General features: G+C 70.5%; 204 protein-coding genes, 1 tRNA gene and 7 pseudogenes (2 of these 212 only partly in view). 71 read left to right on the top strand and 141 right to left on the bottom strand.

The window, feature by feature from the left end; all coding sequences use genetic code 11:
* Nucleotides 1-697 carry the 5' portion of a multicopper oxidase domain-containing protein gene (locus tag OG293_RS04605; protein WP_405997472.1) on the bottom strand. It extends 311 nt beyond the left edge of the window, so 697 of the gene's 1,008 nt are visible here — the first part of the coding sequence; its start codon is at nt 695-697; the stop codon falls past the left edge of the window.
* A gap of 197 nt (nt 698-894) precedes the next feature.
* Between OG293_RS04605 and OG293_RS04610 the strand changes: the two genes are divergently transcribed.
* Together OG293_RS04610 and OG293_RS04615 are read left to right on the top strand one after the other, a co-directional pair.
* A complete protein-coding gene (locus tag OG293_RS04610; protein WP_405997473.1) occupies nt 895-3,378 on the top strand; it encodes a ThuA domain-containing protein in 2,484 nt (827 codons plus the stop codon).
* 56 nt (nt 3,379-3,434) lie between these two features.
* Entirely contained in the window at nt 3,435-5,588 is a 2,154-nt protein-coding gene (locus tag OG293_RS04615) for an OmpL47-type beta-barrel domain-containing protein (protein ID WP_406003501.1), read from the top strand.
* A gap of 63 nt (nt 5,589-5,651) precedes the next feature.
* On the opposite strand, the gene ligD is transcribed toward OG293_RS04615, so the two are convergent.
* Nucleotides 5,652-6,662: a non-homologous end-joining DNA ligase gene (ligD, locus tag OG293_RS04620; protein ID WP_405997474.1), complete on the bottom strand. Its 1,011-nt coding sequence runs from the start codon at nt 6,660-6,662 to the stop codon at nt 5,652-5,654.
* A 52-nt stretch (nt 6,663-6,714) separates the two neighbouring features.
* On the opposite strand from ligD, the gene OG293_RS04625 reads away from it, so the two are divergent.
* The gene (locus OG293_RS04625; RefSeq protein WP_405997475.1) at nt 6,715-7,779 is read left to right on the top strand and encodes an ATP-dependent DNA ligase; all 1,065 of its coding nucleotides are present in this window, start codon (nt 6,715-6,717) and stop codon (nt 7,777-7,779) included.
* A gap of 185 nt (nt 7,780-7,964) precedes the next feature.
* Here OG293_RS04625 and OG293_RS04630 read toward each other — a convergent pair whose 3' ends face one another.
* From OG293_RS04630 to OG293_RS04705, 16 genes are all read right to left on the bottom strand, one after another.
* The gene (locus tag OG293_RS04630; protein ID WP_405997476.1) at nt 7,965-8,633 is read right to left on the bottom strand and encodes a hypothetical protein; all 669 of its coding nucleotides are present in this window, start codon (nt 8,631-8,633) and stop codon (nt 7,965-7,967) included.
* A gap of 21 nt (nt 8,634-8,654) precedes the next feature.
* The gene (locus tag OG293_RS04635; protein WP_405997477.1) at nt 8,655-9,182 is read right to left on the bottom strand and encodes a hypothetical protein; all 528 of its coding nucleotides are present in this window, start codon (nt 9,180-9,182) and stop codon (nt 8,655-8,657) included.
* Between the two features lie 16 nt (nt 9,183-9,198).
* Nucleotides 9,199-9,843, bottom strand: coding sequence for a hypothetical protein (locus OG293_RS04640; RefSeq protein ID WP_405997478.1), 645 nt, complete (start codon nt 9,841-9,843; stop codon nt 9,199-9,201).
* 22 nt (nt 9,844-9,865) lie between these two features.
* A complete protein-coding gene (locus tag OG293_RS04645; protein WP_406003502.1) occupies nt 9,866-10,354 on the bottom strand; it encodes a hypothetical protein in 489 nt (162 codons plus the stop codon).
* A gap of 70 nt (nt 10,355-10,424) precedes the next feature.
* On the bottom strand, nt 10,425-11,696 hold the full coding sequence (locus tag OG293_RS04650) for an MCE family protein (protein ID WP_405997479.1): 1,272 nt from the start codon (nt 11,694-11,696) through the stop codon (nt 10,425-10,427).
* On the bottom strand, nt 11,696-12,826 hold the full coding sequence (locus OG293_RS04655; RefSeq protein WP_405997480.1) for an MCE family protein: 1,131 nt from the start codon (nt 12,824-12,826) through the stop codon (nt 11,696-11,698). Before OG293_RS04655 ends, OG293_RS04650 begins: the two co-directional genes overlap by 1 nt.
* Complete coding sequence (locus OG293_RS04660) at nt 12,823-13,932, bottom strand: MCE family protein (RefSeq protein ID WP_405997481.1); 1,110 nt, start codon at nt 13,930-13,932, stop codon at nt 12,823-12,825. Before OG293_RS04660 ends, OG293_RS04655 begins: the two co-directional genes overlap by 4 nt.
* The gene (locus tag OG293_RS04665) at nt 13,929-14,954 is read right to left on the bottom strand and encodes an MCE family protein (protein WP_405997482.1); all 1,026 of its coding nucleotides are present in this window, start codon (nt 14,952-14,954) and stop codon (nt 13,929-13,931) included. Before OG293_RS04665 ends, OG293_RS04660 begins: the two co-directional genes overlap by 4 nt.
* Nucleotides 14,951-15,982: an MCE family protein gene (locus OG293_RS04670; RefSeq protein ID WP_405997483.1), complete on the bottom strand. Its 1,032-nt coding sequence runs from the start codon at nt 15,980-15,982 to the stop codon at nt 14,951-14,953. The genes OG293_RS04665 and OG293_RS04670 overlap by 4 nt, the downstream gene beginning before the upstream one ends.
* Complete coding sequence (locus tag OG293_RS04675; protein ID WP_405997484.1) at nt 15,979-17,211, bottom strand: MCE family protein; 1,233 nt, start codon at nt 17,209-17,211, stop codon at nt 15,979-15,981. Before OG293_RS04675 ends, OG293_RS04670 begins: the two co-directional genes overlap by 4 nt.
* A complete protein-coding gene (locus OG293_RS04680) occupies nt 17,208-18,011 on the bottom strand; it encodes an MlaE family ABC transporter permease (RefSeq protein ID WP_405997485.1) in 804 nt (267 codons plus the stop codon). The genes OG293_RS04675 and OG293_RS04680 overlap by 4 nt, the downstream gene beginning before the upstream one ends.
* 3 nt (nt 18,012-18,014) lie before the next feature.
* The gene (locus tag OG293_RS04685; RefSeq protein WP_405997486.1) at nt 18,015-18,863 is read right to left on the bottom strand and encodes an MlaE family ABC transporter permease; all 849 of its coding nucleotides are present in this window, start codon (nt 18,861-18,863) and stop codon (nt 18,015-18,017) included.
* Entirely contained in the window at nt 18,860-19,846 is a 987-nt protein-coding gene (locus OG293_RS04690; protein WP_405997487.1) for an ABC transporter ATP-binding protein, read from the bottom strand. Before OG293_RS04690 ends, OG293_RS04685 begins: the two co-directional genes overlap by 4 nt.
* Before the next feature lie 281 nt (nt 19,847-20,127).
* Complete coding sequence (locus OG293_RS04695) at nt 20,128-21,165, bottom strand: hypothetical protein (RefSeq protein ID WP_405997488.1); 1,038 nt, start codon at nt 21,163-21,165, stop codon at nt 20,128-20,130.
* A gap of 50 nt (nt 21,166-21,215) precedes the next feature.
* A complete protein-coding gene (locus OG293_RS04700; protein WP_405997489.1) occupies nt 21,216-22,733 on the bottom strand; it encodes a DUF6801 domain-containing protein in 1,518 nt (505 codons plus the stop codon).
* A gap of 315 nt (nt 22,734-23,048) precedes the next feature.
* Nucleotides 23,049-23,690 carry a hypothetical protein gene (locus OG293_RS04705; protein ID WP_405997490.1) on the bottom strand — a complete coding sequence of 214 codons (642 nt, stop codon included), beginning with the start codon at nt 23,688-23,690 and terminating at the stop codon, nt 23,049-23,051.
* A gap of 604 nt (nt 23,691-24,294) precedes the next feature.
* Between OG293_RS04705 and OG293_RS04710 the strand changes: the two genes are divergently transcribed.
* Nucleotides 24,295-25,506, top strand: a complete 1,212-nt coding sequence (locus OG293_RS04710) for a helix-turn-helix domain-containing protein (RefSeq protein WP_405997491.1) — start codon at nt 24,295-24,297, stop codon at nt 25,504-25,506.
* 526 nt (nt 25,507-26,032) lie between these two features.
* Complete coding sequence (locus OG293_RS04715) at nt 26,033-26,290, top strand: hypothetical protein (protein ID WP_405997492.1); 258 nt, start codon at nt 26,033-26,035, stop codon at nt 26,288-26,290.
* Between the two features lie 300 nt (nt 26,291-26,590).
* Here the strand turns inward: OG293_RS04715 and OG293_RS04720 are convergent, their stop codons facing one another.
* The gene (locus OG293_RS04720; RefSeq protein WP_405997493.1) at nt 26,591-27,025 is read right to left on the bottom strand and encodes a YchJ family protein; all 435 of its coding nucleotides are present in this window, start codon (nt 27,023-27,025) and stop codon (nt 26,591-26,593) included.
* Nucleotides 27,026-27,139: 114 nt separating this feature from the next.
* On the opposite strand from OG293_RS04720, the pseudogene OG293_RS04725 reads away from it, so the two are divergent.
* A pseudogene (locus tag OG293_RS04725) lies at nt 27,140-27,214 on the top strand (twin-arginine translocation signal domain-containing protein); the annotation flags it as partial.
* A gap of 23 nt (nt 27,215-27,237) precedes the next feature.
* Nucleotides 27,238-27,452: pseudogene (locus OG293_RS04730) on the top strand (FAD-dependent oxidoreductase); the annotation flags it as partial.
* A gap of 49 nt (nt 27,453-27,501) precedes the next feature.
* Here the strand turns inward: OG293_RS04730 and OG293_RS04735 are convergent.
* Nucleotides 27,502-30,798 carry an NACHT domain-containing protein gene (locus tag OG293_RS04735; RefSeq protein ID WP_405997494.1) on the bottom strand — a complete coding sequence of 1,099 codons (3,297 nt, stop codon included), beginning with the start codon at nt 30,796-30,798 and terminating at the stop codon, nt 27,502-27,504.
* A gap of 288 nt (nt 30,799-31,086) precedes the next feature.
* Between OG293_RS04735 and OG293_RS04740 the strand changes: the two genes are divergently transcribed.
* Genes OG293_RS04740 through OG293_RS04755 form a run of 4 tightly spaced genes read left to right on the top strand, consistent with a single transcriptional unit; the run spans nt 31,087 to nt 34,122 of the window.
* Nucleotides 31,087-32,145 carry an NAD-dependent epimerase/dehydratase family protein gene (locus OG293_RS04740; RefSeq protein ID WP_405997495.1) on the top strand — a complete coding sequence of 353 codons (1,059 nt, stop codon included), beginning with the start codon at nt 31,087-31,089 and terminating at the stop codon, nt 32,143-32,145.
* Entirely contained in the window at nt 32,142-32,834 is a 693-nt protein-coding gene (locus tag OG293_RS04745; protein WP_405997496.1) for a glycosyltransferase family 2 protein, read from the top strand. The genes OG293_RS04740 and OG293_RS04745 overlap by 4 nt, the downstream gene beginning before the upstream one ends.
* The gene (locus OG293_RS04750; RefSeq protein ID WP_405997497.1) at nt 32,831-33,481 is read left to right on the top strand and encodes a DUF2064 domain-containing protein; all 651 of its coding nucleotides are present in this window, start codon (nt 32,831-32,833) and stop codon (nt 33,479-33,481) included. The genes OG293_RS04745 and OG293_RS04750 overlap by 4 nt, the downstream gene beginning before the upstream one ends.
* The gene (locus OG293_RS04755; protein WP_405997498.1) at nt 33,478-34,122 is read left to right on the top strand and encodes a class I SAM-dependent methyltransferase; all 645 of its coding nucleotides are present in this window, start codon (nt 33,478-33,480) and stop codon (nt 34,120-34,122) included. Before OG293_RS04750 ends, OG293_RS04755 begins: the two co-directional genes overlap by 4 nt.
* A gap of 13 nt (nt 34,123-34,135) precedes the next feature.
* Here the strand turns inward: OG293_RS04755 and OG293_RS04760 are convergent, their stop codons facing one another.
* The 3 genes from OG293_RS04760 to OG293_RS04770 form a co-directional block, all read right to left on the bottom strand.
* Nucleotides 34,136-34,660 carry a hypothetical protein gene (locus OG293_RS04760; RefSeq protein WP_405997499.1) on the bottom strand — a complete coding sequence of 175 codons (525 nt, stop codon included), beginning with the start codon at nt 34,658-34,660 and terminating at the stop codon, nt 34,136-34,138.
* Nucleotides 34,661-34,771: 111 nt separating this feature from the next.
* Entirely contained in the window at nt 34,772-35,161 is a 390-nt protein-coding gene (locus tag OG293_RS04765; protein ID WP_405997500.1) for a hypothetical protein, read from the bottom strand.
* A complete protein-coding gene (locus OG293_RS04770) occupies nt 35,161-36,324 on the bottom strand; it encodes a molybdopterin-dependent oxidoreductase (protein WP_405997501.1) in 1,164 nt (387 codons plus the stop codon). The genes OG293_RS04765 and OG293_RS04770 overlap by 1 nt, the downstream gene beginning before the upstream one ends.
* Before the next feature lie 114 nt (nt 36,325-36,438).
* Here OG293_RS04770 and OG293_RS04775 point away from each other — a divergent pair, with 114 nt between their 5' ends.
* Both OG293_RS04775 and OG293_RS04780 read left to right on the top strand, forming a co-directional pair.
* Nucleotides 36,439-37,854: a glycosyltransferase 87 family protein gene (locus OG293_RS04775; RefSeq protein ID WP_405997502.1), complete on the top strand. Its 1,416-nt coding sequence runs from the start codon at nt 36,439-36,441 to the stop codon at nt 37,852-37,854.
* A 93-nt stretch (nt 37,855-37,947) separates the two neighbouring features.
* Entirely contained in the window at nt 37,948-39,861 is a 1,914-nt protein-coding gene (locus tag OG293_RS04780; protein ID WP_405997503.1) for a M64 family metallopeptidase, read from the top strand.
* 63 nt (nt 39,862-39,924) lie between these two features.
* Here OG293_RS04780 and OG293_RS04785 read toward each other — a convergent pair whose 3' ends face one another.
* Together OG293_RS04785 and OG293_RS04790 are read right to left on the bottom strand one after the other, a co-directional pair.
* Nucleotides 39,925-40,161 (bottom strand): DUF397 domain-containing protein, encoded by a 237-nt coding sequence (locus OG293_RS04785; protein ID WP_405997504.1) that lies wholly within the window; start codon nt 40,159-40,161, stop codon nt 39,925-39,927.
* Nucleotides 40,162-41,022, bottom strand: coding sequence for a helix-turn-helix domain-containing protein (locus OG293_RS04790; RefSeq protein ID WP_405997505.1), 861 nt, complete (start codon nt 41,020-41,022; stop codon nt 40,162-40,164).
* Nucleotides 41,023-41,146: 124 nt separating this feature from the next.
* On the opposite strand from OG293_RS04790, the gene OG293_RS04795 reads away from it, so the two are divergent.
* From OG293_RS04795 to OG293_RS04805, 3 genes are all read left to right on the top strand, one after another.
* A complete protein-coding gene (locus tag OG293_RS04795; RefSeq protein ID WP_405997506.1) occupies nt 41,147-41,635 on the top strand; it encodes an ATP-binding protein in 489 nt (162 codons plus the stop codon).
* A 53-nt stretch (nt 41,636-41,688) separates the two neighbouring features.
* On the top strand, nt 41,689-42,048 hold the full coding sequence (locus OG293_RS04800; protein ID WP_406003503.1) for a hypothetical protein: 360 nt from the start codon (nt 41,689-41,691) through the stop codon (nt 42,046-42,048).
* Nucleotides 42,049-42,194: 146 nt separating this feature from the next.
* Nucleotides 42,195-42,401, top strand: coding sequence for a hypothetical protein (locus OG293_RS04805; protein ID WP_406003504.1), 207 nt, complete (start codon nt 42,195-42,197; stop codon nt 42,399-42,401).
* A gap of 169 nt (nt 42,402-42,570) precedes the next feature.
* On the opposite strand, the gene ahcY is transcribed toward OG293_RS04805, so the two are convergent.
* The 9 genes and pseudogenes from ahcY to OG293_RS04850 form a co-directional block, all read right to left on the bottom strand.
* The gene (gene ahcY, locus OG293_RS04810; RefSeq protein WP_405997507.1) at nt 42,571-44,007 is read right to left on the bottom strand and encodes an adenosylhomocysteinase; all 1,437 of its coding nucleotides are present in this window, start codon (nt 44,005-44,007) and stop codon (nt 42,571-42,573) included.
* Complete coding sequence (gene metF, locus OG293_RS04815) at nt 43,985-44,887, bottom strand: methylenetetrahydrofolate reductase [NAD(P)H] (protein WP_405997508.1); 903 nt, start codon at nt 44,885-44,887, stop codon at nt 43,985-43,987. The genes ahcY and metF overlap by 23 nt, the downstream gene beginning before the upstream one ends.
* Nucleotides 44,884-48,381, bottom strand: a complete 3,498-nt coding sequence (gene metH, locus OG293_RS04820) for a methionine synthase (protein ID WP_405997509.1) — start codon at nt 48,379-48,381, stop codon at nt 44,884-44,886. Before metH ends, metF begins: the two co-directional genes overlap by 4 nt.
* On the bottom strand, nt 48,378-49,361 hold the full coding sequence (locus OG293_RS04825; protein WP_406003505.1) for a carbohydrate kinase family protein: 984 nt from the start codon (nt 49,359-49,361) through the stop codon (nt 48,378-48,380). The genes metH and OG293_RS04825 overlap by 4 nt, the downstream gene beginning before the upstream one ends.
* A 2-nt stretch (nt 49,362-49,363) precedes the next feature.
* Nucleotides 49,364-50,605: a methionine adenosyltransferase gene (gene metK, locus OG293_RS04830; RefSeq protein WP_405997510.1), complete on the bottom strand. Its 1,242-nt coding sequence runs from the start codon at nt 50,603-50,605 to the stop codon at nt 49,364-49,366.
* Between the two features lie 654 nt (nt 50,606-51,259).
* Complete coding sequence (locus OG293_RS04835) at nt 51,260-51,493, bottom strand: hypothetical protein (RefSeq protein ID WP_406003847.1); 234 nt, start codon at nt 51,491-51,493, stop codon at nt 51,260-51,262.
* 67 nt (nt 51,494-51,560) lie between these two features.
* Nucleotides 51,561-52,027: pseudogene (locus OG293_RS04840) on the bottom strand (copper homeostasis protein CutC); the annotation flags it as partial.
* Nucleotides 52,027-52,923 (bottom strand): amino acid ABC transporter permease, encoded by an 897-nt coding sequence (locus OG293_RS04845; RefSeq protein ID WP_405997511.1) that lies wholly within the window; start codon nt 52,921-52,923, stop codon nt 52,027-52,029. The gene OG293_RS04845 and the pseudogene OG293_RS04840, both read right to left, overlap by 1 nt.
* Nucleotides 52,920-53,105 carry a hypothetical protein gene (locus tag OG293_RS04850; protein ID WP_405997512.1) on the bottom strand — a complete coding sequence of 62 codons (186 nt, stop codon included), beginning with the start codon at nt 53,103-53,105 and terminating at the stop codon, nt 52,920-52,922. The genes OG293_RS04845 and OG293_RS04850 overlap by 4 nt, the downstream gene beginning before the upstream one ends.
* A gap of 8 nt (nt 53,106-53,113) precedes the next feature.
* Here OG293_RS04850 and OG293_RS04855 point away from each other — a divergent pair.
* Nucleotides 53,114-53,377: pseudogene (locus tag OG293_RS04855) on the top strand (replication initiator); the annotation flags it as partial.
* On the opposite strand, the gene OG293_RS04860 reads toward OG293_RS04855, so the two are convergent.
* Together OG293_RS04860 and OG293_RS04865 are read right to left on the bottom strand one after the other, a co-directional pair.
* Nucleotides 53,356-53,508, bottom strand: coding sequence for a hypothetical protein (locus OG293_RS04860; protein ID WP_405997513.1), 153 nt, complete (start codon nt 53,506-53,508; stop codon nt 53,356-53,358). The pseudogene OG293_RS04855 and the gene OG293_RS04860 sit on opposite strands and share 22 nt — an antisense overlap.
* Before the next feature lie 245 nt (nt 53,509-53,753).
* On the bottom strand, nt 53,754-54,263 hold the full coding sequence (locus OG293_RS04865; protein WP_405997514.1) for a PadR family transcriptional regulator: 510 nt from the start codon (nt 54,261-54,263) through the stop codon (nt 53,754-53,756).
* A gap of 91 nt (nt 54,264-54,354) precedes the next feature.
* Here OG293_RS04865 and OG293_RS04870 point away from each other — a divergent pair, with 91 nt between their 5' ends.
* On the top strand, nt 54,355-54,915 hold the full coding sequence (locus tag OG293_RS04870) for a hypothetical protein (RefSeq protein ID WP_405997515.1): 561 nt from the start codon (nt 54,355-54,357) through the stop codon (nt 54,913-54,915).
* A gap of 231 nt (nt 54,916-55,146) precedes the next feature.
* Nucleotides 55,147-55,434 (top strand): hypothetical protein, encoded by a 288-nt coding sequence (locus OG293_RS04875; RefSeq protein ID WP_406003848.1) that lies wholly within the window; start codon nt 55,147-55,149, stop codon nt 55,432-55,434.
* 8 nt (nt 55,435-55,442) lie between these two features.
* Here OG293_RS04875 and OG293_RS04880 read toward each other — a convergent pair whose 3' ends face one another.
* On the bottom strand, nt 55,443-55,886 hold the full coding sequence (locus OG293_RS04880; protein ID WP_405997516.1) for an SCP2 sterol-binding domain-containing protein: 444 nt from the start codon (nt 55,884-55,886) through the stop codon (nt 55,443-55,445).
* Nucleotides 55,883-57,133: an NAD(P)-binding domain-containing protein gene (locus OG293_RS04885; RefSeq protein WP_405997517.1), complete on the bottom strand. Its 1,251-nt coding sequence runs from the start codon at nt 57,131-57,133 to the stop codon at nt 55,883-55,885. Before OG293_RS04885 ends, OG293_RS04880 begins: the two co-directional genes overlap by 4 nt.
* Before the next feature lie 208 nt (nt 57,134-57,341).
* On the opposite strand from OG293_RS04885, the gene OG293_RS04890 reads away from it, so the two are divergent.
* The 5 genes from OG293_RS04890 to OG293_RS04910 are packed head-to-tail and all read left to right on the top strand — an operon-like array spanning nt 57,342 to nt 62,238.
* The gene (locus tag OG293_RS04890; RefSeq protein WP_405997518.1) at nt 57,342-58,370 is read left to right on the top strand and encodes a methyltransferase; all 1,029 of its coding nucleotides are present in this window, start codon (nt 57,342-57,344) and stop codon (nt 58,368-58,370) included.
* A gap of 6 nt (nt 58,371-58,376) precedes the next feature.
* The gene (locus OG293_RS04895) at nt 58,377-59,405 is read left to right on the top strand and encodes an LLM class flavin-dependent oxidoreductase (protein WP_405997519.1); all 1,029 of its coding nucleotides are present in this window, start codon (nt 58,377-58,379) and stop codon (nt 59,403-59,405) included.
* A 31-nt stretch (nt 59,406-59,436) separates the two neighbouring features.
* Nucleotides 59,437-60,648, top strand: coding sequence for a nucleotide disphospho-sugar-binding domain-containing protein (locus OG293_RS04900; RefSeq protein WP_405997520.1), 1,212 nt, complete (start codon nt 59,437-59,439; stop codon nt 60,646-60,648).
* Nucleotides 60,648-61,502, top strand: coding sequence for an LLM class flavin-dependent oxidoreductase (locus OG293_RS04905; protein ID WP_405997521.1), 855 nt, complete (start codon nt 60,648-60,650; stop codon nt 61,500-61,502). Before OG293_RS04900 ends, OG293_RS04905 begins: the two co-directional genes overlap by 1 nt.
* Before the next feature lie 43 nt (nt 61,503-61,545).
* The gene (locus tag OG293_RS04910) at nt 61,546-62,238 is read left to right on the top strand and encodes an SDR family NAD(P)-dependent oxidoreductase (RefSeq protein ID WP_405997522.1); all 693 of its coding nucleotides are present in this window, start codon (nt 61,546-61,548) and stop codon (nt 62,236-62,238) included.
* Nucleotides 62,239-62,497: 259 nt separating this feature from the next.
* Here the strand turns inward: OG293_RS04910 and OG293_RS04915 are convergent, their stop codons facing one another.
* Nucleotides 62,498-63,994, bottom strand: a complete 1,497-nt coding sequence (locus OG293_RS04915) for a peptide MFS transporter (protein WP_405997523.1) — start codon at nt 63,992-63,994, stop codon at nt 62,498-62,500.
* 223 nt (nt 63,995-64,217) lie between these two features.
* Here OG293_RS04915 and OG293_RS04920 point away from each other — a divergent pair, with 223 nt between their 5' ends.
* Nucleotides 64,218-65,417, top strand: a complete 1,200-nt coding sequence (locus tag OG293_RS04920; protein ID WP_405997524.1) for a cytochrome P450 — start codon at nt 64,218-64,220, stop codon at nt 65,415-65,417.
* A 72-nt stretch (nt 65,418-65,489) separates the two neighbouring features.
* Here the strand turns inward: OG293_RS04920 and asnB are convergent, their stop codons facing one another.
* The 5 genes from asnB to OG293_RS04945 all read right to left on the bottom strand — a co-directional run bounded on the left by asnB (nt 65,490) and on the right by OG293_RS04945 (nt 70,397).
* Nucleotides 65,490-67,331 carry an asparagine synthase (glutamine-hydrolyzing) gene (asnB, locus tag OG293_RS04925; protein ID WP_405997525.1) on the bottom strand — a complete coding sequence of 614 codons (1,842 nt, stop codon included), beginning with the start codon at nt 67,329-67,331 and terminating at the stop codon, nt 65,490-65,492.
* Between the two features lie 11 nt (nt 67,332-67,342).
* A complete protein-coding gene (locus OG293_RS04930) occupies nt 67,343-67,831 on the bottom strand; it encodes a hypothetical protein (RefSeq protein ID WP_405997526.1) in 489 nt (162 codons plus the stop codon).
* Between the two features lie 2 nt (nt 67,832-67,833).
* Nucleotides 67,834-68,076: a ferredoxin gene (locus tag OG293_RS04935; RefSeq protein ID WP_405997527.1), complete on the bottom strand. Its 243-nt coding sequence runs from the start codon at nt 68,074-68,076 to the stop codon at nt 67,834-67,836.
* Nucleotides 68,077-68,089: 13 nt separating this feature from the next.
* Nucleotides 68,090-69,298: a cytochrome P450 gene (locus OG293_RS04940; protein ID WP_405997528.1), complete on the bottom strand. Its 1,209-nt coding sequence runs from the start codon at nt 69,296-69,298 to the stop codon at nt 68,090-68,092.
* 67 nt (nt 69,299-69,365) lie between these two features.
* Nucleotides 69,366-70,397, bottom strand: coding sequence for a methyltransferase (locus tag OG293_RS04945; protein WP_360884611.1), 1,032 nt, complete (start codon nt 70,395-70,397; stop codon nt 69,366-69,368).
* A gap of 296 nt (nt 70,398-70,693) precedes the next feature.
* On the opposite strand from OG293_RS04945, the gene OG293_RS04950 reads away from it, so the two are divergent.
* From OG293_RS04950 to OG293_RS04960, 3 genes are all read left to right on the top strand, one after another.
* Entirely contained in the window at nt 70,694-71,491 is a 798-nt protein-coding gene (locus tag OG293_RS04950; protein ID WP_405997529.1) for an SDR family NAD(P)-dependent oxidoreductase, read from the top strand.
* Nucleotides 71,492-71,583: 92 nt separating this feature from the next.
* Nucleotides 71,584-72,597: a methyltransferase gene (locus OG293_RS04955; RefSeq protein WP_405997530.1), complete on the top strand. Its 1,014-nt coding sequence runs from the start codon at nt 71,584-71,586 to the stop codon at nt 72,595-72,597.
* 80 nt (nt 72,598-72,677) lie between these two features.
* Nucleotides 72,678-73,688: a methyltransferase gene (locus tag OG293_RS04960; RefSeq protein ID WP_405997531.1), complete on the top strand. Its 1,011-nt coding sequence runs from the start codon at nt 72,678-72,680 to the stop codon at nt 73,686-73,688.
* A gap of 79 nt (nt 73,689-73,767) precedes the next feature.
* Here the strand turns inward: OG293_RS04960 and OG293_RS04965 are convergent, their stop codons facing one another.
* Entirely contained in the window at nt 73,768-74,247 is a 480-nt protein-coding gene (locus OG293_RS04965) for a MarR family winged helix-turn-helix transcriptional regulator (protein ID WP_405997532.1), read from the bottom strand.
* A 151-nt stretch (nt 74,248-74,398) separates the two neighbouring features.
* Between OG293_RS04965 and OG293_RS04970 the strand changes: the two genes are divergently transcribed.
* From OG293_RS04970 to OG293_RS04985, 4 genes are all read left to right on the top strand, one after another.
* Entirely contained in the window at nt 74,399-76,165 is a 1,767-nt protein-coding gene (locus OG293_RS04970) for an MFS transporter (protein WP_405997533.1), read from the top strand.
* Between the two features lie 68 nt (nt 76,166-76,233).
* Nucleotides 76,234-77,877: an FAD-dependent monooxygenase gene (locus OG293_RS04975; RefSeq protein WP_405997534.1), complete on the top strand. Its 1,644-nt coding sequence runs from the start codon at nt 76,234-76,236 to the stop codon at nt 77,875-77,877.
* Between the two features lie 37 nt (nt 77,878-77,914).
* Nucleotides 77,915-78,541 carry a hypothetical protein gene (locus OG293_RS04980; protein WP_405997535.1) on the top strand — a complete coding sequence of 209 codons (627 nt, stop codon included), beginning with the start codon at nt 77,915-77,917 and terminating at the stop codon, nt 78,539-78,541.
* Between the two features lie 80 nt (nt 78,542-78,621).
* Nucleotides 78,622-80,727 carry a multicopper oxidase domain-containing protein gene (locus OG293_RS04985; RefSeq protein WP_405997536.1) on the top strand — a complete coding sequence of 702 codons (2,106 nt, stop codon included), beginning with the start codon at nt 78,622-78,624 and terminating at the stop codon, nt 80,725-80,727.
* Between the two features lie 67 nt (nt 80,728-80,794).
* Here OG293_RS04985 and OG293_RS04990 read toward each other — a convergent pair whose 3' ends face one another.
* From OG293_RS04990 to OG293_RS05040, 11 genes are read right to left on the bottom strand one after another with little or no spacing between them, the layout of a single operon-like run.
* On the bottom strand, nt 80,795-82,144 hold the full coding sequence (locus OG293_RS04990) for an acetyl/propionyl/methylcrotonyl-CoA carboxylase subunit alpha (RefSeq protein ID WP_405997537.1): 1,350 nt from the start codon (nt 82,142-82,144) through the stop codon (nt 80,795-80,797).
* A 2-nt stretch (nt 82,145-82,146) separates the two neighbouring features.
* Nucleotides 82,147-82,674: an acetyl-CoA carboxylase biotin carboxyl carrier protein gene (locus tag OG293_RS04995; protein ID WP_405997538.1), complete on the bottom strand. Its 528-nt coding sequence runs from the start codon at nt 82,672-82,674 to the stop codon at nt 82,147-82,149.
* The gene (gene accD, locus OG293_RS05000; RefSeq protein ID WP_405997539.1) at nt 82,671-84,407 is read right to left on the bottom strand and encodes an acetyl-CoA carboxylase, carboxyltransferase subunit beta; all 1,737 of its coding nucleotides are present in this window, start codon (nt 84,405-84,407) and stop codon (nt 82,671-82,673) included. Before accD ends, OG293_RS04995 begins: the two co-directional genes overlap by 4 nt.
* A gap of 13 nt (nt 84,408-84,420) precedes the next feature.
* Nucleotides 84,421-84,732, bottom strand: coding sequence for an antibiotic biosynthesis monooxygenase family protein (locus OG293_RS05005; RefSeq protein WP_405997540.1), 312 nt, complete (start codon nt 84,730-84,732; stop codon nt 84,421-84,423).
* Nucleotides 84,722-85,051, bottom strand: coding sequence for an antibiotic biosynthesis monooxygenase family protein (locus OG293_RS05010; RefSeq protein ID WP_405997541.1), 330 nt, complete (start codon nt 85,049-85,051; stop codon nt 84,722-84,724). The genes OG293_RS05005 and OG293_RS05010 overlap by 11 nt, the downstream gene beginning before the upstream one ends.
* On the bottom strand, nt 85,051-85,803 hold the full coding sequence (locus OG293_RS05015; RefSeq protein ID WP_405997542.1) for an SDR family NAD(P)-dependent oxidoreductase: 753 nt from the start codon (nt 85,801-85,803) through the stop codon (nt 85,051-85,053). Before OG293_RS05015 ends, OG293_RS05010 begins: the two co-directional genes overlap by 1 nt.
* A 34-nt stretch (nt 85,804-85,837) precedes the next feature.
* Nucleotides 85,838-86,299 (bottom strand): anthrone oxygenase family protein, encoded by a 462-nt coding sequence (locus OG293_RS05020; protein ID WP_405997543.1) that lies wholly within the window; start codon nt 86,297-86,299, stop codon nt 85,838-85,840.
* Nucleotides 86,300-86,314: 15 nt separating this feature from the next.
* Complete coding sequence (locus OG293_RS05025; RefSeq protein ID WP_405997544.1) at nt 86,315-86,782, bottom strand: SRPBCC family protein; 468 nt, start codon at nt 86,780-86,782, stop codon at nt 86,315-86,317.
* A 35-nt stretch (nt 86,783-86,817) separates the two neighbouring features.
* Entirely contained in the window at nt 86,818-88,050 is a 1,233-nt protein-coding gene (locus OG293_RS05030; RefSeq protein WP_405997545.1) for a ketosynthase chain-length factor, read from the bottom strand.
* A gap of 2 nt (nt 88,051-88,052) precedes the next feature.
* Nucleotides 88,053-89,330 carry a beta-ketoacyl-[acyl-carrier-protein] synthase family protein gene (locus OG293_RS05035; RefSeq protein ID WP_405997546.1) on the bottom strand — a complete coding sequence of 426 codons (1,278 nt, stop codon included), beginning with the start codon at nt 89,328-89,330 and terminating at the stop codon, nt 88,053-88,055.
* On the bottom strand, nt 89,327-89,761 hold the full coding sequence (locus OG293_RS05040) for a cupin domain-containing protein (protein ID WP_405997547.1): 435 nt from the start codon (nt 89,759-89,761) through the stop codon (nt 89,327-89,329). Before OG293_RS05040 ends, OG293_RS05035 begins: the two co-directional genes overlap by 4 nt.
* A gap of 190 nt (nt 89,762-89,951) precedes the next feature.
* Here OG293_RS05040 and OG293_RS05045 point away from each other — a divergent pair, with 190 nt between their 5' ends.
* Nucleotides 89,952-90,338, top strand: coding sequence for a SchA/CurD-like domain-containing protein (locus tag OG293_RS05045; protein ID WP_405997548.1), 387 nt, complete (start codon nt 89,952-89,954; stop codon nt 90,336-90,338).
* A gap of 10 nt (nt 90,339-90,348) precedes the next feature.
* Nucleotides 90,349-91,776 carry a multicopper oxidase family protein gene (locus OG293_RS05050; protein ID WP_405997549.1) on the top strand — a complete coding sequence of 476 codons (1,428 nt, stop codon included), beginning with the start codon at nt 90,349-90,351 and terminating at the stop codon, nt 91,774-91,776.
* Nucleotides 91,777-91,842: 66 nt separating this feature from the next.
* On the opposite strand, the gene OG293_RS05055 is transcribed toward OG293_RS05050, so the two are convergent.
* The 6 genes from OG293_RS05055 to OG293_RS05080 form a co-directional block, all read right to left on the bottom strand.
* Nucleotides 91,843-92,298 (bottom strand): DUF1772 domain-containing protein, encoded by a 456-nt coding sequence (locus tag OG293_RS05055; protein ID WP_405997550.1) that lies wholly within the window; start codon nt 92,296-92,298, stop codon nt 91,843-91,845.
* A gap of 5 nt (nt 92,299-92,303) precedes the next feature.
* Entirely contained in the window at nt 92,304-92,684 is a 381-nt protein-coding gene (locus OG293_RS05060) for a SchA/CurD-like domain-containing protein (protein WP_405997551.1), read from the bottom strand.
* Nucleotides 92,684-93,439 carry an SDR family NAD(P)-dependent oxidoreductase gene (locus OG293_RS05065; RefSeq protein WP_405997552.1) on the bottom strand — a complete coding sequence of 252 codons (756 nt, stop codon included), beginning with the start codon at nt 93,437-93,439 and terminating at the stop codon, nt 92,684-92,686. The genes OG293_RS05060 and OG293_RS05065 overlap by 1 nt, the downstream gene beginning before the upstream one ends.
* Nucleotides 93,436-93,696, bottom strand: coding sequence for an acyl carrier protein (locus OG293_RS05070; RefSeq protein WP_405997553.1), 261 nt, complete (start codon nt 93,694-93,696; stop codon nt 93,436-93,438). The genes OG293_RS05065 and OG293_RS05070 overlap by 4 nt, the downstream gene beginning before the upstream one ends.
* Nucleotides 93,693-94,031, bottom strand: a complete 339-nt coding sequence (locus OG293_RS05075; protein ID WP_405997554.1) for a TcmI family type II polyketide cyclase — start codon at nt 94,029-94,031, stop codon at nt 93,693-93,695. The genes OG293_RS05070 and OG293_RS05075 overlap by 4 nt, the downstream gene beginning before the upstream one ends.
* Nucleotides 94,032-94,260: 229 nt before the next feature.
* Entirely contained in the window at nt 94,261-95,514 is a 1,254-nt protein-coding gene (locus OG293_RS05080; protein WP_405997555.1) for an aldehyde dehydrogenase family protein, read from the bottom strand.
* Between the two features lie 797 nt (nt 95,515-96,311).
* On the opposite strand from OG293_RS05080, the gene OG293_RS05085 reads away from it, so the two are divergent.
* The 3 genes from OG293_RS05085 to OG293_RS05095 are packed head-to-tail and all read left to right on the top strand — an operon-like array spanning nt 96,312 to nt 98,037.
* Nucleotides 96,312-96,461 carry a hypothetical protein gene (locus OG293_RS05085; RefSeq protein ID WP_405997556.1) on the top strand — a complete coding sequence of 50 codons (150 nt, stop codon included), beginning with the start codon at nt 96,312-96,314 and terminating at the stop codon, nt 96,459-96,461.
* The gene (locus tag OG293_RS05090; protein ID WP_405997557.1) at nt 96,458-97,876 is read left to right on the top strand and encodes a hypothetical protein; all 1,419 of its coding nucleotides are present in this window, start codon (nt 96,458-96,460) and stop codon (nt 97,874-97,876) included. The genes OG293_RS05085 and OG293_RS05090 overlap by 4 nt, the downstream gene beginning before the upstream one ends.
* Nucleotides 97,873-98,037 carry a hypothetical protein gene (locus OG293_RS05095; protein ID WP_405997558.1) on the top strand — a complete coding sequence of 55 codons (165 nt, stop codon included), beginning with the start codon at nt 97,873-97,875 and terminating at the stop codon, nt 98,035-98,037. Before OG293_RS05090 ends, OG293_RS05095 begins: the two co-directional genes overlap by 4 nt.
* Nucleotides 98,038-98,040: 3 nt before the next feature.
* Here the strand turns inward: OG293_RS05095 and OG293_RS05100 are convergent, their stop codons facing one another.
* From OG293_RS05100 to OG293_RS05110, 3 genes are all read right to left on the bottom strand, one after another.
* Nucleotides 98,041-98,907 carry a BTAD domain-containing putative transcriptional regulator gene (locus OG293_RS05100; RefSeq protein ID WP_405997559.1) on the bottom strand — a complete coding sequence of 289 codons (867 nt, stop codon included), beginning with the start codon at nt 98,905-98,907 and terminating at the stop codon, nt 98,041-98,043.
* A 29-nt stretch (nt 98,908-98,936) separates the two neighbouring features.
* On the bottom strand, nt 98,937-99,698 hold the full coding sequence (locus OG293_RS05105) for a thioesterase II family protein (RefSeq protein ID WP_405997560.1): 762 nt from the start codon (nt 99,696-99,698) through the stop codon (nt 98,937-98,939).
* A 117-nt stretch (nt 99,699-99,815) separates the two neighbouring features.
* Nucleotides 99,816-100,637: a BTAD domain-containing putative transcriptional regulator gene (locus tag OG293_RS05110; RefSeq protein ID WP_406003506.1), complete on the bottom strand. Its 822-nt coding sequence runs from the start codon at nt 100,635-100,637 to the stop codon at nt 99,816-99,818.
* A 351-nt stretch (nt 100,638-100,988) separates the two neighbouring features.
* Here OG293_RS05110 and OG293_RS05115 point away from each other — a divergent pair, with 351 nt between their 5' ends.
* The 3 genes from OG293_RS05115 to OG293_RS05125 all read left to right on the top strand — a co-directional run bounded on the left by OG293_RS05115 (nt 100,989) and on the right by OG293_RS05125 (nt 104,916).
* The gene (locus OG293_RS05115) at nt 100,989-101,303 is read left to right on the top strand and encodes a hypothetical protein (protein WP_405997561.1); all 315 of its coding nucleotides are present in this window, start codon (nt 100,989-100,991) and stop codon (nt 101,301-101,303) included.
* A 6-nt stretch (nt 101,304-101,309) separates the two neighbouring features.
* The gene (locus OG293_RS05120) at nt 101,310-103,565 is read left to right on the top strand and encodes a TOMM precursor leader peptide-binding protein (protein ID WP_405997562.1); all 2,256 of its coding nucleotides are present in this window, start codon (nt 101,310-101,312) and stop codon (nt 103,563-103,565) included.
* Nucleotides 103,566-103,671: 106 nt separating this feature from the next.
* The gene (locus tag OG293_RS05125; RefSeq protein ID WP_405997563.1) at nt 103,672-104,916 is read left to right on the top strand and encodes a sensor histidine kinase; all 1,245 of its coding nucleotides are present in this window, start codon (nt 103,672-103,674) and stop codon (nt 104,914-104,916) included.
* A 51-nt stretch (nt 104,917-104,967) separates the two neighbouring features.
* On the opposite strand, the gene OG293_RS05130 is transcribed toward OG293_RS05125, so the two are convergent.
* Nucleotides 104,968-105,573 (bottom strand): response regulator, encoded by a 606-nt coding sequence (locus OG293_RS05130; RefSeq protein WP_405997564.1) that lies wholly within the window; start codon nt 105,571-105,573, stop codon nt 104,968-104,970.
* Nucleotides 105,574-105,698: 125 nt separating this feature from the next.
* Here OG293_RS05130 and OG293_RS05135 point away from each other — a divergent pair, with 125 nt between their 5' ends.
* Nucleotides 105,699-106,898 carry a cytochrome P450 gene (locus OG293_RS05135; protein WP_405997565.1) on the top strand — a complete coding sequence of 400 codons (1,200 nt, stop codon included), beginning with the start codon at nt 105,699-105,701 and terminating at the stop codon, nt 106,896-106,898.
* Nucleotides 106,899-106,910: 12 nt separating this feature from the next.
* Here the strand turns inward: OG293_RS05135 and OG293_RS05140 are convergent, their stop codons facing one another.
* The 15 genes from OG293_RS05140 to OG293_RS05210 form a co-directional block, all read right to left on the bottom strand.
* The gene (locus OG293_RS05140; protein WP_405997566.1) at nt 106,911-107,366 is read right to left on the bottom strand and encodes a DUF4260 family protein; all 456 of its coding nucleotides are present in this window, start codon (nt 107,364-107,366) and stop codon (nt 106,911-106,913) included.
* Nucleotides 107,363-108,484, bottom strand: coding sequence for an alpha/beta fold hydrolase (locus OG293_RS05145; protein WP_405997567.1), 1,122 nt, complete (start codon nt 108,482-108,484; stop codon nt 107,363-107,365). The genes OG293_RS05140 and OG293_RS05145 overlap by 4 nt, the downstream gene beginning before the upstream one ends.
* Nucleotides 108,481-109,731, bottom strand: a complete 1,251-nt coding sequence (locus OG293_RS05150; RefSeq protein ID WP_405997568.1) for an FAD-dependent oxidoreductase — start codon at nt 109,729-109,731, stop codon at nt 108,481-108,483. Before OG293_RS05150 ends, OG293_RS05145 begins: the two co-directional genes overlap by 4 nt.
* Nucleotides 109,728-110,594, bottom strand: a complete 867-nt coding sequence (locus OG293_RS05155) for a 4'-phosphopantetheinyl transferase family protein (RefSeq protein WP_405997569.1) — start codon at nt 110,592-110,594, stop codon at nt 109,728-109,730. Before OG293_RS05155 ends, OG293_RS05150 begins: the two co-directional genes overlap by 4 nt.
* A complete protein-coding gene (locus OG293_RS05160) occupies nt 110,491-111,342 on the bottom strand; it encodes a 2-oxo acid dehydrogenase subunit E2 (RefSeq protein WP_405997570.1) in 852 nt (283 codons plus the stop codon). The genes OG293_RS05155 and OG293_RS05160 overlap by 104 nt, the downstream gene beginning before the upstream one ends.
* The gene (locus OG293_RS05165) at nt 111,339-111,566 is read right to left on the bottom strand and encodes an acyl carrier protein (protein WP_405997571.1); all 228 of its coding nucleotides are present in this window, start codon (nt 111,564-111,566) and stop codon (nt 111,339-111,341) included. Before OG293_RS05165 ends, OG293_RS05160 begins: the two co-directional genes overlap by 4 nt.
* A complete protein-coding gene (locus OG293_RS05170) occupies nt 111,545-113,479 on the bottom strand; it encodes an HAD-IIIC family phosphatase (RefSeq protein WP_405997572.1) in 1,935 nt (644 codons plus the stop codon). The genes OG293_RS05165 and OG293_RS05170 overlap by 22 nt, the downstream gene beginning before the upstream one ends.
* Nucleotides 113,476-114,528 (bottom strand): 3-oxoacyl-ACP synthase, encoded by a 1,053-nt coding sequence (locus OG293_RS05175; RefSeq protein ID WP_405997573.1) that lies wholly within the window; start codon nt 114,526-114,528, stop codon nt 113,476-113,478. The genes OG293_RS05170 and OG293_RS05175 overlap by 4 nt, the downstream gene beginning before the upstream one ends.
* Entirely contained in the window at nt 114,525-117,434 is a 2,910-nt protein-coding gene (locus tag OG293_RS05180) for a beta-ketoacyl synthase N-terminal-like domain-containing protein (RefSeq protein WP_405997574.1), read from the bottom strand. The genes OG293_RS05175 and OG293_RS05180 overlap by 4 nt, the downstream gene beginning before the upstream one ends.
* Before the next feature lie 2 nt (nt 117,435-117,436).
* A complete protein-coding gene (locus tag OG293_RS05185) occupies nt 117,437-117,766 on the bottom strand; it encodes an acyl carrier protein (protein ID WP_405997575.1) in 330 nt (109 codons plus the stop codon).
* Between the two features lie 27 nt (nt 117,767-117,793).
* A complete protein-coding gene (locus OG293_RS05190) occupies nt 117,794-119,530 on the bottom strand; it encodes an acyl-CoA dehydrogenase (protein ID WP_405997576.1) in 1,737 nt (578 codons plus the stop codon).
* Nucleotides 119,524-121,356: an acyl-CoA dehydrogenase family protein gene (locus OG293_RS05195; RefSeq protein ID WP_405997577.1), complete on the bottom strand. Its 1,833-nt coding sequence runs from the start codon at nt 121,354-121,356 to the stop codon at nt 119,524-119,526. Before OG293_RS05195 ends, OG293_RS05190 begins: the two co-directional genes overlap by 7 nt.
* Nucleotides 121,353-123,128, bottom strand: a complete 1,776-nt coding sequence (locus tag OG293_RS05200) for a fatty acyl-AMP ligase (RefSeq protein WP_405997578.1) — start codon at nt 123,126-123,128, stop codon at nt 121,353-121,355. Before OG293_RS05200 ends, OG293_RS05195 begins: the two co-directional genes overlap by 4 nt.
* Before the next feature lie 368 nt (nt 123,129-123,496).
* A complete protein-coding gene (locus tag OG293_RS05205) occupies nt 123,497-125,314 on the bottom strand; it encodes a glycoside hydrolase family 15 protein (RefSeq protein WP_405997579.1) in 1,818 nt (605 codons plus the stop codon).
* 245 nt (nt 125,315-125,559) lie between these two features.
* Nucleotides 125,560-126,501, bottom strand: coding sequence for a transcriptional regulator (locus OG293_RS05210; RefSeq protein ID WP_405997580.1), 942 nt, complete (start codon nt 126,499-126,501; stop codon nt 125,560-125,562).
* 370 nt (nt 126,502-126,871) lie between these two features.
* Between OG293_RS05210 and OG293_RS05215 the strand changes: the two genes are divergently transcribed.
* The 4 genes from OG293_RS05215 to OG293_RS05230 all read left to right on the top strand — a co-directional run bounded on the left by OG293_RS05215 (nt 126,872) and on the right by OG293_RS05230 (nt 130,669).
* Nucleotides 126,872-127,504: a helix-turn-helix domain-containing protein gene (locus tag OG293_RS05215; RefSeq protein WP_405997581.1), complete on the top strand. Its 633-nt coding sequence runs from the start codon at nt 126,872-126,874 to the stop codon at nt 127,502-127,504.
* 77 nt (nt 127,505-127,581) lie between these two features.
* The gene (locus OG293_RS05220) at nt 127,582-128,112 is read left to right on the top strand and encodes a toxin-antitoxin system, toxin component (protein ID WP_406003507.1); all 531 of its coding nucleotides are present in this window, start codon (nt 127,582-127,584) and stop codon (nt 128,110-128,112) included.
* Nucleotides 128,113-128,115: 3 nt separating this feature from the next.
* Nucleotides 128,116-129,303, top strand: coding sequence for an MAB_1171c family putative transporter (locus OG293_RS05225; protein ID WP_405997582.1), 1,188 nt, complete (start codon nt 128,116-128,118; stop codon nt 129,301-129,303).
* Between the two features lie 115 nt (nt 129,304-129,418).
* Complete coding sequence (locus tag OG293_RS05230) at nt 129,419-130,669, top strand: ROK family protein (RefSeq protein WP_405997583.1); 1,251 nt, start codon at nt 129,419-129,421, stop codon at nt 130,667-130,669.
* Between the two features lie 73 nt (nt 130,670-130,742).
* Here the strand turns inward: OG293_RS05230 and xylA are convergent, their stop codons facing one another.
* A complete protein-coding gene (gene xylA, locus OG293_RS05235) occupies nt 130,743-131,912 on the bottom strand; it encodes a xylose isomerase (RefSeq protein ID WP_405997584.1) in 1,170 nt (389 codons plus the stop codon).
* 159 nt (nt 131,913-132,071) lie between these two features.
* Between xylA and xylB the strand changes: the two genes are divergently transcribed.
* Both xylB and OG293_RS05245 read left to right on the top strand, forming a co-directional pair.
* The gene (gene xylB / locus OG293_RS05240) at nt 132,072-133,547 is read left to right on the top strand and encodes a xylulokinase (RefSeq protein WP_405997585.1); all 1,476 of its coding nucleotides are present in this window, start codon (nt 132,072-132,074) and stop codon (nt 133,545-133,547) included.
* Between the two features lie 418 nt (nt 133,548-133,965).
* Complete coding sequence (locus OG293_RS05245; RefSeq protein ID WP_405997586.1) at nt 133,966-134,553, top strand: ATP-binding protein; 588 nt, start codon at nt 133,966-133,968, stop codon at nt 134,551-134,553.
* A gap of 34 nt (nt 134,554-134,587) precedes the next feature.
* Here the strand turns inward: OG293_RS05245 and OG293_RS05250 are convergent, their stop codons facing one another.
* Nucleotides 134,588-135,400, bottom strand: a complete 813-nt coding sequence (locus OG293_RS05250; protein WP_405997587.1) for an SAM-dependent methyltransferase — start codon at nt 135,398-135,400, stop codon at nt 134,588-134,590.
* Nucleotides 135,401-135,634: 234 nt separating this feature from the next.
* Here OG293_RS05250 and OG293_RS05255 point away from each other — a divergent pair, with 234 nt between their 5' ends.
* Nucleotides 135,635-135,799: a hypothetical protein gene (locus OG293_RS05255; protein ID WP_405997588.1), complete on the top strand. Its 165-nt coding sequence runs from the start codon at nt 135,635-135,637 to the stop codon at nt 135,797-135,799.
* A 65-nt stretch (nt 135,800-135,864) separates the two neighbouring features.
* Nucleotides 135,865-136,716: an N-formylglutamate amidohydrolase gene (locus OG293_RS05260; protein WP_405997589.1), complete on the top strand. Its 852-nt coding sequence runs from the start codon at nt 135,865-135,867 to the stop codon at nt 136,714-136,716.
* Nucleotides 136,717-136,849: 133 nt separating this feature from the next.
* Here OG293_RS05260 and OG293_RS05265 read toward each other — a convergent pair.
* Nucleotides 136,850-137,614, bottom strand: a pseudogene (locus OG293_RS05265) (maleylpyruvate isomerase family mycothiol-dependent enzyme); the annotation flags it as partial.
* A 317-nt stretch (nt 137,615-137,931) separates the two neighbouring features.
* Between OG293_RS05265 and OG293_RS05270 the strand changes: the two are divergent.
* The gene (locus tag OG293_RS05270; RefSeq protein WP_406003849.1) at nt 137,932-138,309 is read left to right on the top strand and encodes a hypothetical protein; all 378 of its coding nucleotides are present in this window, start codon (nt 137,932-137,934) and stop codon (nt 138,307-138,309) included.
* On the opposite strand, the gene ribA is transcribed toward OG293_RS05270, so the two are convergent.
* Nucleotides 138,276-138,926 carry a GTP cyclohydrolase II gene (gene ribA, locus OG293_RS05275; protein ID WP_405997590.1) on the bottom strand — a complete coding sequence of 217 codons (651 nt, stop codon included), beginning with the start codon at nt 138,924-138,926 and terminating at the stop codon, nt 138,276-138,278. The two genes, OG293_RS05270 and ribA, sit on opposite strands and share 34 nt — an antisense overlap.
* 137 nt (nt 138,927-139,063) lie before the next feature.
* Between ribA and OG293_RS05280 the strand changes: the two genes are divergently transcribed.
* Nucleotides 139,064-139,810, top strand: a complete 747-nt coding sequence (locus tag OG293_RS05280; RefSeq protein WP_405997591.1) for a creatininase family protein — start codon at nt 139,064-139,066, stop codon at nt 139,808-139,810.
* The gene (locus OG293_RS05285; RefSeq protein WP_405997592.1) at nt 139,807-140,628 is read left to right on the top strand and encodes a RibD family protein; all 822 of its coding nucleotides are present in this window, start codon (nt 139,807-139,809) and stop codon (nt 140,626-140,628) included. Before OG293_RS05280 ends, OG293_RS05285 begins: the two co-directional genes overlap by 4 nt.
* Here the strand turns inward: OG293_RS05285 and OG293_RS05290 are convergent.
* From OG293_RS05290 to OG293_RS05310, 5 genes and pseudogenes are all read right to left on the bottom strand, one after another.
* Nucleotides 140,620-141,555 (bottom strand): annotated as a pseudogene (locus OG293_RS05290) (lysylphosphatidylglycerol synthase transmembrane domain-containing protein); the annotation flags it as partial. The gene OG293_RS05285 and the pseudogene OG293_RS05290 sit on opposite strands and share 9 nt — an antisense overlap.
* A complete protein-coding gene (locus OG293_RS05295; RefSeq protein WP_405997593.1) occupies nt 141,552-142,418 on the bottom strand; it encodes a class I SAM-dependent methyltransferase in 867 nt (288 codons plus the stop codon). The pseudogene OG293_RS05290 and the gene OG293_RS05295, both read right to left, overlap by 4 nt.
* Nucleotides 142,415-143,521 carry a glycosyltransferase family 4 protein gene (locus OG293_RS05300; RefSeq protein ID WP_405997594.1) on the bottom strand — a complete coding sequence of 369 codons (1,107 nt, stop codon included), beginning with the start codon at nt 143,519-143,521 and terminating at the stop codon, nt 142,415-142,417. The genes OG293_RS05295 and OG293_RS05300 overlap by 4 nt, the downstream gene beginning before the upstream one ends.
* Nucleotides 143,518-143,916 (bottom strand): 6-pyruvoyl trahydropterin synthase family protein, encoded by a 399-nt coding sequence (locus tag OG293_RS05305; protein WP_405997595.1) that lies wholly within the window; start codon nt 143,914-143,916, stop codon nt 143,518-143,520. The genes OG293_RS05300 and OG293_RS05305 overlap by 4 nt, the downstream gene beginning before the upstream one ends.
* A gap of 64 nt (nt 143,917-143,980) precedes the next feature.
* Complete coding sequence (locus OG293_RS05310) at nt 143,981-144,973, bottom strand: zinc-binding alcohol dehydrogenase (RefSeq protein WP_405997596.1); 993 nt, start codon at nt 144,971-144,973, stop codon at nt 143,981-143,983.
* A 108-nt stretch (nt 144,974-145,081) separates the two neighbouring features.
* Between OG293_RS05310 and OG293_RS05315 the strand changes: the two genes are divergently transcribed.
* A complete protein-coding gene (locus OG293_RS05315) occupies nt 145,082-145,807 on the top strand; it encodes a CDP-alcohol phosphatidyltransferase family protein (protein ID WP_405997597.1) in 726 nt (241 codons plus the stop codon).
* A gap of 379 nt (nt 145,808-146,186) precedes the next feature.
* On the top strand, nt 146,187-148,016 hold the full coding sequence (locus OG293_RS05320; protein WP_405997598.1) for an AMP-dependent synthetase/ligase: 1,830 nt from the start codon (nt 146,187-146,189) through the stop codon (nt 148,014-148,016).
* Nucleotides 148,017-148,237: 221 nt separating this feature from the next.
* Here OG293_RS05320 and haaN read toward each other — a convergent pair whose 3' ends face one another.
* From haaN to OG293_RS05355, 7 genes are all read right to left on the bottom strand, one after another.
* On the bottom strand, nt 148,238-148,711 hold the full coding sequence (haaN, locus tag OG293_RS05325; RefSeq protein ID WP_405997599.1) for a cyclophane-containing RiPP N-acetyltransferase HaaN: 474 nt from the start codon (nt 148,709-148,711) through the stop codon (nt 148,238-148,240).
* 90 nt (nt 148,712-148,801) lie between these two features.
* Complete coding sequence (locus tag OG293_RS05330; protein ID WP_405997600.1) at nt 148,802-149,950, bottom strand: FxsB family cyclophane-forming radical SAM/SPASM peptide maturase; 1,149 nt, start codon at nt 149,948-149,950, stop codon at nt 148,802-148,804.
* A 13-nt stretch (nt 149,951-149,963) separates the two neighbouring features.
* Complete coding sequence (gene haaA / locus OG293_RS05335) at nt 149,964-150,155, bottom strand: HaaA family cyclophane-containing RiPP peptide (protein WP_405997601.1); 192 nt, start codon at nt 150,153-150,155, stop codon at nt 149,964-149,966.
* A gap of 186 nt (nt 150,156-150,341) precedes the next feature.
* Nucleotides 150,342-153,116, bottom strand: a complete 2,775-nt coding sequence (gene haaT / locus OG293_RS05340) for a cyclophane-containing RiPP biosynthesis TPR protein HaaT (RefSeq protein WP_405997602.1) — start codon at nt 153,114-153,116, stop codon at nt 150,342-150,344.
* Nucleotides 153,117-153,912: 796 nt separating this feature from the next.
* On the bottom strand, nt 153,913-154,224 hold the full coding sequence (locus OG293_RS05345; protein ID WP_099498388.1) for a hypothetical protein: 312 nt from the start codon (nt 154,222-154,224) through the stop codon (nt 153,913-153,915).
* A 22-nt stretch (nt 154,225-154,246) separates the two neighbouring features.
* Nucleotides 154,247-155,326, bottom strand: a complete 1,080-nt coding sequence (locus OG293_RS05350; protein WP_405997603.1) for an SEC-C metal-binding domain-containing protein — start codon at nt 155,324-155,326, stop codon at nt 154,247-154,249.
* 243 nt (nt 155,327-155,569) lie between these two features.
* Nucleotides 155,570-156,742: a hypothetical protein gene (locus tag OG293_RS05355; RefSeq protein WP_405997604.1), complete on the bottom strand. Its 1,173-nt coding sequence runs from the start codon at nt 156,740-156,742 to the stop codon at nt 155,570-155,572.
* A 43-nt stretch (nt 156,743-156,785) separates the two neighbouring features.
* Between OG293_RS05355 and OG293_RS05360 the strand changes: the two genes are divergently transcribed.
* From OG293_RS05360 to OG293_RS05370, 3 genes are all read left to right on the top strand, one after another.
* A complete protein-coding gene (locus tag OG293_RS05360) occupies nt 156,786-158,030 on the top strand; it encodes a hypothetical protein (protein ID WP_405997605.1) in 1,245 nt (414 codons plus the stop codon).
* 169 nt (nt 158,031-158,199) lie between these two features.
* On the top strand, nt 158,200-158,898 hold the full coding sequence (locus tag OG293_RS05365; protein WP_405997606.1) for a UPF0158 family protein: 699 nt from the start codon (nt 158,200-158,202) through the stop codon (nt 158,896-158,898).
* 844 nt (nt 158,899-159,742) lie between these two features.
* Entirely contained in the window at nt 159,743-160,552 is an 810-nt protein-coding gene (locus OG293_RS05370) for a recombinase family protein (protein ID WP_405997607.1), read from the top strand.
* A 119-nt stretch (nt 160,553-160,671) separates the two neighbouring features.
* Here OG293_RS05370 and OG293_RS05375 read toward each other — a convergent pair.
* A tRNA-Leu gene (locus OG293_RS05375) sits at nt 160,672-160,756 on the bottom strand.
* 188 nt (nt 160,757-160,944) lie between these two features.
* On the opposite strand from OG293_RS05375, the gene OG293_RS05380 reads away from it, so the two are divergent.
* Entirely contained in the window at nt 160,945-162,249 is a 1,305-nt protein-coding gene (locus OG293_RS05380; protein WP_405997608.1) for a DUF2254 domain-containing protein, read from the top strand.
* Between the two features lie 30 nt (nt 162,250-162,279).
* On the opposite strand, the gene OG293_RS05385 is transcribed toward OG293_RS05380, so the two are convergent.
* The 20 genes and pseudogenes from OG293_RS05385 to OG293_RS05480 form a co-directional block, all read right to left on the bottom strand.
* Nucleotides 162,280-163,833 (bottom strand): aldehyde dehydrogenase family protein, encoded by a 1,554-nt coding sequence (locus OG293_RS05385; RefSeq protein ID WP_405997609.1) that lies wholly within the window; start codon nt 163,831-163,833, stop codon nt 162,280-162,282.
* Nucleotides 163,834-164,283: 450 nt separating this feature from the next.
* Nucleotides 164,284-164,651, bottom strand: a pseudogene (locus OG293_RS05390) (succinate--CoA ligase subunit alpha); the annotation flags it as partial.
* Between the two features lie 65 nt (nt 164,652-164,716).
* Nucleotides 164,717-165,781 (bottom strand): sugar phosphate isomerase/epimerase family protein, encoded by a 1,065-nt coding sequence (locus tag OG293_RS05395; RefSeq protein ID WP_405997610.1) that lies wholly within the window; start codon nt 165,779-165,781, stop codon nt 164,717-164,719.
* A gap of 47 nt (nt 165,782-165,828) precedes the next feature.
* The gene (locus tag OG293_RS05400; protein WP_405997611.1) at nt 165,829-167,223 is read right to left on the bottom strand and encodes a nucleotide pyrophosphatase/phosphodiesterase family protein; all 1,395 of its coding nucleotides are present in this window, start codon (nt 167,221-167,223) and stop codon (nt 165,829-165,831) included.
* A complete protein-coding gene (eboE, locus tag OG293_RS05405; RefSeq protein WP_405997612.1) occupies nt 167,220-168,389 on the bottom strand; it encodes a metabolite traffic protein EboE in 1,170 nt (389 codons plus the stop codon). The genes OG293_RS05400 and eboE overlap by 4 nt, the downstream gene beginning before the upstream one ends.
* A 12-nt stretch (nt 168,390-168,401) precedes the next feature.
* Entirely contained in the window at nt 168,402-169,250 is an 849-nt protein-coding gene (locus tag OG293_RS05410; RefSeq protein ID WP_405997613.1) for a TatD family hydrolase, read from the bottom strand.
* On the bottom strand, nt 169,250-169,876 hold the full coding sequence (locus OG293_RS05415) for an EboA domain-containing protein (RefSeq protein ID WP_405997614.1): 627 nt from the start codon (nt 169,874-169,876) through the stop codon (nt 169,250-169,252). Before OG293_RS05415 ends, OG293_RS05410 begins: the two co-directional genes overlap by 1 nt.
* Entirely contained in the window at nt 169,873-170,817 is a 945-nt protein-coding gene (locus OG293_RS05420) for a sugar phosphate isomerase/epimerase family protein (RefSeq protein WP_405997615.1), read from the bottom strand. Before OG293_RS05420 ends, OG293_RS05415 begins: the two co-directional genes overlap by 4 nt.
* On the bottom strand, nt 170,814-171,926 hold the full coding sequence (locus OG293_RS05425; RefSeq protein WP_405997616.1) for an SCO3242 family prenyltransferase: 1,113 nt from the start codon (nt 171,924-171,926) through the stop codon (nt 170,814-170,816). Before OG293_RS05425 ends, OG293_RS05420 begins: the two co-directional genes overlap by 4 nt.
* The gene (locus OG293_RS05430) at nt 171,923-173,038 is read right to left on the bottom strand and encodes an inositol-3-phosphate synthase (protein WP_405997617.1); all 1,116 of its coding nucleotides are present in this window, start codon (nt 173,036-173,038) and stop codon (nt 171,923-171,925) included. The genes OG293_RS05425 and OG293_RS05430 overlap by 4 nt, the downstream gene beginning before the upstream one ends.
* Nucleotides 173,039-173,129: 91 nt before the next feature.
* A complete protein-coding gene (locus OG293_RS05435; protein ID WP_405997618.1) occupies nt 173,130-176,819 on the bottom strand; it encodes a ThuA domain-containing protein in 3,690 nt (1,229 codons plus the stop codon).
* Between the two features lie 287 nt (nt 176,820-177,106).
* Complete coding sequence (locus OG293_RS05440) at nt 177,107-178,111, bottom strand: sugar phosphate isomerase/epimerase family protein (RefSeq protein WP_405997619.1); 1,005 nt, start codon at nt 178,109-178,111, stop codon at nt 177,107-177,109.
* Between the two features lie 8 nt (nt 178,112-178,119).
* Nucleotides 178,120-179,382 (bottom strand): Gfo/Idh/MocA family protein, encoded by a 1,263-nt coding sequence (locus OG293_RS05445; protein ID WP_405997620.1) that lies wholly within the window; start codon nt 179,380-179,382, stop codon nt 178,120-178,122.
* Nucleotides 179,383-179,428: 46 nt separating this feature from the next.
* Nucleotides 179,429-180,475, bottom strand: a complete 1,047-nt coding sequence (locus OG293_RS05450) for a substrate-binding domain-containing protein (protein WP_405997621.1) — start codon at nt 180,473-180,475, stop codon at nt 179,429-179,431.
* A gap of 94 nt (nt 180,476-180,569) precedes the next feature.
* Nucleotides 180,570-181,604 (bottom strand): ABC transporter permease, encoded by a 1,035-nt coding sequence (locus OG293_RS05455; RefSeq protein ID WP_405997622.1) that lies wholly within the window; start codon nt 181,602-181,604, stop codon nt 180,570-180,572.
* Nucleotides 181,601-183,124, bottom strand: a complete 1,524-nt coding sequence (locus OG293_RS05460; RefSeq protein WP_405997623.1) for a sugar ABC transporter ATP-binding protein — start codon at nt 183,122-183,124, stop codon at nt 181,601-181,603. The genes OG293_RS05455 and OG293_RS05460 overlap by 4 nt, the downstream gene beginning before the upstream one ends.
* Nucleotides 183,125-183,317: 193 nt before the next feature.
* Nucleotides 183,318-184,499, bottom strand: a complete 1,182-nt coding sequence (locus OG293_RS05465) for an ROK family protein (RefSeq protein ID WP_405997624.1) — start codon at nt 184,497-184,499, stop codon at nt 183,318-183,320.
* A gap of 349 nt (nt 184,500-184,848) precedes the next feature.
* Nucleotides 184,849-185,526: a GntR family transcriptional regulator gene (locus tag OG293_RS05470; RefSeq protein WP_406003508.1), complete on the bottom strand. Its 678-nt coding sequence runs from the start codon at nt 185,524-185,526 to the stop codon at nt 184,849-184,851.
* 88 nt (nt 185,527-185,614) lie between these two features.
* Nucleotides 185,615-186,091 (bottom strand): NUDIX domain-containing protein, encoded by a 477-nt coding sequence (locus tag OG293_RS05475; protein WP_405997625.1) that lies wholly within the window; start codon nt 186,089-186,091, stop codon nt 185,615-185,617.
* Nucleotides 186,092-186,110: 19 nt separating this feature from the next.
* Nucleotides 186,111-187,082 (bottom strand): beta-ketoacyl-ACP synthase III, encoded by a 972-nt coding sequence (locus OG293_RS05480; protein ID WP_405997626.1) that lies wholly within the window; start codon nt 187,080-187,082, stop codon nt 186,111-186,113.
* Between the two features lie 409 nt (nt 187,083-187,491).
* On the opposite strand from OG293_RS05480, the gene fdhD reads away from it, so the two are divergent.
* Nucleotides 187,492-188,331 (top strand): formate dehydrogenase accessory sulfurtransferase FdhD, encoded by an 840-nt coding sequence (gene fdhD, locus OG293_RS05485; protein ID WP_406003509.1) that lies wholly within the window; start codon nt 187,492-187,494, stop codon nt 188,329-188,331.
* Between the two features lie 78 nt (nt 188,332-188,409).
* Here fdhD and OG293_RS05490 read toward each other — a convergent pair whose 3' ends face one another.
* Nucleotides 188,410-190,083, bottom strand: a complete 1,674-nt coding sequence (locus OG293_RS05490) for a PHP domain-containing protein (RefSeq protein ID WP_405997627.1) — start codon at nt 190,081-190,083, stop codon at nt 188,410-188,412.
* 44 nt (nt 190,084-190,127) lie between these two features.
* Nucleotides 190,128-192,035 carry a LamG-like jellyroll fold domain-containing protein gene (locus OG293_RS05495; protein WP_405997628.1) on the bottom strand — a complete coding sequence of 636 codons (1,908 nt, stop codon included), beginning with the start codon at nt 192,033-192,035 and terminating at the stop codon, nt 190,128-190,130.
* Between the two features lie 244 nt (nt 192,036-192,279).
* Here OG293_RS05495 and OG293_RS05500 point away from each other — a divergent pair, with 244 nt between their 5' ends.
* Both OG293_RS05500 and OG293_RS05505 read left to right on the top strand, forming a co-directional pair.
* A complete protein-coding gene (locus tag OG293_RS05500; RefSeq protein ID WP_405997629.1) occupies nt 192,280-193,800 on the top strand; it encodes a hypothetical protein in 1,521 nt (506 codons plus the stop codon).
* A gap of 23 nt (nt 193,801-193,823) precedes the next feature.
* The gene (locus OG293_RS05505; RefSeq protein WP_405997630.1) at nt 193,824-194,165 is read left to right on the top strand and encodes a hypothetical protein; all 342 of its coding nucleotides are present in this window, start codon (nt 193,824-193,826) and stop codon (nt 194,163-194,165) included.
* Nucleotides 194,166-194,186: 21 nt separating this feature from the next.
* Here OG293_RS05505 and OG293_RS05510 read toward each other — a convergent pair whose 3' ends face one another.
* From OG293_RS05510 to OG293_RS05555, 10 genes are all read right to left on the bottom strand, one after another.
* On the bottom strand, nt 194,187-195,524 hold the full coding sequence (locus tag OG293_RS05510; RefSeq protein WP_405997631.1) for a protein kinase domain-containing protein: 1,338 nt from the start codon (nt 195,522-195,524) through the stop codon (nt 194,187-194,189).
* Complete coding sequence (locus OG293_RS05515) at nt 195,524-196,348, bottom strand: PP2C family serine/threonine-protein phosphatase (protein ID WP_405997632.1); 825 nt, start codon at nt 196,346-196,348, stop codon at nt 195,524-195,526. Before OG293_RS05515 ends, OG293_RS05510 begins: the two co-directional genes overlap by 1 nt.
* 26 nt (nt 196,349-196,374) lie before the next feature.
* On the bottom strand, nt 196,375-197,043 hold the full coding sequence (locus tag OG293_RS05520; RefSeq protein ID WP_406003510.1) for a vWA domain-containing protein: 669 nt from the start codon (nt 197,041-197,043) through the stop codon (nt 196,375-196,377).
* A 63-nt stretch (nt 197,044-197,106) separates the two neighbouring features.
* Nucleotides 197,107-197,241, bottom strand: a complete 135-nt coding sequence (locus tag OG293_RS05525) for a hypothetical protein (protein ID WP_405997633.1) — start codon at nt 197,239-197,241, stop codon at nt 197,107-197,109.
* Nucleotides 197,242-197,299: 58 nt separating this feature from the next.
* Nucleotides 197,300-198,883: a hypothetical protein gene (locus tag OG293_RS05530; protein WP_405997634.1), complete on the bottom strand. Its 1,584-nt coding sequence runs from the start codon at nt 198,881-198,883 to the stop codon at nt 197,300-197,302.
* The gene (locus tag OG293_RS05535) at nt 198,880-201,267 is read right to left on the bottom strand and encodes a GTPase-associated protein 1-related protein (RefSeq protein ID WP_405997635.1); all 2,388 of its coding nucleotides are present in this window, start codon (nt 201,265-201,267) and stop codon (nt 198,880-198,882) included. The genes OG293_RS05530 and OG293_RS05535 overlap by 4 nt, the downstream gene beginning before the upstream one ends.
* Complete coding sequence (locus OG293_RS05540) at nt 201,264-202,493, bottom strand: hypothetical protein (protein ID WP_405997636.1); 1,230 nt, start codon at nt 202,491-202,493, stop codon at nt 201,264-201,266. Before OG293_RS05540 ends, OG293_RS05535 begins: the two co-directional genes overlap by 4 nt.
* A gap of 1 nt (nt 202,494) precedes the next feature.
* The gene (locus OG293_RS05545; protein ID WP_405997637.1) at nt 202,495-204,876 is read right to left on the bottom strand and encodes a hypothetical protein; all 2,382 of its coding nucleotides are present in this window, start codon (nt 204,874-204,876) and stop codon (nt 202,495-202,497) included.
* Between the two features lie 120 nt (nt 204,877-204,996).
* Nucleotides 204,997-205,410, bottom strand: a complete 414-nt coding sequence (locus OG293_RS05550) for a (2Fe-2S) ferredoxin domain-containing protein (RefSeq protein ID WP_405997638.1) — start codon at nt 205,408-205,410, stop codon at nt 204,997-204,999.
* Complete coding sequence (locus OG293_RS05555) at nt 205,407-206,453, bottom strand: bile acid:sodium symporter family protein (RefSeq protein ID WP_405997639.1); 1,047 nt, start codon at nt 206,451-206,453, stop codon at nt 205,407-205,409. The genes OG293_RS05550 and OG293_RS05555 overlap by 4 nt, the downstream gene beginning before the upstream one ends.
* Nucleotides 206,454-206,572: 119 nt before the next feature.
* On the opposite strand from OG293_RS05555, the gene OG293_RS05560 reads away from it, so the two are divergent.
* From OG293_RS05560 to OG293_RS05570, 3 genes are all read left to right on the top strand, one after another.
* A complete protein-coding gene (locus tag OG293_RS05560; RefSeq protein WP_405997640.1) occupies nt 206,573-207,454 on the top strand; it encodes a LysR substrate-binding domain-containing protein in 882 nt (293 codons plus the stop codon).
* 296 nt (nt 207,455-207,750) lie between these two features.
* Nucleotides 207,751-209,550 (top strand): AMP-dependent synthetase/ligase, encoded by a 1,800-nt coding sequence (locus OG293_RS05565; protein ID WP_405997641.1) that lies wholly within the window; start codon nt 207,751-207,753, stop codon nt 209,548-209,550.
* A gap of 310 nt (nt 209,551-209,860) precedes the next feature.
* Nucleotides 209,861-210,694, top strand: a complete 834-nt coding sequence (locus OG293_RS05570; protein WP_405997642.1) for an aldo/keto reductase — start codon at nt 209,861-209,863, stop codon at nt 210,692-210,694.
* Between the two features lie 88 nt (nt 210,695-210,782).
* On the opposite strand, the gene OG293_RS05575 is transcribed toward OG293_RS05570, so the two are convergent.
* Nucleotides 210,783-212,696: an APC family permease gene (locus OG293_RS05575; RefSeq protein WP_405997643.1), complete on the bottom strand. Its 1,914-nt coding sequence runs from the start codon at nt 212,694-212,696 to the stop codon at nt 210,783-210,785.
* A 132-nt stretch (nt 212,697-212,828) separates the two neighbouring features.
* On the opposite strand from OG293_RS05575, the gene OG293_RS05580 reads away from it, so the two are divergent.
* Entirely contained in the window at nt 212,829-213,284 is a 456-nt protein-coding gene (locus OG293_RS05580) for an RICIN domain-containing protein (protein WP_405997644.1), read from the top strand.
* A gap of 1 nt (nt 213,285) precedes the next feature.
* Here OG293_RS05580 and OG293_RS05585 read toward each other — a convergent pair whose 3' ends face one another.
* The 3 genes from OG293_RS05585 to OG293_RS05595 all read right to left on the bottom strand — a co-directional run bounded on the left by OG293_RS05585 (nt 213,286) and on the right by OG293_RS05595 (nt 216,166).
* Complete coding sequence (locus OG293_RS05585) at nt 213,286-214,149, bottom strand: class I SAM-dependent methyltransferase (protein ID WP_405997645.1); 864 nt, start codon at nt 214,147-214,149, stop codon at nt 213,286-213,288.
* A gap of 26 nt (nt 214,150-214,175) precedes the next feature.
* Nucleotides 214,176-215,138 carry a cupin domain-containing protein gene (locus OG293_RS05590; RefSeq protein ID WP_405997646.1) on the bottom strand — a complete coding sequence of 321 codons (963 nt, stop codon included), beginning with the start codon at nt 215,136-215,138 and terminating at the stop codon, nt 214,176-214,178.
* A 77-nt stretch (nt 215,139-215,215) separates the two neighbouring features.
* Complete coding sequence (locus OG293_RS05595; RefSeq protein WP_405997647.1) at nt 215,216-216,166, bottom strand: helix-turn-helix transcriptional regulator; 951 nt, start codon at nt 216,164-216,166, stop codon at nt 215,216-215,218.
* A gap of 39 nt (nt 216,167-216,205) precedes the next feature.
* On the opposite strand from OG293_RS05595, the gene OG293_RS05600 reads away from it, so the two are divergent.
* Together OG293_RS05600 and OG293_RS05605 are read left to right on the top strand one after the other, a co-directional pair.
* On the top strand, nt 216,206-216,691 hold the full coding sequence (locus OG293_RS05600; RefSeq protein ID WP_405997648.1) for a hypothetical protein: 486 nt from the start codon (nt 216,206-216,208) through the stop codon (nt 216,689-216,691).
* A 339-nt stretch (nt 216,692-217,030) separates the two neighbouring features.
* Nucleotides 217,031-217,225 (top strand): DUF1049 domain-containing protein, encoded by a 195-nt coding sequence (locus OG293_RS05605; RefSeq protein ID WP_405997649.1) that lies wholly within the window; start codon nt 217,031-217,033, stop codon nt 217,223-217,225.
* Nucleotides 217,226-217,387: 162 nt separating this feature from the next.
* Here OG293_RS05605 and OG293_RS05610 read toward each other — a convergent pair whose 3' ends face one another.
* A complete protein-coding gene (locus tag OG293_RS05610) occupies nt 217,388-217,693 on the bottom strand; it encodes a 4a-hydroxytetrahydrobiopterin dehydratase (protein WP_405997650.1) in 306 nt (101 codons plus the stop codon).
* A gap of 49 nt (nt 217,694-217,742) precedes the next feature.
* On the opposite strand from OG293_RS05610, the gene OG293_RS05615 reads away from it, so the two are divergent.
* Nucleotides 217,743-218,285, top strand: a complete 543-nt coding sequence (locus OG293_RS05615; RefSeq protein WP_405997651.1) for an FBP domain-containing protein — start codon at nt 217,743-217,745, stop codon at nt 218,283-218,285.
* 21 nt (nt 218,286-218,306) lie between these two features.
* Here the strand turns inward: OG293_RS05615 and OG293_RS05620 are convergent, their stop codons facing one another.
* Nucleotides 218,307-219,845 carry an ATP-dependent DNA ligase gene (locus OG293_RS05620; RefSeq protein ID WP_405997652.1) on the bottom strand — a complete coding sequence of 513 codons (1,539 nt, stop codon included), beginning with the start codon at nt 219,843-219,845 and terminating at the stop codon, nt 218,307-218,309.
* A 300-nt stretch (nt 219,846-220,145) separates the two neighbouring features.
* Here OG293_RS05620 and OG293_RS05625 point away from each other — a divergent pair, with 300 nt between their 5' ends.
* A complete protein-coding gene (locus OG293_RS05625) occupies nt 220,146-221,207 on the top strand; it encodes a phosphatidylinositol-specific phospholipase C domain-containing protein (protein ID WP_405997653.1) in 1,062 nt (353 codons plus the stop codon).
* A gap of 63 nt (nt 221,208-221,270) precedes the next feature.
* Here OG293_RS05625 and OG293_RS05630 read toward each other — a convergent pair whose 3' ends face one another.
* A complete protein-coding gene (locus OG293_RS05630) occupies nt 221,271-222,224 on the bottom strand; it encodes an RNA polymerase sigma factor (RefSeq protein WP_405997654.1) in 954 nt (317 codons plus the stop codon).
* Nucleotides 222,225-222,348: 124 nt separating this feature from the next.
* Between OG293_RS05630 and OG293_RS05635 the strand changes: the two genes are divergently transcribed.
* Both OG293_RS05635 and OG293_RS05640 read left to right on the top strand, forming a co-directional pair.
* Entirely contained in the window at nt 222,349-222,750 is a 402-nt protein-coding gene (locus OG293_RS05635) for an SsgA family sporulation/cell division regulator (protein WP_405997655.1), read from the top strand.
* 290 nt (nt 222,751-223,040) lie between these two features.
* Nucleotides 223,041-223,526, top strand: coding sequence for a peroxiredoxin (locus tag OG293_RS05640; RefSeq protein WP_405997656.1), 486 nt, complete (start codon nt 223,041-223,043; stop codon nt 223,524-223,526).
* An 87-nt stretch (nt 223,527-223,613) separates the two neighbouring features.
* Here the strand turns inward: OG293_RS05640 and OG293_RS05645 are convergent, their stop codons facing one another.
* The 4 genes from OG293_RS05645 to OG293_RS05660 all read right to left on the bottom strand — a co-directional run.
* A complete protein-coding gene (locus OG293_RS05645) occupies nt 223,614-224,438 on the bottom strand; it encodes a hypothetical protein (protein WP_405997657.1) in 825 nt (274 codons plus the stop codon).
* On the bottom strand, nt 224,438-225,703 hold the full coding sequence (locus OG293_RS05650) for a VWA domain-containing protein (RefSeq protein WP_405997658.1): 1,266 nt from the start codon (nt 225,701-225,703) through the stop codon (nt 224,438-224,440). The genes OG293_RS05645 and OG293_RS05650 overlap by 1 nt, the downstream gene beginning before the upstream one ends.
* 167 nt (nt 225,704-225,870) lie before the next feature.
* Nucleotides 225,871-226,923: a zinc-dependent alcohol dehydrogenase family protein gene (locus tag OG293_RS05655; protein WP_405997659.1), complete on the bottom strand. Its 1,053-nt coding sequence runs from the start codon at nt 226,921-226,923 to the stop codon at nt 225,871-225,873.
* A gap of 40 nt (nt 226,924-226,963) precedes the next feature.
* Nucleotides 226,964-227,166, bottom strand: the end of a protein-coding gene (locus OG293_RS05660; protein ID WP_405997660.1) for a phage holin family protein. It continues 1,882 nt past the right edge of the window; the window shows 203 of its 2,085 coding nt (coding positions 1,883-2,085); its start codon lies off the right edge, out of view — the gene reads right to left on this strand; it ends in the stop codon at nt 226,964-226,966.

Below are 227,166 nucleotides of genomic sequence, written 5' to 3' on the forward strand. Positions count from 1 at the left end.
AGTACTCGCCGTGCGTGATCATGACGATCTCCACGCGATCGCCCACCGTGGCCCGGAAGTCGGGGCTCGCACCGGCCGGCCTGTTGTTGATCGTCATGTCGTTGAAGACGATCGTGAACTGCTTGTCCGGGAGGATGTCTCCCTTCCTCCGCACCACGACCGGTCCATAGAGCCCCTTGCGGATGCCGCCCGTTCCGTGTTCCGTGCCCACCACATGGTCGTGGTAGTGCCAGTACCCCGCGCTGCCAGGACGCCAGGTGCCGTCCGCCCGCCTGCCCGGAGCGTGCGTGCGCCAGGTGTACGTCCGTGTGCCGCCCGGCTCCACATGGCTCTTGCTCATCCGTGTGCCGTCGTTGGCGATGTCGTAGTCCACGCCGTGCGCGTGCAGGCTCACCGGTACGTCCATGGCGTTCTCGAACTCGATGTGCAGGGTGTCGCCCTCGACCAGTTCGATCAGCGGGCCGGGGATCGACGCCTTCCCCTTCTCCAGGCCGTAGCCCATCTGACCGTCCGCCAACTTCTCGGCGTACAGGGTGAGATGCCGTACCTGGCCGCCTGCCGGGGCAGTCTTCGGTGCGCCCTCCGCCGACGTCGCGCTGGTCGCGCTCGGGGCCGAGGCCAGCGACACCGAGGTGACGCCTGTCGCGGCAACCGCGCCACCCGCCAGAAGTCTCCGGTTGAAGCTCCGTCTGTCCATGCCGAACTCACCAGTCCTGTACGGAGATTGACGGGGCGCAGGTGACCCCGGGGACGGGCACACGGTAGCCGGGCGACGTTTGTTTATCCACACCCAGGACAAAGTTCGTGAAGCTGAGGTCATACCTATTGGCGAACCACGAAAAGAGGTCTAGTTTCCAAGGCTGTTGATGTGACCAAAGAGGGGTGGGTGACCACATGCAGCGCACACCACATCACCGGTCGAGATCCCGAAGAAGCGCCCTGGCGGCGGCCCTTGGGGTCGGCGCACTGACCGTGTCCCTGCTCGGCGGCGGCAGTGTCGCAGCCGCCAGGCCCGATCCGGAACCATTGTCGACAACGTTGTCCTTACCGTCTCCTCCGGGCAGCCAGAATGTGAAGGTACTCGTCTTCCACGGCTCGGCGACCGCCGAGTCACCGACGGTCGACGCCGGAATCGCGGCGATCGAGACGATCGGGCAGACCGGTCCCGCAGACGGCCGGTTCACGACCGAGGCGACGGACGACGCCTCCGTGTTCACTCAGGCCACCAGGCTCGGAAAGTACAACGCGATCGTCTTCCTGACAGGCGGCGGCGATCTGCTCGACCCGGAGCAGGAAGCCGGTCTGGAGTCATATCTGGAGGCCGGTGGCGGCTTCTTCGGCATCCATGACGCCGCGCGCACCGAGCCCTTCTCCGACTGGTTCACCGGGCTGATCGGCGCCCGTCCGACCGGTGCTCCGAGCACCGCGCAACGCGCGGTCGTCGAGGTCGGCGACCGTCAGCACCCGGCGACCGCGTCCCTTCCTCTGCAGTGGAAGCGCCCGGACAAGTGGTTCAACTGGGCGGCGAACCCCTCCGGCACCGTGCACACCGTGGCCCGGGTGAAGGAGAACTCGTACACACCCCCCGCCGGCGCGAACGGGTGGGACCACCCCGTCTCCTGGTGCCGTGACTACGACGGCGGACGCTCCTTCTACACCGCCATGGGCGGCACAGTCGACAGCTTCGCCGAGACCGACTTCCGCGACCATCTGCGCGGCGCGCTCGCCTGGACCACCCGTCTCTCCCGTGCCGACTGCAAGGCCACCATCAATGCCAACTACACGGCCGAGCGGGTCACCCGGCCCAACCAGCCGGGGCAGAACGACCAGATCGGCGAGCCGCACGGACTGGTCACCGCCCCGGACGGCCGGGTGCTTTACATCGGGCGCGGCGGCGCGGACCCGAGCAAGCCCGTCGTCACCGACTGGAACAACCCCGACATCGGCAAGGGGCAGGGCGAGATCCATGTCTACGACCCGAGGACGAAGAAGGTCACCCTCGCCGGGTCGCTCACCGTCTTCGGCAACAAGGGCGGCGGCGACGAGCTGATCAAGGTCGAGGAGGGGCTGCTCGGCATCGAGCTGGATCCCGACTTCATGACCAACGGATGGGTGTATCTGCACTACACACCGCATGCGCAGATCAACCGCGACACACACATGGCCGAGCGCCGGGTCTCGCGCTTCACGCTCGGCCCGGCCGACAACAAGCTGGATCTCGCTTCCGAGAAGGTCCTGCTCAAGTGGCCCGTGCAGATCCACAGTTGCTGCCACGCCGGTGGTGGGATGGCCTGGGACTCCCGGCAGAACCTCTACATCGCCACCGGTGACAACAACTCCTCCGGATTCAGCGGGGGTTACTCGGGCAACAATCCGCAGCCCAGCTTCAAGGGTGTGTCCTTCGCGGACGCGCGCCGCACAGCGGGCAACACCAACAACCTCAACGGCAAGATCCTGCGGATCCACCCCGAGGACGACGGGACGTACACGCTCCCGGCCGGCAACCTCTTCACGGGCAAGGAGCCGGACGAGGGCGGCGGCAGGACCCGCGGCGAGATCTATGTGATGGGCGTGCGCAATCCAGCACGTATCTTCGTCGACAAGTCGACGGACATTCTGTACGCGGGCTGGGTCGGCCCCGACGCGGGCGCACCGAGTACCACCTGGGGCCCGGCCAAGTACGACACGTTCTCCGCGATCACCAAGGCGGGCAACCACGGCTGGCCGTACTGCATGGGCAACAAGCAGCCCTACCGCGACCGCAATCTGCCCGATCCGGGCAAGCCGCTCGGCTGGTACAACTGCGACGCCCCGAAGAACGAGTCCCCCAACAACGACGGCCTGGTCAATCTGCCCCCGGTCACCTCCAACACCATCTGGTACTCGCCCCAGGGCGGCGGCGTGGACTATCCGCGCGACGCGAACGGCATCGCCAGCTACAAGACGGAGGAGCAGAAGCTGCTGCTCCCGTGGCTCAAGGGCGGCGCCCAGGCGACCATGAACGGCCCGGTCTACCGCTACGACGCGGCGAGCGCCAGCAAGGACAAGTGGCCGTCGTACTGGGACGGCAAGTGGTTCGTCGGCGACTTCTACGACGGCGACCAGCCGCGGCACGCGGTGCTGACCGACCCCAGGACGGTCGGCAACGGCGGGATCCCGGTGCACGCCGAATCCCTCAGGAAGATCGTCCCGGTGGGGAGCGACGGCATCCGCAACCTCATGGACTGGAAGTTCGCGCCGGACGGCTCGCTCTACGTCCTGGACTACGGCCGCGGATTCTTCACCTCCGACTCCAAGTCCGCCCTGTGGCACATCACGTACAAGGGCGGCGACGCCACTCCGTCCGCCGACCAGTTGGCTCGGAAGGCGGCGCAGTGAGACACGTGGGACACAGGACGGCGAGTCTCTGGGCGGCCCTGCTCGCCGCGGTGGCGATGGTCATCGGCCTGACGTCGGCGGTCGCCTACGGCCAGGGCGAGGACCGGCTCGCCGGCCAGGTGCTGACCTGGACGGCCGGCGACTCGATCGAGAAGTACGCCTCCTTCCCGACCACTGCCGTGGCGGGCAGGACGACCATCGTCTTCGAGAACAGCAAGGCGACCGGCAACACCATGGGGATGCCGCACACCCTGACATTCGACGTGTCCGACCCGGAGTACAACAACGACGTGCCGCTGAACATCCTCGCCAACCCCGGTGACGACCAGGGTGGCAGGCACACCGCCGAGGTGACCCTCACTCCCGGCCGGTACCGCTTCCACTGCACGATCCCCGGCCATGGCACCATGCAGGGCATCCTCAACGTCACCGAGGGCGGCGGCGAGGACACCACGGCACCGGAGACGAGCGCGAAGGTCGACGGCGACAGGAACGCCGACGGCGCGTACGTCGGCCAGGCGACCGTGACCGTGTCGGCCACCGACACCGGCTCAGGCGTGGACAGGACCGAGTTCGCGGTCGGGGCGGCGGGCTCCTGGCAGCCGTACACCGCTGCGGTCGTGGTCAACGAGGTCGGCACCCACAAGATCCGCTACCGGGCGAGAGACAAGGCCGGGAACGTCGCCGCGGAGAAAGCGGTCGACTTCGCGGTCGTCGCTCCGCCGACCGACGACAGGACCCCGCCGGAGACCTCGGCGACGGTCAGCGGCGAGAAGAACGAGCAGGGCCAGTATCTGGGTATGGCCACGGTCACCGTGACCGCGTCCGACACCGGGTCGGGCGTCAACACCATCGAGTACGCAATCGGCGCGAACGGCACCTGGCAGCCGTACACCGCCCCGGTGATGGTGCACCAGGCGGGCACGCACAGGGTCCGCTACAAGGCCACCGACAAGGCGGGGAACACGGCGGCGGAGAAGGCCGTGGAGTTCACGGTCCTCACTCCGCCCGCCGCGGACAAAACCCCGCCGCGGACGTCGGCGGTGGTGAGCGGTCAGAAGAACTCCGACGGCGCGTACATCACGAGCGCCCGGGTGACCGTCACCGCGACCGACGAAGGGGCGGGAGCCTCCGGCGTCGACAAGGTCGAGTACTCCCTCGACGGCGGGCCGTATCTGGCATACACGAGCGCGGTGCTTGTCGACCGGGCCGCATTCCACACCGTCCTGTACCGGGCGACCGACAAGGCGGGCAACACCTCGCCCGCGCAGAAGGTGTCGTTCACCGTCGCGGAGGGAGGCGGGGTCCCGGCGCCCAACTGCCCCGAGTTCGACGAGCGGTTGACGGTGATCGTCGGCACGGTGGACACGGGTGTGCCCAACCGCATCACCCGCAGCCGCTGCACGATCAACGAGCTGATCGAGGACGAGAAGGACTGGTCCTCGCACGCGTTGTTCCTCAAGCATGTGGACCAGGTGCTCGACCGACTCCTCACGGACGGCGTCATCGACGAGCGCGAGCACAAGAAGGTCTACAAGTCGGCCAAGCAGTCCGGCATCGGCAGGCCGGGCCAGAACACCGGCTACCGGGATCTGTTCGACGGCAGCCGGGCCACGTTCGCCAGGTGGCAGCACGTGGGCGGCGGCGCGTTCTCGGTCACCGGCGACGGCGCCATGACCAGCAGCAGCACCGCCCCGGGCATGGGCATGCTGTGGTTCCCGCAGCGGCAGTACGGGGACTTCTCGCTGAAGCTCCAGTGGCGTGACGACGCACCGGGCACGGGCAATGCCAACGGCGGTGTGTTCGTGCGCTTCCCGTACGTCCACGACAACCCGGAGGAGTCGCGTCCGGAGTGGGTCGCCATCAAGTACGGCCACGAGGTGCAGATCCTCGACCGTCCCGACGGCGACATGTACAAGTCGGGGTCGATCTACGGATTCGACCGGGTGGGTCTGGCGGGTGCGGGTGTCACGCCGAAGGGCACCTGGAACGACTATGAGATCCGGGTGGTCGGCCAGCACTATGCGGTCTTCCGCAACGGCGTGCTGATCAATGAGTTCGACAACACCGGCGGCCAGGCGTTCTCGCCGCCGCGCGGGGACGATCCGGGCACGGACGGCCGGCGGTACTCCTCCGGCTACATCGGGCTCCAGGTCCACGGCACCACGGATGTGATCTCGTACCGCAACATCCGGGTGAAGGAGCTGTAGCCGCCGGCCCGCCGGGCGCCCGCCGACGGCGCCACCGCCGTCGCAGGGCCCGGCGCGGGACGCTCAGTCCTCGCGCCGGGCCCTGCTGGGCTGAACGCGCTTCGGTTCGCCGGGCATCTTGGGGTACTCCGGCGGGTAGGGCAGGTCCCCGAGGCCGTGGTCCGCCTCGTCCTTGCGGGCCAGCTCCAGCAGGGTCTCCAGGCTGAACCGGTGGTCGTCCATGTCCGCGTGGACATCACCGACCTCGGCGTACCGGGCGGGCATCGTCGTGATGTCGAAGTCCCGTGGCATCGCGTCGTCGATCTCGTCCCAGCGCAGCGGCGCGGAGACGGGGGCGTGGGACCGGGGGCGAACGGAGTAGGCGGAGGCGATGGTGCGGTCGCGGGCCGTCTGATTGTAGTCGACGAAGATCCGCGCTCCGCGCTCCTCCTTCCACCACTTGATGGTGACACGGTCCGGCATCCGGCCCTCCAGCTGACGCCCCACCGCGATCGCGGCCCGCCGGACCTGGGTGAACGTCCAGCGCGGTTCGATGGGCACGAACACATGGATGCCGCGCCCGCCGGAGGTCTTCGGCCAGCCGGTCAGACCCACCTCGTCCAGGACGGCGCGCAGCTCGTGGGCGGCACGGACGGCGTCCGCGTAGTCGGTGCCGGGCTGGGGGTCCAGGTCGATGCGCAGCTCGTCGGGGTGGTCGGTGTCGTCGCGGCGGACGGGCCAGGGGTGGAAGGTGACGGCTCCGAGGTTGGCCGCCCATACGACGGCCGCGGGTTCCGTCGGGCACATCTCGTCCGCGGAACGGCCGCTGGGGAAGGTGATGTGGGCGGTCGGGATCCAGTCGGGGAGGTACTTGGGGGCGCGCTTCTGGAAGAAGGACTCGCCACTCACCCCGTCGGGGTAGCGCTCCAGCGTGGTGGGGCGCTCGCGCAGGGCGCGGGTGATGCCGTCGCCGACGGCGAGGTAGTAGCGGACCATGTCCAGCTTGGTGTAACCGGGCTCCGGGAAGTAGATCTTGTCCGGATTGGACACGCGTACGGTCCGCCCGCCGACTTCCAGTTCGATCGCACCGGCCATGCCCGCCAGCGTAGGCCGTGCCGAGATTCCCCGCATACCGGACAATCGCCGTATGGATCTGCCCGTGATGCCTCCCGTGAAGCCCATGCTGGCCAAGCCCGTCAAGAAGATCCCGCCGGGTATGCAGTACGAAGCCAAGTGGGACGGCTTCCGGGCGATCGTCCACCGGGACGGTGATGAGCTGGTGATCGGCTCCCGGACCGGCAAGCCGCTCACGCGCTACTTTCCCGAGCTCGTCGCCGATCTGCTGGCCAGTCTCCCCGACCGGTGTGTGGTCGACGGCGAGATCGTGATCGCCCACGAGGGCCGACTGGACTTCGACAAACTCACCGAGCGCATTCACCCGGCCGACTCACGGGTGAGGATGCTCGCCGAACGCACCCCGGCGAGCTTCGTCGCCTTCGACCTCCTCGCGCTGGGTGACGAGGCGCTGCTGGACGCTCCGCTCTCGGTGCGGCGCACCACGCTCGCCGCGGCGCTGGCCGACGCGGAACCGCCTGTGCATCTCGCGCCCGCCACGACCGACACCGCCGAGGCCCAGGACTGGTTCGAGCGGTACGAGGGCGCCGGGCTCGACGGGATCATCGCCAAGCCGCTGGACCTGCCGTACCGGCCGGACGCTCGGCTGATGTTCAAGATCAAGCACGAGCGCACGGCGGACGCGGTCGTCGCCGGTTACCGCTTCCACAAGAGCGGGCCGATCGTCGGCTCGCTGCTGCTCGGTCTGTACGACGACTCGGGCGCCCTCCAGCACGTCGGCGTCTGCGCCGCCTTCTCCATGAAGGTGCGCGAGGAGCTGATCGCCGAGCTGGAGCCCCTGCGCATGGATCCGCCGGACGGTCACCCCTGGGCGGCGTGGGCTCAGGAGAGCGCCCACGAGAGCGCCCGGCTGCCGGGCGCGCAGAGCCGCTGGACGGGCAAGAAGGACCTCTCCTGGGTGGCTCTGCGGCCCGAGCGGGTGATCGAGGTGGCGTATGACCACATGGAGGGCGACCGGTTCCGGCACACGGCGCAGTTCCGCCGCTGGCGGCCGGACCGGGAGCCAGCCGACTGCACGTACACGCAGTTGGAGGAGCCGGTCGGCTACGACCTCTCCGAGGTGCTCTCGGGCTCCTGACGGTGGGCGGCCTCCGTCGCCCGCACTGCCACTCGGGCAGAACGGCGCTCCGGGTGGGTGCGTTGTCCGGTCGGTGCGGCTCCGCGCCGACGAGGCCGGGTGCCTGTGACACGGTGAGCGGGGCCGTCGGGCCACGGCCGCCGCGGTCCCCGCCGTCCCCCGGCGCATCCGCCGTCCGCCCGGCCTCATGAGCCTGCCCCGAGCGTGTCGAGGGCGGCGATCCGCCAGGTGCCGCCGGTGCGCACGGCGTCGACGGCGAGCATGGCCGCGCCGTACGTCGTCTCGTCCTTGGTGGCGGTCCGGGTGTTGCTCTGGTCGGCGAAGACGAGGACGCGCGCCCGGTCGCCGTCGATCAGTTCCACACCACTGCGGGTGACGGTCGTGGTGAGCACGAGCTTCTGCTTCGGGCCCTGCTGGCGTACGGCCGCGAGCATGGCCGCCTGCTGCTCGACGGCCTTGCCGGTGAGATGAGCCTTCACGGCCTGGTCAAGTGCCTGGGGCCGGGCGAAGGTGTACGAGAAGACCGCCTCGACCGCTTTGGTGATCTGCCCCGTGACCTCACTGGTACGGGCGATGTCGGTGAGGGCGGCATTGTGTGCGGCAGGTTCGTCGCGCAGGCCGGAGGCGCGAGCGCCGGCCAAGGCCGCGAAGCAGCCGAGGAGAACGGTCAGGGCACAGAGCACGGCGGGCAGCCGGACTCCGGGGCGTGCCGTGCCGGCCGTCACCCTCCGGCTTGTGCCGGCGGGCGGACGTGGCGGCGCAGGCCTGGTCGCGGGGACCGGGGTGGTGGAGGCGGTGCGTGCCGCGGTCGCCAGGCGCCGTTGCCGGTTGATGAGGTGACGTGTCGTCGGCATGTGCGGGGATCCTCTCGCTCGTCACTCGGGCGTGGCGTTGCCGACCGGTGCCTGGCCGAGGGCGCTGAGCTTCCAGCCCTCGGGCGTCCGGGTGAGTTCGCCGAGCATCCGGCTCTGTTTGTGGGCCGGTTCGCCTTTCGTGGCGGTGACCGTGATCCGCAGGGCCACCATGACGCTCGCCCTCCCGGCCCTGTCGTCGAGCTCGGTCACCGCTCCCGACAGCACCTTCGCGCTCGTCACCGTCCTGGCCTGCTGGATCTGCTTCTCGAACTGTTCCCGCCCGTTTGTGAGTTGTCTGCGCAGCTCGCCGGTGGCGGAGTGCTCCCAGGAGTCGAGCCCGCGCGTGAGGTCCCGGTGGTCGAGGGTGTTCATCTTCTGCACCGCCTGCTCGCCCGCGGCGAGGACCGCGTCGCGCTCCTTCGCGTACGCGGCAAGGTCGTCGTGCGCCGCGTCGTACCAGGACCAGCCGCCCCAGGTTGCGAACCCGGCAGCCACGGCGGTCAGCGCGAGCGTCGCCGCGAGCAGGGGATTCCTCGTTGTCCGTGCCATGGACCTGTGTCCCTCCTCACTCATGGGATGCGATGTCGATGATCTGCCAGTGGCCACCGCGCAGTTCCGCGGTGACGGACAGCTGAGCGGCCACGGTTGCGGGCGACTTGCCACCGCGCTCGGCAACCTGGTCGAGGAAGACCAGGAGCCGGGCGCTGTGTCCGGTCAGCCGGGTCACCGCAGCGCGCACGACATGGGTGGTGAGTGTCAGCTTCTGCCGCGCGGCCCGCTTCTCGACCTGGCCGAACAGCTCCGCGTACTGGCGGGCGGCCCTCCCGGCGAGCAGGCGGCGCGCCGCCTGCCGGGTCGTGCCGGTGGTCGCGGGGGTGTACGAGAAGACGGTGACGAGTGCGCTGCTGACATCGCCGATCACCTCGGTGGTGGCCTCGGCGTCGGTGAGCGCGCGGTTGACGGCGGTCGGGGTGTGGTGCAACTGCTCGGCTCGTACGAGGAGTTGTGCCCCTCCGAGCACGAGGACCAGGACCACGGCCGCGATGCCGCCGGTCCGGGCCCGTCTCCGGGCGGTGGACGGGGAGCTCCTGCCCGGCTCCGGCGTCCGGTCCGGCTCCGATTCGGGCTCCGGCGTCCGGTCCGGCGGGCCGTTCTCCTCGGACCTGCGCGGTGCCGGAACGACGGCCTTGACATCCTCGTCCGTGCTCATGCCTGCCTCCCCTGACTGCCGCTCATGCCCCACCGACCGGGACTGCGCTCAGTGCACTGACCTTCCAGCCGTCCGCGGTGCGGGCAAGTGTGGCCTCCAGCCGTTTGCGGTCGTTGCTCGTCGCTTTGCCCCTCGGTCTGATCTCGACCCGGAGGGTTGCGATCAGTTCGGCGGTCCCGGCCCGGGTGTCGAGTGCTGTGAGAGCCGCGTCCACGACAGTGGCGCGCACGGTGGTGCCCGATTTCGGCCCGGCCTTCCTCAGTCCCTCGTGCAACGGTCCCGTCGATGCGTCCAGCCACTGGCGACGGACCCGCTCGGGCGCCTGGGCGTCGAAGCTGGTGAGCCGGGCGATATGCCGGGTGCCGACGGCGAGCACTTCGTCGCGGGAGGTGGCGTACGCGAGTGAGGAGTCGTCCTTCGCCCGGCCGTACGCCCAGCCGGCGAAGGAGCAGAACACCACGGCGAGGACGACCGCGGTCCAGGCGGCGAGCGCTCTGCCGCCGGGCCTCACGGCCGGTCGGCCGCCGCTCCGGGCCGGGGCCCGCACGAGCGAGCCCCCGAGGGTGCGCACGGCGGGCCGGCTAGTCATGGGCGCTCCCCAGGCCGAGAAGCCCGCCGACTCCGGTCGCCGATTCGGACAGAGAGGGCAGGCCGAGGACGCCCGGAAGCCGGCCCGCCGGGTCCGTCCCGGAGCCGCCCGCGACTCCGGGCAGCGAGCCCGGGCGTACCGGATCCGGAACGGGGCCTCCGGCAGGCGCATGGGCGCTCCCCCGGACGTTTGTGCCGCTGCCTGGCGGTGAGGTGCAGCGGGCCTTGGTGTTGAGGGCGGTCGTGGGCGCTGTGTCGAGACCGTTGCGGTACGCGGTGCCGCCGTATCCGGCGGTGCACGGCAACGGCTCGAAGAAGGTCACCGACATGCCGAAGGCGACTCCCCGTGAGGTGATAGCCGTCGAGCCTGCCGAGGCCAGAGCGGGCAGTGTGACCAGCAGCTCCTCGATGCCGCGCTGCCGGGTCACGGCGATCTCCGAGGTGGTCAGCAGGTTGGCGACCACCACACCGAGCGCCGGGTCGAGATCGCTGAGCAGTCCGCTGATCTGGCCGGCCGCCCCGGGGCCGGCGGCGATGAGCCGGCGCAGATCGGTGTCGGAGCCCTTGAGCTGTGCGGCGAGCGCCTTGGCGCCTCGGGCGAAGGACTTGAGGGCCTGGCCCTGTTCGGCCTGGGTGCGCAGCACCATCTCGCCGTCGATCACCAGCCGGGTGGTGACGGGCAGGGCCTCGTCGGCCGCGTGGACGAACTCGTTGCCGTGGTCCATCAGCACCTGGAGGTCGTCACCGCGCCCGCTCAAGGCCGCTCCGAACTCGTCGACGACGGTCCGCAAGGACTTCAGGTCGACCGAGGACGCCAGGTCGTCGACACTGGTGAGGACGTCGGTGACGGGGGCCGGGACCCGGGTGTCGGACTCGGCGATGACCGTGCCTTCCCGTAGGTAGGGCCCGTCGTCGCCCGCCGGGCGCAGGTCGATGTACTGCTCTCCGACGGCGGACAGACTGGCGACGACGGCTTCGAGGTCGGCGGGGATCGGCGGCGCCGAGTCCTTGATCCGCAGCTCTGCCTCGACGCCGTGGCCGGTGAGCCCGATGGGGCCGACACGCCCCACCGAGACACCGCGGTAGGTGACGTCGGAGTGGGTGAACAGGCCGCCGGTCCGCGGGAGTTGGACGCGTACGGTGTAGTAGCCCCGCATTCCGACCCAGTGGCCGAGATCGGCGTAGCGGATTCCGGTGAAGCCCAGCACCAGGACGGCGATGATCAGGAAAGCGATGTTCTTGAGGCGGGTCGCGAGGGTGATCATCAGCGGCTCTCCTTCGCCGACGGCCCGGTGAGTGCGGGGATCGGCAGCGGCAGTGTGCGGCCGGTGCCCCGGACGCCGGCCGGCCGCTGCCCGGCCGGCGTCAGCTCGGGGATGATCCTGGTCCCGGGCACCGCCGTCACATCCAGATAGACATTGAGGTAGTCGCCCTTGACCCCGCGCAGAACCTCGTCGGTGAACGGATAGGTGAGCAGCACCTGGAGCGAGTCGGGCAGTGTCCTGCCCGAGTCGGCGAGTGCCCCCAGCGTGGGTCCGAGCGCCTTCAGGTCGGCGATGGTGTCGGCCTTGCTCCTGTGGACGGTGTCGACGGCGGCCGTGGAGAGCGTGCCGAGCGCGCGCAGCATCGTCAGCAGCGAACCGCGCTGTCTCTCCAGTACCTTCAGGCCCGGGCCGAGCCCGGTGAGGATCTGCCCGACCTTCTGTCTGCGGGTGGCGAGCGTTGCGGCGAGCCGGTTGACCCCGTCGAGGGCCGCGGTGATGTTCTCCTTGTTCTTGTCGAGGCTGGTCACCAGCGTGTCGACACGGTTCAGCACGGAGCGCACGTGTGTCTCCCTGCCGCCGATCGCCTTGTTGAGTTCGCTGGCGATGGTCTTGATCTGGTTGATGCCGCCTCCGTTGAGCAGCAGGGACAGGGCGCCGAGGACTTCCTCGACCTCCGGGTTGCGGTTGGTGCGGCTCATCGGGATGGCCGCGCCGTCGGCGAGGGTGCCCGTGGCCGCCTGTGTCTTCGCGGGCGGCGGCGAGAGCTGGATGTACTTCTCGCCGAGCAGGCTGGACTGTTCGAGGTGGGCGTATGCGTTGGCGGGAAGCTTCACCCGGCCGTTGATGCGCAGGGTGAGCTTCGCCGACCAGCCGTCCGGGCTCAGGGCGATGCGGGTGACGCGACCGACGGCGACATCGTTGACCTTGACCGCGGACTGCGGGACCAGGCTGAGTACATCGGCGAACTCCGCGGTGATCTCGTAGGGATGACGGCCGAGATCCGCACCGCCGGGCAGCGGCAGCTGCCCGATGCCGGCCACGCCGGGCATCGAGCACCCGGAGAGGGTCAGGGCGAGCCCGAGCGCCAGGGCGCATCCGGCGGCGAGCGGGTCCCGTGGGCGACGGCTCATCGGGGCGTCCCCTTCCGCTTCTGCGGGGTGCCGTAGACGGTGCCCACGGGCGGCAGCGGCAGGGTCGGCAGCGCCCGCTGCCGGGACGGCTGAACGGGGACGAGTCCCGTGAGGGAGCCGGTGCCGTCCGGGAGGACCAGATCGGGGCCGAAGCTGAACTCGTTGATGTCGGCGCGTCCGTTGAGGGTGCGATGCGCCGGGTCGTACGCGTTCAGAGCGTTGCCCGCGGCGAGCGGTGCGGTGTCCAGCGCCTCGGCGAGGGACACCCGCTGGTCGACGAGGGTCTGGGTGAGGGGTGCGAGGGCGTCGACGTTCTGTTTCAGGCTCGCCCGGTTCTCCCTGATGAAGCCCTTGACGGTGCCCAGCGCGGTGCCGAGTTCCTTGAGGGCGGCCGACAGGTTCTCCTTGTCGTCGGCCAGGAAGCCGGTCACGGTGGCCAGTTGCCGTTCCGCCCTGGCCACCGTGGTGTCGTTCTTCTTGAGCATGGTGGTGAAGGACTGGAGGTGGGCGAGGGTGGCGAAGAGGTCGCCGCTGCTGCCGTCGAGCGTCCTGGCGGCCTTGCCGAACTGCTCGATCGAGTCGCCGATCGCCTTTCCGTTGGCGTTCAGATTGGCGGCCCCGGTGTCGAGGAGGCCGGCCAGCGCGCCCTGTGCGTTGGCGCCCTTGGGGCCGAGCGCGGTACTCAGCTCGGTGATCGACTCGTACAGCTGGTCGACTTCGAGCGGCGTCGCGTTCTTCGCCGCGGGCAGCACGGCGCCGTCCTTGATCCGCTCCCCGCCCGTGTAGGCGGGGGCGAGCTGGATATAGCGGTCGGCGACGACGCTCGGCGCGACCACGACGGCGTGCGCGTCCCCCGGGACCTTGACGTCCCGGTCGAGCAGCAGGGTCACCCGCACCTCGTCCCCCAACGGGCGCACGCTGTCGACGCGTCCGACCTTGACGCCGAGGATCCGCAGGTCGGAGCCCTCGTAGACGCCGATCGCCCGGGTGAAGCAGGCGGTGATACGGATGGAGTCGGACTCCTGGAGGGCGCTCACCCCACTGGCGCCCGCGGCGGCCAGGACCGCGAGCCCGGCAGCGATACCGATGATGCGTTTGAGGTTCATAAGGCGCTGCCTTGGGGTTTGGGCGGCATGCATCCGGTCGCCGGAGGTGTGCCGGGCGGCAGATAGGTCTTCGGAACGAGACCGCAGAGGTAGCTGTCGAACCAGCGGCCGTTGCCGAGGGTGTTGCCGACGAGCCGGTAGTACGGTCCGGCCAGTGCGAGGGTCCGGTCCAGGCTCTTGCGGTTCTTCAGCGGTACGGCGGTGACCTTGCTCAGCGCGGTCAGGGTGGGCTTCAGCTGCTCCCTGTTGTCCTCGACGACTCCGCTGAGCTGAGTGCCGAGACTCTTGGTGCCGGTGAGCAGCAGATGGATGGCGTCCCGGCGGGCCTGGATCTCCCCGAGCAGCAGGCTGCCGTCCTTCAGCAGCGTCTCGAAGCTGCTCTTCTTGCCCGCCAGGGTCCTGGTGAGCTGCTTGCTGCCCTTGAGGAGCCGGGCGAGTTCGGTGTCCCGGTCAGAGACGGACCTGGAGAGCGCGGAGAGCCCGGCCGCCGCGCTGCGGACGTTCGGCGGGGAGTTCTTGAAGGCGGCGCTGATCGTCTCGAAGCTCCTGGCGAGCTGGGCGGTGTCGATCCTTCCTATGGTCTCGCCGAGCCCGTTGAACGCCTGGGTGACGTCGTACGGGGAGGTGGTGCGGGTGGCGGGTATCGGTTCGGCGGGGTCCTGGCTCCGGGTGCCGAGCGGGTCGACGGCGAGGTACTTCTCGCCGAGGAGCGTCTTGACGGCGATGGCGGCGGTGCTGGAGTTGCCGATCCAGGCGTCCTTCACCCGGAAGCGGACCCTGACCTTGGCCCCGTCGAGGCCGACGCCGGTGACCTCGCCGGCCTTCACCCCGGCGATGCGGACCGCGTCGCCCCCGTGGAGTCCGGCGGCCTCGGTGAAGTCGGCGCTGTAGGTGGTGCCGCGGCCGACGAAGGGCAGGGAGTCGGCACGGTAGGCGGCGACGCCGAGCACGGCGAGGACCAGCAGACCGACCAGGCCGACGGCGACCGGATTCCTCTCCCCTACGGACTTCGGTCGCTTCATCCCCGGCACCTCGACTCGGTGATCTCGATTCCGGTCGGAGGTGTGCTGCCGTCCGAAGTGGTGACCGAGCTGACCCTGGCCTCGCAGAGATAGAGGTTGAGCCACGAACCGTAGGACGCGAGGCGGGTGATGGCCCGCATCTTCGCGGGAGCCTTCCGCAGGAAGCTCTCGATCGTGGGGCTGTTGCCACCCAGCTGTCCGGCCAGCCTTCCGAGTTCGGCGATGTCCTTCTTCAGCGGCGCCCGGCCGTCCGCGAGGAGGTCGGCGGTGACGGTGGTGAGGTCACCCATGGCGGTGACGGCCTCACCCAGCGGCTCACGGTCGCCGGAGAAGCCCGTGACCAGCTGCTGGAGGGTGACCACGAGATCGTTGAATCCCGCTTCGCGGGCGTTGACGGTGGTGAGCACCGTGTTGAGGTTCTTGATCACCTCGCCGATGACCTTGTCCTTTCCGGCGACGGTGGTGGTCAGCGAGCCCACATGCCGGATCAGGCTGTCGACGGTGCCGCCCTCGCCCTGGAGCACCTGTATGAGCGAGCCCGCCAGATCGTTGATCTCGTGCGGCGAGAGCCCTTCGAACAGCGGCCGGAAGCCGTTGAAGAGCTGCGTCAGATCGAGTGCGGGCGTGGTGCGTTCCAGGGGGATGGTGTCTCCGGCGGCGAGGCTGCGGCCCACCGGTCCCGGCCCCCTGTCGAGGTCGACATAGCGCTGCCCGACCATGTTGAGGTATTTGATGGACGCGGTCACCGACGCGGGGAGTCTGCGCCCTTTCTGGACGCTGAAGCCGACCTCGGCGACCCGACGGTCGGCGACCTCGACGGACTCGACCTGGCCGACCTTCACCCCGGCGATACGTATGCTGTCGCCCGGTACCAGCCCGGTCGCGTCCAGGAACCGCGCCCGGTAGGAATCGGTGTCGCCGACTCCCGTGTTCGCGATGCCGAACGCGAGGACCGCGGTGGCGAACACCGTGACCACGATGAAGACCATCGACTTCACCAGCGGTCCGGCGATGCTGCGGCGTTTCATGTGAGCGTCACCTCCGCACCGCGGAAGAGCGGCCCGGTGAGCACGCTGCTCCAGTCGGGCAGCTCCTCGGGCGCCGTTCCCAGTTCGGGCGCCATGAGTTCGTTGACGAGCCGGTTCTCCTGGGGGGAGTTGGGCAGGCCGAGGTTGGCCGCCGCCGTGGCCGCCGGTGCGGGACTGCCGGTGTACGGCACGGAGTAGCAGTGGGGACCGCCGCCCGAGGTGTATACGGGGGTGTCCTTGCCGGGCACGTACGCGCCGAGCGAGGGCACGGTGGTCACGTTCACATGCAGTCCGGGCTCGTCCGTGCCCTTGCCGAGCGCCTTGTCCATGGCGGGCACGAATCCGGCCAGGGTGCGCAGGGTGCAGGGGAAGGACGGGGAGTACCGGGCGAGGAGGCCCAGCGTGGGCCGGCTCACAGCGGCCAGCCGGATGAGGTTGTTCTTGTTGTGCCGCAGGAAGGCGGTGAGGTCCCGGGCGGTGGCGGTCGTCGAGCCGTACAGGTCCGCGAGGCCCGCCTGCCGGCCGGCGATGGTGCCGCTGGTGGTGGTGAAGTCGGTGAGGGCGTCGAGCACGTCCGGGGCGGCGTCCGCGTAGAGGTGGCCGACCTTGACCAGGTGCGCGATGTCCCGGTTGAGGAGCGGCAGTTGGGGGTTGAGCTTCTTCAGATGGGCGTCGAGGGCGACAAGGGTCCGGCCGAGCTGCTCGCCTCGACCCTGGAGTGCCTGGGACACGGCGGTGAGGGTGGCGGACAGCTTCGCCGGTTCGACCGCGGTCAGCAACGGCAGCAGATGGTCGAGCACCTGCTCCAGTTCGATCGCGTTGCCGGAGCGGTCCTGGGGGATGAGGTCCCCCGCCTTCAGCGCCCCGCCCGTGGGGGTTCCGTTCGGGGGTACCAATGCGACGAACCGCTCGCCGAAGAGGGTGGTGGGGAGCATCTGCGCCCTGACATCGGCCGGTACCCGGCGCAGCTGATGGGGCCGGATGGCGAGGGTGAGCCGGGCGCCCGCGCCGTCGGCGCGGATGTCACGGACCTCGCCGACGACCACACCGCGCAGTTTCACCTCGGCGTTGGTGTGCATCTCGTTGCCGACGGCGCCCGCGAGGACGGTGACCGTGGCGTCGTCGGTGAACTCCTTGTCGTACACGGCGACCGACAACCACACCAGGAGGACGGGCACCATCAGGAAGACGAAGCCCGCGAGCCGCCTGCGCAGCGTCCGGCCCGTCATCCGGCCACCTTCACCGTCGTGGTCGCGCCCCAGATCGCCAGGGAGAGGAAGAAGTCGGTGACGCTGATCAGCACGATGGCATTGCGTACGGAGCGGCCCACGGCCACGCCCACACCCGCCGGGCCGCCGGTGGCGTGGAAGCCGTGGTAGCAGTGCGCGAGGATCACCATCACGCTGAAGACCAGCACTTTGAGGATGGAGAGCAGGACGTCGTTTGGGGAGAGGAAGAGTTGGAAGTAGTGGTCGTAGGTGCCTGCTGACTGGCCGTTGAAGACCACGGTGATCCAGCGGGAGGCGACGTACGAGCTGAGCAGGCCGATCGCGTAGAGCGGGATGATGGCGACGACACCGGCGATGATGCGGGTGGTGACGAGATACGGCAGGGAGCGCACGCCCATGGCTTCGAGCGCGTCGACCTCTTCGTTGATGCGCATCCCGCCGAGCTGGGCGGTGAAGCCCGCGCCGACGGTGGCGGACAGCGCGAGGCCGGCCACCAGCGGCGCGATCTCACGGGTGTTGAAGTACGCGGAGACGAACCCGGTGAAGGCGGATGTGCCGATCTGGTTGAGGGCCGCATACCCCTGGAGGCCGACGACCGTCCCGGTGAACAGGGTCATCGCGATCATCACGCCGATGGTGCCGCCGATGACGCCCAGTCCGCCGCTGCCGAAGGCGACCTCGGCGAGCAGACGCTGCACCTCCCCGAGATAGCGGCGCAGGGTCCTGGGGATCCAGATCAAGGCCCTCGCGTAGAAGGTGAACTGGTCGCCGGAGCGGTCCAGCCGGCCCAGTACGGACATGGCTCAGCCCCCCTTCGCCGGGACGATCTGCAGATAGAGCGCCGTGAGGACCATGTTCACGAAGAACAGCAGCATGAAGGTGATGACGACGGACTGGTTGACCGCGTCGCCGACGCCCTTGGGGCCGCCTCGCGGATTGAGCCCGCGGTAGGCAGCCACGATCCCGGCGATGAATCCGAAGGCGATCGCCTTGAGTTCGCTGATGTAGAGGTCGGGGAGCTGGGCCAGCGCGGAGAAGCCGGAGAGATACGCGCCGGGTGTGCCGCCCTGCATGATCACATTGAAGAAGTAGCCGCCGAGGGTGCCGACGACGGAGACCATACCGTTGAGGAGCAGAGCGACGGACATGGCCGCCAGCACCCGGGGAACGACGAGGCGTTGTAGCGGCGAGACGCCCATGACCTCCATCGCGTCGAGCTCCTCACGGATCGTGCGGGAACCGAGGTCGGCGCAGATCGCCGAGCCGCCCGCGCCGGCGATGAGCAGCGCGACGATGAGCGGGCTCGCCTGCTGGATGACGGCCAGCACGCTGGCGCCCCCGGTGAAGGACTGCGCGCCGAGCTGCTGGGTGAGCGAGCCGACCTGGAGGGCGATCACCGCACCGAACGGGATCGAGACGAGCGCCGCGGGAAGGATCGTGACACTGGCGATGAACCAGAACTGCTCGATGAGCTCCCGCACCTGGAAGGGCCCGCGGAAGACCGCGCGTGTGACGGCGGACGCGAGCGCGAAGAGCTTGCCGGTCTCACGCAACGGAGCGAGCGCCTTCAGCGGCGGCGCGGTCCGCGGAGGCGTCGCCGGACTCGCCGGACCGGACGGCGCGGAGGGCCGCGCCGGCAGTTGCGCGGTCATGTGACCGCTCCGCCGCGGACGGGGGCGTAGCTCTGCATGATGGCGCTTCGGGCGGCTTCGGGGAGCTGCGCCATCATTCCGAGCACCCGCTCCCTGCGCCGCAGGGCGGCCTGGCGGACCGGCATGCCCGGTGACGGTTCAAGCTGCCTCACCAGCGGTTTCGGGCCATCCGAAGACGTGGGGCGGGCACCGAGCTGTTCCCGCGCGAGGGTTGCCGCGTCCTTCTCCTCCGACATGCCGATGGGGCCTTCGCGCCGCCCGCCGAGGAATTGCGCGACGACCGGCTCCTCGCTGGTCAGCAGCACCTCGCGCGGGCCGAAGGTGACGAGGTTGCGGCGGAAGAGCATCCCCATGTTGTCGGGGACGGTGGCCGCGATGTCGAGGTTGTGGGTGACGATCAGCATCGTTGCGTCGAGCTGCGCGTTCAGGTCGATGAGCAGCTGGGAGAGATAGGCGGTGCGGACCGGGTCGAGGCCGGAGTCGGGCTCGTCGCACAGGATGATCTGCGGGTCGAGCACGAGGGCGCGGGCGAGCCCCGCGCGTTTGCGCATTCCACCCGATATCTCGCCGGGCAGCTTCGCCTCCGCGCCGATGAGGCCGACCCTTTCGATCCGTTCCATGACGATGCGGCGGATCTCGGACTCCTTCTTGCGGGTGTGCTCGCGCAAGGGAAAGGCGATGTTGTCGAAGAGTGTCATCCAGCCGAAGAGCGCTCCGTCCTGGAACATCAGGCCGAAAAGCTTGCGGGTTTCGTAGATGTCACGCTCGGGACTGTTCACCATGTCGACGCCATTGATGAGGACACGGCCACGCTCGGGCTTGAGAAGCCCGATGATCGACTTGAGGAAAACCGTCTTTCCGGTGCCGGACGGCCCCAGCATGACGCTTACTTCTCCGGCCGGCAGGGTGAGCGTCACATCCTGCCAGATGTTCTGCCTGCCGAAGGATTTCGTCAGTTCCTCGACGACCACTTCGATCCCCATCTCACCTCCCGCGTGCACTCACCAAGTGACAGAGGTGCGCCGAGGGCGCACGTTAAGTTCACCGACCGTGCCAGGACAAGTACTTGACCGGTGAAATCGGAGAGCGGCGAATTATTTGTCATGCGGTGACAACTTCTCCGATCCGCTCTCTGGAATTCTGCGCGCTCGGCGCAGGTGGGCAGGTGGCCGGGGTGGAAGCCTCGCGGCCCGGGGAGCCGCGAGGCCGGATCGGGGCCCGCAGGGAACCGGATCGCCGGATCCGCCCGGAGCGGGGCGGGGAGTCAGGGAAGGATGGCCGAGTGCCAGTACCTCGACAGGTACTTTCCGTTGTCGGGGCGGACCGCGCCCGGCGCGGTGAGCCCGGCGCTGTGGGTCGACGCGCCGTTCAGCACCAGGCCGTTGTTACCGGAGGGCGAGGGCAGTCCGGTCTTCAGATCGATGGCGCCGTTGAGGAGACCCGCGAATCCGCACCCGTTGGCGCGCGGTACGGAGAAGACGCTGTCGCCCTGACTGTTGCCGGTGAGTGCGAACCGCAGCATGGCACCGGCCGTCGGGTTGGGCGTTCCGTTGCCGTCGAAGCGCTGGATGGCGATGGCGGGGCTGGTGTCGTTCCGCGGGCGCAGCACCACCGGGTTCTCGCTGGACCCGATGAAGCACTGGGAGCCGAGGAACGGGTTCTGCAGCCGGATCCGCACCGGCAGTCTCACGATCGGCTTCCCGGTCGTGAGGCCGGACGTCAGGCTGAATTCCGTCGGCGTACCGGCGGACTCCACGGTCGCCGTGACCCGGTTGAGGCCGTTCTCGGTGAGCGCCTTGCAAATGCCCGTGATCACCGGGATGTTGCTGGGGCACATCAGGCCGAGCAGCCCGCCCGGGATCTCCGCCGGCGCGCCGACGACGGCCCCGCCCGGCGGCGGCACGACCGTGAAGGTGCCGGTGGCCGTGTGCTGCACGACCCCGAACTGCAGATCGTTGGCGCCTGTGGTGGCGGTGGTGTTGCCCAGCTTGATGCGGCCGCCGGGCGAGTACGAGGACACGCACGAGGCGATGTCGCTCTGGCCGTCGGCGGCCAGCATCACCGGGTCATCGACCGGGCAGCGTGTGAACGGACCCCAGTGGCCGTTCAGTTGGCCGGACGGGCTCGCGTCCGCGTTCGCGGGCGCCGTACCGAGCGGTACGGCCACGACGACCGCGGCGAGGGCGCACGACACGGCCGCGCGCAGCACCCTCGGGCAGCCGTGCTTGGAGCGGCGTCCGAGGAGGCACCGGGAGCGAGGCGTGGCGAAGGGCTGGGCGAAGGGCTGGGAGGCAGGTCTCATTTCTCCCGGATTCCTTTCCGGTGGTGGGGAGCTGTGCCTTGGGGGTCGGTTCAGCGTTCCGGCTTGGGCACCTTCACCGGCTGGTGGTCGGCTGTGCAGTACCGGGCGTCCGGCCGGGGATTGCCTGACGCGCAGGGGGCTGCCTGGACTTGTTTGAGGTAGTTCCCGGGCCCGGAGATGGCGGAGGTGAACAGCGCGTCGAGATCCTCGTCCACCCCGCAGCCGCTGAACGGCGGGATCGTCATGGTGGCGGTGAGCACGCCTCCGGTGACGAGCTGGTAGCCGTTTCCGGGACCTTTGAGCACTCCGGTGAGCACCATGTGGTCCCTGGTGTCCTGAGCCGGGTCGGGATCCTTGGAGTAGAGCGGTCCGGTGGTCCGGCAGTTCGGTCCGACGTCGAGCGGGACGCCGTTGACTCTGACGTCGCGCAGTCGTAGCACCAGGGGCACCCGGATCAGCGTCAGCCCGGAGGACTTGGCGAGCAGGATGTCCGAGTCGATGGTCATGGGTGCCAGTTGAGTGAGTTCCATGGTGGCCGTCGTGGGCATGAAGCCGTACGCCAGAAAGGTGGCGGGTGCGGGCGGCATCTGCGGGCGCCCCAGATGGTCCAGCTCGCCGGTGGCGCGCTGGAGCAGATGCAGCCCGTCGGGCTTGGGGACGATCTTCTTCGACACGTCGATGAGCCGGGTGCAGGAGACGGGGACCTCCGACGCGCCCTTCAGTTTGGCGACGTTGGAGTAGCCGGTGAGATAGGCGACCATCGCGAACGGGTTGACCGTGTCCCCTACGCAGGGAGGGACGTCGGCTGTGGCCGTGCCGCTCGGCGGGGTCGGTGCGACATCGAGTCCGGGTGCCCGGTCCCGCTGCCGCCCCGGATCGGTGGAGGGCATGGGCGTGGGCGTGGGGACCGGTGAGGCGGATCCCTCGGTGCCCGTCACCGGGACGGTGGCCAGGAGCGCTTCCTGCCCAGGGGCGGGGACGCAGGTGAGCGGCACGGCGGCCGGTTCGGCGGGGCCCCCGTCCGCCGTGCGCGCGGAGAGACCGAAGGCCAGCGCACCGGCCGTGAAGGTGAGTTCGCCGATGTCACCGGCCTTGACGAGGGGTACGGCTCCGGTCGCGGCGAGGGTGAGGTCGCCCGAGGCGGGGACGGTGACGGCCTGGGCCGCGGTCCCGGACCAGAGGGCCTCGGCGGTGTGCTGCCTCTGGGCAACGGCGACGGTGAGCCGGGTGGTTCCGGAGACCTCGACCGCTCCTCGTTCGGCCAGGCGGGAGCGCGCAGCGTCCGGGAGTGTCACCGTGGTGGTCACCTCCTCGGCCCGGATCGCCCGGTCGGCCTCGGCGTCCTCCGGGAACGTGGCGGTGATCCGTAGGCTCACCCGCTCCTTGGGGGAGAGGAGGTCGCAGGTGTAGGCCAGCTGGACGTCGACGCGCTGTTCCGCGTCGGCGGCCCGCGCGCCGGGGATCATTACGGCCGCCAGGACGGCGACGGCAACGGCGGTGCCCCGCACGGTCGTACGGGACCGTACCGTCCTGGGCGGCCGGTGCGCGGTCGTTCGGCTGGGCGGCATCCTTCACGGCTCCCTTCGACACGGGCAGGGCATCGGGACGGCAGGAACGGTCAGTGCATGGGGACCGGCCGTGCACCGGTTCAGGCACACCATCGGTTCCGGCCGTGCACCGGTGCGGGCGGTCCATCGGTTCCGGCAGTGCGTCGGTGCGGGCGGTCCATCGGTTCCGGCAGTGCGTCGGTGCGGGCGGTCCATCGGTTCCGGCGGTGCATCGGTGAGCGGTCCATCGGTTCCGGCAGTCACCAAAGCGGCGGCGGATCGCGCGGCCGGGGGCCGCCGCGCGATCCTTGACCCCTCGGGATCAGCCGGGCGGTGCTATGCGGTGCCGACGAGCGTGGGATGCGCCGTGCCTCCGGCGGGAGTGACCACGGTGAAGTCGCCGTTGAAGGTCGGGTGGTCGCCGACCGCGGCGATGCCGGCGCAGCCGGCGCTGGCGTTGACGACGGTGAGCAGGCGGGTGCTGTTGGATACGGTCAGCACGCCCGTGGAGTTGGTGTAGGTCGCGTTCACTTCGCCGGTCACGTCGAAGGAGCAGGTCAGCACGGTGAGACCGGCCTTGACCCCGGCGATGTACCCCGTGGTCGTGCCGGTCGCCGCGTCGTAGCCGGTGGCCGTCAGCTGCCAGGCCGGGGCGGTGTCGGCGAGGGGCTCGACCGGGCCGACCGGACTGGTGCAGGGGGCGGACGCGCTGCCGAAGGCGGCGCTGGAGATGTCTCCGACATGGGCCGGGTTGCCCGTCGCGCTGAAGAGACCTCCACCGGCGGTGGCCGTCGGACAGATGAGCGGAATGCCGTTGAGGTCGAGGACCGTGTTCGTCGAGAGCGCGGAGAAGGTCTCCGGCGAGCTGGGGCCGACGGTCCAGGTCGTGGGGGCGGCGGTGGCCGGGGCGGTGGCGAAGACGATCGCGACGGTTGCGGCTCCGATGACAACCGCGAGCTTTCTGAACGGTTTTCGCACGGGGAGTTCCTCCGATTCGTCAGCGAGATGCATTGCTTGTTCAGGCGCGATCCGGGCCATGTGAGGGAAGGCATGGAGCGTGTCTTTTGAACCCTGTTCAGTGACGGTCGTCAGGATTCGGCCACGCACGATCTATGACGAGCCGAGACGTTACTTGCGGGAAACATCCGGCACAATCCCACCGCTCATGATTCTCTGGACACCTTTTTTTCCTCGTCCCCGAGCAAGGAATTCGGCCCGCCTTCTTGTCAATTGGTGCGCAATTTCGACGGCGTCGGCCGCACCCGTCCGCCTTCGGCCGCTGTGCCCTGTCACACCGGGACAGGGCACAGTCGCGGGACGCGCGTTCCGGGCCGAGGCGCCGCTCCGCGATCCCCGGCGAGCGGACCACTCGACAGCGCCTGGCCGAATCTTTTCCATTTCACGGAATCGCATCGGCGGGACTTCGTGCAAGCGCTATCTCTCCGCGCGCCAAGAGGTGTTCAGTGCCTCGCAGTTGGTCTATGTTCAGCAGCCGGAGGCGCTTCGCACCTGTCGCCGGGTGAAGCGCTTGCGGGCTCATGCTCCATCCCCACCGGGCACCGGCGAGCAAGGGGAGTCAGAGATGCCGGGAGCTGTAAACCCCTCGGACACCGGAGAGTCGCTGGGTCCGCTGCCGCAGGAGTTCGCCGCGATCCTCCGGCCCGAACTGCCCAGCCTGATCAAAGAGATCGGTATCGAGGTGACCCGCGCCTACCCGGAGTACGCCCGGCTGCTGAACGGCCCGTACGGCCACGGCATCCGGGTCGGCGTCGAGCAGAGCATCTCCGTCTTCGTCGACCAGGTCGCCGAGCCCTCCTCGCCCTCCACGCTACGGGACGAGATGTGCCGGAGGTTCGGCCGGTACGAGGCGTACGAGGGCCGCAGCCTGGACGCCCTCCAGGGCGCGTACCGGCTGGGCGCCCGGATCGCTCTGCGCCGGGCGAAGAAGGTCGGCCGGAGCTACAACCTCTCCCCCACCATGATGCTCACCTTCGCCGACGCCCTGTTCGCCTATGTCGACGAGTTGGCGGCGCTCTCCAGGGAGGGCTATCTGGAGGCGCAGTCGCGCTCCGGGGAACAGTTCGAGATCCTGCGCCGCCGGCTGCTGCACCTCCTGCTCGCCGGGCCGCCCGTGCCGCGCACGGCCATCGCGGAGCTGTCGGAGCAGACGGGCTGGCCGCTGCCCGAGCGGGTCACGCTGATCGCCCTGCGCTCCCCGGCCGTGCTGGAGCAATCGGATGTCGACAACGATGTCCTCGCCGATCTCACCGACCCGCAGCCGTATGTGCTGGTCCCGGGGCCGATCGACGCCGGGCGAAGACGCATGCTGGACGGCGCGCTGTTCGGCGCCCGGGCGGCGGTGGGCCTCACGGTGCCGCTCACCTCCGCCCACGACTCGATCCGCTGGGCGCGGCGGACGCTGGAACTCGTCGACGCCGGCATCATCGACGACCGCCCGCTGGCCCTCGCCGCGGACCACCTCGTGCCTCTGTGGCTGCTCTCCGACCCCGGGCTGCTCGACCAGCTGGCCGAGCGCGCGCTCGCGCCCATTTCCGGTCTCACTCCCTCGCGGCGGGACCGGCTGGTCGACACCCTGAGGATCTGGCTGGACACCCGCGGCACGGCGGCCCGGATGGGCGAGCTCCTCGATGTGCACCCCCAGACGGTCCGCTACCGGATGCGCAGCCTCGAGGCCATCCTCGGCGAGCAGCTCGTCGATCCCGAGCGGCGGTTCGCCATCGAGGCCGTCCTGCGCGCGCTTGAGCTGCGCGCGCGGACCGACGGCCCGCTCTGAGCGGTAGACGAGCGGCGGCCGGCCGCCTGATCCACGGCTGTCCCTTCACACGCGGAGCCCGTCGATCCGTCGTCGTCCGTACTGGCGAGGTCCCCGGTGGCGCACCACCCGTCCTGCGGCACGGATCATCATGTCCAACCGGCCACCCTGCTCCAGGACCGAAATGATCAACCCCTTGGCCACAGCGGTCACTTCGGCCGCGAAGGGCGCTCGCCGTGACGGGCCGCCACTGTCCGTCGTCGCCCGTGCGGCGCGGGACGGTCGGATGGGGAGCCTGTTCGGCGTTCGCGTAAGGTATGTCGGCGGTGCTGCCGGAGGCGGCCGGGCGAGCGGCGCTGTGAGCGCCTCTCGCACGACACCGTTGTCCCTGAAGATTTCTCCGGGCAACGGGCCATGAACGGGTGATCCGAAACGGTTGCCCCACAGAGACATCCCCGCCGCCGAACCAGGAAGCCGGTCCGGTACGTATGGAGGGGTGAGCCGCCGGCCGGCGGCTCCCGACAGAGATCGAAGAGAAGGACAAGCCGTGACCGCGTCACCCCTCATCCCCGTACCGATCCCAGATCGCGTGGCCGCGCTCATCGGCTCCTGCATGCCGGTCCACGTCCTTCATGCGGAGATCGACGCCGAGTGCGCCGTGCGCGAGGTGAACCGGTTCCGTACCCCGCTGTGCAACGAGGACCGGGCCGATCGCGAGCACGCGCTGTCCACGCTGGCCCAGGCGAACAAGATCCTCGCCGCTTACGACCCGAGGCTGACCGTCAAGCCGGGTCGCGGCTGCTGACCACCCTTCGCGTCGCGGCTGCCGGCCCCTCACACCCGTTCCGCCGCCCGCTCACCCCGGTCGCCGGATCCAGCGGCTGGTGATCGCGCGAGCCGTCTCGGGCCGTCAGATCCGCTGAGGCTCCTCCGGCCCCGCCAGGACACGGGAAGCCGGGACCGGAGCCCGCGCCGGGCTCCGGAAGGCGCGGCGGTACGCGCCCGGACCGGTGCCCACCTGGGGCTTGAAGCGGCCACGGAAAGCGGTCGGTGAGCCGAAGGCGGCCGGTGAGCCGAAGCCGACAGCACGGCCGGGGCTGCCCGCTCAGTCGAGGAACTCTCCGTCCACATAGGTCCACGCACCGCCGTGCCGTTCGAAATTGCTGCGCTCATGGAGGGCGCCCCGCTTGCCGTGGTGCCGGAAGCGGGCCCGGAAGGTGACGGTGCCCGAGGAGTGGAAAGCGCTGCCGTCCGTGGTCTCCACGATTTCCAGGCCCGCCCAGTGCATCCCCGGGTCGAGTGCGAGGTGTCTCGGCCGGGTGGAGGGGTGCCAGGTGCGCCGCAGATACTCCTCGTTCCCGGCGACGAAGGCGCTGTAGCGGGAGCGCATCAGCAGCTCGGCGGTGGGGGCGGCGGCCTCGCCCGAGTGGAAACGGCCGCAGCACTCGCCGTACGCGGCGGGAAGGCCGCACGGGCAGGGCGAGGTGTCGGTGAGGGCGGGCGCCTGGCCACGCTTGGGATGGGACCTGCGTCGGGACATGACTCCATTTTCCAGCCATTGAGCGAATGGGCCCACGCGTGGCTTCCGGGTCATGGGGGATCTCCGTAAGCTCCCGCGCCGTACGGGAAAGTTACCGTCGGTGAGGGGCTGGGGGTGGATCGGGCGGGCAGCACTCGACGCACCTTCATGGCAGGAGCCGCCGCCGTCGGCGGCACGGCGGCGCTGGCCACGCCGGGCGGCACCACCACGGCGGTGACCATGTCGCCGTGGACATCGACCTGGCGACGATGGAGGGTGCCGACGCCTCGGCCCGTGCCGACGCAACGCCCTGCTGGGCCGGGCGGGTTCGACGGCGGCGCGCTGCACGGTGAAGGCGCTCTTCCGGGCGCCCCAGGTCGAACCGCTGAAGCGGAACGATCGCTTCCGATACCGGCTGGGCCTGCGGAACGTCTTCGACCTGGGGTGAGGGGCCGCAGTCGTGGGAGGCACCACGGGCGGGTCCGGGCCGGCCGCGCCTACGTGTCGCCGACGAGCCCGCGCGCGCTCCGCAGCAGATCGGACGGAACACCGCTGAGGTCCGCGTCGGACAGGGCCGCCAGGAGCCGGGCGACCTCGGGGCGCAGATGGGCCTCCACCGCCTCGGAGCCCCGGCTCTCGGACCACAGGGCGATGAGCCGGGCCGGGTGCGCGCGTCCGAGCGCGTCGGTGTAGATGCCGGTGTACTGGTGCAGGGTGCTGTCGGAGGGATGTGCCTTCAGCGCGGTCAGCCCAGCCGTCAGCGCCAGCTCCAGACCGGCGGTGTCGAGCCGTTCGAGGGCCATCGCGTTCAGCACCATGCACACGACGTCGGCGGGAAGCCGTGCGGCATCGGTGGCCAACTGCCGGAAGACGAGACGGGCCACCCGGCGCAGGGACTCGTCGTCGAGGGCGCTCCACGGTTCGAGGAAGGTGGCACACCGCTCGTAGAGGCCGATGAGTTCGTCGTCGGACGCGCCCAGGCCGCTGGCCAGCCACAGCGCCGTCAGTCCGTTGGCGACGGATGTCGCGATGCCGCTCGACGTGCCGACGAAGGTGGTGACGGCGGGCCCCAGCCGTTCGAAGACCGGGTCCACGGCGTGCAGGAGGACCGCGTCGTTGGTGCCGCCGGACACCGCCATCTTGTGCCGGATCTGGTCCGGGTAGGGGCGGGCCCAGCTGACCCTTCTGCTGCGCAGTTCGTCGCCCGGCGGGCGGCCGTACAGCCAGTAGGCATCCACCGGCTCCGGGGAGTCGAGGAGGTCCTCGGCCGGCTGGATGTCGAGCTCCCGCCCGGCTCCGTTCCAGGTGCGACGGATGCTCAGCGCCAGCGCGAAGTCCGTCCACTCCGGCTCGGTGAACGCCGCCCGCCACAACAGCACGCGCCGGTGCCAGATACCCGCGGGATCGTCCCCGCCCGGGAACACCTCGCTCGCCCTGACCCCTCCGGTGACCAGGACGGTGAGCATCAGCAGATTGGCACCGTAGAGGCCGTGCCGCGACGATGTGGCCCGTACGGCCGGGCGGTACTCGGCGTACCGGTGCTCGGTGCGATTGCGGTGGTCGGCCATGACCGTGACGAGGAGGTCGCCGAGCCGCTCCCTGTCCTGCACATCGATACGCCGGATCCTGGCGCCGACGAAGCGGAGCATCTGCCGGGACGAGAGCGGCGCGTACGACAGCAGTACGTACAGCAGGTCGTCGTCGACACATGCATGGCCGAGGGAGAGTGCCGGACGCTGGTCGAGGAGCCCACCCAGCAGCTGCACCGCGAGCCGGGCGGCGAGGTACTCACCGAAGGTGGCGTGGAGGAACTCATAGGTCGCCAGCTGCTGTTCGTCGCGGACGGCCTGGGCGCGCTGGACGAAGAAGAACCGGCCGAGGGCGATCTCGCCCTGGTCCAGAGGTGCGCGGAACCCGTCGCGTGCGGGTTCGGCGCGGCCGAGCAGCGCGGCGAGGTCCTGCTCCGCCTCGGCCGTGGTGATCCACTGGCGGCGGCGGTTGAGCATGCCGAAGGAGATCAGGGACAGCCGCTGAAGCTCCTGCTCGGCGCGCCGCGTCAGCTGGGCGGCGGTGCACCCCGCGGCCGACTTGCCGACCTCGCGGACGGCGAAGGACGCCAGCAGTTCTTCGTACAGTTCCGCCTCACCGAGTGGCTCGTCGCCCTCGGATCCGCGCTGAAGGGCGTTCTCGGCGGCGTCGTACAGGGCGAGCATCATCAGCAGGAGCGGCTGAGAGGCCAGTACCTGATGGCGTACGGCGACGGCGGCGGGCAGCGGACGCAGCCCGCGTTCGGTGAGATAGGGCGCGTTGAGGCGGTTCCACAGGTCGAGCCAGCGCTCGATCTGCTGCCTGTGGAAGGGTTCGAGCCGCAGCGCCACCGAGCCCTCGGGATAGCGAGCCCGGTCCGCGACGGCGGTCCGGCTGGTCACCAGTGCGAACACCGGCCGCCCCTGGTCCGCCTCGCGCTCCTGGAAGCGGGCCACACGTTCCAGATAGTCGGACTGGCTGACGCCGGTGGCCTGGAGAAGTTCGTCGAAGCCGTCGAAGAGCAGCACGGGCACGGCCCCGTCCGCCGCGCGCACCAGCTCCGGCCAGGAGACCCGCTCGCCGGTCGCGGCCCGCACGGCGTGCTCGATCTGGTCCTGGATGTCGGCGTCGGCCGGCACTTCGCGCAGGATGACGCGGACGGGCAGATAGCCGGCGGAGGGCAGCCGGGCCGCAAGGATCTTGGTCAGCACGGACTTTCCGGCGCCCGGCTGGCCGAGGACGACCAGCGGGGCGGCGGTGGAGGCGACCGAGGTGAGGACGCCGGCCAGGTACTCGGTGAGGTCGGACCGCACCGGCTCGGACTCCCACCAGACCTCCTCGGCCGGGCCCAGGGCGCCGTCGAGCACGGCACGGACGCGGAAGTCGGGATCGACGTACCCCTCGCCGAGGGTGGGCAGCAGCATGCCCTTGGGCGCCTGGCCCTCGGAAAGGATCGGCCGTGCCAGCGCGGCGCGGTAGCCGGTGGCGAGGGAGGCCGCGGCGTGGCCGAGGGGGCTCGGGACCGAAAGGCCGGCGAGGACGGCCTCGATGCCCGCGAGTGCCTGGCGGACCGAGACCCGGGTCGCGCGGTGCTCGACCTGGCCGGACCAGAATCCGAACTCCGGTACTTCCGAGGCGAGTTGGGCGTACAGCTCTTCGTAGCGCTCAACAGCTCCCAGGGCGAGCAGCCGGTACAGCGCATCCCGCGTGGTCTCGCGCTCCGCGTGGTTCAGCCGGTCCCACACGGCCATCCCGCGGATGAACAACAGCAGCCGCCGCGAGGCCTCGAAGTACCAGGAACGCAGTGCCTCCAGGACCCGCTCGTACGGCAGATGGGGAGCGGGCTGCGGTGCCCCGACCCCGAGGAGCGCCCGGACGAAGGCCCGTCCGTCCTCGTCCGACCCGGCGATGCCGATCTGGTCCCGGCGCGTGAGGTCCAGCTCCTCAAGACGGAAGGCCAGCTCCAGTTCTCCCAGTGCCTCGAAGTACGCGGTGACGACGAGCACCGTGTGCGCCGCCGCGAGCCGCTCGGTGCGCGATGCGCGGTCGGCCGACCCGAGGCGCCCCCTGAGGCCCGTCGTCAGATCCCGCCCGAGCCGCAGGATCCTCCCCTGCGCGTCGAACACGCTCAGCACCGTGTCGCTGACGCCGCCCGTCGCCATCGACAGGGCCCCGCCGAGCGCCCGGTCAGCCGCCGCGAGAGCCGTACTGTCTCCTGTCAGAATCGTCACCGCGTCGCTGTAGCTGAGCAGTTGTCGTCCTCGCACCGATCCCCCGGCCCCTCGTCCCCACTGTCCGCGTCCGGTCTATCACGCAGGGGCGGGCCGGTGTGCCCGGGTGGCCCAGCCGGGTACACCGCGGCCTTTGCCCACCGAGCCAGGCGTGAGCTCCCCACGCCTCCCTGCCGCACATGTCACTGCCGGTGAGGCGCGGGAGAGCGGGCCCCGCCGGGTCCTCGCCGCGCGGCGAGGACGCGGCGGGGAAGTCCTTACGGACCTGTGACGACACGGCGCGCAGTGGCGATCACCGTGTCTTGCGGCCGTAGCGTCGCCGGTATGCGTGTACTCGTCACAGGAGGCGCGGGCTTCATCGGCTCGCAGGTCGTCGCGGCTCTGACCGCCCGCGGCCATGAACCGGTCGTGCTCGACGCCCTGCTCCCCTCGGCCCATCCCGAACCTCCGCCGCCACTGCCCGGCGCCGAGTGGATTCTCGGGGACCTACGAGACCGCGAGGTGACGGCTCGGGCCCTGCGCGGTGTGGGCGCGGTCTGCCATCAGGCCGCGATGGTCGGGCTCGGCAAGGACTTCGCCGACGCACCGGAGTACGTGAGCTGCAACGACCTCGGCACGGCCGTGCTCCTCGCGGCGATGGCCGAGGCCGGTGTGGCCGCGCTGGTGCTGGCCGGCTCGATGGTGGTCTACGGCGAGGGCCGTTACGACTGCCCGCTGCACGGCCGGGTGCGTCCCGGCCCGCGCGCCGCTGCCGATCTGGCGGCAGGGCGGTTCGAGCCCCGGTGCCCCGGCTGCGGCGCCGGGCTGGCGCCCGGCCTGGTGGGTGAGGACGCGCCGACGGACCCGCGCAATGTGTACGCGACGACGAAGCTGGCCCAGGAGCATCTGGCCGCGGCGTGGGCCCGGTCCGCGGGCGGCCGTGCCGTCGCGCTTCGGTACCACAATGTGTACGGACCAGGGATGCCGAAGGACACCCCGTACGCGGGCGTGGCCTCCTTCTTCAAGTCCGCCCTCGAACGGGGCGAGGCGCCCCGCGTCTTCGAGGACGGGCGGCAGCGGCGGGACTTCGTCCATGTGCGGGATGTCGCGGACGCGAACGTGATCGCGCTGGAGGCGGTGCACGTCCGGGAGCCGGGCGTGCTCAGTTCGTACAACACGGGCAGCGGGACACCGCACACGGTCGGCGAGATGGCGGACGCTCTCGCGTCGGCCCACGGCGGTCCCGCGCCCGTCGTCACCGGTGAGTTCCGGCTCGGCGACGTACGGCACATCACCGCGGACTCCCGGCGGCTCAGGTCCGACCTGGGCTGGCAGCCACGGACCGGATTCGCCGAGGGAATGGCGGAGTTCGCGGCCGGCGGGCTGCGGGGTGCGGGGTCATGACAGCGCGTGCAGTCGCCGATGTGGTCCTGCCCTGTCTGAACGAGGCCGAGGCCCTGCCCTGGGTGCTCGGCCGGATCCCGCCCCGCTGGCGCGCGATCGTCGTCGACAACGGGTCGACGGACGACTCGGACCGGATCGCGCGGGCTCTGGGTGCGCGCGTGGTGCGCGAGGAGCGCCGCGGCTTCGGCGCCGCGTGCCATGCCGGGCTGCTGGCGGCCGAGGCCGAGTTCGTCTGCTTCTGTGACTGCGACGGCTCACTGGATCCGGGGCTGCTGGCAGGTTTCGTACGCCGTCTCGCCGACGGCGAGAGCGATCTGGTGCTGGGGCGGCGACGGCCCGAGGGACGGGGTGCGTGGCCGCCACACGCGCGGGCCGGGAATCTGGCGCTGGCGCACATGCTGCGCCGGCGCACCGGTCTGCGACTGCGCGATCTGGGGCCCCTGCGCGCGGGACGTCGTGAGGAACTGATGGCCCTCGACCTGACGGACCGCCGCAGTGGCTATCCGCTTCAGATGGTGGTCCGCGCGGCGGACGCGGGCCTGCGGGTGACGGAGGTGGACGTCCCTTATCTGCCGAGGTCGGGGAAGTCGAAGGTGACGGGAACGTGGCGGGGAACATGGCAGGCGGTACGGGACATGAGCGCGGTGCTGGCGGAGCCGGCGGGCACGAGGGGAACTGGTGCCCGGTGAACGGCCCGAACGCCGATCCTGCTCGCGGCACTGTGCTGGTCGTCGCCAAGGCCCCGGTGCCCGGACGGGTCAAGACCCGGCTGTGTCCCGCGTACACGCCCTCGGATGCGGCGCGGCTCGCCGAGGCCGCGCTCGCCGACACGCTGGATGTCGTGCTGGCCGCTCCCGTGGGCCGCCGGGTCCTGGTGCTCGAAGGGCGGCCCGGAGACTGGCTGCCCGAGGGCTTCGAGGTCGTGCCACAGTGCGCGGGCGGGCTCGACGACCGGCTGGCGCACGCCTTCGGGCTGTGCGAGGGGCCGGCGCTGCTCCTCGGGATGGACACCCCGCAGGTGACCGTCGGACTTCTCCTGTCGGGACTGGAACTGAGTGGGCGCCAGGCGTCCTTCGGTCCCGCCGACGACGGCGGGTTCTGGGCGCTGGGCATGGCCGAGCCCGATCCTGCGCTGCTGAAGGGCGTGCCGATGTCCGTGCCGGAGACGGGCGCCGTGCAGCGGCGCCGGCTGCTGCGTGCCGGTCTCGCGGTGCGCCAGTTGCCGGTGCTGCGGGACGTCGACACGGCGGAGGACGCACGGTTCGTCGCCGCGCAGGCCCCGCACAGCCGGTTCGCCGGGGAGTTCCGCGCGCTCACCGGGACAGGGGCCCGATGACCGCGACCGCCTGGCAGGCCGATCCGTACACCGATGCGCTGCGCGCCGGCCGTGGTCCGCTGTTCCTGCGCCGGCCCGACGGCTGGCTCCTGCCGCTGGAGGTCGAGCGCTGGTGCGCCGACCCGGACGCCGCCGATCTCACCGTCGTCGAGCGGTGCAGGGGCGCGGTGCTCGACATCGGGTGCGGGCCCGGTCGGCTGGTCGCGGCGCTCGCCGCGCTGGGGCAGCCGGCACTCGGCATCGACGTGAGTTGCGAGGCGGTGGCCCGCACCGTGCGCCTCGGCGGCAGCGCACTGCACCGCTCGGTCTTCGATCCGCTTCCCCGGGAGGGGAGTTGGGGCACGGCTCTGCTCATCGACGGGAACATAGGGATCGGCGGAGACCCGCGGGCGCTGCTCGCCCGGGTGTCACGGCTGGTCGCCGAGGACGGAGTACTGCTGGCCGAGACCGCTCCGCACGAGGTCGACGAACGCGTCCAGGTGCGGGTCTACGACGGCAGCGCGCAGGGCTCGGCGTTCCCCTGGGCGCGGGTGGGGACCCCGGCGCTGCTCGACTACGCGCGTTCGGCGGGGTGGACGGTTCCCGAGGTGGACCGCTGGACCGTGGCGGGCCGTACGTTCGTCGCGCTGCGCCGCGCCTGAGGGGACGGCGGCCTCAGACGAGGGCCCGCTGCCGGGTGGTCGTGTACACCCGAGGCGGGCGGAGTTCGGGAGGCTGCTGCTCCTGCTCGACGTGGCCCTCCCAGAGCAGAACGCCGTGCTCCCGCTCCCAGGAGGCCGTCTGCCAGCCCCGGATCAGCGAGGCCGTGCCATGGACGAAACAGAACACGACGGCCAGCGGCTCGAAGCAGGCGACCGCCGTCGCCCCGACGGTCCAGAGCCCGAACACCCGCCCGGAGGACTGCCTCAGCTGCCGGCTGAGCTGCGCGGGGGTGCCCAGTGCTCGCACGGGGTCGGCGAGCGGAACGGCCGCCTCGAACATGGGCAGATCGCCCCGCTGCAGCAGCCTGGTCGTGGTGAGCCAACGCCATAGGAGCCCCCAGACGGGGATCGCGGCGAGCGCCCACCAGCTGCGCGGCGAGAGGGGGCCGTTGACGGCGACTCCCACTCCCCCGGCGATCACTCCGGCGGCGGTGACCGCCGTGCCGTACGAGAATTCCTTGTGCGCGAACCTGATCATGACCCCGTCCCCCGCGCTCGTCCGCGTGCCCGCCCTGGACGGGCACCCGATCTCACTGTGCCCCGGGGTTGGTACTGATCGAACACGTCGGACGAAGGGTTCGCCGGCTGTTCAGCGCCGCGGCACCCGGAGCCGCACCCATCGCAGCACGAGCACCACTGCCGTGACCACGGCCACACCGGCGAGGGCGAGCAGCCAGTTGCGGAGGTAGTCCAGCGGCAGCACCGTGGGGTTGTTCGGCGCTCCGGGCCGCAGCAGCACCGGCAGCGCGACAAGCGTCAGCGCACCGGCCACCACCAGAGCGCCGCGCACCGTGCGCCTGGCGGGGACCGCCGCGAGGAGCAGTCCGACACCGAGCACCAGCGGCGCGACGACGCCGTCGTGGAGGACGATCGCTCCGGCCAGCCACAGCGCCACGTCGCTCAGCTGCCCGCCCCTCAGCAGCAGCGTGCCGCCGACGGCCATGAGGGCGAGGCCCACCGCGCCTGTCACGATCCGCATCAGATGACCTCCATCCTGGTGACCCACTTGGTCTGCAGCACGCCGGGCCGGTTCGGGGCGATGATGCGCGCCGGGAAGCCGTGGTCGAGTGAGAGCACCTGTCCGTTGAGGCGCAGGGCGAGCAGGGTCAGCGGATCACGGGTGTAGTCGCCGCCCATCTCCATCACCCGGTACGAGCCGCGGCGCTCCAGCGACACCACGCGTATCGCCGCGCCGGGCCGAGCACCGGCCCGCTCCAGCAGGTCCCGTACGCGGACGCCGGTCCACCGGGCCGACTTGCTCCAGCCTTCGACACAGGCGATCGGCAGGGTCACCGTGTGCTGGCGCATGGCCTTGAGGTCGTCGAGGGTGAGCTCGTAGGAGGAGCCCTCGCCGTGCAGGGTCAGCCTCCAGTGCTCGGTGCTCACACCCGCCAGTCCGGCCGCGGCGGCCGTGCGGTTCACGGGCAGCCCCTGCGTGCCGTGGTCCGGGTGTCTGGGCGCGAGCAGGTCGAAGCGCCCCAGCGGGGTGAAGGACTGGCCGACGGTCGTCAGGGTGACGGCGCCCACCGCGGCGGCGACGCCGGTCAGCAGTGAGCGCCGGTCCGGCCCCTCGTCCGCGGGCAGTTCGAGAGTGCCGGGTGAGCGCAGGGTCCAGTGGGCCCTGATCTGCGGGTACTTGACCGCGATGTGCAGGACGAGCGCGCCGACGAGCAGCCAGGCGACGGCGAAGTGCACCGGCACGAAGGAGAAGGGCCACGGGTACCACTGGACGGTGTTGAGCAGTCCGATGAAGAGCTCGAAGACGGCCGCGGCGACCAGCACGGCGACGGACAACCGCTCCAGCGCATGGCGTACGGAGGTCAGCGGCGGCCGGACGAACAGTCGTGGATAGACGGTCCACAGCTTGGCCGTCAGAAGGGGAATCGCCGCGATTCCGCTCGCGACATGCAGTCCCTGCGTCACCCGGTAACCCCAGTAGGGGCGGCTCGGCAGTTCGTTCGCGAGCCACGGCGGAGGGTGCTGGAGATAGTGGCTGATCACGCCTGTGATGAAGCAGACGGTGATCGCCGCGCCCAGCCAGCGGCCGATCGCCGTGGCCGTGCGGGCGTCGTGCAGCTTGCCCGAGAAGGTGGGAAAGGGGGACACGGACGGTCTGGGCGGTCGAGGCGGACGGATCTTCATGGCTTCCATGAGACCTCGGCCGGGGCCTGCGCGGACCGCGTGACACCTTACGGAATGCGGACGTCGGCGGACGGCTCCCGCTCCGGGCCCGTTCCGGCTGCGACGCTGAGTGCTGTGATCAACCCGCGCACTCTCACCGCCGGCGTCCTGGTGTCGGGCCTGACGGCCGCTCTCGCCCGGACCGTCCTCAAGGACGGCTATTTCACCGATTCCATCGGACTGTCGTGGTGGTACGCCGTCTGCTGGGCGCTGTTCGCCGCGGCGGTGATCGCCGTGCGCGGGGCTCCGCCGCGCCATGCCGTGGCCCTGGTGATCGCAGGTGGCGTTGCGGTCGCCGCGACCGGGCTGCTCGCTCCCCCGCGGACCAGTACGGACGCGTACCGCTATGCCTGGGACGGCAGGGTGCAGGCGGCCGGGATCTCACCGTACGACCATGCTCCCGCCGATCCGGCGCTGACGGAGTTCCGCGACGGCTGGCTGTTCCCGACCGGTGCGCAGTGCGTGGGACCCGGCCGGGCGGGCATCCCGGGGCCGCGGGACACGGTGCACTGCACCCGCATCAACCGGCCGCAGGTGCACACCATCTATCCGCCGGTGGCCGAGGGATACTTCCTGCTCGTCCACGAACTGACGCCGGACGGCTCACGCCACAAGGGGCTCCAGGTCGGCGGGGCACTGCTGTCGCTGGGCACCACCGCCGCGCTGCTGCTCGTCCTGCGGCGGCGCGGCGACCCGCGCCTCGCGGCGTACTGGGCGTGGTGCCCGGTCGTGCCCGTCGAGGCGGTGAACAACGCGCATGCCGATGTCCTCGGCGCGCTGCTGACCGTGGTGGGCCTGGGGGTGCTGGTGCGGCGGCGGATCGTGGGCGGGGCGCTGCTCGGCGCGGCGATCGCCACCAAGCTGCTGCCCGCCGTGGTGCTGCCCGGCGCGCTGGCGGGCGTCCGGCGGGTGCGGGACGTGGCGGCTGTGCTGCTGCCCGCGGTGTCCGTGGTGGCGCTGACCTATCTGCCGTACGTCCTGGTCTCGAAGGGCTCCGTACTGGGCTATCTCAGCGGATACACGCGGGAGGAGGGGTACGACGATCCCTCGTCCCGCAACCGCTATGCGCTGCTTCGGCTGGTGGTGCCCGACGACTGGGCGCTGCCGGCCGTGGCCGTCGTGATGCTCGCCGTGATCGCCCATGTTCTGCTGCGCGGTGATCCCGGACGCCCGTGGAGCGGATCCTTGCTGGTCACCGGCTGGGCCTTTCTGCTGCTGACGCCCGGTTACTCCTGGTATGCACTGCTGCTGGTGGCCCTGGTGGCTCTCGACGGCCGGTGGGAGTGGCTCGCCGTGGCGGTCGCCGGCGCGGTCAAGTACGTCACGGTGATGGGCGACACCGATCCGCAGGCCGCGGGTACATGGGTGTACGGGGTGGCAGCCGGCGCGGTACTCACCGGCTGCGTCCTGCGAGCCCGCCGGGGCCGGTGGTCCGGGACGGATGCCCCGGTCCGCGAGGTGGGCACCGCCGCCGCCCGGACGGTCCGGTAGCGGCCCGAGCGAAAGGCGTCACCCGCTCCACCGCCATCGCGGCCAACTCCGCTGTCTTTACGTCTCGTTGGGCCGGTCGTACGCTCCGGCCTCATGACCTCACCCGGCTTACGACCCCGAAGACTGACGCTGCTCGCCACCGCGGGCGCGCTGCTGGCCGGCTGCCTGCTGGGCACCGCCCCCTCCGCCACCGCGGACCCGCGCCCGGCAGCCGTGACCGAAGCGGCCACCGTCGTCCGCGTCCAGACCACCGGTCCCGCCGACAAGCGCTTCAACATCATCCTTCTCGGCGACGGCTACACCGCCGACGAGATGCCGGCCTTCCGCGCCGATGTCGACAAACACCTCAATGTGCTCTGGTCCACCGAGCCCTTCGCCTCGTACCGCAGCTACGTCAACGTGTGGGCGGTGGAGGTCCCTTCCGCCGAGTCAGGGGTGGACTGCGACCCCGGCCTCGGCTCCCCGCGCCGCGACACCGCGCTGGACATGGGCTTCTGGGGCGGCTGCGACGCGGGCAGCGTGCAGCGCCTGCTCACCGTGGACAGCGGTGCGGCTACGTCGCTCGCCGACCTCGTCCCCGGCTCGTCGGGCGCCAACCGGCAGATCGTGGCGCTGGCCCACAGCGACACCTACGGCGGCGCGGGCGGCACCTTCGCCACGGCGTCCGGCGGCAACGCGCTCTCCTCCCTCATCACCCCGCACGAGATCGGACACTCGCTGGGCAAGCTCCAGGACGAGTACGACTACTACGCGCGGGGCGTCGCCGGCGGTGCGTACGAGGGCGGCGAGCCGTCCTCGGCGCACCACACCCTGCTCACCGCGGAGCAGATGACACAGCAGCGCGCCAAGTGGTGGCGCTGGCTCGGCGAGCGCAGCGAGTCGGGCGGGGTCATCGGCCGGTTCGAGGGCGGGATGTACAGCACCAAGAGCGTCTGGCGGCCCAGCAAGCACTCGATCATGAAGACCCTCGGGTACGCCTTCGACCAGGTCGGGCGCGAGGTGATGACGCAGAAGATCTCGGCCAAGGTGAATCTCGTCCAGGCCCACGCCCCGAACACCGCCACCATCGGTGACGACCGGACCGTGTGGGTTGAGACGCTGCATCCGGTGGCCGGCGCGCTCGATGTCGTCTGGCGCCTGGACGGCGGTGTGCTGCGTGAGGTCGGTGACGCCCGCACGCTGGATCTGCGCGGCCTGAGGCTCGCCCGGGGCACGCACACCCTGACGGCCACCGTCACCGACCCGACACCCTTCGTGCGCGATCCCGCGATCCGCGCGTCCGCGGCGCTGACCCGCACGGTCGCCTGGAGCGTGGACACGGAGGTCACCACGCCGCGCGAGCCGGTGGCCGCCGCCTTCACCGGCCACACCGGCACCACGGCTCCGGTGGGCGCGGCGACGGTCGTGTACGCCGACACCACACACCCCGCCGACCGCACCCTCGCGCTGCGCTGGACGCTCGACGGCCGCCCGGTGGACACATCCCGCAACGACCGCGATCTCGATCTGCGAACGCTGCGCCTGCGCCCCGGCACCCACACCCTGAGCGCCCGCATCGACGGCACCCTCACCTCGCTGACCTGGACGGTGGACGCGGCACCCGCGACGGGCTCCTACGCGCTGTCCAGGCCACTGCGCACGGTGCACCGGCCCGGCAGGCCCGTGGAGTACGTCTTCGACGGCCCGTTCACGATGAAGCTGACGGCCGGCGACGACCGGGAGGGCTCCGCGGTGTCGCAGTTCCGGGTAGACGGCGACGGCTGGCAGACGTACTACGGCTGGCCGACCGACGCCGACGCGCCGTACCGCTTCACCCCGAGCGGCACGGTCATCGACCACCTCGTCCATGGAAAGCTCGGCACCACCCGCGCGGTGCCCTGGGACGACGCCACCCCCGACTACGGCACCCACACGATCGAGTACCGGACCATCGACCCGGCCGGAAATGTCTCGGCGCCGAAGTCGTTCCTCGCGACACTGCTCCCGCCGGGAGCAGCGAAGCCCTGATCGGCCGTGTCCTCCCTGAGCGAGGGGACGGATGGCCGGGCGGCCGACCGCCCGGCCGGGGCGTCAGGTCAGCAGGAAGTCCGCCTTCCCCGACTTGGCGCCCTGAATGAACGCGGCCATCTCACTGGAGCTGTAGATCAGCGCGGGGCCTTCGGGGTCCGCCGACTGGCGCACCGCGACCCGGCCGTCGGCCAGCTTCATGGTCTCGAAGCAGTTGCCGCCGTTGCCGCCGCTCCACGGCTTGTGCCAGCCCTCTTCACCCAGCTCAGCGGCAGGCATGCCGTTGTATATGCGTTTCATTCACAGCTCCTTGCGGAGATCCCTGAGGATCTCCTTCGTGCGTTGCGCAGTCGCGGCCTGAGCCGCCATGCGGTCCAGAACCTCCAGATGCGAGGCGACCTCGGGGCGCGCGTCCAGATAGACGGCGCCGGTGAGGTACTCGCTGTAGACCATGTCCGGGAGCTCGGGGACGGCGAACCGGAAGAGGACGAACGGCCCATAGGTGCCGGGGTGATGTCCGGTCGCGAACTCCGCAATCTGCAGGGTGACATGGGGCAGCCCGGCGCCTTCGAGCAGTCGGTCGATCTGTGCTCTCATGACACCGGGGCGGCCGACGGGCCGGCGGAAGACCGTCTCGTCCATGATCACCCATAGCCTGGGTGCGTCGGGGCGGGTGAGCAGTGCCTGGCGTTCCATCCGCAGCGCCACATGGCGCTCGATGTCGGCCGGATCGGTCTGGCCGACGGCTCCGCCGAGCATGATCGCCCGGGCGTATTCCTCCGTCTGCAGCAGACCGGGCACGAAATGCGGCTCGTAGGCACGGATGAGGGAGGCAGCGCCCTCCAGGCTGACGTACATGCTGAACCAGCCCGGCAGAACGTCATGGAAGCGCTGCCACCAGCCGGGCTTGTTGGCCTCTTCGGCGAGCTCGATGAAACCGCGGGCCTCGTCGTCGGTGATTCCGTACGCGTTCAGCAAGAGCTGGACATACGGGATCTTCAGCGCGACCTCGGCGGTTTCCATCCGCCGGATGGTGCCCGCGGCGACGCGAAGGACCTTTGCCGCTTCCTCACGCCTGAGCCCTGCCCGTTCCCGCAGATCCTGCAAGCGCTTGCCGAGAACGACCTGGCCTACCGTGGGGGCGGACCGCGGTTCACTCACTTCGTGTCCTCCCCACGTGCTGTTGCCAGCAGTGTGCCACGCGCCCGCATCGATGAATATGCCCACTCTGAAATCTTCAGAGTGGGCCTTGCCAAGGTGACCTTTACAACGAGAGAGTGGGCGGGTGAACCGTGACGCGCTCACCGCCGCCCACCTGGCCCCGCGCTCCGGAGCCGACCAGCACAGGTACGGCTTCGAGCTGCCGGCGCGCGTCGAATTCGTGTCCAGAGCCAGGGGCCTCGCCCGCCGACGGCTGCATTCCTGGGGCATAGGCGGAGACGTCCACGACACGGCCATGCTGGTCGTCTCCGAACTGGTCACCAACGCGGTCGTGCACACCGACAGTCACCTCGTGGCCTGTGAGCTGCTCAATGGCGCCGAGCGCCTGCGCATCACCGTGCAGGACCAGGGCTCCTCGCCCGCAGCCCCGCATGTGTGCCACGGCCTTGAGGAGGAGCGCGGGCGCGGACTGCTTCTGGTCGAGGCGGTGAGCAGCGCCTGGGGTGCGTACGAGTCGCAGCACGGTCCCGGCCGTATCGTCTGGGCCGAGCTGCCGCACGCGCCCGTTCCCTTCGGTTCCGTCTTTCCGCCGGGGCCGGAGAGGCCGTGCTGAAAGACCTGGCGAAGCTGCTCTTCCGGGGAGGTCGCCGCCACGGCGAGCCCTCGATGACGCTGCTCGCCCTGCCGCCCGGGCTTCCGGCGCATCTGGGCTGCGACGCCGTGGGTGTACCCGCACGCCACGGCTCCCGGCTGCTCGGCAGGCTGCCGAGGAACGGCTGTGTCTTCGCCGACACCCACTGGTGGTGGTGGATCGTGCCGGCCGGCTCCGACCTGGAGCTGACCTGGCCGCTGCCCTCGCACTACGCCCGCGGGGCGTACGTACCGGCGATCAGCCCTCGGCTGATCCGGTGGCCCGACGACGACAGCCCGTACACCCCGCCGATCCCCCTCTATCTGATGGCCTGCCAGCTCACCGGAACGGCTCCGCTGTGGACCGCCGGCGTCGGCAGCGCGAGGGGCGCCTGACTTGACCGGAGTTCAGGCCCGGCCCTCTTCGCGGCGACCGGGCGGATAGGCTTCCGAGCATGTCAGAAGCCGATTCGAGCCCGGAACACGAAGGGCTCACACCACGTCAGGCACGTCATATACGGATAGCTCTCTCGGCGGCCATCATGCTCGCCGTGGGTGTCGCCCTCGTGCTGCGTCTCGGCAGCACGCACTCGGTGCTGACCATGGGCTTCTACGGCGTCGCGCTGATCCTTTCCGGCACCGCGCTGGTCCTCAGCCGGCAGGGGCGTACCCGCGTGGCCACTGCGGTACTGGGCGTGGGCGTGGCGGTGGCCCTCGCGGGCGAGTGGGCCGTCGCGTCGATGCGCTGAGACGCGCGGGGGTACGCCGGCACGGGGGCCCGGACGATACGGGGATACGGGGAGAGCAGGGCAAGGGGGCACAGGGGATCGGGGACAGCGGGCAGGGGTCAGGCCCTCGCCCGGGGGATGAGCGAGGGCCTGGTCTCGGTTCAGCCGGCGAGGGTGGCTCGGCAGCCGATCAGTAGCGGTAGTGGTCGGACTTGTAGGGGCCGTCGACCTCGACGCCGATGTAGGCGGCCTGCTCCGGGCGCAGGGTCGTCAGCTTCACGCCGAGCGCGTCGAGGTGGAGCCGGGCGACCTTCTCGTCGAGGTGCTTGGGCAGCACGTACACATCGGTCGGGTACTCCTCGGGCTTGGTGAACAGCTCGATCTGGGCCAGCGTCTGGTCCGCGAAGCTGTTCGACATCACGAACGAGGGATGGCCGGTCGCGTTGCCCAGGTTCAGCAGACGGCCCTCCGACAGCACGATCAGCACCTTGCCGTCGGGGAACGTCCAGGTGTGCACCTGCGGCTTGACCTCGTCCTTGACGATGCCCGGCAGCTGCGCCAGACCGGCCATGTCGATCTCGTTGTCGAAGTGGCCGATGTTCCCGACGATGGCCTGGTGCTTCATCCTGGCCATGTCACCGGCCATGATGATGTCCTTGTTGCCGGTGGTCGTGACGAAGATGTCGGCCTTGTCGACAACCTCGTCGAGGGTGGTGACCTGGTAGCCGTCCATCGCCGCCTGCAGCGCGCAGATCGGGTCGATCTCGGTGATGATCACCCGCGCGCCCTGGCCACGCAGCGACTCCGCGCACCCCTTGCCCACATCGCCGTAACCGCACACCACCACGGTCTTGCCACCGATCAGGGTGTCCGTCGCCCGGTTGATGCCGTCGATCAGCGAATGACGGCAGCCGTACTTGTTGTCGAACTTCGACTTGGTGACTGCGTCATTCACGTTGATCGCCGGGAAAAGGAGGGTGCCGTCACGGTGCATCTCGTACAGACGGTGCACACCCGTCGTCGTCTCCTCCGTGACACCACGGATCTCCGCGGCCAGCGGGGACCAGGCGATGGCGGAGCGGTTCAGCAGCCCCAGCACCACTCGGTACTCCTCGTTGTCGGCCGTGGACGGGTCGGGAACGGAGCCGGCCTTCTCGAACTCGACGCCCTTGTGGACGAGAAGGGTGGCGTCACCGCCATCGTCCAGGATCATGTTGGGTCCGGCGTGGCCCGGCCAGATCAGCGCCTGCTCCGTGCACCACCAGTACTCCTCCAGCGTCTCGCCCTTCCAGGCGAAGACCGGGATGCCCTGGGGGTCGTCCGGCGTGCCTTCGGGGCCGACCGCGACGGCGGCAGCGGCGTGGTCCTGGGTGGAGAAGATGTTGCAGGAGACCCAGCGGACCTCGGCGCCGAGCGCGACCAGGGTCTCGATCAGCACGGCGGTCTGCACCGTCATGTGCAGCGAACCGGTGATCCGCGCACCCGCCAGCGGCTGCGCGGCGGCGTACTCCCTGCGGATCGACATCAGACCGGGCATCTCATGCTCGGCGAGAGTGATCTCCTTGCGACCGAAATCCGCGAGGGAAAGGTCGGCCACCTTGAAGTCAGTGGTGGACTGAGAGGGCATGAGTACTCCTCGTCTTGGTGACGCCCCGGTGTATCTCCACCGTCGCAGGCGATCGGTTCAGGGTGATGTAGTGCAGTCCAGGAGCGCCTTCGTCGAGCAGCCGCTCCGCCATCGCGATCGCATGGTCGACACCGATCCGATGAGCTTCCTCCGGCCTGTCGCGGGCGGCATGCAGCCGCCGGGCGAGGTCGTCCGGGAAGGCCGCGTCGCTGAGTTCCGCGAAGCGGCTGATCTGCCGGTAGTCGGTGGCCGGCATGATCTCGGGGATGATCGGCGTGTCGCATCCGGCCGCCGCGGCCAGGTCGCGCAGCCGCAGGTAGTACTCCACGTCGAAGAACATCTGGGTGATCGCGTAGTCGGCGCCCGCTCGGCACTTGGCCGCGAAGTACCTGATGTCGCTGTCCCAGTCCGGGGAGCGGGGGTGGCGCTCGGGGAAGGCGGCGACTCCGACGCTGAAGTCCCCCAGCTCCCGGACGAGTTCGACGAGCTCGATCGCGTAGGTCAGTCCCTGGGGATGAGCCACCCACGGGCCCTTCGGGTCGCCGGGCGGATCTCCGCGCAGGGCGAGGACGTCCCGGATACCGGCGTCCGCGTACTGCCCGATGATGTGGCGCAGTTCGGCCACCGAGTGCCCTACGGCGGTCAGATGGGCGACCGGGCGCAGGGTGGTCTGTGCGGCGATCCTCTTCGTCACGGCGACGGTACGGTCGCGGGAGGATCCCCCCGCGCCGTACGTCACCGAGACGAAGACCGGCGACAGCGCCTCGATACGGCGGATGGCGTCCCACAGGCGCTCTTCGCCGGCGTCGGTCCTGGGCGGGAAGAACTCGAAGGAGTAGGTCCGTTCCCCGGCCGCGAGAACGTCCCGCAAGGTCCTCACGAGCGCGCACCTCCCGTGTTGAAGTACTTCGCTTCGGGGTGGTGGATGACGATGGCGTCGGTGGACTGTTCGGGGTGGAGCTGGAACTCCTCGGAGAGCTGGACGCCGATCCGCTCGGGTTCCAGGAGGGTGGCGATCTTCGCGCGGTCCTCCAGGTCGGGGCAGGCGCCGTAGCCGAGCGAGAACCGTGCGCCCCGGTACTTCAGGGCGAACATGTCCTCGACGTCGGCCGGGTCCTCGCCCGCGAAGCCGAGCTCGGCACGGACCCGGGCGTGCCAGTACTCCGCCAGCGCCTCCGCCAACTGCACCGACAGACCGTGCAGTTCGAGATAGTCGCGGTACGAGTCCGACTCGAAGAGTTCCGCCGTGGCTTCGCCGATCTTCGAGCCGACGGTCACCACCTGGAGCCCGACGACGTCCCGCTCGCCGGACTCCTCGAGGCGGAAGAAGTCGGCGAGGCAGAGGCGGCGGCCACGGCGTTGGCGGGGGAAGGAGAAACGGGTGCGTTCGGAGCCGTCCTCGTTGAGCAGGATCAGGTCGTCGCCCTTGGACACACACGGGAAGTAGCCGTAGACCACGGCCGCCTCCAGCAGACCACGGGTGTGCAGCTGGTCCAGCCAGCCCCGCAGCCGCGGCCGGCCCTCCGACTCCACCAGCTCCTCATAGGACGGACCGTCACCGGCCCTGGCCTGCTTCAGCCCCCACTGCCCCTTGAACAGCGCACCCTCATCCAGCCAGGACGCATACTCCTTCAGCTGAATCCCCTTGATCACCCGGGTACCCCAGAACGGCGGCCGGGGCACCCGGTTGTCGACCACCACATCCGACCGCACCGCGCCCTCCTCAGGACGCTCCTCGACCACCGTGCCCGCAGCCGCACGGACCCGCCGCTGCCGAAGCTCGGGCAGCACAGCACCCGGAACCCCCCGCTTGACCGCGATCAGAGCATCCATCAGACGCAGTCCCTCGAACGCATCCCGGGCGTAGCGGACTTCGCCCTCGTAGATCTCGTGGAGATCCTGTTCCACATAGGCCCGGGTCAGCGCCGCCCCGCCGAGGATGACCGGATAGTCCGCGGCCATCTTGCGCTGGTTCAGCTCCTGAAGGTTCTCCTTCATGATCACAGTGGACTTCACCAGCAGCCCCGACATACCGATCACATCGGCCCGGTGCTCCTGCGCCGCCTCCAAGATCGCCGAAACCGGCTGCTTGATCCCCAGATTCACCACGTTGTAACCGTTGTTGGACAAGATGATGTCGACCAGGTTCTTGCCGATATCGTGCACATCACCCCGGACCGTGGCCAGCACGATCGTGCCCTTGCCCTCCGCGTCCGACTTCTCCATATACGGCTCCAGGAAAGCCACCGCGTTCTTCATCACCTCGGCCGACTGCAGCACAAACGGCAACTGCATCTGCCCCGACCCGAACAGCTCACCGACGACCTTCATACCGTCGAGCAGCGTCTCGTTGACAATCTCCAGCGCGGGCCGGACCCGCAGAGCCTCCTCCAGATCCTGGTCAAGGCCGTTCTTCTCACCGTCGATGATCCGCCGCTTGAGACGCTCATCCAGCGGCAGAGCAAGAAGCTCCTCGGCCTTGCCCGCCTTCATCGACTGCATATTGACACCCTCGAAAAGCTCCATGAGCCTCTGCAACGGGTCATAACCCTCCGCGCGCCGGTCATAGATCAGATCCAGAGCGACCCTGACCTGCTCCTCCTCCAGCCGCGCAATCGGCACGATCTTCGACGCATGCACGATCGCCGAGTCCAACCCCGCCTTCACACACTCATCCAGGAACACCGAGTTCAGGACCACCCGCGCCGCCGGATTAAGACCGAAGGAGATGTTCGACAGACCCAGCGTCGTCTGCACCGCCGGATGCCGCCGCTTCAGCTCACGAATCGCCCCGATCGTGGCCACACCATCCCCACGGGACTCCTCCTGACCCGTGCAGATCGTGAACGTCAGCGTGTCGATCAGGATGTCGGACTCCAGCACACCCCACCGGCCCGTCAGATCACCGATGATCCGCTCCGCGACAGCCACCTTGCTCTCAACCGTCCGGGCCTGCCCCTCCTCATCGATCGTCAACGCGATCAACGCCGCACCATGCTCAACCGCCAGCCCAGCCACCCTCGCAAACCGCGACTGCGGCCCGTCCCCGTCCTCATAATTCACCGAATTGACGACCGCACGGCCACCGAGCTTCTCCAGACCCGCCCGCAGAACCTCCACCTCGGTCGAGTCCAGAACAATCGGCAGCGTCGACGCAGTCGCGAAACGGCCCGCCAACTCCTCCATATCCGCCACACCGTCCCGGCCCACATAATCCACACACAGGTCGAGCATGTGCGCACCCTCACGGATCTGCTCCCGCGCCAGCTCCACACAGTCGTCCCAGCGGCCCTCCAGCATCGCCTCCCGGAACTTCTTCGACCCGTTCGCGTTCGTCCGCTCACCAATGGCCATAAACGAGGTGTCCTGCCGGAACGGCACCGTCTGATACAGCGAAGCCGCACCCGGCTCCGGACGCGGCTCCCGCCCACCAGGAACCACACCACCCACCCGCTCCACCACCTGCCGCAGATGCTCCGGCGTCGTACCACAACACCCACCCACCAACGACAGCCCGTACTCACGCACAAACGTCTCCTGCGCATCAGCAAGCTCACCCGCCGACAACGGGTAATGCGCACCATCACGGCCCAGCACCGGCAGACCCGCATTAGGCATACACGACAACGGAACACGCGCATGACGGGCCAGATACCGCAGATGCTCACTCATCTCAGCCGGACCCGTCGCACAGTTGAGACCGATCATGTCGATACCCAACGGCTCCAACGCAGTCAAAGCCGCACCGATCTCCGAACCCAGCAGCATCGTCCCCGTCGTCTCCACCGTCACCGAACAGATCACCGGCAGACACACACCCACGGCCTCCATCGCACGACGAGCACCCAGAACAGCCGCCTTCGTCTGCAACAGATCCTGCGTCGTCTCCACCAGCAGAGCATCCGCACCACCCGCGATCATGCCCTCCGCGTTCTGCTGATACGCATCCCGCAACGTGACATACGGCGCGTGCCCCAGCGTCGGCAGCTTCGTACCAGGACCCATCGACCCCAGCACCCACCGCTGCCGCCCCGTCGACACCGAGAACTCGTCCGCCACCTCCCGCGCGATCCGCGCCCCCGCCTCCGACAACTCGAACACCCGCTCGGGAATGTCGTACTCCGCCAACGCCGCAAAGTTCGTACCGAACGTGTTCGTCTCCACACAGTCCACACCGACCTCGAAATAGGCCGAATGAACCGAACGCACAATATCCGGCCGCGTCACATTCAAGATCTCGTTACAGCCCTCAAGATTCTCAAAATCCTCAAGCGTCGGATCCTGAGCCTGCAACATCGTGCCCATCGCACCATCAGCCACCACCACCCGCGTGGCCAGCGCCTCACGGAGAGCGTCGATTCGGGTCCGGCTCATCCCAGTGCCGCCAGGTAGGGGGCGAGGCCGGCTGCTGCCGCGTCGCCGTATGTGCCGCGGATGCGCCCCAGCAGCGCCCCGGCGTCCAGCTCCGGGGGCTGCGGGCCCTTCGTCTCCAGTACGGTCGTGGCCAGCGCGCAGCCCAGATGGGCCGCGTTCTCCAGGTCCAGGCCCCAGGCGGTCGCCGCGAGGAAACCGGCCCGGAAGGCGTCGCCGGCGCCGGTCGGCTCCACCGTCCCGTTCGGCGGCAGCGCGGCCACGTCGAGAGGGAGCAGCCCGGCGCGGGCGATCTGGACGCCGTCCGCGCCCCGGGTGGTGACCCAGGTGCCGACCCGGCCGAGGATCTGCTGCTCGGTCCAGCCGGTCTTCTCCTGGATGAGCACACTCTCGTACTCATTGGTGAACAGATAGGCCGGGTGGGCGAGCAGCTCCCGTACGTCGTCGCTTCCCATGAAGGCGAGCTGTTGCGAGGGGTCGGCCGCGAACGGCAGCCCGAGGGCTGTGCATTCGCGGGTGTGGCGGACCATGGCCACGGGATCGTTGGGCGAGACGACCACCAGATCCAGTCCCCCGGCCCGCTCACGCACCGGGGCGAGACCTATCGTGCGGGCCTCGCTCATCGCTCCGGGGTAGAAGGAGCCGATCTGGTTGTTGTCGGCGTCCGTCGTGCACACGAAGCGCGCGGTGTGCAGCGACGTGCTGATGTGCACCGAGTCGGTGTCGACGCCGTTCTCCTTGAGCCAGATCTGGTAGTCGGCGAAGTCCGCGCCCACCGCTCCGACCAGATAGGGGCCGATGCCCAGCCTTCCGAGGCCGAAGGCGATGTTGGCGGCGACGCCGCCGCGCCGGATGTCGAGCTCCTCGACGAGGAAGGAGAGCGAGACCTTGTCGAGGCTGCCCTCGATCAGCTGCTCGGCGAACCGGCCGGGAAAGACCATCAGGTGGTCCGTTGCGATCGAACCAGTCACGGCTATACGCACGGTCACTGCTCCTTGGCCCAGTTGGCGATGGCTGCCTGGCGCAGCTTCTCGGCGCGGTCGGTGGACTCCCATGTGAACTCCGGGAGGTCTCGGCCGAAGTGGCCGTAGGCCGCGGTCTGCGCGTAGATCGGGCGCAACAGGTCGAGGTCGCGGATGATCGCGGCGGGGCGGAGGTCGAAGACATGGTCGATGGCGGTCTGGATCCGCGGCACGGGCACGGTCTCCGTGCCGAAGGTCTCGACGAAGAGGCCGACCGGCTCCGCCTTGCCGATGGCGTACGCGACCTGGACCTCGCAGCGCTTGGCGAGGCCGGCGGCGACGACGTTCTTGGCGACCCAGCGCATGGCGTAGGCGGCCGAGCGGTCCACCTTGGACGGGTCCTTGCCGGAGAACGCGCCTCCGCCGTGGCGGGCCATGCCGCCGTACGTGTCGATGATGATCTTGCGCCCGGTGAGGCCGGCGTCACCGACCGGGCCGCCGATCTCGAAACGTCCGGTCGGGTTGACCAGCAGGCGGTAGCCCTCGGTGCGCAACCGGACGCCGTCCTCGACGAGCTCCTGGAGGACCGGGCGTACGACGCAGTCGCGGATGTCCGGGATGAGCAGCGAGTCCAGGTCGATGCCGGGCGCGTGCTGCGAGGAGACGACCACGGTGTCGAGCCGGACGGCTTCGTCGCCGTCGTACTCGATGGTGACCTGGGTCTTGCCGTCGGGGCGCAGGTAGGGGACCGTTCCGTTCTTGCGGACCTCGGTGAGACGCCTGGCGAGCCGGTGGGCGAGCGTGATGGGCAGCGGCATCAGCTCGGGCGTCTCGTCACAGGCGTAGCCGAACATCAGACCCTGGTCGCCGGCGCCCTGCTCGCTGAGCGCGTCGCCCTCCCCACCCTTCGCGGCCCCCTCGACGCGCTTCTCGTAGGCGGTGTCGACGCCCTGCGCGATATCCGGCGACTGCGCGCCGATGGATACCGACACACCGCAGGAGGCACCGTCGAAGCCCTTCGCCGACGAGTCGTAGCCGATCTTCAGAACGGTCTCGCGGACCAGGCTCTGGATGTCGGCGTACGCGTTGGTGGTGACCTCGCCGGCCAGGTGGACCTGGCCGGTGGTGATCAGCGTCTCGACGGCGACCCGCGACTTCGGGTCCTGGGCCAGCAGCGCGTCGAGCACCGCGTCGCTGATCTGGTCGGCGATCTTGTCCGGGTGGCCCTCGGTCACTGATTCCGAGGTGAACAGACGAAGGGACACGAGTCCTCCAATTGCCGGGCGTGGTGGCCACGTTGACGTGGCGTCGTGGTGACGTGCTGCCGCGCTGCGGTCAGGCTGCGCGCGTGCTCTGCAAGCGGGCTCGAAGGCGGCTCGGGAATCCAAAGGGCTGTGCGCGCTCGCGGTCACCCAAGCCGGGCAGGCGATGTCCGGCTGCATCTCGGCGACGGCGCGCATCCGGACCCCTCCCAGTCGTTCCCGGCCGGCCCGCGGCTCGCGTCACCTCCGGCGCAGCCACGTCCTCGCCGGGATGTGGCCGGAACACGGCGGGCAGCATGGAGGCGACTGAGCCATCGCATGGTTCAAATCCTGCCCCCGCTACCAACTCCGGCCCCTTCGACGCCCAGGCGTCGAAGGGGCCGGAGCCATTTACGGCTGTCCCCAGACGGCGTAACCGAACTCGTCGCCCCTGCCCACCGCGCGACGCAGGGCGCCCTCAATCGTGTGAGGCCGTGCCGAACCATGCCTGTGTGAGCGAAAGCAGCGTTCCTTCGGCAGGTACGCGCAACTCCCTCATGTACCAGGGGAGGTTGCTGCGGCTTCGCGCACGCGCCCCCGCTGTCAGTGGGGCCACCTCCGCCGGTACGGGGACATTCGCGGCCCCGTACCGGCCCGCGCTTCTGGGCCGGGTCCCGCTCACGTCTCAGCGGCCGGTCCGCGCACGGCGCGGATGACCTCGTGGATCAGCGCCCGGCTGGTGGTGCGCCGGACGTACTCGTCGAAGCGCGGTGAAGCTCCCATCGCCGGGCGGTGGTTGCGGTGGCGGGCCGGACCGTCCTGGCTGGCGCGGGCGCTGAAGTGCAGGTCGCGGGCTCCCGTCAGGTGCAGGATCCGGTCGGCGTTGCGAGCGGTGATGCCTGCGCCGGACATGACACGGAATGCGGGAACCGGCGGCCCGGACGAGCTCCGCCAGCAGGGGCGCCCCTTCCAAAGCCGAGGATTCCAGCCCCGAGGTCAGGACCAGGTCCGCCCCCAGCTCGGCCAGGGTCTCCAGGGCGGCGAGGGGCTTGCGGACCATGTCGAAGGCCCGGTGGAAGGTGACCGGAGTTGCGGCCGCGGCTTCCATCAGCTCCCCGCACACCGCGGTGTCGATGTCACCGTCGCGGGTCAGGGCACCGAGGACGATGCCGTGCGCGCCCAGTTCCACCGCCGTCCCGATGTCGCGCCGCATCGCCCGGACCTCGTGCGCGTCGTAGACGAAGTCCCCATGCAAGGGCGGATCAGAACGTTCACCGCGATCCGCGGGGCCGCCGCCAGCGTGGTCTCCAGCAGTCCGAGGCTAGGGGTCAGACCGCCCTCGGACAGCGCGCAGCACAACTCCACCCGGTGTGCTCCGCTGTCCTGGGCGGTCATGGCGCCCGCGGCGGAGTCGACGCACACCTCGAACCGCGCATCGTCCCTCATCACCGTCCTCCCGGCACGGCGTCGGCGACCGTCCTCGTCTCGTCCCGGGGCGGGCTCGCCGGGCCGGTCCCGGGCACGGCCGGGCGGGAGCGGCGCGGTCCGCCGCGGTTCTGCAGCACCCGCGCGGTCTTGGACAGGGCGGCGTTGACGACCAGGTATATCGCGGCCACGACGAGGAAGGTTTGGATGAGCAGGTGGCTGTAGGTGGCGTAGACCTGCCCGCTGAAGAGCAGTTCGTAGTAGCTGACGATGTAGCCCAGTGAGGTGTCCTTGATCAGGCCGACCGACTGGCTGACCAGGGAGGGCACCACCCGGCGCAGGGCCTGCGGGAGCAGGATAACGAGCATCGTGCGGCCGGAGGTCAGGCCCAGAGACAGCCCCGCCTCCTTCTGACCGCGGTCCAGCGAGAGCAGTCCGGCGCGGAAGATCTCGGCGGTGGAGGCGGCGATCGACAGCGCCAGCGGCGCGACGAGTTTCCAGTACAGGGGGAGGTTCATCCCGTACTTGGGCAGCGCGAACAGGGTGAGGTAGATGAGCAGCAGGACCGGGACGGTGCGCATGATCTCGATGTAGGTGCCCGAGACCCAGCGCACCGTCCGGTGCGCGGACATCCGGCCGACCGCGAGCAGCAGTCCGAGCGGTCCGGCGATGGCGGCGGCGCCCGCGGCGGCGAGCAGGCTGTACCAGGCGCCGTTGAGGAGGAAGCGCCAGACCGCCCAGGTGGTGAACGGCTGCCACTTGTCGGCGTCGAGCTGGCCGCGGTCGGCGAACCGGTTGACGGCGATGGCCAGCAGTGCGAGGACGACCAGGGCGGTCGCGGCGCTCGCGAGGCGTTCCCTGCGCCGGGCCCGGGGGCCCGGCGCGTCGAAGAGGACGGTGGGTTCGCGGGAGCTCATCGTACGATCGCTACTTTCCGCTCGATGTAGCCGGTCGCGAGGCCGATGGTGAGGGTGACGGCCATATAGGCCAGGCCCGCGCCGACGAAGACCGGGATGGGCTGCGCCTCGGCGAGGTTGACCTCGTTGGCCGCGTGGGTGAGTTCGACGACGCCGACCGCGGCGGCCAGGGAGGTGTTCATGGTGAGTCTGCCGCCCCTGCCAGGGACGCGGCACCACCACGCTGCCCCACGGAACGCCGCTCCCGTGCAGCGCCTGCGACGGCACCGGACAGGCCCGCCCGCTGAACCGGCTCCCCGTCGCCCGCCACGTCCGGCAGATGATCCGCACCTGCTGGGAGCTGGGCAAGCTGCCGGAGTTCGCCCACCTCAAGCTCCGGAAGTGGGCGCACATGCTCGGCTTCCGGGGCCACTTCTCCACCAAGTCCCGCAGCTACTCCACCACCCTCGGTTCGTGATGGCCGGAGAACTGTCCGCTGGTGAGCAGCGTGGCGTCCTTCCAGACAGGGTCGGCGCCCCGGAGTTTGTGTTCCTGACCGAAGGCGCCGGAGCTGACGTTGGTGTAGAGGGTGAGTTCGCCGTCCATCCGTTGGAGTCGTAGCTGCCGGCAGTCATCGCGACGTCGTGGGTCCACAGTTGGTTTGGGGCGGCCGTCTGGATCCGTCGAGCGCCGAGAGTTCCCAATGCCGGGAAGGGAGCCAGCGGTGCGTGGAGCCGACGGCCTGGACGTCGAAGTGCGCCTGGAGACGCCCAGCTGATCCGTGACGCGAACCGGACTGCACCAACGACACAGAGCCACCGCCACCCCCTGCCGATGCTAGGAGGCAGACCTCAGAGCTGGCGGGTGGCCCATTCGGCCCACTCCCGGCGCATGGTGTTGAAGCGCAGTCCGTACTCGAGGGCGATCCGCCCGTGGACGGACAGGGCGCCCTCGTCCCAGTCGGCGGTTTCCTCGATGGCCTGAAGCCGTTCGTAGCCCTGTGCGGACACGTCGGCCAGCCATTGCAGGTACGTGCGTCCCTGCTCGGGGGTGAGCACGCCGAGGAAGAAGACCCTCAGCAGCAGGTCGCTGCGTGCGTGCTGGGCCGGCGTCGTCTCGGTGAGCCAGTGCCGTAGCTCCGCCAGGCCCGCGTCGGTCAGGGCGTACTCCTTGCGGCCGCGCGGGCCCTGGGCGGTCACGGTGATCAGCCCGGCGTCGGCCAGTTTGGTCAGCTCTGTGTAGATCTGGCTCTGCGTCGCCGGCCAGGCACTGGACAGCGACGTCTCGAACAGTTTCAGAAGGTCGTAGCCGCTGGCGTCGCGGTCCGCCAGAAGTCCCAGCAGCGCGTGTCGAAGGCTCATGCAGCCCATCCTACATTCCAGTATTGACATGTCATCTCTCGACGTTCTACTTTCGACATGTCAGTTTGGTTGCTTCAAGGGGGAGAACACCATGGCCTACGTCCTCACTTTCCTGCCGTGGATCGTCTACGCGATCCTGCCGTCCACCCACTGGCAGTGGGCCGCGCTGGCCGGCCTGGCCGTGGCGGTCGCCGTGATCGTCAGGCAGCGCTCCGCCGGGTACCGCCCCGACGCGCTGATCATCGAGTTCGGTTCGGCTGTCTTCTTCGCCGCCCTGGCCGTGGTGGCCTTCAGCGCGCCGGATTCGGTCCTGCACTCCTACTCTGCCGCCCTGTCCTCCGGTGTGCTGGCCCTGATCGCAGCGGTCTCCCTGGTAGTTCGCAGGCCGTTCACCCTCGGCATCGCTAAGCAGTCCACGCCCTCGGCGGTTTGGGGGCAGCCGGTGTTCATCCGCACCAACACCGTCATCACCTCGGTCTGGACGCTCGCGTTCGCGGTCGCCGCCGTTGTCCTCTCCCTCCTCGCTCGTGCCGGCCAGGGCCACTCGGCGGGTGCCACCCTGGTCCAGGTCGCCGGCTTCGTGATCCCGATGGTGTTCACCAACCGCTACGTCGCCGCCGTCCGGACGCGCGCCTCCCGTGCCACCGGATGACCCGGCAAGACCCCTGTGCAGAGGCGGTGGAGTAGGCGATCTGCCGATCTCGGCGACGCGTTGCTGTCCGACTCCCATACGGTGGTGACAACCAGGGCGCCAATTCAGGTAGCTCTCTGGTCGCCAAGGAAGTGGAGAGGAGCCGCGCCACGCGCGACGCAGGCTTCGACGAGGCAGCAACGACATCAAGCCGGCGGTACTGGAACGCCGGGCTTCGAGCCGGGGAGGACGTTGCCCGCGGAGAAGCCCCCGCCTCCTCTCGCTGACGCTCGTAGGAGCCGGTTCGACGAGCAGCTCACCGAGGTCATCGTCTTGGCGCTGGGCGTCCCATCACGAGCACCAGCGACGCAGGTCGGGAGCCAGCCGGGCCGCTCCCAGGCAGTCGACCCCACGCCCGGTGGATACGGCATCTCCGCCTACCTGGGCATCGCCCGCTCCTGGGACCGGCTCCATCCCAAGCTGACCCACCGCTCCTTCTGGTCCGCGGCGGACGGCACCCTCCCGATCGTGGAGGCGTGATCCGCCCGTTAGTCGCCGGCCGGCGGCGCGCTGCGGGATCCGAACCACTCGATCCAGTTCATGGCGAAGAAGACATCGCCGGAGATCTTCAGACGTCCGCCGATGAAGGCGTCCGTGCCCTTCAGCTCCCCCGTGGCCAGGGAGAGCAGGTCCTGCATGTCCACCCCGATCGTCGCGTTCGGGGTGGCGGCGTCGCGGGCGGAGGCGCACCGGCCGTCGGCGACGGTGACATAGCGGTGGCGCACTCCCGAGGGGGTGTTGACCTCGTAGTGGAAGATGCCGCCCCGGCCACGGGTACGCTCCGGCCGGAAGCAGGCGCGGAACCAGACGAAGACGAGGTCGAGCATCCGGTCGTCGTCGTCGAGCGGAAGCTCTCCGACGAGTTCGCCGGACGCCTCCGCGACCTCGGCAAGATCCCGCAGCCTCAGGTGGCGTGCGTCGTCGTCGGTCACGGCCGGCCCCCCGTCGTCCCTTTGCGGGCTGCGGTGTGCTCGATGAGGACGGAGGCGTCCTTGTCACCGTCGCCCGCGGCGTTGGCCGCGGCGAAGCGCTCGCGCACCGTGTCGAGCACGGGGAGGGCGACACCGGCGAGGGCCGCGTCCTCGATGGCGAGCCGCAGATCCTTCTCCATCAGCGTGGAGCGGAAGAAGGCCGGTTCGTAGGCGGCCTTGCGCATCAGTTCCGCGCGGAACCTCATCACGACGGAGCTGAATCCACTGCCCGCGACGGCGCCGAGCAGACCGTCCCGGTCGAGTCCCGCCTCCACGCCGTACGCGACCGACTCGGCGAGCGAGGCGACCTGGGCGCCGAGCAGCAGATTGAAGATGAGTTTGATGGTGGCGGCCGTGCCCGGCTCGCCGAGGTGGACGACCTCGCTGCCGATGGTGTCGAGCAGGGGGCGGACCGCGTCGATGTCGCCCTGCTCGCCACTGGTGTAGACGCGCAGCTTGCCCTCCCGTGCCTGGAAGGGGTTGCCGACGACACAGGCCTCGACGCGGCGCAGCCCGGCGGCCGACAGCCTGGCGGCGGCCTGCTTCGCATAGGCCGGGGACACGGTGGAGGTGTCGACGACGACCGCACCGGGAGCGAGCCGGGGCACGATCTGTCCGAAGAGCACGTCCTCGACGGCCGGTTCGTCGCTCAGGCTCAGCACGACGACGGAGTGTCCCGCCGCGGCGTCCCCGGCGCTCGCGGCCACCGTGGCGCCCGCGTCCGCCAGCGGACGCGTCTTGGCGACGGTGCGGTTGAAGACCGTCAGGGACCGGCCGGCGTCGATCAGCCGGTGTGCCATGCCCGCGCCCATGTTGCCGAGGCCGATGAACGCCACCGGGTCGCCGGGCGGAGCCGTGCGCCGGGCGGGAACGCCGGGGACGGGAGGCACCGCCGGCGTGGGCGGCAGGTCGTACACGGTCTGGGTCAAGGTCATGCCGCCCCCGCTCCGGTAGGGCTTCAGCCTGCGCCGGTGCTCGACATGGGCCTCGCTGGTTTCGAAGGCGCGGAACGAGGACTCGTCCAGCCAGTCGGTGATGACGAAGTAGACACGCTCCTCGTCGACCGAACGCACCAGCGTCTGCCCGCGGTTCGCGGGCTGCCTGGCGATGACGGAGGCCACCTCCCACCAGACCTTCTCGAACTCCTCCTGCACGCCCGGGAGGATCTCCATCCGCAGGATCACGCGGAACGGTGGGGTGTCGGCCATGATGTCTGCCTCCAAGAGCGGGGTCCCTGAGCACGGGGATGCGGACGTCACGGTCTCCGCCGCCGCTCAACGCCCGATCGAGGGCCGCTCCGGCCCGGTCGGGGGGTAGGGCCGATCCCCGCTCAAGAGGACTTCGAGGCCCGTGCCAAAACATGGCCCGGGCACGCCACGACCCCGCCCGTCCGGTAACCGAGAAAGGAGTTCGTCTGTGACGACTCACGCTTCCCTCACGGACACGTCCAGCCCGGAGGCGCTCATCCGGCTCGGCACCGCCTTCTGCACGGCCAAGATCCTGCTGAGCGCGCTGGAGCTGGACCTCTTCTCCACCCTCGGCGCCGGACCCGTCACCAAGGACGAGCTGGTCTCGTCGGCGGGCCTGCACCCGCGCGGGTCGGACGACTTCCTCGCCGCGCTCGTCACCCTCGGCCTGGTCGAGTTGCGGGACGGCAGCTACCGCAACAGCCCGGCCGCCGACCGGTTCCTCGACCGCAACAAGCGCAGCTACGCGGGCGGATTCCTGGAGCGCGCCAACTCGATGCTCTACCCGGCGTGGACGAACCTCACCGAGGCGCTGCGCACCGGCGAGCCGCAGGTCAAGGGCAAGGAGGGGGACATCGTCGGGCAGATGGGCGACGACCCCGACCATCTGCGCCAGTTCCTGGGCATGATGGACTCGCTCAACAGCCTGGTCGCTCCCAGGCTCGCCGCCGCGTTCGACTTCTCGGCGTACGAGACCTTCGTCGACGTCGGCGGCGCCCGCGGCAATCTGTCCGCGCTGCTCCTTCAGACGCACCCGAAACCGAAGGCGACCGTCTTCGACCTGCCGCACATGGGCTGGGCCTTCGACGAGCACATGGAGAAGCTGGGCACCCGGGAGCGCATCTCCTTCGTGGGCGGCAACTTCTTCGTCGACCAGCTCCCCGAGGGCGATGTGCTGATCATGGGGCACGTCCTGCACAACTGGAACGCCGAGGAGCGCCAGGGCCTGATCGCCAAGGCCTACCAGGCCGTTCGGCCCGGCGGTGCGCTGCTGGTGTACGACCGCATGGTCGCCGAGCAGCCGACCGATCTGGTCAATCTGCTGATCAGCCTGGACATGCTGCTGGTCACCCACACCGGCTCGGAGTACAGCGCCGACGACTGTGCCGGATGGATGCGCAAGGCGGGCTTCTCGCGCACCGAGTCCAAGGTGCTCAGCAACACCGACGCGCTCGTCATCGCCCACAAGGACGAGTGACGCGCGATGCGACTCGGGATCAATCTCGTTCCCCAGGGCTGCGCGGAGACGGCGCAGGAGGCCGAGCGCCTCGGCTACGACGTCGCCGCGGCGCCCGAGGGGTTCCGCTCGGACGCCGTCTCCGTGCTCGGCTGGGTGGCCGCGCGCACCAGCCGGATCGGCCTGCTCTCCACGGTCATCCAGATCCCGGCGCGTACCCCGGTGAGCATGGCGCTGACCGCGGCCACCCTGGACGGTCTGTCCGGCGGCCGGTTCCGGCTCGGGCTCGGGATCTCCAACTCCCATGTGACGGAGGGCTGGCACGGTACGCCGTTCACCAAGCCGCTCGCACGTACGAGGGAGTACGTGGATGTGGTGCGGCGCACGCTGGCACGCGAGGAAGTCGTCTACGCCGGCAAGCACTTCGCGCTTCCGATGCCCGGCGGCGAGGGTGGCGCGTTCCGGCTCACCACCGAGCCCGCGCATCCTCGGCTGCCGGTGTATCTGGCGGCGGTGGGACCGCGCAGCCTCCAGCTGACGGGTGAGATCGCCGACGGCTGGGTGGGAGTGTTCTGCTCCCCCGAACTCGCCAGGGAGGCGCTGGCCGAGCTGCGTACGGGACGGCAGCGGGCGGGACGCGAGCTGGACGGTTTCGACGCCTTCGTATCGGCTCCCATGGCCGTCGGCTCGGACGTACGCTCGGCGGCCGAGGCCATCAGCCACTATGTCGCCCGCTTCATGAGCCTCGGCGACAAGGACAGCAACTTCTACTACCGCCTGGCCGTGCGGATGGGCCACGAGAAGGCCGCCGACGAGGTCCAGGACCGCTTCCGGGCGGGGGACGCGCGCGGCGCGGCGGCGGCCGTGCCCGTCGAGTTCATCGACAGCACTTCGCTGCTGGGTCCGCCGGAGCGGATCGCCCGGCGGATGTCCGACTTCGCGTCGGCGGGAGTGACCACGCTGGGCATCTCGCCCTACGCGCCTACGCGCCAGGGGCAGTTGGCCCTGGTGCGCGCCGCGGCCGAGGCGCACCGGCAGGCAGGTCTCGGCGGCTGACGAGCAACGCACGGAAAGGGGCGAGCGACAGATGCGGGTGCTGTTCACGAGCTGGGCATGGCCGACCCACTACTACCAGATGGTGCCGCTGATCTGGGCGCTTCGGGCGGCCGGTCATGAGGTGCGGGCGGCCAGTTCGCCTTCGCTGGTCGCGACGATCGCCGCGTCCGGTGTACCGGCCGTGTCGGTCGGGGACGACAGTGTGGATGCCGTGGCCCGGATCCGCGGCTACATTCCCGGGCGGCCGTCAGAACCGGCCCTGGAACGGCCGACCCGGGCCCAAGGGCCCCGGGCGGTGTCGCTCTTCGCGGATCTGGCGTCGGCGATGGCGGACGACCTGGTGGAGTACGGCCGCGGCTGGCGGCCCGACCTCGTCGTCTTCGAACCGACGGCGTACGCCGGTCCTTTGGCCGCCGCCGTGCTCGGGGTGCCGGCCGTACGCTTCCCGTGGGGCGCGGATCTGATGCACCGCGCGGGGGCGGTGGAGCTGGAACGTGAGGTGATGGCGCCCCTGTGCGAACGCTTCGGCCTGCGGGGTGTCGATCTGCTCGGCAGCCTGTCGCTCGACCCCTGCCCGGCCGCCATGCAGGTCCCGGAGGGTGAGGCCACGCGACCCGTTGTACGGCAGCCGGTGCGCCCGGTCCCGTACAACGGCTCCGGGCCGCTGCCCGTCCCGCTCCCGCCGGCCACCCGCCGCAGGCCGCGGATCTGCGTCACCTGGGGCACCACCGTGGGCCGGCTCCACGACGACATGTTTCTCGCCCCGCGGATCGTCGCCGCGCTCGACTCCCTCGACGTCGGGATCGTCGTGGCGGTCGCCCGTGAGCAGCGGCATCTGCTGGGCGATGTGCCGGAGCGGGTGAAGGTGCTGGAGTCCGTGCCGCTGCACGCCGTGCTCCCCCACTGCGACGCGGTGGTGGCCCACGGCGGCGCCGGGACCATCCTCACCTCGCTCGCCGCCGGGCTGCCGCAGCTGGTGGTTCCCCAGCTCATCGACCACACCTTCAACGCCCGGCGGTTCACGGCCACCGGCGCCGGGCTGAGCCTGGGCAAGGACGACGCCGGGCCCGAGCGGATCCGTACCGCCGTACTCGACCTGCTCCAGGCACCCGCCTACCGCAAGGCCGCCGAGGACGTACGGGACGAAATCGAACGGCGTCCTTCGCCGGCCCGCGTCGTCGACGTCCTCACCGGGCTCGCCGCCGCGGGCCCGGTAGCCCAACCGGCCGAAGGAGGCCGCTGATGCTGATCGGTGCGGGACTGCCCTCCACCGTCCCCGGCGCCCGCCGGGACCAGATCGTCGACTGGGCGCGCCAGGCCGAGCAGTTCGGCTTCTCCACGCTCGGGGTCCTGGACCGCCTGGTGTACGACAACTACGAGCCGCTGATCACGCTCGCGGCGGCGGCGGCCGTGACCGAACGGATCCGGCTGACGACGACGGTGCTCACCGCGCCCTACCGCAACAACACCCCGCTGCTGGCCAAGCAGTTGGCGTCGCTGGACCGCCTTTCCGGTGGCCGGCTGACCCTCGGTGTGGCAGCGGGAAACCGGGAGGACGATTTCGCGGTGTCGGGTGTTCCGCACACCGCGCGCGGACGCGTACTGGACTCGCTGCTGGTGGACCTCGGCCGGATCTGGCGCGGCGACGGCCTGGGCCAGGACCGTCCGGTCGGGCCCACGCCCCGGCCGCTGCCCCCGGTGCTCGTCGGCGGCACCTCCGACGCCGCCTTCCGGCGTGCGGCGCAGTACGGCCACGGCTGGATCGCCGGCGGCAGTTCCCCGTCCGGCTACCGGGCCAATGCCGACCGGGTCTCGGCCGCGTGGGAGAAGGCGGGGCGGACGGACAGGCCGCATCTGGTGACACTGCTCTACTTCTCGCTCGGCGCCGGGGCTGCCGAGCGGGCGAAGGAGTACCTGCTGGACTACTACGCGTTCAGTGGCCGCGCCGAGTCCATCGTGGGCATGGCGTTCACCGACGCCGACCGGCTGCGGCGGGCGGTGAAGGAGTACGAGGAGGCCGGCTGCGACGAGATCGTCTTCATGCCGTGCGGCAGCGACACCGGCCAGCTCGAACTCCTCGCCGACGCGGTGCTGTGACGTGCTGCCGCGCGACCCGCTGCTGTGAAGGGACTGACGGACGATGACACCGGTACCACGCTCCCGTACCGCGCTGGTGACGGGCGGCAATCGGGGGCTCGGCCTCGCGGTCGGCGCGCTGCTGCACACCCGGGGGTTCCGGGTGGTGCTCGGCGGGCGGGACGAGGAGGCGGTGACGGCCTCCGCGCGCTCGCTCGGCGAGGGTGCCGAGGCCGTCGTCCTCGACGTCCTGGAGAACTCGTCGGTCAAGCGCGCGGCGGAACGGGTCGGGCACGTCGACGTCCTGGTGAACAACGCCGGGGCGTTCCTCGACCGCGGTGACCCGCCGTCCGCCGTGCCGCTGTCCCTGGTGGAAGCCACGCTCGCGGTGAATGTGCTCGGCGCGTGGCGGGTCTCGCAGGCCTTCGTCCCGGGGATGGTGGCGCGGGGCTGGGGCCGCGTGGTGATGGTCTCCAGCGGGACCGGCTCGTTCACCAACGGGCTGTTCCCGCAGGCTCCGGCGTACTCCGCGTCCAAGGCCGCGCTGAACGCGGTGACCGTGCTGCTCGCGAAGGAGACAGATGGCACGGGGGTGCTCGTGAACGCCGTGAACCCAGGGCTGGTACGGACGCGGATGCGGCCGGACGCGGAGCGGAGTCCGCGGGAGGCGGCGGGGGACATCGTGTACGCGGCGACGCTGCCGGACGGGGCGGCGAGCGGGGTGTTCTTCCGGAGCGGGGCGGTTGTGGGGTGGTGAGTGCGCGGCGGTAGGACGGGCCGGTGGTGCGGCTCGGCAGGACGCGAGGGCCTCCCGCCCCGGCGGTGGACTGTCCCGCCGGGGCGGCGATGTGTCCGCCTGCGGCGGGCCTGTTCCCCACCCCGTCCGGGGGGACCCCGGCGTGCTGAATCAGCTCGGCCGGTCCGCCATCGCCGGCGGGGCGCGGAAGTTGAGCCCCGCCGGTGATGGAGGCTCGGGGTGCGGGGCGGAGCCCCGGGCAGGCCGCGCCCCGCACGGGTCAGACGCCCAGCCGCCCGCGCAGACGACCCGCCGCCAGAGCCAGCGCCGCCCCCACCACCGCCGCGACCCCCGCCATCACCAGGAAGTAGCCGGGCCCTGGCAGGTTGTCCTCCGAGAAGCGGACCGCCTGGCCGCCGACACCCGCTCCGAGCGCCGCCGCCAGCCAGAAGACGCCGATCATCTGGCTGATGAAGGTCGCCGGGGCCACCTTGGTCGTGACGCTCATCCCCACCGGCGCGAACGACATCTCGCCACAGGCCTGGAAGAAGCAGGCCACCAGCAGCCACAGCGGTGACACGTCCTTGCCGCCCGACGCCGCGACCGTCGCCAGTGCCATCACCACCAGGCTCGTGGCCATGAAGGCGAGCCCGCAGGCGAGCTTCGCCGGGGCTCCGACGCGGTCGCCGAGCCGGACCCAGAGCCGCGCGAACACCGGGGCCACCGCGATCATGAACAGCGGGACCGCGGACTGGAACCAGCTCGCGGGGATCGTGAAGCCGCCCACCGTGCGGTCCGTGGACACCTTGGCGAAGAGGCTGAAGACCGAACCGCCCTGGACGAAGATCATCCAGAAGATCGCGGCGGCGAGGAAGACCCAGATGTAGGCCCTCACCCGCTGTCGCTCCTCGGCGGTCACTTCACGGCTGCGCAGCAGATACGAGAAACAGGCGACGGTGGCCCCGATGGCGAACAGTCCGGCGAGCATCAGCACATGACGGAGGCTCAGTGTCCCGGCCGCCGCGTCCGCTCCGAGGATCAGGCCCACGGCCGCGAGGATCACCAGGGCACCCCGCAGCACGCGCCGGCGTTCGTCGTGGCCGGCCCTGCGGGTCGGCTCGTTGCCGACGTGCCCGAAGTGGGCACTGCCCCGTACGTACTGGAGCACGCCGAGCGCCATGCCGAGCGCGGCGACGCCGAAGCCCAGGTGCCAGTCGACCAGTTCGCCGAGCGCGCCGGTGACCAGCGGTGCGACCACCGCGCTGATCTGGATGCTCATATAGAAGATGGAGAATCCGGCGTCGCGTTCGGCGTGCGCGTCACGGGGGTAGAACGCGGCGAGCATGGTCGCCAGGTTCGGCTTCAGCAGACCGGTGCCGACGGCGAGCAGCCCGAGACCGCCGTAGAACGTCGGCAGGGTGGGCACGGCCATGAGGCAGTGGCCGAGCGCGATGACGATCCCGCCGTACAGGACGGCCCTGCGGGCGCCGAGGATCCGGTCGCCGATCCACCCGCCGGGCAGCGACGCCATGAAGACGGTCGAGAGGTAGACCCCGAACAGGGCCGCCGCCGTGCTGTTGCCGAGCCCGAGTCCGCCGTCGGCCTTCGGCTCCGAGGCGTACAGGAAGAGCAGCGCGGCCATGCCGTAGAAGCTGAAGCGCTCCCACATGTCGGTGCCGAACAGCGTGACGAACCAGCGGGGCCGGCCGAGGAAGGTGCGCGGGCCGGCCTCCGGTTCCTGGTCGCTGGCCACCCGTGCCGTGGCATCCGTAGTCATCCGTCCTCCTCATACACGTATGTGCGCGCAGGCTGACAGGGGTTCCTTGAAACGGACTCGATGCCGCCGTCTCCATCGAGCCGGGCTCCATCGCGGGTCGAACCCGGGCTGTCACGATCCGCCTGACGCGGTGCGCCACCCCGTGCGGCGACCTCGCGCAACCGCCCCCTTCGACCGCCCCCTTCGACCGACAGATGCAGCCAGAACCAGAAGGAGTCACGCGATGACCGCTGAGGATCCTCCGCGCACCTTTCCGTTGCCGGCGCCCGATCCGCTGGAGCCGGCGCCGGAGTTCGCGAAGCTGCGCGAGTCGGAGCCCGTCGCGCCGCTGACGCTGCCCACCGGCCACCGGGCATGGGTGGTGACCCGCTACGAGGACGTACGGCAGGTGCTCGCGGACCCACGGTTCAGCAAGGCCGCGCTGACCGCGCCGGACGCGCCGCGGCTGCTGCCGGTGGCCAAGGGCTCGAAGTCCATCTTCACGATGGACCCTCCGGAGCACACCCGGCTGCGGAAGCTGGTGACCAAGGCGTTCACCGCGCGCCGGATCGAGCAGCTGCGCCCCGCGGTGCGGCAGACGGCGGACCGGCTGGTCGACGGCATGGCGGCCGAAGGCACGCCCGCCGATCTGATCGGGCATCTCGCGCAGCCGCTGCCCATCACGGTCATCTGCGAACTGCTGGGGGTGCCCTACAGCGACCACGAGCGGTTCCGGGAGTGGACCGATGTGATGCTCAGTGTCTCCGCGGCCCAGCACGAAACGGTGATGGAGGCGCGGATCAGCCTCAACGCCTATCTCTCCGAGCTGATCGAGGCCAAGAAGGCCGCTCCGGCGGACGACCTGCTGACCGTGCTCATCGACGCGCGCGAGGAGGGTGACCGGCTGTCCCAGGAGGAGCTCCTCGCGTTCGGGCACACACTGCTGGTGGCCGGATATCACGCCACGACCGGCGAGATCGTCGGGGCGCTGATCACTCTGCTGCGCAAGCCGGACCTGTGGGAGCGGCTGCGCGCGGACCGGAAGGCTGTACCGGGCGCGGTGGAGGAGCTGTTCCGCTACTCGCTGGCGGGCGGCGGCGCGGGCGCCATGCGGATCGCGACGCAGGACATGGAGCTGGGCGGGGCACTGATCCGCGCGGGCGAGGCGGTGCTGCCGGCGATCACCTCGGCCAACCGCGACGCCTCGGTGTTCGCCCGGCCCGACGAGGTCGACATCGAGCGTGAGCACAACCCGCATCTCACCTTCGGCCACGGGCTGCACCACTGCCTGGGCGCGCAGCTGGGCCGGATCGAGCTCCAGGAGGCGCTGGGCGCGCTCCTCGACAAGGTTCCCGGGCTGCGGCTCGCGGTGCCCGCCGGGGAGCTGGAGTGGGTGCGGGGCATGGCGTTCAAGCGTCCCCGGACGCTGCCCGTGAGCTGGTGAAGGACGGCAGTCGCAGATGACGGTGCCCCCGGCCGATGGGCCGGGGGCACCGTCGTCCGCGCTCCAGAGGCCTCAGAAGTCGAGGGCCAGATCGTACGCGGACAGCCACTCGTTGAGATGCAGGGCCATGTCGACCTCGATACGGGTGAGCCGGCCGGCCGCCGTCCGGTCGCGCCGGACGTCCTCGACGACGGTGGGGTTGAGCAGCGGCAGCACCGGCGCGTCACCGGTGGCCACAAGCTTGCCGAACTGCTCCTGGACGTATGTGTCGTAGGCGGTGTCGTTGGAGATCGGGTAGCCGGTCTTGGGCCGTTGCAGGATGGACGGGGGCAGCAGATCCTTGACGGCCGCGCGCAGCAGGCTCTTCCACTGGCCGTCGAAGGTCTTGAACGCTCGTGGCGCGTTGAAGACGTACTCCTGCAGCCGGTGGTCGCAGAACGGCACCCGCACCTCCAGCCCGAGCGCCATGCTGAGCCGGTCCTTGCGGTCCAGCAGGGTGCGCATGAAGCGGGTGAGGAAGAAGTAGGTGCACTCGCGGAACTGCTTGTCCCGGCCGCTCTCTCCGGGAAGGTTCGGCATCCCGGAGATCGCCTGCCGGTACTGGTCCCCTTGATAGGAGGTGACGTCCAGGCGGGCGGAGAGCGGCCCGAAGAGCGCGGGCAGCCCGAGGTTGTGGGCGAGCGTCCACGGCAGGGTGCCTGGCCGGCCGTACTCCGGGTGGTGGAACCAGGGGTAGCCGCCGAACAGTTCGTCGGCCGACTCGCCGGTCAGCGCGACCGTGGACTGTCCGCGGATCGCGCGGAAGAGCAGATACAGGGAGATGTCCATGCTGCCCGGTCCGGCGATGAGGACCGGCCAGTCCATGGCCCGGACCACCGCGCGCCGCACCGACGCCTCGATCATGTCGTCGTTGCCGAGCACGATGTGGTTGTGGTCCGCGCCGACATGGTCGACGACCTCGTGGACGTACGGCGAGTCCGGCGTCGGATGGGTGAGGTCGGGCTCGAAGTTGTCGAGATAGCCGGCGAAGTCGACGGCGAAGGAACGGACCTTGCCGCTGCCGTCCTGCCGTTTGGAGATGGCCGCGAGAGCGGTGAGGGTGCTGGAGTCCAGGCCGCCGGAGAGCATGGTGCACAGCGGTACATCGCTGACGATCTGCCGCGTGACGATGTCCTCGAGCAGTTCGCGGACCGTACGGATGGTGGTGGGCAGGTCGTCCTCGTGCTCGTGCGCCTCCAGCTTCCAGTACCGGCGCAGACTGCTGCCCCCGCGGCCGACCTTGAGCACATGTCCGGGGGTCAGCTCCGGCATGTCGCGGATGGCGCCGATGCCGGGGGCCTTGGTGCCTGCGAGGATCTCCCGCAGGCCGTCGGCGTCGACGGTGCGGCTCGCGAGCCGGTTGGCGAGGATGGCCTTGGGCTCGGAGCCGAAGAGGACTCCCCCGTCGGGCAGTTGCTGGTAGTAGAGGGGCTTGATGCCCACCCGGTCGCGTACGAGCAGGAGTTCTTCGCTGCGGGCGTCCCAGATGGCGAAGGCGTACATGCCGTTGAGCCGCTCGACGAAGGTCTCACCCCACTCCAGATAGGCGCGCAGCACGACCTCGGTGTCGCTGCGGGTGAGGAACCGGTGGCCGCGGCCGGTCAGCTCCTCGCGCAGCTCCTGGAAGTTGTACACCTCACCGCTGTAGGTGAGGCTCGCGAGGACCTGGCCGTTCTCCTCGGCGACCATGGGCTGGCGGCCGCCTTCGAGGTCGATGATGGACAGCCTGCGGTGGCCGAGGGCCGCGCGCTCGCTGATCCATACCTCGCCCGCGTCCGGTCCCCGCAGGGCCATGGTGTCGGTCATCGCCTGTACGGCGGCGGTTTCCCGGCGCAGATCTCGTGTGAAGTCCACCCACCCAGCGATGCCGCACATTGCGTCTCTCCTCAGAAGTCGTCGATGCCGAAGCGGGTGCCGGTCACCTTGGCGCGCACGGTCAGAAGGATGTTCCCGGCCGCGTCGACGGCGGTTCCGGTTCCGTCCGAGACGAAGGTCGTGGGCGAGGTCAGCCTGGCTTCGTGGCGGATCCTGACCTCGTACCGGAAGGCTCCGGCGCCATCGGTCCACAGATGGCGCAGTACGAAGACGAACCTGCTCTCGCCGGTTCTGCGCCAGAGGCCCAGCCCGGTGTGCGAGGCGTTGATGGTCTGGACGACGAGCTGGCCGTCGCCGCCGAACGAGAAGTGCGCGCGCTCGATCTCGCCGGGCCGCTGGTCGATGGTCACCTGCACGGCCCAGACGCCCGCCGGGCCGGCGCCGTGGTGCGCGGAGGCGTCGGCTGCCGGGGCGGTGACGGCGGCCGTCAGGCCCGCTGCCGTCACCGCCCCGGTGCCCTTGAGCAGCCGACGGCGAGTGGTCGACGGTCTGCCGGACATGGTCACTCCTCGTTCTGTACGACGGACCGGCCTGTGCGCAGGTCGGTGACGGAGATGGCCTCCGCCGGGCAGGCTTCGACGACCTCGATCAACTCCCCGTCGGGGGCGACAAGTTCATCGACCGGGCGGGTGCGGAGCTGGTCGTCGACGGTGAAGTAGCGGGGGGCCTGGGCCGTGCAGATACCACTGCGCCTGCAGGCACGGTCCACCGCGATCCGCCACTGGGAGGTGGCCTGTGTGGTCATGGCCGGCCCGCCCTCACCAGGTGACCGGAAGGTTCGCGAGCGCCCGTGCGGTGAGGCCGGTCTTCCAGGTCAGCCACTCCACCGGCACCGCCAGCCGGAGCGTGTCCGGCAGCTTCTCGATCAGAGTCCGCAGGGCGATCCGCATCTCCAGCCGGGCGAGCTGCGCGCCGAGGCAGTGGTGCACGCCGTAGCCGAAGGAGAGATGGACGTTCGGGGTGCGCTCGACGTCGAAGCGGCCGGGGTCGGCGAAGATCTCCTCGTCGTGGTTGGCCGACCCGAGTGCGGCGATCACCGCTTCGCCCGCGCGGACGGTCACCCCGCCGATCTCCAGGTCCTCGGTGGCGACCCTGAGCTGGGTGCCGGTGAAGACGAACGGGTTGTGGCGCAGCAGTTCCTCGACCGCGCCGGGCACCAGCTCCGGCTTCCTGCGGAGCAGGTCCAGCTGTTCGGGGTGCTGGAGGAGGGTGAAGAGGGCGATGCCGAGCGAGTTGGACGTGGACTGGTGCCCGACGGTCATCAGGATCATCGCGAAGTCGAGGAGTTCCTCCTCGGACAGCGACTGACCCTCGTCGCGGGCGTGCACGAGCACACCGAGCAGATCGTCGGTGGGCTTCTCGCGGCGGTTCGCGATCAGGTCCCGCAGATAGCCGACGATGCTGCCGCGGGCCTCGCCCACCTCCTCGCGGGTGTGGCCGCCGAGGCTGAAGATGACCTCGCTCCACGCGTGCAGCCGGTCGCAGTCCTCGTACGGAACCCCGAGGAGCTCGAAGATGACCTTGATCGGCAGGCTGAGCGCGAAGCAGGACATCAGGTCGACCGGGTGCGGGGCGACCAGTACCAGTCCGGCCTGCTCGTCGGCGAGCTGCTGGATCCTCGGCCGCAGGGCCTCCACGCGGCGGGCGGTGAAGGCCTGCATGACCAGTCGGCGCAGCCGGGAGTGGTCGGGCGGATCCATACCGAGGATGGTTCTGGGCCCGGGGCTGGTGTTGCCCATGCGCGGCGCCCCGGGCCGCTCCGCCGCGGCGCGGCTCAGGCGCGGGTCGACCAGCGCCTGGCGTACGTCCGCGTAACGGGTCAGCAGCCAGGCCCGGTCGCCGGTCGGCAGGGTCACCCGGCTGACCGGAGCGGACTCGCGCAGGCGGGAGAACTCCTCCGGCGGCTCGAAGCCCTCGGGCGGGGGCGCCGGGAACGGAAACGTGAGGAGGTCCTCGTCGATCGGCATCGCTACCCCTTCTCTGTGTGTGAAGTGCCGCGGCGGCCGCCGTGAGGCGGCCGGAACGCGGCGTCCCTCACTTCTTGCGGCCGACCAGGAGGATGTCGTTGGTGGCCAGGAGCTTCGCGGTGACCTCGGCGAAGCCGGCCTCGTCGAACCACTTCTTGGCGTCGTCGACGTGGTACTCGGAGCCGCCGTGGGTGACCACGAGCATCGTGAGACTGGTGAGCAGGTTGTTCAGCGGGCTGAGCTCGTCGTCGAGCATGGGGTCGTAGACGAGCAGGAAGCCGCCCGGCTTCAGGCCGGCAAACGCGCTCTTGATCAGCTGCTGGCGGCGCTCGGGGGACCAGTCCTCCAGGACGTGTCCGATGATGACGACGTCGGCCGTGGGAACCGGGTCGGCGAAGAAGTCCCCGCCGTGGAAGGCGATCTTGTCCTTGAGGCCGAGTCCGCCGATGTGGTCCTCGTACGCCGGCTGGACGGTCGGCAGGTCGAAGACGGTGCCGGTCAGGTGCGGGTGGGCGTCGATGATGGTGGCGAGCAGATTGCCGCGCGCGCCGCCGACATCGGTGACGGTCTTGACGGAGCTCCAGTCGAACTCCTTGGCGAGCTCCGGGCCGACGGCCCAGTTGAGCGCGTCCATCATGGCGACGAAGTCGCGCATCTGCTCTTCGCTCTTGTACAGGTGCTTGAACATGTTGTCGTCGCCGTGGCCCTCGATCTGTGACTCACCGGTCTTCAGCGACTCGGTGAAGCCGCCCCACGCGGGGTACAGAACGGCGTTGGAGCGGTCGAGGAAGCGGCCGACATAGGTGCGCTTGCCCTTGACCAGGTGGGTCTCGGACGCCTCGCTGTTGCCGTACTTGCCGTCCTTGCGCTCCAGCAGGCCGAGCCGGACGAGCGCGTTCAGGAACTCACGGGAACCGCGTGAGTGGAGGCCCAGCCGTTCGCGGATCTCCCCCTCGGTCGCAGGCCCGGTCTCGCTCAGCTTGGTGAAGAGCTCGAGTTCGGTGGCCGTCAGCAGGACCTTGGCGCTTCCGAAGGCCATGCCCAGTCCGACGATGTCTTGGAGGCTCAGCGAACCCTGCTTTTCGGGTGTGCTTGTCATGCGCCAGGTCCTTTCCCGGTGGGACGAAGAGACGTGCCTGCGCCGTGGCCTCCCGCTACGCCGGGACGGCGCGGTGAGAGCCGCGAGCACTATTGGTGCCGCGCCTCGAAGACCCCTGGAGACCGGACAGAACCCCGCGCACCCGTGCCGTACCGAGATCAACCGACGGGCGGGTCCACCGGTCTTCGAGTGGATCTCCAGTGCGCTGCTGTAGCCATGAATCAGCTCCGTGCCCGGTGACGGCCGGGGCTGGACCTGTTGCCGAGCCGGCCACGGCCGGGGGGACGGAGCATGGCATGGAGTTGGGACTGACCGGCAAAGTCGTGCTGCTCACCGGGGGCAGCGGAGGGATCGGCCGGCCCCTCGCGCGCTCCTTCGGCCGTGAGGGCGCGAGGGTGGCGCTGACGTATCTGCGGCGTGCGGACGCCGCGAAGGACGTGGCTGCCTCGATCGAGGAGGCGGGCGGCGAAGCGCTGCCGGTGCAACTCGACCTGACGGACCGGCAGTCCATCGAGGCGGCGGTGGGCCACGTGGTCGACCGATGGGGCGGGATCGACGTCCTGGTGGTCAACGCATCGGCGACGGGCGGCCCCAGTCCGAAGCCCGTCGGCTTCGAGGAGATCGCCGTCGACAGCTGGCTGCCGCTGCTGCGCTCCGAGGTGGAGGGTGCCTTCCACACGGTTCAGTCGGTGCTGCCGGTGATGAAGCCCCGCGGGTGGGGCCGCATCGTCTTCATGTCCGCGAGCATCGTGCACCGGGGCCGCAAGGGCGAGGAGGCGTACACCGCCAGCAAGGCGGCGCTGCACGGTCTCAGTCGCACCCTGGCCACGGAGCTGTTCACCGACGGCATCTTCAGCAATGTGGTGGCCCCCGGGCCCACGGTGACGGAGGGACTGCTCGGCAAGCTCCCGGCCGCGCTCAAGGAGCGCATCGCGGACGTCACTCCCGAGGAGGCCAAGCGCCTGCTCAACGAGGGCATGCCGCATCTGCGGTTCTCCACCGTCGACGACGTCAACAACACCGTGCTGTTCCTGGCCTCGGCGGCCAACGGAAACATCACCGGAAATGTGGTCAACGTCGACGGCGGCCACTGATCACCACGGCGCGAGCCGTTCACGACCGCTCCGGAGGACAGTGCCGCCCGTCCGCACACACCGTGCCGACGGAAGGCGACAGGAGGTCACGAGTGACGTTCTCCCCGCTCGGCGCGCTGCGCCGGCTCAACCCTTTCCACTGGTCCGCCGGCCTGGTGATACGCGGCATGGCGGAGCTGGGCATCGCCGACCACCTGGCCGGCGAGCCGCGCACGGCGTCCGAACTGGCCGCCGCGATCGGCGCGCACGAGCCGAGCCTGACCCGCTTCCTGAGGGTCTGCGAGTTGCACGAGCTGATCGCCCCCCTCGCCCCGGACCGCTGGCGGCTGACCGTGGCGGGCGAACTGCTGCGCTCCGACGTGCCGTCGCTGCGCGGGTTCTCCATCGCGGTCAACGCACCGGGAATGACCCGCCCTTGGGAACGGATCGCCGAAGTCGTGCGCACCGGCGAGCCGGCCACGCGCGCGGTGTGGGGCATGGACCACTGGGAGTACTACGCGGCCAATCCGGACGAGGCGCGCAGCTACGCCGAGACCTCGGCGACGCTGTCGCTGGAGGCCGCGGACGCGCTGGTGGCGAGCTACGACTTCACCGGCGCCGAGACGGTCGTCGACATCGGGGGCAGTCCCGGCACCGTGCTGTCACGGCTGCTCCGGGAGGTCCCGGCGGCCCGCGGGGTGCTGCTCGACCTCGACTGGGCGGTCCCCTACGCCCACGAGACACTGACGCTCGACGGGGTCGCCGACCGCGCCGAGGTGGTCGCCGGGGACTTCCTGCGGGAGGTGCCGGACGGCGGCTCGCACTATCTGCTCAAGAACGTGCTCTGCGATCTCGACGACGACGGCGCCGCCCGGCTTCTGTCCGGCGTCTTCGAGGCCGCGCCCCCGGGAAGCCGACTGCTGCTCCTGGACTGGGAGTACACCGAGCACTCCTCGCACGTCCACGCCAATGACGTGGAGTTCATGGTGCTGACCGGAGGCCGTGCCCGTACGCCCGGCGAGTACGAGGACCTGCTGGCGAAGGCCGGTTTCGGCCCGGCCCGGCGACTGCCCCTGGCCGGCCATGAGCGGGCCCCCATCGTTTTGCTCGAATCCGTCCGCCCCTGAGGCCGGAGGAGAATCAGAGGTGGTATGTGATGACCAGTGATGTGACGGTAGATCAGGTACCGGCGTGCGAAGGCGCCCCGGTGATAGGACCGCCGGCCGCCCAGGGCGTCGCCGAACTCGGCTGGGGCATGTGGGCGAGCGCGACCGTCCAGGCGGCGGCCCAACTGGGCCTCGCGGACGCCGTGGACGACAAGCCGGTCTCGGTGGAGGAGCTGGCGAAGGCCGTCGGCGCGGACGCCTCGGCGCTCACCCGGCTGATGCGGGCACTCGTGGGGTTCGGCATCTTCCGCCAGGAGGGACCGGGCCGGTATTCGCACAGCGACGCCTCGCGGGCGATGCGCTCGGACGCCCCGGCCTCGCTGACCGACATCATGCTGACCGGCGGCGGCTGGGGCTGGGCGATGTGGGGCAAACTCGCCGAGAGTGTCCGCAGCGGCACGTGCGCCTTCCAGGAGACGTACGGCAAGGACCTGTTCACCTATTTCCACGAGGACGACAACGCGGCGGGCGAACAGTGCCTGCGGGGGTACGCGGCGCAGTCCCAGGCGATGAACCCGGGCGTCGTCAAGGCGCTCGACCTGAGCGGTGTGAGTACGTTCTGCGATGTCGGCGGCGGTCACGGCAGCCTGGTGAAGAGCCTGCTGGAAGGCAATCCGCAGGTGAACGCGGTGCTGTACGACCGGCCGCACGCGATCGACGCGGCGCTGCCCGAGCTGCGCGAGAGCGGGGCGCTCGCCGACCGCTGCGAGCTGGTCATAGGCGACTGCTTCGAGCGGGTACCGGCGGCGGACGTCCATCTGATCCGCCAGGTGCTGCACATGTGGGAGGACGACGCCTGCGACACGGTACTGCGCAACTGCGTGGCCGCGGGGCACCCGGGCGGCCGGGTGGTGCTCCTGGAGCAGTTGGTCGCGGACCCTCCGGAGACCCCCTGGGACGCCCTGATGGATCTGCACATGCTTCTGGTGATGGGTGGCTGGGAGCGTACCGCCGACGAGTACCGCGCCATGTTCGAACGGGCGGGCATGGAGTTCGCCGGAGTCACTCCCACGGGCACCCCGCTGCGGCTGATCGAGGGCAGGATCCCGTAGTGAAGGGCTTACTCGGGTTCCAGGAGAGCGACGCGTCGGCCGGTGCACCCTTCGGGGTGCACCGGCCGCCGTGCTCCGGTCATTTCCTCGCCCGGCCCGCGGCCCGCAACTTCACGGTCTCCTCCTGGGTGACCGGGGCAGCCGCCTGCATGAAGTCCACGACGGTCCGCAGCTCGTCGTCGCTGTACTTCTCGGACAGCTGGACGAGCGAGGCAGCGAGCCCTTCGAAGAGCGGGAAGATCTGCGCCTCCAGGTTGGGCAGCGGGGTCACGATGACGCGCCTGCGGTCCTTGGGGTCCTTGTCCCTGCGGACGAAACCGGCCGCTTCCAGCCGGTCGATCACGCCGGTGATCGCGCCGGTGGTGACGCCGTTCTCCTCGGACAGCCGGCCCGCGCTCATGGGTCCGCGCTGGACCAGGGCACCGAGGCAGTTCAGATCGAGAACGCTCATTCCGAGGCGGTCGGCGACCGCCTGCTGGAAGAGCACCGACCGGGACACCAGGTTGCGCAGTTCCAGGTCGAGATCCCGCACCAGCGCCTCACGGCCATCGCTTGACATATGTCCCGCCCTCCGTATCATCTAGCTAAGTCATTATCTTAGCGACTAAGACACTCACGCAGGAAGAGTGTCAGCCACTGATCTACCCGGCTCAGTCTAAGCCCGGCCGGGTCCCCACAGGACGCAGTGAAGATCACCGAAAGGTCGCATCATGTCCGAGACCCCAACCGTCCAGGCAACCGCCGTAGGGGCCGATCCACAGCGCAAGAAGGCGCTCATCGTGGTGCTCTTCGCGGCGTTCATGGATCTCCTCGACTCCACCATCGTCAACATCGCCATCCCGCCGATCCAGCGCGACCTGGGCGCGAGCTACGCGGCCGTCCAGTGGGTCGTGGCCGCCTATCTGCTCTCCTTCGCCGTGCTGCTCATCCTCGGCGGACGCCTCGGCGACATGTTCGGCCGCAAGAGGCTCTTCCTGGCCGGTGTCGCGGCCTTCACCGTGACCTCGGCGCTCTGCGGTATGGCCCAGAGCCCGGACATGCTGATCGCCTCCCGTGCCCTGCAGGGCGCGTCCGCGGCGATGATGGTGCCGCAGGTGCTCTCCATCATCACGGCGACCTTCCCGCCCAAGGAACGCGGTGCCGCACTGGGCGCGTTCGGCGGCGTCGCGGGCCTGGCCACCGTGGGCGGACCGATCGTCGGAGCCGTGCTGATCAACGCCGACTTCTTCGACCTCGGCTGGCGGGTCATCTTCCTGCTGAACATCCCCGTGGGCATCGCCCTGCTGGCCGCGGCCACCGCGGTGGTACGCGACTCCAAGTCGCCGCACCCGATCAAGCTCGACATCGTCGGCACGGCACTGGTCACCCTCGGTCTGCTGCTGCTTCTGTTCCCGCTGGTGCAGGGCCGTGACGCGGGCTGGCCGGCGTGGGCCTTCGTCTCGATGGTCGCCTCGGTCCCGGTCCTGGCGGTCTTCGGCGTGCACCAGAAGCGGCGCCACGCCACCAGCGGCTCGGCGCTGATCCTCCCGAGCCTGTTCCGCAGCCGCTCGTTCTCCGCGGGACTGCTGGCGAACGTCGTCTTCTTCGCCGTCGTCATCGGGCACTTCCTGATCTTCATCATCTTCCTGCAGACCGGCCTCGGGTTCTCGACGCTGCGCGCGGGCCTGACCGGGCTGCCCTGGTCCTTCGGCGTCAGCTTCGGAGCGGCGTTCTCCGCCACCGTGCTCACCGCCAAGCTGGGACGGAAGGTCCTGGTCATCGGTGCGGTACTGCTCGCAGCCGGCCTGGGCGGAATCTCGGCGACCGTCGAATGGCGCGGTGACCAGATCGGTTCCTGGTGGCTGCTGCCCGCCCTGCTCGTCGGGGGACTCGGGATGGGCATGATCATCGCCCCGATCCTGGACTTCATCCTCTCGGACGTGCCCCCGGAGCACTCCGGCGCCGGTTCCGGTGTCGTCAACGCCGTGCAGCAGGTCGGTGGAGCCATCGGCATCGCCGTCATCGGCGCCATCTTCCTCGGCTTCCTCGGCGGGGCCGCGGACAGCGCCACCAAGGACGTCACTCCGCAGCTGCGGGCCGGACTGGAGAAGGCCGCGGTGGCACCCGCCCAACAGGGCGAGATCACCGCGTCGTTCGCCCGGTGCTTCGCGGACCGCACCTCGGCGGCCGACCCCACCCAGACCCCCAAGACCTGCGACGCCCTCAACTCCGTGCAGAGCGCGGGTGCTCAGGCCGCCATCGGCGACGCGGCACAGGACGCGCGGCGGATCGCCTTCAGCACCGCCCTGCAGCGCACGATCCTCGCTCAGATCGGTCTCGTCGCCCTGGTCTTCCTGCTGGTCTTCCTGCTGCCGCGCAAGGCGCAGCACCACGAGGAGACGTTCGAGGACGAGGAGACCGAGGCGGCCGGGGCCGGTCGGACCGGGCAGGTCCCGGGCCCGTCCGCAGCCGCGCCCGCTCCGCAGAGCACGTCCTGACCCTCACCCCCTCAGGGGTCCCGCGGCACACCGCGGGACCCCGCCACCCCCGTCGAGGAGGTCCACCCATGTCGGAACAGAACACGGAGCAGGTGCAGGTACTGATCGTCGGCGGCGCGGTCGTCGGGCTGTCCACCGCGCTGTTCCTCGCCCGCAAGGGCATCCGCACCCTGCTGGTCGAACGCCACCCGAGCGCCCTGCTGCACCCGCGGGCACGGGTCATCAACCCCCGTACCGTCGAGGTCTACCGCTCCGCCGGACTTGAGGACGCGATCTTCGCCGACCGCTCCCTCACCTCCGATCTCAGCGTCAAGCTCATGGTCCGCGCCGACAACCTGGCGGGGCCGGAGATCTTCTCCGCCCCCATGCAGGACGAGGCACCGGAACTGAACTCCGCGGTCACGCCCGTGACCTGGTGCTCCATCGACCAGGACAAGCTGGAGCGCATCGTGGCGGCCCGCGCCGCCGACGAGGGCGCCGACATCCGCTGGTCCACCGAGCTGGTGTCGTTCGAGCAGAGCGAGGACCGGGTCACGGCGGTCGTCCGGGACACCGTCACCGGCGCGGAGCGCACCGTTCACGCCGACTACCTGGTGGGCGCGGACGGCTGCAACAGCGCCGTACGCGAGCGGCTCGGCATCGCCGCCGAGGGCCCGGGCACCCTCGTGCACACCGTGAGCGTGGTCTTCAAGGCCGACCTCAGCGGTCCGCTGCGCGGCCGTGACCTGGGTCTCGGCTACTTCGACCAGCCCGACAGCGGCACCCTGCTGATGCCGCTCGACGGTTCCCGCTGGGTCTTCTACACCCCCTACCACCCCGAGAACGGCGAGCGGCTGGAGGACTTCGACGAGGACCGTTGCGTCGAGGCCGTCCGCGCCGCCGTCGGCGTCCCCGACCTCCGTGTCGAGGGCCTGGAGGTGCAGATCGAGAAGACCGGCGAGAAGATCCTCGGCTTCGAGATCGCCGCACAGCTCGCCGAGCGGTTCCGCGAAGGCCGGGTGTTCCTGGTCGGGGACGCGGCCCACTCCATGCCGCCCACCGGGGCGTTCGGTGCCAGTACCGGAATCCAGGACGCGCACAACCTCGCCTGGAAGCTGGCCGCCGTGCTCGACCGCACCGCCGGAACCGGGCTGCTCGACACGTATGAGGCGGAGCGCCGTCCCCTCGCCCGTTTCACCATCGACTACGCGCTCGCCGAACTCCAGGGCCGCTCGGCGACCGACGGCCACGAAGAAGGCCAGGAGGTCGGCTACGCGGCGGCCATCCTCGGCTATCGCTACGCCACCGGCGCGCTGCTGCCCGAGAAGGACGACGACAACGCACCGCCCGCGACGGACCCGCGGCGGCTCGGACGCCCCGGCACCCGCGCCCCGCATCTCGCCGTGGTCCGCGACGGCAAGGAACTGTCCGTACTGGACCTCTTCGGCGACGCGCTCGTGCTGCTCACCGGACCCGAGGGGACCGGCTGGGAGCACGCGGCGGGACCGGCCGCGCAGCGGCTCGGCGTCGACGTCGACGTCCACCGGGTGGGCGGATCGATCGTGCCGGCGAACCCGGATGACTCCTTCAGCACCACCTACCCGGTGGGCGACGACGGAGCGGTCCTGGTGCGGCCGGACGGATGTGTGGCCTGGCGCAGCGAAGGCGCTGCCGACCAGCCGCAGCAGGAACTCGAACGGGTCCTGGGCCACGTGCTCGACCGGCTCGTGTGAAGCACACCGTGTGAAGAGAGAGAAAGGTTGAATGATCATGGCCAAGGACCAGGAACAGCAGTTCAGCGAGGCTCTGGGCTCCGTGACGAAGGGGCTGCTGAAATTTGTCGGAGGGGCGTCGGAACTCACTCTCGGCGCCGAGGAGAAGAACAGCGAGGATCTCTACCGCGGGCGCTTTGCCGGGCTGGTCCCGGAAGTGCGCACCGCCGGCGGGGTGGTGACGGTTCGCTACCCGCGCCGGCTGCACCCGTTCTCGTTCCGCCGGCACGACGGACAGCTGACGGTCAACGCGTCCGTGCCGTGGGCGGTCGAGATCGACGGCGGCGCCGGGCGCGTCACCGCCGACCTCTCGTCGCTCGAACTGACCCGGCTCGACCTCGGCGGCGGCGCCAGCCATGTGTCGGTCGTACTGCCCCGGCCGAGCGGCACGGTGCGCATCCGGATCGGGGGCGGGGCGAGCAATGTCTCCCTGCGCCGGCCGCAGGATGTACCGGCCCGGGTCAAGGTGACCGGCGGCGCGTCCCATCTGACGCTCGACAGCCAGCACCTCGACGCCGCTGGCGGCGGACTGGAGCTGGCCACGCCGGAGTTCGAATCGGCCGATGACCGGTACGACATCGAGGTTCTCGGGGGCGCCAGCTCCCTGACCGTCGACCGCCCCTGACATCAGGGACACAGGCGACGCAAGGCGGCCCGGGACATCCGGGCCGCCTTGCGTCGACCGCCCCCGACCGGAGTACTGACATGTATCTGACCCTTTCGAGGCTGGATTTCATCCTGGGCCTCATCCTGTTCCCCGTATGGCTCGCCGCGGCGTTACTGGTGCGACGGCAGGCCGGCCGCCCCTCGGCCGGACGGGCCCGTCGCACCGCCCGGATCGCTCTCGCCTTCATGACCTTCGCCCTGCTGGCGACCGCCGCCAAGGCGGTGGTGTTCGTCCGGATCGCCTCCCTCGACTGGGAGTTCGTCTCGGACCGGCGAGCGATCAGCACACTCGCGCTGCTCGTCCCGGCAGCCCTGGTGACCCTCGTCGTGTCACTGCCCCGTGTGGTGTCGGCGGCCAGGCGGCGCCCGCAGGACCGTGATGCGGCCCTGACCGACGCCGAGCGCGGGAAGGCCGCGTCCGTACGCGCTGTACTGCCGCCGCAGATCACCGCGGTCGCCTCCCTGGCCGGCTTCTTCGAGAAGTTCCTGCCACCGCACCGGTCGACGGCCGTGAACCTGGCCGTGGCCTTCGGGGTCCTGGCGCTGGTCACCGCCCTGCTCGCCGTCCGCGCACGCGGCCGGGCGTACCGGCTGTCGCAGGGAATCGCCCGCGCGCGGCGCCCGGCTGGGCGCGTCTGGGGTGTGCGTCTGGGCACCGCCGTCGTGGCGCTGGGGGCCGTGTTCGGGCTGGTCACCCTCGGACTCGACCACAGCAGGCTGCCCGGCACGTTCTCGATGATGCAGGGCGAGGCCGACTACGGCGGCGGACCGGCGGGACACCGGCACATGGCCGGCGGTCCTCATCTGCACGGCGGCTCGGGCAGCGCCGCGGCGGTCAGCGTCGACTCGCTGAAGGGCCCCCGAGCGGGCAAGCCCGACCGGGTCTTCACGCTCACCGCACAGGAGAAGAAGGTCCGCCTCGCTTCGGGGAGGACGTTCACGGCCTGGACGTACAACGGGCAGATCCCCGGGCCCGAACTGCGGGTCAAGGAAGGCGAGCTGGTGGAGATCCGGCTCACCAACAAGCTGCCCGGGAAGACCCCGGTCACCATCCACTGGCACGGCCTGGACGTCCCCAACGGCGAGGACGGGGTCGCGGGCGCGACCCAGGACGCCGTGCAGCCGGGTCAGTCGTACACCTACCGGTTCCGCGTCGATGAGTCGGGTACCCGCTGGTACCACTCCCACCAGCAGGCATCCGAGCAGGTCAAGCGCGGTCTCTTCGGCCCGCTGGTGATCGAGCCGGCGAAGCAGGCACGTCCGGTCGACCACGATGTCACCGTCGTCGCGCACGACTGGGAGACCCCGGGCGGCACCTACCCGGCGTTCGGCTCCTCCGACACCCTGGAGCGGCGGACCGCCAAGGCGGGCGAGAAGGTACGGCTGCGGCTGGTCAACAGCAGCAATCTGACGAAGACGTTCGCGCTCACCGGTGTCCCGTTCAGGGTCACGGCGCTGGACGGCACCGGCCTCAACCGGCCGGGCGAGATCAAGGACAAGCAGCTCGTGGTGGGCGGGGCGCAGCGGATGGACGTGGAGTTCACCATGCCCGCCTCGCCCGTGCGGCTGACGGACTCCGTGGCGGCGAAGTCGGGGATCGTGTTCTCCCCCGACGGCCGGGGGACGATCGAACCGAGGCTGGACGGACCGGAGTTCGACGTCACCGGTTACGGGGAGCCCACCGGCACCCCCTTCGGCACCGGCAGCGAGGCGGACCGGGACTTCAAGCTGACCTTCGACGACTGGCTGGGCTTCTACAACGGCAGGTTCGGGCTTCGCCAGACCATCAACGGCAAGGTGTTCCCGGACGCGCCCATGCTGATGGTCAAGGAAGGCGACCTGGTCCGCACCACGTTCGTCAACCGCGGCGAGGAGGACCATCCCATCCATCTGCACGGCCACCACATGCTGGTGCTGAGCAAGAACGGCAGGAAGACCTCCGGCAGCCCCGTATGGCTGGACACCATCAACGTCCGGCCCGGTGACAGGTGGCAGGTCGCCTTCAAGGCGGACAACCCGGGGATCTGGATGGACCACTGCCACAACTTCGTCCACACCGGTCTCGGCATGGTGATGCATCTGACCTACGAAGGCGTCACCACTCCGTACGCGGTGGGCGGCGCGGCGCACAACCGCCCGGAATAGCCACCGCGGCGCGGGCAGACCGAAGGCCCGGCCCCGAGCGGGCCGGGCCTTCCTCAGGATCCGCGCGTCAGTCCCCGCGACGCTCGTCGAGGAACGAGGTGTTGTGCTTGCCGTCCCGGAAGACCGGATCGGCCAGCACGTCCCGCAGCAGCGGAATCGTGGTGTGCACCCCGGGCCCCACGACACGGAACTCGGCCAGCGCCCGGTCCATCCGGTCCAGCGCCTCGCCCCGCTCCGGCGCCCAGGCGATCACCTTGGCGAGCAGCGAGTCGTACTGGGAGGGCACCCGCCAGCCCGCGTAGCCGTGGGTGTCGACCCGTACGAAGGGGCCGCCGGGCGGGACGAACTCCTCCAGCAGTCCCGGGCACGGCGCGAAGTTGCGTGCCGGGTCCTCGGCGTTGACCCGGCACTCGACGGCCGTTCCGCGCGGGAGGAGGTCCTGCTGCTCGAAGCGCAGCTCCTCGCCCGAGGCGACCTTGATCTGCTCGCGTACGAGGTCCACGCCGAACACGGCCTCGGTGACGGGGTGTTCCACCTGGATGCGGCAGTTCATCTCCATGAAGGAGAAGCCCTCGTCGTGGACGAGGAACTCGAAGGTGCCCGCGCCGGTGTAGCCGACCGCGCGGGCCCCGCGCACCGCCGCCTTGGCCATGGCCTCGGACAGACCGGGGTGCAGCCCCGGCGCCGGGCTCTCCTCGATGAGCTTCTGGTGCCTGCGCTGTACGGAACAGTCGCGCTCGCCGAGGTGCAGCACCTTCCCGTGACCGTCCGCCAGCACCTGGACCTCGATATGGCGCGCGCTGTCGCAGAAGCGCTCCAGATACACGCGGTTGTCGCCGAACACGGCCTGTGCGGTGGCCCGGGTCTGGCGGTAGGCCGGCAGCAGGTCGCAGGTCTGGCGTACGACGGTCATGCCCCGGCCGCCGCCGCCCGCCGCGGCCTTGATGATGAGGGGGAATCCGATGCGGCCCGCTAGGTCGGTCGCCTCGGTGGCGCTGTCGACCGTGCCCGGACTGCCGGGCAGGACCGGCAGCCCGGCGTCCGTCATCAGCGCGCGGGCCACGGCCTTGTCCCCGAGCCGGGACAGGACCTCGGGTCGCGGGCCGATGAAGACCAGACCGTTGTCGGCGCAGATCTCGGCGAAGTCCGGGTCCTCGGAGAGGAATCCGTAGCCCGGGTGGATGGCGTCGGCTCCGGTGCGCAGCGCGGCCTCGATCACCGCGGGGGCGGACAGATAGCTCTTGCGGGGCATGCCGGGGCCGATCTGCACGGCGGTGTCGGCCGCGCGCACATGGGCACTGTCCTTGTCTGCGGTGGAGTGGACCGCCACCGTGCGGATGCCCATCTCACGGCATGTCCTGATGACCCGCAGGGCGATCTCGCCCCGGTTGGCCACCAGGACCGTGTCCAGAGTCACCGTCACTCCTCCTTGTCGCTGCCGGGGAAGGCCTCGGGGTCGAGGAGGACCAGGGGCTGGCCGTACTCGACGGGCTCCCCGTCCTGCACCAGCACCTCGACGACCCGTCCGGGCCGGGTGGCCTCCACCGGGTTCATCAGCTTCATCGCCTCGATGATGCCGAGCTGCTGTCCGATCCCTACGTGATCGCCGACCTGGACGAAGGGGGCCGCGCCCGGTGAGGGCGCCGCATAATACGTTCCGACCAGCGGCGCGCATTCGTGGAAGCCGTCGAGCGCTTCCTCCTCCGCGCGGGGCGCCGACGCGTCGGTGCGGAGTCCGGGGGCCGCGTCGCCCTCGTCCCACTCGACTTCCACGCTGGCCGCGCCGAGCGCCACACGTACCCGGCGGGGGTGGCTGGGTCCGACCCGTACGACCTCCGCGATGCTGCGGCAGATGTCGGTGAGGGCCAGCCCACTGGTGTCGTAGTCCAGTCCGGCGAGCGGGTCGCCGGACCCGTTGCGCACGCTGTCCTTGGTCACTTCGGTCATCGGTCTCTCTCCGTAGTACCTGCCGTTGCGGTTGCTCCTGTTGACGTCTGCAGGTGCGCCCCGTCCGCGAGCCCGAAGGCGCGGAACCGGGCGCGGCGGGCCGCGTTGGAGCCGGTCGTGCCGCGCAGGTCGCGCAGCGCCACGACGACCGCCCGGCGTACCGCGTCGCTCATCACCGTGGTGTCGGTGTGGCCGCCGCCCTCCGGCTCGGGGATCACGCCGTCGACCACCCCGAGCCGCAGCAACGAGGCCGCGTCCAGGGCGAGTTCGTCGGCAGCGACGGCGGCCTCGGCCGCGTTCTTCCAGAGGATGGCCGCGCATCCCTCCGGACTGATCACGGAGTAGGTCGCGTTGGCGCAGACCAGGACCCGGTCGGCGACGCCCAGCGCCAGGGCGCCGCCGCTGCCTCCCTCGCCGGTCACCACGGCCACCACGGGGACGGAAAGCGAGCCCATCAGGCGGAGGTTCTCGGCGATGGCGTTGGACTGGCCGCTCTCCTCGGCGGTGAGTCCGGGATAGGCGCCGGGGGTGTCGATGAGGGTGACGATCGGCATGCCCAGCTTGGCCGCGAGCCGCATCAGCCGGGCGGCCTTGCGGTATCCGGCGGGCGCGGGCATACCGAAGTTACGGCCGACCAGTTCCGCGGTGGTGTGGCCCTTCTGGTGGCCGATCACCATCACCGGCAGACCGTCGAGCCGGCCGATTCCGCCGACGATCGCCGGGCACTCCTCGCCCGCGCGGTCGCCGTGGAGTTCGACGAAACCGTCGAGCCAGTAACCGATGTGTTCCAGCGCCGTGGGCCGGCCTGCCTCGCGGGCGAGCTGGACGCACTCCCAGGCGGGCAGCTGGTCGAGGAGCTGGCTGTCCCGGACCACCGGGTCCTGTTCGCCCGCGCCCCAGCTCGGCCCCGGCTCCTCGGTGGCGGCGAGCAGCCTGCTCAGCCTTCCCCGCAGTTCGGTGCGCTGCCAGACGTCGTCGACCAGGCCGTGTTCGAGTAGGAACTCGGCGGTCTGGAAGCCCGGCGGAAGCTTCTCCCGGATGGTCTGTTCGATCACCCGGGGCCCGGCGAAGCCCATACGTGCCCCGGGCTCGGCGACGACCACGTCGGAGAGCGTCGCGAAGGAGGCGGCGACTCCGCCGTAGGTGGGGTCGGTGACCAGGGTGATGGTGAGCAGCCCCGCCTCGTCGAGTTCGGCGAGGGCGTTGCTGGTCTTGGCCATCTGCATCAGCGAGAGTGCGCCCTCCTGCATCCGTGCTCCGCCGGAGGCGGTGACGATGAGAAGGGGCGTACGGTCCTTGAGTGCGGTCTCGGCGGCGGTGGTGACCGCTTCTCCGGCGGCGACACCGAGGCTGCCGCCGAAGAACCGGAAGTCCATGACTGCGGCCACGAGCGGCCTTCCCTCGATGCGGCCGCGCACGACCAGCACCGAGTCCTGCTGGCCGGTCGCGCGGCGGGCCTGGTCGAGGCGCTCGGCGTAGGGGCGCTGATCGACGAAGTCCAGAGGGTTGGTGAGGGTGGCGGGTACGGCGACGGGCTGCGCGACGCCCCCGTCGAAGAGCTGCCGGATACGGCTGGGGGCGTCGAGACGGGCGTGCGCACCGCATTCGGGGCAGACCTGCAGCAGACGCGCATAGCGTTTTCCGTAGACCAGGGAGCGGCACTGGGAGCAGGTCACCCAGGCCGCCGGCTCGCTGTCCGCGGCGGTCCTGGCCGGTCGTGCGGTGGTGGTCATCGGAACTTGCCCTTCAGTAGGACGCGTCGACCTCGTAGATGCCGAACGGCACGGCGAGCCGGGTGTCGCGGTACGGACGCAAGGGGGCGGTGTCCTCCCGGTGCCCGGCGCCCTTCTCCCAGCGCCGGAACGACTCCAGATCCGCCCAGCGGCTCACGACGATCAGCGCCGTGGGGTCGGCCGGGGAGCGCAGCAGTTCGTTGCCGAGCATCCCGGGGACCTGCGCCAGTCGCTTGCTGACCAGGTGGTACGCCTCGCGCACCGCCCGGAGCTGCTCGTCGTCGTGAGCCGCCTGGTGGACCAGTACGCGCACTTCACCGGGCATGTGCGGACGCCTTGCCCTCGATGTGGGTGACGACGCGCATCGTGTGGAACTCGCCGCCGCGCCGATAGGGGTGGAGCTTGGCGCGGTGCTCCAGGTGGGCGGGGCTCTCCTCGAAGGCCCGGAAGCGCGGCTCGTCCACCCAGTCGCTGATGATGTAGTAGCTGCTCTGCGCGTCGGTGGCCTTGGAGAGCCACTGGCCGAGGTTGGCGGGGTGACCGGTGACGGCGTCGGTACCGGCGAGCCACTCGCGCTCGAACTCCTCCTCCAGACCGGGTTCGATGTCCATGCGCAGCAGTACCCGGAAGACGGTGGAGGCCATCAGGAGATGCCTCCGTCCACACTGATGGTCGCGCCGGTGACATAGCGGGCCAGATCGCTGGTGAGCCAGAGGATCGCGCCCGCGACCTCGTCGGGGGTGCCGAGCCGGCCGAGCGCGGTCTTGGCGCTGTACCGCTCGATCATCACCTTCCGCTGCTCCTCGGGCAGGGCGTACAGGTTCTCGGTCTCCACCACGCCGAGCGCGACGATGTTGAACCGGATGCCTCGGCCGCCGAACTCCTTGGCCAGCGATCGGTTCAGTCCCGCCAGCGCCGCCTTGGTGGCGGTGTAGTGGGAGCGCAGCGGTATGCCGGCGTCGACGGCCTTGGAGCCGATGCTGATCACCGATGATCCGGCTCCGAGCAGTGGGAGCGCGGTCTGGATGACGAGGTGGGAGCCGGTGAGGTTGGTGTCGACGATGCGTCGCCACTCCTCGAACGACAGGTCCTCGTACGGGATGTGGCTGATCGCGCCCGCGTTGTTGACCACGAGGTCGAGGTGTCCGTAGTGCGTACGGGCGTGCTCGACGAGGGCCGTGACGTCCGCGGGGTCGGCGACATCGGCCCGCACCACATGGTGCGCGCCGCCGGTCTCCTTCAGTTCCCTCTCCAGGGACGACACGGCGTCGCTCTCCTGCCGGTAGCAGGTGAGCACATCGACGCCGGCCTCTGCCAGCGCCCGTACGATGCCCCGGCCAACCCCTCGGGTGCCGCCGGTGACCAGGGCTTTCTTGCCCCTCAGGCCGAGATCCATGGTTTCCTCCGTAAGCGTCACGAGCGTCAGGGCGTCAGAGCAGCAGGGCGAGAGCGGAGCAGTTGACAAGGAGGGCGAGCACGGTGATCACGCTGCGCCGCTGGTTCCACGCGCCCCAGTTCCAGCGGGGGTCCATCGCCTCGAAGTCGTCCGGGAGGTGGTCCGGATCGAGGGTCTGCACCCACTTGTTGACCGGGACGTTCTTGGTGAGCGAGATGGTGACCGTGACGGCGGCCAGCACCGCGCCGACGATGAACAGCACCCGGACCGCCCGGTCGGGGGCCAGCACGGCGAGGGCGATGTCACCGATCAGCGTGCCGAGCAGGCACAGGGGCATCGCCGGGTCGTAGCGGCTGGCGAAGAAGGCATGGGCATGGACATATCGATCGGCCGGGAGTGCCGCGAGCAGCGGCCAGCCGCCCAGCTGGGTGCCGAACAGCACTCCGGCCGCGAGGCCGTTGAGCAGCACGACCGCCGGGACCAGGAAGGCGAGCATGCGCTACCTCGCCTCCTAGCGAGCCTCGGCCCGGCGGGTGGCCGCGGCCTCGACCTTCTGCTTGATGAGGTCCATCTGGACGGCCGTGTTGCGGTTGAGGTGCTCGGTCATCCCCGAATCGCTGGCGGGGGCTTCGGGCTTCATATGGAAGTCCTGCACCCAGCGCATACGCACGCCGTCCTTCTCCTGGGTGTACTCCCAGTAGATGCGCATGTACTCGAACGGCCCGGTCTCGACCCGGTGCGCGTGTACGGTCCTGGCGTCAGGGTCGGGGATGCGCCGTGAGACCCAGCTCCAGACGTTGCCGTCCTCGTCCGGGTGCATCGTGAGGCGGAAGGTGATCTCCCGGTCCTGCTCGTCCAGCACCTCGACGGAGGCGTACTCACTGAACAGCTGCGGCCAGGACTTCAGGTCGTTCGTGATGTCCCAGACCAGTTCCATCGGCGCGTCGATCACAATGCTGTTGTCGGTGTGGCCCGCCATGGCGGCCTCCTCCCGGTAGTCGGTGTGCCTGTGCGTCAGTCCGCGCGCCCGAGGACGAGCGCTGCGTTGAATCCGCCGTGGCCGCGGGCGACGACGAGCGCCGTGCGCAGGTCCTGGCGGCGCGGTTCGCCGAGCACCAGATCGATCTCGATGCCGGGCGCCGGGGCGGTGGGTCCCACGGTGTGCGGGACGACCTGGTCGCGCAGGGCGAGCAGTGCGGTGGCGACGTCGAGTGCGGCTCCGCCGCCGTAGAGCCGCCCGGTCAGTGTTTTGGGCGCGGTGACGGGGACGCCTCGGGAGCCGAAGAGGGCGGTGAGCGCCTCTGACTCGGCGAGGTCGTCGCCCAGGACGCCGAACGCGTCGGCGAAGACGACGTCCACGGCTGCCGGTTCGAGGTCCGCGTCGGCGAGCGCGGCGGCGATGGTGCGACGCAGGGCGGGCGGTCGCTCGGAACCGGGCGGCGGGTCGAACCCGGCCGCATAGCCGAGCACTCGGCCGTAGATCTGCTGCGCACCGCGGGCCTCGGCGGCCTCGGCGCTCTCGACGAGGAGCATCGCGCCGCCCTCGCCGGGCAGATAGCCCGAGGCCTCGGAGTCGAAGGGCAGGTAGGCGCGGGTGGGGTCCTGCACGGTGGACAGCCGTCCGGTGGAGAGCTGGGCGGTCAGTCCGTACGGGCACAGTGACGCGTCGGTCCCGCCGGTGACGACGAGACGGGAACCGCCGCGGATCAGCCGCCGGGCCTGTCCGATGGCGTCGAGGCCGCCTGCCTGTTCGCTGCAGATCACTCCGCAGGGGCCGCGCAGCCCGTGCCGGATGGAGACCTGGCCGGTCGTCGCCGCATAGAACCAGGCGATCGACTGGTAGGCGCCGACCCAGTCGGGGGCGTGCTGGTAGAGGCTCTCCATCTCCCGCTGGCCGAACTCGGTGCCGCCGGAGGAGCTGGCGGTCACCACGGCCAGTTCGTACTCGGGGAGTTCGGCCGGGTGCACATCGGCGTCGTTGATCGCGGCCTCGGCCGCCGCCAGCCCCAGATGGGTCCAGCGGTCGGTCTGCTGAATCAGCCGGCTCGGCACCTGCTCCTTGGCGACGAAGTGGGGCACCTCGCCGGCGAGCCGCACCGGATAGGCCGACGGGTCGAAGCGGCTGATGCGCCCGATGGCCGTCGTCCCGGCGAGTACGGAGGCCCAGTGGGCCTCGGCGGAGAGCCCGGTCGGCGCGACGACGCCGAGGCCGGTGACGACCGGGGCCTGTGCAGCGGTGCTGCTCACCGTCAGCTCCTCCCGTTTCGGACCACACCCGGGCGGGCGAGGAGCATGGCGCTCTGGAAGCCGCCGAAGCCGCTGCCGACGCTCAGCACCACGTCCATCCGGTGCTCGCGGGCGGTCACCGGCACATAGTCCAGATCGCACTCGGGGTCGGAGGTGTGCAGATTGGCGGTGGGCGGGACCACCTGGCGGTCGAGCGCCAGCGCGCACGCCGCGACCTCGATGGAGCCGATGGCGCCCAGGGAGTGGCCGACCATCGACTTGATGGAGCTGACGGGTACGTCGTAGGCGTGCTCGCCCAGAGAGCGTTTGAAGGCGGCGGTCTCGTGCCGGTCGTTCTGCTTGGTGCCCGAGCCGTGGGCGTTGATGTAGTCCACGGCGGTGGGGGCGAGCCGGGCCTGGTCGAGTGCGACCTGGATGGCCTCGGCCATCTCCCGCCCGTTGGCCTTGAGTCCGGTCATGTGGAAGGCGTTGCTGCGGCCCGCGAATCCGACGAGCTCGCCGTAGATCCGCGCACCGCGCCGCTCGGCGGACACCTTCTCCTCCAGGACCAGCACGGCCGAGCCCTCGGCGAGGACGAAGCCGTCGCGGTTCTGGTCGAACGGCCGCGAGGCGTGCTCGGGGTCGTCGTTGCTGGGCGAGGTGGCCTTGATGGCGTCGAAACAGGCCGAGGTGATCGGGGACAGCGGGGCGTCGGTGGCGCCCGCGAGCACCACGTCGGCGGTGCCCTCCTCGATCAGCTGCGCGCCGTGGCCGATGGAGTCCAGTCCGGAGGTGCAGCCGGTGGAGATCAGGGCGACGGGTCCCTCCGCGCCCACCTCCCACGCCACTTCGACGGCCAGGGTGCTCGGCACCATGTACCCGTACAGATGCGGCACTCCGTAGGTGTGGTCCACCAGCCAGTGCTTGCCCGCGTCACTGAGCAGGACGTACTCCTCCTCAAGGCCCATGGTGCAGCCGACGGCGCTGCCGATGCTGACGCCGATCCGCTCGGGCGGGGTGTTCGCGAAGTCGTAGCCGCTGTCCTCGACCGCCTCGCGGGCGCTGCAGACGGCGAACTGCGCGGCCCGGTCCATGCGGCGGACCTGGCGCGGCGAGAGTCCGGCCTCCACCGGGTCGAAATCGGCCTCGGCGGCCACCTGGGACCGGAAGGACGACGGGTCGAACAGTGTGATCCTGCGGGTCGCGGTGCGGCCGGCGGAGATCAGGTCCCAGAAGGCCTCGCGGCCGACCCCGCCCGGCGCCACCACCCCGATTCCTGTGATGACGGCCCGCCGGCTCACGCGGCACCGCCCACCTGGGGGTTGGGCTCCTGCGGCCGCTGGACCTCTTCGACGTCCACGTGCCCCAGTTCGGGGCGCGGGGCGAGCGGGGAGAGGTGGAAGGCGGCGTGTGCCGTCTCCTTGCCCGTGTTGACCAGTCGGTGGCGTACGCCGACGGGTACGAGGAGCGAGTCGCCCGGGCCGAGGCCGATGGGCGTCCCGTCGAGGGTCATCTCCAGTTCTCCGGAGACGACATGCAGGAACTCCTCGGAGTACGGGTGGTAGTGCGTGGTGATGAAGTCGCCCGGTTCCAGGCTCAGCACTCCGCCGAAACCGGAGGTGCACCCCACGGTCCTGGGGCTGAGCGTCGTCCGGATGTCGCCGCCGCGCCGAGTGTTGTGCTCGACCTCGTCGGCGTGGACCCGGACGGTCCGCGTGATCTCGGTGGTCACTGCCGGCCTCCTCAACAGCCTGTTCTTCAGCGCCAGCACGTTCGCAGTCCTGCCTACAGAGCTGCTCGAAGCCGCGTTGACGCAAAGCGGCCGTCGCGGGCGGGATCCGGGTGTACTCGCGCTCTAGCACCCGGCGAGCGGGATGCGGCGTATTGGCGAGGCAAGACTTCGCCCACCTGAAGGAGCTGGCATGCCGTTCGCCGCGATCACGTACGACATCAAGGCCGGGTACGAGAAGGAGATCAGCGAGATCTTCGGCGCCTTCCGCCGGGTGGGCTCCCCCGTCGTCAAGGGCGAGGGGGGCGGCGAGACTGCCCGCATTCTGGCCACCGCCGTCTTCATCCGCGACGACACCATGGTCCGTTTCATCGAGTACGACGGCGATCTGGACGCCGTTGCCCGGCACATGGCGACGCAGCCCGGTGTGCGGGAGGTCGAGGAGAAGCTCGCCCCCTATCTCACCAGGCCCCGGGACACCGGAACGGTCGAGGGTTTCGTGGCCACCTTCAAGCGGTCGCTGCTCACGTGCATGGCGCAGATCTCCGTACGCGACGCTCCGGCCCGGTCAGCGAACTGAGGGAGAATTCGTGCTCAACCGCAGGCAGTTACTCAGAAGAGGCGCGGCAGCGGGGCTGCTGGTGGCGGCGCCCGCCGGACTGATCGTCGGCGGGAGGCCCGGCTCGGCCGAGGCCGCCACCGCCGCGTTCACGGTCCCGTTGGCGGTACCGAGGCCACTGCGCCCGGCCCGGCGCGCCGGCCGTGATCTGTACCGGCTGGTGACGCAGGAGGGCGAGGCGGCGATCCTGCCGGGTGCCCGCACGAGGATCCGCGGCTTCGGCGGCACGCTGGCGCCGCTGATCGTGGCCCACCGGGACCGTCCGGTCGTCGTCGAGCTGGGCAATCGGCTGGCCGAGCCGTTCGCGCTGCACCTGCACGGAGGGCATGTGCCGGTCCACTCGGACGGCCACCCCAAGGACCAGATCGAACCGGGCGGCCGGCGCACCTACTGCTACCCGAACGCCCAGCGCGCCATGACGCTGTGGATGCACGACCACACCCATCACGCGCATGCGGAGAACATCTACCGCGGCCTGGCGGCGACCTACCTGCTCACCGACCGCTTCGAGGAGCAGCTGCCACTCCCCAAGGGGCAGTACGACGTGGTGCTGCAGCTGCGGGATGCGAAGTTCGACGAGAACAACGCGCTCGTGTACGACATGCACAGGCCCGAGGACCGGCCGACGATCCTGGTCAACGCCCGCCCCAGGCCGTACTTCGAGGTCGCGGCCCGCAAGTACCGGCTGCGGCTGGTCAACACCGCCAATGAGCGTGGCTTCTTCCTGCGGCTGAGCGACGGTACGCAGGCGGGCGCGGAACTGGTCCAGATCGCGGCCGACGGCGGCCTGCTGCCGGCCCCCGCGCCGACCGGGGCGCTCGCGCTGTGGCCGGGCGAGCGCAACGAGGTCGTCGTCGACTTCTCGCGCTACCCGGTGGGCACCGAGCTGGTGCTGGAGAACCTGGCCGCCTTCGAGGGCGAGACTCCGGAGGTCATGCGGTTCGACGTGGTGCGCACGGCCCCGGATCCGAGCTCGGTGCCCGCGGCGCTTCGGCCCGCGCCGGACCTGGGCACGCCGGCGGTGCGCCGGGACTTCCATCTCGCCTTCGACCCGGCGAGCGGGCAGCATCTCATCAACGGAAAGCCCTTCGACATCAGCCGCGTCGACATCCGCCCTCGGCTGAATGTCACGGAGGTGTGGACCATCCGCAACTCCGACACGCTCGGCATTCCGCACTCGCTCCACCCCCACCTGGAGCAGTTCCGGGTGCTGAGCCGTGACGGCCGGCCGCCGGCGCCCGGCGAGGCGGGGCTGAAGGACACGATCACGGTGATGGCGGGCCAGTCGGCGGAGATCGCGTTGCGGTTCACCGACTACACCGGCCCGTACATGTACCACTGCCACATGCTCGGTCATCAGATGATGGGCATGATGGGCCAGATGGAGATCGTGAGGTAACGGCGAACGGCCCTGTGCACAGGCCCGGGAGGGCTTGTGCACAGGGCCGTTCGGTGTGCGGGTCCTTCAGAGGGTGGCGACCGCCGCGGCGTTGAGCGCCAGGGCCAGGACGGCCAGCAGTGTGCGCAGGAGGTGCCAGCGCCGCCACAGCGGGCGCGGGTCCTCCCAGTCGGCGGGCAGCTCGTCCGGGTTCTCGACGGACTTGACCCGGCGGTTGATCGGGACGTTGCACAGATGGGACACGGCGGAGACACCCAGCAGCAGCACCGCGGCGGCCCCGAACAGTGCCTGGGCCGCGCCGTCGTCGACGGTCAGGGCGAGGACCGCGGTGAGCAGTGTGGAGGTGAGGACGACCACCGGCATGGTCGGGTCCCAGTTGCGGCCCAGCAGTTTGTGCGCATACACATAGGTGCCCGTGTCCATGGCGAAGAGCGCGGGCAGCACGCTCAGCGCGACGGCGAAGAGGACTCCCGCGGTGACACCGCTGCCGAGGAGTACCGCTGTCCCCAGCACCTCGGTCATGGGGTTCAGGCCCCCGCCGGGTGGGAGTCGACGGTGAGCTGCGCGATGGAGCGCATGGTGGCGTCGCGGAAGTACGCCGCGAACGCGGCCGGCGATGTGGTGTCGCGCTCCTCGGCCAGATAGGGCTGGAGCTTCTCCTCCAGGATGTGCACGCCCTTCTGGGTGGCCATATGCCGCCCGACGGCCGCGAAGTCGCCCTCGTAGTGGATGACGCGCACCATCACGTCGTCCTTGATGAACACTCCGGTGCCCAGCAACCGTCCGGCGGCAGCGCCGTCGCCGTCCTTGAGGTCGGGGGTGTCCACGCGCGTGAAGTGGGCGAATATGTCGGCGATCTCGTCTTCGTGACCGGGCTTGACCCGGTAGGTGATCGCTGCGTACGGCATCAGATTCCTCCATCGACGGTGATCGTGGCACCGGAGACATAGCGGGAGGCGTCCCCCGCAAGGAACAGCACCGCGCCGGCCACGTCCTCGGGGCGGCCGAGCCGGCCGAGTGCGGTCATCGCGGCGATCCGCTCCCGCAGTTGCGGCGGGAGGTCCCCGCCGGGCTCGCTCTCGGTGACGCCCGGAGCGACGGTGTTGACGCGGATGCCGCGCGGCCCGAGCTCCTTGCACAGCGCCCGGCCGAAGCCGACGAGGGCCGCCTTGGACGCGGAGTAGTGAGCACTGAACGGCCGGCCGCGCAGGGCCACCGAGGAGCCGATGTTGATGACGGACGAGCCTTCGGCGAGCAGGTTGAGCACGGCCTGCGTCACGAGATAGGCGGAGGTGACGTTGTGGTCGAACAGCCGCTGCCAGTCGGCCACTTCGAGATCACCGAACTTTGCGTGCCCGTCGACGCCGACATTGTTCACCAGCACGTCGAGCCCGCCGAACCGCTCCTCGCAGGCTTCGGCGAGCTTCCTCGCGCCCTCGGCGGTCGTGACGTCGGCGCGCACGGTCAGATGGCCCGCGCCGAGTCCGGTGAGCTCCCCGGCGAGTGTTTCGGCGGCCTCGCCGTCCTTGCTGTGCCCGGCCACCACCTGTGCCCCGGCACGGGCGAAGGCCAGAGCCGTCGCCCGTCCGATGCCACGGGTGCCGCCGGTGATGAGCACGCGCTTGCCGGTCAGACCCGTGGTGAGGCCGTCGTCCGTGCTCATGCCGCCTCAGGGAGGTTGGCATTGATCATCTTCAGCAGGAGGCGCGGGGTCTCGGCCTCCACCACGGCGTCGTCGGAGAGCTCGACCCCACGCTCGCGCTTGATGACTCCGGTGACCTGGAGCAGCGCCAGCGAGTCGTAGCCGAGGTCGATGAAGGAGACGTCCAGCACGGCGTCGCTGTCCAGGTCGATGCCCTCGGACTCACCGGCGCATTCGCGGAGCTTGTCGGCAAGCTCCGCCAGAGTGAACTCGCTCACTGGATCCGGCCTCCGTCTTTGGTCCAGATGTAGAAGGGCTGCGCCATCGCGTCCTTGGGCTCCCGCCAGTTGGGGTCGTACGGCGAAACGCACTCGGCGAGCCGGGTGTTGATGTCGTCGTACAGCGGGTGGCTGCGAGCCTGGTACAGACGAGGGCTGATGTCCTCGTCGGCCTCGACAAGATGGAAATAGAGATCGTGGAAGGCGAACAGCGACCGCCGCGTCACACCGATCATGTGGGGCAGCTCGCTGGAGTCCGAGTCCTGGAAGATCTTGGCGATGTCGCCGGCCTTGCCCGGCTCCATCCGAGCCACTATGAGCGTCCGGTGTGCCACCGTCGGCCTCCTTCGTGGGATGTGCTGAAAAGCCCTGCGGTTGGCGGGCTGGTCACAACCGTGGCAGGCAGCGCTGGAGCTCTGCTCGATCCACCGTCCAACTTGAGGTGAGAAGTAAGGAAATCATCGAGCTCGACGGTGCGCACACGCTCGAGGTCGGGGCTGCGCCAGGAGATGTCGTCACGGACCGGACGGAACCGGTCGTGCCCGCCCGCCCGGGTCATGAGGCTCACCGCAGCGGTCCTGTGATCACCGACTGCCGCAGCCCGGCCTCCGCCGACAGGAGCAGCGGTCGGCCGATCAGCCGTCCGTCGCGGCGGATGCTGCTGGCGTGCACGCCGTACCCGCCGAAGGGCTGGTTGCCGTTCTCGGCGTCGAGCGTGGTGGCGTTGCGGCTGATCACGCCGGTGCCGAGGGTCTCTCCCGTCAGCCGCGGCTCGCCGAGCGCGCAGACGTACATGCCGCGCTCCAGCTCCTGCGGGCTGTGCGCCCATTCGCGGAGCATCTCCGGGTCCTCGTACGGCACGATGCAGAAGACGGGCGCGAACAGCTCGGGCGGATGGAAGTCCACACCCTCAGGGAAGACCAGCAGCGACGGCTCGACCAGCAGCCGCTCCAGGTCCACCTCGCCGCCGCTGACCACGTGGTCGGCGTTCTCGGTGAGAAACGCGGCGGCGCCCTGTGCGGCGCCGTCGTAGACCAGCGGGGTCAGCACGGTGTCGGGCCAGCTGCGTGCGCCGACGGTGAGGACGGACAGTTCGGCGCGCAGCTGCTCCACGATCGCGTCGAGGCGCAGCCGGTGCACAAAGATCACGTCCGGGCAGAGGCAGTCCTGGCCGGAGTTGTAGAGGCGGGCCCGCAAGATCGCGCGGCAGGCGGCGCCGGGGTCGGTCCGGGGGCCGACGATCAGGGGGTTGGGCCCCGAGCCCATGACGAAGAAGAGCGGCCGGTCGCCCACGGACTTCATGACGTCCAACGCAGTGGAGGGCCGGCCGGTGAAGACCACCGCATCGGACTCGGTGCAGATCGGTTTGAACTGTCGCCGGGAGACGTCGACCAGCTTGATCCGCCGGGCGAGGTCGGGGTCGAGGCGGCTGCTGATCAGTTTGTGCACGGCGTGGGCGGTGTCCCGGATGCGGGCGGAGGGGCGGATGACCACCTCGTCGCAGTAGAGACCGGGGATCAGACCGAACAGGGCATAGGAGTAGAGGATGTTGTTCGACGGCAGAAAGATCGAAAGCCGCGACAGCTGGGGCGGGCAGTTACGCGCCAGCTCCCAGGGCGCGCCGGTCAACGCCCCCACGGATCGCAGGAGTTCGTCGCGGGCGCTGCTGTAGGTGGCCACCCGGGTGAGCAGCGACAGGAGTTCGTCGCGGCAGCTCAGCAGGGCGGTGGCCGTCCTCATCGCCATCTCGTGCGCGGCTTCGAGGTTGGGCCAGGTACGGGTGAACGACTCCAGAACCGGCATGGACGGATGGCTCATCGCGCTGTCTCCTCGCGGCACAGGGGATGTCGGCGGAACCGACGAACCGGCGGCATGCGGAAGGGCTCCAGCCTCTCTCGAGACCTTCCGTCTAGTTTTTCTGCGGCTCTCGGCAGATGAGTCCGCAACTCGGCCCGGTGCAGCGATGAATAACAGAGTAAACAGCAGAAGGAATATGTGTCCAGAAGGAAATGGAGAAACGGCGGGGCAGAGATTCGGCAGCCATGGAAATACCCACGCGCGCTCTCGGAGGGCCGCCCCTGGATGACCCGGCCTCAGCCCATGCCCTTCGGCGGCCGGCCCGGCGGCTGCATGGGCCGCCGCTGCGCACAGCCGAGGGCCGAGGCGGCCGGAGCGGCCGGCGTGAGCGCCGACGGCGCTTCGGGGAACGCCGTGCTCACCCGGGCCGCGCCGGGCAGCTCCAGCTGTCCTCAAGAGCGTCCGGCTAGCGTGCAGCGGCCGTCAGCATCGTTCACCAGGAGCGCCGCTATGCGTGAGTCCCCGCGGAACCGGCTGCTGCTCCGACGTGCCCTGTCCCTGTTCGCCCTGCCCACCGCGGGGACCCCCGCAGCTACGCCATGGGCGGCCCGCTGGTGATCTCTTCCTTCCGCTCTCCGCACTCCACCATTACACCGAAGTCCGCGGAATGTTCGGCTGTCTCTCCGCGGGAATCGGCCTCGGGGTTTCACTCGGCGGCTTTCTCGCCGCCGCATTCGGGCGCTTCGGGCAGGGCGCCGTCCAACTCGCCCCTCGCCTTTGCCTCTTCCTTCCTCATCAGAATCAGGAGTCAGCCTGACATGGACACCACCGAGACACCCGAACGGGTTCAGCACTCCGGTATGACAGTGGTAGCCGCGCTGTCCCGGGCGACGGGCATGGAGGAGTTGCTTCCGGTCGTTGCCCGCGCCATGGGCCCCGCATCGTCGCACCGTGGGCGGCGGCCATGACCAGCACCGCCCCGGTCCCGGCCGGGGCCGGTCATCCGTGGTTCCACGACCCGAAGCGGCCCGAGCCGTCGACTCTGCGGACGGCGTCGCCCTGCGAGGTCACGGCAATGCTGCGCGAGGAGCTGGCCGGACTGGACGTCTCGCTGCCCGGGCCATGGCTGCCGGCGCAGCCGTTCGTGCTGCCGCGCCGTTCGTACGACGAACTGTTCGACGTCTCCCGGACGCTGCTGGCGCTCGTACGCCGCGCGGTGCTTGCCCTCGGAAGCAGCTGGCCTGCCCGGGCGGAGGCGCTCGGGGCTCGGGCGGAGGACTATCCGCTGCTGTCCGGGCAGGACAACACCGAAACCGCGTACTGCTCGATGATGGCCCGCCCGGACGTCGTGATCGGTGAGGGTGGTCCGCGGCTGCTGGGGTTCAGTTTCAGCGGGACCTTCGGCGGGCCGAACGAGTCGCACGGTCTGAATGCCGTGTGGCAGCGCACCCACAGTGAGCGCTTCTTCGGGCACGATCCGCTGGTGACCCGCGTGCGGGCCTTCGAGGATGTGTGCCGAAGCCGCGGGCTGCCGCGGGCCGTGGCCGTCGTCGGAAGTCCGGGCGACCTCCAGGACGACGCGGACATCCGCTTCCAGGAACGGGAGCTGGAGCAGTTCCGCCGCCGTGGCTTCACCGCCGACTTCTTCGAGCCCGACCGGCTGCCCGGCGCGCTCGGCCGCCCGGGGAACCTCCGCTACCCGCTCGGGCTGCGCACCTTCGCCACGGCGGACTGGACCGAACGCGGACAGAGCCTGCGTCCGGTTCATGACGCCCAGCGGGCGGGTTTCCTGATGCTGCCACCGCAGAGCAGCGGACTGCTGGCCAACAAGAAGGCCCTGGCGCTCGTGTCGGAGGGCCGTCCCTGGATGACCCGCGCCGAGCGCCGCGTCGCCGACCGGCATCTGCCCTGGACCCGGATCACGATCCCGGGGCGCACGGGATGGCGCGGCCTGGAGCACGAGCTCCCGGAGCTCGTGCTCGCCCGTCGGGAACGGTTCGTGCTCAAGGAGGCCATCGGCATGATGGGCCGCGAAGTCCTCGTCGGCCGCCACACGGCCCCCGAGGACTGGCGGCAGGCCGTCGAGGCCGCTTTCACCGCCGAGGACAGCGTCATCCAGGAGCATGTGGAGCCGTCCACGTGTCCCCTCGAACTCACCGACGGAAGCGGCGCCTTCACCGCTCGCGTCACGCCCGTTCTCAGCCCGATGCTCTTCGGCGACCGGCCCGGCGGCTGCTGGGCGCGCTATCTGCCCGACGACGCCTCACTGAGTGCGTCCCGCGGTGTGATCAGCGTCGGCGGGGCGGGAGCCACCGAGAACGTGGTGCTGACCTGGGCGGGGCCCACCGGTGCCGCCGCGCCCGAGGAGGCGGGCGGGCGGTGACGCGACGGCAGGATCCGTACCCGCTCGTGGTGGGACGCCCTCGGACCGGGTCCCGCCGCGGCCCGCGTGTCCTGGCCCGCGAGCGGCTCTCCGGCTTCCTGCCCCGTACCACGGGGGAGATCGTGTGTGTCGACGGCGGCTTCCACGCCACCGGGGCATGAGCGTCAGCGAGCTCGCAGCATGCGTTCCACACCCGCCCCCATGCCCATGCCCGCGCCCACACCGATCCGGACGGGCTCGGACTGGATCTCCAGTTCGAGTGAGGATTCCAGCATCGCGCGCTGAAGATGCTGCAGCCGGGGCGAGGGGTCGAGCCCCAGCTCCTGGGAGAGCACCAAACGGAGCCGCTGGTAGACCTCCAGGGCGTTGCCGCGCCGGCCGGAGCGGTAGAGGGCGAGCATCAATTGCCCCTGGGTGTCCTCGTGCATCGGATGCTGGGCGGCTAGGCCCGAGAGCTCGCCCACCAGCTCATGGTGGCGGCCGAGCCGCAGATCGGCCTCGATGCGCTGGTTGAGGATGCTCAGGCGTGACTCCTCGAGCCGGGTGGCCTCGATCTCCAGCAGGTCTCCGCACTGCACATCGACGAGTGCGGGGCCGCGCCACAGGGCGAGCGCTCTGCGGAAGGAGTCGGACGCCACGGAGCAGTTGCCGCTCTCCAGGGCGCGGTGGCCGCTCCCGGCGAGCCGTTCGTACTCGCTGACGTCGACCACACCGCCCTGGGTGTCGAGCAGGTAGCCGCCCGACTCGGTGACGAGGATGCTCTTGGCGCCGTTGGGCAGTTCGGGCCGGCGGGTGCCCGCGATGGCCGCGGCGATCAGATTGCGCAGCTGAAGAATGTAGGTCTGCAAGGTGGTCTGGACGCTGCGCGGGGGTGCTTCGCCCCACAGCTCCTCCACCAGTGCGCCCACCGATACCACTTGGTCCGGATGCATGGCGAGCAGGGCAAGGACCTTGCGTGGTTTGACTGCAGTGGGGACGACAGAGACCCCCGACTGGACGACCCGGCACGGCCCCAGCACGCTGATGTCCATATCCGCTACCCCCTTCGAGGCGTTCAGGCTCAGACGATCGGATGAGGTGTGGCAAGACGGCGCAGCTCTGCCGCGAGCAACATGGGCAGGTCCGCGTCACGGACGAAGAAGTGACCGCCGGGGACCGTCCGCAGATCGAATCCGGCGCTCGTGTAGCGGCTCCATGCGCCGACCGCCGTAGCGGTGGCGACCTTGTCCTCGGCACCCGCATAGGCGTACAGAGGGCTGGGCAGCGCGTCGCCCGGGCCGTCCCGCAGGCTGCGGGCGAGCTGGAGGTCGTCGCGCATGGTGGAGAGCAGGATGCTCAGCCACTTGGGCCGCTCGAAGAGATAGGGCGGCAGGGTGCCGTACCGCGCGAGCGCGGCCAGCAGCAGGTCGTCGGGCAGATCTGCCTGCTCGACGAGCGGGGTGGGCAGATGGGGCGCGGCGCAGGCGCCGACACCGACGAGAAGGGGCGGCCGGTGCCCGGCCCGTACGCGCCTGAGCGCGAACCGGTAGGCGACCAGCGCGCCGAGGCTGTGCCCGTAGAAGGCGTGCGGACCGTCCAGCAACGGGCCCAGGTGGGTGTCGAGTTCGCCGAGCAGTTGTCGGGCGTCGACGATGCGGGTTTCCCGCAGCCGGGTTTCGCGGCCCGGCAGGCGTACGGGAAGCACCTGTACGTCCGCGGCGAATCGGGGGCGCCAGCGTGCGAAGGTGAGCGCTCCGGCTCCCGCGTGATGGAAGCAGAAGAGCCGGAGCGTCGGTTCGGGCAGCTCCCAGGTTCCGGGCGACACCGCGAGATAGTGGTTCACGTCGCCTCCTCACACCGCACCGGTTCTCGACTACGCGGGCCCCGATCGTCACGACCGTCGCTGGAAGGCCGCTTGACCGGAGCTGGAGCGAGAGGGAGCGGGTGTTCCGGGTGCGCGTCAGCCGGTGAGTTCGCCGTCACTGCCCAGACGTCCGGAGCCGCTCCACACGTCCATGGCTTCCTCACCTCGGAGGATGGCCTGGTGAAGCCGCTGAATGCGCGGAGAGGGCTCAAGGCCCAGCTCCTCGATCAGGGTTTCCCTAAGGCTCTTGTAGGCGATCAGCGCATCGCAGGAGCGGCCGTCCGCGCAGTAGGCGAGCATCTGCAGTGCCCGCAGGCTCTCGTGCAGAGGGTGGCGTTCGCACAGCGCGCACAGTTCACCGAGGACTTCCCTGTGCCGCCCCAGCCACAGGTCGGCGCCGATGCGCCGCTCCAGTGCCCCGAGCCGGCTCTCCCTCAGTCGGGTCACCTCGATGCCGAGGTGACGACCATGGGGTACGTCGGCCAGGACGGGGCCGCGCCACAGCTCCAGGGCCGCGGTGAGACTTCCCGACGCCGCGGCCATGTCCCCGGCTTCGTACGCGGTGTGACCGGCGCGGGTGAGCCGGTCGAACTCCAGGGCGTCGATGTCGGACGGCTCCGCGTTGAGCAGATAGCCGCCGTGCCGGGTCACCAGCACGTTCTTGTCCCAGACACCGGTTGCCCCGGGGACCGCCGCGCGCAGTCTGCGGCGCAGCTGAAGGACGTACGTCTGCAGCGTCGTCGGCGCACTGCGCGGCGGTCCCGCGCCCCAGAGCTCCTCCATGAGGACCGGGACGGGCACGATGTGCTGCGCGTTCAGGGCGAGGAGGGCGAGGATCTGACGCGGCTTGGAGGCGGTGGGGAGCACGGAGACTCCCGCGGCCTCGCCGCGGAAGGTTCCCAGCACTTCGACTCGCACCGTACGCCCCCGGTTCGGCATGGCCTTTTTCCTCACCCCGTCGGACAGTTCCTCGTCGTCGAGAAGCTGTTTCCGGGAGAGTCCCACGCGGCACAGGGGGAGGAACAGTGACCAGCTCACAACCCCGGTATGGAGATCACCGGGATCAGGCCTATGAAATCTTCACATCCAGGGTGATGACGTCTCCACTGTTCGATTCAAGTCACCCGAACGCACACTGCTCTCGTATGCGCAGCCGAACATCCGCACGGGACAACCACCACCCGGCACCGTTCACATCACGATGGGAGCACCATGATGTCTGGTTACGCGCCCAGCGGAACCGCAGCTCAAGGGGTCTGCACCGGCTCTGTGGAACACGACTGGCGTTTCGCCGAACTCGTCGCGCGCAGCTTCCTGCAGCCGGAACTGGCACTGCGGTACGCCCTGGAGCCGCGCAATGTTCTCGCCGAATTCGGTATTCCGACCACAACCGACAGTGCGATTCCCGCTCTGCCGGCGGAGGCCGACACCGAAGTCACCATCATCAGCCTGAGTTCCACCGCAGAGCTGGACCCGGCCTGTGCCGTTCCGGGGGTGAAACCGCAGCCCTGCACATGCGGAACGAGGCTCGACTTCGTCCCCGAGCCGGTGCGAGCGGGCGCCGTCGGCACCCTGCCCGTGTGAGCCGACGTGGATTCTCTTTGGCCAAGAATCGGGTTCAGGCGACACCTCACCACCGCCGTCGTACCGGGCGAGGCGACCTATCTGGTCTCCGAACAGGGTGTCACCGCGTTGGAGGGCGAGGCCGTGGCGGTCCTCGCTCCTCTGCTGGACGGCAGCAGGGACATGCCCGCGCTCGTGCGGGACACCCGGGGCCTGCTGTCGCCTTCTGAACTCGGCAGTCTCCTGGGGAAACTGACACAGGCGAATCTGGTGACCGGGTGCGCAGCGCCGCTACAGGCCGACTCCCCCGACAAGGACGCAGCCGCGTTCTGGGATGCGGCCGGCCTTGAGGCGACGAGCGCGGGGGACGCCCTGACGCGGGGCCGGGTGTACCTGGTCGACCTCTCGTGTCAGAGCGGGCCGGCCACCCGGGACGCCTTTCTCGACGTCGGGGTCGCTCTCAGCGGCTCCGACGGCTGTGCCCTGACGGTCGTCCTGTGCGACGACTATCTCCTGCCCCGGCTGGGGGAGATCGACGAGGAGCAGCGCCGCACCGGCCGGCCGTGGCTGCTCGCCAAGCCGCACGGCGTACAGCCATGGATCGGGCCGGTGTTCCAGCCGGGCCAGGGGCCCTGCTGGAACTGCATGGCCTACCGGCTGCATCACCACCGGCAGCCGGAGCACCACGTGGGCGAGGCGCTCGGATTGTCGTCACCGCCCGGACCGCCGCGCGCGGCCATCGCCGCGAGCCGCTCCCTGGCACTGCAGGCGATCGCTGTGGAGGCGGCGAAATGGGTTGCCGGCTACCGCGACAAGAGCCAGTTGGCCATACGACTTCTGGACACTCTCCAGCTGGGCATCCGGGCACATCCCGTCAGCCGACGGCCGCAATGTCCCCAATGCGGCGATCCCCGTCTGGTGGGGGACCGGGTACTGCAGCCCGTCACCCTCGTTCCGCGCCCCAAGAAGGCCCTCACCGGCGGGGGTCACCGGGCCCTGACGGCCGAGCAGGTCCTGGCGCGCTACGAGCACCTCGTGGGCAGGGTGACCGGTGTGGTCGGCTCTCTTCAGCGCGCGCCCGGCTGCCCCGACTTTCTCAACTCGTACCACTCAGGCCCCAATCCGGCACTGACACACCGCAGTCTCAAGGCGTTCCGGGCCAGTCTGCGCAGCCAGAGCGGCGGCAAGGGGGTCACGGCACTCGACGCGAAGGTCGGCGCGCTCTGCGAGGCGGTGGAGCGCTACTCAGCCACCCTGCACGGCGATGAGCCGCGCATACGCGCCACTTTCACCGAGCTGGCCGGGGAGGCGATCCATCCCAATGAGTGCCAGCTGTACCACGAACGGCAGTACGCGGGCCGCCTGCAGTGGAACGCCGTACAGTCCTCGTTCCAGTACATCTGCGACCCGTTCGACGAGAAGGCGCCCATCGACTGGACGCCGGTCTGGTCGGTCACCCAGGGGCGCCGGCGCATGGTTCCGACCGGGATGCTGTACTTCACCCCGCCGCCCGCGAAGGGCCCGTGCTTCACGCTGGCCGATTCGAATGGCAACGCGGCGGGCAGCAGCCTCGAGGACGCCGTCCTACAGGGCTTCCTCGAATTGGTCGAGCGCGACTCCGTGGCTCTGTGGTGGTACAACCGCACCTCGCAGCCCGAAGTGGACCTGGACTCGTTCCCCGACCCGTGGATCGACGGGATCCGTGCCGAGTACGCCTTGCTCAAGCGGGAGTTCTGGGTCCTCGATCTCACCTCCGACCTCGGCATTCCGTCGATGGCTGCGGTCTCGCGCCGCACCGACAAGCGGGAGGAGGACATCATGTTCGGGTTCGGCTGCCACTTCGATCCCGATATCGCGCTGCGCCGGGCGCTGACCGAGATGAACCAGTTGCTGCCCGCCGTACTGGAGCCGCCCTGCGCCGACGACCCCGCACTTTTCGACTGGTGCACGCGGCGGACCCTCGCCAACCAGCCCTATCTCGGGCCCGACCGGAAAATGCCTGCCATGGGCCGCGCCGACTACGGCTACACGCTGCGTGCGGACCTGCTGGAGGACATCCGGGCCGCGGAGAAGCTGGTACGGGAGCGCGGAATGGAACTGCTCGTCCTCGACCAGACGCGCCCGGATCTGGAACTCCCGGCAGTCAAGGTGCTGGTCCCCGGATTGCGCCACTTCTGGGCACGCTTCGGTCCCGGAAGGCTCTATGACGTACCCGTACGTCTGGGACGGCGGACCACACCGATTCCCTACGAGGAACTCAACCCGATACCGCTGTTTGTCTAGTAATGACAGTCACGGCCCCGCAGTGCTCGCCTAGGATCTGAAGCACGCTTCGCGGTGCGACGGGGGTCTCATGCATGACGTGAATCGAACCCAGGAGAGACAGCACTTGCACAGCGCAGACCGCCATGATCCGGCCATGCCCCGGCCCGGCGGAGACGCGGGCCTGGCTCCCAGGATCGCCCTGGGAATCCTGATGATCGCCCTGGGCAGCGTGCTGGCCGCCGCTACCCTGCATCTGCTCACCGTGCGGCAGAGCCTCTCCGAACTCTTCGTGGGTGTGCCTGCCCTGCTCGGCATGTTCGTCTGCCAGGTGGTGCTCTCCGCGCCCAGACGGGTACGGCTCAAGCGCAGTCAGCAGTACTGGATCCTTGCCGTCCAGATCGTGCTGAGCTACCCGCCGATTCTGCTCATGGGCACGGCATGGGTCGGCATCACCGGCTTTCTCGCCGGATCGCTGCTGCTGGTCCTGCGCGCACCCTGGTCGTGGGTGAGCGCAGGACTCGCGGTGATCAGCACGATGAGCCTGACCACCGCCTGGTCGGGCAAGACCTACCTCGACGTCGCCTACATCGGCATCTCCACCGTCATGGTCGCGGCGCTGGTCTACGGGCTGACCTCGCTCTCCGAAATGGTCGCCAAACTGCGCAGCGCGCAGCAGGAGATCGCCCGCCTCGCCGTGGAGCAGGAGCGGCTGCGGTTCGCCCGCGACCTGCACGACCTGCTGGGCTACAGCCTCTCGGCGATCACCCTGCGGAGCGAACTGACGCTGCGTCTGGTCGACCAGCATCCCGCCAGGGCGCGTGAGGAGCTGTCGACGGTCCTGGAGATCTCGCGGCAGGCGCTCGCCGACACCCGGCAGGTCGCCCGGAGCTACCGTGACATGTCCTTCCCCGCCGAACTGGCCTCGGCACGCTCGGTGTTCGGCGCGGCCGGGATCGACATCGACGTCGACTGCACGCTGGTGGACCTGCCCGACCAGGTCGGTACGGTCCTCGCGACCGTCCTGCGGGAAGGAATCACCAACATCCTGCGGCACAGCTCGGTTCGGCACTGCCGTATCAAGGCGCACAGCGCGGGGGACGGCGCCGTGCTGCTGCATGTGAGCAACGACGGGGTCGCGGCCCCCGCCGGTGGGCCGTCCTCGCACGACGGGAGCGGCCTCGGCAATCTCTCCGCACGTGTCGTGGCGATCGGCGGCGGACTCACCGCCGGCGTGCGGGACGACGGTTGCTTCCACCTGATGGCGAAGGTGCCACTGGACTGCGGGGTGAGCCGTCGGGTGCCCCGGCCGCGGCTGCTGGTGGACCAGGGGCTGCGCAAGTCCGGCGAGGGGACGCGCAGCGCCGTCTGAGCATTCTCCGCGAACCTCGGGTTGCGGGTCCCCGCCCGGTCGGCAGGGTGCTCAGAGCCAGCCCTGCTCCCGGGCGATACGGATCGCGTCGACGCGGTTGCGGGCCCCCAGTTTGGTGACGACCGTCGTCAGATAGTTCCGTACGGTCCCGACCGTCAGATACAGGCGTCCGGCGATGTCGGGTGCCTCGGCCCCGTCCGCCGCCATCCGCAGCACCTCGGTCTCCCTGGCCGTGAGGGGATTGTCCCGCGCGGCCCAGGCATCCAGCGCCAGCTGCGGGTCGATCACCCGCTCCCCCACCGACACCCGCCGTATCGCGTCGGCCAGTTGGCTCGGGGGTGCGTCCTTGAGGATGAACCCCGACACCTGCGCCTCCAGGGCCCGGCGCAGATTTCCGGGGCGGCCGAGGCCGGTCAGGATCAGCGTGCGGCACGCCGGGTGCTTCGCGTGCACCTCCGCGGCTGCCGAGAGGCCGTCCATCCCGGGCAGGTCGATGTCGAGCACCGCCACATGAGGGTCGTGCATCATCACCGCGGGCACGATGTCCCCTCCCGTACCGACCTCGGCGACGATCTGGATGTCGGGCTCGAGATTGAGCAGAGCGACGAGTGCCCCCCGAACCATGTGCATGTCCTCGGCCAGAACCACTCTGATCATGTGCGATGGTTCACGCAGCACTCGGCCTCCCCCAGCCTGCCATCAGCGAGGCTGACAATACCTCTCCGAGTCGCTCTGAACACCAGCTCGAGCACAACCCGAGTCGCAGGTCGGACGGTGTGGTCATGCCCGAGGAATCAGCCGTGCGCAGCTATCCGCCCCCACGCCGGTCGGCGACCGGCATCCCCGAGGAGTACGCGCGACTGCGCAGCGACGCTCCGGCCGCGGACGTCGTGATGCCCAGCGGTGACGGAGCGTACCTGTTCAGCCGGTACGACGATGTGCGTACGGTGCTCTCCGACGCCCGGTTCAGCAGGGCGGCCACGGTGCTTCCCGAGGCGCCGAAACTCACCGCCGTCCCATTCGACGCGGGCGGTCTGTTCACCATGGACCCGCCCGAGCACACCCGGCTGCGCTCCCTGGTCTCCAGTGCCTTTACGGCGCGCCGTGTCGACCTGCTGCGGCCTCGTATCGAGGAGCTGGCGGTCGGTCTGCTGGAGGTCATGGCCGAACGGGGCGGTCCGGTGGACTTCAACGAGGCGTTCGCCTTCCCGTTTCCCGTCGCCGTGATCTGCGAGCTGCTCGGAGTCCCCTTCGAGGACAGGGAGTTGTTCCGCGGCTGGTCGGACGCGATCCTGTCGCTCACCGCACACTCTCCCGAGCAGATGACGGAGCGCAAGCTGGCGCTCGTGAGCTATCTGCAACAGCTGGTGGAGGACAAGCGGCGGCGGCCGGGCGACGATCTGCTCAGCGCGCTGGTCCTCGTACGGGACGAGGACGGGCCTCTGGCCGAGCACGAGCTGATCACCATGGCGATGACCCTGCTCGTCGCCGGGCACGAGACGACGGTCGGGGTGCTGGGCGCTTCGGTGTTCACGCTGCTGAGGCACGACGGCGGCTTGGCCCTGGTGCCCGGCTCGCCGGAGGAACTGGGCACGCTCGTGGAGGAGTTGCTGCGGATCAATCCCATCGGCGACGGGGGTCCCCTGCGGGTCACCACGGCCGAGGTCGAGGTGGCGGGCAGGGTGGTTCCGGCGGGCAGCGCGGTCATCGGAGCGATCTGCTCGGCCAACCGGGACGAGAGCCGCTTCCCCGATGCGGACCGCTTCGACCCCGAGCGGCGCGCAGCCCCGCACCTGGCCTTCGGCCATGGTCCGCACTACTGCCTCGGAGCCCCGCTGGCACGGGCCGAGCTGCGGATCGCGCTCTCCGCGCTGGCCCGCCGCTTCCCGGATCTGCGGCTGGCCGTGCCGGTGGGGGACATCCGGATGCACACCGGGCTGCTCGTCAACCGGCTCGCCTCGCTGCCGGTCGACTGGAGCTGAGGCAAGGGGAGTTCAGCAGCGCGTACCGTCCGCTCTGCGCGGCCCGTACCCGAAGCCGCGGTCGACACCGATGTGCCCCAGCCAGCCGAGACCGGCGACTGCGGTCCTGCGGCTGCGGGTGACGGCCGCGAGAGCGAACAGGGCCGCGGGCACGGCGGGCGAGTGCAGGACGTTGTACGGGCGTACCGCGTAGAGGGGCAGCCGTTCGAAGCCGGGGGCGGCAGCGATGCCGTAGAGCAGGGCGATGTCGGGGAGCAGCGCGGTCGTCCACAGCACACGGCTGCGGGCCCCGCCGAGCGTTGCGCCCGCGACCAGCGCCGTCAGGCCGACGGCGCAGCTGAGGACCCGCCCGGCGGGGTCGTGGTAGGTCCAGCCCGGTCCACGAAAAAGGCGCAGGCCCAGGCGAGTGGCTGAGCAAAGGTCGGCGCGGGCGCCCGGACGAGTGCGGGGGTGGGCATCGGGGGTCATACGGTCAGCCGTCCTCTCCGGCTCAGCAGGCGCTGCGTTCCGCCCGTCACGCCGAGGGCCGCGAGTCGCAGCGGGTGCGCGTGCACGGACCTGAGCGCCGCGCGGAGCAGCGCCACCCGGACCCGGGCGAGCTCGGCGGGGGCGCCGTGTTCGTCGTCCAGCAGCAGCACCTCGCGCCGGGCCGTGCGATCGCGAAGGAGTGCTCCCGTCTCGGTGAGCGGCACGATGTCGTCGCGCAGCGCGGCGGCGTAGGTCACCGGGACGGCCAGCCGTCGCAGCTCGTCGTCACCCAGCGCCCAGGGGCGTACGGCGTCGAAGACGTCGTCCGGCTCGCAGCCGATGAGGTGGGCGAGCGTGAATACCGTGGTGTCCGGGACACCTCGCTGCCAGTCACGGTCCAGGAAGAAATGGCGTACCGGTGCTCCCACGGTCGCGATGCCGCGGACGCGCTCGTCGGCCAGGGCGGCGCGCAGCGCCAGATGCCCCCCGAAACTCAGCGCGAGGGCGAACGTACGTCGTACGTCGGCCCGGTCGGCGAGTGTGTCGAGCAGGGTGGCGATCATCCGGTGGCTGTCCGCGCGGTACGGCAGCGTGTTCTCGCCCACGCCGGGAAGTTCGGTGACCGCAAGGGCCACTCCGAGTGCGTCGGCCCGCGCCAGGATCGGGGCCCATTGTTCCTTGACGCTGACGATGCCGCCCATGACGACGATCAGAGGGCGCGGCCGGGTGGCCGAAAGGCCGGCCGTCCAGCAGGCGAACCCGCCGTCGGGCAGCCGGAGGTCGATGCGGTCGATTCCGGGGCGTGCCCGGCGCCAGCGGTCGAAGGACCGGACACACAGCAGCTGCGCCCGGCGGCGCGCTTCGTCGTCGACGGCGGCGAACGGGAAGCGGGCAAGGCCGTAGTGACGGCAGGCTTCCAGCGGCCTGCCGCGCGCGGCCAGCCGGTCCCCTGCCCGGCTCCAGACGGCGGGCCAGGAGTCGTGGCCCGTTCCGTGGGCGGTGGTGATCTCCGCCAGCAGCCGCCGGCAGTGGGCGGGCGCGAGGCCCTGCGCGCGGGCGTGGAGGAGCACCTGTCCGCGCAGCTCGCTCAGCTGGGGCCCTGGCGGTGTGCCGGTCATGTCCGCTGCTCCGTCCTGGTGGGCCGGTCGGCGGGTTCGGGCCGCTGTCCGGGGAAGTAGGCGGGGGCGAACACCCGGCGCTGGAGTGCGGGGCTCGTGTTCAGGGCCCGGTAGATGGTGCGCCGCAGCGCCGTGGCGGGGGGTGCGGAGAGGGTGAACATCCGTTCCTGGCGCAGTTGCAGACGCCGGGAGCGTCTGACCGCGCTCTCCCTGTCCCGCTGGAAGGCGAGCGCCGCCGCGCCCAGCGCCGGCTGCCGTCCGCTGCGGGGCGCCTCCAGCGCGCAGGCGATCAGCGGTGCGAGGGCGACCGCGTCCGCCAGGGCGTGGTTGACTCCCTGCCCGAGTATTGGCGAGAGGGTGTGTGCCGCGTCCCCGATCAGGACGATTCCGGGGGCGGACCAGCGCCGTACTTCGGTGGTGAAGATGTCCAGGAGGTGGGTGTCGGACCAGCTGCGGATCCCCTCGGCGGCCTCTCGCTCCAGCTCGGGGGCGAGTTCGGCGAGCCGGGCGTGCAGCTGTCCGATCCCGCCCGAACGCAGCTCGCGCAGAGCGCCCTTGGGGATGTTGAGCCCCACCCGAAGAGTGCCGTCGGTGCTGGGCAGGAACAGCCCGTGGCGGCCCGCGCTGATCCGCACCCGGTAGGCCCGCCGGTCCCAGGCGGCGGGGAAGGGCAGCTTCAGCCAGATCACGTCCCGCTCCAGCGGGGTCCGCACCGTGCCGTGGCCGAGGCCGGCGAGACGGCGTACGGAGCTGTACCGGCCGTCCGCGCCGACGGTCATGTCGGCGCGTATCTCCACGATCCCCTCGGGAGTCCTCGCCCGCACACCGCGGACCGCGCCTCGCTCGATCAGCAGCGCGGTAGGCGAGGCGGGTTCGAGGACCGTGCAGCCCCCGTGCTCGTCGGCGGCCCGGGCCAGCGCGGCGAGCAGTACGGGCTGGGCCAGCTCGACCGGGTGCCGGTAGGCGTACGGAAAGGCGTCGAAGTGCACGTCGAGGACGTGTCGGCCGCCGTCGGCGATCTCCAGCCGGTGCACCTCGTGGGTGTGCTCGCGCACCCGGTCCAGTACACCGAGTCCGGCGAGCAGGCGCACCCCGTCGGGCGAGAGGGACTCGCCGCGGAAGGCGCGTGCGGCGCCCGCCCGCTGCTCCAGCAGGACGACCTGCCGGCCACGACGCACCAGGGCGAGTGCGAGAGCCCGGCCACCGGGCCCGCCGCCCACCACGCAGACTTCCGTCCTGATCGTCATGGGGTGCTCTCGTCCTGTCCGGTGGCCGCCAGCGCCGCCATCAGCCCGGCGTCGAGCATGGTGGACGCGGCGGTGTCGCTGGTGTCGCCGAAGCCAGCGTCGAAGAGGGCGACGCTGACCGTGTACCGGCGGTCCACCAGACAGGTGTGGAAGGTCCACTCGTCGCCGGTGCCGCGCGAGCCGTCCGGTCTCAGTACCTGCACTCTCCTCTCCTGCGGGCCGAAGCCGAACTCCGTGAAACGGAACCGCATGCCCTGTCCGATGGCCTTGCTGTACGCCTCCTTCAGCGTCCACAGCCGTACCAGCGCGCCGTTGCGCCGCTCGTCGGCGATCTGGGCGAGGGCCGCCCGTTCGTGCGGCGTGCAGACCTGGTTCTCGGTGCCGAGCCCGAGCATCGGGCGGTCTCTCAGCTCGGCGTCCACCCCGATCCAGCCGCGGCGGGTCAGCCCGACGAGGAGCAGCGTCTCGGTGTGGCTGAGGCTGATGTCGATCTGGTCCAGGCCGCGCAGATACGGTCGTCCGCCCGGCTTGTAGGCGAGTTCGACGGAGTGCGGGGGCGCCTCGATGATCGCGCAGGCGACATGCTTGAGCAGGAGCCTGGACGCCACGAACCGGGAGCGGATCTGATAGTGCGTCATGGCGGCGAAGCGCGCGTAGTCACGGCCGAGCAGGGGCCGCAGTTGTGGCGCGTCGAGATCGGCGGGCAGCCAGTCGTCGAGCTGTGCGTGGACGACCACGCTGCCGTACTCCCGCACCGCGTCACGGACGTGTTCCCAAGGGCCCTCGGGGCCGGTCACCCGCACGGGCCGGGCGAATCCCCGCTCCGTCGCGGGGTTCGCCACGGGTCCCGGAAAGATCACCATGCCAGCCCTCCAGCCGCTTCACCACTCCGTCGAGTACGTCCGCCGCGGCGGCTCCGTCGAGCACTCGGTGATCGAAGGTCAGTCCCAGGCGCATGACCGGCGCCTGTGCGATGTGGCCGCCCCGCACCACGGCACGGTCGGCGACCCGGCCCGCGCAGAAAGTGAGGGCCGTGCCGCCGTAGGAGTGGAAGACATCCACGGCGCGGTGCCCGAGCGAGCTCACCGAGAAGGTCCCGAGCCGCCGGGCCCTGGCGGCCGGAGAGCGCACTCCGAGCCGGAAGGCCGCCTCGCCCAGCGGCGGCGGCAGTTGTCCCAGCAGCCGCACGGCGGCGGCGCCGGGAAGGTCGTACGGGTCGCTCTCGCGGCACAGGTCCACCACATCCTGGATCTCCGACAGGGTCGCCGCGTCGACGCCCGGCAGCACGGCGGTGAGCACCACGCGCTCGCCGCCTTCGGTCGTACGGTCGAGCGCGAGTTTGGCCGTCGTGTCCGGCAGGAGCGCGGTACGCGGGCGCCGCACTCCGCGGGCCATCGCGCGGGCCTCGGGGTGCCGGGCCACGATCTGTCCGGCGGCGTGCAGCAGATAGCTGACGACCGAGTACCGCCTGCCTTCCGAGCGCCGGGAGGCCCGGTGTTCCTCGACCTCCGTCATGTCGACGTCGGCACCGAGATGGACGGGGGACGCCGCACGTGCCCAGTTCAGGAAGTAGCGCGTATGGCGCCGCGCCCGGTCCGAGGACGCGCTCATGCCGTCACCGCTGCGGTCCAGATCTCGCCCAGGGTGCGGGCCTGAAGTATCTCGGCCACCGGGACGGGCCTGGCCAGTTCTGTTTCCAGCAGGCTGACGAGCCGGAGCAGATTAACCGAGTCCCAGCAGGGCAGCTCGGCGAGGTCGCGTACGGCGTCCTCGGGTTCCAGGTCGGTGCCCAGGTGTTCATTGGCGAGAGAGATCAGATCGACGACGGTGTACATGACTCCACCTCCTGTGCCTGCTGGTGGCCAAGGCGCAGCCGCAGCCGCACATGAACGGGGACGGGCGGCAGATGCCGCAGGCCGTGCCGGTAGCGGATCTCGTCGCCGAGGTCGTCGGCGGTCTCGAATCCGTGCGCCGGACAGAACGCCGCCTGGGCCTCGTTGGCCGGGGTCCTGCGCCAAGTGGCGTGCACGGCGGGCAGGCCGTCGTCGCGGGCGGCGTGCAGCAGTCCTGCCAGGACGGCGTCCTCGATGCCGCGTCCGAGCACTCGGCAGCTGACGACCATGTTCTCCAGATGGAGTCCGGCGGCGTCCCGGCGGGCGAGGACGACTCCGACCACTCCGTCGTCGCCGAAGCGGTCGGCTGCGCGCACGGCGAGCACGAGGGCATCCGGTTCCTTGCCGAGGCACCGGATCTGCGCGCCGCTCAGGCGCTCCCCTGTGAGGTTGAACCGGTTGGTGCGCAGGCTCAGCTGGGCGATCCTGGCGGTCTCATGGCCTGCTGCCGGTCCGACGTCGACCTCGATGCCGAGGCCGCTCAGGAAGCTACGGTAGTCCGTCGCGCCGGCCCGCCCGCGGTCGCGCCGTTCGCGTTCGCGGTAACGCGCGGCCCGGCCGCGGTCCTCCTCGGTGACGGAGGGGACGAGGAACCAGCTGTCGGCCAGCAGGCGTTCGGCGTGGTGGGCGGGTTCGCCGTCCAGGGGTACGACGGCGGCCCCCGGCACGCCCGCCCGTACGACCTCGCGTTCGAAAGTGCTGTCGTCGGCGAAGACGACCGCGGACGGCGTGATGCCGAGCCTGGACGCGATGGTGCGGATGCCCTCGGCCTTGGAGCCCCAGTCGGCCACGACCGCGACGAAGTCGTCGGAGCTCAGCGGCCAGTCGGGATGGGCGGCGAGAGCGCGGGCGACCGGTTCCGGATCGTTCTTGCTGCAGACGGCGAGCAGCACGCCCTGCGAGGCGAGCTGTTCGAGGGTCCGGCGGAAGTGCCCGAACGCGCCCGCGCGCAGTGAGTGCGCCGCCCGCACCCGCTCGGGGCCGTCCTCGGCGAGCACGCCGTCCCACAGCGTGCCGTCGAGGTCGAGGACCAGGCACTTCTTGGCGTCACCGCGCTCGGCCCGCACCAGGTGCGCGGCTTCACGGGCGTAGGCTGCCAGCAGTTCGGCGGTGCAGTGGGCGTCGGCGTATGCGCCCAGGCGCGGATCGTCGGCCCGTACTCCCGCACTGGTCAGGGGCTCCAGATCGAGTACGGCGACGCCGGCCCCCGGGTCGTTCATGCGCAGCAGATCGGCGTTGAACTCCCGCCAGCAAGCGCCCAGTTCGGCGCGCTGGGCGTGTCCGGTCAGCTGGTGGGCGAAGCGGCGCAGCAGCGGCACGGTGTTCAGGACGAGCGTCGCGCCGGGCGGGCCGTGGGCCGCGTGGGCGCGGGCGAGTTCGGCCAGCAGCAGCCGCTGCCGTTCGGCTTCGAGTGCCACCTCGTACGGCTGCCAGGGGGGCCGCACCCGGTCCCAGACGGTCAGCGGGTCCAGCACGCACAGCGTGATGGAGGGCCGGTGCGCGTACAGGCCGGAGGCGGGGTCGGCGAGTTCCTGGACGTATCCCCCGCTGCCCGCCGCGTACGGGATCAGCAGCAGCCCGTGCCGGGCGAGCCTGCCGGTGAGCGCGGGGACGAGGCCGGCGGTGGTGGACCGGCCGGTGACCGCGATGTGGACCACGTGGGTGCCGGGATGGGCGGCGAGCACATCGGCGGGGTTCAGCCGGGCGAGGAGGCGGCCGGCGCGGTCGAGTGCGTCGTCGTCGGCCGCCTCCTCCAGCCGGGCGAGCAGCTGCGGAACGGCCGGGTAGGCGCCGGCGAGCGCTCCCCTGTCGTACAGCGCCCGCAACTCCTGCTGCGCTTCACCTCGTGCGCTCATCGGGTCGCCTCCACCGCGAAGCCGGCCTTGATCCATTTGCTGGACTCGATCGCCATGCCGACCGCGCGCCCGCCCGCCGCCAGCCGCGGCAGCAGCCGCTCCAGCTGGAAGAAGACCAGCGCGTTTCCGTTGTTTCCCGTATCCGCGACACAGGAGACCTCCTCCCACTCGAGGCCCTGCCGCAGCCCCCTCGTGATGCGCTCGGTCATCCGGCCGCCGAGCTGTGGCGGAAGGACATGGCCGAGGGTCTCCGCGGGCCAGCCGAGCCGGTCGAGCAGGGTGTCGAAGACTTCCCGGGCCATGACCGGAACCTGCGTCTCGACGGCTTTGTAGTCCTCGGTCACGGCGGGCCGCCCGCTGTCACGGTCGGCCGGCCCGAACCACTCGACGCGCTGGCCCGGCGCCCGGCCGAGTCCGCCGATCCGGTGGTCGGCGCGCGTCAGCACGGCCCGGGCCGCGCCCGGGGCACGGCTGAGCGCCACAGCCCCGGCTCCGTCGCCGAACAGCACGTAGTTGACGAGCTGGGAAGGAGGCATCGAGCGGAAGTCCTGGCGCAGATCGAGGTGTTTGCTGCACACGTCGCCGCCGATCACCAGGGCGACCGGCCGCGCTCCCCGCTCGGCGTCCGCGAGCAGCGACGAGGCGAGCGCCAGTGCCTGCACGGCTCCCGAGCAGCCGGACTGGAGCTGGTAGACGGGCACGTCGTCGATGCCGAGCCGGTCGGCCACCAGTGCGGCCGTGGTGGGCATCAAGGCGTCGGGGGTGGCTGTGGCGAGGACGACGAAGGCCACGTCGTCGGCGTCGGCGCCTGCGTCGGCGAGCGCCCGGTCGGCGGCGTCGGCGCACAGGTCCTCCAAGGTCCAGCGGACCGGTCCGCCGTCGAGGTCACGGGCGAAGTGCCGGGTTCTCGTGCCGATGAAGGTCTCCACCCATTCCGGGGCGATGCCGAGGCGGGCCGAAAGCCTGGCGTTGTCGACGGGTTCTCCGGGCAGGGCGGTGCCGACCCCGGCCAGCTGCACGGGCCCGCCGCGGCCCGGGGGCCTGCTCATGGGGCCACCGCCGCGCTGAGCTGCTCGTTCAGGTACACGATCAGTGAATTGACGCTGACCAGGCTGGAGAGCATCTCGGGCATGGACAGTTCGCCGATCTCCGGGAAGCGCGCCTCCAGCCGGTACTTGAGCTCCATCAGCATCACCGAGTCGAAGCCGAGGTCGTCGTAGAAGCGCAGCCCGTCGTCGAGTTCGTCGTGCCGGCCGCCCCTGACCTGGGCGACGGCCTCGCGCACTCCCCACCGGACCCGGTCGGGATCGCTCCCCGGGGCGGGTGCGCCGGGCCCGCGCGGCACGGGAGCGGGGACAGGGGTGTGGGGCGCGGGCTGCTGGTGCCAGGAGCGCCACTCGGTCGAGAAGGCGTGAGCGGGCATATGGACGGCTCGTTTCCCCGCGTCGGGATAGAGGGTGTCCCAGGCCGGGTCGAGGCCGTCCCGGTGCAGCCGGGCGAGGAGTTCGCCGACCTGGCGGGTGCCGGAGTCGTCGGTGCGGCACACCGCGAGGGCGGGGATGTCGCGGGCGCCCGCGATCCGCCGGAGCAGATTGACGAGAACCGGCTTGGGGCCGATCTCGACGACATGCGTGGGCGGCTGCGCGCACAGCGAGCCGACGGCGTCCTCGAACCGCACGGTCGAGGAGACGTGCTCGGTCCAGTAGGCGGCGTCCAGTTCCTCGCCGGGGGCAAGCAGCCTGCCTCGTACCGTCGAATGGAACGGCAGCCGGGGCCGGCCTCCGGGGATCCGGGACGCGGCCCGCTCGAAGCGGCCCAGCATGGGAGCCATGAGGGGCGAGTGGAAGGCGTGCGAGACCGTGAGCGGGGTGCAGGCGAGGCCCCGCTCCTGCAGGCGGGCGCGGATCCGCCCGAGCGCCCGGAGGTCTCCGGACAGCACGGTGGCGCCGGGTCCGTTGAGCGCGCCGACACCGACGGCGGGCTCGTCAGCGACCAGGGCCGCGGCCTCGGCGGGCCGCGCCCGGGTCGCCAGCATCCCTCCGCCCTCGGGCAGTTGCTGCATGAAGGCGCCGCGCACGGCTACCAGCCGGGCCGCGTCCGCCAGGTCGAGCGCCTCCGCGACGACGGCCGCCGCGAACTCCCCGATGCTGTGCCCGAGGACCGCTGCGGGCCTCACGCCGAGCTCCATCAGGGTGCGGGCGAGGGCGTACTGCACGGCGAACAGCGCGGGCTGGGTGGTGCCGGTCCGGTGCACGGCCGGGTCCCCGGCGAGGATCACCTCGTGCACGGGGGTGAGGGTGTACGGCTGGAGCGCCTTGGACGCCTCCTCCAGAAAGGTGCGGTAGACGGCCGAGCCCTCGTACAGCCCGGCCGTCATCCGCGGATACTGGGCGCCCTGTCCGGTGAACGCGAAGGCGAGGACGGGCTCTTCGGCGGCTTCCGTGTACTCGGCCTCCAGCTCGGCGCCCGCGAACAGCCGGGACGCCAGTTCCTCGGTGCTGTCCACGGCGGTCGCGAAACGGTACGGAAGGGCGGCCCGGGTCCGGTTGCTGGTCCAGCACAGACGGGCGAGCTCCTCGACGCCGCGGCCCGCGGCATCGACGGCCTGGAGGCGCAGATTGCGGCGCAGCGCCCGGGGCGTGTCGGCCGAGAGGGTGAACACCCCGGCGCGCGGGTCAACCGCGGGGGCGGGGACTTCGGGAGCGGATTCGAGCACCACATGGGCGTTGGTGCCGCCCATGCCGAAGCTGGAGACCCCCGCGCGGCAGCCGCCGGCGGGCAGTTCGAGAGGTTCGGTGATCAGTTCCAAGCCCCGGCGGGCGAGACCCAGGCGCGGGTTCTCCTCCCCGTACGAGGGGCTCGCGGGCACCACGCCGTGCCGCAGCGCCAGTACGGTCTTGATCAGCCCGGCCATGCCGGAAGCGCCCTCGGTGTGGCCGATGGCGCCCTTGACGGCGCCGATCGCCAGCGGCCACGGCCGTGCGCCCGACTCGTCGCGGAACACATCGCCGAGTGAGAGCACCTCGATCTGGTCGCCCAGCGGTGTGCCGGTCCCGTGTGCCTCGACGAAGCGGACGTCGTGCGGGTCCACCACGGCGCGGCGGCAGGCGGTGGCGATCACATCGCGCTGGGAGACGCGGTGCGGGGCCATGATCCCGTTGCTGCGGCCGTCCTGGTTGACGGCGCTGCCGAGGATCACGGCGTGCACGGGGTCGCCGTCGCGTACCGCGTCCTGAAGGAGCCGCAGTGCCACCACGCCGACACCCTCGCCGCGGCCGATACCGTCGGCGGCTGCCGAGAAGGGTTTGCACCGGCCGTCGGGGGCGGCGAGTCCGGCCTGGGCGTAGATCTCGTCGAGCACGGCTGTGGCGACGATGTTGACGCCGGCGGCGAGCGCGAGGTCGCACTCCCCCGCGCGCAGGGCGGTGCAGGCGAGGTGCACGGCGACCAGGGACGAGGAGCAGGCGGTGTCCACGGTGAGGCTGGGGCCGCGCAGATCGAGCTGGTAGGCGACGCGGTTGGCGAGCATGGAACGGCCGCCGCCGGTGCCGGTGCGCGGGGTCACCCCGCCGGGCGCGGCGAGGCTCAGTCGCATCCAGTCCTCGGACATGGAGCCGACGTAGGTCCCCACCGGGCCGCCCGCGAGCCGGGACGGGGACATTCCTGCGTCCTCGACGGCCCGCCAGGAGCATTCGAGGAGCAGCCGCTGCTGCGGGTCCATCGCGCTCGCCTCGGCGGTGGAGATGCCGAAGAAGGAGCGGTCGAAGGCGTCGGCGTCGGCGAGGAAGCCGCCGGGCACGTCACCGGGGCCGCGATTGGCCGGGCGTTCGCCGATCGCGCTCGCCCCGCTCATCAGCAGCCGCCAGTACGCCCGGGGATCCGGCGCGCCGGGGAATCTGCAGTCCAGACCCACCACCGCGACCGGGTGCCGGGACGGGCCCGATGGACGGCCCATGGTCATACCTCCCGATGCTCGCCGCCGGCCTTCGTGAACTCCTCGGCGAGGTGGTGGGCGAGATCGTCGGCGGTGGGGTGGTCCCAGGCGACGGTCGGTTCGAGGAAGAGCCCGAACTCCTCCTCGATGTCCCCGTAGAGGCTGAGCGCCGCCACCGAGTCCAGCCCGTACTCCGCGAAGGGGGTGTGCGCGCCGATCTCGCCGGCGGGGCGCTGGAGATACTCGCTCAGCCTGGTGATCAGCCAGTGGCGGAAGTCGCGTTCGTCGAACCCGGCCACGGGCTCGGCCGGCCAGGGGCCCGGGGCTTCTGGCCCGGTGGAATGCAGCACCATCTGACGCTCCTTCGCAACGTGTCCGTGTCAGCCGGCGATCGGGGTGTCGTACAGGTCGTAACTGCGGGCTTCGTGGTAGCGGTTCAGCACCTCGTCGAGCAGCCGGTCCTCCCAGCCGTCCGGGAGCTTGGGCAGTGGACGGCCGAGCCGTTTCACCAGGCGTGTGAGCGCCGCCGCGATCCAGTGGGGGGAGGCGAGAAAGGCGTCGTCCTCGGGCTCCTGGTGCCGCCAGACGCCCAGGCAGGCCGCTCCGGCGAGCAACAGCGTGTACCGGTCGGCAAGGGCGTACGCCTTGGGGCTGGCGAGCACGGTGCGGTCCCTCGGCGGCATGTCGGCGCACTCGCTCCGCAGGCTGCGCAGCTCGTCCTCAAGCGCCTGCGCGAGGGCGGTGAGCGCCTCGGTGTACTCACCGGCCCGTGCTCCTTCGGCCACGGCGTCGGCCGCACCCTCCAGGGAACCGGCGAGCGCGTCGCTGCCCGCGACGAGGACGAGCCGGGCAGGGTCGAGCGGCGGGAGCCCGTCGCGGACCCGGAACAGCCCCTCGGGCGCGGGCCTGCCGGAGAACCAGGCGGTGCGGGCGAGCCGCGGCAGCTGCGGGATGATGGTGGCCTGGCAGGCGGCCGTGCCCGCGTGGCCGAGGCTGATCATCGGCAGGTCACGGACATGCTTCTGGAAGGCCCCGTAGGCCCCGTCGCGCACATAGAAGTTGGCGCCGAGGACGATGGACAGGTCGTAGGCGGTCTCGGTGAGCAGTTTGGGCAGCAGGTACTTCACGGCGGCGGCGTAGACGCTGGTGGCCTCCGGGACCAGATGGACGGCCCGGGTCGCGGTCAGCGCCAGGCAGTCGCTGATCAGGAGATCGGTGAAGGCGCCGACGATGGTGGCGCGGGCGTGCGGGATCTCCAGGACGGAGCGGTGGTAGAGCTTGCGGTCCAGGGCGAAGGAGACGGCCGTGCGCAGGGCCGTGTCCCCTCCGCCGAGGATCATGGAGGGGAGCACGCTGCGGGTGATCTGGAAGGAGCGCAGGGCCAGTTCGACGCCGTCGCCGAGCTTGCCGACGAGCGCGTCGGCGGGCAGCGGACAGTCGGTGAACTCCACGCCCGCGTTGCGGCAGCCGCGTACGCCGACGGTTTCGTACCGCGGCAGATAGCGGTAGCGGTCGGCGGGAACGTCAGACTTGTCGACGAGGAGCACGGAGTGGCTGCGGCTGCCGGGCGAGTCCTCGGTGCGGCTGAAGAGCACCAGCGCCTCGGCCCGTTCGACGTTGTTGATGACGTGCTTGGCGCCGGACATCACAAAACCGTCGTCACTCGGCGTCGCCCGGAACTCGTTGCGTACGAAGTCGTTGCCGTGGGCGAGTTCGTGGTACGCGATGGCCAGCCGGCCGCCTCCCAGGAGCAGGTCGGCCACCCGCCGCCGCTGTTCGGGGGTGCCCGCCGCCCAGATGGCGATCGCCGCGAGGAAGGTGGTCGCGCCGTAGCCCAGTCCGAGGCTGGCATCGCGGCGGAAGACACCGCGCAGGACGCGGCCGAGGGTGTCGACGCGGTCGAGCCGGCCGCCCAGTTCGGTGGGGACGAACTCCGCGTTGAGCGCGAAGCCGGCGAGTGCCTCCTCCGCCTCGGCGAGAAGCTCACCGCGTTCGTCGGCGGCGAGCAGCGCGTCCCGGCCGAGCGGGTTGCCGGGGTCGCCGGGGTCGCCGAGCCGCCTCTCCAGATCGGCGACGCGCTGCTGGACGGTGAGTTCTTCCGGGCTCGGGCTCAGCATGGCGGTCCCTCTGCGATACGGCCGGGCAGCAGGGAGAACAGCTCTCCCGCCTCGTACTGTTCGCTCAGCCGTCCGAGCAACCGCTCGAACAGCGACTCCAGTTCGCTGTCGTAGGCCGCCGGTCTGCGCGGCTGTGGTCCGGTGAGGCCGGGTACGGCCTGTTCGAGCCGGTCCAGGAGCCGGGCGAGCACGGCTTCGAGCCACAGGCCCGCGCTCCAGTGACCGGCCGTCGTGGTCTGCCGCGCGAGCGACCGGTTGTGCCGCCAGACGCCCAGGCAGCAGGCGGCCGTGAAACAGACGCAGTAGCCGCGGGCCAGGTCGAAGCTCTCCACGGGGGCGCCGCCGGGCACCGGGCGCGCTGCGCGCATCCGGGCGTGCAGCTGGTCGGCGGCGACGGCGAGGGTACGGGCCAGCGCGGCGGCACGGGCGAGCTCCGGCTCCCGGGATGCCTGCGCGCCGAGCACTTCGGCGGAGTTCGGCAGGGAGCCCAGCACGGTGCTGCCGCGGCGGGCGAGCAGACTCAGCTGGGAAGGGCGCAGGCCGGGCAGCGCGTGGGCGTGGCCGAACGTGGCGGACAGGGTGGCCGGGTCGGGGGCCTGGACGGGGTGGAACCGGGCAAGCCCGCGGAACTGTGCGGTCAGCGCATAGAGGTTGACCATCGTGTTCCCGTCGAAGATCCCGACGATCCGGTGGTCGCGTTCCAGCTTCTGGAACCGGCCGTGCTCGTGGTAGTCGCTGAGGAAGGCTCGTGCGCCGAGCACTCCGCGCAGCCGGTTCAGGAGGTCGTCCGCCACGGTCGGCACAAGATACTTGGCGACCGCGGAGGTGACGCTGAGCTCGTCCGGCAGGGTGTGGATGGACCGGGCGGCCACGGTGCTGAGCGCCTCCATGGCCAGCAGGTCTGCGTAGGTCTCGGCAAGGGTTCTGCGGGCGGCGGGCAGATCGAGCAGTGTGCGTCCGTACAGCTCGCGCCCGGCCGCAAAGCCGTAGGCGAGGCGCAGTCCGTGGTCCGCGGCGCCGAGGGAGAGCGCGGTGCACAGCGAGCGGGTGATCTGCAGGGCCTTCAGAACGGTCTCGGGTCCTTCGCCCTCGCGGCCGACCAGCCCGCACGCGTCGACGGGCGCGCGGTCGAAGGCGATGCCGCTGATGTCGGCGCCGCGGATGCCGAGGGTGTGCACCTTGGGCAGGGTCCGGTAGGTGTCCTTCGGGAGTTCGTTCTTGTCGACGAGCAGCAGGCTGAAACCGCGGGGGCCGCCCTCGGCGGCGGTGCGGGCGAGGAGGCAGACCAGGCGGCCTCTCGTGGCGTTGTTGATCAGCCATTTCTCGCCGCTGATGACATAGCCGTGCGGGGTGCGTTCGGCGACGACCTCACCGGCCATCAGGTCGCTGCCGTGGGTGCGTTCGGTCAGCCCGAGGGAGACCGGTTCGCCGGCGGCCACCAGGGACGCGAGGCGTTCGGCTCCGGCGAAGTCCTGGGCGACCCAGACGCAGACCGCGCCGAGGAAGGTCTTGCCGTGTCCGACGGCGGTGGTCAGATCGCGTCGGGCGATGGTGCGCACGATTTCCAGCAGCTGGGGGAAGCCGGTGAGCGCGCCGCCGTACTCCGCGGGGATGTAGTAGTGGTGGATGCCGAGGTCGCCGAGCAGTTCGCACGCGGCGGCCGGGAACTCCTCGGCGGCGTCCTCGTCCGCGGCATGGGCGTAGGAGAGCGGGCCGGTGCCGTTGGGGTCGCCGAGCCGCTCCTCCAGCTGCTCCGCGAGATGCCAGCGCAGGCCGGCGGTCTCCTCGGTGTGCTGGAAGGCGGCACGTTCGGTGGTCGCCGTCATCCGCCGTCCCCGGGTGCGTCGCCGCCGGGTGCGCCCACCGAGACCAGTTCGCGGACCTCGGGGTGCAGCACTTCGTGCAGCGGCTGGATGCCCCCGTCGAGGAAGAGCTGGCGCATGGCGGTGCGCTGGAGCTTTCCGCTGGTGGTGCGGCGCACGGTGCCGGGGCGGACCAGCAGGACGTTCTCGGCGGCGACCTCGAACTCCTTGGAGACACACATCCGTACGGCGGCGGACAGCGAGGCCAGTTCCGCCTCGAACCCGGAGCCGGTGCGCACCTCCTGGACGACGACGACATGATCGCGGTCGGACTCGACGGCGAAGGCCGCGCTGGAGCCGAAGAGGGCGCTGACCCGCTGGACGCTGCGTTCGATGTCCTGCGGATAGAGATTGCGACCCGCGACGATCATGATGTCCTTCATACGGCCGGTGATGTAGAGCTCGTCACCGTCCATCGCGCCGAGGTCCCCGGTGCGCAGATAGCCCTCCTCGCCGTCCTCGGTGGCGGCCCTGAAGGCGTGGGCGTTCTCCAGGGGACGGTTCCAGTAGCCGCGGGCGACGCTCTCTCCGCGTATCCAGACTTCACCCACCTCACCGGCAGGGAGCTTGCGGCAGTTCGCCGGGTCGACGATCGCCACCTGGCACGCGCGGGGCCTGCCCGAGCTGACCAGGGTCCGTGCCGGGGCGCCCTCGTGGGCGGGGCGCAGCCGGTGGTGTTCGAGCTCCGTGGCATCGACGACGCGGCTGGACGGCAGGGCTCCCGGCTCCTTGCCGCTGACGAGCAGGGTGGACTCGGCCAGGCCGTAGCAGGGGTAGAACGCCTCCTTGCGGAATCCGGCGGGTGCGAAGCGCTCGGCGAAGGCGTCCATGGTCTCGGCCCGTACCGGCTCCGCCCCGTTGACGGCGGTCTCCCAGCGGGAGAGGTCGAGCTGCTCGATCTGGTCGTCCTTGATCCGGCGCAGACACAGGTCGTAGGCGAGGTTGGGGCCGCCGCCGGTGGTGATGCCGTACCGGTCGACCATCTGCAGCCAGCGCAGCGGCCGCTTCACAAAGGTCATCGGCGGCATCAGCACACCCGCGCTGCCGAGCCAGAGCGGGTGCAGCAGATGGCCGACGAGACCCATGTCGTGGTGGAAGGGCAGCCAGCCCCCGACCCGGGACTCGCCCGTCGTGCGCATCGCCTGCTGGATGGCGCGCTGGTTGGCGAGCAGGTTGCGGTGGGTGACCATCACGCCCTTGGGCTCGCTCACCGAGCCGGAGGTGTACTGGAGGAAGGCCACGTCGTCGGGGAAGAGGCCCGGCGGCTGCCAGGCGTCCGCGTCGCCGACCGACGAGCGGTCGGTGGCCAGACATGCCACCTCGGGATGGCCGATGTTGGCCAGCAGCTGGGAGACGGTCGAGGCGAGCGAGGCGTCGGTGAGGATGTAGCTGACGGAGGCGTCCCGGACGATGTTGGCGACCCGTTCGACGTTCTGCCGGGAGCCGACCGGAGCGGGGGCGGGCACGGCCACCGCCCCGGCGAACAGACAGGCCAGGAAGCTGCTCATGAACTCCCGCACGTCGCTCTGGAGGATGAGCACCCGGTGGCCGTGCGAGCCGCGGTCCTGGAGCCAGGACGCGAGCCGTTTGGCCCGTTCGCCGAGTTCGCCGTAACCAAGGACATCGGATTCCAGCTCACCCCGCTGATTCGCGCGTACGCAGAAGTAGGCCTCCTCGAGCGCGAGTTCCGATGTTCTGTGCAACGCGAGTTCGGTGAAGTTCCGGTGTGCAGCCATCTTTTCCCCCAGTAGCCGCGTACTTATGGCCAGAGCTTGGGAAGTCCGTCTCAAGACCACCTTGAAGGCGACTCGACCTCCGGGAAAAGACTGAGATATTCATCGCTGTCCTCTCGGGGAAAACTGTCCCGGGGCAGTATTCGGTCATGGTCGACTCCGGGGATCCACACCCAGAACATCCCGTAGGCGATGAGCGCCCTGCCCACCGGGCGCAACACATTGACCAGGACGAAGCTTCGCAATGACGACATGGACCCACTCCTTGCGCGCTGAATTGCCGGTGCGCGCCGACCCTGCACCACTCCGGTCGACTCTCGCTCCAGGAACACGCCGGCCATCGCTTTGGGAAACAGGCCGCCGGCCTGCGCTCAGGAGAGCCGAAGTGCGGTGTCGATCAAAGGCACATGGCTGAAAGCCTGCGGGAAATTACCCACCAGCCGGCCGCGCCCGGTGTCCCATTCCTCGGCGAGCAGGCCGAGATCGGTGCGCAGCGCCAGCAGCCGTTCGAAGAGCTCCCGGGCCTCGGCGCGACGGCCGATCAGCGCCAGATCGTGGGCCAGCCAGAAGGAGCAGGCGAGGAAGGCGCCCTCACCGCCGGGCAGGCCGTCGCCGCCGACGGTGTCCGTGCCGCTGTCAGGGACCGGGTACCGGCGCACGAAGCCGTCGTCGCACAGCTCCCGCTGGACGGCCTCGATGGTGCCCACCACCCGCGGGTCGCCCGGCGGCAGAAACCCCATCTGGGGAATGAGCAGAAGCGAGGCGTCGAGTTCGCGCGAGCCGTAGTACTGCGTGAAGGTGTTGCGTTCCGGGTCGTAGCCGTGGGCACAGACGTCGCGGTGTATCTCGTCGCGCAGGGCGCGCCAGCGCTCGACCGGGCTCTCCAGCGGGAGTCTGCTCAGCCTGCGCACGGTGCGGTCGGCAGCGACCCAGGTCATCACCTTGGAGTGGACGAAGTCACGGCGTGGGCCGCGCACTTCCCAGATCCCCTCGTCGGGCTCGCGCCAGTTGGACTCCAGGTGGTTCATCAGCTTCATCTGGAGGATGTGGGTGCTGTCGTCGCGGGAGAGTCCCGAGGTCTGGCCGAGCCACAGAGCGTCGACGACTTCGCCGTAGACGTCGAGCTGGAGCTGGTTGGCCGCGCCGTTGCCGACGCGAACCGGGCCGGACTTCTCGTAACCCGGGAGCCAGGGCAGCTCGGCCTCGGGCAGCTCGCGTTCACCCGCGACGCCGTACATGATCTGGAGGTTCTGGGCGTCCCCCGCCACCGCCCGCAGCAGCCATTCGCGCCAGCGCCGCGCCTCGTCCCGGTAGCCGGTCCGCAGGAGGGCGGTGAGTGTCATGGCGGCATCGCGCAGCCAGGCGTAGCGGTAGTCCCAGTTGCGTACGCCGCCGATCTCCTCCGGCAGGGACGTGGTGGGCGCGGCGACGATGCCGCCGGTCGGGGCGTAGGTGAGCGCCTTGAGGGTGATCAGCGAACGGACCACCGCCTCCCGCCAGGGTCCCGCGTAGCTGCACTGGCCGGTCCACCGGGACCAGAAGTCCTCGGTGTGGGCGAGGAGTCGGGCCGCGTCCGGCCTCGGGGGCGCGTCGCCGTGGGAGGGCTGCCAGCTGAGCGTGAGCGCGACCCGCTCGCCCGCGCCGACGCTGAAGGCCGCGTGGGTGGTCAGATCGCTGCCGTACGTGTCGACGTCGGCATCCAGCCAGAGCGCGTCGGGTCCCGCGACGGCGACGACCCTGTCCCGGCCGCCGGGCCCGTGTTCGCGCTGGACCCAGGGGACGATACGGCCGTAGCTGAACCGCATCCGCAGTGAGGAACTCATGCGGACCCGCCCTGAGACGCCCTCCACCATTCGTACGAGAACGGGTGCGGCATCCGGACGGCCGCGGCCGGCGCCCCGCGGCGGCATGAAATCGATCAGCCGGACCGTCCCCTCGGGGGTGTCCCACTCGGATTCCAGGACGAGTGAGTCGCCGCGGTAGCGCCGGCGGGTGGCTGCCCCGTCGCCCGCGGTGCCCGCCGGTGCGAGCCGCCAGAAACCGTGGTCCTCCGTGCCGAGCAGCCCGGCGAAGACCGCGGGCGAGTCGAAGCGCGGCAGACAGAACCAGTCGACCGAACCGTCCCTGGCGATCAGGGCCGCGGTCTGCATGTCCCCGATCAGTGCATAGTCCTCGATGAGCGCAGCCACACGAACTCCCGGAACACCGTCGCAACGTCCCCCGGAGGCGGACCCCCGTCCCCCCGCACGACGCAGGGGGTTCGGGCACGTTACGCGTGGCACCTCAAGTCTCGGCTGGTCGCCCGGATCGGCGCCGGGGAGAAGGCCGCACCACGCGGGACCGGGGCGCAGGGGCTGGGGTGCAGGGGCTGGGGTGCAGGGGGCGGGAGGAGGCTGCGCGGCGGGGCCGGTGCCGCGCAGTGTTCTCAGCCCCCTTAGACCGCTCTCAGATGCGACTTGCCGCGCCGCACGTCCGGCGAGATGGCGGGCCGCCCCTCCCGCAGGACCAAGGTCACCCGGGTGAACCCGCCCTCCTGCAGGGTCCCGGGGGTCTCGTCCACGATCCGGCAGTCGGTCCGTCCCCAGCGGGGATCGGGGTGGTTCAACGGCCGTACGGCCCCGTCATGATGGACGGCGGCGGCCCCCATCGCCCGCATCCAGTGCGGCAGTCCGCACCGATAGGCGACGTCCATGATCGGATCCTCGGAGATGTCCTCGCGAATGGCCTGAAGGACACCGTCCTCGGGATAGCACTCCAGGGCGGCGTCGAGCTGGGCCAGCAGGGGCAGGCACCAGCTCGTCTCACGGTCGGCGAGAACCGTTCCCGCATCGGGATGGAACAGGACGAACCTCAGGAAGTTCTGATCCGGCATCGCCGTGGGGTGCGGTCCGACGCGGTGGAAGAGCGCCTCGAAGGCGCGGTTGGCGTGCGCCACGTCCCAGCGCTGGTCGAACAGCACGGAGGGCATCGGCACGGAGTCCATCATCGAGGCGTAGTCGCGCAGATAGGCCTGCATCTCGGGGTCCGCGGGAAGAGCGGGGTCCGACGGCTTCGCCGCTCTCGCGGGCAGGGCAGGCAGCGCGGGCGCCGGGACGGGTGCGAACGGACGGGCGGGTCCGGACGGGAACGCGGGTCCCGAGGGCCGGGCCGGGCCCAGCGGGGACGCGGGCGCGGTGGCGCCGACAGGGCGGTCCCCGGTGCACGGCGGGTCCCGGTCGACAGCGAGGCGGAAGAGCCAGCCGCCCTGCTGGTCGCTCATCTCCAGCGCCTTGACCAGCGCACAGAGCGTCTCGTCGGTCCAGTCCTGGGCGGGTGTCCGCTCCCAGTTGCCGTACGCGCCCGTGCTGATGTCCAGCCGCGCGGCGACGTCCTCCACACTGAGCCCGAGCTCCTCCCGGCGTCGTCTGAGGACATCGGTGAGCCGCCTCGCTCTGAGCGCGCCACGGGCCGTGCCCGCACATCCTCGACGCCCCTGGACACCAGGCCGTTCAGCGCCTGCCTCATGTGTCATCGAGGACGCCACCCTTCTCGAAGTCCCGCTGCGGGAGCGCTCTTTCGATCTTCACACCACGTGGCGATCCTGCTCCCGCAAACGCGGCCATGTCAACTATCGTGGCATTCCATGTCGCTGATCGCCGAAATCTCGCCACAGCTGTGGCAAGACCTGGCTGTACTCCACTGAAACGGTTAATCTCCGGGCACCCAACTGTGTGCGGAGCGACTCACGTGATCTAGGAGACCTACTGGTGACAGACGGCTTCTTGGTTCCGGACCCGGCGGCCACCGGCACTGTTGCGGCGTCCGTTGCCCGCGTCGCCGAACTGGCCGCCAGGCTCGGCCTGAGCCACGGCGAGGTCTTCGACGTACACCAGCTCTCCCAGGAGTCGGGCGTCCCCGCCGATGTGGTCAGCGCCCTGCTGGACGGCAGGCCCGCCGGGGAACCCGACCTCCAGACCCGCTTCCTCCAGCGCTTCGACCTGCTGCGCACAACGCGGCTCAAGCCCAACGGCCGCCGGTACACCCAGCAGGAGATCGCCGACGGCGCCGGCATGTCACGGCAGCAGGCGGGCGCGCTCATCAACGGCGACCGCCGGCCGACCATGGAACACTGCGATGCCATTCAGAGGTTCTTCAAGGTCCACGCCGGATTCCTCACCGCCGAGGACTCCGACGCCCTCGACGGCGCTCTCCAGCGGACCGAGCAGCGCCTCCTGCACGACTACGCCGGGGAGAGCGACCCGCTGGAGCGGCTGCTGCAGGACCACGGCGTACGGGGCATCGCCTGGCGGGCGGCTCAACTGCCCACCGACAAACACCGGGACAAGGTCACCGAGTGGCTCGACATGCTCCTGGAGAGCGTCAAACCGACGGAGCCCTGATTCAGGACAGGGTTGGTCTCATACGTGTGCGCCCGGCCGCTGACGGGGAGAGGAGAACGGTGAGCATAGGCAAGCAGATGCGTCGGCTGTGCGGCGAGCTGGTAGCCGGAATCGACCTGCCCGCTCCGGCGGAGCCCGCCGATCTCTATGCCGCCCTGTGCGAAGGAATGAGCAAGCGCCGCGGCCGACCCGTCCGGTACCGCATGGCCACCTTCCCGCCCGGCACGGCCAGCGGGCTCTGGCTCGACATGACGGACCAGGATCTGATCGTCGTCGAGGAGCGCACCGCGCCCGACCACCAGTTGGTTATTCTCGGCCATGAACTGTGGCACATGAAGGCCGGCCACTGCTCGCATCACGTCGACGGCGCAGCCGTCGCGGCCCGACTGCTCTCGGCGGAGGCGGACCTCCAGGCGACCGTGCTGAAGGTCGCCGCCCGGACCCACTTCGACCAGACCGAGGAGAACGAGGCGGAGAGCTTCGGTCTGCTCCTCGGCAGCAAGTGCCGCTCCTGGCTTCCCGGTTCGACGGGCCGCGGCCCCGTCCGCCGGGACGGACTCGCCGGCCGGATCGAGGCGTCCCTGGGATATCGCGGTCCACAGGGCTGATGCGTGAACGGTCCGGACTACTACATCCCAGCCGCCGCACTGGGCATCGCACTCGTGTTCAAGCTCCCCGGGCTGCTGCGCGACTGGCGTGACCCGCTGCTGCGCTCCGTCTGCGCGCTGCTCCTCCTCGCGGGCTCCACCTTCTTCTTCGCCGCGCCGCCGACGATCGCCGAGGTCAACCGCATCACGGGCGTGGCCAACTTCTCCGCGCCGCTCGTCTACTGCATTCTGAGCGCGTTCAGCGCCTCCTGCCTGGTCCTGCTCGTCAACTGGCGCGGCGGACCGCCCGAGCAGACCCAGGAGATCTCCCGCCGCTGGGTGATCGCCTACCTCGTGGTGGTCGTCGCGCTCGTCGTACTGTTCCTGCTCGGCGACGCGCCCGTGGAGCGGCTGCGCGACCTGGACACGTACTACGCCACGACGCCGTACATCCGCGAAATGATCGTCCTCTACCTGACCGCGCACACCGTGGCCGGGGTCGGCACGACCGCCCTGTGCTGGCGCTGGTCCCTCAAGGTCCACGGCTGGCTGCGGACCGGCCTGGTGATCATCGTGGCCGGCTCGCTGTTCAACCTCGGCTACGGCATCAGCAAGTTCACCGCCGTGTTCGCGCGCTGGGCGGGCCTCGACCAGGACGGTCTCAGCACTCTGCTCGCCCCGCCGCTGGCCTCCATGGGCGCGCTGCTGAGCGCGGTCGGCTTCATTCTGCCGCTGGTCGCCCAGCGGCTGGCGGACAGCTGGACAACATGGGCCACCTACCGCCGGCTCGGCACACTCTGGCGTGAGGTGTCCACGGTCGTGCCCGAGGGCTCGCACTCCGTCCGTATCTCGCTGTGGTCGTCCCCCGACCTCAGGGTCACCCAACGCGAGTCGGACATTCACGACGGCATGCTCCATCTGGACCCCTACTTCGACCCCGCCCTGAGGGCGAGCGCCCACACGGCCGCGGTCGTAGCGGGAGCCGATCCACGGCAGGCGCGGGCGATCGCCGACGCGGCGATGGTCGCGGCGGCGCTGCGGGCCCGGGCGGCCGACCCGGAGGGCAGAGTCATAAGCTCGGCCCAGGCTTACACCTCCGAGGCAGCCGAAGGACCACGCGATCTGGTACGCATGTCCCTCGCGCTGCGCCATTCCCCCCTCGTCGAAGCAGCCCGCGGGAGCGCGGACAGGTCAGAGAGCGGCACCCTATGAACGATCCCGTGAGAATTCGCCGGAGCCCCTTGGCGCGCCGGGCCGTCGAGAGGGGCAAGGAGCCGCGCGGGGCGAAGGGGCTCCGGAGCCGGTTCGAGACCGTTGCGGCGGACGCGTGAGGCTCCCCGGCCCCGGGCACCACGCACCGCTGGAGCCCAAGGCCGACCGGGAGACGGTGAGACGGCACAACCTCAGCCTGGTGCTGAGGGCGGTGCGCGACGCGGGCGAAGTCACCCGGGCGGGGGTGTCGGCGCGCGTGGGGCTGACCCGGGCGGCCATCTCCTCCCTGGTCGAGCAGCTGATGGAGAGCGGGTTCCTGACGGAGTCCGGCAAGACGTTCAGCGGTCAGGCGGGCCGGCCCGGCACGGTGCTGAAGGTGGCCCGAACCGGTGTCGCGGGGCTCGGCGTCGAGATCAACGTGGACTATGTCGCGGTCTGCGTGGTGGACCTGGCGGGCACCGACCGGGTCCGGCTCGTGGAGCACCTGGACAACCGGGGTGCGCCGCCCGAGCAGGTTCTGGGGCGGGCGGCGCTGATAGCCGCGCGCGCCCTCACATCGGCGGCCGAGCAGGAACTGCACCCGGTCGGCGTCCAGTTGGCGCTCCCGGGCCTGGTCTCGTCGGGTGCGGTCCGGTACGCGCCCAATCTGGGCTGGACCAGGGTCACGGCCGAGGGCCCGTTCGCCGACGCCCTGGCCGGGCTGCGTCCCGCGCTGCCCGCCCTGCCGGTGCGCTCGGAGAACGAGGCCAATGTGGCGGCGCTGGCGGAGCTGTGGTTCGGCGGTCTGGGCGACGTGCGCAGCTTCCTGTACCTGACGGGCGAGATCGGCGTCGGCGGTGCGCTGGTGATCGACGGTGAACTGCTGCGCGGCGCGCACGGTTTCGCCGGGGAGATCGGCCATGTCGTGGTGTCGCCGGACGGCCCCGAGTGCCGTTGCGGCTCCCGGGGCTGCCTGGAGCAGTACGCGGGCCAGTCGGCGCTGCTGCGGGAGGCGGGGCTCGACGAGCGGACCGGGGCGCGCGGGGTGGCAGAGCTGGAGCGGCGCGCCCGGGAGGGCGAGAAGCGTGCCGTGGCGGCGCTGGGGCAGGCCGGGCTCATGCTCGGCCGGGTGCTGTCCGGGGCGGTGAACCTCTTCGACCCGGATGCGGTGGTGCTCGGCGGGATCTACCCGCCGCTGCTGCCGTGGCTGTCGCCCCCGGCGGGCGGCGAACTGGCCGGCCGGGTGGTGTCGGGACTCTGGCCGACGGAAGCCGGCCGGCTGCGTGCCGCGTCACCGGCGGCGGACGCGGCACGCGGAGCGGCGGCACTGGTGGTCCAGGACGTCCTGGCGGACCCGGTGACATACGCGGTACGGGCGGCGGGCTGACGACGTCGGGCCGGTCCGGCAGACCCGGACCGGCGGTCCCGGGGGAGCCCCCGGCACCAGCACCCGTACCCCGTCAGCGCAGCCCCAGCAAGTGCTCCATCGCCAGTTGGTCGAGCACCTCGAACGCCATCCCGCGCTCCGCCGCCGCCTCCACATCGAACTCCTCGTACGCACCGCGGTCCGCCAGCAGCCCGGACAGCCCGTCCGCGGCCGTGGGCAGCAGCAGTTGGTCGAGCCGCGCCACCTTCAGCGCCTCGCGCACCGCGGGGTCCGCCCGGAAAGCCGCCGCACGTGCGCGCAGAATCAGATAGTTGCGCATGCAGCCCGCCGCCGACGCCCACACGCCGTCGAAGTCCTCCGTCCTCGGCGGCTTGAAGTCGAAGTGCCGCGGCCCCTCGTACCCCGCGGTCTCCAGCAGGTCGACCAGCCAGAACGCGGACCGCAGATCGCCCGCTCCGAAGCGCAGGTCCTGGTCGTACTTGATGCCGTTCTGGCCGTTGAGGTCGATATGGAACAGCTTGCCCGCCCACAGCGCCTGGGCGATGGAGTGCGTGAAGTTCAGCCCGGCCATCTGCTCGTGGCCGACCTCGGGGTTGACTCCGTACAGCTCGGGCCGCTCCAGGCGCTCGATGAAGGCCAGCGCGTGCCCCACGGTCGGCAGCAGGATGTCGCCGCGCGGCTCGTTGGGTTTGGGCTCGATGGCGAACCGCAGGTCGTACCCCTGCTCGGTGACGTACTCCCCCAGCAGGTCGAAGGCCTCCTTCATCCGCTCCAGGGCGGTGCGCACATCCTTTGCCGCGCCCGACTCCGCGCCCTCCCGGCCACCCCATGCGACGTAGACGCGGGCCCCGAGCTCGGCGGCGAGGTCGATGTTGCGGATGGTCTTGCGCAGCGCGTACCGGCGCACGTCCCGGTCGTTGGCGGTGAAGCCGCCGTCCTTGAAGACGGGGTGGGTGAAGAGGTTGGTGGTGGCCATCGGGACCACCAGGCCGGTCCTGTCCAGCGCTTGCCGGAAGTGCTTGATGCGCGACTCCCGCTCCGGCTCGGAGGCGCCGAAGGGGATCAGGTCGTCGTCGTGGAAGGTCACACCGTACGCACCGAGCTCCGCGAGCCGCTGAACGGACTCGACCGGATCCAGGGCCGGGCGTGTCGCGTCCCCGAACGGGTCCCTTCCCTGCCAGCCGACCGTCCAGAGACCGAAGCTGAACTTGTCCTCAGGGGTGGGGGTGAAGCCTTCCGTCATTGCGCTGACCGCCTTCAATCCACGATTTGTTTTCTGACCTTACTAATAATGCACAGCTTCAGCGTACGACAGAAGCCCCTCAACACCTGTTCGCCCGAGACTGCTTGACGTAATTTGTTCGTCGGACGGCCAAATAGGCCGGGAGGGAGAGGTGGAGCAATGCCCGTGGAGCCGGTCGTCATCGGCGTGGACAGCTCGACCCAGTCGGCCAAGGCGGCTTTCGTCGACGTGGCCACCGGCCGCATGCTCGCGGTCGGCAGGGCCCCGCATCAGGTCACCGGCGAAGCCGGCGCGCGCGAGAGCGACCCCGAGGTGTGGTGGCGCGCACTGCGCGAGGCCGTCGCGAACGGGCTCAAGGAGTCGGGCGTGCCCACCTCCGCCGTCGTCGGCATCGCGGTAGCCGGCCAGCAGCACGGCCTGGTGGTCCTCGATCGTGCCGGGATCCCGGTGAGACCCGCACTGCTGTGGAACGACACCCGCTCGGCCCCGCAGGCCGCCGCGCTGACCGAGGCGCTCGGAGGCCCGGACGCCTGGACGGCCCGTACGGGATCGGTGCCGGTCGCCGCCATGACGGCCGCCAAGTGGCAGTGGCTGCGCGAGCACGAGCCCTGGGCGGCGAAAGCGGCGGCGGCTGTCCGTCTCCCGCACGACTTCCTCACCGAACGGCTGGCGGGGATCGCCGCCACAGACCCGGGCGACGCCTCGGGCACCTGCTGGTACTCCACGGCCACCGGGGCGTACGACCCCCAGCTCCTCGACCTCACCGGGCTGGACGGCGACCTGCTACCGCCGGTGGCCGCCACCGGTGCCGTCCGCATCGGCTCACTGACCGCCACGGCTGCGGCCGACCTCGGGCTGCCGGCGGGCATCGCCGTCGCCGCCGGCACCGGCGACAACATGGCGGCGGCGGTCGGCCTCGGGCTGGGCGGCGCGGGCCTCCTCGATCACCCGGTCCTCAGCCTCGGCACCTCGGGCACGGTCTTCGCGGCCAGCCGCACCCGGCCCGCCTCACCGGCGCTCGCCGGATTCGCCGCCGCCGACGGCACCTTCCTCCCGCTGGCCTGCACCCTGAACTGCACCCTCGCCGTCGACAAGGTCGCGGCTCTGCTGGGCCTCGGCCGCGACGCCGCCGAGGCGGGCGGCGAGGTCGTGCTGCTGCCGTATCTCGACGGGGAGCGCACCCCTGATCTGCCCGGCGCCTCGGGCCTGCTGACCGGCCTGCGCCACACCACGACCCGGCAGCAACTCCTCGGCGCCGCCTACGAAGGCGCGGTCGTCACCGTATTGCGCGCCCTTGACGAGGTGCTGCGCGCCTGCGGCCTCGACCCCGCGGACGCCGATGCCGCCACCCGCCCGTTGCGGCTGGTCGGGGGCGGAGCGAAGGGCCGGCACTGGGTGGAGACCGTTCGCCGTCTCTCCGGACGGCCCCTGCTGATCCCGGGGAGCGGCGAACTGGTCGCCCTCGGCGCGGCGGCCCTCGCGGCCGGAGCCACCACGGGTGAGGACCCGGTGGCGCTGGCGGGCGGCTGGCAGGGTGAGGGTGCGGTCGAACTCCCGCCCGTGGAGCGGGACATGGAGACGTGGGAGCGGGTGTCCGGGGTCCTGGAACGGGCGGCACCGACACTCCTCGGCTGACCGCCACGCATCGGATCGGGCCCCGGCCGGCCCGTCCGACCGCTCAGCCCGGCGCTCCGCCCGTCCGACCGCTTCTGCCCGCCGGGCCCCCGCACCGCGTCCGGTCCGGCCCGCCCGGCGGTGAAATCTTGGCGCACCGCGTCGATGCGGGGGGCTCGGCAGGGCGCTCCGTGAAGCCGATCCAGGGCGATGAGGCGAGTACCGTGCCGGAACACCACAGGGCAGAGCGCGGCATTTGCGGCGAGGTGACCCTTGTCTCCTCGTTGAAGTCCGATTAGGGTTCGGCAATGTCGAACAACGGTCGGCTCATTCCTGTCCCCGCATTTTCGGAACCGATCGTTTACAGCGGTGTACGCAGCGCAGCACGCCGCTGGTCAGAGGGCCGGCAACCCTGCCGAGCAACCGATCGGGAATCGCCATGCGAACCACCGTCTCGAACCCGCCCGCGGCGCGGTGCGACACCCGCGCACCGCGCATCCCGGCCTCCCGCCGCACGCCCGGGCACGGCGTGTCGCTCTACGCCTTCACCGTGCCCGCGGCAGCCGCCGAGGTTCCGCTCGCCCGCAGAAGGGCGGCCCGCGTGCTGCGGGAGTGGGGACTGCACGAGGACGGGCTGCAGACGGCCGCGCTGGTGATCTCGGAACTGGTCGGCAATGTCGTACGGCACGCCGCACCGCACGCGGCCAGGACCACGGTGACGCTGACCCGGACCGGGACGACACTGACGCTGGCCGTGCACGACGAGCACCCGTTCCTCCCGCAGCCGCCGTCCGATGCCGATCCCGGACGGGACTGCGGGCGCGGGCTGATGATCGTCGACAGCCTCGCCCGCGAGGCGGGCGGCGCCCTGCAGATAGACCGGGCACCCACGCACGGCAAGGAGGTCCGGGCGGTGTTCCCCGCAGCCGAATCGGCGGACGGCGCGGACGTCTCGGCCTGTGTGGCGGTCGCCTGCCCGGTCATGCACTTCCGGCGGGCCGGGCTGGCCGGGCCGACCGGTTCCTGAGAGCAGGCGCCCGTCGCCGCGCGACGCACTCCCCCTACGGCTTACGGGCCACCCCCGCGTACAGCGAGGCGGCTTCGTCCCCCTCCGCCACCTCGTCGACACCGAGCTCCGGGTGCCACTGCGTGAGCCGTACGATGCCGGGCTCCTCCACGTCCAGCCCCTCGAAGAAGCGGCCGACCTCGGCATGCGACCGCGGTGCGAGCGTGACTCCGCCCGCCGCGTACATCTCGACGCCGCGCTGGACGGCCTGCGGGTCGAAGTCCGCGGTGAGCTGCGACAGTACGAGATAGCTGCCTGAGGGCAGGGCGTCCACCAGGGCGCCGACCAGGTCGCAGGGACGGTCGTCGTCCCCCACGAAGTGCAGCAGCGCCACCAGCGAGAGCGCGATCGGCTGCTTGAAGTCCAGGATCTTCCGTGCCTGTCCGAGGATGCGTCCGGGCTCGCGCACATCGGCCTGGATGTAGTCGGTGACGCCTTCGGGTGTGCTGCGCAGCAGCGCCTCGGCATGGGTGAGCACGATCGGGTCGTTGTCGGCGTAGACGATCCGGGACTCGGGTGCGACGCCCTGGGCTATCTGGTGAAGATTGGGCTCGGTGGGGATGCCGGTGCCGATGTCGAGGTACTGCCGTACGCCCGCCTGGCCGGCCAGCCAGCGTGTGACGCGTTGCATGAACCAGCGGTTGGTCTGGGCGACATGCTTGGCACGGTTGTCGATGCTCATGATGTGGCGGCCCAGTTCCTCGTCGACCGGGTAGTTGTCCTTGCCTCCCAGGAACCAGTCGTACACCCGGGCCGGGTGCGGCTTGCTGGTGTCGACCCTGGGGACGGCCGGCTCGTTCCCGCTCATACGAGACTCCCTGGATGCTCAGAAATCACAATTCTTCGATCATGTGATCCTCGCAGGAGGGCGGTCCACGGGCAAGCAAGTCATGGCCGGCTGTGGGGAGTTCGCCGCAGGTGAGGGCCGGCCGCACGCTCGACAGCGCTCCCCGCGCCCGGAGCGAATGGTCCTACAACAACGCGCGCCTGCATTCACTCTCCGGGGCTCGCGGAGCCCGGACCCCCACGAAGGACCCGGCCCATGCGCCCGACGGACAGATCTCTCCTGCTGCGCAGGCACGCCCTGTCGGCGCTGACGGCCGCGGCGGCGGTCGGCGCGGTGGTCGTGACGGCAGCGCACCCCCGGCGCACTCCGCGCCGACGCACCGCACGTCGGCCCCGGCCTCTACTGGGCGTATTCGGATGAGCCCGACAACACAGCGAGGCGCCGTAGCCGGCGTCGGGCGCCCGGTGGGGATTACGGGTCAGCCCATGGCATCGTGGTGGTCCGAGGCCGGCGCACGGAAACGAAGGAGAGCAGTCGTCGACACCGCCCATGAGCCCTTCCACCTCCTCGCCGGGGCCGATGCGTCGCCGGTGCTGCTGCACGTCCCTCACTCCTCGCGGGTGATTCCCGCCTCGGTACGAGACGGGATCCTGCTGGACGATCCCGCGCTCGCGGCAGAGCTCGGCCACATCACCGACGGCCATACGGCCGAGCTCGCGGCCATGGCCGCTGCCGCCTCGTCGGTGCGTCCCTGGCAGTTCGTCAACGGGCTCTCCCGCCTGGTGACCGACCCTGAACGTTTTCCCGACGACCGCGAGGAGATGCTCGCCGTCGGCATGGGCGCCGTCTACACGCACACCACGCACCGCGAGCCGCTCCGCCCGGCGGACGTCGATCATCAGCCGTTGATCGACCGATGGTTCCGTCCCTATGCCGAGGCGATGACCATGGCCGTGGCCGAACGGCTGGAAGCCGCCGGGCGCGCGGTCGTCCTCGACGTCCACTCGTATCCGACGATGCGTCTGCCGTACGAACTCCACGGCGACGGCCCGCGTCCGCCGATCTGTCTCGGCACCGACGCCTCCCACACGCCGGAGGACCTGCTCGCCGCCGCGCGGGAAGCCTTCGCGGGATTCGGCGCTACGGGGCTCGACAGTCCCTTCGCCGGTGTGTATGTGCCTCTGCGGTTCCACGGCACCGAACCTCGGGTCAGTGCGCTGATGATCGAGATCCGGCGGGATCTCTACATGGAGGAGCCGGGCGGCCCGGCAGGTCCAGGACTCGGGGCACTGGCCGACGCGTTGGCCCGGCTTGTCGACGCCGTGTCCGCTGCTTAGGGACGACGAGGTCCACGGCGCGGGTACGCGTCACACGGGCGGGACGAGGGAGGCGTACCGGCAGAGCACCGCCTTGTCGCCGTCGACCCGTAGCCGGTCCGCGGGGGATACGCCCCCAGAGGAACAGCATCAGCTCCGAGGCCGTGCCGGACAGTTCGACGTCGTACGGCTCAGAAGCGCCCGGCAGCTGAGGCGCGTCCGAGGGCCGCGGCTCGCCCGGAGCGCCTGCGAGGCGTACGTCGTCGCCTTCGAAGTACACCGTCCACACTCCGCGTCCGTCCGTACGGCGGAAGCGGTAGCGCTCGCCCGCCCCGGGGGCGCACGGCTTCCGGGACCGGCTGGCGGGCATCATGACCTCGATGAAGTGCCCGACGGCGTCCGCGGCCAGTTCCCCGTCGACAGGGCGGGCCGCTCCGAGCGCGCCTTCCATGTCCCAGCGGTGCACGGCCGCCTCGATGGCCTGGATCCGGAGCCAGAACCCGACCGACCGGTCCCCCGACCAGGTCCACACCTCGGTCCGCGGATCGCTGCTCCTGAAGTGCGAGACAAGCAGGGCGGCACCGGCGGCGAACCAGTCGAGCAGGCCCGTGGGCAGCGGCCCGCGGTTCGGGGCGTGTTCGGGCCTCGGCCAGCCGTCGATGTCCGCGGGAAGCCCGAGGTAGAAGATGTCCGCGGGGTCGGGCTGCTCGGCGGGCAGCTCCTGCAGGAGCAGGGTCACATATCGGTGCACTCCGCCGAGATGCAGCATCAGATCGGACGCCGACCAGCCGGGGCAGCTCGGGATCAGGGGCGCTGCTTTGGCACCGGCCGTGAGCCGGGCCGCGGATTCGAAGGACCGGATCTCGCGGTGCAGGTGCGCGGCGTAGCCCATGGCATCACTCTTCCACGGGCCCGCCATGGTGGGTCGAAGGTCGGCCACCGCGAATACGGTGCGGCGGGCCGAGCTGATCGCGCCACCCGGCACGTCGCCCAGCGCGGCGGCCGGCTCCTCGCCGGGGGTGGTGACGTACTTGCACCAGGAGGCCGACGGGTTCCCCGTCGAGGGGCGGCTCGACGCCGGAGGATGCGGCCAGGTTCTCCAGCCGGTCCACCCGGAGGATGCCGGGCGGAGTGAGCCTGGCTGCCAGATCAGCTGCCGTTCCTGAGAGCCGGGTGGGAATGGCCGCGGAGCACTCTGACCGCCGGAGATCGCCTCTCCGCCCGCGATGCCGCCTGGTGATCGCGCACCGGCTGTCCACCGTGCTGGACGCCGACCGCGTGATCGTCATGGACGAGGGCAGGATCGTGGAGCAGGGCACGCCGGGCGAGCTGCTCGCGCACCCGGGCGGCCGGCTCCATGAGCTGGTGCGCCGCCAGATGGCGGGACGGCGCACCTACGCCTGCTCCGCGAGTGGAGTGGAGTGTCCGCAAGGTACCGGCGTCCGCCCCGAAGGCGTCGCGGACCAGGCGGTACGTTGCGGACACGACCTGGGGTCTTTCCAGCCCGGCAAGATCCAGACGAGAGGCCCCAAGGGCTGTCCCGCAGTCCCCGCCGCGCGCCCGGCATTACGGGACAGCCCTCAGTCCACCGCGCCGTCGAGGTGGGGCAGATAGTGGTCGAGGCGTTCCCGCTTGGTCCACAGATAGGCGAGGTTCTCCTCGCGCGGCGCGATCAGCAGAGGCACCTGCTCGGTGACCTTGATGCCGTGCCGCAGCAGGGCCTCGCGCTTGAGCGGGTTGTTCGAGAGCAGCCGTACGGACGGCACGTCGAGGTCGTGCAGGATGTCCGCCGCGACCCGGTAGTCGCGCAGATCGGCGGGGAACCCGAGGGCGAGGTTCGCCTCGACCGTGTCCATCCCCTCCGCCTGGAGCTTCATCGCCTTGAGCTTCGCCAGCAGCCCGATTCCCCGGCCCTCATGGCCCCGGAGATAGACGAGAATGCCATGGCCTTCCTTCACGATGGTGTCCAGTGTGGCGGCCAGCTGATCGCCGCATTCACAATGTTTGGACCCGAAGACATCTCCGGTGAGACACTCCGAATGCACGCGTGTAAGAGCACCGTCTCTCTCGACATCGCCGTACACAAGCACCATTTGCTCCTCGGCGCTTTCGCGGTCCAGGTAGCCGATGGCGAGAAAATCGCCGTGCATGGTGGACAGTCGCACATCCACCACTCGTTCGACACCTGATGGACGAACACGACCGCCGAACGCACCATCACTTTCTGTCATGACCCGATCCTATATGGCAGGCTCACTGAAGAGTGAGCGAAAATGGTTGAGGAACTTAGCCCGGACATCAACTGGCTGTCCGATTCATCACGTTCGACCGTGGGTGCACGGAGCGGACGACGAAAGGCCCGAAAGACATGAGCGGTTCGGAAACGACACAGGCGCCGAGCCTGTTGCCCTGGGACTCGACACGGGACGTAAGGGAGCGGCGGGCCGAGGTCGCCGTCCTCCCCATCGGCAGCTTCGAGCAGCACGGAACGTTTCTCCCCTTGGTGACCGACACGGTCGTCGCCTGCACCATCGCCGGGGAGGCCGCCGCCGCCCATCCGGTCAACCTGCTTCCGCCGGTGACGATCTCCTGCTCCCACGAGCACGCGGCCTGGCCCGGTACCGTGAGCATTTCCGCCGCCACCCTCCACCTGGTCGTGCGGGACATCGCCGATTCGCTGCATGCTTCCGGTGTCCGCGCCCTGATTCTTGTCAATGGACACGGCGGAAATTACGTACTGCGCAATGTGGTTCAGGAATCTGTCGGCGCAGCGATGCCCATGGCGCTTTTCCCCGGCCCGGCCGACTGGGACGCCGCCCGGACGCGGGCCGGCGTACAGACGCCCTCGCCCAGTGATATGCACGCGGGCGAAGTGGAAACATCCATCCTTTTGCATGCCCACCCCGAACTTGTCCGACCCGGTTATGAAACGTCCGACTTCCTTGCCGACGAGCGTAAGCATCTGCTCACGCTCGGTATGGCGGCGTACACGGAGTCCGGTGTGATCGGCCGCCCTTCCATGGCGTCCGCCGAGAAGGGAAAACACATGCTTGCCTCACTTGTCGATTCCTTCGGCGAGTACGTCTCGCTGCTCACCTCGCGGGAGACCCGATGACCGGCCGCAGCGCGGTACTTGACGCGGAAGAGGCGTGGGAGCGGCTCCGCACTGTCCGCTCCGAGGCGGACGCCGAGGCCGCCGGCCTGGTCCCGCGCGCGAACGGAGGACTGCGCTGGGGCGAGGACGCGTCGACCGAGGCACAGCTGCTCGCCGAGCGCTATCTGCCCCTGTGCCTGGCCGGCCCGCTCCTCACGTTCGCCCAACTCGGGCAGAGCCTGGACGGCTTCATCGCCACCCGAACCGGCGACGCGGACTTTGTCACCGGCGAGGAGGACCGCCTCCATCTGCACCGGCTGCGGGCGCTCGCCGACGCGGTGGTCGTGGGCGCCGGAACCGCCGTCGCGGACGACCCCCAACTGACCGTAAGGGCCTGTCCGGGTGACAACCCGGTGCGTGTCGTCCTCGATCCGAAGGGCCGCGTACCGCTGCGGCGTCAGGTGTTCACCGATGGTTCAGCCCCGACTCTGTGGGTGGTGGGCGTGGGCAGCGAGCACGGCATGCCCGTGCCGGACGGCGTCGACGTCCTGGAGCTCCCGGAGGACGACTTCGCTCCGGGACATCTGGTGCGGGCGCTGGCGCAGAAGGGTCTGGGCCGGGTGCTGATCGAGGGCGGCGGTGTCACCGTGTCGCGCTTCCTGCACGAGGGTGCGCTGCACCGGCTGTACGTCACCGTGGCGCCGGTCCTGATCGGCGACGGCGTCCCCGGACTTCGTTTCCCCGGGCAACCGGTGATGCGCGACGCGCTCCGTCCGCCGGTGCGACGCGCCGCTCTCGGCGAGGACACGCTCTTCGAGCTGGAGCTGCGGGCTCCGTAGCCGGGCGAGCCACTGCCCGGCGAGCACCACGGCGCCGGGCAGACTCGCGGCGAAGGCGAGCACTCCGTAGACGACGGCGACGGTCAGGCCCTGGGCGGCGCCCAGGCCGGCCGCGCCGAAGGCCCACGCGGTGACCCCTTCTCGCGGGCCCCAGCCGCCGACGTTCAGGGGCAGCGCCATGGCCAGCAGCGCCAGCACCATCAGGGGGACGAGCTCGGCGACCGGTTCCGTGGACCCCGCGGCGCGGGCGGCGAGCAGGAACGTTCCTATGTGTCCTGCGAGCACCACGACGGAGGAGAGCACCACTCCCGGCCAGCTGTCGCGGGAGAGCAGCCCGAGGCGCGCCTCGGCCAGCACGGAGCGTGCCGCCCGCTGCCAGCGCGTGGCGTCGTTCTTCCTGCCCAGCCGGACGGCGAACACGATCATCAGCGCGCCGAGCACGGCGACGGTGACCGCGATCCCCGGCGAGGTGGCGAGGGCGCGGGTCTGTGCCGGAGCCGGGGACGGCTCGGCGAGCAGGACCGTTACTCCGACCGCGATCAGGACCACCTGGCCGGCGGTCCGTTCGAGAACGACGGCCCTCACTCCACGGCCGACGTCACCGGTGCTCTGTCCGTGCCGAACCGCGCGGTGCACATCCCCGAGGACGCCGCCGGGCAGCGCCGCGTTCAGGAACAGAGCGCGGTAGTAGTCGGCGACGGCAGCGCCCAGCGGGAGCCGGATGCCCAGGCCGCGGGCGACGAGCTGCCAGCGCCAGGCGCTGAACACGGTGGTGAGCAGGCCGAGCCCGAGCGCGCCCAGAAGAGTGGGGCCGTCGATCCTGCTCAGCCCGTCCAGGAACGCGCCGGTCCCCAGACGCCACACCAGCACCGCGAGAATGGCCGCTCCGGCCGAGGTCCCGATGCGGGCCCGCGTACGTCCGCTCATGAGGACCCGCCCGCCTTGCGTGGCAGCGCCAGCAGATCGCTGTGATGCACCACCACCCGCAACTCGCCCGACGCGCAGGCCGCCAGGCGGCGCAGCAGATAGGAGTCGGCGCGGCGCGCCAGATCCGGGCGCTGTTCACAGGCGGCGCCGACCCAGCCCCGCAGCCACTCCACCGTCAGCGTCGAGTCGTCGGCGCCGAGCCGCCACGCGCTGGACTCGGCCCGTACCGTCGCCCCCTGCCGCGCGAAGGCCACGGAGGCCACGGAGACGGCGTCGGGTCCGAGCAGGCCGTTGCGGCGCTGGTGGGCGTTGAACGCCTCGGCGATCTCGGCATCCATCGGCTCTGCCGGTGTCAGCTCGACCCGGCCCACCACGGAAAGCGCCAGCAGGGCGGGGCAGGCTGCCTCCGCGCAGGCCGCGGCGAGTGCGTCCACCTCGTCGCGGGTGAGCACGTCCAGCAGGGCGGACGCCGTCAACAGCGAGGCCCCGGCCAGCCGTTTCGCGGTCATGCGGGCGATGTCACCGCGCTGCGTGGCGACCGTCACGGCGCTGCCGTCGCCGGCCGCGCTCGGCGTCCGCACGGCTGCCAGGTCAAGCAGAGCGGGGTCGCGGTCGTGCAGGATCCAGTGCTGGGGGCCGTTCAGCCGGGGCGCGAGCCAGCGTCCCATCGACCCGGTGCCGCAGCCGAGGTCGTGGATCACCATCCGCCTGCCCCGCCGCCCCTGGGTCTCCTCGGCCTCCTCCTGGGCGGACAGCCACTGCTGGAGCGGGTCGAGGAGGCCGAGGGCGCGGGCAGCCGCGTCGGCGCCCTCCCGCAGCTCCAGCCACTCCGGGGCGTAACGAGGCGCTTCGGTCTTGTTCATGCGGCCCTCCGGGGTTCGCTTCGGAGGTGCTCCAGCGCACCGGCGAGATTGCGTGCGGTGGTTGCCCACCCGTCCAGTGCGGCGCGCCGGTCGTCGGCTGCCGCCTTCAGCCTGCGGCGCAGACCGGGTTCACCGAGCCAGCGGCGCAGGGCGGCGGGGAGTGCCGCCGGGTCGTCCGACGGTACGAGGATGCCTGGCACACTGCCGTCCGGCGCGCGTCCGACGGCCTCCGGGAGTCCGCCGACGGCACTGGCCAGGACGGGAATCCCGCGCGCGAGCGCCTCGGTCACGGCCATGCCGTAGGTCTCCGCGTACGAGGGAAGCACCATGAGGTCGGCACAGGCATAGCTCGCGTCGAGCTCCTCTTTGGGCAGTGCCCCAGTGAGATGGACCCGGTCGCCGAGTCCGGACTCCTCGATCAGCTCTCTCAGTCCTGCGACATAGCCCCGGTCGTGGCCGAGACCACCGACACATGTGCAGGTCCAGGGCAGATCGGTGAGGCCGGCAAGTGCCTTTACCAGCCGGTACTGCCCTTTTCGCGGGGTGACCGCGGCGACGCAGAGCAGCCTCGACGCGCCGTCGGTGCCGGGAGCCGGAGGCGCGATGTCGGCGCCGGGCGCGGCGACATGGACCCGCTCCGAGGCGATCCGGTGGTGGGCCACGAGCCGGCGGGCCGCCCAGTGGCTGGTCGCCACGACCACCGGCACGGCGCGCAGTGTGTCCCGCTCCAGGGCGTCCAGGTCGGCGGCCCGTGCGGGCGCGAGTCCCGTCTCGTCACCGAGCGGCAGGTGTACGAGGACGGCCAGGCGCAGCCGCCCGGCCTCCCGGACGACGATGTCGGGAACGGCGCAGGCGACGAGTCCGTCGAGGAGTACCGCACTGCCGTCCTCCGCCTCCGCCAGGACACGGGAGAGTTCGGCGCGAGCGGTGGCTCCGGGCTGCGGCCAGGTGCCCACGACGGCGTGTTCGCGGACCTGCCAGCCGACGGCGGGCAGGTCCCGGCACACACGGCGGTCGTAGACATTGCCGCCGCTAGGCGCGGCCGGGTCGTCGACGCCGCCGGGCATGACGAAGTGCACCGTGCGGGTGTGGGCTCGGTTCATAGGCCGCGCTCGTAACTCGCCCAGGCGATGTGGGACTCGTGCAGGGTGACCGTGAGCCCGGTCAGGCCGTGGGCGCCCTCGCCCAGTGCCCCCGCCCGCACCCGGTCGGCGAGACGGTCGGCGATCACCTTGGCCACGAATTCCGTGCTGGTGTTGATGCCGGCGAAATCGGGCTCGTCATCGAGATTGCGGTAGTTCAGCGCTGCGACCACCGCGTTGAGCTCCTGGGTGGCCAGCCCGATGTCGACGACGATGTTGTCCGCGTCGAGTTCGGGCCTGCGGAAGGTGGCGTCCACGAGAAAGGTCGCTCCGTGCAGGCGTTGCGCGGGCCCGAAGACCTCTCCGCGAAAGCTGTGGGCGATCATCAGGTGATCGCGGACGGTGATGCTGAACAACGAACGACCCTCCAGGTATGGCGGTACTTCTGAACCCTTAGTACGGCCGACCTGACCTCCTTGTTCAGGCCGGATCAGCGACGTTTTCGTACCTCACGCGGTGGCAGAGTCCCGGCAGTTCCCCGGAGGCGAGCCTCGGCAGCACCTGCGGCAGCTCGTCGAAGGCGCATTCGCCGGTGACCAGCGCGTCGAAGGCGGGATCGGCGAGCAGGTCGAGCGCGAGGGCGAGCCGGTCGGCGTAGGTCCGACGGGAGCCGCGGGCCGGGGACACCGTCCCCACCTGGCTGCTGCGCACGACCAGGCGGCGGGAGTGGAATGCCTCCCCCAGCGGCAGGCTGACCCGCCGGTCGCCGTACCAGCTCAGTTCGAGAACAGTCCCCTCCAAAGCGAGGAGTTCCAGCGAACGCGCGAGTCCCTCCTCGGTGGCGCTGGCGTGGACGACGAGATCGCAGTCGCCCGCCGCGTCCTGAGGAAGGGCGAACTCCACGCCGAGAGCCTCGGCGACCGAGGCGCGCGCCGGGTCCGCGTCGACGAGCTGTACGCGGACGGCGGGATACCGGGCGAGAAGTGCGGCGACACCGGCGCCGACCATACCCGCGCCGACCACGGCGATCCGGTCGCCGAGCATGGGAGCGGCGTCCCAGAGGGCGTTGACGGCGGTCTCCACGGTTCCGGCCAGCACCGCGCGCGAGGCGGGGACGGAGTCGGGCACGACGGTCACGGCGCTCGCGGGGACGACATAGCGGGTCTGGTGCGGGTAGAGGCAGAAGACGGTACGGCCGAGCAGCTGTGGCGGCCCCTGCTCGACGATGCCGACGTTGAGATAGCCGTACTTGACCGGCCCGGGAAAGTCGCCCTCCTGGAACGGCGCCCGCATGGCGTCGTGCTGGCTCTGCGGCACGCCACCGCGGAAGACGAGCGTCTCCGTGCCCCGGCTGATACCGGAGCACAACGTGCGCACCAGTACGTCCTCAGCTGCGGGTTCTTGCAGAGCGACGTCCCGGATCTCACCGTGGCCGGGCGAGCGGAGCCAGAAGGCGCGGGCTGCGCGGTCCATCGGATTCCTCCTGAACGTTCGGGCGACAACAGACGTACTGATCGCCGTGGAGCCGCACACGGTACGCGGCACTGATCGACTCTGTCACTCAGCCGGAGGGTACGCACGGTGGCCTTGAACAACGCCTACGACATGAGGCCCCTTCGGCACGAAACTGTCGTGGGGGCGGGCGCCCAGCTCGCCCTGTTGTCCCTGCTCGGCACGGCGATAGGCCTGGGGCCCGCGGGCTGGCTCACCGGCCTCGCCTTCGGCATCGTCACGTGGTCGGTGCTCATACCTGCCCTGCGCCGGTCGTGGCTCGGCTCCTTCGGAGCGGCCAACCGGGTCACGCTCGCCCGGGCGACCCTCGTCGGAGGCGTGACCGCGCTGGTCGCCGACTCCGTCGCGAGCCCGCCGCCGGTGACCCTGCTGGTGGCGCTCACCGCGGTGGCCCTCATCCTCGACGCGGTCGACGGCAAGGTCGCCCGGGCCACCGGGACGTCGACCCCCTTGGGGGCACGCTTCGACATGGAGGTCGACGCGGTTCTCATCCTGGTCCTCAGCATCTACGTGGCCGGTTCGCTGGGCCCCTGGGTGCTGCTGATCGGCGCGATGCGCTACGCCTTCGTCGCCGCGGCCCGGGTCCTGCCGTGGCTGCGCGCACCACTGCCCCCCAGCACGGCCCGCAAGACGGTGGCAGCCCTGCAAGGGATCGTACTGCTGGTGGCGGGCGCCGGAATCCTGCCGACGGTGCCGGAGTTCGCCGTGGTCCTGTTCGCGCTCGGGGCGCTGATCTGGTCCTTCGGGCGCGACATCAGGTGGCTGTGGCGGGTCAGGGACGAGCAGCCTGCCTGACGCGGATCCGCCGCCACGAGGCCTGGGACGTTCTTGCGCCCGGCCCGCAGGTCCCCAGGACGGCTGCCATGGTCTGTCACCTCTCCTGGCCGGCACTCGCCCGACCGGCTCCGCGCTCCCCGCAGCTACTCACGACCTGCCCGGACAGCTCGCCGCATGTCGCGTCTGTCGCCCCTCGCAGGATCCGGCCTTCGACGTGCTGTCGGCTCTGGTCCCCGCATCGGCCCTGATGTGGACGCTCGCCGCCTTCGAGGCGTCGCAGCCCCGGTGGAAGGCCGCTGTGACTCCCGGAAACTAGGCAGGAGTTCGTTCAACAGGTACCTTTCGCTCCCTGGGTTGCACAGCGCGACGCCCCGAACACGGGGAAGGGAGTGGCCGGATGCTGGGAAACGGTCCTCCGTTGCATACCCCACCTGCGTGGTCGGGAAGTCTCGCCGACTCGGTCTACGAGACCGCGGAGCGTGATCCGTCCCTGGTGCAGCTCTCCCTCCGGACAGCCTCGGACCCGGACGACTGGCAGCCGGTGAGCGCGGGGCAGTTCCGTGACGAAGTCCTGGCCGTGGCGAAGGGACTGCTGGCCAACGGCATCCGCTTCGGCGACCGGGTCGCGCTCATGTCCCGCACGCGCTACGAGTGGACCCTGCTTGTGTACGCGCTGTGGTCCGTCGGCGCCGAGGTCGTTCCCGTGTACCCCACCTCGTCCATCGAGCAGGTGCGCTGGATCCTCTCCGATTCCCAGGCGCGGGCCATCGTGGTCGAGCACGAGAACCACGCGATGACCGTGGCCGCGGCCACCGACTCCGAGACGCGGCTGTCCGCGATCTGGCAGATGGACCTGGACTGTGTGGCCTCCCTGCGGGAGCAGGGGCGCCCTGTCGAGGACGAGATGATCCACCGTCACCGCGCCGCGGTGCTGCCGGACCAGGTCGCCGCGATCAGCTACACATCCGGGACCACCGGAACACCCAAGGGATGCCTCGTCACCCATGCCAATCTGGCCGCCGAGTGCGACATCCTGCTCCAGGGGTGGGGCGGGCTCATCGCCGATCCCGGTGTGCAGCCGTCGATCCTCAACTTCCTGCCCGTCGCGCACATCTACGGGCTGATGGTCACGGTCAGCTGCGTGCGCGGCGGGGTCCGCCTCGGCCACCATCCCGATCTGACACCCGAGTCGCTGCTGCCCGCGCTGGTCTCGTTCCGGCCGACGTTCCTCTTCGCGGTCCCGTACATCTTCGAGAAGATCTTCCACAAGGCCCGCCGCACCGCCGAGGAGGCGGGACACACCGCCCTCTTCGACAAGGCGGCGGCCGTCGCGGTGCGCTACGCGGAGGCAGTGGAACACCAGTCCACCGGCAAGGGTCACGGCCCGAGCCCGTCGCTCAAGGTCGTCCACGCCGTCTACGACCGCCTGGTCTACGGCAAGCTCCGTGCCGTGCTGGGCAGCCATGTACGCAACGCCGTGTCCGGCGGGTCGACGCTCCGCAGGGAGCTGGGTCTGTTCTTCGCGGGCGCGGGCGTCACCGTCTACGACTGCTACGGCCTCACGGAGACCTCGGGCGCGATCACGGCCCAACCGCCGGGAGCGGTCAGATTCGGCACGGTGGGCCGGCCGATCCCCGGCTGCTCGGTGCACATCGCGGACGACGGCGAGGTGTGGGTTCGCGGAGACACGGTCTTCGCGGGCTATCTCAACAACCCCAAGGCCACCGAGGCGGTGCTGCGCGACGGCTGGTTCGCCACCGGCGACACGGGCCATCTCGATCACGAGGGCTACCTCGTCATCACCGGGCGCAAGAAGGACATCATCACCACGAGCGGCGGCAAGAGCGTGGCTCCGCTGCCCCTGGAGGAGCAGCTGCGCCACCATCCCCTGATCTCCCAGTGCCTCGTGGTCGGCGACGACCAGCCGTACATCGCCGCGCTGATCACCGTGGACCCGGAGGCACTGGCCCACTGGCAGGCCCTGCGGGGAAAGCCCCAGGCCATCGTGGCGAAGATGACGGACGACGAGGATCTGCGGGCGCAGATCCAGCGGGCGGTGTCACGGGCCAATAGGCGCGTCTCGCGGGCGGAGTCCATCCGGGCGTTCCGCATCCTGCCGAACGAGTTCAGCCTGGACGCGGGCCTGGTGACGCCGACGCTGAAGCTGAGGCGGAGGGCGATCGCGGGGGCGTATGCGGCGGACATCAACGCGTTGTACACGCGGTGAAGGCACATCATGGCCCAGTGGCAACTGCACGTGGCTAGCGCTGGGCAGTGCGCCCACTCCACTCGGAGTACTGATCAGGCCTCTCATGTCGCCGACCCACTCATGCCCCGGAGTCTGGGTCGCCGCGCCGCCGACGGTCGCCAGAGCCACGCAGCACGGGAAGCGAGTCAGACAGCCGCTCCAGCCCTCGGTCGCCGCCGTCGATGTCGCCCTGATTGCATTCAGGCCGAGCCGGTGTCGACCCGATACACAACCTTTCCGTCGAACTCCGCGAACCCGAGGGACCTGTAGAAGTTGCGCGCGTTCGGATTGTCGCGATCCGTCATCCACTCGACCCGACTACAACCCGGGCGCGCTGCGGCAATGGAACGGAGCTCGTTCATGAGGCGGGCCCCAACGCCTTGCCGACGCAGCGTGCTACGGACGTACAGCTCCTTGAGGAAGAGCGAGTGGGATGACCCTGCCGCGGGCCAGAGAAACGAGTAGGCGGCAAGCCCGACGATGTCTCCCGTCTCGTCCTCGACCAGGAGTGCAGACGCAAGCGGCGGAGAACCGAAGAGTGCTTCCTCCACCTGAAGCTGGCGCTCCTCAAGGTGCTGAATCTCGGTCGATCCGTAGAACCGCTCGATCTCCTCGATCAATTCGGCAACGGTACGGATGTCGCCCTTCTCTGCGTGGCGGATCGTCACAGTCATCGGGATGTTCTCCTGTCGCTCGTCGTTCGCTCGCGCCGGTGAGTGGCCAGTGCCCACCACTTCAATCGTCTCAGTGCAGATGGGTCACGGCTATGAGACAGCAGGTGCACTCAGCTTCCAGCCGTGCCGCCGCAGGGAGCCCTGGACGTGCCGGATGAGGTGCTCCAGATCCGCACAGTAGACCGAAGGGTTCTGATATCCGCGGGCAGCACTGAACCGATGCGGGTGATAGCCTCCGCCGCACACGTCCACCAGCGAACACTTCTGACACTCATCAGCGAGAGCGGCCTTTCCGCGCTGCCGGTGCAGAAGCTTTGGATGGCGGATGGCCTGGTCGAACGACTCGATGAAGACATCCAGGCCCAGCCAGGAGGCCCCTTCCTCAACGGAGCGTAGGGTGTCCACGCCCTCGATCGTGCCGTCGGATTCGATCACGACACAGCCCGACGGCGCCAATCCGAGGGTGTCCACTGCGCCGCGCGCGCCGGAGCTGAGGGCAACTATGTCCTCCAGCAGCCGGATGCTGTGCCGGTACTGGGGCCGGGCGAGCCACGCATCGTAGACGCTGCTCATCCACAGTCCGTATTCGGGGCTCGCTGGATCGTTGCGGTGGGGCGGCTCATCGTGGGTTCCGTGCGGCAAGCCGAAGTCGATCACTGGAGGCTCGAACGACGCCAGGTAGTCATGCACTTCAACCGGGTCGTTGGCCAGGTCCACGACCGCCAGCAGACCTGCGAACAGGTTCCGCCTGGAGCGCAGCAGCTCGACGCCCCTTACTGCCGCGGCGGCACTTGACCTGGAAGCATGGGTCAGGCGGTGGCGGTCATTCGCAGCCGGTGGCCCGTCGAGGCTGACTCCCACTGTGACGGTGAACTGCTCGAAGAGGTCGAGCCATGCTTCAGAGATGAGCGTCCCGTTGGTCTGAAGCTCGAAGCGGATCTCCGTGCCAGGTGGAATGCCCTCCTGGAGCGCACGCAACAGGTCCGCCAGGTGACGCGGGCCCGCGAGCAGCGGCTCGCCGCCGTGCAGCACGACATGCACGGTCCGAAGACCATACCTGGTCACATGCTCGGCGATCCTGGCGGCTGCCGCACGCGCCACATCCACACTCATCCGCGGCGGCAAAGCCCGCCACGCTTGGTCCTTCGAGTTGAAGACATAGCAGTAGTCGCAGTCGATATTGCAGCGGTTCGCGACTTTGAGAATGAATGTTCGAAATGGTGTATCGGGCGACGTCATCGAACGGATGCGGCTACAGCGGCCACGGCCAGATGAGCGACGCCGGATGGCCGCCACCGTCAACATTCGACGCCTCTTGCTCAGCCGCCATGCGAAGCTGCACACGAGCGGCGATACGCTCCAAAACCACGGAGTCTTGCGTCGTTTCCGCACCATCGAATGATGCTGCGTCGGGCGGTGTGGGGACGGCCGTGCTCGTCGACATTCAACGCTCCTAGTGTTGTCTGCGCCAAGCATCGGAAGGTTGAAGTCGGCGCGGTTCAAGGGTGGTTGGATCAACTCGCCTATTGGCAACGTAGCAGCCCCGAGCGGTGTTGCGGCACACCGAAAACCGGCCGCTTGGCCTGGTCCGATGCCATAGCCGGACGGTGCACGGTTCGGCTATGGCTCATCACGACTGCGTCAGCAGCAGACGTTCGATCTCCGTGGCCGCCACGGTCGCACCCAACCGCTGATAGACGGCGAGTGCTTCGCGCAGCGACGGCTCGGCGTGACGGCGCCCGTCAAGGATCAGATCGCAGGCACCGATCCCCTCCAGAGCCCTCGCCTCCTCCAGCGGACACCTGATCTCCCGAGCAAGGCGCAATGCTCGGCTGAAGCGCGCGCGACCGGCGGCCGGATCCCCAGAGGTTCGAAGCAGCTTCCCAGAGTGATTCAACACCTCCGCCTCAGCGCACTGATCTCCCAGCTCTCCAAGAATTTCCCAGCTTCGTTCGAATGCAGCTGTGGCCCGCGAGAGATCCCCGGCGTCTGCTCGCGCTGCGCCCAATTCACCGAGTGCGGCGGCCTCTCCACCGCGACTGCCGAGCTCGCGGTAGACGGCGAGAGCCTCCTCTTGCGCGGCGATCGCCTCCGACGGACGACCAGCCAGCCGCGCAAGCACGCCCAGGTACCGAGTGCTATTGGCCCGGCCGAACCGGTCGCCGAGCTCGGTGTAGTACTCGAGCGCCATGGTGTGGGCCTCCCACGCGCCTGTTTCATCGCCGGTCAGTCGGCGAACGACGCCCATCTCGTTGAGTGCGTAGGCCTGGTGGACCCTGTCGTCCAGTTCCCTGTAGATGTCGAAGGCCGCACTGTGACGCTGCCCGGCCAAGGCGTACTCCCCCATGAGGCAGTGGACTACGCCGAGGTCCCGCAGCGCATTGGCTTCGCCGTAGCGATCGCCAAGCTCCCGGTAGATCGCCAGTGCCTCTGTCTGTGATTCCACCGCCGCGTCGAGCCTGCTGGTCTGCCGACGGACCATGCCGAGGTCCGCGAGCGCATTGGCCTGTCCGAGCCGGTCGTCCAGGTCACGGTAGAGCGCGAGGGCCTGTGTCTGTGCCTGAGCAGACGCCGCGTTGTCCGCCGTCATGTACCACACGATGCCTACCTGGTTGAGAGCATTGGCCTTGCCACGCAGGTCACCGACGGCGTCGTAGTGCCGTACCGCCTCGTTCAGCGTCCGGCCCGCTTCGGCATAGTTGGCCATGAAGCGGCGCACGACGCCGAGTTCGGCCAGCGCGTCGGCCAACGCCTGCCGGTCTCCGGTTCGTTGGGCTGCTTCCGCAGCGGCACGGTGGAGGCTGACTGCCTGGTCCCAGGGGCCTGCCTGTCGCAGAAACGGAGCCATGGCCGCGGCGAGGCGGATGACCAGAGAATGCAATGCCAGGCTGTTCGCCCGCTCGATGCAGGCCAGCACATTAGGGCGTTCGTCCTCCAGCCAACCCAGGGCGACGGTTCGCGTTGCGAGGGGCGGTAGATCAACATTCGTTGGCACGGTCGGGTCAGAGGGGTCCACCGTAGGGGGAGCGACAGCACCGCCACGGGCCAAGTGACTGTTCGCATTGGCGAGGGCCGTCAGATAATAGCTGCACACGCGCTGGACGGCTTGAGCGTGATCCATACCATGTCCCTCGTCGGTGAGACCTCGGGCGTAGTCGCGCAGCAGGTCATGGAGCCGATAGCGACCCCCAGGATGCTCGTCGATCAGGTGGTCGTCATAGAGCTCGTCGAGATGCCGACGTGCCTCCGACACCGAGACACCGTCGACTGCCGCGCCGATGTATGCGTCAATGTCCGTGCCCGGGTACAGGCCGAGCCGCCGGAAGAACTGCTGCCGCCTCGGCGGCAGGTCTCGGTAGGAGAGGTCGAACGTCGCGGCCACCGCGCGTTCCCCGGCGCGCATTTCTCCCAGCCGATCCCGTGCCGCCAGCAGCCGCCCTCGCAGGTCCTCTGCGGTCCAGGAGGGATGGTGTCGCAGCCGGGCGGCGAGCAGTGATACCCCGAGCGGCAAGTTGCCGCAAAGCTGCACCAGATCCTCCAGTACCGCCCGATCGTAACTACCCGCCGGCCGTCTGCTGAGCAGCGTGAACAGCGAGATCGCGTGATCTTGCGGCAGAGCCTCCACCGGCAGGACCACCTCCTCGTGGCCCGCCAGCCGCTTGCGACTGGTCACAAGGACCAGGCAGCCGTTTCCCCCGGGCAACAGCGGCTCCAACTGCAGGTAGCTGGCGGCGTTGTCGAGGATGAGCAACGCCTTCTTGCCAGCCAGTCGGCTCCTCCACATGGCAGCCCGTGCCTGAGTGACCACCCCTGCGTCATCTCCGACCGGAATCCGCTGCGCGGGCACGCCGGTCGCGGCTAACAGCGAGGCCAGTGCGTCGGCCGCCTGCACCGGGTGCCGCCCGGGCGTGTACCCGTTCAAGTTCACGAAGAGCTGCCCGTCCGGAAACCGCTCCGCGAGCACATGCCCGGCATGCACCGCGAACGTCGTCTTCCCAACCCCGGGCATCCCGTCGATCACATGGACCGGCAATGACTCCCCGTTCTCTTGGCACGCTTCAACCGAACTCGTCAACCGCTCCAGCTCAGCGTGACGGTTGGTGAACGCCCCGGTGTCTCGTGGCAAGGAGCGCAGCACCAAGGCTGCACCTGGCGGTCCGGACTCATCATCCGGCCGGACGAGCGGCTCCGGACGGTCTCCCGGCGTCGCGCCGTCCGCCAATGCGGCGAGCAGTGCCGTCAAACCGACCAATACCGCGCCCAGGAAGATAAACGACAACCAGGGATGCCGCTGCATCCAGCCGAGCCAGGAGGGCCAATGCGACTGCTCTGAAACTGCGTTCGTGACGAGCCCCACCAGCATCGTCGTAGCCGCGCCACCACCGGCGATGACGGCAATCGCCAAGCCACGCCGCATCCTCATGAGCAGGCCCTCGCCCTGCCCCCGACCTTCCTGCCGTTCGCAGTGCGGGCATGCACTTGCAGCGGCGACTCGGGCGCCTGACCTAATCGCTGCCATCGTTGTGGCAATCGACGCACAAGATCGATCTCCGCCTCGGCAAGGCGACCACAGGCCTCCATCTCGCGATCCTTCGTATGGAGCAGCGCAGGCGGAACCGACCTGGACACGCAGACAACCCCCGAGATCGACATGCAACCAGCCAAGCGCATCAGGCGTACCGGCGGCCAGTCAAGGACAGCACTCGCCAATCGACGCCGATTCGCCGGCTCGGGTGCCGGGAGTGCGGCTCAGCTCCTCAAAGGTGCGCACCGCAGGGCGGCAACCGCTTGCTTGGGCTACCAACAAAGCGAAATACCCGTTGCCTCCCGCCCCTGCTCGGAGCCAGCAAGAGCGCCACAGTCACTCCACACCACGGGGCGTCACCAGGCGACCAGGCTGGCTGGGCTATTGGTCACCCACCTGGGTTACGCCCACGGAAACGCAAAAGACCCCAGATGAACTGGGGTCTCGCTGGTGTCCGAGGGGGGATCGATACCGGGAGCCCACGGAATGCGTGTCTCACCGCGGTACTTGAGCTATCGGTGTAGGGCAGATACCACTCAGCGTATTGAACTTGGACGCCGGTCGACATCCCTCACAGGGGTGGCGCTCTCTGGTCCCGGCCTTATCGAGGGGCAGGGGCCCTGTCGATTCCGGAGCACGAATCCCTCCCTCTTCGGGACGCTTTCACCGAAGGGCTTCACAGGGCCCAGTGGCGGAAAGCTTCGATCCATTCGGCGCCCTCGGGCGGAGGGTCGGGCAGCGGGAGGTCTCGCAGACCTATGGGTTGGAGGATCCGTCCGCGGCGGCAGATCGCTACCACTCCGCTGCCTGGTCGCAGGTCGATCTCCTCGACGATGACGTCGACACCCAACACTTCGGTGGTGAAGGGCACGGTAACGCGGTCGCTGAGCACGGCATGGAAGCCGACCAGCTCTTCGTCCTCGCCGTAGGCGTCAACGAGCGCCTCGGCGATCATGGCGTCGAGGTCCTGGTCCGACAGACCCTCCACTGTGTGGTCCTTCCCTGCGAGATCAGTTCCTGACCGGGGCGCCGCAGCACTTCTTGTATTTTCGGCCCGAGTCGCACCAGCATGGCCCGTTCCGCGGCGGGGGCCACGCCAGCGACTTGTCCGGGTGGGCGCGCACCACATGCCTGCTGAACGCGCGGCGGGTGTCCGGGGTGTCGGCATCGCGCCCTTCGCGGACGGCGAACTCCTCGTACGCGGCCAAGGTGGCGCTGACGATGTGCACCCGGGCGGCGCCGGCCTCCGCGTAGGTGCGCGCGTCGGTCTGCAGCCGCTGTGCGTAGGCGGTGTAGTCGTCCCCGTAGGAGTCGGTCGACTCGGGCCAGCGGGTGCGTACGGCGGCGAAGTCCTCGCGTACCCAGCGCAGCACGATCCCGTCGAAGGCCGCTGTGTCCTCGGGCACCTCCACCGGCTTCCCCGACGGCAGCCCACTCAGTGCCCGGTCCAACTCTTCCCCGAATTCCCGTAGTTCGGCGTCAGTCTCGGCTTCGGCGGCCAGGTCGTCGTCGGTCGGCTCCAGACCGAGGTCCCGGCGCAGGAGAGCCCGGCTGATGCGCAGCTCGCGGCGCAGTCGGGCGGCCTCGCCGCCACCGGTCCCCTTGTTCTCCCGCGCTGCGGGGTGTGCCAGGGCGGCCAGACACCAGTCAAGGGCCCGTTCGGACCTGCCGATCTCCCCAAGCATGTCGACCATGTCGTCGAAGACCTGCAGGTCGGCCACGGCCTCATCGGGCTGCTCGGTCAGCTCCTCGCGTAGGGCTTGCTCGGCCTGTTCGGCGTCCCGCTCGCGGTCCTGCGCGTAGAGCGTCTCCACCACCCCGACCTGCGCCTGTCGGCCGGCCGCGCCGCTGAGTTTCGTCGCCCGAGTGAACAGCTCCAGCGCCTTTGCGTCGTCGCCGTCCTGGTGCTGCTTGCCGCGGGCGGTCAACCATCCGGCGTGCACCAGGGCGCGGTCCTGGTCCGGATCCCCGGGGTGCTCGTCGGCCCACTGTTCACACTGCGCCGCCGTCGGCTGCCTGCCCACCGTCGCGAGGAACTGCTCGTACGGGGAGTCGACGGCTCGGATAGGCGAAGGGGATGCGCTGCTCATACCGCGACCCTACCGAGGACCGGCAGCCCAACTCCCCTTTCGTTTACGGTCCTGACACCGGGACGGGCCATGTGGTATCGACGGCCGACATCGCCGCGCTGCGGTCGGGCTGCGCCTGGACGTGCCGCACGCGCCCGCCTCTGGCCGTCCCCAACTCCGTGCCGAAGCCGCCCGGCCTAGTGGGTGGCTTCGGCGCACACCCATGTATGAAGGCGCCTTGGCTCGGCTCGCCCGGCCGGACGGTCAGGGGTTGGGGAAGCCCAGGGCGTCGAATCGGCGCATGAGCGAGGGCTTTCCTCGGTGGGCGGTGCGCAGTTCGCCGGATCTATGGTCGAAGTCGGCGGCGCTGCCCTGACGTGCGTGGAGTGCGCGCAGGTCGCTGAGCAGCGCGACGGCCTGGTCGTAGGCGGCCGGTTTGCGCTGGGCGATGAGGTCGTCGACGGAGCGCCAGACGGTCGCCTGGTCGCGGGCCAAGTGGTCCAGGCGCGCGTCGCGGGCCTCGGCGACTGCCCGTACTCGCGCTTGCTCCGCCGCCCCGCGTGCGGCCCGCTCCCGCTGGGCGCGCACGGTGCGGTGGCGGTGGGCCGCGTCCAGGAGCTGGGCCGCGCTGCGGCGTACCCCGGGGCCGCCCTCGCTGGTGCGTAGGGATTGCCGGAAGCGGGCCAGGAGTCCGGGGCCGAGCTGGGGGGCTGTGCCGAGGGCTGCCTGGAGCAGCAGGGTGTCCTTCTCGGGCGCCGGAAGTCCGGCGATGAAGGCGGCGAGCCTGTCCGGGGCGGCCGCCGACTCGGTGGCCGGAGCGCTGTCGGACGCTGCGACGGCGAGCAGGTCCTGCGGGACGCGCAGGAAGTCCGCGAGGGCCCGCTGCGGCCCGGTCAGCTCGGCCAGCCCGGCGGGGACGGATGGCTCCGTTTCGCGCTGGTACTCCTCTTCGTCATCGTCCGCGAGCTCCCAGACGGCGACGGCGGCCAGCCAGCCCAGGTACAACGGGCGAAGGTCCCCAGCCGCGAGCTCGGCGCGGAGCCCGGCGAACGAGGCGAGCTCGAAGGAGGTCTCGAAATCCCACTCGCCGCCGTCCTCGGCGCTCAGGGAGAAGTCCAGCAGGGTATGGCCGCCGCGCGTCCACACCGCGAGTGTCTCCTGAAGCGCGTAGCCCTGCGCGGTCTTGGCCGGGAGCACGGAGGCGGGAATACGCAGCAGAAGACGGCGGCTGCCCCAGTTCGCGTAGTACAGGTGGGCGTCGTAAAGCTGCTCCACGAGCTTGGTGGAATCGCCGTGGAAGTCACCCCAGTGATATTCGTTGACGAAGCTGGTGGAGGTGATCCGGGCCCGCGTAGACAGCGCTCTTACCTGGGCGATCTCGGCGTCGGTCAGCGGGCGGTCGACGGCCAGGAACTCGTAGTACTGGTACTCGCTCACGGCCCGGCAGCCTACCTGCGCGGCGGTCTGATGGGATGTCCGGATGAGCGAGGTTGAGGAGCTGGCCGGGCTGGTGGACGGGCTGCGCCGGGACAGGCGCCGCGGCCCCTACGCCGGGCACGGCGAATACCTGGATGCGGCCTGGGCCGTCCACGAAGCGGCCGAGCGGCTGCTGGACGGCGGGCTGGCGGACCAGGCGGCGCCGAAACTGCGCACCGCGGTGGACCGTGTGGCGAAGGCGTTGATGTACCTGGATGACTCCGGCGGCACTATGGGCGACGCGTTGCGTGCGTTGACGGTCCTCTACGCCAAGGCCGTCTGTGCTGCGCCGCCGAGGCGTCCGCAGACGTTGGCCACGTGGATCGACAAGACCACGTTCGACCGGCCCGGCTGGCCCGACCTCCAGCTGGCGGATTTCGCTGCCGGCCTCGGGCCGGTCGGACTGGCGCACCTCGCTGACCTGGTCGAAGATCGGGCGTCCGGCCTTACCGATGAGGACCGGTACGGGGCCGCTTTGCACATTCAGGATCTGCGTGAACAGCTGGCCGCGAACGTCGGCGACACGGACCGGTACATCTGTGTGGTGGCGCGCGACCTGCGCACCCCGGGCCAGTATCTGAAGATCACCGAGGCGCTGCGGGACGCTGCCCGCACCGAGGAGGCGACCGTCTGGGCGCGCCGCGGTCTGGCCGCCCACCCCACCAGCCCTTACCTGCCGCCGCTGCGCGATGCCCTGGTGGACCTGCTCACACGGGCGGGCAACGAACAGGAGGTTCTCGCCGTGCGCCGCGCGGCCTTCGAGCGCACCCCCGTACACGCGGTCTTCCATCCGCTGCAAGCCACCGCCACCCGCATCGGAAGTCCACAGACCATTCAGTGGGCGCTCGGCCTGCTGCGAGAACGCCTGCCGGCCCACCCCGCCGGCGCCCGGGAACTGATCTTGTGCCTGCAAGAGACCGGACAGCACGATGATGCCTGGCAGGTAGCCGTCGACCACCTTGACGACCTGGGTAAGTACCTGCTCCAGGACCTGATCGAACAACGGCGCACGACGCACCCGGCCGACGTGACCGGCCCCTACCGGCGCTTGATCGCCGGGTATCTGGCGGAGACCGGCAATAAGTACCGCTACCAGTACGCGGTACTCCACCTCAAGGCGCTGCGTGCGCTCCACCAACAGCTCGGCACCCCAGGCGAGTTCGCCGACTACCTGCACGCCCTGTGTGCCGAGCACAAACGTAAGACCAGCTTCCTCGCCCAGCTGGACAAGGCCGGACTCGGCGGTTGACGGCTGGTACGCGAACGTCGGCGGGCTGCGGGTGCGGCGGCCGGACACGGATCAGCCAACCGCGCCACGGCGTCGTGCCGTGATGACACCTGCCACCACTGGTGCGCGGGCCAACCTGCGCGGCACTCCCTGCGTTCGCCTGCCAGCCGGGGAGACTATGGTCAACGCCATGGCCCAGGGGTGGAGCGAGGACGATGTGCGGGCAGTGCGCACCGCGATCCACAGCGCGGACGGGTCGGCGCTGCTCACAGCGTTGCGGAGCCGACCGACGCGGGCGGTGCTGCAGTTGGCCGGCGACGGCGTTGCGGCCGCGGCCGCCCGACGGGTGCCGGGCGCGGACGCGGTGGCGGCCGAGTTCCTCGAACACCTCACCGCCCGCGGCTGGGACGGCGACGCGGAACTGGCCGACCGGCTGCGCGGTTCCGCCGAGGGGGGCCCGGCACCGCTGTTGCGCCCGCTGCCCGTGGACCTGGAGGAACTCGCCACGCTGCTGGGAGGCGACCTGATGTATGGCGGCGGCCATCTCGACCTGACCACCGGCGACTGCTACCCGCAGGCGATCGAATGGCTCGAAGGCGAAGCAGACGCACGGGAGGATGACCCCGACCGCTGGCTGTACGTGCCCTGCCACGGCTCCCGACCGGGCTACCGGGACATGGAGCTCTTCATCAAAACACTCGACGATGACGATCTCGCCGAACGGCTGCGCACAGCCATCACCGGCCGGGGCGCCTTCCGCCGCTTCAAAGATGTCTTGGCGTCAGGCGACCAGGCATGGCGCGACTATCACCGGCTGAGTGACGAGCGGCAGCGCGGCCGGGCCCGTGCCTGGCTGGCCGACCAGGGCTACTGCCCACGACTGCCTTAGGAAGCCGAACCAGCCTCCCCCGGCTCCCTGACGCCTCCCCGGCCCCGCTCCTGAACTGAAGCGAACACCTCGGATGCGCCAGTGCGCTGGTTGTGCTCCCGCACCCCAACGGGCATCCCAGCCACAGGCGAAGCCATCCCGGACGAGACGCGCGGCCGCACCCGCTCTCCGTCAGGGCCGACCGAGCCCGACCGGCGGCCTCGTACGCGGGAGGTGAGACGAATGGCGGGGCGAACTCCCGCTCTCGACACCGATCAAAGCGTCGGGCGATCCGGCATGCTGGCCACCTGGGCGAGTGAGACCGCCCGGCCCTCACCCGGCTCCGAACCCGGTGCGCCTGACGGGCTGCGCTTCGCGTTCTACGGCCGGGTGTCCACCGAGGACCATCAGGATCCGGAGACATCCCGGGGATGGCAGCTGCTCCGCGCACAGGCGATCACCTCCGGGTACGGGCGGGTGACGGCCGAGTTCTTCGACGTCGGGTACAGCCGCGTCCTGCCCTGGACCCGCCGTCCGCGGGCCGCCGCGCTCGTGGCCGCCCTGGCCGATCCCGACCGCGGCTTCGACGCCATCGTCATCGGCTCCAGCGAGCGCGCCTTCTACGGCAACCAATTCGCCGCACTGGCGCCCTTGTTCGAGCACTACCGGATACCGGTGTGGATCCCAGAGCTGGGCGGACCCCTCGACCCCAAGATCCTCGCCCAGGAAGAGCTGATGGTCCTGCTGGGCATCCTCTCCAAGCGCGAGATCGCCCGCACCCGCATCCGGGTACGCACTGCCATGACCGTCCAAGCCCGCGACCAGGGCCGCCCTCGGCGGACGCCCACCGTACGGATACCGGCTGGTGGACGCCGGCCCGCACCCCAACCGGGCCCTGGCCCGCCGCGGTGTCCGCCTCCAGCGCCTCGACCCCCACTCCGAGTACGCCCCCATTGTGAAATGGATCTTCGCCCAGCGTCTGGCCGGACACAGCACGTCCCGCATCGCCCGCGCCCTGAACGACGCGGGCATCCCCTGCCCGTCCGCCGCCGACCCTCAGCGCAACCCGCACCGCACCCACCGCCAGTGGACCCTCACCACCGTGCGCGCGATCTTGAGCAACCCCCGCTACACCGGCCGCCAGGTCTGGAACCGCCAGCGCACCGACCACGTCTTGCTCGACCCGGACAACACCACCCTCGGGGACCGTGACGTGATGCGCTGGAACCCCCGCGACGAGTGGGTCATCTCCCGCCAACTCGCCCACCCGGCGCTGGTGAACGAGACGGAGTTCGTCCGGGCCCAGTCCATCCGCGCCACCGTCCAGACGCCCGGGCACACCTACCGGCTGGCCGGCCTGCTCACCTGCGGGATCTGCGAACGGCGGATGGAGTCCTGCTGGGCCCACCAGCATCCCGCCTACCGGTGCCGCCACGGCCACTCCAGCACCACTCCACCGGACACCACCCGGCCACGCAACGCCTACGTCCGCGAGGATCGGGTCTGGGCGGCCCTGCCCGCCCTGCACTTGCGCACCACCGGAGCCCCGACAGCACCGCCCGCCGAAGCAGCAGCCACATATCTGCGCGAGCACCAGATCGGGCTCCTCTTCGACCCGGCGGCCCGGACCATCACCGCCCAAACCCCCGGAAAGGAGCGCATACACCTCGCCTGACCAGGCAGAGCTCCACGCGAGAACGGAGGCAGACAGCGAAAAGCACCCGCCCCGGCCTCAGGCCGAGATCGGGTGCCGATCGACGCTGCCCGGAAAACAGGCCGCGTGTACAGAAGGTGTGTCCGAGGGGGGACTTGAACCCCCACGCCCGATAAAGGGCACTAGCACCTCAAGCTAGCGCGTCTGCCATTCCGCCACCCGGACCGGTGGTCGGCCCCGGTTTCCCGTGGCGACATGGACAACAATACCAGGGGTTTGAGGTGGCTTTCACCTGCATATCCGGTGGTCAGTGCGGTGCCGCGGACGCGATCAAGGTCCGCCCGCGGTCGCGACCCGCCCTGGACACCCTCCGCATCCACATCGATACGCATGGTGACGCTACGGTCAGGCGGGTGAGTGATCGCACCTATCGACCGCCCCATCTGCTCTCGCCACTGCGCGAGCATCTGCGGGACACCTTCTGGTTCGCGCCGACCGCCGGGCTGGTCTGTGTCTTCGCCCTCTGGCTGGCGTCCGCCACCCTCGACGCCAAGATCATCGAGTACCTCCAGGACGAGCAGGCGTACGAGGAACTCGCCAGTCTCGTCAAGTTCGCCGAGGACGCCAAACTGATCGTGACGACGATCAGCTCGGCGATGATGACCTTCATCGGTGTCGTCTTCAGCATCTCGCTGGTCGCCGTGCAGATGGCGAGCGGGAACCTCAGCCCCCGGGTGGTGCGGATCTTCGTACGGAGCCGGATCAGCAAGATGACGCTGACGGTGTTCCTGGGGACGTTTCTGTTCTCGATGCTGGTGCTGACCTCGTACGAGAGCCAGACCGATCCGAAGAAGATCACCTCTGTGCCCCTGTTGCAGAGCACGCTGACCATGCTGCTCCTCGCACTGAGCCTGCTGCTCTTCATCGCCTACGTGTCGTCCACGCTGCGTCTGATGCAGGTCGGGCCGGTGGTGGACCGGATCGCGCGGGAGTCGTTCCATGTACTGGCCCGGCAGCCGGCCGGTGAGGCGGACCCGGCGCCGCTTCCGGCGCAGAGCGCGTGGATTCCGTACAACGGGCGGGCCGGGGTGCTACGGGACGTGAATGTCGCGCGGCTGGTGCGGGTGGCGCGGCGGCAGGGGGTCGTGCTGAGGCTGATCCCGCGGATCGGGGACTTCGTCGTGCCCGGGACGCCGATGCTGGCCGTGCACGGGCCGGGTGAGCTGTCGCGGCAGTCGCTCGGCTACAGCGTGCACGTGGGGGTGGAGCGGACCTCGCACCAGGATCTCTCGTTCGGGCTGCGGCAGTTGTCGGACATCGCGCTGCGCGCGCTGTCGGCAGCCGTGAACGATCCGACGACTGCCGTGCAGTGCCTGGACCGGATCGTGCAGTTCCTGACGGCGGTGGCGAGGAAGCCACTCGGCGTTCTGCACCACCGCGACCACAGGGGCGTGGTCCGGCTGGTGCAGGACGTGCCGGGGTGGACGGATCTCGTGGATCTCGCCTTCGCCGAGGTGCGGCTGCATGTCGTAGGCAACCCGCAGGTCAGCCGACGCCTGATGGCGGGCATCGACGATCTGCTGCTGATCACGCCCGAGGAACGGAGGGAACCGCTGCTCAGACATCGCGCGTTGCTGGCCGAAACGGTGGCGCGGACCGCGCCCGAGGCGGCCGAGCGGGAGTTCGCGCTCCTGCCCGACCGCCAGGGGATCGGCTGAGGTGCCCCTGTGTCCCAAGGCGCGAGGGCGTCACGGCATCAGGTGATAGTCCGGGAAGTTGCCGGGCAGCCTCTCCCCCGCCGGGCCGTCGGTCACGGCGCGGACCAGCAGTTCGCCGCCGACGAAGGCACCCCGCCAGGACGCCCCGAAGCCGCCGAAGAGTTCGTCGCGGTCACCGCGCGAACGCGGCTTGCCGTGGCCGACCTTGAAGGCACGGATCTGCGGCGCCAGACGCTCGTACGTCTGCGGGTCGTCCGTCGACAGGGTCGCGACGAGCGCGCCGTTGGAGGCGTTCATGGCGGCGAGCAGCTCCGCCTCCGTGTCGACCAGGACGATGGTGTCGACCGGGCCGAACGGCTCCGCGTGGTGCAGGGGCGAGGACGGCGGCGGGTTCAGGAGCGTCACCGGCGGCAGATACGCCGAGGTGTCCTGGCCCGGCAGGAAGGAACCCTCGGCGAGCGTGCCCCGGTGCAGGGGCACGGCGCCGCGGTCGATGGCTTCGGCGACGTGGTCTCCCAGTTCCTTGGCCTTCGCCGCGTTGATGAGCGGACCGAAGTCCAGGGAGGGCAGGGGGTCTGAGGGGTCTTCGACCGCGAGCGGATGTCCCGCGCGGATGGAGCGTACGGCGGGGAGGTAGGCCGCGAGGAAGTCGGCGAACAGTTCGCGCTGGACCACGAAGCGCGGGTAGGCGGTGCAGCGCTGCTTGCCGTAGTCGAACAGCTTCGGGATCACCGCGGTGAGCGAGTCCCAGTCGCTGACGTTCCACAGGCCCCAGGTGTTGAGTCCCTCCTGCTCCAGGATGTGCCGCTTGCCGAGGTCGGCGACCGCGGTGGCGATGCGGGCCCCCGTGTCACGGCCGCCGACGAACGAGACACAGCCGATCTCCGGGGAGCGGACCAGCGCCGCGGAGAGCTGGCCGCCGCTGCCGCTGACAAGGGTGATCGGGATCCCCTCGCGGGCGGCGAGTGCGCAGGCCAGGGTGAGGCAGGCGACGCCGCCGTCGGTCGGGGTCTTGGCGATGACCGCGTTGCCGGCCAGGGCCTGTACCAGCATGGCGTGGACCAGCACGGACATCGGGTAGTTCCAGCTGGCGATGTTGGAGACCGGTCCGGGGAGCGCGGTGCGTCCGCGCAGCATCGGCTCGATGCCCTCGACATACCAGCGCACTCCGTCGATCGCACGGTCGACATCGGCCTGGGCGAGCCGCCACGGCTTGCCGATCTCCCAGACGAGCAGCAGGGCGAGCAGTTCGCGGTGCTCGGTGAGGGCGTCGAGCGCGGCTCCGGCCCGGGCCCGGCGCTCGTCGAGCGGAACGTGCCGCCACGCGCGGTGCTGGTCGAGCGAAGCGCGTACCGCGTGCCGGGCGGTGTCCGCGTCCAGGCGCGGCGGGCCCGCGATGGGGCTGCCGTCGACGGGGCTGGTGGCGGGCAGGGCGCTGCCGTCGGCCTGCCACGACGCCGACCAGAGATTCAGTACGCGCTCGTCCCTGAACGCCTCGGGGGCGACGGCGAGAGCGCGCTGCCAGGCGTCGGACCAGGCCGTGCCGGGCTTGAGGAGGGTGGGTGCGGTCGGGGTGGGTGCCATGAGGGTGGTCTCCGCTCGAAAGGGGGCGGGAGGGGCCGGACGGTGGGCCGTAGGGGGTGGCACGCACTCGGCGTCAGTGATCGGTGACTCCAACGGCACCACGGGCGGTGCGAACGCGTCAACGCGACCGCGTCACGACGTCAGCGCGATGTCAGCGGGGCGGGGCGCAGCTCAGCGGCCGGGCGGCCGGGTCCACGGGGCTTCGGCTCGGCCGCGCGGACACGGACCCACAGGGGCTCGCCGCGCGGACCCGGCCCCGCAGCGCCCGGCCACGCAGGTCATCGGCCGACGCCACGCGGCCACAGCCGCGCCACGGCCGCCTGACTTCCACTCTGCCGCGCAGCCGCGCCTGAAGCACGTCGGCACGGACACCCGGCCCCGCCGGTGGTACCGCAGCGTGACTGCGCCAAGCGGTCGAGGACGAGCCGAGAGGCCTGGAGGGCGGGCCCCTCCGACGCGTACGCCTGCCGCTTCCAGTGCCTGCTTCCTCGTGTCCGCGGTGCCGGTGGACTCCAGGACGACGGCGTCGGTGTGGCCCGTCGCCCTGCCTTCCGGTGCGGTGAAGCCCGCGATGTATCGGACGGGCGGCGGTGAGGTGCTCGGCGATGTACGCCGCGGCGCGCTCCTCGGCATCACCTCCGATCTCCGGATGGGCACTGTGAGTTCGGTGTCCGAGTCCTGCTCGAAGCGGTGGGGCGGTCGATGTGGGTGGTGCCGAGGACCGGGTCGCCGCCGATGCCTACGGCGGACGGGAAACCTATCTCCCCCAGCTCGGAGATGAGTTGACAGGCGAGCGTGCCCGGCTCGGGGACGAGTCCGGTTCCCATTCCTGAAGTGACGGACGGGCCGCCCCGCGGCGGGGGCGGCCCGTCGCTCTCCGTCCTCAGCAGCCCTTCTCGCGCAGCGCGTGGAGATGCTCACTGGACTTGCGGGCGAACCCGAACGACTCGACGGGGTTGTCGTGTTCCGTCTGCCAGTGGTGGTCGCGGTAACCGCCGTGGGTCTTGTTCACGGACGAGATGAAGCGCTTGTAGTCGATGTCACCGTCCCCGACGTCCACCATCCGGTAGCCGTCGCGGGCAGCCTCGTCACGGACGCCGTCCTTGACGTGGAAGAGCGGATAGCGGTGGGGCTGCTCGAGGACATAGCGCAGCGGGTCGAAGGGAGCGGGCGTGCCGTCGACCCGCTTGCCGAAGCGGAACTGGCCCACGTACGCCCAGTAGATGTCCATCTCGAGATGGACCAGATCGGGGTCGGTCTCGGCGAGCAGCACGTCGTAGAGGCGGACGTTCGGCTCGTCGGTGGCGAAGGAGAACTCCTCGGCATGGTTGTGCTGGTAGAACTTCATGCCGCGCCTGCGGGCCGCGGCACCATAGGTGTTGAACTCCTCGGCGGCCCGCTTCCATCCATCCACCGTGGAGCCGTAGCGGAAGGGTCCCGATGCGGTGCCTATGTGCCCAAGGCCCAGTGCCTGGGCGTCGTCGAGGACTCTGTCGAGGTTCTGCGCGAAGGTGTATGCGTTCGGGTCGCTGGAGTAGTAGCCGACATGGCTGCCGATCGGGCGCAGGCCATGGTCGTGGGCGAGCTGTTTCAGCCGGGGGAGCGTGATGGGGCCCGCGGAGCCCTGGGTGTAGCCGGCGAACTCGATCTCGTCGTATCCGTAGCGCTCCAGCTCCGCGAAGACCGCGGCGAAGCCGAGGGTGGAGACCTTGTCGCGCAGGGAGTAGAGCTGGGTGCCGAGGCGGCCGGGGGGAAGGACGGGGCGGCCTCGGCCCTGGCTCCCGGCCGCGGTGCCGGAGGCGGCGGCTCTCGGGGCGGCTGCCGAGGCGGGGCCGGCGGCCGCGCCGATGAGCGCCGCGGCGGTGGCGCCCGCGGCGACGCCGAGCATGCCGCGTCTGCTGAGCCTGTGGGCGAGCTCGGGGTCGCTGAGCTTGGTCGTGCGGCGCATGTGGACAACCTCTCGTTGAGGCGTGCTGATTGTCAGTGGCGTCTGCTTCAGTGGAGACCAGCGAGTTGAAGCAGCAGGGACTTCACATCGGTGGCCGCGACGCGGCCGCTTACGGCGCGGGGGGTGGAGCACACAATGAGCGGACCTTCGTCATCGCTCGTGGGGAGGCGGCCGTGGCTGCCGCGAATAGGTGAGGGGTCGAGGGGCACGACCGCGAGGCGGTAGCGCATGCCGAGCTTCTTCCGGGCGATCGCCTTCGCCGCCTTCACGCGTACGTACGGGTCGAGGGGATCCATGAACAGCTCGGCAGGGTCGTAGCCGGGTTTGCGGTGGATCTCGACGAGTTGGGCGAAGTCGGGTGCCCGCGCGTCGTCGAGCCAGTAGTAGTACGTGAACCAGGCGTCGGGCTCCGCGACCGCCACGAGCTCACCGGAGCGGGGGTGGTCGATGCCGTGGCTCTTCTTGCCCTCGTCGTCGAGAAGCTGCTCGATGCCGTCGACGTCCTTGAGCGCCACGCGCGTTGCTTCGAGGTCTTCGGGCCTGCGTACATACACATGGGCGAGCTGGTGGTCGGCCACGGCGAAGGCGCGTGAGGCCATCGGGTCGAGGTACTCCATGCCGTCCTGCGTGTGGACTTCCAGAAGGCCGGCGCGGCGCAGGGCACGGTTGATGTCGACGGGACGGCTGACGCGGGTGATGCCGTACTCCGACAGGGCGACGACGGTGCGGCCCTCCTGGCGGGCGTCCTCCAGCAGGGGAGCCATCACCGCGTCGAGGTCGGCGGCGGCGCGGTAGGAGCGGGGGTCGTCGGGGCCGTAGCGCTGGAGGTCGTAGTCGAGGTGCGGCAGATAGCAGAGGGTCAGGTCCGGGTGGCGGGTGCGCATGAGGTGTCGGGTGGCGTCGACGATCCACCGGCTGGAGAGGATGCCGGCGCCCGGACCCCAGAAGTGGAAGAGGGGGAACGTGCCGAACTTCTCGGTGAGTTCGGCGTGCAGGGCCGGGGGCCTGGTGTAGCAGTCGGGTTCCTTGCGGCCGTCGGCGTAGTAGACGGGACGGGGGGTGACGGTGAAGTCGGTGTCGGCGCCCATGGCGTACCACCAGCAGATGTTGGCGACCGTGTAGCCGGGGTGGGCGCGGCGGGCGGCGTCCCAGATCTTGTCCCCGGAGACGAGGCCGTTGTGCTGACGCCACAGCAGGACGTCACCGAGCTCGCGGAAGTACCAGCCGTTAGCGACGATGCCGTGCTCGGCGGGGAGTGTTCCGGTGAGGAAGGTGGACTGGGCGGCACAGGTGACGGCGGGCAGCACGGTGGAGAGAGGGGCCTGCGAGCCTCTGCGGGCAAGGGACTTGAGGTGCGGCATGTGGTCGAGGATCCGAGGGGTGAGACCGACGACGTCCAGGACCAGAAGGGGGGTGGGTGCGGGGTGCGCGGCATCCGTCATGGCAGCTCCTTCAGTCCGAGGTCGGCCAGCAGGTCGCGGGCGAGAGTGAGTTCGGCGGCGATGCCGTCGGCGAGCTGGGCGCGGCTGCGGGGGCGCAGCTCGGCGGGGAGGGCCTGCCAGGTGTAGGTCTCGACCTCGAGGTGGCGGGTGAGCGGCTCCGGGCCGCCGACCAGCCGGGTCAGGGTGTCCTGGAGTACGGGAAGGGTGGAGGTGAGCGGCGGGGCGGGAGGGGCGTGGAGGGGGACGTGGAAGTGAGCGCGCCAGGGCGTGCCGTCGGGCAGCGCTTCGCCCGCGACGGCCTCGCCGAGGTCGTCGGTGCCGCGCAGTCCGGCGCTGGTGCGGGTGCGGGTCTGGTGCAGGAACCGCGGCTCGGCGAAGGCCGCCAGGGCGCTGCGCACCTCGCAGAGGTGGGGCTCCTGGGCGTGCAGCGCGGCCGAGAGCTGCACCTTGGGAATGCAGATGCCGGCCGCGGTCAGCGCGGCGAGAGCGATGCGTGGATCTTCGAAAGAGGTGGCGAGATGACAGGTGTCGATGCAGATGCCGATCCGGCGGGATCCGATCGTGCTCAGCGGTCCGATGGCGTCGCCGGTGGTTTCCACGATGCAGCCGGGCTCGGGTTCGACGGCGATACGCAGAGACTTGCCGGTGAGGTCCTCCAAGGCGTCGAGCCGTTCGCCCAGTGTGGCGAGTGCCGCGTTGGCCCTTTCCGCAGCGGTGCCGTCGAAGGGGGTGCGCCAGGCCAGCGGCAGCGTGGAGATGCTGCCTTCGGTGACATCGTCCGGCAGGAGGGCGGCAAGGAGCCTGGCCAGGTCGGTGGTGTGGGCCAGACGCTCCGGATCGGTCCAGTCCGGCTTGTATACGCGGTACTTGACTTCCTCCGCGCCGAAGCCCTCATAGGGGAAGCCGTTGAGTGTGACGACCTCCAGGCCGCGCCGGTCGAGTTCGCCACGCAGGCCGCGCAGGGCCGCCGGGTTGGTGATCAGGGAGTGCGCGGCGTCCTTGGCGAGCCACAGGCCGATGCCGAGACGGTCGCGGCCGAGGCGCCTGCGCACCGGCTCGCAGTGGTCGCGCAGTTGGGCGAGGACGCCGTCGAGGGTCTCGGCGGGGTGGACATTGGTGCAGTAGGAGAGATGGACGGTGGAGCCGTCCGGATGGCGGAAGCGCATGCCCTCGCCTCCTCATTCCCCGCCGCGGAGGATGGAATTGCCTTCGTGCAGGGACTCCGCCGCCGGCGTGTCGAGCTGAAGTCGGCCGCTGAGGCCGTAGAAGGCGACGGGGTTGCGCCACAGGACCCGGTCGACGTCGTCGTCGTCGAAGCCTGCGGCGAGCATGGCGTCGCCGACCCTGCGGGTCTTGAGGGGATCGCTTCTGCCCCAGTCCGCGGCGGAGTTCACCAGGACTTTCTCCGTGCCGTACGTCGTGAGGATCGCCACCATCCGGTCCTCGTCCATCTTGGTTTCGGGATAGATCGAGAAGCCGAGCCAGCAGCCGCTGTCGATGGCGTGCTTCACGGTCGTCTCGTTGAGGTGGTCGAGCAGGACGCGTTCGATGGGGAGCGCCGATTCCCGGACGACGTCGAGCGTGCGGCGCAGTCCGGCGAGCTTGTCGCGGTGCGGGGTGTGGACGAGTGCGGGCAGGCCGTGGTCGGCGGCGAGCTGGAGCTGGGCGGCCAGCGCGGTGTCCTCGGCGGGGGTCATCGAGTCGTAGCCGATCTCACCGACGGCGACGACGGAGTCCTTGACGAGATAGCGGGGCAGGGCGTCCAGGACGGGGGTGCAGCGGGGGTCGTTGGCCTCTTTGGGGTTGAGGGCGATCGTGCAGTGATGGGCGATGCCGTACTGGGCGGCACGGAAGGGCTCCCAGCCGAGCAGCGCGTCGAAGTAGTCGAAGAAGCTTGCGGGCGAGGTGCGGGGCTGGCCGAGCCAGAAGGCCGGTTCGACGAGTGCCCGCACACCCGCGTCGTACATCGCCCGATAGTCGTCGGTGGTACGGGAGGTCATATGGATATGGGGGTCGAAGATGCGCATCAGGACTCCTCCAACTGCTCGCCGGTCAGGGTCAGCACGCGATGGACGTCGGGGGGCACCTCACGGCCGGCGGCGGTGCGCTCGGCGGCGTAGTCGGCGAGCATCCTGGCCAGCTCGGCGTCGCCCGCGGCGCGTCTTGTCAGGCCGGCGGCGGCATCGACGGGGACTCCGGTGAAGAGGCACTTGAGGACGGCGTGCCGCCAGGCGTGCGGGTCGAGGTGGCGCGCAGCGTAGGGGCCGACGGCCGCCGCGACGAGGCGGGTGTCGTTGGTGCGCAGCGCGTCCTCGACGAGCGGCAGGGCGTCGGGGCCGTCGACGAGTCGGGGCAGCGAGAGGAGTACGGCACGGCGTTCGGCGGCGGTCCCCTGCTGGTAGAGCCGGGCCAGAGTGGCGCTGTCGGCGCGGGCCTCGGAAAGGAGCAGCGTGCGTACGGAGTCGGCCTGCTCCTGGCCGCAGTGCCGTCCGGCGGCGGCGAAGCGGAGCTCCCAGGCGGGCACGGCGTAGGGGGACAGCTCGTCCTCGGGTCTCGCGGCGGCGTGGGCGGCCTCGGCGAGGGCTTCGTCGAGCCAGGCGCGGGCGGCACCGGGCAGCCGGGCTTCGAGTTGCGTGCGGGTCGCCGTCGTCATGCCGGTGCTCCCTTCGGCGGGGCCGCCTGTGTGCGGATCCGTGAGCGGCGCTCTGAGCGGAACTGTGCGCGGAGGAATGCGAGGGAGGAGCGGGCGAGTTCGGGGCCCGCGTGGGAGTGCCGGGGCAGCTCCACGACGGTGAGTCCCCGGTAGCCGGTGGCCGCGAGGGCGTCGAGTACGGGCGGGAAGTCGATCTCCCCGTCCCCGAAGGGGAGGTGTTCGTGGACGCCGCGGCGCATGTCATCGATCTGGACGTGGCGCAGCCAGGGGCCCGCGTCGCGTACGCAGTCGGCGGGCGGCGCCGGTTCGAGGCACTGGCAGTGGCCGATGTCCAGGGTGAGCCCGAGGGGCTCGGGGTCGCCGAGGAGGCCGCGGAGGTGGTGGAAGTCGTCGAGGGTGGCGAGGAGGTGACCGGGCTCGGGCTCGATCGCGACCGGGATGCGAGCCTCGGCCGCGGCGTGCAGGACGGGGGTGAGGGACTCCTCGAGCCGCTTCCAGGCGAGGTCGGAGGAGGTGTCCGCGGGGGTGATTCCGGTGAAGCAGTGCACCGCGTGAGCGCCGAGATCGGCGGCGACCCGTACGGCGGTGGTGAGCAGGCCGGTGCGGGCGGCGCGGCCGTCGGGGTCGGGGTCGAGCAGGGACGGACCGTGCTTGCGCCGGGGGTCGAGGACATAGCGTGCGCCGGTCTCGACGGTGACGCCGAGACCCAACTCGCCCAGCCGCGTGGCCACATGGCGGGTGCGGGCGGCGAGGCCGGGTGCCAGCGGATCGAGGTGCATGTGGTCGAGGGTGAGTCCGACGCCGTCGTAGCCGAGGTCGGCGAGGAGGGAGAGGGCGTCGTCGAGGCGGAGGTTGGTCAGGCCGTTGGTGCCGTAGCCCAGGCGGAGAGCGGTGTGGGGGGCGTCGGGGGTGAGCAGGGTGCGGGGGGTGTGGAAGGTCACGTGGGGCTCACCTTCCGTGCGAGCTTGCGGGCGAGCGGGACGAGTCCCATCACCGCGAGGGCGGTGGCACCGGCACCGCTGCGGGCGGCCAGGGTCGCCTGGAGGGGGATCATGGCGCGGATACCGCCGCCGACGGCGCGTTGGGTGAGAGGCGGGGAGGGGTTGAGGGCGGCGTGGAGGAAGGGTGTTGCGGCGGTACGGGCATACGTGACGGCGAGGGCCGTGACGAAGAGACGGGCGGGGGTGAAAGGGGTGCGGGGGAGGCAGGTGCGCGTGGGCAGGGCGTGGCTCGCGCGGGGTGATGTTGGCGGCCTTCTTCGGAACCCGCCCCTTCCCGGAACCGAGGGCAGGCCCCCGGTCCCCGGTGCCGGGGCCCCCCGGCCTCCTCCGCCTCGTGAGGACCGGGCGGTGAGGGCCGCAAGCCCCAGGGCGGTCGCGAGCGCGCCGAGCGGCAGGGCCGTCGAGCCGCCCTGGACCTCGTGCCGCGACACGGCCGTGACCGCGTAGGTGTGCGCGGCCAGCGCCGCCGCGGACGGAAGCGCGGCGACCGTGCCCGCGGCACGCGTCGCCTCCCGGACACCCGCCGCCCGGGAGGCGGGGAGGCCCGATCCGCGGTGGGCGGCTGCTTGCGACCCGCGCGTCGCCGCCGCGCCCAGCAACAGATCCAGTGCCCTCGCCGTCGCCATCGCCGCGGGGCCGCAGGCCGTGTGCTTGAAGTGGAGGTCGTAGGACCAGACCGTCGCCGAGAGGGCCGTGGCGACTGTCAGCGCGGGGCGGCCCGCCCGGGCGGCGAGGCCAAGGCCCGAGGCTGTCAGCGCCACTGCCGCCGTGAGCGCGGCCGGAGCGCTGATGCGACCCGAGGGGATGGGGCGGTGGGGGCGGTCCACCGCGTCCTCCTCGCGGTCGGCCCAGTCGTTGAGGGCCATGCCCGCCTCGTACAGGCACAGGGATGCGCCGACCGCGAGAGCGGTGCCACGGTCGGGGCGCGCTCCCAGGGCGGCCGCGCCCGCGAGCGCATCACCCGGGACGGTGAACAGGGCGGAGATGCGCAGCAGTTCCGCCCACGCCCGCATGTAGTCGCGTGGGAGGAGCGAGGGAGGCGGCGTCATACGCCCTCCCGCAGTCGGCCGGCGAAGGAGAGCAGCGCCTCGTACTGCGCGGAAAGGCCCGCCGCTCCCCCGTCCGGATCCTTGAAGTAGAAGCCGAGGTCCGGCAGGGGCCCCGACAGTCCCGCTTCGTGGGCGCGGGCCAGCAGCCGTGCGAGGTCCAGGACCAGGGGCGCCGCGAGCGCCGAGTCGCAGCCCTGCCAGATCGTCTGGAGGATCATCCGTGAGCCGAGGAAGCCCTCGAAGGCGATATGGTCCCAGGCCGTCTTCCACTCGCCGAGCGCGGGTACGTCGTCGATGTGGACCTCACCCTGCGGGATATGCCCGAGGGTGTCGGTGAGGACGCGCTCCTTGCCCGCATTCTTGGCAGCAGCCGCGGCCGGATCGGCCAGCGCCGCTCCGTCCCCGCCGCCCAGCAGGTTGGTGCCCGACCACGCCCGTACGGACAGGGCGCGCTGCACGAACATCGGGGCGAGTACGGAGCGGAGCAGCGTCTGGCCCGTCTTGCCGTCGCGGCCCGCGTGGGGAAGTCCGCTTGCCGCGACGGCATCCGTCAGGGCGGCGGTGCGCAGCCCTGTCGAGGGGGTGAAGTTCACGAAGGGGCATCCGGCCCGCAGGGCGGCGGCCGCGTAGAGCGAGCTGGGCGGCAGACGTACGGCATCGGGCTCGGGGACGGGTTCGGTGGAGGAGACGTTGACGACGACGACCCTGGCCAGGCCGAGCCGCTCCCGGAATCCGGCCATGTCGGCGGCGAACGCGGCGATGAGCTCGTCGTCCGTGCGTCCGTCGCCGGGCTGAGGCCCGCCGGTGCGTATCTCGTCGTCGGCGGCGGCCAGTTCGCCGCGGACGGCGGATGCAAGACCGTGCGGAAGGACTCCGGCCGCGGCGAGCTCCTCCGCGCGCTTGGGCAGCGGGCAGTGGGCGGTGTCGTGACCGCCGAAGACCAGCGACGACAGGTCGGGCAGCCCGGATCCGGCGAACGGCACGGTCTCCGTCACCATTCCGCCCGGGGGATGGAGTCCGGCGGTGAGCGCCGCACATCCCGCGACGGCCGTGGTGGCCACGGACCCGCGTGCTCCGACGAACCAGACTCCGGTGCTTTTCTCTGCGGACATCGGACTGCCTCCCTGCCGTTCGGTGTGGTGGAGGACGGCGGGCGGGGGGTACGGCGCCTCCCCGCCCGCCGTCGTCTAGGAGGGGATGCGCCTAGGAGGGCAGTTCCCTCAGTTGGATGTTGCGGAAGGAGACCTGGTCGTCGGCGCCGTGGTTCTGGATGCCGATGTAGCCGTCCTTGAGGCTGCGGGCGGGGTCGGTGTTGGTGAAGTCGTTGATCTTCACTCCGTTGAGGAAGATCTGCAGGCGTTCGCCCTGGACCCTAAGCTCGTAGCTGTTCCACTGGCCGGGCGGTCGCAGGACGCGGTCGCGGGCCTTGAGGTCGGCCGACTGGAAGCCGTAGACCGAGCCGGTGGTGCGCTCGGGTGCGTCGGTCGCGTCGATCTGCACCTCGTAGCCGTTGTTCACGGCCGACCAGGGGTCGTCGGAGGCCGGGAAGCCCACGAAGACTCCCGAGTTGTCGTCGCCGGCAAGCTTCCAGTCGAGCGTGACGGAGTAGGACGTCAGCTCCTTGGCCTGGTACCAGAGCATGCCCATGCCGCCCTCGGTGCGAAGCTCGCCGTCGGCGACGGTGAACTTCCCGGGCCCGGCCTGCTTCCAGCCGTCCAGGGTCCTGCCGTTGAAGATCGGCCGGTAGCCCGTGTTCGGCTTGCAGTCGGCGCCCACCTGTCCGGCCGCGTAGCGCAGTCCGCCGAGCAGGTGCTGACGGAAGGCCGGTTCGGCGTACGACTCGTTGGTGTGGCCGCCGCCGGTGTAGAAGGCACGGCCGCCCTCGTAGGTCTGGCACCAGGCGATCGGGTGGTCGCCCTTCATCGTGCCGCCCTGATAGGTGGTTTCGTCGAGGGTGGCGAGGACGCGGGCCTGCTCACGGGGGTTGGTGCGGTAGTTGTACCACTCGTCGGTTCGTTCCCAGGCGTCGGCCAGGTGCGCGGTCGACGGATGGGTGTGGTCCTCGACCCGTACGGTCGCGGGCTGGATCTGCGGGTGCGACTGGAAGTAGGCGCCGACGAGCCCGCCGTAGAAGGACCAGTCGTACTCGGTGTCGGCCGCGGCGTGCACACCCATGTAGCCGCCGCCGGTGGCGACGTAGTTCTCGAACGCCTTCTGCTGGTCGGCGTTGAGTACGTCACCCGTGGTGGACAGGAACACGACGGCGTCGTAGCGGGCGAGGTTGCTGGTGGTGAACTGCGCGGCCTCCTCGGTGGCGTCGACCGTGATGTCGCTGGTCCTGCCGAGTTCCTTCAGGGCCGCGACACCGGCCGGGATGGAGTCGTGGCGGAACCCGGCGGTCCTGGAGAAGACGAGGACGCGCTTGGCGGTCCGGTCGGGTGCGCTGTGGGAGAGTTCGAAATCGTCCACGTCGTAAAGGGCTCCGGTGCCGCCCTTGAAGACCAGGAAGAGTTCGGTGGTCTTCTTCGGTACGGCTCGCAGGGGTACGTCGATGTTCTGGAAGGTCTCCCAGCTGCCGGTGACGGGCACGGGCGCGGAACCGAGGATCTGACCGCCGGCCGATCCGGTCCGTACTTCGAGGAATCCGCCCGCTCCGCCCGAGGAGACCCGTGCGGTGAGCTTCGTCGACCCGGTCAGATTGTACGGCTTGAAGGAGATCCAGTCACCGTTGTGGATGTCGCCGACGGTCCTGCCGCCGTTCGCGCTCGCCTTGTCGTAGATCTTGATCCCGGTGGAGCCGGTGAAGTGCTCGGCCTGCCGGTGGCGCGGCTGGAGCTGCGCATGGTCGTGGCTGGTGAGCGCGGCCTGGCCGCCGCCCCCGCCGTCGGTGTACTCGGCGTCGAAGACCCCGAAGATATTGGCGTTGGGGTCGTGGCCGCCGTCGGCGGAGGTCTTGATGGAGCCGGTGCAGCCGTTGGCGGAGGTGACGGGGTGGCCGTGGCTGTCGTGGCCGAGTATGTAGGTCACCTTCACCTTGGTGCAGTCGATGGTCCCGTCCTCCGGGTCGGTGACCGTGACCTTGAAGGGGATCTCGTCGCCGAAGGAGAACAGCCGGCCCTCGGCGGGGAGTTCCAGTGTCACCTTGGGTGCGGTGTTGCCCACCACCACATGCACGCTGGCGGAACCGGTGCGGCCGGTGGGGTCCTTGGCGGTGACGGTCGCCGTGTAGGTGCCGTTCTTCCTGTACATGTGGGTGGGGTTGGCTTCGGTGGATGTGCCGCCGTCGCCGAAGTCCCAGGCGTAGGTGAGGGCGTCCCCGTCGGCGTCGGAGGTGCCGGCGGAGGAGAGGGCGACCCGGAGCGGCGCCTTGCCGGAGGTCTTGCTCGCGGCTGCCTCGGCGACCGGGGAGCGACCGCCGGTGGCGTTCTCGATCCGGTAGAGGCCGGTGTTCTCGTCACCGCCGAACCAGGCGGTGCCGTAGTCGAGTACGTACAGCGCCCCGTCGGGTCCGAAGGCCATGTCCATGATCTGGGTGCCGGTCCACGGAACGGGGTTGATGGACTGGACCGCACCGTCCGCGCCCTGCTCGATCCGCTTGATCCAGCGGCGGCCGAACTCACCGGCGAAGAAGTCGCCGTCGTACGCCTCGGGGAACTTCACCGGGGAGGTGGAGGCCGCGTCGTAGCGGTAGACGGGTCCACCCATCGGGGACTCCGAGCCGGTGCCGAACTCGGGCACGGACCCCCCGTCGTAGGGGATCCAGGCCGGTTGCGCGGGCGGGAGGTCGACCAGTCCCGTGTTGTAGGGCGATTCGTTCTTGGGGGCCGCGCAGTCGAAGGCGGCTCCGGACGTTTTGGTCGCGAAGTCGTAGTCGACGTACGGGTTGTTCTTGCCGGTGCAGAACGGCCAGCCGAAGTTCCCGGGCTTGGTGACGCGGGCGAACTCGACCTGTCCTGCGGGACCGCGCTTGGGATCGGCTGCGCCCGCGTCGGGGCCGTAGTCGCCGACGTAGACGATGCCGGTCTTCTTGTCGACGCTGAACCGGAACGGGTTGCGGAAGCCCATCGCGTAGATCTCGGGCCGCGTCTTGTCGGTGCCCGGTGCGAAGAGGTTGCCGTCGGGTACGGAGTACGAGCCGTCCTCGCCGACCTTGATCCGCAGGAGCTTGCCGCGCAGGTCGTTGGTGTTGCCGGAGGTGCGGCGCGCGTCGTACGCGGGGTTGCGTCCGGGTCTCTCGTCGATCGGGGTGTAGCCGTCGGAGGCGAAGGGGTTGGAGTCGTCGCCGGTCGACAGATAGAGGTTGCCCTGCGCGTCGAAGTCGATGTCGCCGCCGACGTGGCAGCAGATGCCGCGGGTCGCCGGAATGTCGATGATCTTCTTCTCGCTGGTGTTGTCGAGGGTGCCGTCGGCCTTCAGGACGAAGCGCGAGAGCCGGTTGACCCCGTCGAACCTGGCGAAGTCCGCGGGCGTGCCACTATTGGGCGCATCGCCCGCGGGCGTGTTCAGCGGGGGCGCGTAGTAGAGGTAGACGAAGCGGTTCTGGCTGAACCCGGGGTCGAGCCCGATGCCTTGGAGACCCTCCTCGTCGTGCGAGTAGACGGGGATGGTGCCGACGACCCGGGTGTTGCCCGCGCTGTCGGTCATCCGCAGCTCGCCGTTGCGGGAGGTGTGCAGCACGCTGCGGTCGGGCAGTACGGCCAGCGACATGGGCTCGCCGGTCTCCTCACCGCCCTTGGCGAGGGTGACCTGCTGGAACGCTTCGGCGGCCACGGCCGGCTCGGGGTCCGCGGCGAGTGCGGTCCCCGGCGCGGTCAGCGCGAGCGACGTGGCGGCGAGAAGACTGCCGGTGAGGAGTGCGAGTGCCTTGCGGGCTCTGTGCCTTTTCCTGTGCACGAGTGTCCTCCGGTAGGGGCCGGGTCGACCCGGCGGGGCCGGCGTGCGGCCCTCGATCGCCGGGCGGGCGGGGCGTGGAACCGGCGTGCGCCGTCACACCGGGGACCACCTATGTCCTGTACACCTCATGGGACGGTAGTCGGGTTCATCCAGGACGGAAAGCCCTTGTGCAATGGGGAAGTTAAACTTTTCCCCGCCGCAGGACAAAGGCGAACCCGAGCAGCCGGGACCGGCCCGGCGGCGGATCGACCGCCGGGCTCGGACCTGTGTCAATGGCTCTCGTAGCGCTAGTCGCCGCCCCCGAAAGCGGCGTCGAACGACGCGGTGGGGGGATCGAAATCGAACCGTTTCAGATCGGCAAGCGCTTCCGGTGCGCCCACCAGCCGGTCCATCCCGGCGTCCTCCCACTCCACCGAGACCGGACCGTCGTAGCCGATCGAGCGCAGCATCCGGAACACGTCCTCCCAGGGGACGTCACCGTGCCCGGCCGAGACGAAGTCCCAGCCCCGGCGCGGGTCTCCCCAGGGCAGATGGGACCCGAGACGGCCGTTGCGGCCGTCGAGACGCATGCGCGCCTCCTTGCAGTCGACGTGGTAGATCCGCTCCCGGAAGTCGTACAGGAAGCCGACCGGGTCCAGGTCCTGCCAGACGAAGTGGCTGGGGTCGAAGTTGAGCCCGAAGGCCGGCCGGTTGCCGACCGCCTGAAGGGCCCGCTGCGTGGTCCAGTAGTCGTACGCGATCTCGCTGGGGTGCACCTCGTGGGCGAAGCGGACGCCCTCCGCGTCGAAGACGTCGAGGATCGGGTTCCAGCGTTCCGCGAAGTCCTCGTACCCGCGCGCGATCATCCGTTCAGGCGCCGGCGGGAACATGGCGACCAGATGCCAGATCGAGGAGCCCGTGAAACCGATGACGGTACGCACCCCGAAGGCTGCTGCCGCTCGCGCGGTGTCCTTGATCTCGGCGGCGGCCCTGCGCCGTACGCCCTCGCCCTCGCCGTCTCCCCAGATCCGGGCGGGCAGGATCGCCTGATGGCGTTCATCGATGATGCTGTCGCAGACCGCCTGACCGACCAGATGGTTGGAGATCGCCCAGCATTTCAGGCCGTACTTCTCCAGGAGCGCGTGCCTGCTGTCGAGATACGCGGGGTCGGCGAGCGCCTTGTCGACCTCGAAGTGGTCGCCCCAGCAGGCGAGTTCCAGTCCGTCGTAGCCGAAGTCGCGGGCGAGCCGGCAGACCTCCTCCAGGGGCAGATCGGCCCACTGGCCGGTGAAGAGTGTGAACGGGCGGGGCATGGGATCTCCTAAGCCTGTGCCTGAACCGATGTCTGTGCCGACGCCTGGTCCGAAGACCGAATCGGTGTCTGGACCGATGTCTGGACGGGCGTGTATACGGCGTTGCTCTCCGCGCTCGCCTCCACCGCGGCGAGCACCCGCTGCACCTGGAGCCCGTCCGCGAACGACGGCGCCGGATCGGTGCCCGAGGCGATGGCCTCGACCAGATCGCGGGCCTGGTGGGCGAAGGTGTGCTCGTAGCCGAGGGCGTGGCCGGGCGGCCACCACGCCTCCAGATACGGATGCTCCGCCTCTGTGACCAGGATCCGCCGGAAGCCGGAGGAGGAGGCGGGCTCGGTGTGGTCGTGGAAGGAGAGTTCGTTGAGCCGCTCCAGGTCGAAGGCGAGCGAGCCCAGTTCTCCGTTGATTTCGAGCCGCAGGGCGTTCTTGCGCCCCGACGCCATCCGGGTGGCCTCGAAGGAGGCGAGCGCGCCCGACGCGAGCCGGCCCGTGAACAGGGCCGCGTCGTCGACGGTGACGGCCCCGCGCCCAGGGCCTCCCGCCGCCGTGAGACCGGCCGCCGCTCCGGCGAGCAGCGGGCGCTCCCGTACGAAGGTCTCGGACAGGGCCGAGACTCCCACCACCGGCTCCCCCGCCAGGAACTGCGCGAGGTCCACGATGTGCGCACCGAGATCGCCGAGCGCCCCGGACCCCGCATGTTCGCGCCGGAGCCGCCAGGTGAGCGGGAAGTCCGGGTCGACCAGCCAGTCCTGCAGATAGGTGAAGCGCACATGGCGCAACGTGCCGAGCCGGCCGTCGGCGATCAGCCGGCGGGCGTACGCGATCGCGGGGACCCGCCGGTAGTTGAAGCCGACCATCGCCAGCCGGCCGCTCTCCCTGGCCCGTTCGGCCGCGGTGACCATCACCTCCGCCTCGGCGACGGAGTTGGCGAGCGGCTTCTCGCACAGCACGTGCTTACCCGCCTCCAACGCCGCGACGGCTATCTCCGCATGGCTGTCCCCCGGGGTGCAGATGTCCACCAGCTGCACATCGTCGCGGGTCACGAGGTCGCGCCAGTCGGTCTCCGCCGCGGCCCAGCCGTGTTTGGCCGCCGCTGCCCGCACGGCAGCGGCGTCACGGCCGCCGATCGCGGCGAGGACCGGCCGCAGCGGCAGGTCGAAGACGCGTCCGACGGTGCGCCACCCCTGCGAGTGGGCGGCACCCATGAACGCGTATCCGACCATGCCCACGCCAAGTGTCGGCGGAGCGGCCTCACTGTCCCTCTGTTCCATACGGGTTCCTCCTCGTCGGGTTGCTCAGTCGGGGCGGGCGCGCCGGTCAGCTGAAGCCGGTGGGCAGGTACTCGTCGACGTTGTCCTTGGTCACGACGGCGGAGTACAGCGTGAGAGAGGCGGGGATCTCCAGCTCGGACAGTCCGCCGACGCCCTTGCCCTGGCCCAGCGCACGGGCGAGATCGATGGCGGATGCGGCCATGGTCGGCGGATAGAGAACGGTCGCCTTGAGCACGCTGTTGTCCGCCTTGATGGCGTCCATCGCGGACTTCGCGCCCGCGCCGCCGACCATCAGGAAGTCCCCCCGCCCCGCCTGCGCGACGGCACGCAGCGCACCCACGCCCTGGTCGTCGTCGTGGTTCCACAGCGCGTCGAACCGGCTCTGGGCCTGGAGGAGTTGCGCCATCTTGGCCTGGCCGGACTCGACGGTGAACTCGGCCGCCTGGCGGGCGACCTTCTTGATGTTGGGATAGTTTTTCAGGGCGTCGTCGAAGCCCTGGGTGCGCTGCTTGGTGAGCTCCAGGTTGTCCATCCCGGCGAGCTCGACGACCTTGGCGTTCGGCTTGTCCTTGAGCTGCTCGCCGATGTAGTTGCCGGCGTTGAGACCCATGCCGTAGTTGTCGCCGCCGATCCAGCAGCGGTAGGCCTGCGGGGAGGCGAAGATCCGGTCCAGGTTGATGACGGGGATACCCGCCTTCATGGCCTGCAGACCGACCTGGGTCAGGGCCTTTCCGTCGGCGGGAAGAATGACCAGGACGTCGACCTTCTTGTTGATCAGCGTCTGGACCTGGCCGATCTGGGCGGCCGTGTCGTTCGAGCCCTCGGTGATCTCCAGGGTCACCTCTGAGTACTTCTTGGCGCGCGACTTGGCGTTCTCGTTGATCGCGTTGAGCCAGCCGTGGTCGGCCTGCGGCCCGGCGAACCCGATGGTGACGGCCTTGCCCGGCTTGTCGTCGGCGGCCGGGGCGTTGTTGGTGGCCGCCTCGGCCTTCTTGGGTTCGTTGCTGGTGCAGGCCGTCAGCAGAGCGCCGGCGGAGACCGCGGCGGTTCCGAAGAGCAGTCCTCTGCGGCTGGTGGCTGGGATTTCTGGCATGGCGGATCAACCCTTCAGCTGGGCGGTGCAGTCGGGTGGGGAGGGCGGGGAGCGTGAGGGTGAGGCGGTGGGCCGGCGGCCGGGAGCGGCGGGGTCAGGCCTCGCCGCCGCGCAGCGTGCGCCGCTGCACCAGGACGGCGGCCACGATGATCGCGCCCTTGGCGATCTGCTGGACGGCGCTCTCCAGGTTGTTGAGGGCGAAGATATTGGTGATCGTGGTGAAGACGAGCACACCGAGCACCGAGCCGACGATGGTGCCCCTGCCGCCGCTGAGCAGAGTGCCGCCGATGATCGCCGCGGCGATGGCGTCGAGTTCGTAGAGGTTGCCGTTGGTGTTCTGTCCGGAACCGGCCAGAACGATCAGCATGAAGGCCGCGATACCGCAGCAGAGTCCGGAGAGGAGATAGAGACAGAGCCGCTGGCGGCGCACGTCGATACCGGCCAGCCGGGCCGCCTCCGCGTTTCCGCCGACGGCGACGGTCCGCCGCCCGAAGGTGGTGCGGTTCAGCAGCAGCCAGCCGATGACCGTGACACCCGCGAAGACCAGCACCAGCGGCGGAATGCCGAGAAGGTAGGCGTCCTTGACGCCGAGGTCGAGCACGGATTTCACGGTGACGATCTGGGTCTTGCCGTCGGTGATCTGCAGGGCGAGCCCACGGGCCGCCGCGAGCATGGCCAGGGTCGCGATGAACGGCACCATCCCGCCGTACGCGATGAGCAGACCGTTGACGAGCCCGCAGCCCAGGCCGACGATCACGGCGGTGAACAGGACGCCGGCGAATCCGTACTCCTGTGTCGCCACCGTCGTCGCCCAGACGGAGGCGAGGGCCACGATCGCGCCGACCGACAGATCGATACCGCCGCTCGTGATCACAAAGGTCATGCCGACCGTGACGACACCGATGACCGACGCCTGGGTGAGGACGAGCTGAAGATTGCTGATGGCGAGGAACTCGTCGGGCTTGGTGATCCCGCCCACCGCGATCAGAACGGCGAGGACGCCCAGCAGCGAGAGGTTGCGGACATCGACGCGCAGTCCCGGCGGTTGGTGCCGGCTCCCCTTCTCAGGAGCGGTTTTCACCGCAGATATCGGTGCGTCGTGCTGCGCAGGAGAGGCTGGCTGCGTCATGTGGTCTGGCTCCCTTCCATCACAAGGTCGAGTACGCGGTGCTCGTCGAGCTCCCTGGCGTCGGCGGTGTGCACGACTCTGCCCTCGCGCAGCACCAGCACCCGGTCGGCGAGGCCCAGGACTTCGGGCACCTCGCTCGACACGAGAAGTACGGCGAGGCCTTCGTCGGCCAGCCGGCGGATCACGGCATACAGCTCGGCACGGGCGCCGACATCGACACCGCGCGTGGGCTCGTCGAGCAGCAGGACCCGGCAGCCGCGCAACAGCCACCGGGCCAGCACGGCCTTTTGCTGGTTGCCTCCGGAGAGCGTGCGGATCCGGGCGTCGGGATTGTCGGGGCGAAGGGACAGTTCCCTGGTTGCCCGCTGGGCCGCGATGCGCTCCTCCTTGCGGTCGAGCCAGCCGCCGCGGGAGAAGCGGGAGAGGCAGGAGAGGGAGACATTGCGGGTGACCGACTCCTGCATCAGCAGGCCCTGCGCCTTGCGCTCCTCGGGGGCGAGCCCGATTCCCGCCCGCACGGCGGCGCGTACGCTGCCGGGCCGCAGCGGGCTTCCGTCGACGAGGACCCGTCCCGCGGTGGGCCGTCGGGCGCCGTAGACCGTCTCCAGGATCTCGGACCGGCCGGAGCCCACGAGTCCGGCGAGTCCGACGATCTCGCCGGGCCGAAGCTCCAGGTCAACGGGTGCGAACTCGCCCGCCCTGGCGAGCCCTTCGACGGTGAGTACCGGCTGCCGGCCGGTGGCGTGGGTGGCACCGGGTCGCTCGGGGAAGACGTACTCGACGTTACGCCCGGTCATCATGGCAACGATGTCACGCGTGGGCGTATCCCGGGCGGGCAGGCCTAACGCGACCGCCCGGCCGTCCTTGAGGACGGTCACCCGGTCCCCGATCCGCCGGATCTCTTCGAGGCGGTGGGAGATGTGGACGACGGCGACCCCGTCGGCGGTCAGATCGCCGACGATACGGAAGAGATTGTCGACCTCGTCGGGGTCGAGGGCGGCGGACGGCTCGTCCATCACGATGAGACGTACCTCGTGGGAGAGCGCGCGGGCCATCGAGACGATCTGCTGCTGGGCCGCGGACAGATCGCCGACCTGGCGGCCGGGATCGATCTCGGGGTGCCCGAGCCTGGCCAGGAGGGCAGCGGTCGCGGACCGCGCTTCCCTGCCGCGTACGACGAACCCGGCCGAGACGGGCTCGTGTCCGAGGAAGACGTTCTCGGCGACGGAGAGCCCTTCGACAAGGTCGAGTTCCTGGTAGATGGTGGCGATGCCGAGCCGCATGGCGGCGATCGGCGACTTCAGCCGGACCGCGTCTCCGCGCCAGGTGATCTCTCCGTCGTCGGGCTGGTGGGCCCCGGCGAGCACCTTGATGAGCGTGGACTTGCCGGCGCCGTTCTGGCCGAGGAGACAGTGGACCTCGCCGGACTGGACCTCCAGGTCCACGCCGTCGAGGGCGCGGACGCCGGGGAACGACTTGGTGATGCCGGACATGGTGAGCAGGGGTGGTTCTGGTGCCATGACGAATCCCCTCGGCGGGTGCGGCCGGTGAGCGGGCAGGGCGGTTCCAGGTACACGTGCGGGTCGTGCGTGCGGGGCGTGCCTGTACGAGTCGTGCGTACGGTCGTGCGGTACTGGTCGTGCGTCTGGGTCGTGCCGGTACGGGCGTGCGTCTGGTCGTGCCGGTACGGGGCGTGCGCGCCGGCCTGGCGGATCAGGCCGGCGAGAACAGGTGGTCGCTGATGAGCCGGGCCGCGCCGATCACTCCGGCGGCCGGTCCGAGCTCGCCCAGGACGATGGGCAGATTGCCGGTCGCGAGGGGAAGCGACTGGCGGTAGACCTGGGTGCGGATGCTCGCCAGCAGGGTGTGACCGAGGCCGGTCACCCCGCCGCCGATCACCACGAGCCCGGGGTTGAAGAAGCTGACGAGTCCGGCGATGACCTGGCCGACGCGGTTGCCGCCCTCGCGGATGAGGGCGAGCGAGGTGGCGTCGCCCGCGGCGGCGGCAGCGGCGACATCGACGGCCGTGAGTCGGCCGCCCGCCTCCAATAGCGCGGCGAGCTCCTGCGACAGGCCGGTGCGGGCCGCTTCCTCGGCGTCGCGGGCGAGCGCGGCGCCGCCGAAGTGAGCTTCCAGGCAGCCCTTGTTGCCGCAGGCGCAGGCCCGGCCGTCCGGCTCGACCTGGATGTGGCCGATGTCGCCGGCGCTGCCCGTCGTGCCGCGGTAGACCTCGCCGCCGACGACGATGCCGCAGCCGATGCCCGTACCGATCTTGACGCAGAGGAAGTCGCCCACCGAGCGGGCGACGCCCGCGTGCTGTTCCCCCATCGCCATCAGGTTCACGTCATTGTCGACCATGACAGGGCAGCCGAGGTCCTGGCTGAGCGCCTCGCGGACCGGGAAGCCGTCCCAGCCGGGCATGATCGGCGGTGCGACCGGCACGCCCTCGGGGAAACGGACCGGGCCGGGGACGCCGATGCCCGCGCCGTCGAAGCCTTCGGCGAGTCCGGACGCGCGGAGCTTGGCCGCCATCGACAGCACCTGTTCGAAGACGGCGACAGGGCCCTCGCGTACGTCCATGGGGTGGTTGAGGTGGCCCAGCACTTCGAGCTCGGCGTTGGTGACGGCGACGTCGACGGAGGTTGCGCCGATGTCGACGCCGAGGAAGCGGAGGGCTGGGGCGAGCCGGATGTTGTGGGAGCGCCGGCCGCCGCGCGATGCGGCAAGTCCGTCGGCGACCACGAGACCGGTTTCGAGGAGCCGGTCGACCTCGACGGCGAGCTTGGAGCGGGACAGGTCCACCTCGTCGCCGAGCTGGGCGCGGGAGTTGGGCCCACCGTCACGCAACAGCCTGAGCAGCCGGGCCTGGTGAGCGTTCGCGGGTCGAGCGGTCATGCGTCTCACGTGCCCCTCCCGCCTTTTCGGCCATGGCGTCGTGCTTTCGAGGGGAACGTAGCAGCGCTTTGCCCAACTGGGAAGAACTTGAGCGGTGTTCTGGCGCAACTTTCTCCACAGTCGGGACAAAGGTCGGGGCGTGGGTGGGCCATGGCGCCTGCGGCGGGCCCGTTCCCCGACCACGCCTCCCCGAACGGGCCTCCGCCCCCGTGCCCGGGCCGCCTTTGGAGGGTGTCCTCAATCGCCGGGCGGGCCGAATACGCCCCGCCCCTCCGGCACACCGAGCCCCTCCGGCACACCGGGCCCCTCCGGTGATTTGAGGCACGAAGGCCCGGGGCAGGGGCCCGGGTTACCTGTCGTCGCGTTGGTGGTACGTCCGCCGCGTGTGCTCCGTGTGTGCCCGCATGACCTCCGTCGCGCGCACCCCGTCACGGTCCGAGATCGCCGCGATCAGCGCGCGGTGCTCGGTCCACGACTGGTCCCCGCGCAGCCGCGCCACCGGCGTGTAGTACCAGCGGACCCGCCGGTCCACCTGTGCCGCCAGTTCGGCCAGCACGCCGTTGCCCGCCAGGTCCATCACCTTGGCATGGAAGCGGGCGTTGATGTCGACCGCCAGGTCCACATCGTCCGAGGCGACGGCCTGTTCGCCCTGCGCGCAGAGCTCTTCGAGCGCGGCGATTGCGGCGGGGCCGCAGTTCGCGGCGGCGAGCCTGGCCGCCTCGGCTTCCAAGAGCGTACGGACCGAGAGCAGTTGGTCCGCCTCCTCCTGCGTCGGCTGATGGACGAACGCGCCCTGCGCCGGGCGGAGGTCGACCCAGCCCTCGGTGCTGAGGCGTTGCAGCGCCTCACGCACGGGCTGACGCGACACTCCGAGGTGGCCTGCGAGTTCGCTCTCGACCAGGTGCTGGCCGGGAGGCAGTGCGCGGGTCGTGATCAGTTCCAGCAGTGCGTCGTAGACCCGCTCACGCAGCGGACCGGGGCGTTCCAGTTTGGGTACGGTTCCCCGTGGAAGTCCTACGGACACCATCACGGTCCCCTCCGCGCCTACAGCGGCGAGCGACGACTGGCTACCGTCTACAGTCTACCGAGCGCAATCCGGCCACGCCGGACCCATGTCACCTCCGGCCGGACTCCAGGAGTTCCTCCAGCCGGTCGAGGAAGACATGCTGCCCGGTCACCAGCTTCTGCCTCGCCTCGTCGACGGGGAACCACTCGGCTCGGTCGATCTCGGGGAACTCCTGCATACGGCCCGATCGCAGGGGCCACTCCATGGTGAACATGCCCGGCACCACCAGGTCCGTGTCCAGGTCGCCCTCCAGCGCCCAGATGGTGACGATCTTCCCGCTCGACTGTCGGGCATCGCCGAGCGGCTGCCAGTCACCGTCGGGCGGTTCGAGCCCCAGCTCCTCCAGGAACTCCCGCCGCGCGGCGGCCATCGGCTCCTCGTCAGGGGTGTACTCCCCCTTGGGCACCGACCACGCGCTGGTGTCGCGGCCGTGCCAGAACGGCCCGCCCATATGACCGATGAGAACCTCGGTGTCCGTACCCTGCCTGCGGAACAGCAGCAGTCCCGCGCTTCGCTTCGCCACCATGCCGATCAGTGTGCCCGGCTCAGGGGCAGCGGATGACCTGACCCGCGTAGGAGAGGTTGCCGCCGAAGCCGAAGAGCAGCACCGGGTCTCCCGACGCGATCTCGCCGCGCTCGACCAGCTTGGAGAGCGCCATGGGGATGGAGGCGGCCGAGGTGTTGCCGGACTGCACCACATCGCGGGCGATCACGGCGTTCACCGCGCCGATCTTCTGGGCGACGGGCTCGATGATCCGCAGATTCGCCTGGTGCAGGACCACGGCGGCAAGATCCTCGGGCGTGACGCCCGCGCGCTCGCAGACCTTGCGGGCGATGGGCGGGAGCTGCGTGGTGGCCCAGCGGTAGACGGACTGGCCCTCCTGCGCGAAGCGGGGCGGGGTGCCCTCGATCCGTACGGCATGACCCATCTCGGGGACCGAGCCCCACAGCACCGGGCCGATCGCCCCCTCCGCGCGGGGGTCCACCGCTCCGTCGTCGCCGGTCCGGGCCGCCTCGACGACCGCGGCGCCCGCGCCGTCGCCGACGAGCACGCAGGTGGTGCGGTCGGACCAGTCGGTGACGCCGGCCATCTTGTCGGCGCCGATGACCAGGGCGCGGGTGGCCGCTCCGGCCCGTACGGTGTGATCGGCCGTGGCGAGTGCGTGCGTGAAGCCCGCGCAGACGACGTTCAGGTCCATGACGGCGGGAGAGCCCATGCCGAGGCGGGCCGCGACCCGGGCCGCCATGTTGGGGGAGCGGTCGATGGCCGTGGAGGTGGCGACCAGCACGAGATCGATGTCGTCGGGCGTGAGACCGGCGGCGGCCAGCGCCTTCGCACCGGCGTGCGCGGCCAGCTCGTCGACCGGCTCGTCGGGTCCCGCCACATGCCGGGTCTCGATCCCGACGCGGCTGCGGATCCACTCGTCGCTGGTGTCGACCATGGTCGCCAGATCGGCGTTGGTGAGCACCTTGGCGGGCTGGTAGTGCCCGAGCGCGACGATGCGTGAGCCGGTCATATGCGGTCCCCTTGGGTGCGGACAGTGGAATTACCCAGTCTTGGCGGCTACCGCCCGGTACGAGGGCATGTGATCCCACAGGATTCCGGGTCCGGATTCTGTAGCTTCCCGAGGGGTGCCTCGGGAACCGCACGGACTTTGGGCCCCAAAGACATACTGTGGACAGTATTCTGCCGACGAATCCCCTCTCCTTCGCCTTCGCTCTCGCTCGGTCACTCGACGGAACGGAGAGCGCCCCGTGGAAGTCGCGGTTGTCGGCGCCGCACGTGCAGGAGAATGAGGTCGTCAAGGTCACCTCGCTGCACGGCAGGCCGGTGACCCATGGGAGCCTCTGTATCAAGGTCTTTCGTACGAAAGACCCTAAGGGTCGCTTCGGCTTCCACCACGTACAGAATCGGAATTGATCGCCATGGGACGGGTCACCGAGCGCCGCCGCACCATCCGGGTCAGGGACGGCGCTGTCTCGTCCCGTGCCGACACTCTGGTCGCCGAGGAGCCTCTGGAGATACGCCTCAACGGCAAGCCGCTCGCGATCACGATGCGCACCCCGGGCGACGACTTCGCGCTCGCGGCGGGCTTCCTGGTCAGCGAGGGCGTGCTCGGCTCCGCGGACGAGCTGCAGTCGATCGTGTACTGCGCGGGGGCCACGGCCGACGGTTCCAACACCTACAACGTGGTGGACGTACGGCTCGCGCCGGGTGTGCCCGTCCCCGACATCACCCTCGAACGCAACGTCTACACCACCTCGTCCTGCGGCCTGTGCGGCAAGGCCAGCCTGGACGCCGTACGCACCACCGCCCGCTTCCCGATCGCCGACACTCCCCCGGTCCGGGTCGAGCCCGCTCTGCTCGCCCATCTCCCCGACCGGCTGCGGGCGGCGCAGCCGGTGTTCGACCGGACGGGGGGCCTGCACGCGGCCGCGCTCTTCTCCGAAGAGGGCGAGCTGCTGGACATCCGGGAGGACGTCGGCCGGCACAACGCCGTCGACAAACTCGTCGGCAGGGCGCTCCAGGACGGCGGGCTTCCGCTGTCCCGGGCGATCCTTCTGGTGTCGGGGCGTGTGTCGTTCGAGCTGGTGCAGAAGGCCGTGATGGCCGGCATTCCCGTTCTGGCCGCAGTGTCCGCGCCGTCCTCGCTCGCCGTCGATCTGGCCGCCGAGACGGGTCTGACCCTGATCGGCTTTCTGCGCGGCTCCAATATGAACGTGTACGCGGGCGACCAGCGCATCGCCCTGAGCACCGAGGTCTGAGCAGCCCCGCCGCACGGGACACAGGCCCGGCCGGCAGGGAGGAAGCCCCCTGCGCCGGCCGGGCCCGTCCGTGATCGCTCAGCGCACGACGTCCACGAACACCGGGTTGGTGTAGAGCCAGGTGTCCAGCCACGGGTCGCCGTTGCCCGGCTCGTGCGTGATGGGGCCGTGCGGGTCGACCGACGCGCCGAGCAGTCCGGGACCGTTGCGCCTGCCGTCGCTGCCCCGCAGCCGCACGTAGAACGACTCATCGACCCTGCCCAGGGGGATGCGCAGGGTGTAGCGACCCCTGCGTCCGCCGACGTCGGCGGTGTGCACGACCCGGGTGTTGGGTGCGCGCCACGCGTCGCGGTCGGCGACCGGACCGCGCACGGCTCCGCGGATCACGTCGAGGTGCGCGAGGTTCGGCACTTCGCCGTGGTGGTTGGGGCGCGAGGCGGTGGTGACGGTGACATTGAGGAAGATCCTCTCCCCGCGGCGCACCCGCAGGCGCCCGCCGAGCGTGACACCTCGGCCGGCGCAGTGCTCCTTGTTCACGCGCACCTCGATGCCGTCGACGAGCTGGCCGTGGTCGACCCAGACGCGGCCCGCGCGCAGACCGGCCATCACCTGCCGGTAGCCGTAGCGGGTCACGCCGACGTGTGTGCGGCTGAACTGGCCGGGCCAGAAGTCGCTGCCGGGCTGCGGCTCGGCGGTGTTGACCGGGTCGGGGAGGCGGCCGGTGTTGTCGAAGTTCTGGCCGGGCAGCCAGTCGCCGTTCTTCCAGGTGTCGAACGCGACGCGGTGCACGTCCGAGTTGGAGGTGACCGAGAACAGCTTGCCCTCGGCGAGCAGGGCGTCCCACAGGCCGCCGACCGTGGCGGTCGCCCAGTCGAAGCCGCCGTAGGTCAGATAGGCCTCGCGCGGATAGCCGGGCCAGGAGTTCTCGGACGGGGAGTTCTCGTACTCCCCGCGGCGGCTGTTCGCGCCGCGCCAGCCGGGTATGGCGGCGGCCTGGGCGCCGGGCGCGCCCTCCATCCCGATCATGATCCCGGGGGCCGCGTCGCGCCAGGCGCGCATCTCGTGGGGCGAGTCGATGCCCAGGCGCAGCGGGTGGTTGGCGAGAACGAGGACATCGTCGACATAGCCGCAGCGGCGCTGCTGGTCGAGCCACTTGAGGGCCTTGACGGCGTGGGCCTCGTTGCGCGGGGTGTCGGGGTGGCCGGGGGCGCCCGCGGTGTAGCCGAGGAGCTTGCCGTCGTACGCCTCTTCGAAGCGCTTCAGCAGGTCGACCTCGTGGCGTCCGGGCGGCGAGAAGACGGTGCAGTGCTCGGCGCCGGGGATGTACCACTCCAGGCCCTGGAAGATCAGCGTGCGCCGGTTGTCGCGGCGGGCCTGGACGATCTCGCGGTGTTCGGCCTCGGCGCCGCCGGCCCTGGCATGGCCGAAGTTGCTGTGCTCGGTGAACACCATCCAGTCGAGACCGTATCCGGAGGCGGCCCGGGCCAGTTGCGAGAAGGTGTACTTCGCGTCGTGGCTGTAGACCGAGTGCACATGGTGGTCGCCGACGAGGTAGGCGAGGTGCGGGTCGCCGAGGTCGGAGGTGTTGGCCTCCGCGGCGGTCGGGGCGAGCAGCGCTCCGCCGGCGAAGGCAGCGCCGAACAGGCCAGCGCTGCGCAGCAGTCCGCGCCGCGAGAGCCCTTGCGGGTCGAGTGATTCGGCCGGCACATCGGGGTCCGCCCAGGTCGGCAGGGGCTGATGCGGTCGTGCCATGGGGTATCTCCTTGAGGGGTGGTGCGGTGGTGGCGGGTGCCGGGTCAGGCGTTCATGAAGTCGCGTACGGGCAGGGCGCGTTCGACGATCCTGATGTCGCCGAGCCGGCCGTGCAGCAGCTGGTCGAGCTTCCCGCCGTACTCGTACGCGCCGAGCAGCCAGGGCAGACCGAGGGTGGCGAGACCGCCGGTGCGGGTGGCGGGGTTGCGGGCGACCCGGCAGCCGTCGATGTACAGGGTGGTGTGCCTGCCGTCGTTGACGACGGCGACATGCCACCAGGTGCCGCGCTCCAGCTCATGGCTCCAGTTGGTGACCAGGCCGGGCCGGTTCAGCGGCGCGGCCGCCCACTGGATGCCGGGACCGTCGGAGAGGGAGAGGGTGGCGACGGGCTCTTCCGGGTCCCCCTCGGTCTTTCCCGCTGCGCCGAGGGTGCCGCGGCGGCTGAGGATCGATCCCCAGGCGTGGTGGCCTGCGTCCCAGTCGGCGGGGAGCTGCAGGAAGGCTTCGACGGTGTAGCCGGCACGGAAGGTCTTGGTGTTGAGCGGGGCGTCCTTGGCGGTCTGCAGATACGCGCCGTGCAGCGGAGGCTTGCCGCCGTCGAAGTGCAGGCTGCCGTGTCCCGGCTGGTCGGGATGGTGGTCCGCGGACCAGCGCAGGGCGTCTGCCGGGGAGCCGGGGACGGGTTCGCGGGTGAGGTGGTTGCCGTGGCCGGACAGGTCGGGGACGCGCAGGGCGGCGGAGGCCGGGGAGCCGTCGGGATGCGGGCCGTCGAAGCGCCAGTACGCGACGGTGCCGGGCACCAGCATCTTCGCGGCGGGGCGGGGCCCACGGACGGGGACGGGCGCGAAGCCGGCGAAGCGTTCGTCGAAGTCGATGGGTACGGAGAAGCTGTCCTGCGGCCCGGTCATCTCGATCTCGCGGCGCTCCAGCTCGTTGAGCCTCTCGTCCGCACGGCCGAGGATCCACGGGGAGATGGTCTCGACGTCGACGGTGTTTCGGGCGAGGTCGAAGCGGTAGAGGCGGATCATCGCGCTGCCGCCGTAGTAACGGTTCTGGTAGTTGGTGATGTGCAGGTGCACATCGTGGCCCGCCGCGTTCTTGCGGGTGGTGCGGGCGGCCGGCCAGTAGTGGCCGTTGAGGGTGAGGAAGATCTGGTCGTTCTCGGCGATCAGCTCGTCCCACAGGTGCTTGCCGTGCGGGGAGAAGTCGGCCTCGTCACCGTACCGGTCGGCGTAGACGAGCTCGTGTGTGGTGAGGATGACCGGCGTCCTCGGGTGCTTCTTGATGACGTCCCTGGCCCAGGCGAGTCCGGCGGCGGACGGCCGCCAGTCGAGGGCGAGAACGAGCCACTCACGGCCGGCGGCGCGGAAGAGGTGGTACGTGTTGTAGCCGTCGGGCGTCGCTCCGCCGAAGGTGGGCAGCCCGCGCAGCCGCCGCGGGCCGAAGGCGTCCAGGTAGGGGGTTCGGCCGCGCCGGTCGTCCGTCGAGGAGTCGATGTCGTGGTTGCCCGCCAGGACGCTGTAGCCGACGCGCCGCCGGTCGAGAAGCTCGAAGGCCTCGCCCAGGGGCGCGAATTCCTCGTGGAGGCCGTGCTCGGTGAGGTCGCCGAGGTGGGACAGGAAGACGATGTTCTCGTCGCGGCCGTGGTCGAGGATGTAGCGCAGGGATGCCTCGACGGGAGCGGCGTTGATGCTGGCGCCGTCGAAGAGGTACTGGGTGTCCGGCATGACGACGAGCGTGAATCTGGGGCTGTCGGGGTCGGGACGCCATGCGGCAACGTTGTCAGCGGCTTCCTGCCGGGGCAGGGCGGAGGCGGGTGCGGCTGCGGCGAGGCCCCCCGCGGCGGCCGCCGCGGCCGTGGCAGCGCCCGTGAGGCCGGTGGCGCGCAGGAACGTACGCCGGCTGGCGCCGGCCGGAAAGGGCGTGTCGGGCTGGTGGAGCGGGCTGCACATGGACGTCTCCGCGGGTGGTCCGTCGGGGGATGTCCGGCACGGTAGGCGAAGGGCTTGTGCGCAAGGGGGCCTCAGCGGCAACCACTTGGCGAAGACTGGGTGAACGGGTGGCCGGAAACGGCTCCCGCCAGGGGCGCACGGCCGGAACGCGTGCCCCGGCTTGGCCGGTCCGGGCCACCCAATCCGGGGACAGGGAGGCCGCGTCTGCCTAGTCTGGATGTGGCATCACCAGGAGGGGGACCTCATGACGCCACGCACCTTGCCGTCCCTGCCGCAGTACAGCGACGACGCCGTCACCCGGCTGCTGTGCGCGCACACCCATCTCGACGAGAACTTCGCCATGGAGGCGCTGGAGGAGTTCACGGCGGACCGGATCAAGGCGGTCGGGCTCCCGCTCGGCATCAATCTGATCGCGCTCGTGCGGCATGCCGGTGCGGCGCAGCGGCGGCGCCGGTCGCGTGATGCACAGCTGGCCGTGCTGCTGTCGGCCCTCGTCGCCTGTCTGCTCGCCGCGCTCGTCTCGCTGGGGAACGGGTTACCCGACGCGGCGGCGGGTTTCGGTATCGCCGCCGCGGTGGTCCTGGCAGCGGCCTGGTTCGCGATCCACCACTGCACCCACTTCGCCTGGATCGCCGCACGCGAGGTCTACCGCGGGCAGCGCAAGCCGCAGGATCTTGCGCCACCGCTGGAGAAGGAGACCGAGGACCACCTCAAGTCCCTGCGCCAGGCCAATGTCGTCGCCTACGACGCACGTCTGGAGGCGGACACGCCGTTCGTCGGGAGCGGGGACTTCGTCACGGAGTTCGTCTGGCCGAGCGTGGACGTCAGCCGCCCCGCCGAGAACCCCGCGGGCGGCACGCTCGTGAAGAAGCCGTTCGACGCGGTGGATCTGCACGCGTACATGGCGCGCGAGATGAGCGGCATAGCCGGCCTCGACGGCCTGCGGGCCCGCAACCGGCTCTACGTGCGCGGGCTCCATGTGCCCTCTCTCGGCCCGCAGTTGCTGCCCGACGCGACCCGGCACCCGCTGACCCGGATCGACAAGCAGCTGGTGCAGTCCGGTGTGCTCCGTGAGGGCGGTGGCATGCGCACGTATCTCAGCCTGGAGATGGTCGGCCACGGCGGCAAGTACGTCATGTCGATGCATCTGCGGGCCCGTCTGGTGATGGACCGGCTCTCCTGGTCGGTCGCCGCCTATGTGCTGCCTCCGGTCGACGAGCACTACGCGTATGTGGCCTATCTGCCGCTCGGCGGCTTCGAGGAGTGGTGGCAGCTGACCCGGCACACGGCCACGAGTCTGCGCTGGATGCTGTTGAGCGCCCCTGGGCGGATGCTGCGCCGCAGATCCCGGAGGGCCGCGCACGCCCGGGACCTGCGCAAAATCCGCCGCGAGATCACCAAGCACAAGGTCGCGTACGACTACGGAGCCCTGGACAGTCTGCGCGAGCGGGTCGCGCAGGACACGGACCGGATGAACTTCGACCAGCGCATGGACGCCAGCGACGCGTTCCAGCGGCTTCAGCAAGGGGCGTTGATCGCTACGAAGAGGTTCCTGGTGAGCCACAACGTCGATGCGAGCGACCTCGACGACGCCCAGAAGGTGATCAACAACCAGACGTACAACATCGGGTCCATCAGCGGCAATCACACCCAGGTCGGCCCGAACAACAACCAGAACAACGCCGGACCCGGTGGTGCGGGCGGGCCCGGAGGCGGTGCGGGCGGCGGAGGGACGCCACCGAGCGGCGGCGGCAAGACCACGTGACACCAGGTGAACGAGGGAGAGAGATGAGCACCTTCAACATCGGCAATGTGAGCGGCAGCGGTCATCAGATCGGCGAGAACAACACGCAGAACACCTACGGCAACACCCAGAACAACCAGGGGGCGCAGGCTGCCGATCCGGTCCTCCTCGCGACCCGGCTGGTCGAGCTCCTGCGGGCCGAGCGGCCCGATCTGGCGCTTCAGGCCGAGCTGGTAGAGGCGGAGATCGCCGGCGCCCAGGCCGAGGGCCGCGCGCTCAACCGGGGCCGGGTGCAGTCGTGGCTGACCACGATCACAGCGGGAGCGGGAGCGGGCAGTGCCGCGCTCACCCTCGCCCAGGCCGTCGGCGGAGCCGTCGGGCTGTAGGGCGAGGGCGCGCGCAGGGCGTCAGTCCGCGCTGACGACAGCCCGCGCCGCGGACCCCATCTGCATCTCCAGGCCGGACCGCAGCGGCACGCTCTGGCCCGGTGCCACCTGCTGGACAGTGCCGTCGGCCTTGCGGGCCGTCCAGCTCTCCGCCGACCGGTTCGCCAGGCCGTACTTCCCCGGTTTCTGGGGGTGTTCGACCAGCTCCGCGACGAGGGTGGCGTCGTCGTAGCGGTGCCGGACGGGCTCGGCGACCAGATGGTGGGCGTACACCCTGGCGGCCCGGCGCAGCCGTAGATTCCTCTCGACCTTCGGGCGGAGGGTGGTGACGACCAGCCGGGGCGGCAGGATGAGTGTCCGCCCGCAAGACCAGCAGACACCGGGCGTCGACGACTGCGGCTCCGTCATGTTCTGCCGTCCGCACTCCGCGCAGACGACGATGGTGTCGCGCACCTCGCTCAGTGCGTGCCGCCACTGGGTCTCGCGGACGCGGCGCATTCCGTCGTGGAGGCCCTCCGTGAAGTTCTGGGTGAAGAGCTTCTGCAGGACGGGAGGGGCTGTGGCCCAGGTCGCAAGGACCGTGCCGTGTTCGACGGGATCGGGCCGGTTCTCGTCGTTGAGGGGGTCGAAGACGAAGACGGGCCGCTTGCCGTACAGCCGCTTCTCCGCCGCTTCGTCCAGGCAGCGGATCTCCAGCTCGGCCCGCCCCTTGAGGGGGTGATGGTTCATCAGGAGCATGAACAGCAGTACCGACAGGGAGTGCAGATCCGTCTGGGTGCCGGGGACGGCCCCGGAGTCGCCGCGCACCAGCTCGGGGGCCATGAACTCCATCGTCCCGGAGATGCCGGTGCTGTCCCCTTCGCTGACGGCGTTGTCGTTGTCGCAGACGAGTACGTCTCCGTTGTCCGGGTCGAAGAAGATGTTGCCCCAGGAGATGTCCCGGTAGGCGATGCCTCGTGAGTGCAGGGACTGGTACGCCTCGACCATGTTGAGTCCGGCGGTGACCAGGGCCAGCGGGCTGGTCCGCAACTGCCTGCGGAACAGCGCGGGCAGCCCCTGGTACCGGTCGGGCCGGATGTCCATGAGATAGCCGAAGCCTCCGGAACGTCCGCCGGTCACAAAGGCATGCGGCCACAGGAACCGGTCGTCGTCGAAGTCGCGGCCCACCAGGCCCTCGACAATGGTCCGCTGCTCGGCCGTGGCACATGCGGGGTAGTACCACTTGAGGGCCTTGTCGCCGGTCGGTGTCTTCACGCGGTAGACCTCGCCCTGGCCGCCGGCGCCGAGCATACCGGCGACCGCCACTTCGGCCCCGGTGTCCGTCGTCAGCCGGGTATCGCTGTCAAGCATGCCGGACATCAGTCCTCCGTTTCTGTGGGGGCGGGGGCGGGCCGCCTAAGGCACGCCACGACCGCGGTGGTGTCGTCGCCGGAGTAGCTGCCCGCGCGTGCCAGCCAATCCGGCAGGGCCTCGCCGATCGCGGCGGGGCCCTCCGCCGCGATCCGCTCGTCGACCTCCTGCACAAAGCGGACGAATCCGTCCCGGGCGGCGAAGCTGTTGGAGAGGCCGTCCGTGGAGAGTGCGACCAGGCGGGGCAGCCTGGCCGGGTCGCTGACCGGGGCCCAGTGCACCCGCACCAGGTCCCACGCCTGCCTGCTGCACATCGACTCGGTCTCGTCGCCCAGTTCGGGCTGTGCGGGGGTCAGCGGCTGTGCGACCGTGCCGTCGGCGTCGACGATCATCAGATCGCCGTCCCCCAGCTGCCAGGCGACAAAGAGCCCCTCGGTGAGGACCGCGCCGATCAGTGTGGTGCCGTAGGCGCGCACCAGATCGTGCACGGCGGGATGCGACGTGCCCTGCTTCGAGCGGTGCCGTTTGACGACCCAGTCCTGCCAGGTGCGCACCAGTTCCCGCGGCACCCGGTCGTGGGCGTCGGCCCACAGCCGCCGCAGTCCGCCGCCCCCGGCCTGGCGGGCGCGGGCGGCGAAGTCCGCGGCGCAGAGCTTGAAGACGTCCACGGCATAGCGGGCGCCCAGATGGCTCAGGGGATGACCGGCGGAGCCGTGACCGTCGGCGACCGCCAGGAGCAGTGCGCCGTCGGGGGTGCTCTCCCAGTCCGTCCAGTCCTGGTTCAGGGACTTGGCGGGCCCTTGGACGCTGCCGTTCAGAATGTGCCAGCGCATGTCCGGGATCTCTTCGTGCGGCACGCTCACCACACGTCGTCGTCATCGTCGTCGTCCAGCGCGGGGGGTGCGTACGCCGGGGCGAGCTGCTTGGTGGCGGGGCCGCCCCCCGCGACGGGCTGCGACGCGGCCTTGACCGCGGCCGTGGAGGCCCAGCGGATCGCGGCGGCGAGCTGTTTGGGACTGTTGGCGTCCAGCACATCGAGCTCGGGGTTCGCGAGGAACTCCTGGAGCACACTGCGGTCGGCGTCGGCGCCGATACCGATGGCCACACGGACGGCCTTCTTGCCCCAGGGGGTGGCGTCGATGGCCTTGAGGCCCTCGCGCCACTCGTCGAGCGGCTGTCCGTCGGAGACGAGAGCCAGCACCGGTTTGAGCGCACGCTGCGGCATCGGCGGAGTCTCCAGCTCGCGGGCGACGGCGTAGAGCGCGTCCCCGAGATTGGTACCGCCGTCGACCTGGACGTCCTGCCAGGTGAAGCTCTCGACGGGCGTCGGGTCCGCCACGTGCCAGCTGGCCGTGGACGAGAACGTCAGTACCCGCAGCAGCAGTTGAGCGGCGGGGTTGTCGTGGGCCACCGAGCGCATCTCGGGAATGGCCTCGCGGATGGCGTAGTTGAGCTGCCCGATCTTCTCGCCCATCATCGAGTACGAGACATCGAGAATCCAGATGAAATGAACCGGCCGGTTCTCCATCGGGCCGCCGGGAATGTCACTCACTCCGTGTCCTCCTCCGTGCCTTCGTGCACGGCCGCGCCCTCATTCGGGCACCGCCCAGGTCAGCAGTGTTCCCACTGTCAGAAGTAGGGCGGCCGTGGCCATGACGACCGCCATGATGAACAGGCCCAGGACGACACGCCGCCCACGTGCCGTGTGATCGGGTACGTAACTCACTGCGCGCACCCCCGGTGTGTGCGGTCGGTCTTCACCCTGGTCCTGCTGTGTGCACCCGTCATCGCTTCCCCGCCTCACTGGTGAGCAGGGGTTTGACGGGCAGTCCGGTTCGGGAGAGCAGCCACAGGACGGACTCGGCCGCCCGCCTGCTCTCCCCGTCGAGTGCGCCGGCTCCGGTGGCCGCGTGGGCGCTGACCGCCCAGTAGCGGGTGTCGCCGAAGTCGTGGCCGAGGCTCTGCACGAGGTCGCCGAGTCCGATCCGGGCCAGCCATTCGTCGATACGGGATCCGGGCGTCGGCAACGAGTCCAGCTGGTCCAGTACGTCGCGTTTGGTGACGACGGTGGCGACGGGCGTCCTGGCGCGACGGCCCGACATCGCGGCGAACTCGCCGGCGAGTCGGTCGTAGGTGTCCTTGGGTCCCTCGGGCGAGGGGCGCGCGTCGACGGCCCGCTGGGCGTCGTTGCCGCCGAGGGCCCGGCGCACCTCCGGTTCGGCGAGCACGTCGGCGACGAGCACCACCCCGTCGGCGTGCGCCAGATACTGCTGTTCCCGTACGGCCCCGGCGTCGCCGAAGGTCTCGCCCATCGGGTCGTACAGATACAGCAGCCGGCGGCGACGGCCGCGGGTGACCTGAAGCATGAAGGCCCTGGGCTGCTGCGCCGCCGTCTTCTGCACCCAGCCGTCGCCGTGGTCCAGCTGGTCCTTGAGCCGGCGCAGTTCGCGCTGGTCCTCGGAGGTCGCGTAGTCGACGGCGAGCTGACCGCGCTCCGACCAGGAGCGCAGCCCTGCCACCATGGCGGCCATCAGCATGGTCTTGCCGGACGAGGTGCCTCCCACGATGGGGATGTGCACGATCCGCATGGTGCCGAGCGAGCCGGGCAGGGCGTGATCGCAGCGCGGGCAGTACGCGTCCATCTTGTGGCGGCCCGTCAGGAAGCTGGTGGACAGCCGCTTTCCGCAGGCACAGACCCGGCGGAGCACGCCGAACCGGCCCGCACGCAGCCTGCGGTGGGCCGCCTTGCAGCCGGGGCAGTGGTACACCGGGAGATCCATCGGCTGGTAGCAGCCCGGGTAGGGGCACTTCATCCGGATGCTGCGGGCGAGCAGTCCCGCCCGGTCGAGGCCGCGCAGAAGGAGGGCCGCGGCGGCGAGTGCCGCGCAGACCAGGGCGAGCAGTGCGCCGAAGAGGAGCACGACGAGCACGAGAAAGAGCGCGGCGGCCGTCGTGCCGACGATGGCTCCGAGTCCGAATCCGGGTCCGGTGAGCGTCATCACCGTGCTGGTGAAGGCGTTCTCGCCGGGCGCGGACGAGGGCCGTCGTCCGCGCAGCAGGTTTCTGGTGACCCTGCCCAGCCACTCGGATATCAGCATCCGGCGCAGCACGGCCACCGCCTCGGCCGTGGAGCTGAGGGTGTCCTGGAGCAACTGCCGCGTCCAGTAGGAGAGTTGCGCGGGCTCGTCCTGGGAGACGGGGACGATGCGCGAGTCGGACGCGCCGGTCTGCCAGGGGCCGAGCCGCCGGCCCATGGCTCCGACGGCGCGCACGGTGACGGCCGGAATGGCATAGAGCGCGACGAACAGCGCTGTCGCCCCGGCGAACAGCAGATAGGCCACCAGGGGGTAGGACAGCCATGGGCTCATCGGCGGCGCTCCTGACCGGGCGGGGTGGTGCCCGGCGAGCCGGGCCCTGGCGGTGTCTGGGACGATTTGCGGCCGAGCAGCCGGCCGCCGAACCGGGCGATCCGGCCGGGCCGGTTCCACTCCTGGAAGTCGCGCGCCCATCGGCCGCCCGGCCGCTCCAGGTGTCCTACGACCTCGGCGATGGTCTCCGGGGTCATGCGGCGTACGACGGGCCGCAGCACATCGGCGAGGAGGGCGGTGCGGGTCTTCTCCCACGCGGGGTTGAGGCCGGGGCCGCTGGACCACTGGAAGAAGCAGACGGCGGCATACCCCGTCGAGGTGAGCAGCCGGTCGCGTACGTCGTCCGAGCGCCCAACGGTCTCGTAGACGCCGAGCAGTTCCGGGTCGCCGGAGCGGGCGAGCTGTTCCAGTTCGCCCGGTGGCGGCTGGCCGGAAAGCAGCGTGCGGGCGATGTCACGGCCGATTCTCTCGGCGATGGCGGGCTCCAGCGGCTGGGCCATCCGGGACAGGGCGACGGCTTGTTCGGTGAATCCGGGCGCGGCCACGCCGTCGGCGATCCGCCCAGCGAGTGCGAGCACGGACAGGGCGCTGCGGGTACGGGGGTCGAGGGTGCCGGTCGCGTACCGCAGGAGGTCCGCAGCCAGTTCGGGGGCGTCCGTGTCGTGGGCCGGGGCGGTCAGGGCCGCCTCGGTCACCAGGGTCTCGACGCCGGAGGGGCCGAGCCAGTCGGGAGGCAGCTCGTTGACGAGGAGCCGCGCCTGGCCGCAGGTGATCGGGTGGTCGGCCCATGCGAGCCGGCAGGCCGTGCGCAGTACGGCCGGACGGCCCTTGTGTTCGGGACCGGCCTCGGCGACCAGGGTGTGGAAGGTCCGCACGGGGTCCTCGCCCGCAGGTCGGTGTGCGGCGGCGTCGCCCATCCGCAGGTGCGGGTGCTCGGTGAGATCCGCGTCCGGCATGGCGGTGCGGACGACGGCGGCGAGACGGGCGCAGTCGCCGGACGCTGCCGCCCGGTCCAGTTCGCCGAGGACCGCGCCCCGGATGCCCGGGTGGCGGCCGAGCGCGGCGGCGACAACCGCCGGTTCCTCATCCGCGTCCTCGGCGCCGAGCATCGCCGCCGAGGCCCGTTCGGCGAGCAGGGGCAGGACCCCCGTCGTCTCCACCGCGAGGGCGTCGGCCAGGTCGAGCAGGGCGAGCACGAGGTCGAGCGGGGCATGCCCGACCGACGTCAGGGCGGCCTGCAGATCCTGCTTGAGCGGTTCGGTCGCCGGGGCGTCGGCCATCAGAGCCAGCTGGGCCCCGAGCGGCCCGAGAGCGAGCCACTCCTCGGACGTGCGCGGATCGCCGCCTGCCGCCAGCGTGGCCAGGAAGGGGCCCCAGAACTCGGCGTCGAGGCCGCGCCCGTGACGCGCGGCCCAGCGCGCCGCCGCCGCCCGGCCCGCCGTGTCGAGCGGCACGCTCTCGGCCGCCGCGACGGCGGCGAGCCGTCCATGGTCGAAGGGCCCGTCATGCGCTCCTTCGGGCGGCAGTCGTGCGGCGGCGGTGAAGAGCCGGGGGATCCCGGCGATCCAGATACGGGCCGCCACCGACGCCCACGCGTCCTCACCGGCGGGGCCGGACGCGCCCCCGGTGCCGTCGTGGACGCGGTAGCGGTGGTCGGCGCCGCCGGAGAGGCCGAAGCCCGCGTCCGGGAGGATTCCCACGATCTGCTGCCCGGCCTGGAGGGGACGGCGGGTGTACGAGGTGAAGGTGAGCCGGTCCGCGAGCTCACGCGGCAGTACGGCGCTGGCCAGGGCGATCCACTGGACGATGTCGTGCGCTTCACGTTCGACGACGATCAGCTGGGGCGCGTCGGACGTGGTGAACAGGGCCCGTACGTCGGCGAGGAACGCGGGCAGCCGCTCGGCCCTGGCACCGGCGAAGGCCGTGAGGCTCTGCCGGCCCGTCCGGCGGCCGGGCGAGAGTTCGGCCAGTGGCTCGGGACGGCCGCCCTCGGGTGTGAGGGAGGACCAGGACGGGGACTCCCACAGCTCGACCGGAAGCAGGCCGGCCGGGACCGGTTCGCCGCCGGGCAGCCAGATGGCGTGCGCGTGGAAGTTGCCGTACCGGCCGCTGTAGTCGGCTCCGGTGTAGACGCTGTGGCAGAGCAGGCGGCTGCCGTCCGAGAGCGTGCTGTGTGTGAACGCCGCCGGGAACCGGGCCAGTTCGTCCGGTGAAGGACGGCTGGGCGCGTCCTGCGGCGGCTCGTATCCGATGAGCTGCTCGATCTCACGGAGCAGATTCGCGGGGACGTCGTCGCTCACCGCCGTGAAGCGGAATCCGGAGCCGTCAGGCCCGGGCGCGGCGGAGGTGTAGTGCAACTGGGGCAGGTGGGTGTTCCTGTTCATGAGCCGCCTCCCTTGGCCTTGCGTACGGGCAGCAGTCCTCGTCGGACGAGCAGCCACAGCAGGGGGTCCTCGACCCGGACGGGCTGCGGGCCCGACTTGGGCACATCGGCGGGCGCAGTGGCCGGGGGCGGCGAGCCGAGCGCGGACAGGCCGAAGAAGGAGATGTCGGCGAAGTCGCGGTCCAGTCGGCGGTGGAGTTCGCCTCCGTCCCAGCCCTCCAGCAGCGAACGCACCTCTTCATGGACGGCCGTGCGGCCCGCGTCGTCGAACGTGCCGCCCTCGTGGCGCGCGTTGCCCAGCAGCGGCGAGTGCGGCTGAAGGAGCGGCCTGAGCATGTCGGTCTTGGTGAGTGCCACGGCCAGCGGGGTGGTCACCTTGCCGCGCGCGCCGCGCCTGCCGTGGCCGCGCAGCTGGCCTGCGATGTCGGCGGCTATCTGCTGCGGCGAGGTCTCCACCGGGGGCAGCGGCGGGCCTTCGCCGGGCGGCAGCTCTTCGCGTACGGAGGGCAGTTGGAGGGGGTCGACGAGCAGGATGATGCCGTCGGCGGCGGCGAGGTAGTCGGTGTAGCGGTCCATGGCGGCGGCGTTCTTGAGGTCCTCGCCGGCCGCGTCGAAGAAGACGAGGGCGGTGTGCCGGGTGCCGTCGCCGAACCGTCCGGCGTTGGGCAGGCTCAGCCGGTACAGCAGCGGGTCGTTGAAGCCGAGCGCGGCAGGCCGGGTGGCCCCCGGAAGGTGCAGGCGGTCGTACAGCTCGGCGGCCATCTCCCTGTCGCGCCGCTGGGTGTCGCTGCCCATGGCGGCGAGCGCGCCCGTGTAGGCGCTGCCGACGCGGTGACGCAGTTCGTTGACGAGGACGGTGACATAGGTGCTCTTGCCGGTCGCCTTGGCTCCGACCAGCGCGATGATGCGGCTGTCCTGGTCGCAGTAGTCGCTGGGCAGGTCGCTGTGGCACGAGGCGCACACCCGGACCGGGGTGAGGACACCGCAGTCGGGGCAGGCGGCGCGGTTGCCGCCGAGGCCGAGGGTGCGCCGTACGTCGAAGACCGGGCCGCGCATCCGGGCCTGGGGCGCGGCGGCGTTGCCCTTGAACTCGGCCCAGGTGTCGTCGCGCTGGGGCGCGCATGCCTGGCGTCCGCCGCGGACGCCGGTACGGGCCATCAGGCAGCGGTAGCGGAGCCGCGATGCGGGTCCGCGGGCGAAGCAGTAGGGACAGATGACCGTTGTCACGTCAGCGCACCACCAAGCGTTCGTGCGGGGGTTCTTCGAGTCGCGCGGAGTCGGCGCGGGGGCCGAGCAGAAAGGCGCGGAGGCTGTACGGCGGCCCCTCGCCACCGAGGGCCATGTCGATGTCGATGTCCCGCTGGACCGGGCCGCCGCCGATCTCGTCGCCGCTGAGCCGCAGCACGGTGGCTCCGTCTCCGGGGTTGCGGGGGCGGGGCGGCGGCACCTTGCCACTGCCCGGCCCGGAGCGGGCGACCAGGACGAAGTCCGGCAGCCCACCGGGGCCGTCGTCGATGTCTCCGGTGCCCGCGTACTGGGTGCGGACGATGACGCGGCGGCGCCGGCCCGCTCTCCAGCCGGGCTTCACCAGGTCGTACGAGACGGCCAGATAGGGCGGCAGGAACACGGCCGTGCCGGCCTCGGCGGGGATGATCACATCGGCTTCGGCGAGGACGACGGGCTCGGCGCGGAAGCGGGCTCCGGCGGTGGTTGCGGTCAGTTCGAGACCTCCTCTGGTCCGGTACGCGGATTTGGTGACGGTCCTGCTCCGCTCGTGGCCGGACTGCTCCCAGCGGACGAGGACGCGGTCGGCGTCGCCCGGCCAGTCGAAGGTGACGCGTATGTCCTGGGGAGCTTCACGCAGGACGGTGAGGTGCTCGACAGGGGTGGGGGCCTCGACGCTCACCGAGGGGCCGACACAGGCGCGTTCGCCGAGGACGGCGACGGCGGTCAGCCGGGCGCGGGTGCCGCAGGGCGGGCGCAGCTCCAGGGCGTACGGCGTGTCCGTGCCGGTCGGCGTGGCCGCGGCGGGGATGCGTTCCCAGGGGACCTCGGCGGGGAGGTCTTCCGCGAGTGCGTCGGAGCCCTCGGCCGGGGCGGGACCCGGCAGATCGACGAACCGGACGACGGCTCCGGTCCCGCCCGCCCAGCGGACGGCGATGCTGCCCGGGTGCGCGCCCGGCGCGGCGTCGAGCCCGGTGACGGGCTCGGGCCAGGGGTGCACGGTGGCACCGACCGTGACGCCGCGGGAGGTCGTCTCCACCCCGTCGGCCGTGCGGTAGCGGCAGCGGATCGTGTAGCTGTGTTCTCCCGGGGGCAGTTGCTCGTCCGTGAAGCCGTCGCGGTCCGCCGTCACCGCGATCGGGCCTGCCGCGTGCCGTTCGACGCGTACGCCGCGGGCTCCGGGCGGGGTCTTCCAGCGGGCGGTGACCCGGGCGCGGGCGTCGGTGAGCCGCGGGTCGCCGACGTCCGGGGCGAAGTGCACCGGGGCGCTCATGGCGGGGAGTTCGCGGATTCTGCGGTCGCCGGAGCTGTCGAGCGGGAGGACGGCGTAGCGGATGTGCTCGCCCAGCGGTGCGGATGTGTCGGTGAGCGCTGTCCGGTCGGTGGCGTCGGCCAGTTCGGTCCAGCGGGTGCCTCGGACGCGCAGCACTCGGTACGGTCCGCGGGTGCCGACCGCGCCGGGCCAGTCGACCTGGACGCCGTCGGGCAGGATGCGGGCGGTGACGGACCGGGTTGCCGTGCCGGCTCTCGCCTCCGGTGGCGCGCCGGGTGTCGGACCCGGTGTCGCGTCGGTGGCCGCTGCCGTCGCGCGTAACAGGGCCGCCAGCGCGGCGGGTTCGTCGACGGCGATACGCGTGGCCCGCAGATGCAGGGCCGCGCCGGCGGCCGGGGCTCCCGACCGCACCAGCCGTTCGCCCTGGGCCAGCAGTTCCTTGACCTGGTCGCGGCGCTTCCCGATCCGCCGGAGGAACCGGTGGAGCCGCTGGTCGCCGCCCGGGTCGCCGAGTTTCCGCGCGTACGCGTGCGTCTGGTGCAACCGGTTCGCCCGCCAGGCGTCCACGATGTGCTCGGCGCTCTCCCTCAGTTCGGCCGTGCGTACAGGTTCGAGCCGTGCCGCCGCGGCCAGCGCCTCGGCCTCGGCGGGGTCGACACCGAGCTCCTGGGCGGATTCGGTGACGAAGCCGCGCGGGTGGTCCTGGAGGAGCCCGACGAGTTCGTACAGTGCGAGACGGCGCAGGCCCATCGGGTCGGCGGTGAGGATGCGGTCGTAGCGGGTGAAGAGGGACGTGATGGCGGACCGGTCCGCACCGGGCACGGCGAGCCGGGCGTCGCGTGCCTCGTGGAGCCTCTCGCGGTTCACGAGGCGCCAGTGCCGGCCCCGGCCGGGCACCTGGAGTCCGTCGAGGATCCGGAAGCGTACCGTCGCGGCCCGAGTACTGGCCTCGCCCGGGAAGAGCGCGTCGACGGCGTGGCGCAGTCCCAGTCGGCGCTGCTCCGCGAAGAGTTCGTCGGCCTGCGGGATCAGCGGCGATCTGGGCAGGGGCGGGACAGCCGCGGGCAAGCCGAGTAAGTGCCCGAAGTGCTGCCGCATCCGTCCGTCCCCCACGTCACGATCCGTGCATCACATCTCAGCAGATCGCGATCACCCCTGTGGCCGGTTTTCCCGAACCGCTACGTGAAGGGGCTGTGTGGGATTGCGTCCCACGGTGGTGGTGCGTCGTGGCCATCAGGCGCGCTCCGCACGGCGTCGCGCTTCGGAGGGCGGTGGAATCACCTGGAGCGCGAGGGTGGCCGGGGGTTCGGCGATGCCGGGACCGCCTGCCGCGGCCCACGTCAGGACGTCGTCCGTCGCGTCGTCGTCGAGCGCCCAGCCGATCCAGGTCGCACGGGCTCCTCTGCGGCGGCCCTCGGCGGAGGGCTGGACGACGATCACGTTCGCCTGGCCGCACGGTCCGAGGCACTCGCTCGTCCGCACGGCGAGCCGACCGCCGGACGCCACGGCGGCTTCACGCATCCTGGTCAGTTGCCCCTCGTGGTCGGTGCCGGGTTTCTTGCGGGCGTCACCGCAGCAGCAGCCGCGGCATACGACCAGGGTGCAGGGGCGGGCGCCGAAGGGGCGTATGGCGTACGTCGTGGTCACCCGGTGATCCTGTCAGGCGCGGCGGGCGCCAGGGTCCGCGAGGTGGCCGGGCGGGGAGTGGAACTGACCGCCGCCCCCTCCCCCGCCCTCCGCCTCGCCATCACCGCACACACCATCAACTGCATCTGGTGAAACAGCATCAGCGGCAGCACCGCCACTGCCGCCTGCGCGCCGAACAGCACGCTCGCCATGGGCAGCCCCGCCGCCAGGCTCTTCTTCGAGCCGGCGAACTGGATCGCGATCCGGTCCGCCCGGCCGAAGCCGAGCCGCTTCGAGCCGTACCACGTGAGCAGCAGCATCGCCGTCAGGACGAGCGCCTCGACCAGCAGGAGTCCGCCGAGCCGCAGAGGGGTCACCTGGTGCCAGACGCCCGCGACCATGCCCTCGCTGAAGGCCGTGTAGACGACCAGCAGGATCGAGCCCCGGTCGACGCGGCCCAGCGCCTTCTTGTGACGGAGGAGGAAACCGCCGGTCCACCGCCGCAGCAGCTGCCCCGCCAGGAACGGCACCAGGAGTTGAAGGACGATCTTCAGCACCGAGTCCCCCGAGAAGCCCCCGCCACCGCCGAGCAACAGGGCTGCGAGCAGCGGGGTGAGCAGGATGCCGGCAAGGCTGGAGAAGGAGCCGGCGCAGATCGCCGCCGGGATGTTGCCGCGGGCGATCGAGGTGAAGGCGATCGAGGACTGGATCGTCGAGGGGACGAGGCACAGGAAGAGCAGCCCGTCCGCGAGTTGCGGGGTGAGCAGCAGTGGCTGGAGGTTCCGGGCGGCGAGACCGAGCAGGGGAAAGGCCGCGAAGGTCGCGGCCAGGACCGTCAGATGGAGCCGCCAGTGCCTGAGGGCGCCGAGTGTCTCGCGCACCGACAGACGCGCGCCGTAGAGGAAGAAGAGCAGTGCCACGGCCCCCGTGGACGCCACGTCCGCCGCGTCCGCCGCCCGGCCCGACGCCGGGAGGAGGGCCGCGAGGACGACCGTGCCGAGCAGAGCCGTGATGAACGGATCGACCGGCAGCCAGGCCTGTACGGGAGATGCGCGGCGGCTCATGTGCTCCACCTGCTCTCGGTCCGGGGTGGTCGTGCCCTCCCATGGTGCTCCGCTCGCGGACGATCGGGAATCCCGTACACCACTCTGACTGTCATCACGGATCGCGATAGCCTGGAAGCATGTACGACCCGGCCCAGCTGCGTACGTTTCTCGCGGTCGCCCAGACCCTGAGCTTCACCCGGGCCTCCCGCCGGCTCGGGCTGCGTCAGTCGACGGTGAGCCAGCATGTGCGGCGGCTGGAGGACGCGACGGGCCGGCAGCTGTTCACCCGGGACACGCACAGCGTGGAGCTCACGGAGGACGGCGAGGCGATGCTCGGCTTCGCGCGGTCGATCCTGCAAGCGCACGAGCGCGCGTCCGCGTTCTTCGCGGGGACACGGCTGCGCGGGCGGCTGCGTTTCGGGCTCTCCGAGGACTTCGCGCTGACGCGGCTCCCGGAGATCCTTCAGGCGTTCCGGCGCGATCACCCGGAGGTCGATCTGGAGCTCACGGTCGAACTCTCGGGGACCCTGCACGAGCGGCTGGCGGCGGGCCGGCTGGATCTGGTGCTGGCCAAGCGGCGGGCCGGGGACACGCACGGCGAGCTGGTCTGGCAGGACACACTGACCTGGATCGGCGCGCCGCGGCTGCGGCTGGACCCGGATCGCCCGGTGCCGCTGATCGTCTTTCCGCCGCCGGGCATCACGCGCGCCCGCGCCCTGGAGGTGCTGGAGGCCGACGGCCGGGCCTGGCGCATCGCGTGTACGAGTACCAGCCTGAGCGGTCTGATCGCGGCGGCGCGTGCGGGGCTGGGAGTGATGGCCCACACCCGCGGGCTCGTCCCGCCCGGTCTCGTCCCGGTGCCCGCCCGTGCGGGCCTGCCGGAGCTGGGGGACGTGGACTTCGTCCTGTTGCACGGCCGCCGCGCGGGCGCGGGCCGTGGCACGCAGGAGGCGGCGGATGCGCTGGCGGCCTCGGTCCTGGCGGGCGGAGATCTGCACGGGCCGCCCGGCCGGGACTGAGCGGCGCGAGGGCCGTCAGACAGCAGGTACGGACCAAGGCGCCGGCTCCGTAGAGCGACCGTGGTCGCTGCGTACAGATTCGGTGGAGATTCCCGCGCACCCTACTTACTGATAGGTCAGAAGCACGCCCGTGCTCGGCCCTTTGTGGCCGGAAATCTACGCCTGACCTGTGGCGATGCCATTCGTCCACAGTTCGCGCGGCCCCTCCCGCCGGGCAGCGCGGTGGGGTACCGTCACGGCGCTGTGCGGGGAGCGCCACAAGGAGCAGGTCATTGCGCGAGTTCACTGTCCCACCCATGGCCGCGGCGCCTCAGGTCGGCGGACTTGCTGACGCGGTCTTCGACCACGCGGAGAGCGATCCGGACCGGGTCGCCCTCGGCCGCAAGGACACGGCGGGCCGCTGGCAGGACATGACGTCGGCGCAGTTCCGCGACGAGGTGCTGGCACTGGCCAAGGGGCTCCTCGCGCAGGGTGTGCGCTTCGGCGACCGCGTCGCGCTGATGTGTCCGACGCGCTATGAGTGGACGTTGTTCGACTTCGCGCTCTGGACGGTGGGCGCCCAGTCGGTGCCCATCTACCCCACCTCCTCGGCCGAGCAGGTCTTCTGGATGCTGCACGACTCCGAGGTCACGGCGTGCATGGTCGAGCACGAGGACCACGCGATGACCATCGGCTCGGTGGTCGACCGGCTCCCGCAGCTGCAACGGCTGTGGCAGCTGGACGCCGGGGCCGTCGCCGAGCTCGTCCAGGCGGGCGCCCACATCGAGGACGAGGTGGTGCACCGGCACCGGCGGGCGGTGACCCCCGACTCGATCGCCACCATCATCTACACCTCGGGCACCACCGGCCGCCCGAAGGGCTGTGTGATCACGCACTCCAACTTCATGTTCGAGGCCGACACCATGATCGGCCGCTGGGAGCCCGTCTTCCACTCCAAGCCCGGCGACGAGGCGGCCACGCTGCTCTTCCTGCCCCTGTCGCACGTCTTCGGCCGGATGGTCGAGATCGCGGCGATCCGCGGCCGGGTCAAGCTCGGCCATCAGCCCGTGCTGCAGGCGAGCGCCCTGCTCCCCGATCTGGCGGCGTTCCGGCCGACGTTCATCCTGGCTGTCCCGTACATCTTCGAGAAGATCTTCAACGCCGCCCGCCGCAAGGCCGAGGCGACGGGGAAGGCGGGCCCGTTCGAGAAGGCCGTCGAGGTCGCGGTGAAGTACGCCGAGGCGATGGAGCACCGCGCCTTCGGGCTCGGCCCCGGGCCGTCCGCCGGACTGCGGATGCAGCACCAGTTCTTCGAGAAGGTCGTGTACGGCAAAGTGCGCGACGCGATGGGCGGCCGGGTGCGGCACGCGATGTCCGGCGGCTCCGGCATGGACCGGCGGCTCGGGCTCTTCTTCGAAGGCTCCGGCATCACCGTCTTCGAGGGGTACGGACTCACCGAGTCGACGGCGGCGGCGACGGCGAACCCGCCCGAGCGCACCCGCTACGGCACGGTCGGCCAGCCCATCCCCGGTACCACCGTGCACATCGCGGAGGACGGCGAGGTGTGGCTGCACGGGGGCCATGTCTTCGGCGGATACCTGGGCGACCCGAAGTCCACCGACGCCGTCCTGCACGACGGCTGGCTCGCGACGGGGGACCTCGGGGCGCTGGACGAGGACGGCTATCTGACCATCACCGGGCGGAAGAAGGAGATCCTGGTGACCTCGGGCGGCAAGAGCGTCTCACCCGCGGCACTGGAGGAGCGCGTGCGCAACCATCCGCTGGTGGCGCAGTGCATCGTCGTCGGCAATGACCGTCCGTACATCGCGGCGCTGGTCACGGTGGACCAGGAGGCCGTGGAGCACTGGCTCGCCATGCAGAACAAGGCACCGCTGCCGGCGGCCGAGCTGGTGCGGGACCCGGAGCTGGAGATGGAGATCAGACGGGCGGTGGTGGCGGCCAACACCCTGGTGTCGAAGGCCGAGTCGATCCGTACGTTCCGGATTCTGGCGCATCCCTTCAGCGAGGAGCACGGTCTGCTGACGCCGTCGCTGAAGCTCAAGCGCAAGGCGATCGAGACGGCCTACGCGGTCGAGGTCGACGCCCTCTACAGCTGACACCTCTACAGCTGACGGCCGAGGTGCCGCCCGGAGCGGGCAGGGGTTCGCGGAGACGACCGCGCCGTTGACGAAGACTCCATGGGGCGCCCCGCGGTGGTGCCGTTGGCCACCTTGACTCCGCGGAGGCGGTCCTCGCGGAGGCCGACTGGACCGTCCACTCCTGAGTCGCGTCTTGATGGGACGCGGTCAATGGTTCGGACCGATAAGGTCGGAGCCGTATCAGGCCAACTTCGAGGTCGGGAATCCGCCCGGTGCGTTGATCGTTGTATTTCCGAGTACCAACCGACGACGTAAGGATCGACCGCTCGTGAGCAAGGTCCCCTCCATCACGCTCAACAACGGCCTCGCGATGCCGCAGCTCGGTTTCGGCGTCTGGCAGGTGCCGGACGACGAGGCGGCGAAGGCGGTCGGCACGGCTCTTGAGGCCGGCTACCGAAGCATCGACACGGCTGCGATCTACGGCAACGAAGCGGGCACCGGCAAGGCCCTCGCCGCAACCGGGATTCCCCGTGACGAACTCTTCGTGACCACCAAGCTCTGGAACAGCGACCAGGGGTACGACTCGACCCTGCGCGCCTTCGACGACTCGCTCGACAAGCTGGGTCTCGACTACATCGACCTGTATCTGATCCACTGGCCGCGCCCCTCCAAGAACGCGTACGTGGACACGTACAAGGCCTTCGAGAAGGTCTACGCGGACGGCCGCGCCAAGGCGATCGGCGTCTCCAACTTCCTCCCGGAGCACCTGGAGCGCCTGCTCGGCGAGACCTCCGTGGTCCCGGCCGTGAACCAGATCGAGCTCCACCCGCAGCTCCAGCAGGGCCGGTCGCGCGCCTTCCACGACCGGCACGGCATCAAGACCGAGGCATGGTCCCCGCTGGGTCAGGGCAAGGGCCTCCTGGAGGTCCCGACGGTCGTCGCGATCGCGCAGAAGCACGGCCGCACCCCCGCCCAGGTGGTACTGCGCTGGCATCTGCAGAGGGGCAACATCGTGATCCCCAAGTCCGTGACCCCGTCCCGCATCCGGGAGAACATCGATGTGTTCGGCTTCGAGCTGGACACCGACGACCTGGCCGCCGTCGCGGCCCTGGACGAGGGCAAGCGCATAGGACCCGACCCGGCCACGTTCGAGATCGGCTGACGCACAAGCGCGCAGGCGCACCGTCTCGCACACGGATCGCCGCCCCTGTCATCGGGGCGGCGATCCGCGTGGGGAAGCGCGTGTCATGTCAGGTGGCGGAATCCAGCCGGTAGGGCACGTCGATGACCGCGGCCGAGGGGTTGAACAGCAGTCGCGCCTTCAGCCGCAGCGCGATCTGGTTGTGGAGGGAATGCTCCCACCAGTGACCCACCACGTATTCGGGGATGACCACCGAGACCAGCGAGTGGGGATCGGCGTCCGCGACCTCCTGGATGTGGGCGAGCACGGGCGCGATGACCTCGCGGTACGGCGAATGCAGCACGGTCAGCGCCACATCCGGGGCATGCTCGCCCCACTGGTCCCGCAGCAGCCGCGCCTCCTCGGCGTCCGCGGCCACGGTCAGCGCGGTGAGCGATGTCGGCCGCATCGCCTGACCGACCGCAACAGCCCTGAGCGTGGGCGCGTTCACCGCCGCGATCAGGACCAGCATGTGATGACGGGCCGGCGGCCGGGGCCGGGCACCCGGGGACACGGCAAGCGCGGCGGCCACCTTCCGGTAGTGGCGGTGCACGCCCTTCATCCCCACGAACAGCAGCGGCATCGCGATCACCACCAGCCAGGCGCCGTGCGTGAACTTGGTGATCAGCACGATCACCAGGACCAGCCCGGTCAGGACCGCTCCGACCGAGTTGATCGCCATGGCTCTGTGCATATGGATGCGACGGGCGTGCGGCGGGCTCGCGCGCAGCGCGGATCGCCAGTGTCTGACCATCCCGGCCTGGGAGAGCGTGAAGGACACGAACACCCCGATGATGTAGAGCTGGATGAGCCGCGTGAGTTCGGCGTCGAAGGCGACGATCAGGGCGATCGCGGCGAGCGCCAGCAGCACCACGCCGTTGGAGTAGACGAGCCGGTCGCCGCGGTTCTTCAGCTGACGCGGCGCGTAGTCGTCGCGGGCGAGGATCGAGGCGAGCATGGGAAATCCGTTGAAGGCCGTGTTGGCGGCGAGTACCAGGACGCCCGCGGTGACCGTCTGGAGCAGATAGAAGAGCACATGCGCGTCACCGAAGGTGGCGCGGCCGATCTGGGCCAGGGCGGTGGACATCGGGGTGCCGGGCGCGAGGCCCAACTCGGTCGGATCGGCGGCCACATGCACCTTGTAGACCATCGCCAGAACGGTGATGCCGCCGAACATCGTCACCGCGAAGAAGCCCATGATCGCCAGCGTGTTGGCGGCGTTGCGGCTCTTGGGCTGCTGGAACGCCGGCACGCCGTTACTGATCGCCTCGACCCCGGTCAGCGCCGTACAGCCGGAGGCGAACGCCCGCAGCGTCAGCAGCACCAGGCCGATGCCGGTGTACACCGACGCCTCCTTGATCGGCAGGTCCGCCGACTCGGCGCGGATGGTCGAGCCGGACAGCAGCCGGATGACCGCGACCCCGAACATCAGATAGATCGTCGCGATGAAGCCGTACGTGGGAACGGCGAAGATACGGCCCGACTCCCGCACCCCGCGCAGATTCATGACGGTCAGTACGACGACGAAGCCGACCGACAGCGCCACATCGTGGTCGGAGAGGGCGGGCACGGCCGAGGTGATGGCGGAGACCCCCGAGACGACCGACACGGCGACGGTCAGCACATAGTCGACGAGCAGGGCGCTCGCCGCGGTCAGCGCGGCGTTCGCCCCAAGATTCTCGGCGCTGACGACATAGGCGCCACCACCACCCGCGTACGCGTAGCAGGTCTGCCGGTACGAGGCGACGACCACCACCAGGAGAAAGATGATCGCCGCCGCCGCGTACCAGGCCAGATGCAGCAGCGTGACCCCGCCGAGGGCGAGGATCAGCAGGATCTCCTCCGTCGCGTACGCCACGGAGGACAGCGGGTCGCTGCAGAAGATGGGCAGCGCCAGCCGCTTGGGAAGGAGGGTCTCCCCCAACCGGGCACTGTCCAGGGGGCGTCCGACCAGCACACGCTTGAGGTGGAAGGAAGACGTCATGCGCACAAGCTATGCGCATTGGGACGGTTTGTTCAGTAATGCACCATGATGCACGGGGATGCCGTTTCGCAGGCCTGCATCTCGTACGATCGTCAGCACATATGCGACGTCGCCGACCGAGGAGCAGGCACATTGAGCGGGGCACTGGCACCGGGGCTCTATCTGGTGCGCAACATCGGCAGCGGGCTGCTCCTCGAGGTGTACGGCGGCGGCAGAGGCAGTGGCGTCAACGTCCAGCAGGGCAAGGAGAGCGGAGCCCCCGCTCAGCGGTGGCGAGTCGAACCCGTGCCCAACGGCAGCGGGCTCTACCACTTCGTGAACGCGGCCAGCGGCAAACGTCTGGACGTCGCGAACGCCTCGACCGAGAACGGCGCCAACATCCAGCAGTGGAAGGCCAACAACTTCGGCGCCCAGGAGTGGATCATCGAGCAGCACCTGGACGCCCCGGGCACGGTCACCGTCGTCAGCTTCATCAGCGGACTGCTGCTCGAAGTCGCTGACGGCAGCACGGCCGACGGGGCGAATGTCCAGCAGTGGGAGGACACCGACTCGCCCGGCCAGTGGTGGCGGCTCGAGCCCTGCTCCTGAGTCAGTCCCTGCGGGCGGTGTGCACCGTGCGCGCGGCGAGCAGGAAGACGTCGGGCCGGTGCATCAGAGACTGCGGGTCCTCGGGGTCCAGCAGCCGGTCGAGCACGGCGGCGTCGTCGGCCGTCAGCCGCCCCTCCAGTATCTTCCGCTGCCAGCCGAGAGCGGAGACCATGTGTTCGCGTGCGGCCGTCGGGACCGGCGCGGGGACATCGAGCAGAAAAGAGCGGGTCCCGCTCGGTGCGAGTCCCGCGGTGGCCGTCAGTGCTCGCCAGTCCTCGACCTCGTCCTTCGCCCCGGGCAGCGCGGCACGCATCTCGGTGAACCACTCGCCGGCGGCCGCCTCCAGCCTGCCCTCCAGACCCGGCCGCCCGATGCCGATGTCCCGTGGCAGATGACGTGCGGGCAGTCCGCCCTCCGCGACGGCGAGCAGTCCCCCCGGGCGCAGCAGCCGGGCGAGGGCGCCGAGCGCCGCCCGCTGGTCGCCGATGTGGTGCACCGAATTGCCCGCCCAGATCAGATCGGCCTCACCCAACTCCTCGAATCCATCGGGAAGTTCGGTGAGCTGGGTGCGGATCCGGTCGGCGAGGCCGGCTGACTCGGCGCGTGCGCGGGCACGCGCGAGCAGTGGCTCGGTGGCGTCCACGGCGACCACTTCCGCGTGCGGGAACGCCTCGGCAAGGAGCAGCGTCAGCACTCCGGGGCCACTGCCGATGTCAAGGATCCGGCGGACGCCGGCCACCGGCAGCAGCTCGCCGAGCCAGGCCGCGGCCTGCCGGTACAGAGGGCTCTGGAACTCCGCGTTGCGCTCCAGGAGCGCACTCATCTCGTCCCAGTCGATGTGTGTCGTGTCGTGGTGATGACTCATGGGCCCAGCTTCGCCCGGACATGCCGTCACGGCGAATGTTGTTGCCGATCCGGCAAACCGCCGCGGGTGCGGTGCTCCTGGGGGCTGCCGCCCCGTACGCGCTTGAACGCGGCGCTCAGCGCGAACGAGCCGCTGTAGCCCACCTTCCTGGCCACCGCCTCGACGGTGGCGTCCGTGTCCCGCAGCAGATCCGCGGCGAGCGCGAGCCGCCAGCCGGTGAGGTAGGCCATCGGCGGCTCCCCCACCAGCTCGTTGAAGCGGCGTGCCAGTTGCGCCCGGGACACCCCGCACGTGGCGGCGAGGGAGGCGACGGTCCAGGGATGGGCGGGATCGTCCTGGAGCAGCCGCAGCGCCCGGCCCACCACCGGGTCTCCCATGGCCAGGTACCAGGCGAGCGCCTCCGCGTCCGGACGCGAGAACCACGCACGGACCACGGCGATCAGCACCAGGTCGAGGATCCGGTCCAGCACCACGCTCTGGCCGGGCTCGTCCCGTGAGATCTCGTCGTCCAGCACCGGCATCAACGGGCAGTCCCAGACGTCGGCCGGCAGATGAAGCAGCTCCGGCAGCGCGTCCAGAAGCCGCCCGCTGACCTCGCCCTTCATCTGGTATGTCCCCACCAGCATGGTGGCCGAGCCTTCGGGGTCGTTGCCCCAGCTCAGTACGCCCAAGTGCATCGATTCCGCGAGCGGTTCGCCCTGGAGGGTGTGGCAGGTGCCCCCCGGGCCGATCAGGGCCGTCGGCACGCGAGTGATCTCGTCCGCCGTGGTGTAGGGACCCGGGCCTCGGGCGATCGCCACGTCGCCGGGGCGCAGCAGCACGGGGTCACCCTGGTCAGGCACGATCCATGCCTCGCCGGCGGTCATGCAGAGCAGGGAGAGCGGGGCGCGGTCCTCGATGCGCACGGACCACGGCGGCTCCATCACCATACGGAGCAGGAACGCTCCCCTGGCACGCGGTCCGTCGAGGAGTCCGGCGAGAGCGTCCATGGCGACAGCGTTGAGCCCTTGCGGAGCGCGCAGGCGTCCCCCGTCGGCCGCCGCCAGGACGTGTTGCCGGGCCGTGCTCAGGCGTACCGCTCGGCGAGCGCGCGGGCGGTCGCGGCCAGCCGCGCACGGAGGCCGGGCGGTCCGACGACCTCGACCTCCGCACCCATGGCCAGGAATTCCCGGTGCGCCCGCTCCTCGGACTCGATGGGAAGCAGCGCTCGCACCCAGCCGTCGGACTCCGTCGTACCGGTGCCGGCGAGGGCGCGGGCGGCTCCTCCGGTCAGACCCTCCGCCGCGGCCGGTGAGAGCCGGACAAGTGCCTCGCCGCTGTACAGCCGGGCGTGGAAGTCCGTCTGGTAGCGCTTCCAGTACGCGGCCAGGTCGAAGTCCGGGGGCGGCTCGAACGCGCCGTCGCCCGGGAGGAGTTCAAGGATCTGGTCGACACGGTAGGTGCGTGGGCCGGGCCCCGCGACGACGTACCAGCGGCCGGCCTTCAGCACCAGCCCGTACGGCTCAAGGCGCCGGTCCACATCGGTCGGCTCCTTCCAACGCCGGTAGCGCACGTCGAGCACCCGGCTGTGCCACACGGCGTCGGCGACCGCCGTCAGATACGGGACCTCGTCGTCGGAGGCGTACCAGCCGGGAGCGTCCAGATGGAAACGGGACCGCATCCGGTCCGCCTGGGCGCGCAGCTCCGCGGGCAGCGCCGCACGCAGTTTCAGCTGGGCGGCGGCGAGGGCGGAGCCGAGTCCCAGCTCGGCGGCCGGTCCCGGGATGCCGGACAGGAAGAGGGCCTCGGCCTCCCCTGCGGAGAGCCCGGTCAGCCTGGTGCGGTACCCGGCCAGGAGCTGGTAACCACCGGCGTGGCCCGCATCCCCGTACAGCGGCACCCCCGCCCCGTGCAGAGCGTCGACATCACGGTAGACCGTGCGCACGGACACCTCCAGCTCCTCGGCGAGCTGGGCGGCGGTCATCCGCCCGCGGGTCTGGAGCAGCAGCAGGATCGAGACGAGACGGCTGGACTTCACTGACACAGGATGTCAGTGAAGCGGTCTTAGCGTCCTGCCATGACCTTCACCGAGAAGTTTCTGTGGGCACCGCCCCCGATCGAGGTCGGCGGGCGCAGCATCAAGCGCTACCACGTCACGGGAGACCCTGGCGGGATCGAGCCCGCCGTCGAGAAGGCCGCCTACGCGATCCTGCCGGAGCTCCTGCCGGAGCCCGACGGCACACCGCCGGTCTCGTTCGTCGTCCTCCACAGGGGAGGGGACGACGGCGCGTACATCAACGCCTACAGCTGGGTCTGGGACAACGTCCTGCACTTCGGCGCGGCGGCGGCGGGACAGCCGGTGCTCGACTGCCCGGACCGGGACCCGTCGCACTTCGTACCGCTCGACAGGTCGAGGGCGTGGATCGGCTGTGTTTTCGAGCTGCCGCCGCTCGTGCACGAACGCGACGCATGGGTGCGGCACATGCTCGTCCCGGACCGTCCCGATCTCGACGCCTATCTCGCCGACTCGCTGCCCGAAGGCACCACAGGAGAGCGCTCATGAGCACGAGGGGCTTCGACTTCTCGAAGCGGCACAGCCCGCCCACCTCGCCGACGCCCGGCGCCGCGTGCTGACCACGTTCCAGCCGAACCGGTTCCCGCCGTGGCGGCTGGCCCGCTGTCACCGAGCCGGTGTCGTGCAGGCCCTCACCGAGGCCACGATCGACCCACGCAACCGCCCCGGCTCCGAGACCGCCCTCTGCCCCTCACCGCGTCACCCCTACAGGCCATCCATATCGCCGCTCAGTGGATGAAACACTCGAACAGCTTGATACTTACTTATATGACACACAAGGCCACTACGTCACATCAACCGTCGACGCTGACGGTCAAGGGTCGTGACATGCGGTTGCGCACCATCGGTTTCCTCGTCCTCGCGGCCCTCGCCATCTGGTTCATCGCCGTCAACACAGGGTCCGTCACCATCAGACTGTGGGTCCCCACCGTCACCATCCCCCTCTGGGCCGTCCTCACGGTCACCCTCGTGGTCGGTATGATCCTTGGCCTGCTCATCGCCCGCCGCCGGGCCAAGCGGTGACCCGCCGCCCCGGCGACCGGGGAAGGCCCTGGTGAAGCGTGTGGCGGAAGGCCGCGGTCCGGCAGGTCGGATCCTGAGGGGGCGCGCTGGGGAGCCCGGGTGCCCGTGGGCCAGGGCCTCTCGTTGGATCGGGCCGGATCCGACGAGAGGCCCCAGCGCACCTCAGCGCGCGCCGTGTCCCGCGGCGATTTCCTCCACCCGCTGGGCCAGCACGAAGTCCTTCTCGGTGACCGCGCCGCCGGCGTCATGGGTGTTCACCGACACATCCAGGGTGTTGTAGCCGAGTGTCAGGTCCGAGTGGTGGTTCAGCTCGTCCTGGATCTGGGCGATGTGTACGACCATCGCGGTCGCCGCGAAATGGGTGGGGAGACGGAACGCTCGCGCGATACGGTCACCCTCCAGGGACCAGCCGGGAAGCTCCCGCAACCGGTCCTCGATCTCCTTCTGTGACAGCGGCTCTGTAGGCATGACCTGGATCCCTTCAGGAAACGGCGGCGACGTCGCCACCATAAAGGGGATGCCCGTACCAACGCGCTCTGTGTACGTTCCACCGGTGGACGCACTGACCGAAAAACAGATACGCGGATCCTTCGTCAACTGCACGAAGGGAGAGGCGACCCGCCTGAAGCTCCCCACCGACTTCGCCGAAGTCCCCTGGGCGGATCTGGACTTCCTGGGCTGGAGCGATCCCGGGGCTCCGCTGCGGGCGCATGTCGTCCTCCCCCGCGAGGACGGCCCGGTCGGAATCACCCTGCGTGTCCCGTCCACCGGACGGACCAGTGCCGTGAAGTCGAGCATGTGCCAGGTCTGCCTCACCGGCCACGCCTCATCCGGAGTGACGCTCTTCGCCGCCCCGCTGGCCGGCGCGGCCGGCCGGGAGGGCAACACCGTGGGCGCCTATCTCTGCGCGGACCTCGCCTGCTCGCTGTACGTCCGGGGCAGGAAGCTGCCGAAGCTGCGCGGCGGGCTGCACGAGGAGACCCTCACGCTCGACGAGCGGATCACCCGTACGGTCGGCAATCTGACGGCCTTCGCCGACAAGGTGATGGGCCTGCGCTGAGGGGCGGCGTCCGCGCGTCCTTCAGGCGCGGGACTGCAGGACCTGATCGACGGTGTCGGCCTGCTCCGCACTCTTGTCGGGGCGGTGGCGCAGGACGCGGGCGAAGCGGAGAGCGACCCCGGCCGGGTAGCGGGACGAGCGCTGCACTCCGTCGTAGGCGATCTCGACGACGAGTTCGGGGCGGACCCTGACCGTGAACCCGTCGTCGTCGACGGCCAGTTCGCGCAGCCGGTCCGTCTGCCAGCGCAGCATCGCGTCGGTCAGGCCCTTGAAGGTCTTGCCGAGCATGACGTAGGTACCGTCAGCGGCGCGTGCGCCGAGGTGGAGGTTGGAGAGCAGCCCGGTGCGCCGGCCGTGCCCCCACTCGGCGGCCAGGACGACGAGGTCGAGTGTGTGGACCGGCTTGACCTTGAGCCAGGACCGGCCTCGGCGGCCCGCGACGTACGGCGCGTCGAGCGCCTTGACCAGGACACCCTCGTGGCCGCGGCGCAGCGTATCGCCGAGGAACTGCTCGGCGGCGGCGATCTGCGGACCGGAGGAGGGGTCGTCGACGACGGCGCGGCGTACCCGCATGGGCTCGGGGACGAGGCGGGCGAGGACGGTGTGCCGTTCGCCGCCCGGGAGGTCGAGCGTGTCCTCGCCGTCGGCCGCGAGGACATCGAAGAAGACGGGCGACAGGGGTAGCGCGGCCCGCGCCGCGGCCACATCCGTACGGGAGCCGACACGGGAGGCGATGTCCTGGAAGGAGCGGGGGCGTCCGGAGTTGTCCAGGGAGATCACCTCACCGTCCAGAATGAAATGATCCCCCGTCATGTTCCGGGCTGCGTCGGCCACTTCGGGGAGGCGGTCGGTGATGTCGTCGAGGGAGCGGGTGTAGACGCGGACGTCGTCTCCGTTGCGGTGGACCTGGACGCGGATGCCGTCGAGTTTCTCCTCGACCACGCACGGGGTGCCGAGCGTCGCGACGGCTTCCGTGACCGACTTCGCGGTGTGGGCGAGCATCGGAAGGACGGGGGTCCCGACGCGCAGCCGGAACGTCGCGAGGGCGGCCGGCCCCTCGGTGAGCAGGGCGCGGGCCACCCGGGGCAGCGACCCGTCGAGCATGACGGCCCGCCGCACATCGGCAGCGGGGGCGTCGGCGGCCTTGGCGACTCCCTCCAGCGCGATCGCGTCGAGTGCCCCCTGCCTCACCTCCCCTGTCAGCAGACGCATCAGAAACTCCTGCTCCGATGCGGTGGCGGCGGCCATGAGCTCCCGGACGAGCCGTTTCCGCTCGCCCTGGGCCCCTGCGCCGGTGACGGCGGCGAGGCGGGTGAGCGCGGCGTCGGTGTCGGCGACGGTGAGCTGCGGGGCTTCCGCCGCGGTGACGCTCTCCTTGAGCACGCTCCAGCCGATGCCGATACTGCCCTGCGGAAGACGCCCGGCGAGATAGGAGATGACGAGCCCGACCTCCTCGGGCCGGGCCTCCGCGAACAGCTCGCCGAGCGCGGCGATCTTCCGCGACCTGGACGAGGTCGCGGCGACATCGCGGGACACATCGGCGAGCCGGGCGAGCAGCATGCGGCCCATGGTGCCTCGGGTCGCGGGGCGGGGCACGTCGTGGGACGGGCGTTTCCCCCGTCCCGTCCCTTCGAACCCACCGGCAGCGCTGCCGCGGTCCCCCGGGAGCCGGGGCGGGGACCGCCCTGTCAGGTGCGGGTCCGGGTGCCGGGGGGGCTGGCCGGAGCCCCTCATTCGAAGAGATCCGCGCACATCCGGCGCACCGTTGTCGGCCGAGTACAGTCTCCCCACGGTTCACTCAACTCCCCTACTCTTCCGTCGACTTGATCGGAACGACCACACGACCTGAAGGCAGGGACCATGGGGAAGCTCTCGCGCGCCGCCGTGACGTCGACCATGGCGGCCGGACTGTTCGCCGCCGCTCTCGCCCCGACGGCGGCGGCCACGCCCACCTCGGCGGACCCGGGGCAGCTGCCCTACTCGTCCGCCACCTGGGTCGGTGTTCACAACGCGTACGAGAAAACCAAGTACTCGTACTTCGCGGACGCCCTCGACTCCGGCGCGGGAATGCTCGAACTCGACGTCTGGACCAATGTCTTCGGCCGCTCCTGGCGCGTCTCCCACAGCAACCCCCTCGGCAACGACAACAACTGCGAGAACGCGGCCAACGCCGCCCAGCTGCGCACCAGGTCCAGAAACCAGGATCTCGGCGGCTGCCTCGCCGACATGAGGGCGTGGCACGACGCCCATCCGGGGCACCGTCCCATCCTGGTCAAGATGGAGATGAAGGACGGCTTCCAGAACAACAACGGCCGCGGCCCCGCCGCCCTCGACGCGCTGCTCTCCGCACACCTCGGCGACGCGCTGTTCCGCCCGGGTGATCTGACGGGCAGCCACCCCGACCTCGACACGGCCGTACGGGCGAACGGCTGGCCCGCGCGCTCGGCCCTCGCGGGCACGTTCGTGATCGAGCTCATTCCCGGCACGGTCGAGAGGGGCAACCCCCTCGACACCCTGTGGACCGACCGGGAGTACGCCATGCATCTGCGCGGGCTCGCGGCCGTCGGCAGGCTCCGGGACGCGGCGGCGTTCCCCGCCGTCCTCGGTGCGGCGGCCGGCGACCCCCGCACCCGGTACACCGATGCGGGCCTCCGCCCCTGGTTCGTCCTCTTCGACGGGGACGCGGGCAGCTACGCGGGCGGGACCGTCGACACCTCCTGGTACGACCGGAACCACTACCTCGTCGTCATGACGGACACCCAGGGCGTCGCACCCGCGATCGACGGCACGAACCCGACCGAGACCCAGGCGCGGGACCGTGTCGGGCTGCTCGCCGGCCGCCATGCGAGCGTGGTCTCGGCCGACTGGTACCCGCTGCCGTCCGTACTGGCCACCGTGGTGCCGCGGGGCGCCGGTCAGTAGCGAATCGATCGTTGTACATGTCACACCCGAGGCGCCGGCAGCAGGGAACGCCCCGAGGGTGGTTTACCGTTCACCTATGCGTGGGTGTGATGAACGGGTGTCCCGGGCCTCACCTGTCGCCCCAGGGAAGATCGTTCGACTGAAGCCCTGTGGAGCGTCTCCCCGTGAGGCGACCGCCCTGCCCACCCGCCTCGCGCCGCCCCGGCCGGAAACCCCCGTCCGGCCGGGGCTTCCCCTTTTCCACGGCGAGCACATGCCGTGCGAACTCCCCGCGCCGCCGACCGGCCCGCCTCTCATGAGCGGCGACAGGAACGCCCCCGGCCCGCCGAGCGCGAAGGCCAGCAGCGCGGGCCCGACGAGGCCGGGCAGACGGCCGTCCGCGCGGGTCAGCACGGCCAGCCGGGACCGGCAGTCCGCGCAGCCGTCCAGATGTGAACGCAGATCATTCGCCTGATTGGGTGAGTGCGCCTCCAGAATGTGCGCCGGTATCCGGTTCCAGTGCACCGAGCAGGCCGGATCGGCGGGCAGCCCTGGATGCTCGCGCAGAAATGCCTTCCGCATACCGTGGCGGGCCCGGCGCACATCCACGGGCAGGCCCTCGGCCTCGGCCAGCCAGAGAGCCCCGACCCAGCGCTCGGGCAGTTGCCCGAGGACGCGGGAGAGGAGTCCGACCCAGGCGATCCGGCGGCCCGGGTCCCCGACCCCGGCCGTGATCCTGATCCCGGCCCCATCGAGGACAAGCCCCCCGTCGGCCGCTCCCCCCGCGGCCCCCACCTCCGCAGGGCTCGCCTCCGCCTCCACCAGCCCGCGCACGGTGGCCGCGAGGCGTCCCGGCACATCATCGACCGCATGGCCCAGATACCTCCGCCAGACCCGGAAGCACGCCTCGGCCACCAGGTCCTCGGCCAGCCACGGGTCGCCGGTGAGGGAGCGCGCGTATGCGACGAGCTGCGGCTGCTGCTCCTGGTACCACCGCGCACAGGCCGCAGAGTCCAGGACCTCGGGACACTCGGACATGAGCGGACTCCTGACCCTTTTAGGGCATGTAGCCAGAGATCCACCCTCTAACGAGCGAATCTCCCCGCTGCGAGTTTTAGTGACTCAGACCAGTCAGGCCACCGATGGTCAGAGGAGTGGATCGATGTCCCCCACCGTCGAGCAGTCCGTCCGGGCCCGTCTCATCAGCGACGCGCCTCACCCCGCCGGCATACCGGTGCGCCTGCGCTCCAGCGACGACGACCCGGGTTCCCTGCACATGCACTTCCCGCCCGAGGTGTGTCTCGGCGGCAGGGCCGAGATCTGGACCTTCCCCCGCAGCCTGCTGGACCAAGGACTGCGAACCCCGTCCGGCACCGACGATGTGCGCATCTGGCCGTGCGGCCGGGCCCAGACGATGGTGGAGCTGCGCTCGCCCGAAGGCGTGGCGCTGCTCCAGTTCGACACGGTGCGGCTGCGGCGTTTCCTGCTGAACTCGTACGCGCAGGTGCCCGGCGACGGCGGCGCGCCACGGCAGGACACCCTGCTGCGCAAGGCTCAGGGCTGAGCCGACCGTTCGTTCGGATCTGGCCGGATCAGCGAGCCCGGCAAGATCCGAACGAGAGGCCCTGGAGGCATGGCCCCTGGGGGCTGCGGGCACCCCCGGCTCGGCGCGCGCCCTCCCGGCTGCCCGGACGACCTTCGATTGCAACCCGGCCACGATCCCCGGTTCGTCTTCCATCCGCGGCCCGCTTCGGCGTGGACTGAGTGGGTGAGCGGCCCTCGTTGATCACCTCGGCGAGGAGCCGGAAGCAGGCCGGACGCCCGTCCGTCCGCACTCGAAGCGCAGGAGTTCTCTTGGCAGCGTCACCTGAACTGGGCAGGCCCGTCGACGACTTCACGCTCCCCGGAGGCGTACTGGTCGACGACGTCTTCGAGCGGCGTGACTTCTCGCTCGGCGAGCAGCGCGGGCGCCCGCTGGTCATCGCCTTCTATCCCGGCGACGACACCACGGTCTGCACCAAGCAGCTGTGCTCGTACTCCAGCGGTCTGGAGGCGTTCACCGGGTGCGGGGCCGATGTCTGGGCCGTCAGCCCGCAGAGTGTCGACAGCCATGAGTCGTTCGCCCGCAAGTACGCGCTGCGGATGCCGCTGCTCGCCGACACCGGCAGGGCCCTCGCGCGGGCCTTCGGCATCGCGGCCCCGGGGATCGGGCTGCGCCGTGCGGTGTTCGTCATAGCGGCCGACGGGACGCTCCACTGGAAGCATGTGGCGCTGTTCGGTGCGACGTTCCAGTCGAAGGAGACACTGGCCGCGCAGCTCGCCGCGCTCCAGAAGGCCTGATGTGGCCGGTGCGCATGCCGGGCCCCGGGTATGGCATGCGCACCGGGCCGAGTGGCCACGGCGGACACGCCGTGGCCACTGCCCGTGTCAGGCCGCCGGCGGTACGCGCGAGGGGCGCCCGGAGCCTCGGGTGAGGGAGTGGCCGCCGACGGCCGCGAGCGCGCCGAGCAGCCCGCCCGCGACCGTCCAGATCCAGCGGTCGGACCACCAGCCGGAGGCCCAGCCACCGTCCGGTTCGCCGAGCGCGGCAGCCTGCTTCGGCGCGCTGTCCTTGCCGGCCTCCTTCGCGCCGGTGCTGCTGCCCGGCACGAGCGGGGCGGCGAGCGATCCGTCGACCGCGTATGCGCCGCCCGCATCCGCCGAGGTGGCCTCGATCTCGGCCCGTACGGGCAGTCCCAGGTCTTCCTCGGGCAGATCGCCGACGGTCAGCCGGATGTAGTAGCTGCCCGGCAGCGGGTCGTTGTCCCACGGCTCGGCCCAGGAGCGGACCGTGCGCAGGGTGCAGGACAGCTCGACCGTCGCGGCCTCCTTGGCGGCTCCCCTGGTCTGCATGCCGTACATGCAGGGCTGGCGCCGGCGCAGGCCGTCGTACACATCGAGCCGCCAGGTGGACGAGCCGTGCCTGGCGCCCGCGTCGGGCAGCGTGACTCTGGCCCTGACCGTGGCCCGCCGTCCCGCGTCGGCGGGGAACACCCAGTAGAGGTAGTCGCCGGCGGATGCCTCGGCGGTGGCCTTCCGGCCCTGCTCGATCGCGGTGGCGTCACGGAAGCCGGTGCCCGCCTTGGTCGGTCCGGCCGCGTCCCCGCTCTTGGCCGGACTGGGCGTCGGGTCGTCAGCGACAGCAGCTCCCGCCCCTGCGCTCAGCGCGCCGGCGGTCAGCAGAGCGGTCGTCAAGGCGCGTGCGATACGCATCAGTTGGTCCTCCATACGGCAATGCGCCAGCGTGAGATCCAGCCCCACAGCAGCCCGGTCGCCAGGCCGGTGAGCACCAGGACGGCGAGGAGCCACCAGCCGCGGCCGAGGCCGAAAGCGGCCACGTCGGCCGCCTCGTCGGGACCGTCGACGATGTCGACGGTGAGCTCCACGGGCAGGCCGGGGTCGGTCTTCACCGAGGCGGGCGCCGAGAAGGAGTTGCTGACCTGGAGGCAGACCGTCTCGGCGGTCCGCTCGGCCTCGTCGTCGGCGGGAGCCTTCGGATAGCGCAGGCCGGTGGAGATGAGATCGGTGCGTCCGTCACCCGCCTCCGAGCCGCGGACGATTTCCCGGCCGTGGACGGTCACGGCCCGCAGCAGTACGCCGTAGTCGTTGTTGACGGCCCGGTCGGCGGCGACGCTGACGGAGGCGCGCAGCTCCTGTCCGGGACGGACGTCCACCCGGTACCAGCGGTGCTCGCCGAACTTCTCGCGATCGCTGTACAGGCCCGGCTTCAGCTGCGGGGCCTTCGCGCACTCCCGCGCGCCCTCGGTCGCCACCGGCGTGACGACCGGTTCAGCGGCGCGGTCCACCAACTGGCTGACCCGGTCGGAGAGTTCGTCGGTGTGCTGCACCGAGGTGTAGGTGCCGCCGGTGGCCTCGGCGATACAGCTGAGCTGGTCGCGGGTCTTGGCGTCCGGGACCAGGCCGAGTGTGTCGATGACCAGATGGATCCCCTTGGCAGCGATGTCACGTGCCACCTCGCACGGGTCGAGCGGGGCGCAGGTGTCCTCGCCGTCCGTGATGAGCACGATCCTCCGGGTGGCGTCGCCACCCTTCAGGTCGTCGGCCGCGCCGAGCAGGGCGGGCCCGATCGGGGTCCAGCCGGTGGGCGCGAGCGTCGCGACCGCGGTCTTCGCCTCGGTACGGTCGAGCGGGCCGACCGGGTAGAGCTGCCGGGTGTCCTTGCAGCCGAGCTTCTTGTCCTTGCCCGGGTAGTTGGCCCCGAGGGTGCGTATGCCGAGTTCCACCTCGCTCGGCACGGCGTCGAGTACGTCGTTGAACGCCTGCTTCGCGGCGGCCATGCGTGTCTGGCCGTCGATGTCCCGCGCGCGCATCGAGCCGCTGACATCGAGCACCAGCTCGACCTTCGGAGACGGTTTCGCCGCTGGTTCGTCGGCGGCGGCGCCTGCCGGGAAGAGCCCGGCGGCCAGGACGGCGAGCAGACCGCACACCCCGGCCGCCAGCCGATTTCTTGTGATCATCACCGGATGGTATTGATGTTCGCCCGGCGATCCAAAACGGGCCGACGGCGCGGGGGTTGGGGCAGGTGATCCTGCCGGGTCACGCGATCAGAGCATCTGGTCGTCGGCCTGCGCGGGGCATGCGCTGCCGCGGTGTGGCTCGGATCCGCTCTGCCGGGGTACGCGTATTACGCCGAACTCACCGCCGTGTGCGGTGTGATCACGGTGACGCCGGCCGGGGACGCGGTGCCGAGTGCGGCCAGCGCGGCAGGCACATCGTCGAGGCCGATGGCGCTCGTCACCAGCCGGTCGGGCCGCAGTGCGCCGGTGGCCACCATGGCCATCATCTCCGGGTAGTCATGCGCGGCCATGCCGTGGCTGCCGAGGATCTCCAGCTCCAGCGGGACCAGTCGGTCCATCGGCAGATGGACGCCCGCGGGCAGCAGACCGACCTGCACGTGGCGGCCCTGGCGGCGCAGGCTCTGTACGGAGTTCACACAGGTCGCCGGAGCTCCCAGGGCATCCAGCGAGAGATGCGCGCCGCCGCCGGTCGCCTCGCGGACGGCCTCGGCGACCGATCCGGCACGCGCCGCCGCGTCCACGCATGCCTCGGCCCCGAACGTCCGCGCCAGCTCCAGCGCCCGCGGCGAGACATCGACGGCGACGACCCTGGCCCCGCAGGCCGCGGCGATCATCACCGCGGACAGGCCCACGCCACCGCAGCCGTGCACGGCGACCCACTCCCCCGGCCGCACCCGGCCCTGGCCCACGACGGCCCGGAACGCGGTGGCGAACCGGCAGCCCAGGCTCGCGGCCGTGGTGTACGACATCGCCTCGGGCAGGGCGACCAGATTGGCGTCGGCGTGGTGGACGGGCACGTACTCGGCGAAGGACCCCCAGTGGGTGAAGCCGGGCTGCTCCTGGCGCTCGCACACCTGCTGGGCGCCGCGTATGCACGCGGGGCACCGGCCGCAGGCGCAGATGAAGGGCACGGTGACCCGGTCGCCGGGCCGCCAGTTGGCGACGCCGTCGCCCACCGAGGCGACTGCTCCGGCCAGTTCGTGCCCGGGGACGTGCGGAAGGGTGATGTCGCTGTCGTGTCCCATCCAGCCGTGCCAGTCGCTGCGGCACAGCCCGGTCGCCTCGACCCTGATCACCGCCCCGCCGGGGGACGGCACGGGGTCGGGGACCTCGCGCACGTCGAGCGGCTTCCGGAACTCCTCGAACACCACTGCACGCACTGGACGCACTCCCCGGTCCGGCGGATCTCCCGCGCTGCCCCTACGGCGTCAAGGTATCCGGAGGGGAGGGTTCTGCGGCAGTCCCGATCGGCACCTGCGGGCCGGCACACTCGCGAAGCCAGCGCCGCAGTACGCGGTGCACCCGCTCCGCGCCGACGAGTTCGGCGCCGACCCCGACGGGCGGGGTCAGATCGAGCGGCGACAGCAGGAACGGCTGGGACTGCTCGCCGCCGAGGCCGCCGT

This window comes from Streptomyces sp. NBC_00829, from assembly GCF_045161795.1.
Lineage (GTDB): Bacteria > Actinomycetota > Actinomycetes > Streptomycetales > Streptomycetaceae > Streptomyces.

Coding starts and splice junctions, on each gene's coding strand:
- OG293_RS04610 (WP_405997473.1), top strand. CDS start 895: ATGCAGCGCACACCACATCACCGGTCGAGATCCCGAAGAAGCGCCCTG.
- OG293_RS04615 (WP_406003501.1), top strand. CDS start 3,435: ATGGTCATCGGCCTGACGTCGGCGGTCGCCTACGGCCAGGGCGAGGAC.
- ligD (WP_405997474.1), bottom strand. CDS start 6,662: ATGGCCGGTGCGATCGAACTGGAAGTCGGCGGGCGGACCGTACGCGTG.
- OG293_RS04625 (WP_405997475.1), top strand. CDS start 6,715: ATGGATCTGCCCGTGATGCCTCCCGTGAAGCCCATGCTGGCCAAGCCC.
- OG293_RS04630 (WP_405997476.1), bottom strand. CDS start 8,633: ATGCCGACGACACGTCACCTCATCAACCGGCAACGGCGCCTGGCGACC.
- OG293_RS04635 (WP_405997477.1), bottom strand. CDS start 9,182: ATGGCACGGACAACGAGGAATCCCCTGCTCGCGGCGACGCTCGCGCTG.
- OG293_RS04640 (WP_405997478.1), bottom strand. CDS start 9,843: ATGAGCACGGACGAGGATGTCAAGGCCGTCGTTCCGGCACCGCGCAGG.
- OG293_RS04650 (WP_405997479.1), bottom strand. CDS start 11,696: ATGATCACCCTCGCGACCCGCCTCAAGAACATCGCTTTCCTGATCATC.
- OG293_RS04655 (WP_405997480.1), bottom strand. CDS start 12,826: ATGAGCCGTCGCCCACGGGACCCGCTCGCCGCCGGATGCGCCCTGGCG.
- OG293_RS04660 (WP_405997481.1), bottom strand. CDS start 13,932: ATGAACCTCAAACGCATCATCGGTATCGCTGCCGGGCTCGCGGTCCTG.
- OG293_RS04665 (WP_405997482.1), bottom strand. CDS start 14,954: ATGAAGCGACCGAAGTCCGTAGGGGAGAGGAATCCGGTCGCCGTCGGC.
- OG293_RS04670 (WP_405997483.1), bottom strand. CDS start 15,982: ATGAAACGCCGCAGCATCGCCGGACCGCTGGTGAAGTCGATGGTCTTC.
- OG293_RS04675 (WP_405997484.1), bottom strand. CDS start 17,211: ATGACGGGCCGGACGCTGCGCAGGCGGCTCGCGGGCTTCGTCTTCCTG.
- OG293_RS04680 (WP_405997485.1), bottom strand. CDS start 18,011: ATGTCCGTACTGGGCCGGCTGGACCGCTCCGGCGACCAGTTCACCTTC.
- OG293_RS04685 (WP_405997486.1), bottom strand. CDS start 18,863: ATGACCGCGCAACTGCCGGCGCGGCCCTCCGCGCCGTCCGGTCCGGCG.
- OG293_RS04690 (WP_405997487.1), bottom strand. CDS start 19,846: ATGGGGATCGAAGTGGTCGTCGAGGAACTGACGAAATCCTTCGGCAGG.
- OG293_RS04695 (WP_405997488.1), bottom strand. CDS start 21,165: ATGAGACCTGCCTCCCAGCCCTTCGCCCAGCCCTTCGCCACGCCTCGC.
- OG293_RS04700 (WP_405997489.1), bottom strand. CDS start 22,733: ATGCCGCCCAGCCGAACGACCGCGCACCGGCCGCCCAGGACGGTACGG.
- OG293_RS04710 (WP_405997491.1), top strand. CDS start 24,295: ATGCCGGGAGCTGTAAACCCCTCGGACACCGGAGAGTCGCTGGGTCCG.
- OG293_RS04720 (WP_405997493.1), bottom strand. CDS start 27,025: ATGTCCCGACGCAGGTCCCATCCCAAGCGTGGCCAGGCGCCCGCCCTC.
- OG293_RS04740 (WP_405997495.1), top strand. CDS start 31,087: ATGCGTGTACTCGTCACAGGAGGCGCGGGCTTCATCGGCTCGCAGGTC.
- OG293_RS04745 (WP_405997496.1), top strand. CDS start 32,142: ATGACAGCGCGTGCAGTCGCCGATGTGGTCCTGCCCTGTCTGAACGAG.
- OG293_RS04755 (WP_405997498.1), top strand. CDS start 33,478: ATGACCGCGACCGCCTGGCAGGCCGATCCGTACACCGATGCGCTGCGC.
- OG293_RS04760 (WP_405997499.1), bottom strand. CDS start 34,660: ATGATCAGGTTCGCGCACAAGGAATTCTCGTACGGCACGGCGGTCACC.
- OG293_RS04765 (WP_405997500.1), bottom strand. CDS start 35,161: ATGCGGATCGTGACAGGCGCGGTGGGCCTCGCCCTCATGGCCGTCGGC.
- OG293_RS04770 (WP_405997501.1), bottom strand. CDS start 36,324: ATGAAGATCCGTCCGCCTCGACCGCCCAGACCGTCCGTGTCCCCCTTT.
- OG293_RS04780 (WP_405997503.1), top strand. CDS start 37,948: ATGACCTCACCCGGCTTACGACCCCGAAGACTGACGCTGCTCGCCACC.
- OG293_RS04785 (WP_405997504.1), bottom strand. CDS start 40,161: ATGAAACGCATATACAACGGCATGCCTGCCGCTGAGCTGGGTGAAGAG.
- OG293_RS04800 (WP_406003503.1), top strand. CDS start 41,689: ATGACGCTGCTCGCCCTGCCGCCCGGGCTTCCGGCGCATCTGGGCTGC.
- OG293_RS04805 (WP_406003504.1), top strand. CDS start 42,195: ATGCTCGCCGTGGGTGTCGCCCTCGTGCTGCGTCTCGGCAGCACGCAC.
- ahcY (WP_405997507.1), bottom strand. CDS start 44,007: ATGCCCTCTCAGTCCACCACTGACTTCAAGGTGGCCGACCTTTCCCTC.
- metH (WP_405997509.1), bottom strand. CDS start 48,381: ATGAGCCGGACCCGAATCGACGCTCTCCGTGAGGCGCTGGCCACGCGG.
- OG293_RS04835 (WP_406003847.1), bottom strand. CDS start 51,493: ATGTCCGGCGCAGGCATCACCGCTCGCAACGCCGACCGGATCCTGCAC.
- OG293_RS04845 (WP_405997511.1), bottom strand. CDS start 52,923: ATGAGCTCCCGCGAACCCACCGTCCTCTTCGACGCGCCGGGCCCCCGG.
- OG293_RS04850 (WP_405997512.1), bottom strand. CDS start 53,105: ATGAACACCTCCCTGGCCGCCGCGGTCGGCGTCGTCGAACTCACCCAC.
- OG293_RS04860 (WP_405997513.1), bottom strand. CDS start 53,508: ATGGACGGCGAACTCACCCTCTACACCAACGTCAGCTCCGGCGCCTTC.
- OG293_RS04865 (WP_405997514.1), bottom strand. CDS start 54,263: ATGAGCCTTCGACACGCGCTGCTGGGACTTCTGGCGGACCGCGACGCC.
- OG293_RS04870 (WP_405997515.1), top strand. CDS start 54,355: ATGGCCTACGTCCTCACTTTCCTGCCGTGGATCGTCTACGCGATCCTG.
- OG293_RS04885 (WP_405997517.1), bottom strand. CDS start 57,133: ATGGCCGACACCCCACCGTTCCGCGTGATCCTGCGGATGGAGATCCTC.
- OG293_RS04895 (WP_405997519.1), top strand. CDS start 58,377: ATGCGACTCGGGATCAATCTCGTTCCCCAGGGCTGCGCGGAGACGGCG.
- OG293_RS04900 (WP_405997520.1), top strand. CDS start 59,437: ATGCGGGTGCTGTTCACGAGCTGGGCATGGCCGACCCACTACTACCAG.
- OG293_RS04905 (WP_405997521.1), top strand. CDS start 60,648: ATGCTGATCGGTGCGGGACTGCCCTCCACCGTCCCCGGCGCCCGCCGG.
- OG293_RS04910 (WP_405997522.1), top strand. CDS start 61,546: ATGACACCGGTACCACGCTCCCGTACCGCGCTGGTGACGGGCGGCAAT.
- OG293_RS04915 (WP_405997523.1), bottom strand. CDS start 63,994: ATGACTACGGATGCCACGGCACGGGTGGCCAGCGACCAGGAACCGGAG.
- OG293_RS04920 (WP_405997524.1), top strand. CDS start 64,218: ATGACCGCTGAGGATCCTCCGCGCACCTTTCCGTTGCCGGCGCCCGAT.
- asnB (WP_405997525.1), bottom strand. CDS start 67,331: ATGTGCGGCATCGCTGGGTGGGTGGACTTCACACGAGATCTGCGCCGG.
- OG293_RS04930 (WP_405997526.1), bottom strand. CDS start 67,831: ATGTCCGGCAGACCGTCGACCACTCGCCGTCGGCTGCTCAAGGGCACC.
- OG293_RS04935 (WP_405997527.1), bottom strand. CDS start 68,076: ATGACCACACAGGCCACCTCCCAGTGGCGGATCGCGGTGGACCGTGCC.
- OG293_RS04940 (WP_405997528.1), bottom strand. CDS start 69,298: ATGCCGATCGACGAGGACCTCCTCACGTTTCCGTTCCCGGCGCCCCCG.
- OG293_RS04945 (WP_360884611.1), bottom strand. CDS start 70,397: ATGACAAGCACACCCGAAAAGCAGGGTTCGCTGAGCCTCCAAGACATC.
- OG293_RS04950 (WP_405997529.1), top strand. CDS start 70,694: ATGGAGTTGGGACTGACCGGCAAAGTCGTGCTGCTCACCGGGGGCAGC.
- OG293_RS04965 (WP_405997532.1), bottom strand. CDS start 74,247: ATGTCAAGCGATGGCCGTGAGGCGCTGGTGCGGGATCTCGACCTGGAA.
- OG293_RS04970 (WP_405997533.1), top strand. CDS start 74,399: ATGTCCGAGACCCCAACCGTCCAGGCAACCGCCGTAGGGGCCGATCCA.
- OG293_RS04975 (WP_405997534.1), top strand. CDS start 76,234: ATGTCGGAACAGAACACGGAGCAGGTGCAGGTACTGATCGTCGGCGGC.
- OG293_RS04980 (WP_405997535.1), top strand. CDS start 77,915: ATGGCCAAGGACCAGGAACAGCAGTTCAGCGAGGCTCTGGGCTCCGTG.
- OG293_RS04985 (WP_405997536.1), top strand. CDS start 78,622: ATGTATCTGACCCTTTCGAGGCTGGATTTCATCCTGGGCCTCATCCTG.
- OG293_RS04995 (WP_405997538.1), bottom strand. CDS start 82,674: ATGACCGAAGTGACCAAGGACAGCGTGCGCAACGGGTCCGGCGACCCG.
- accD (WP_405997539.1), bottom strand. CDS start 84,407: ATGACCACCACCGCACGACCGGCCAGGACCGCCGCGGACAGCGAGCCG.
- OG293_RS05005 (WP_405997540.1), bottom strand. CDS start 84,732: ATGCCCGGTGAAGTGCGCGTACTGGTCCACCAGGCGGCTCACGACGAC.
- OG293_RS05010 (WP_405997541.1), bottom strand. CDS start 85,051: ATGGCCTCCACCGTCTTCCGGGTACTGCTGCGCATGGACATCGAACCC.
- OG293_RS05015 (WP_405997542.1), bottom strand. CDS start 85,803: ATGGATCTCGGCCTGAGGGGCAAGAAAGCCCTGGTCACCGGCGGCACC.
- OG293_RS05020 (WP_405997543.1), bottom strand. CDS start 86,299: ATGCTCGCCTTCCTGGTCCCGGCGGTCGTGCTGCTCAACGGCCTCGCG.
- OG293_RS05025 (WP_405997544.1), bottom strand. CDS start 86,782: ATGGCGGGCCACACCGACAACAGCATTGTGATCGACGCGCCGATGGAA.
- OG293_RS05045 (WP_405997548.1), top strand. CDS start 89,952: ATGCCGTTCGCCGCGATCACGTACGACATCAAGGCCGGGTACGAGAAG.
- OG293_RS05055 (WP_405997550.1), bottom strand. CDS start 92,298: ATGACCGAGGTGCTGGGGACAGCGGTACTCCTCGGCAGCGGTGTCACC.
- OG293_RS05060 (WP_405997551.1), bottom strand. CDS start 92,684: ATGCCGTACGCAGCGATCACCTACCGGGTCAAGCCCGGTCACGAAGAC.
- OG293_RS05065 (WP_405997552.1), bottom strand. CDS start 93,439: ATGAGCACGGACGACGGCCTCACCACGGGTCTGACCGGCAAGCGCGTG.
- OG293_RS05080 (WP_405997555.1), bottom strand. CDS start 95,514: ATGAGCCATCCGTCCATGCCGGTTCTGGAGTCGTTCACCCGTACCTGG.
- OG293_RS05085 (WP_405997556.1), top strand. CDS start 96,312: ATGGACACCACCGAGACACCCGAACGGGTTCAGCACTCCGGTATGACA.
- OG293_RS05090 (WP_405997557.1), top strand. CDS start 96,458: ATGACCAGCACCGCCCCGGTCCCGGCCGGGGCCGGTCATCCGTGGTTC.
- OG293_RS05100 (WP_405997559.1), bottom strand. CDS start 98,907: ATGGACATCAGCGTGCTGGGGCCGTGCCGGGTCGTCCAGTCGGGGGTC.
- OG293_RS05130 (WP_405997564.1), bottom strand. CDS start 105,573: ATGATCAGAGTGGTTCTGGCCGAGGACATGCACATGGTTCGGGGGGCA.
- OG293_RS05135 (WP_405997565.1), top strand. CDS start 105,699: ATGCCCGAGGAATCAGCCGTGCGCAGCTATCCGCCCCCACGCCGGTCG.
- OG293_RS05140 (WP_405997566.1), bottom strand. CDS start 107,366: ATGACCCCCGATGCCCACCCCCGCACTCGTCCGGGCGCCCGCGCCGAC.
- OG293_RS05145 (WP_405997567.1), bottom strand. CDS start 108,484: ATGACCGGCACACCGCCAGGGCCCCAGCTGAGCGAGCTGCGCGGACAG.
- OG293_RS05150 (WP_405997568.1), bottom strand. CDS start 109,731: ATGACGATCAGGACGGAAGTCTGCGTGGTGGGCGGCGGGCCCGGTGGC.
- OG293_RS05155 (WP_405997569.1), bottom strand. CDS start 110,594: ATGGTGATCTTTCCGGGACCCGTGGCGAACCCCGCGACGGAGCGGGGA.
- OG293_RS05160 (WP_405997570.1), bottom strand. CDS start 111,342: ATGAGCGCGTCCTCGGACCGGGCGCGGCGCCATACGCGCTACTTCCTG.
- OG293_RS05165 (WP_405997571.1), bottom strand. CDS start 111,566: ATGTACACCGTCGTCGATCTGATCTCTCTCGCCAATGAACACCTGGGC.
- OG293_RS05170 (WP_405997572.1), bottom strand. CDS start 113,479: ATGAGCGCACGAGGTGAAGCGCAGCAGGAGTTGCGGGCGCTGTACGAC.
- OG293_RS05175 (WP_405997573.1), bottom strand. CDS start 114,528: ATGAGCAGGCCCCCGGGCCGCGGCGGGCCCGTGCAGCTGGCCGGGGTC.
- OG293_RS05180 (WP_405997574.1), bottom strand. CDS start 117,434: ATGGGCCGTCCATCGGGCCCGTCCCGGCACCCGGTCGCGGTGGTGGGT.
- OG293_RS05185 (WP_405997575.1), bottom strand. CDS start 117,766: ATGGTGCTGCATTCCACCGGGCCAGAAGCCCCGGGCCCCTGGCCGGCC.
- OG293_RS05190 (WP_405997576.1), bottom strand. CDS start 119,530: ATGCTGAGCCCGAGCCCGGAAGAACTCACCGTCCAGCAGCGCGTCGCC.
- OG293_RS05195 (WP_405997577.1), bottom strand. CDS start 121,356: ATGACGGCGACCACCGAACGTGCCGCCTTCCAGCACACCGAGGAGACC.
- OG293_RS05200 (WP_405997578.1), bottom strand. CDS start 123,128: ATGGCTGCACACCGGAACTTCACCGAACTCGCGTTGCACAGAACATCG.
- OG293_RS05220 (WP_406003507.1), top strand. CDS start 127,582: ATGCGTCGGCTGTGCGGCGAGCTGGTAGCCGGAATCGACCTGCCCGCT.
- xylA (WP_405997584.1), bottom strand. CDS start 131,912: ATGACGGAAGGCTTCACCCCCACCCCTGAGGACAAGTTCAGCTTCGGT.
- xylB (WP_405997585.1), top strand. CDS start 132,072: ATGCCCGTGGAGCCGGTCGTCATCGGCGTGGACAGCTCGACCCAGTCG.
- OG293_RS05245 (WP_405997586.1), top strand. CDS start 133,966: ATGCGAACCACCGTCTCGAACCCGCCCGCGGCGCGGTGCGACACCCGC.
- OG293_RS05250 (WP_405997587.1), bottom strand. CDS start 135,400: ATGAGCGGGAACGAGCCGGCCGTCCCCAGGGTCGACACCAGCAAGCCG.
- OG293_RS05255 (WP_405997588.1), top strand. CDS start 135,635: ATGCGCCCGACGGACAGATCTCTCCTGCTGCGCAGGCACGCCCTGTCG.
- OG293_RS05260 (WP_405997589.1), top strand. CDS start 135,865: ATGGCATCGTGGTGGTCCGAGGCCGGCGCACGGAAACGAAGGAGAGCA.
- ribA (WP_405997590.1), bottom strand. CDS start 138,926: ATGACAGAAAGTGATGGTGCGTTCGGCGGTCGTGTTCGTCCATCAGGT.
- OG293_RS05280 (WP_405997591.1), top strand. CDS start 139,064: ATGAGCGGTTCGGAAACGACACAGGCGCCGAGCCTGTTGCCCTGGGAC.
- OG293_RS05285 (WP_405997592.1), top strand. CDS start 139,807: ATGACCGGCCGCAGCGCGGTACTTGACGCGGAAGAGGCGTGGGAGCGG.
- OG293_RS05295 (WP_405997593.1), bottom strand. CDS start 142,418: ATGAACAAGACCGAAGCGCCTCGTTACGCCCCGGAGTGGCTGGAGCTG.
- OG293_RS05300 (WP_405997594.1), bottom strand. CDS start 143,521: ATGAACCGAGCCCACACCCGCACGGTGCACTTCGTCATGCCCGGCGGC.
- OG293_RS05310 (WP_405997596.1), bottom strand. CDS start 144,973: ATGGACCGCGCAGCCCGCGCCTTCTGGCTCCGCTCGCCCGGCCACGGT.
- OG293_RS05320 (WP_405997598.1), top strand. CDS start 146,187: ATGCTGGGAAACGGTCCTCCGTTGCATACCCCACCTGCGTGGTCGGGA.
- haaN (WP_405997599.1), bottom strand. CDS start 148,711: ATGACTGTGACGATCCGCCACGCAGAGAAGGGCGACATCCGTACCGTT.
- OG293_RS05330 (WP_405997600.1), bottom strand. CDS start 149,950: ATGACGTCGCCCGATACACCATTTCGAACATTCATTCTCAAAGTCGCG.
- haaA (WP_405997601.1), bottom strand. CDS start 150,155: ATGTCGACGAGCACGGCCGTCCCCACACCGCCCGACGCAGCATCATTC.
- OG293_RS05350 (WP_405997603.1), bottom strand. CDS start 155,326: ATGAGCAGCGCATCCCCTTCGCCTATCCGAGCCGTCGACTCCCCGTAC.
- OG293_RS05360 (WP_405997605.1), top strand. CDS start 156,786: ATGAGCGAGGTTGAGGAGCTGGCCGGGCTGGTGGACGGGCTGCGCCGG.
- OG293_RS05365 (WP_405997606.1), top strand. CDS start 158,200: ATGGCCCAGGGGTGGAGCGAGGACGATGTGCGGGCAGTGCGCACCGCG.
- OG293_RS05385 (WP_405997609.1), bottom strand. CDS start 163,833: ATGGCACCCACCCCGACCGCACCCACCCTCCTCAAGCCCGGCACGGCC.
- OG293_RS05395 (WP_405997610.1), bottom strand. CDS start 165,781: ATGCGCCGCACGACCAAGCTCAGCGACCCCGAGCTCGCCCACAGGCTC.
- OG293_RS05400 (WP_405997611.1), bottom strand. CDS start 167,223: ATGACGGATGCCGCGCACCCCGCACCCACCCCCCTTCTGGTCCTGGAC.
- eboE (WP_405997612.1), bottom strand. CDS start 168,389: ATGCGCTTCCGCCATCCGGACGGCTCCACCGTCCATCTCTCCTACTGC.
- OG293_RS05410 (WP_405997613.1), bottom strand. CDS start 169,250: ATGCGCATCTTCGACCCCCATATCCATATGACCTCCCGTACCACCGAC.
- OG293_RS05415 (WP_405997614.1), bottom strand. CDS start 169,876: ATGACGACGGCGACCCGCACGCAACTCGAAGCCCGGCTGCCCGGTGCC.
- OG293_RS05425 (WP_405997616.1), bottom strand. CDS start 171,926: ATGACGCCGCCTCCCTCGCTCCTCCCACGCGACTACATGCGGGCGTGG.
- OG293_RS05430 (WP_405997617.1), bottom strand. CDS start 173,038: ATGTCCGCAGAGAAAAGCACCGGAGTCTGGTTCGTCGGAGCACGCGGG.
- OG293_RS05440 (WP_405997619.1), bottom strand. CDS start 178,111: ATGCCCCGCCCGTTCACACTCTTCACCGGCCAGTGGGCCGATCTGCCC.
- OG293_RS05445 (WP_405997620.1), bottom strand. CDS start 179,382: ATGGAACAGAGGGACAGTGAGGCCGCTCCGCCGACACTTGGCGTGGGC.
- OG293_RS05450 (WP_405997621.1), bottom strand. CDS start 180,475: ATGCCAGAAATCCCAGCCACCAGCCGCAGAGGACTGCTCTTCGGAACC.
- OG293_RS05455 (WP_405997622.1), bottom strand. CDS start 181,604: ATGACGCAGCCAGCCTCTCCTGCGCAGCACGACGCACCGATATCTGCG.
- OG293_RS05460 (WP_405997623.1), bottom strand. CDS start 183,124: ATGGCACCAGAACCACCCCTGCTCACCATGTCCGGCATCACCAAGTCG.
- OG293_RS05465 (WP_405997624.1), bottom strand. CDS start 184,499: ATGACCGCTCGACCCGCGAACGCTCACCAGGCCCGGCTGCTCAGGCTG.
- OG293_RS05470 (WP_406003508.1), bottom strand. CDS start 185,526: ATGGTGTCCGTAGGACTTCCACGGGGAACCGTACCCAAACTGGAACGC.
- OG293_RS05475 (WP_405997625.1), bottom strand. CDS start 186,091: ATGGTGGCGAAGCGAAGCGCGGGACTGCTGCTGTTCCGCAGGCAGGGT.
- OG293_RS05480 (WP_405997626.1), bottom strand. CDS start 187,082: ATGACCGGCTCACGCATCGTCGCGCTCGGGCACTACCAGCCCGCCAAG.
- fdhD (WP_406003509.1), top strand. CDS start 187,492: ATGGGACGGGTCACCGAGCGCCGCCGCACCATCCGGGTCAGGGACGGC.
- OG293_RS05490 (WP_405997627.1), bottom strand. CDS start 190,083: ATGGCACGACCGCATCAGCCCCTGCCGACCTGGGCGGACCCCGATGTG.
- OG293_RS05495 (WP_405997628.1), bottom strand. CDS start 192,035: ATGTGCAGCCCGCTCCACCAGCCCGACACGCCCTTTCCGGCCGGCGCC.
- OG293_RS05500 (WP_405997629.1), top strand. CDS start 192,280: ATGACGCCACGCACCTTGCCGTCCCTGCCGCAGTACAGCGACGACGCC.
- OG293_RS05505 (WP_405997630.1), top strand. CDS start 193,824: ATGAGCACCTTCAACATCGGCAATGTGAGCGGCAGCGGTCATCAGATC.
- OG293_RS05510 (WP_405997631.1), bottom strand. CDS start 195,524: ATGTCCGGCATGCTTGACAGCGATACCCGGCTGACGACGGACACCGGG.
- OG293_RS05515 (WP_405997632.1), bottom strand. CDS start 196,348: ATGCGCTGGCACATTCTGAACGGCAGCGTCCAAGGGCCCGCCAAGTCC.
- OG293_RS05520 (WP_406003510.1), bottom strand. CDS start 197,043: ATGGAGAACCGGCCGGTTCATTTCATCTGGATTCTCGATGTCTCGTAC.
- OG293_RS05530 (WP_405997634.1), bottom strand. CDS start 198,883: ATGAGCCCATGGCTGTCCTACCCCCTGGTGGCCTATCTGCTGTTCGCC.
- OG293_RS05535 (WP_405997635.1), bottom strand. CDS start 201,267: ATGAACAGGAACACCCACCTGCCCCAGTTGCACTACACCTCCGCCGCG.
- OG293_RS05555 (WP_405997639.1), bottom strand. CDS start 206,453: ATGAGCCGCCGCGCATCTCCCGTACAGGCCTGGCTGCCGGTCGATCCG.
- OG293_RS05560 (WP_405997640.1), top strand. CDS start 206,573: ATGTACGACCCGGCCCAGCTGCGTACGTTTCTCGCGGTCGCCCAGACC.
- OG293_RS05565 (WP_405997641.1), top strand. CDS start 207,751: ATGGCCGCGGCGCCTCAGGTCGGCGGACTTGCTGACGCGGTCTTCGAC.
- OG293_RS05575 (WP_405997643.1), bottom strand. CDS start 212,696: ATGACGTCTTCCTTCCACCTCAAGCGTGTGCTGGTCGGACGCCCCCTG.
- OG293_RS05585 (WP_405997645.1), bottom strand. CDS start 214,149: ATGAGTCATCACCACGACACGACACACATCGACTGGGACGAGATGAGT.
- OG293_RS05590 (WP_405997646.1), bottom strand. CDS start 215,138: ATGGACGCTCTCGCCGGACTCCTCGACGGACCGCGTGCCAGGGGAGCG.
- OG293_RS05600 (WP_405997648.1), top strand. CDS start 216,206: ATGACCTTCACCGAGAAGTTTCTGTGGGCACCGCCCCCGATCGAGGTC.
- OG293_RS05605 (WP_405997649.1), top strand. CDS start 217,031: ATGCGGTTGCGCACCATCGGTTTCCTCGTCCTCGCGGCCCTCGCCATC.
- OG293_RS05610 (WP_405997650.1), bottom strand. CDS start 217,693: ATGCCTACAGAGCCGCTGTCACAGAAGGAGATCGAGGACCGGTTGCGG.
- OG293_RS05615 (WP_405997651.1), top strand. CDS start 217,743: ATGCCCGTACCAACGCGCTCTGTGTACGTTCCACCGGTGGACGCACTG.
- OG293_RS05620 (WP_405997652.1), bottom strand. CDS start 219,845: ATGCTGCTCGCCCGGCTCGCCGATGTGTCCCGCGATGTCGCCGCGACC.
- OG293_RS05625 (WP_405997653.1), top strand. CDS start 220,146: ATGGGGAAGCTCTCGCGCGCCGCCGTGACGTCGACCATGGCGGCCGGA.
- OG293_RS05630 (WP_405997654.1), bottom strand. CDS start 222,224: ATGTCCGAGTGTCCCGAGGTCCTGGACTCTGCGGCCTGTGCGCGGTGG.
- OG293_RS05635 (WP_405997655.1), top strand. CDS start 222,349: ATGTCCCCCACCGTCGAGCAGTCCGTCCGGGCCCGTCTCATCAGCGAC.
- OG293_RS05645 (WP_405997657.1), bottom strand. CDS start 224,438: ATGCGTATCGCACGCGCCTTGACGACCGCTCTGCTGACCGCCGGCGCG.
- OG293_RS05650 (WP_405997658.1), bottom strand. CDS start 225,703: ATGATCACAAGAAATCGGCTGGCGGCCGGGGTGTGCGGTCTGCTCGCC.